The following is a 229,196-nucleotide window of genomic DNA, read 5'->3' as shown; positions in this document are numbered from 1 at the left end:
TTGACATCGATCTGGGTAATGCAATTTGCGCGAAGCTCAAGGTGAAGTGCGTCTGGGTTGAAAACTCGTTCGACGGCATGATTCCCGCGTTGCAGGCCCGCAAGTTCGACGCGATCAATTCGTCAATGTCGCTGACCGAGAAGCGCGCGAAGGCAATCGGTTTCAGCCACAAGATATACGCCAACTTCGAGGCGCTGGTTGTAAGGGGCGGCTCGGCTCTAGTGGCAATGCCCAAATCGCTCAACGAAAAGCATATCGGAGTCTTGCAGGGAAGCACACAGGAAGCCTATGCACGGAAGCATTGGACGAATGGAGTTGACATTGTGCCCTACCCTTCGCAAGACCAGGTATGGAATGACCTCGCGGTCGACGGCTCGATGCGGCACTGGTTTCGGTGCCCGACGGCTGAGTCGGGATTCCTGAATACTGCGCAGGGTCGTGATTTCGGTTTCGCGCGAGGTCCGGCCATCCACGACGCCGTCATCTTCGGTCCCGGCGTCAGCATCGGTGTGAGAAAGCGTGACCGAGCCCTGCTCGAAGCAATCAACGGTGCGATCGACAGTCTCCGCAAGGACGGGACGTATAACCGAATTGCAAAGAAGTACTTCACGTTCGACATTTACGGCAGTTAATCGACGTCAACTGCCCAGCAAAACAGACCGCGTGCCCGACCCAGGGTTGCGCATAAAAAAGCATCGAGACCCACAATATAAGGTTTGGAGACCTCAATGAAAATCAAACTTCTGTCAGCTTTCGTGATGTCAGCCGCCGCAGCTCCCGCAATGGCCCAAAGTACGGTGACGCTCTACGGTCTGATCGATGAAGGAATCAACTATACGAATAACGTCGGTGGCAAGAAGCTGTTCGAGCTCCAGAGCGGTACGGTCCAAGGGAGTCGTTGGGGCTTGAAGGGAGCGGAGGATCTCGGCGGCGGTCTCAAGGCAGTTTTCCAGCTGGAGAGCGGCTTTAATGTCAATAATGGCAAGCTCGGTCAGGGTGGCCTGATGTTTGGGCGACAGGCGTGGGTCGGCGTCGCATCCAACCAATACGGGACGGTTACTCTCGGTCGACAGTACGACTCCGTCGTCAACTATCTGGCTCAAACGACGGCGAATGGCACATGGGGCGGGGGCATGTTCTCCCATCCGTACGACAACGACAACACGGACAACACCTTCCGTGTCAACAATACTGTCAAGTACACAAGCCCCGAGATTGCTGGCTTTAAATTTGGCGGCACGTACAGCTTTAGCAACGACACCAACTTCGCCAACAATCGCGCGTACAGCATGGGCGTCCAATACGTCATCGGCGGCCTGCTGCTGGAAGCCGCCTATCTGCAGGCGAACAACCAGTCGTCCACCGCCGGTGGTGCAATCGGGAACAATCCCGCTGCGGATGAAAATTTTCTGGGGAACAAGTTGCGCATCTTCGGCGCGGGGGCAACCTACACGTTTGGTTCGGCCAACGTGGGCATCTCGTATTCGAATACCTTCGTCGCCAATCCGGTGTCTTCGGGATACGTCGGCAAGATTACGCCAGCCTCGGGCACGCTTTCCAACCTGCGTTACCAGAATTTCGAAATCAACGGCAAGTACCAGTTCACGCCAGCCTTCTTCGTCGGGGCGATGTATGCGTACACCCTGAGCGGTTTCAACGCCACCACTGGAAAGCTAAAGCCGAATTACGAAACTGCGGGGCTGATGGCTGATTACTCACTGTCAAAGCGCACGGACGTCTATGTACAGAGTGCGTATCAGCACGTCGGTGGTGACCGTACTGGCAGCGCCCTCGACTTCGCCTTTGTGCCGGTGGCCGATGACGTATCGTCGAATCGCAATCAGGTGGTTGCACGCGTCGGCCTGCGTCATAAATTCTAAACCGGCCAGATATCGCTCGATTGACGTTCGTCCACGTTCCGAGCGAACCTGTTGGGCGGCGCCTTGCGCCAGCCCAGTTGCTACAGAAGCGGAGAGCGTCCTCACCAGCGCACCCACATGCCGGGCCTCCGCGGTGATCTCCTGCGAGTGATGTTTGCGCTTGCACATGTAGGCGCGCGTTCGTCGCATCAGCGCGTGCCTGCGTCGGCCCTTTCTTCGGCGCCCAACTGCCATAGGGTGATGGAACGGCTCAACCATATCCCGCCCCGCCTGACGATGCTGAAGCAAACTACTACCGGCAATTCAACAATACCGTTGCAGCCGGTTTCGACTTAAACCAAGCGGCCTCCAGGAGTCCGAAGGCGATTCGATTTACCCGATGGATCCGTTCACTTCTTGGTAGCCGAAGCTAACGGCAATCGGAAAGTCGCGCTATCTACGAATCGCAAAAGCTCCGCCTTCGACATGTGGTCTACACCGAGGCGCTTCAGATTACGGCCAGTTTGAAAATAGTTAACGCCGTTGATGGAGGAAGCGATTTCAATCACGGCTTTGATTGCCCGACACTCTATGCCCACTCTGGCGCCGAGTTCGTACCAAGGGACCAAGATATATGGAATATCCTCACATATATATCTATGTTGCATACGATCAGGCGTTTTGACCTTCGTGGAGTTATGAGTTTTGGATTGGAAAGCGAAATCGGAGAAGTTGGCACAATCTCCGCCGTAAAAGCCGATCATTTCCTCGAGGACTGTCGGCAGTCGAAAACCGAAAGCCTCTCCGATTTTCAATCGCTCATTGTCCAACGCCTCTACGACCCTTCCGACAGAGGGTGAGATCCCGTCACGATAGAAGAAAAAATCTCCTTTTGTGCTTTCTATCCATCCCGTATTTAAAATACCCCCGACAGGGTGGATGACACCATTATTCGACTGCATTCCAATTGCGAAAATGTTATCCCACCACAAGAGCCTTTCCGGAAAGATTGCGGTGATTTGCGATAACTGTTTCTCATCCATGGCGTTCGAAAAAGCAGCAATCGGCAAACAATTCTTAATTCCAGTGATCCGGACTTCGCCGTCCCTGACCGACGACGCATAGGGCGAGGAATTTGTCTCTAGAACTGCCTGCGGGTTTAGCTCTCTTGAACCCATTGGGGAAAAAAAATTGGCATTATTGACTATGATGACATGTCGACTCAAATCGAAACCTTTTAGATCGCCAATGAGATCGTCATGCGCGTATGCTGGAAGAGCAATCACGAGAAAACGCGAGAAGTTTACGGCCTCATCCATATCAGTAGTTACAGTCGGATTAAACTCACCAGTGATAGCCATGCTAGCCAACAAGCGACCGTTCGCTCGGATCGCATCAATATTACGACGATGATCTGGATTCCCGTAAAGGAGAACCTCGAATCCACGACTAGCCAAATCGGCCGCGAAAGCGCATCCACAATTTCCGGCGCCGATGATTGAAATTGGAAACCTTAATGGCATGTCCTCTCCACATAAACAAACAGAAGTTTTCTGTGACGCCACCCAATATTGCGACGTCAGGCAAGGCTGAACGCCGATCAGTAGTTGTGCGTTAGCACGACGACGGCACGCAACGAACGTGCCACCGCGGAACGAGGCCACCTCTTTAAACGGCTCATATACCGGTTAATCTGGTGAGCAGAACAAGACGCGATTCCTCGTCCAGTGCAGATCATGTCGCGAACGTTACAAATCCAGCATCTTGAGTTAGATATGTCCGAATCTCGACGTGTTTGTAAGGCAATGCGTATTAGCCACCGCTGAACAATCACCTGTGCAGAAAGGTTATAAGGTCAAATCGGTGTTTTGGCACTCGGATCGCGTAGGTATGTTGGTGCGAGCTTCTTACAACACGGGTTCCGCTGACGGATACATCTCAATGATCTTCAGTTTGGCAACCTAGTGCCGTAGGCCCGCGAACACCTCCATTAGAGCTTCCCACTCTGTACGTAGCGGCGTTCATTCCATTTGTCGTCGCGTAGAATCCGATGCTGCGCGACTGGGTCATCCGTCGTGAAGTGTGACAGACCCAATCGCGCGCCAGGACGGGACACGAAGGCACCGCTTGCGATAAGCCGCGCGCCGTTTGTCGGGAATCCGACGTCGGCCATATCGGCCGAGGCAATTTCGCCAAATGCGCCAAAAGTTCGTTCACCGGGGATTTCGAGCTTTCAGGCCGACATGGTGCGAAAGCTGCATGCAGACAGCTATCCGACCTGGGATATTTCGACAAACCGCGACGTCCCGTAACGCGGCTCAATTCCGTCCACGCTGAAATGGCCCCGACAGTTAGCCGGTATGCGCCGTGTGGGCTTCGTTACCACACGCGATCGAGCAGGCACTCCTTTTTCGCGGGACCTTCGCAACATGAGAAAACTTTTCGTGATGACGCGCACAACGAAATTCTGCCTTCTGCGGTATGTCGGTTTGAATCGTGTTACGTTAGGAAATCCTCATATAAGTCACGATTCTTTTGAGACATCGGAGCAGTCTGGCTACAAGTTGGCAACCGAAAATTGGCTTTTTCGCACACGATTTAGAAAGCTGCGCGGGATTGCGTTCATGTTCTACGCGATTCTTCTCTTCGCAATAAGCAATGCGGTTGCGAGGCTCATTCCGGCAAGATATCCGGCGAACGAGATGATGTTCTTTCGGATGCTATCCGGATTAATTCCCGCCGCGTTCGTGTTCGGGACTCTTCGCATTCAATGGAAGGAACTCACGATTTATCGCTTAGGCGGTCATTTCATCAGAGCCGTCACAGGGCTTGCCGCAGTAGGATTTTTCATTGCCGGCGTGCCATATCTGCCTTTATCAACCGCTGTAACGCTGAAGGAGACAGAAGCAATCTTTGTCTGCTTTTTCGGCATCGTGTTCTTGCGTGAGCGTTTTCGTCTACCTACGGCGATAGCGTCGATGTCCGGATTCGCGGGAGTCGCGGTGGCTTCCTCACCATTTAGCGCCAATGGTGCGTCGCTGCGCGCAATGATTCTAATTCTGCTGAGTGCTATGTTTAGCGCCGGTTCGGTCATCCAGGTCAAGAGACTCTCGCGAACTGACGAGCCAGCGACAATCGTCTTCTATTACACAATCATAGCGACGATTGTTAGCGGAGTGTCACTTCCCGTCGCTTGGGTAACGCCAGATCTAAGGGATTTCGGGTACATGGTTCTATTTGGACTGACTGCAGGTGTAGCGCAACTTATGCTAACGATCGCAGTCGCGACTGTCGCCACCCCAATCGTCGCCTCATTTGGTTACCTCAGCATTGTATGGGCAATCATTTTCGACTATTTGATTTGGGGGGAGGTCATTTCTCTACAGGTAGCACTCGGAACGGTCATAATTATTGCAAGTGTGCTCTACCTGTCGTGTCGCGCCTAAATGATCCTTTGTGACAGAGCAATCTGCGCATGACCACGACCAGATACTGATATGACTTTCGCAGTCGAGTACCGCAAAGGTGACGACGCGAGCGACAGGACGCGCCGCTCAAGCTCGTCTTCTTCCAGATGTTCGACCGACGCCCAGCCCAGTCCTGCCGCTGTGGCAAGCTGAAGATACTGCGTGATCGTCCCCAGACCGACGCTGAGGACGCCCTGCACGCTGGCGGTGCGTGAGATCGCATGCCCACTTCAGGCGGAGTACTTCCTTGATTTTGCGCATGGTTGTCCGATGAGCCGGCATCGTCGGTATACGCTCGAGCGCAACGAGCAGATTCAGGTCGAAACCCTTAAAACCCATTTCTCAACATATCCACGCTATAGATGCAAGGCATCAACGCAATCGATTTTACAAATCAATTTTTGTGTTGCACAGTGAAGCCTCTCGTTGCGGAAATCGGAATCGAAGTTGATTGATCGAATACTTCAAATTTATAAGTAGTACGACAATGTTTAGACGTGTCTCCATGATGATCATACTTTTAGATGTATCTCTCGACGCGCCACCTAAGCTTACCGGAACCGTGCCCGTCGCAGCCTTTCGGTTGGGACTATCGACCGTGGATCGGCCTACTGGCTCGATAATTGAACGAAACGGTCCAGAGCTGTGAAGGTCCTCAATTGCGTATCCGCGGCGCGCGACGAGTGCCACAATCGCGCCGGATGTCGCGACGTCTACTTAACCTTTGACGACAGTACCAATTCCTTTTTCATACCGAATTTGCTCGATTTACTCGGGCCATATATGCGTGCCCCGTATGGCATGTGGACCGCAGCAGTGCTCACTACGTCAGCGAGCGCTGGTCTGGCGCCCCTCCACTGGTCGGCAGACCCGCGAGACCGGTCTCGTCCCGGCGTGGACGCGATTGTCAGCGCAGTGCTGGCCTCTGTCCGGCCGGGTGCAATTGTGCTCTTGCACGACGGATGCCCTCCCGATGAGTTGGGACGATGCACTCACGCTGGTCGGCGCGAGCAGACCCTCACGGCGCTTTCCCTCATGATTCCAGCATTGCATGACCGGGGGTTTGCAATCCGATCGCTTCCTCAACCTCACCGGACGAACCAGGTACCCTATGAACATGCTTGCCGCAACTAGCACTGTCGCTGTCTCGTTTTATGCGCTGCTCTCGACTGTCTATAAAAGCACGCAGGCGCTTTATGCTCAGCCGACAAACGTGTCATCGCTGTCGGACGGCCTGATCGACTCCGACACTCTGCCGGGCGTGGATGTCATCGTTCCCTGCTTCAATGAGGACCCACGCACGCTCTCGGCATGCCTGGAGTCCATCGCAAACCAGGACTACGCCGGAAAACTGCGCGTCTATGTGGTTGATGATGGTTCTGCGAATCTCGACGCCGTGAGGCCGGTATACGATGCGCACACGCGCGACCCCAGATTCAACTTCATTACGCTCCCCCAAAATATGGGAAAGCGCAAGGCACAGATCGCCGCGATACGCTCTTCATCCGGGGAACTGGTACTCAACGTCGACTCGGACACGACGCTGGCGCCCGATGTCGTCAAGAAGCTCGTATTGACAATGCGAGACGCGACGATAGGCGCCGCCATGGGGCAGTTGACGGCCAGCAACCGCAGCGACACCTGGTTGACCCGTCTGATCGATATGGAGTACTGGTTGGCTTGCAATGAAGAACGTGCCGCACAGGCTCGCTTCGGCGCTGTTATGTGTTGCTGCGGTCCATGTGCTATGTACCGCCGGTCCGCGCTCCTTTTGCTGCTAGATCAGTACGAGACGCAACTTTTTCGCGGGAAGCCGAGCGACTTCGGCGAGGACCGTCATCTGACGATTCTCATGCTGACGGCAGGTTATCGGACCGTGTACGTTCACGACGCCATTGCGGCGACAGTCGTTCCAGACAGACTGGGGGCGTATCTGCGCCAACAACTGCGCTGGGCGCGCAGTACGTATCGGGACACGTTGCTTTCGCTGCGCCTGCTGCCCCGTCTCGATCGTTACCTTACGCTGGACGTGATCGGACACAATCTGGGCTCGCTATTTCTCGGCTTATCGCTACTAGCGGGTCTCGCGCAGCTCGCATTGACAGCGACAGTGCCGTGGTGGACTGCCCTGATAATCGCATCATCGACCATGATCCGCTGTAGCGTGGCATCGGTTCGCGCTCGCCAGGTTCGATTTCTTGGCTTTTCTCTTCACACACCCATTAACCTCTTTCTCTTGCTCCCCCTGAAAGTCTATGCGCTGTGTACATTGAGCAATAGCGATTGGCTGTCCCGTGGCTCTGCAGGGAACGTATCGAACGTTCGTGAAAAACAGGTCGATACTCCGAATCCGGTCACAAAGCCGAACGCCACTTCAGCGTCAAGATCTGCGACTCCAAACCGTCGGCAGGATCACGCGTGCGAGTCTTCAACATTAGCGACGTCTGACGAAGCATTCGATGGCGATTAGTTAATCGTACATATAGATCTCGAGTATTGCGCCAACCCAGAACCGCCCGCCATCGGCACCGGTCCGCTTGAGTGCGATCGTCTCACGCAAAGGCTCGATTGTCGTCTTCCCAACGCCAGTGCATTCACCGAAATCCTGGTACTCCATTGTCAGTAACTCTCGCGCGTGGCAGGCAAGGATCTTCTATCGACCAGGGCGTTTTCAATCGGGCCGCGGCAGCAGAACGGCTTCTTTTTCTCTAAGACGAGTGCGTAATTTTCCTTCTTATCTCCATGTCCAAAGCAGCAATCAGCTTCACCGGCGTAAGGAAGTCATATGGCGACAAGATCGTAGTCGACGGATTGTCGTTCAGCGTCGCGCCTGGAGAGTGCTTCGGTCTGCTAGGGCCAAATGGCGCGGGCAAGAGCACGACGGTGCGTATGGTTCTCGGCATGGCGCCGCCCGACGCAGGCAAGATCATCGTGCTCGGGGAGCCAGTGCCGGCGCGCGCTCGCTCGGCACGTATGAGCATTGGCGTGGTGCCGCAATTCGACAACCTCGAGCCCGGGTTCACCGTACGCGAGAACCTTCTGGTGTTTGGGCGCTACTTCGGCATGAGCACACGTGAAATTAAAGCGGTCGTGCCGTCACTGCTCGAATTCGCTTGCCTCGAAAGCAAGGTCGATGCGCGCGTCACAGAACTATCCGGTGGCATGAAGCGGCGGCTGATGCTGGCACGCGCGCTGATCAACGATCCACAGTTGTTGGTCATGGACGAGCCTACAACGGGTCTCGACCCGCATGCGCGCCACCTGATCTGGGAAAGCCTGCGTTCATTGTTGGCGCGCGGCAAGACGATCCTCTTGACCACCCATTTCATGGAAGAGGCCGAGCGGTTGTGCGACCGACTGTGTGTGCTGGAGGAGGGGCGAAAGATCGCCGAAGGCGGGCCTCGCGTGCTAATCGAAGAACAGATCGGGAGCCACGTGGTCGAGATCCATGGCGGCAATCCGCATGAGCTGCGCACGTTGATCGCGCCGCACGCGCAGCGTATCGAGGTCAGTGGTGGGACCCTCTTCTGCTATGTGTCCGATCCGGAACGGGTGTGTGTACAGTTGCGCGGGCGCGCGGCGCTGCGCCTTTTACAGCGTCCAGCAAATCTCGAGGATGTCTTTTTGCAGTTAACCGGGCGCGGGATGAAGGAGTGAACGATGAGAGAGTTTTATGCAGCGGCCCTGCCCGCGAACGTGTGGAACTGGGTTGCAGTGTGGCGCCACAACTATCTGGCATGGAAAAAAGTCGCGTTTGCCTCGATTCTCGGTAACCTTGCCGATCCTATGATTTATCTGTTCGGCCTCGGCTTTGGTTTCGGGATAATGGTAGGTCGCGTCGATGGCGCATCTTATATCGCGTTTCTCGCGGCGGGTATGGTCGCCACGAGCGCGATGACCTCCGCGACCTTCGAAACGATTTACGCAGCTTTCTCTCGCATGCATGTTCAGCGCATGTGGGAAGCGATCCTGTGTACACGGCTCACGCTCGGCGATATCGTTCTCGGTGAACTGGCATGGGCCGCCACCAGGGCCTTTTTTGCCGGCATCGCCGTCATGGTGGTAGCCACCGTGCTGGGTTATGCAGCGTGGTCATCCATTCTCTATGCGTTGCCTGCCATAGCCCTGACTGGCCTCGCCTTCGCGAGTCTGGCGATGATCCTCACGGCGCTTGCACCCAGTCACGATTACTTCGTGTTCTATCAAACGCTCGTTCTCACGCCCATGGTGCTCCTGAGCGGCGTGATCTTCCCGATCAGTAAGCTACCTGCCGTTTTTTGCGACGTAGCGCGCTTCTTGCCGCTCGCACATTCCGTCGACCTTATCCGTCCCGCGATGCTCGGACGCCCGGTGGGCAGTGTTGCCCTGCATATTGGCGCTCTCTGCATTTGCACGGTGTTGCCGTTCTTTCTGTCGGTGGCGCTGTTACGTCGACGCCTCATGTCTTAATGCCAGCTATGGCCGGCGCATTACGCACGGTTTGCTTCAGCGCATCGCGCGCGTCGCCGTCGGCGCTCCCGACGTTGAGGAAAAGGCCGTAGCGTTGTGCGGAATCCGACATGGCAGGCCCTCTCGTGGAAAGACCACGTCAAAGGCAAGTTTTGCGCCCACATCTCGCGGTACGTAAAGTCATGACGACGTCAGCCATGCCTCAGGCAGAAGCGCGACGCTGCGACCACGCCGTGCGGCTGGGCAGGCCGAGCCCGCAACACGCCCGCGATGAAGCTCGTCACGCTCGACGAACGCAAAGCGGACCACGGCGCGCGGTGACGCGCGCACAATCGCCGCAGCGCGACCAGCGAGTCCGGGTCGATCAGATCCAATGGGCACAGCACCCGGTAGGCGCCCGACAGCAAAGCCTCGAAGCCTTCGGCACGGCTATCGTCGTCGATGGTCCCGGTGTGATGAACGAACTCGCCTCCGGCCGCCTCCACCAGCGCACGCAGCACGGCGTTGATGCTTGGCCGCCCGCCCACATAAACCCATCGACGCCCGCTCAATGCGCGCGTCAGTGCGCGGTCGTCGAGCAGCGCCTGCTCAACCGCGAACAACTCGTGCTGCAGGCTCGCGACATGTGCCCGCGCGCGCTCCAGCGACAGGCTCGCACTGCTGTCGGGAAGGCATGTGCCGCGGTTCTGATTCATGACGGGCTGCGCTTCGGATCGCACCGTTACGGCAACGGCAGGCGGCATGGGTCTCATGGAGAGCGCCTCGTGACATGGCCCGCAAGCCGTTCGCCCGCTGCCGGAGTGAGAAACCAGCTACGCACCGTGTCGTACGTGTAGCGCGTCCGGCCGGCATGACGCGCGTGCGGCGCCAGCCGATGCTCGGACAGCGGCTTCGCCCAGCCCCAGAAGTCGGCGCGCAGCGCGGGCGGGAAACCGACGTCGTCGAACGCGTGCCAAAGTTGAATCAGCCAGGGTTCGCGGCCCTCTTCGTCAAACAGCAACGGCGGCCCGAAAGCCCGCCTGCAGATGCGCATGCCGCTCGCCGTAATACAGCAGCCGCCGCAGGACTCGACCACGAAGTCGGCCACCCGCGACGCGACACAATCGAAGCGGTGACCGACGCGTGCTGCCTACTCCGCTCCAAAGCAAAGCGCATGGTCCGAACAGACGCCACAACTCGGCGCCTTGCAGATGAACAGGCCCTCGCGCTCGCACAGTTGCTTGTAGAAGAACTTCTTCCACTTCATGTCATGCGTATTCTTCGCGGCCAGCCGCGGAAACCAGTGGCTGATCAATGCGGACAACTCGCGCCGCGACGGCAGAAGCAGGTCTTGCCAAAGGTGGTTTTGCCCGAGGCTCGCGCAGGCCAATGCATGGGCCACGCAGTTCGCCTCGTCTGCCGGGCCGGCGCGCGGATCGGCATGGTGATTGAGCAACGCCACCACATCTTCCAGCTCGTCGCCACGCGGCATCGTGGCGGGCGACAAGACGCACGTAAGACCGAGCGCCGAGCCGGCACCCGGGAACCAACGCGCGAGCATCCGGCGCGTCTGGTCGGCGTCCAGTCCGGGCATCGGCAGCACCTCGACGCCGTGGTGCTCGAACCCGCTCGACAGCACGCCGGCCAGAGCCAGCACGGTGGGATCGCCCGCATCCACCGCACACGCCATCAGGGTTGCATAGGCGTCCATCGCGGCATCGCTCAGAGAACGGCCGCCGCGTGCGTGTAGCACTTTTTCGGGCAGATCTTCGCGCACGCGGTGCAGCCGACGCACAGTTCCCGATGTACGATAATCATTACCTTCTTCTCGTACTCGTCGTCTTCGTCTTCGTCTTCGTCGTCGCCGTCCAGTGCGATGTGCGCGCCGTCCTCGTTAAGCCCGACGAGTTGCAGCACGCCACGCGGACAGACACGGAAACAACGTCCGCAACCAATGCATTTTTCTTCGTCGAGCCTGTTGACGAAGGTCGGCGTCCAGGTGGCGCCGCTCGGCAGCGTAACGCTGAAGGTATCGCTCATGATGTGGCTCCATGGCTTCGCTGGTTCAGGCCGCTGCCGCAGCGGCAGCCTTGCGGGCTGCCATCAGCGCGGCGTGGGCGTCATGGCAGCGCTGGGCGACAGCGAGAATGTTCTCCCAGTTGGTCGGGAGTTCCTCTGAGAGGTCGTGCAGGTCCAACTTCGCCCGGGTCGCTTGCGCGTTGAGTTTCTTCAGGTGCGCCTTGAGTTCATCGGCATCGGTGCTCATCGTCTCGGTCCCCACACGATTCCTTCAGGCGCCGTACTGTGCGACGGCGGGGTACATCCGGATCACCTCGACCGCTTCGTCGAGAAGCTTTGCGCCCGCCTGGGCGAGCTCCTCCAGCGAAGCGAAGCCGAACCGGTGTACGTCGCGCAACTGCTTGTTGACGACAACGAGCCGCCCCGCGATCAACACCATGCGGCCGAAGCCCTCGTGGCTCATCATCATCATCGGCGAAACCATTTGGCCGGTCTCACGCTCGATCGCCACCGCAATCGCGCTATAGAAAAGCTCGAGCCGCCACAGCGTTTCGGGGTCGGGGTCGCCCATGAGCGGAATCGCGCGGCGTTCCTCCGGCGTGTGGATGTACGGCTTGAGCAGTTGCAGGTCGGTCTTTCCGTCCCACACGCCGTGGGTGTCCTGCGCGCGCAACTGCCTGACGAGCTGCTGCACGAACGGTGCGACCAGCAGCATTTCGCCGCTGGCCTTGGACGGAATTGCGGATGTTTCAGCCATGGGATACCTCATCGTCTTCAAAGTCGTATACACGTTCGCCATCCTTCGCCAGCGCCTTGCGCAGCCACGGCGGCGGCGTGCCCTTCAGCACCTGTTGCAACTTGCCGAGAGTCTCCTCGATGGACTCGGGCCGCGGCACCTTGATCGGGTGAATCTTCAGCGCAACCACTCGAGCCGCGGCCGAGCCGCCGATTGCGGCGACGTACAGGATCGCGCAATCCTTGACGGCTTCGAGCTTGGGCACGAGCTTGTCCTCGTCGCCGTCCTCTTCGAGCTTGCCACCAAAGTCGAACGCCTCGACGAACTGGTAGCCGTCCGGTGTGACGTCGTAAGTGACGATGCTCCTCGCCCAGCCAAAATGCGCATCGACGAACTGCCTGTCCTGGGTGGCGAACGCGATCTTCATGCTGTGTGCTCCTTTAGGTGGGTCAAGCACCGGCCGCGACGACAGGAATGTTCGCTTCGCGCGCCGGATCGCGCGCGGCCAGATCGATAGCGGCCTGCGGCAGCGGCCAGTCGCCCGGATCGTGATGCGGAATCTGCTCGATCATCAGGTTGGCGATCTCAAAGATCAGGTTCATCGTGCCGCGGTAGCCGACGTAGCGTCGATGTGCGTTTCCAACCCGGTCGAAGACCGGAAAACCGATCCGGAAGAGCGGCTTTTGCAGGTGCTCGGCCATCTGCCTGCCGTGCGAATGGGTGATCAGCAGGTCGCAGTCCGCCGCGGCGCGCTCCATGTCTTCGAGATCGCCGATCACGACCTGATCAGCGGGCAGCAACGCGTGCGCGGGCGAGCGCGTCGTGCTGATGCAGCAGCGCAACTGCGCGCCCATCTCGTGCAGCACGCTGCCGAGCGCGAACAGCAGATCGGGCTCTGCACCGATCGCGACCTTGATGCCTCCGGTGTAGAAATGGCCGTCTAGCATCGCATCGAGCAATTGGCTGCGCTGACGCCGGTATTTCGCGGGAACGGGTCGTCCGGAGCGCTGCGCGAGCAATTGCAGCAGACGATCGTTGGGTTCCAGTCCGGTGAGCCGCCCGAACACTTCGTACGGTGTGCCGGCGATAGCATGCAATGCCTCGGCGCCGTCGCGCGTCTGCTCGCCCACGCCGATCGTAAATGCCGATGCACCCGCGGCCCGGATCTCCGCGAGCGTGGTACCGCCCAGTGTGGTGCCGCGCCAGTCCGGCGCGATATGGCCGTCGAGCGAGCCGGAAATGTCGGGCAGCACGATGACATCGAAGCCGAACGCTTCGATGATCTCGCGCAGTTCGTCGATGTCGCCAGGCGACAGATGGCTGCCGGGCAGCAGCGTCACCTGATTGGCCACCGTTGGCAACGCCTTGACCAGCGCGTTGACGATGCCGGTAATCGCATGCCGGTAGCCGTCTTCGAACGCGCCGACATAGTCGGGGGTCGACACATAGACGATCTCGGTGTCGTTGAGTTCGGGCTTGCGCTTGCGCACGGTAACGAGATACCCGTCCACGTCGTCGCCCTCGGTCTCGGTGAGACCTGTTGAACAGATCGCGATGACCTTCGGCGCAGCGCGCTTGCGGATGTTGAGCAGCGCGGCCTCGATGTTCTCGTAGCCGCCGAGCACCGCGGTGACTTCGTCCATGGCTGTCGTCTGCAGCGGGATCGCCTCCCTGAAGTGGCGCACCAGCAGCACGAGGCCGAACGACGTGCAGCCCTGCGAGCCGTGCATCACGGGCATGCAGGCATCGAGCCCAAGGAACGCGAGGCTCGCGCCCAGCGGCTGGCTCATCTTGAGCGGATTGACCGCACAGGCTTTCATAGATTCGACGACATCGGCCATGGCATGTTCTCGAGTTCGGGGGCGTCAGGTCGGTATACGGGGTTCGAGGCTCATCGCCCCCACCCCGCGGCGCTCGACAGCGGGCGGGCGGCTTGCGCCTGGACCACACCGAGCGCTCCCCCGTCGTCGCCCCACGGAGCAGGGATCCGCACCTGTTGCCACACCGGGTTGTAGATCGCGCGGTCGATCTCATGCACCAGCTCGACGATCCCCTCGTAGCCGCCATAAGGGTGGTGGCGTTCCTGATTGATGTCGAGCCACGGTATGCGGGCCGTCAATGCGACGAACTGTGAGCGGCCACCCGACAGCATGATGTCGGCCCGCGCGTCCCTGAGCATCGCGTACATCTCGCGCGGCGTCATGCCGTCGATCATGTGGGCGTCGTCGCCCATGATCTCCCTGATCTTGTCCTTGTCTTCCTTAGTGCTCTTCTTGACGCTGGTGCCGACGATTTCGAGCCCTGCTTCCTGCAGCGCGGAAACCACCGACCAAGACTTCACGCCACCTGTGATGAGCAACACCCGCTTGCCGGTAAGGCGCGCTTTGTAGTGCGCGATGCGCTCCCACGCGCGCGCTTCCTCGGCGGCGATCAGGCGCTCGGTCCGCTCTAGCAGATCGTCCGGCGCGCCCTGCTGCACGAGCAGGCTGGCGATGTGGCGCAGCGTGTCGCTCATGTCGCCGATCCCATAGAACGAGCCCTCGAAGTAAGGGATGCCGTAGCGCCGCTGCATCTTTGTCGCGATGTTGATCATCGACTTCGAGCAGACCGTCATGTTGACCTTGGCGCGATGCGAACTTGCGATCTCGTTGTAGCGCCCGTCGCCGGAGATGCAGGAGAGGATACGGATGCCCAGCGCGTCGAGCAGCGGCTTGGTCTGCCAGAGTTCGCCCGACAGGTTGTATTCGCCAATGACGTTGATGTCATACGGCGTCGTGTACTCGGGCTCGCGCGTGCCGATCACATAGTTGAGGATCGCCTCGCCGCCAAGCTTGTTGCCCAGATTCTTCGGCCCGGCGAAACCGGGTGAAATGACCGGAATCACCGGCTTGCCAAATTGTTCGGTGGCGCGCTTGCAGACTGCCTCGATGTCGTCGCCGATCAGCGCAGTGACGCAGGTCTGGTAGACGAACACTGCGGGCGGATCGTATTTCTCGATGATTTCGCGCACGCTCCTGAACAGGCGCTTCTCGCCGCCGTACACCACGTCGAGTTCGTTGATATCGGTGGTGAAGCCGGTGCGATAGAGTTGCGAACCGGACGAAGCGGCGTGCCGGTTGTCCCACGAGTTACCTTCACAGGCAATCGGCCCGTGCACGAGGTGTGCGACGTCCACCACCGGCTGCAAAGCGATCTTCGCGCCGTCGAACGCGCACCCGCCTGCGGCCGAACCCGGCGAAAGCTGCTTCGTGCAGCCCCTTTTGCGTTCCTTCTCGCTCTTGCCTTGATTCCTGTCGCAACCCGGCTCGTCGAAAACTTCGGCGATTTGGGCATTGAGCGAAGCAGACATGACGTGCTCCTGATGGATGGACGTTTCTCGTCAGCGAATGATGTCGTAGCTGTAGTCGGTCTTCGCCACGTCGATCGTGTTGGCGTCGAGCGCTTCGAAGAACTCGTCCAGCAGCGTGACCAGCACCCGCAACGCACCTTCATAGCCCCAGGTCGGGAAGCGATGGTAATGGTGGCGATCGAAGATCGGGAACACCATGCGTATCAGCGGCGTTTTGGTATCGCGCTCGAGATATTTGCCGTAGGTGTTGCCGATCAGGAAATCCACCGGCTCGGTAAACAGCAGTGAGCGCATGTGCCACAGATCGCGTTTCGGATACACCTTGCAGCCGGCGCCGTAGGGCGACGCGTCGAACAGCGCCTGCACCTTCGCAGCCCAGGTTTCGTTGCCGTTGGTCGCCAGCACGTGAGCCGGCTCGGCGCCGAGTTCCAGCAGGAACTGCGTGTAGCCCAGCATCTGGTCCGGGTCGCCGTAGAGTGCAAAGCGCTTGCCGTGCAGGTGAGCCTGGCTGTCGGCCATCGCATCGACGAGCTGGCCTCGCTCCTTCTCCAGTTGCGCCGGAATCGGCTTGCCGGTCACGCGCGAGATTTCTATCAGGAACTGATCGGTGCCCGCGACGCCAACCGGCGAGTTCAGCACCACCACTTCCTGGCCATGCTCGCCAATGAACTTGCTGGTCTTCTCGCAGCAGTATTCCTGGAACACGAAGGTCGCCTTCGCGTTCAACGCGCGCTCGACTTCCTCCTTGGTCGTGCCGCCTTCGTACATCCGGAACTCGCCGTCGGTCGGCGTATTCCACGTTTCGGATGGGTCGCAGATGATGTTCACCGTCACGCCGAACAGATCGAAGATGCGGCGAATTTCCTTCATGTTGCCGACCACGTAGCCGTCGAAGCCGCCGATGAAGTTGACGCTGTCGTCGGGCACGCGCTCAAGCGGCGTCGCTGTGCCGGCCTTGCCGTCCCAGAAGTGCTTGAGGATGCCGAGGAGCGCGTTGTCGTAGCCGGTCACGTGGCTGCCGACGAAGGCCGGCGTGTGCGCGAACGGCACGTCGTAGTCTTCCGGCACGCTGCCCTTCTGCTTGCTGTTCTTGATGAGCGCGTCGAGGTCATCGCCGATCACTTCCGCCATGCAGGTCGTGGAGACCGCGATCATGTCGGGCTTGTACAGGTTGTACGCATTTGCGAGGCCGTCGATCATGTTGTTCATGCCGCCGAACACCGCCGCGTCCTCTGTCATCGACGAGCTGACGCACGAGGTCGGCTCCTTGAAGTGACGCGAGAAGTGCGAGCGATAAAACGCTACACAGCCCTGCGAGCCATGCACAAAACTGAGCGTCTTGTGAAAGCCGTTGGCCACGTACACTGCGCCGAGCGGCTGGCAGGCCTTGGCCGGGTTGATGGTGAGTGAGTCGCGTGCAAAGTTCTTTTGCCGGTAGTCTTCGCTCTTGGTCCACTCGACGATCTGCTTGACCTGCTCGTCTGAATGGTTGAACTCGAAATTTTCCTTTTTCGCGCGGAAAATTTTCTGGTACTCGGGCTCACGGAACAGGAGTTCCTGGTCGAGAATCTGGTCTGCGGATTGGGGCACGGGATGCTCCTGATATTCAATTCTATGGCCTGCCGGCCGGTGATCAGTGCGGTGATCGGTGCGGTGGCCTGCGTTAGGGGTTTTTCTTCCAGGGCGCCTTGGCTAGCCCCCACACCGGGCTGGAAATGGCCATGTCCATGTCGCGCGCGAAAATGGCGTAGCCGTCGTAGCCGTGATATGGACCGGAATAGTCCCAGCTGTGCATCTGGCGAAACGGCACGCCCATCTTCTGGAACACGTACTTTTCCTTGATGCCGGAGCCGACCAGATCGGGCTGGACCTGTTCGACGAACCTCTCAAACTCGTAGCCGGTCACGTCGTCGTAAATCAGTGTGCCGTCCTTCACGTAGTGCGTGGTGCGCTGATAGTCGTCGTTGTGGCCGAATTCGTAGCCGGTGCCGACCACGTTCATGCCGAGGTCTTCGTAGGCGCCGATCACGTGGCGCGGACGCAGGCCCCCAACGAACAGCATCACGGTCTTATCCTGCAGGCGCGCTCTGAACTTCGCGTTCACCGCATCGACCAGGGGACGATACTTGGCGATCACCCTCTCCGCGTTGGCTTTGATGGTGTCGTCGAAGTGGCTGGCGATCTCGCGCAGGCTCTTCTCGATCATCGACGGGCCGAAGAAGTTGTATTCCACCCACGGAATGCAGTACTTCTCTTCCATGTGCCGGCTGATATAGTTCATCGAGCGGTAGCAATGCAGCAAATTGAGCTTGGCCTTGGGCGTATTCTCGAGCTCGGCGATCGAGCCGTCGCCCGACCATTGCGCGATCACGCGCAGGCCGATCTCTTCGAGCAGAATCCGGCTCGACCAGGCATCGCCGGCGATGTTGTAATCGCCGATGATCGCAACATCATAAGGCGTCGAAACAAATCCGGGCCGCTTGTCCGGATCGGCCTTGTCGAATATCCAGTCTCGAATGGCATCGTTAGCCAGATGGTGGCCGAGCGACTGGCTGACGCCGCGAAAACCTTCGCAGCGCACCGGCAAAATGGTGTGCCCTTCATACTGCGCACTCTTCTTCTTCGAGACGGCCTCGATGTCGTCGCCGATCAGGCCGATCGGGCATTCACTCTGGATCGAGATGCCCTTGTTCAGCGGAAACAGTTCCTGAATCTCGTCGATGATCTTGTCGAGCTTCTTGTCACCACCGAAGACGATGTCCTTTTCCTGGAAGTCCGACGTGAACTGCATCGTCACGAAGGTGTCGATACCGGTAGTGCCGATGTAATAGTTGCGACGCGCGGCCCACGAGTACTGGCCGCAACCGACCGGACCATGACTGATGTGGATCATGTCCTTGATGGGCCCCCAGACCACGCCCTTCGAGCCGGCGTACGCGCAACCGCGAATCGTCATCACACCCGGCAATGACTTGATGTTTGATTTCACGCCACAGTCGGGCTTGCCGTCCTCGAAGGTGCCCAAATGCTTGGCGCGCCGTTTGGCCATCTTCTCCGGATAGGCCTTCAGCACTTCATCGATCAGGGCCTTGTTCGCGGCCTTGCGCTCTTCAACAGTGACGCTCATGGGAATGCTCCATAGGGTGACGGGTAGCCGGCATGGCCCGGTTCATCGCGTGAAGAAAAACACCGGGCCGCGCGCAGCGGCGCTCGCTTAGGCGGTCAGTTCCGCTGCAGGCTTGCCGACTTGCGATTCGTCGATGGACGTCATGATTCCGTGCTCCATTAACAGGTCTTCCAGTTGATCCATCGTGATCGGCGTCGGGATCGTGCCGTTGCCCGCGTTGTTGTGCACCTTGGTGGCGAGTTGGCGATACTCTTCCGCCTGTTTGGATTCGGGCGCGAACTCGATCACCGTCATGCGGCGCAGCTCGGCGTGCTGCACGATGTTATCGCGCGGCACGAAGTGGATCAGCTTCGAACCGAGCATCTTCGCCAGCGCTTCGGCGAGTTCGAGTTCCTTGTCGGTCTGACGCTCGTTGCACACGAGCCCGCCGATCCGCACACCGCCGCTGTTCGCGTACTTCAGAATGCCCTTTGAAATGTTGTTGGCCGCATACATGGCCATCATTTCGCCGGACATCACAATGTAGATTTCCTGCGCCTTGTTCTCACGAATCGGCATTGCGAAACCGCCGCACACCACGTCGCCGAGCACGTCGTACGACACGTAGTCCACGCCGTCATAGGCGCCGTTTTCTTCGAGGAAGTTGATCGACGTGATGACGCCACGGCCCGCGCAGCCGACGCCCGGTTCCGGACCGCCGGACTCCACGCAACGGATGTTGCGGTAACCGATCTTCATCACGTCCTCGAGTTCGAGGTCCTCCACCGAGCCGGCTTCGGCCGCTAGCGACAGGATGGTGTCCTGCGCCTTTGCATGCAGGATCAGGCGGGTAGAGTCCGCCTTGGGATCGCAGCCGACGATCAGGATCTTCTGCCCGAGTTCAGTCAGGGCTGCCAGGGTGTTCTGCGAGGTGGTCGACTTGCCGATACCGCCTTTACCGTAGAACGCGATTTGCCGAAGTTTAGACATTGCATTTCTCCATTCAGGAAGAAGGGTTGAAATCAGGGTTGCGTAACCGCGACCATGTCAGCCTGTCGTGCCTGTATGGGTCTTCTTATATCGAGTCACGCATCGGCCGGACCTGTGTCCGCGCTGGACTCCAAACGCAGCTTCTGTGCCACGTCACCAGCGGTACTGCGTCGCGTCCGCCCCGCCGCGCTGCGGCGGTTGGTTCGGGACTTTTGCGGACTCCTCTTCTGTCTTGTCGATTTCGCGACAAACCACGCGAACTTCGTCGCCAATGAAACCATTCGGGCGCGTTTGTCGTGCGATTTCTGTCGCATTGGCCTGCGTGCAGCCGGGCAATCGCCGGGTTGCGGCCTGGTTCGGTTATTGCATTGATCGCGCCATGGACACACCAGCCACCCAAGCTTCGCGACCGGTGCCGCGCGAGACGCACTTCGACCGTCTAGGCGGCGAGACCGCCGTCATCCGCCTGGTCGATGCGTTCTATCGGCACATGGATACGCGGGCCGACGCGCAGCGCATTCGCACGATGCATCACCCGGACCTGTCTTCGACGAAGGCCGTGCTGGTGCTGTATCTGTGCGAATGGCTCGGCGCCGACAAGCGGTACTCGGCACAGCGCGGCCAACCACGGCTGCGCACGCGTCATGCCGCATTCGCGATCGGCACCGCCGAACGGGATGCGTGGCTAGCTTGCATGCGCGCCGCGTTCGACGAGACGGGTGTCGATCCGGTGCTACGCGATGAACTGATGCAGGCCTTTTTCAAAATCGCCGACCGGATGCGCAATACGCAGACGTGAGTCCCTCTTCAACGCTGTTTAACCCAAGGATCTGTGATGACCGAAACGCTCGCCCACAAGGAGATCGACGACACCGCGTTCGCCCGTCTCGAACATGAAGGCCGTCTGCTCAACCCGGTTCTCAAGGGGCTGACGAACAGGCTCGACCGGGTCGGCTTCCGCGGCGAACTTGCGCTGCGGTTTGCCCCAAAGCTCGCCGACGAAGCGCGGCCGCCGGAGCTGACCTGCGATCAGGTGATGGCATGCGCGACGATCGGCCATAAGCACTTGCCGTTCTTCGCCGGGTATCTGTTGAGCTTCGAGCATCTGAAGGACGTGGCCGAGGTGCTCAGCGACACGCTCTCGGCGGATGGCAAGTACTTTCTGTTTTGCGACAACATCGACCTGAGCAAGCGATATCAGGTGCCGTACAAGGGCGCGATGTTCTATGTGCTGCCGATTCTCGAGTCCACCGTCTACAACGAGATGCTCGAACTGCTGTACCTCGAAAAGAACGAATTGAAGAAAAAGGACTCAGGCGGCAAGCTGGATGCGGTAGCGGACGCGGCCATCAAGTTCGACGTGACCTTCGAGACGATCACCTACAGCGAAGGACTTGAATTGATGGGGCCAGTGCGCAACCCCAACGAGAACCGGCCCGTCTGAGGCTCGGGTCCCTGCGGCCGCCGCTCGCGCGGCTGCGCCAACCGATGTTCCCTTGCACCCGAACGCGACCATGATCATGCACACCGACACTGTTTTCGTCGTCCGCGAACGCCTGGCCTCGCGCGTTGTCCGGAACCCCGATGCACAACTCGATACGATCGTGCCCGCCGCACTTTCCACGTGGCTGGCGCACCACGGCTTCCCTGATCCGCATTCGCGCTGCATGAACGGCGAAACCCCGTTGATGCGCGCCGCGCAGCATGGCGAGGTCGCGGTGGTCGAAGCGTTGCTCGCACTCGGCGCACGCGCCGACGCGCTCGATGACGACGGCAACCATGCGCTCTGGTTCGCGTGCCTGCACGGCGGCCCCGCGACCATCCTGCGGCTGATCGACGCCGGCGCGCCGATCGACCATGTGAACGACGACGACATCACATGCCTGATGCAGGCAGCCGCGAGCGGTCGCCTCGACGTCCTGCAGATGCTGCTTGCGCATGGGGCGAACGCAGAACTGTGCGCACCGGATGGCCGCAGCGCGCTCGACATAGCAGCCGACCTCGGGCTGCAACTGCTGCTTGCTTTCGGATGACAGGATTTGTTAGCGAGTCTTACTGTAACCGTCAAACGGTGTCGGCATCGGCATCAGATGGGCGCGCTCCTGCTCGAACACGTCGGCGACGCTCAGGTCACGATAGTCCGGATGCTTCACCTGATCCCACAACGACCGGCACCGGGTCGCCAGCCATGCATTCAGATCAGCGAAACTGCCGAAGCGTTGCGCACGCGCCTCAATCCAGATGCGCAGACGGCTGTCCTGCACGTTCTTCTCGACGACGCCTTTCTCCCAGCCACTGGCGACGTTGCAGAAGTCCGGATCGAACAGGTAGTGCGAGCACATCACTGCGAAACGCGGATTTACTGTGCGACCCTTGCCTTTGTGAACCTTGTCTACGGCCGTTTTCATATTGTCGTAGATGCCCCGGCGGGCCATCCCGCCGAAGGCCGCGAACGAGCGCGTATGGGCATCGAACAGCATCTCGTGCCCCTGGCTCGGATAGGCAACCAGCCAGAACGCCCGCGACGCACATAGCTTCATGTGCGACACCTGCAGCTTGCGGTAAATGCCGCCAACAACCAGTCCTTCCTCGGACCGGTCAAACTGGAATGCCTCGCCCAGCTCGAATCGCAACGGCACAAACGCCGATTTCGAAACCGCCTTGCCTTCGCCTTGCCGCCAGCCCCGGATGAAATCGGTCACCCGCGAGTAACAGCCGTCGTAGCCGCCCGCCTTGATCTCCTGAAACAGCACCCAGGCGGTGCGCCGCTCCTTCTTCGACCGCCGCGCGTCGACACTGAGCGCCTGCACCAGCACCTCATGAAACGGCGTCAACCGGGTCGGCTGGGAGCGCCGCTGATACTTCGGCTCCTCCTGAACATCCATGTTCAGATATTTACTAATCGTGTTGCGCGACAGGCTTGTGAGACTTGCTATCTCGCGTACCGACTTGTTCTGGCGGTGGAACATCCGCCGCACCTTGCCAATCATCGTCATCGGGATCATCCCCAAACACCCTGCCAGAAAAACTAGCAGGATAGGTTGATTGCCCGGCTCAATTTTCAGTCGGCGCGATCCCTACATGTGGCTGAATTTTCGGTCGGCGTAAACACGATATGTTCACCCCGAGCCCCGGTGGCACGTCTTGAGATGCGTTCAGTATGGCACGCTGGTTGCCACTCATCGGTGGCTTCCGCCACCGATTGAGCATCGCGAAAGCTTCGAACTATCAGGAAGCGTCGGCCTGTAGAACGCCGAGCATTGCGATACAAGTGGTTAAACGAAGCTCAACGACGGAGGGAGACGGGTCCTGATTGAGATCGTTAATAATCACGGTGAAGTCTGCGGCAGTGTCATCGATCGCGGTCTTCAGATTTGTCAGGTCGCTAAGGCTGGATGCCTCGGCGGTGGCCAATGTCTTGCACGCCGTGACCAAACCCTGCAGCACGCCGATCTGACTCGATAGCGAGTTGATGCGATTCTGAATCGCGGCAGCATCGCTTCTCCATTTGAGATAAAGACCAAGCGCAGCCGCAAGGCCCGGTAGACCGAATGGCCCCAGTGCAAGGAGATAGTAGTAACGCTTTTGTGCGGCAGCCAATTGGCCCCGTGCCGCGCCTTCCTGTGCCTGCAAAGTCGTCATCTGACTCTGGATAAAGCCTTCGACGTGGGCTAGCTGCGTAAACGACGACGACATGAGAGCCGCGGCAGCGTTCGATTGGGTGAGTAGTGATGTCGCGCTTTGTTGGTACGTACTGATGGTGGCAGCGACGTCCGAGACAGTTTTGGCTATCGAGCCCGGACTTGCACCTTTTTTAAGGTCAGCGAGCGCACCATTCAGCGCGGTGATTGCCGAACCGGTATAGCCGAGCAGGGCCGTCAGAAAAGGAGCGGCGTCCTTCAGAATGCCGATAAGAGAATTGCAGACGGAGTTCTGAATTGGCACCGCGTCGCCGGGCAATCCTTGGATGGACCGCGATTTGGAGACACTACTGTTCAGGGCGGCCAAAGTCTGTGAAAAAGGACCCATGTTGTCTCTTTCCTTCGTTGTGGTATGACGGGGCCGCCTCCGTTGGAATCAATCCCGACGGAGGCCGCACGGGCTAGCGGATCGCGTTACGCCACTCCTGCTGAGGCGGGCAGATTGGCGACCTTCGCGATGAGATCGCTTACGGTCTGATGCGCGGCGGCCGATTGCACGGTTACGCCAGCCATTTGGCCCTTGACCGTCTGGATGTCCGCCAGGAGCGTCCCGATTTCGCCGTTTGTCGCGTTTATGAACAGGGTGCGGATCTCGTCCGCACTCGAAATCCCGTTGTTCAAATCGGCGATGATGTCGCCCAGATCAGATGTGATGCTTTCCCACGCGTCTGCCATCGCCGATGCTGCAGTAATGGCACCATTGACCTGCGTAGAAAGTGATGTGTAGCCGCCACTAATCGCCGTAGCGAGCTTTACCTCTTCCTTCAGGTCCGCTTGTTCGGTGAGCAGCGACGCCTTCGCCTTATTCGCTGCGACGAGCCCGGCTGCCGCGCCGGCTTCACCGGTGACTCCCACCAAGACAATGCCAACGCCGCCGATGACTGCACCGGTAGACGCGCCAGCGGTGACAAAATCAGCGATCGCCCCTACGCAGATGACAAATACGCCGCCTACGACAGCCAGCCCGCTCAGAACGATTCCGGCGATTGCGCCGTCGATTTCTGCCTGAAATTTGCTGAGTTCCCCTTTGATGGTGGCGAGAATCCCGTCTGCTCCGCCAACCGCACTATTCATATTGGTAACGGTGGTTGTGAAGTCCGCTGAGTCCGTCGTTAGATTCGCGCCAAGCGTCTGGAGGTTGGTGACAATCTGGTTCGCGGCGCCTTGGTATTTCACCGACTCCTGCTGCACCGCCGTGAGGGCGGCTGTCCACTCAGCAACAGTCGAGCCTGCCGGCAGCGTCGCCGGTAGTGCTTTGTTGAGCTGGTAGTAGTTGTCGATGTTTGCCATGTTTTCGATCAGGCTGGGCTGCAGCGTGTCCAGATAATAGATCGCATGGCCTTTCGCGGTGGTGAGCCCGTCGTTGATTTGTGTCTGGTATTGCGACAGACCGTCGATGCCAGAAAAATCCACCTGGGGCTGTTCGAGAACGCTATTTGCATAGGTTTGAACGGTCAGGGCAGCACACATTTGCTGAGTGTTTGCATCGCCAATTGCTGTCGCATTTCCGCTGATATCCGGCATTTTTACCCTCGCTATTAAATTCAGATTGCATTGAACGCGACCTGAAGTGGCCGCACGTAACGAACGCCGAGTGAAAGCACGGAACCCCGAGTTGCGGGATTAGATGAAGGCCCCCGAGCGAACCGCAGTGTTCGTATTAATCGTCTTCCCGGCTTATGGTAGTGCTGGCCTGCAGGCTTTTTTATGCGTTACGGCTTGCACTGATTCCCTGCGAAGCCAGAAGGATAACAGGGCGAATTTTGCCGTATGGTGTGATACTTTTCTTACGACCGATTCAATTAGTAAGAGGGACGTGCGTCGCGCGACCAGCGAAATCGGTCCACTGATCAGTCGAAAAATCGTATAGTTTGCAGCCTCGTGCGGTGTCGAAGTACCAACGCCACGAAAACCGCTGCACGACGATCCGTTCCGGAAGCATCGCTTCGAGGGTTCGCTGAGCACCGACGAGCCCGTATAGAGGGAGACTCATGTCGACGTGATGCGCGGTGTGCTCCATGATGTGATGAAACAGCGCGCCAAAACGCCAGCGAAAGGTCAAGTGCACCGTCGTGGATACGAACGGATCTGAACGCCCCCATTTCGCGCGATCGTCGTACCAGCGGATTTGCGGATGCGTGTGGTGCGCGTACACGACGAAACCCACCATCGCGCACCAGAACAGGAACGGCACCCCGAACCCGCATGCGATTGACGGGACCACCCCCCGCTGCGTGGCGCGAGCGATCCACGCGAGCGCGCCGATCCACAGCAGTGCGAACACCGATACCAGCGTGCAGTCACGGAAGAACACGGGGCGCCGCGTCGGCATTGCGGCCCGCGACGGGAAAAACATCTTCGTCCACCAAATTTCGATCATGTAGTAAAGACCAGGCGCCCAGCCGCTGCGATAGATACGTTCCAGTGCGCGCCGTGGCCCACTCAAGGCGCGATATTCCTGGATCGTCAGCGGTGCCCACACAAAATCGACGCCTTTCAGGTTCGTGTAGCCGTGATGCACCACGTTGTGACCCACTTGCCACAGGCTGTACGGCGTGAGCGACGGCAGGAAGGCGATCCGGCCCAGCCAGCGGTTGAGCGTGCGGTGCCGGGTCAGGCTCTCATGACATGCGTCGTGACCGATGACGAAGAGCCGTCCGATGACGAAGCCCGCCATGCATCCGAATACGGTCTTCAGCACGAACCCGTGCGCGAACACGCTCGCGGCGAGCGCACACAATAGCAAAACGTAGTCGAACACGAGCAGCAGAAGCGCATAGGCGGTGCGGCGTTCGGCGAACGGTGTCAGCCACGAGCGGATGACCTTGCGATGGGGCAATGGCTCATTGGCGGGAACGGGGTGATTCGGACTGTTCATGAAAAAAGACCGGTAGAGCGGTGCAGCACAACACTACGCACGCGGCCGACGGCTGCATGCCGTGTCCGCGATGATGTGACCAGACAGTTTCGCGCTGGTGGCGAGTCAGCGCGACATCATGTTCATGCTGACATTGTGCATCACCCAGATCGTGCCGAAGATCAGGAACAGCGCGGCGAGCGCGGTGTAGCATAACGCCAGCACGTTCCAGCGCTGGCCGCGCGACAGGTCGAGATGCAGGAACGTCACCAGTTGCACAACGATCTGCACGAACGCCAGCAACGCGAGCGCCATAATCGCGGAGCCGGGCGGCAGCAACCGTTGCGTGACGATCGAGAATGAGCCAGCAGTCAGCGCTACGGCAAGCACGAAACCGGTGATATAACCGGCGACGTCACCACGCGAGGCGGTCGTGGACGTCGAGTGTGAATGGACCATTTAGAGCATGCTCCCGAGATAGACGAACGAAAACACGCAGATCCACACGATGTCGAGGAAGTGCCAGAAGAGGCTCAGGCATGTCAGACTCGTGAGGTCGCGACCGGACAGTTCAGGCGAGCGGACGACATGCACGACGAGCACGGCCATCCAGACGAGGCCGGCTGTCACGTGCAGGCCGTGGGTGCCAACCAGCGTGAAGAACGACGACAGGAAGGCGCTGCGACTGGGCCCAGCACCGTCGGCGACCAGGTGCGAGAACTCGCGCAGCTCTAACGCGAGGAACAGCGCGCCAAGCACGAACGTCACGAGGAGCCAGCTGATCACGGCACCACGCCCCTGGCGCTGCGCGCCGAGCATCGCGAAGCCGTAGGTGGTGCTGCTCAGCAGCAGCACGCCGGTTTGAAGTGCGACACTCGGGATGTCGAACAGGTCCCGTCCGGACGCGCCACCCGCGAACTCGTGCGCCATTACGGCGAACACGCCGAACAGCGACGCGAACAGCATGCAGTCGGTCATCAGGTACAGCCAGAAGCCGAATACGGTGGGCGTTGGGCCGTGGTCAGCGCTCGACCTGCCGTGATGGACGAGTAATGCAGATTGCGTCATGGATCAGGTCTCCGCGGATTCGGGTAATTCAAGGGCGGCCGGGGTGGGTGCGCTGCCGCGTCGTGCTTCGATTTCGCGCACGCGCGAGGCCGGAATCACGTAGCCATGGTCGTCGCGGAAGCTACGCGCGATCAGCGCGGCGACGATCGCGAGGAAGGCCAGCACGGCGAGCCACGTGATGTGCCAGACGCCGGCGAAGCCGAGCACGAGGCTGAATGCGCCGATCAGGAACCCGTCCGCGGTATTCGACGGTAGGTGGATGTCCTCGTAATGCGCCAGTGCGGCATTTGCTGCGCCGCTTTCCTTCATGTGCGCGAACGCGTCGATCTGGTGGACGACCGGTATGCGCGCGAAGTTGTAGACAGCGGGCGGCGACGAGGTGGCCCATTCGAGCGTGCGGCCGTTCCACGGGTCGCCCGTCAGGTCGCCGTATTCCGGCTCGTTGCGATGGATCACGCTCACGACGACCTGGGCGATCTGGTGCACGACACCGAGTGCGATCAGCACCACGCCGCATGCGGCGACGAACAGCCAGGGATGCCAGGTCGGGTTGTCGTAGTGATTCAGGCGCCGGGTCATGCCCATGAAGCCGAGCACGTAGAGCGGCACGAACGACACGTAGAAGCCGACGAACCAGCACCAGAACGCCCGCTTGCCGAGCTTCTCGTTAAGCTTGAAGCCGAACGCCTTCGGGAACCAGTAATGGAAGCCCGCGAGATAGCCGAACACGACGCCGCCTATGATCGCGTTGTGAAAGTGCGCGATCAGGAACAGGCTGTTGTGCAACACGAAGTCCACGCCCGGGATCGCCATCATCACGCCCGTCATGCCGCCGATCGTGAACGTGACCATGAAGCCGATCGTCCACAGCACGGGTGCGGTGAACTCGATGCGACCGCGGTACATCGTGAACAGCCAGTTGAAGATTTTCACGCCCGTGGGGATCGCGATGACCATCGTCATAATGCCGAAGAACGCGTTCACGTCCGCGCCGGAACCCATCGTGAAGAAGTGGTGCGCCCACACGAGGAATGCGAGCACCGTGATCGCGCACGACGCGTAGACCATCGTTCTGTAGCCAAACAGCGGTTTCTTCGCGAAGGTCGCGATCACTTCCGAGTAGATGCCGAACGCGGGCAGCACGAGGATGTACACCTCCGGGTGGCCCCACGCCCAGATCAGGTTCAGGTACAGCATCGCGTTGCCGCCGAGCTCGTTTGTGAAAAAGTGCATGCCTGCGTAGCGGTCGAGGCCGAGCAGTGCGAGCGTCACGGTTAGGATCGGGAACGTTGCCATGATCAGCACGTTCGAGCACAGCGCGGTCCACGTGAACACCGGCATCTTCATCAGCGTCATGCCGGGCGCGCGCAGCTTGACGATCGTCACGAAGAAGTTGATCGCGGTAATCAGCGTACCGACGCCGGAGAGCTGCAGACTCCAGATGTAGTAGTCGACCCCGACGCCCGGACTGAACTGCAGCTCCGACAGCGGTGGATACGCGAGCCAGCCGACCTGCGCGAACTCGCCGATCACGAGCGACAGATTGATCAGGATCGCGCTGATCGCCGTCATCCAGAAGCTCAGCGAATTCAGGAACGGGAAGGCGACGTCGCGCGCGCCGATCTGCAGCGGCACGACAAGATTGAAGAGGCCGACCATCAGTGCCATCGCCATGAAGAAGATCATGATGACACCGTGCGCGGTGAATATCTGGTCGTAGTGGTGCGGCGGCAGGTAACCGGGGCCGTGAAACGCGATCGCGAGCTGAAGCCGCATCATTACGGCGTCGACAAAACCGCGCACGAGCATCAGCACCGCGACGATGATGTACATGATGCCGATCTTCTTGTGATCGACGCTTGTCAGCCACTCGGTCCAGAGCCACTTCCAGCGGCCGAGCTTCGTGAGCGTGACGATGACCGCCAGCACGATGAGCGCCATGAACGCGGCCGCGCCCATGATGACCGGCTGATCGAACGGAATCGCGCCGGGCGTGAGTTTTCCAAACATGGCTTACTCCGTGGTCTGCGTGCGACAGGCGGCGTCGCGGAAGGCCGTGACGTTGCCGTTGTTGTATCGGGCAACGATGTTGCGGAACAGGTACTGGTCGATCGATGAGAAGTAGCGTACCGACTGCTTCTCGCTCGGCTTCGCGACTTCGGCGTATTCGTCCATGCTCAGGCGGTCCGGCGAAGCCTTGACCTTCCGCACCCATGCGTCGAAGTCGGTGGCGCTCGTCGCGAGCGTGCGGAACTTCATGTCGGCGAATCCCTTGCCGCTGAAGTTGGCGGACATGCCTTCGAAATTTCCCGGTGCATCCGCGATCAGGTGCAGACGCGTCTGCATGCCGACCATTGCATACACCTGGGTACCGAGTTGCGGGATGAAGAATGAGTTCATCACCGAATCGGACGTGATCCGGAAATTCACCGGCGTATCGACTGGCACGGCGAGCTGGTTCACCGACGCAATGCCGAGGTCCGGGTAGATGAAGAGCCACTTCCAGTCGAGCGCGACCACCTCGACGTCGATCGGCTTCACGCTCGACTGCAGCGGCCGGTACGGGTCGAGCTCATGCGTGGTGCGCCAGGTCAGGATACCGAGGTACAGGATGATCAGGGCGGGGATCGTCCAGACGACGATCTCGATCGCCGTCGAGTGCGCCCATTTGGGTGCATAGACCGCGTGACGGTTCGACGCACGGTAGCGCCACGCGAAGAACAGCGTCAGCAGGATCACCGGGATCACGACGATCAGCATCGCCCACGTGGCGGTGGCGATCAGCGACTTCTCGGCCGCGCCGACGCTCCCTTTTGGATCAAGCACAGTCAGATCACATCCCGATAGACAGGCGCTCAATGTCGTGACGATGGCTATCGACCGTTTCCTTAAGGCTTTTCTGTCTGTCATAGTGGTGAAGTCCGGGTTGTGGCACTTTTGACCTGAAGCTGGCTTGACGCATGCGGCATCACACTCGCAGCATCATGGTCCGACAACCGGCCAGCTTTGTGATTGATGTCGATCAAGGACGAACAAAGCGGCGGGGTGTGGTGCACTGACGCAGTGCGCGGGCTAAATCAGGCGACAGTCTGCTGCGACAAACCGTAGATCAGGTCGACGTTAATTGAGAGAAATCCCGCATCGCGTGCGCCGCTGAGTGCGCGTTCCACCACATCGAGTGGCTGGATGCGATTGACAGCCTGCTGAACGTCGGTAGCAAAGTCCTGTACGCCGAAGCTCGCTCGGTTGAAGCCGAGGCGCGCGAGTGGTGAAAGCGTTTCGGTGCTGACGGTTCGCGGATCAATTTCGATCGCAAGTTCTGCGTCGATCGAGAACGCGAAGCGGTTCTGCAGTTGCTGGACAAGCTCTTCGAGTTCGGCAACAGGGAAGAAGGTCGGCGTTCCATCTCCCAGATGCAGTTGCACGGTTCGCCGGTCAGGTCCGAGATGTGACGCGACCAGGTCCATCTCACGAACGAGGTAGCTCAGATATCTGGCGCTGCAGCCATGGTCCTGCGTAATGACCTTGTTGCATGCGCAGAAGTAGCAGAGTGATCTGCGTGCCGTTCGGCGGCTGCAGCCAGTCCGGCAATGGCTGCGAAATCGGTGTCTCCGGGTGCGAGAAACATCCTGGGTACCAGTCAATGCGGTTGAAGGCCAATAGTCCGGCCTCAAGGCTCCCGCTATCTCGACATTCCTACGCGTGACCCGATGTCGCATCTTGACTTCGGGATCGGGACCGGTTGATCCTGCGCAAGGGCAGCCCTGATTTGCGCGTCGACAATTCCCCGCATACGTCAACAAGGGGAAAGCGATGAAGCACATGATTAAGGCCGTCATGATCGTGGCAAGCCTGTGCACTACCGGTTTGTTCGAAGTGCTGGCATACGCGGATGACGTAAGCGCGAACGGAAGCACGATGGCAGGCCAGGTGCCGGCGGATGGGATCCACGCCGGTGACGTGCTCGTGCGTCTGCGTGCCATCTCGATCGAGCCCGAAGTACACACCAGCGGCACGTTGTCGTCGCTCGGCGTGGGTGTCAATAACGCACTCGTGCCGGAGTTGGATTTGACCTATATGATCCGCGACGCGATCGGCATCGAGCTGATTCTCGCCACCTCGCGGCACCACGTGACGTCTGGCCTCGGCGATCTAGGTGGCGTGAACGTGCTGCCACCGACGCTGCTGCTGCAATATCACTTCAACCATGCTGGCATGATCCGACCGTATGTCGGCGCGGGGGTCAACTACACGTATTTCTACAACGACGGCCTGAGCGCGGGCTCCGAAGGCATCCAGGTGTCACGCAGCAGCTTCGGTCCGGCGGTGCAGGCTGGCGTCGACGTGCAGATCACGAAGACCGTCTTTCTCAACGCGGATATCAAGAAGATCTGGATGCACACGGACGTCTCGCTCGGCGATAGTTCGTTGGGCCGGCTGGACATCGACCCACTGGTACTGGGAATAGGCGTCGGGATGAAGTTCTAGCGAGCGCGCAATGACAGACCACAGCTCGCACCAACGGGCGATCCGCTGCGCCCCATCCACCTGAAACGGAGATCTGATCACTATGCCCCTGTACGACTACCGCTGCGCGGCCTGCGGCCACGCGTTCGAAACGCTGGTGCGCGCCGGCCACACGCCCGTCTGCCCGCAATGCGGCGGCACCGCGCTGGACAAGCAGGTCAGCGCGCCGGCCTCGCCCGGCAAGAGCCGCGCGATCATCTCCCGCGCGCGGCGTCAGGCGGCGCGCGAAGGGCACCTCAGCAACTATTCGCCGGCCGAGCGTCGCAAGCTGCTGCGCTGAGCCCAACGGGGAATCGCGCTGTCGATGTATATAAACCTCGAGGGCGCCTACGGGATGGCACTCAGTCTCACCGTCTTGATGGCCGGCACGCTGGATCAGGCCACCGCCGACAGCCTGCTGGAACGCGCGAAGGGCATCTGCCCGTATCTCGACGCGTGGCTTCGCAACATTGCGTCAGCACGGCCGCCCTCCTCGCGCTCGCGCGCTTCGATGACCACGACGGAAACGTCCTGCGCATGCAGTACGCGCGCCAGCGCGAGGCCGAGTTGCCTGCAGCAGGGTCGCGCCGGCGGCAACGCCGTAGGTCTTGCCCGAAGGCAGTACGGTCAATGTGGTCATGACGGCGATCTTGATAAAGGGCTACGGATAAAGAACGATGGATAGCGGCCACGCTTCACGCGGCCAGTGCGGGTTGCATGGCATCCACCAACGCTTCGGCGAACCCGCCCAGCGGCATCGCGATGCACGTGATGCCCTGCTCTTCGGGAAAGCGCGCCTCCATACGCGTCGGTTCGTCGGGCAGCCTCACAGATAAATGGCGGCGCCGGCGCCCACGTTGGTCGCGGTGTCTTTCAGCGTCTTGACGATGTACTTGACCTGGTCGGTGTCGAGTAGCGTGTGCAGCGGCAGCGCCAGCGCGCGATCGCCGATGCGCTCGGTGTCGGGCAACAGGCCGCTCTTGCGGCCGATCGCATCGCCCGCGTTCATGTAGTGGAACTGCTGATGCAGCGGATGGCTGTAGGCCACCGTCTCAATGCCGCAAGATTTCATGTCGTCGATCATCTGGGCGCGCGCGCTCTGCGTAAAACGCTTGCCCAAATGCACAACATAGAGCATCCAGTGCACTTCTTCGACGTCCTCGGCCACGTAGGCCGGCTTGATCCCTTCGAAGCTTTGCATCTCCTCGTGATACCAGGTCTCGACCTGCTTTCGCTGCGCGAGGCGCGTGTCGAGTTCGGCCAGTTGCGCGAGACCGAGCGCGGCGGTCAGATCACTGATGCCCGCCTGCAGCGGCACCCGCGAGCCGACCGAGACGGACGCGCGGTCCGTGACGCGCCGCTCGCGCAGATAGCGCAGTTCATGGACGAGTTCGTCATCGTCGGTGACGAGCATGCCGCCCGCTCCTGTGCACAGCGCGGACGGGCTGGAGAAGTCGAACACTGATACGTCGCCGAAACAGCCGACGTTGCGGCCCCGGTAGCGCGAGCCCAACGCCTCAGTACTGTCTTCGATCAGCCGCAAGCGCTGCGCGTCGGCCAGTTCGCGCAGCAGCGCCCACGCGGCCGGGTGGCCGTTGGTATTGCCGGCGAGGATCGCGCGCGTGCGAGGGCCGATCTTCTGCGCGGCTTTTTCGGCGCTCAGACAACCACTCCAGTAGTCGATGTCGGCGAACACCGGCACGGCTCCCGCCAGCGTGATCGCCTGCGCCACCTGATGCCAGGTGTGCGACGCGCAGACCACCTCGTCTCCCGGGCCGATCCCCGTCGCGCGCAACGCAATCCAGGTGGCGAGCGTGCCGCTCGCGACCGCGACCGCATACTCCCGGCCAACCCAGCCCGCAAACGCGCGCTCGAACGAATCAAGCATTGGCCCGTCGCTCCAACGCGAGGATTGCAGCACCGCGTTGACGAGATCGATCTCGCGCGCCGCGCAAGCCGGTTCGCTCAGCGCGATCTCATCGATTTCCATGCGCCTTCTCCTCGGTCAGGATCAACGCATCGGCCTCTTCAGGCCGCTGCGTGATGGACCTGCAATGCCCGGCCGACATCGCGAAATAGATACTGCGCACACCGAACCGAAGCGCTGCTGTCTCGTCGCGCATCACCGTTGCGCTGACATGCATTGTGCGCACCTCGGGATAACGTTCGTGCCATTGCGCGGCAGCGTCGCGTAGCGTCGGTGCCGTGCGGAGCAGGTCCGCCGCGAAGTCCAATTGCTCGGCGTTCAGGCTCATCTCACTCCTCCACGCCAGCAATGCGCCGCGCTTCGACCGTGATGGGCAGTGGCGTATCGTCGGCCATCGCGGGCAATTCGAGTTGCCAGCCGTTCGCGAGCGTGACGAGACCGCCCCACATCCCGGGCTGCGCCATCGCGACAATGGGCTCTTCCAGGTCCTTCTTTGGCACGTAGGCGCTCAGCGCGCCCTTGCTGTCCTTGCGGATCATGACTTTCATGGTTGCGGACTCCGGAGATTGATGACAGGTTCAAACCAGCTTCAAGCGGGATGCGCTGCTTCCTCCAGCAGTGGACGAAGCAACGGCGGTAGATGGGCGAGCACGTACTCAATGTCCTGCGCCGTAGTGATTTCGCCGAGCGACAGCCGCACCGCTGCAACACGACCTCGGCGGGAAGCTCGCCGAAGCGCAGGTAGCTGGTGCCGGGCCGACGCGGTGCCTGCGCCGGCGAAGATCAACTCTGCGGGCTTGCAATCGAGCGCTCGCGCGATCGTCGCGCGGGCCGCAGCGAGCGTGCCCTTCGCCTGCTGCCCGACGGCATGCTGCGACGACGCGTTGCCCCACACATCCGTCAGGATGGACAGCATCGCCTGCCACGGCGGAGGCTGGCGGCATGGTCGCGTTGTGGTCGAGATAGATCGTCGCCCGGCTCCGTTAGTTTGCTTCACGGCCAGAACACGCATTCGCGATCGATGCACAGCGTGTCCAGCAGCTCGGCCAGATCGGTGCTCTCATGCTGGGGCATCCATCGGTGCGACGCATGATCGCGCGCGCTCAGGTGCCACATACCGTCTTCATCGCGCGTGAGCCAGGCTATGTCGATCAGCCCGCCATTCGCGTCGACATTGCGGGAGCAGCACGGGCTCTCGACACGGAACCCCTGCCCGTCGCGCAGCACGCGCGGCAGCACATAGCGGTAGCGGGTACGCTCGCGCAGCGCTTGCTCGATCTGGCGCTGGGTCAGGTCGAACGGGCGGCCCGCGCGCAAACCGTCGCGCGGCGGCGCCGCTTCTGGCGCGCTCGCCTGAACCGTCATGACATGGCTCCTTCTTCGGGTAGCAGGCCGGCGGGTGCGGGCGCAATTTCATTCTCCGTGCATCCGACGACACAGTTGCCGAACTCCACCAGATAGACCGGCTCGCCGCTCTCAACCACCTGCCCGACGTTGACGATTTCGCCGACCGTACCCGCCTCGGCCAGACAATCGTCCTGGCCGCGCTCCGGAAAGCTGCCGTCGTTGCACAGGTCATCCAGCGCGATCACGCGCATGCCCCACTGATAAGCAGGCTGAACCGGTTCGATACTCATGCTGACGGCTCCTGCGGTTGCGACGTTTCCGGCTGGACCCGCGTGCCGATCTTGTGCAGCGCTTCGGCCCGCTCGCCCAAGCCTTGCAGCACGTCGTCCGGCAGGTTGTCGAGCGTGCATAGCTCTTTCGCGCGCATGCCGACACGGTGGCCGCTCTCGACGAAATCCACCGCGTAGATATAGAACTGCTGAAGGAAGGTGTCGATGCTGGTGACGTAGCCAATCTCGCCCTTGTTCACCAGCACTTCGCCGATGTCCTTGCCGTTGTAGGTGCCGTCGTTGCGGATCACCGCGCGTGCGATCACGCGCTCGCCGTAGTTGAAGCGCGGGGGAAACGCGACCTCGATCAGGTCGTCGTCGCGGTTGATGTCAGCCATGCTTCACTCCTGCTGATCGTTGCGTCTGTCCGGTGGTCATCAGGCTAGCGACCTCGCCCGACTGCCGGCGCTGCCGCGCGAGCGCGCGCACCTCTTCGTCCGCGTCATCCACCAGCGACGCCACGATTTCGCCAGCGGCGCGCCGCGCGACTTGCCAGCGCACTCGCCAATCGGGATCGAACGCGAGGCGCGATAGCAGCGTCGCGGGCAGACGCTCGGCGACGATGCGGCGTACCTCGGCCTCGCTGTCGTCGGCAATACGCAGCAGCGCGGGCATCTCAAGACGCTCGGCCAGCCCCATCCGGACTACGCGATCAGGGCCGCCGATCATCTGCGGCAGCAGCGCGAGCGGCAGACGCTGCGCCACACATTCGCGCACGCCGTAGTCGGCATCGCCCCGCATGCCGACCAATGCAGCAGACGACAGGCGCTGCGCCACGCGAATCCGCACCTGGCGATGCGGATCGTGGATCAGGCGCGCCAGTTGCGCCTGCGGCAATCGCAACGCGAGCAGCAGCCGGACCATCTCGTCCGGGTCGCCGAGCAATGCGGGCAGACAAAACACACCGGCGTGACTCGCTGGCCCGCAACCGTGCTCCGCCGGCAACTCGCGGAACCGCACGTACCCGCAGCCGGCGCAGTCGAGCGGGCCGCCCTGCCAGTGGCGCGGTGCAATGTCGCCGCCTGGTACGCGCACGTTCTGTACGCTCATGGTTGCGTCCCCGTCCAGCCGCGCGTCGGATACGCACTCAGCGCATCCATTGCTTCGTCGGACCCGACGCCGGTCGCATGACGATCCAAGACTTGCGAAAGCAGCGCGCCCCCCACCCGGTCTTCGGGATCGAGCCGGCGCAATTCGCGCAGTAGCATGCGCGCTTCTTCAAAGTCGCCGAGACGCATGTTGAGGTACGCGAGGCCCTTCAGCGTGAACAGATAAAAACGTGCGGCCGCGTCATAACGCGTGGTCACGATCGCGGCCGCAAGTGGTTCGTCGCCGAAATCTGAGCTCAGCGCGGTGCGGGCGACCGCCAGCGCGTCTTCGCCGATCGCACGCGCCTGCGCCAATTGATGGCCGTAGAAGTAAAAGCGGTACAGCGCGATCAACGGCACCGGATGGCGCGGCGCGGCGGCGCGGGCGCGTTGCAACAGCGCGAGCGCCTCGTCGGGGCGCTCGCGCAACCGACCCGCCTCGGCGATCAATGCATTGACGCCCGACGGCAAGCCGCCGCCAATCGCGCTCTGCGCAAACGCGGTCATTACGTCGTCGAGGGCACGGTCGCCGGACTCCATCGCCATCGCTCCTCTTCAGGAGATCTGACGCGGCAGCGGCGGCCGCCCGCGGCCAATCGCGCTGACATCGATGGTCGCCACGCCCGGCGGCGCCGATTCCGCACTGCTGCTGCAACCACAAGCGGCCTGGTTCGGATTGAAGAAGATCAGGCCGGACTGGGTTGGCGTGTCGGCGAAATCGATCGTTATGCCTTCGAGCATCAGCCGGCTCTCAGCCGGCAGGAATACGCGCAGGCCGTTGATGTCGAGTTCCTGTTCGCCTGGTTGCAGCGCCGGCTCGGCGGTGAATTCCGCGGTATAGCCGGAACAGCCGCCGGCGCTCACCACCAGACGAAAGCCGGCCCCAGCCGGCAGGCCCGAAAAGCGCACGATACGACGCATGAACTTCTCGGCGGCGCTCGTAACAGTTACGTTGGACAGCATGATGCGTAGTCTCCTGATGGATGAATGGCCGGCCCGGCCACGAGCCAGACTCAAACCTGAACGATGCAGCCGTCCACGGGACACACGGCGACGCACTGCGGGTCGTCGAAGTGGCCTTCGCATTCGGTGCATTTCTTGGGGTCGATCGCGAACACGCCGCCTTTCTCGCTGATCGCGACATTGGGGCATTCGGGTTCGCACGCCGAGCATCCCGTACAGGTGGACGCAATAATCTTCAGAGGCATGGAGGCTCTCCTGTTGTCCTGTCTGGAAGGGTGTGGGGTGTCACGCCGCTGAGGCTGACGAGGTGTAAGCACCCTGGCGGATCGAAGCATCGCCGCGGTCCCGGTGCACGATGGCGCCGCTGGCGATGCAACTGCGGTAGTCGTTGAACCAGGCAAGCACCGCTTTTTCGATAAATTCGCCGACGTACTGATCGACCGGCTCGATGCCCGCTTGCGCCAGTTCGTCTTTCGGGCAGGCGCCGATCTTCGCGACCAGCACCGCGTGGCAGTCGCGAAGCGCGCGCACGACCGACGGTAGTTGCTCGTCGTCGCCGTAACCGCCCCGGCAATACAGGTCCACCCGGCGATGGCCGACGAACAGCGCTTCGGCTGCCGAGACCTCGAAGATCTGAAACTCCGTGACGTGGCCGAAGTGCTCGTTGACCCGGCCGCCGCCCTTCGTTGCGACCGCGACCAGCACCTTCATGTCGTCGGCGACGTCGATCTCGCGAGAGACAGCCAGCGCTTCCTGCTTCGCGTCGTGCTGCGCCTGACGCTCGGCTTCGACGCGCTGCTGGTATTCACGGCGGCGGTCGAGGTCGTAGACCACTTCCATCTGCTCGATCTTGTCGAGCGTGAAATCCTCGCTGCGGTCCTCGCCCAGCAGGCCAACCGCATCCGCGCGGCACTGGCGGCAATGACGCATCAGGTTGGCGCCGCCCATGCAGGCGTCCTGCACGGCCTTGAGTTCCTGCGCAGTCGGTCCGCGCTGGCCACTCAGGCCAAAGTGAGTGCCGTGCTCGGGCTCCGAGATCAGCGGCATGATGTTATGCAGGAACGCGCCGCGTTTCTTGACGTCGCGGTTGACCTCGATCAGGTGCTCCTCGTTGATGCCGGGAATCAGCACCGAGTTGATCTTGGTCAGCACGCCGCGTGCGGTGAGCATCTCGAGACCCTGCATCTGCCGGTCATGAAGGATGCGGGCTGCTTCGTAACCGGTCACGCGCTTGTGCTTCCAGAAAATCCACGGATAGATTTTCTCGCCCACCGCCGGGTCGACCATGTTGATGGTGATTGTCACGTGGTCGATGTTGTACTTGCAGATTTCGTCCACGAGGTCGGGCAACGCCAAGCCATTGGTCGACAGGCACAGCTTGATGTCCGGCGCCTGTTCCTGCAGCATCCGGAACGTCTCGAAGGTCTTCTTCGGGCTCGCCAGCGAATCACCGGGACCGGCGATGCCAAGCACCGTCATCTGTGGAATCTCGCTTGCGACCGCCACGACCTTCTTCACTGCCTGTTGCGGCGTTAGCTTCTGAGAGACCACGCCGGGACGCGACTCGTTCGCGCAGTCGTATTTGCGGTTGCAGTAGTTGCACTGGACGTTGCAAGCCGGCGCCACCGCCACATGCATGCGCGCATAGTGATGATGGGCTTCTTCCGAGTAGCATGGGTGATTCTTGACCTTCTCCCAGATGTCCGGCGGCATGTCGTCGAGACTACCCGACGCGCCGCAGCTGGCCCTACCCTCGCCACCGTGCGTGCCGCAGCCGCCACCGGTGGACGGGTCTTCGATCTTCACGCCGAGCGGTTTAATCTGCCCGATGCTGATATAGGCCGCTGCGGGCAAGTCGCTCGCATTTGAACTCGCTTGCATGGATATCTCCTCGCAACCAACGGCGGCCGCGCGCAAGCCATAGAGCCAGATCCATGCCACTCGACAAGAACGCCAGGAATCAACGGGTTAGGATATATTTCGCAGTTCTGTTTGATCCCGGCGCGCGACGTATCCCTACAATCTCGTTGCGTCGTGTCGGTGTTGCGACAAATCTCACACGACCCGGACAGCATGTTCCGAACCAGCGAGATGGACCCGCACAAACCAGATCAATCGTTCGCGTTCACCCTCCGGCTTCCCCGGCTTGCGATGTCGCGAACGTGTAATCGTCCGCTGCTGCTCGTCACGCGAAAGACCCGTAGAGCTCAGGCCGCGCAGTTGCCCGTCCGGTTCGGCCAGCACCACAAAGGCGCGCCGCCACTCCATCGTCTGCACAAGATAGTTCAGGGACTCGCGGAAGGCTTTCGCCACATCGAGCGACGAAACCAGCGTCTTGCTCACCTCGTAGACGCCGTCCAACGCTTGCCCTGAATGTTCACCGTTGACTTCCCCTTCGTGCGCTGCGCGCTTTCGATGTACCAGCGCAAGGTGCACGATCGACGCAAAGACACAGCGTTTGAAGTAAGCGCATTTCTACGCCTGACGATTCAGCCATCGCGCGTGTCAATCCCGCGCGCGTAACGACAAATCCGACAAAAAGAACGGCGGCAATCCTCACTCGTCGGGCGCATCGACACAAAAACAACAGCGAAACAACAGCGGCCCAGCTGAAAGAGGCCACTAGAGCGTGAAAATCCATTGGCATGGAAGTTGCCCTGAAGGTCGCATTACCCCGCTTTCAGGAGCCTGCGATGTCGGATTTCCAACGCGTGAGTACCGCCCTCCATCCGCGCGGCGCCAACCCGGTGCATCTGGATCATGCCGCCACCACGCCGGTCGATCCGCGCGTGATCAGACGCATGCTGCCTTACCTGACCGAGATGTACGGCAATCCCGCCAGCCGTTCGGATGCCTATGGCTGGGTCGGCGAAGAAGCGGTGGAACTGGCCCGCGAGCAGGTCAGCTCGCTCGTCAACGGGGACCCGCACGAGATTGTCTGGACCTCGTGGGGCTCCGGACGCGCATGCGGATCGCGTGCCAAATGCACGGCGGCGTCCACGAGCGCGGCATGCGTTCGGGGACGTTGTGCACGCATCAGATCGTCGAGGAACTGCCATTGCCGCCGGTCGAGATCCACTGCTCGATTCTCGCGCCGAGGACGCGATCAAGGCGGCCGTGTCTGACTTTCGCTCGCTCCAGACGATTCGAGGCACAGCAGCCGACGACCTGTAACTCGCCGAGCAACCGACCTGCTCGTCTAACCCGAAGTGAGTCCATTCAAGCCTGAGAGGAACCTCCATGGAAACGCTCATCCAATCGGCTTCCGCCACACCCGGCGTCATGCCCGGCCTACTCGAATTCACGCCTCAGGCTGCTGCGAAAGTGGCCTCGCTGATCGAGGAAGAAGGCAATCCCAACCTGAAGCTGCGGCTGTACGTGTCCGGCGGCGGCTGTTCGGGCTTCCAGTACGGCTTCGCGTTCGACGACCAGGTGGCGGACGACGACGTGCAGATCGTCACGGACGGCGTCACGCTGCTGGTCGATTCGATGAGCCAGCAATACCTGCCCGGCGCGCGCGTCGACTACGAAGACAATCTGGAAGGTTCGCGCTTCGTCATTCACAACCCCAATGCGCAGAGCACCTGTGGCTGCGGCAGTTCGTTTTCCGTGTGAGGCAATCATGAAATCTCACTGACTGGCGCCTCCCGACGACGAGGAGAACAACCAGTTCGACATTGCGTGGGGCCTTGGATAGCCGATGGATAGCCAATCCCTACAGCGTTTGCATCGCGCCGACCGCGTCCGCACGTCCTGGCTGACCACGCCCATCGCGTCGCGCATCGCTTTCTGCAGCGCCGTGTTCATCGCTACACCTGGCTGTTCGAAACAGGACATTCGCGACAGGTCTTCGTTGGAACCGCTTCATCACAGCGCCAGCGAACACCGGAAAGCCCCGCGGCAAGCGGCTATTCGCACTAACCGTGCATGGCGCAGTACTTGCAAACCGTATGATCAAATGCCTAAAGGACAACTTCCCGTGTCGAATCCGATCATCAACGACACCACACTGCGCGACGGCGAACAGACCGCTGGCGTCGCATTCACGGTTGCCGAAAAATGCGCGATTGCCGAGGCGCTCTCAAGCGCCGGCGTACCCGAACTGGAAATCGGTATCCCCGCGATGGGTGCCGAGGAAATCCATTGCATCCAGACCATCGTCGCGCTGAATCTCGACGCCGATCTGATGGTCTGGGGCCGTCTCACCGACGCGGACCTGGCGTCGGCCTTGTGCTGCAATGCCGACATCATTCACCTGTCGATTCCCGTGTCCGATATCCAACTTCAACACAAATTGCGCCAGCCGCGCTCGTGGGTGCTCGCGCAGGTGAATCGCGTGATCAGCGCCGCCGTCAAAAGCGGCCGCAAGGTTTCGCTGGGCGCGGAGGATGCCTCGCGCGCGGACCCCTCGTTCCTTGCCGACGTGGCGCGGCACGCGCAACAGTGCGGTGCGCAACGCATCCGCTTTGCGGACACGCTCGGCGTCCTCGATCCTTTTTCGACCTATGAAGCGATTGCGCGATTGCACGACGCGGTCGATCTGGAAATCGAAGTCCACGCGCACAACGACCTCGGGCTCGCGACCGCGAACACCCTTGCCGCACTGCGCGCCGGCGCAACCCACGCCAACACCACTGTCAATGGTCTCGGCGAACGCGCCGGAAATGCCGCGCTGGAGGAGATCGTGATGGGCGTGCGCCATATCATGGGTCGCAACACCGGCGTCGACACGACCGCGCTATTGAGCATCTCGCGGCTTGTCGAACGGGCTTCAGGACGCCCGGTCGCGCTGAACAAAAGCATTGTCGGCGCCAGCGTATTCACGCACGAGTCCGGCATCCACACAGACGGGCTCGCGAAGAATGCATCGACCTACGAGAGCTTCGACCCCGCCGAACTCGGTCGCGAACGCTCGGTCGTGCTCGGCAAGCATTCGGGTTCGCAAAGCGTGCGCCGGGCTTATGACGCGCTCGGCCTGGCCGTCAATGAAAAGCTGCTCGTGCTGCTGCTGACCCGGATCCGCCACCATGCCACCCAGCACAAGCAAACGCCCAGCGCCGCCGACCTGTATCGCTTCCTGATCGAGGTGCGCTACACCGTCGGAGAATTGTCATGAGCGGCGCTGTGGTCGGCTTCACGAAGTGTGTCGCGAAACCCGAACAGTCGGGCACGACGACGCCGTGCGCCACCAGCGGCGCCTGCGACAAGTACTTCGCCGAGCCGACGCTCTGTCCATACCTATCCTCATCCGCCTGCAAGGAGTAAACGCGATGGAAAGCTTTGTCCAGCAACTCAAGGCGCTGTCCTCAGCCGAGGACTTCCTGCAGTTCTTCGGCATTCCGTTCGACCAGAAGGTCGTCAACGTGAGTCGACTGCACATCCTCAAGCGCTTCTTTCAGTACATCCAGCAACAGGACGCGCTGCCAGAAGGCGACGAACCCGCCCTGTTCGCGTCATATCGCGCGCTGCTGCTGAAGGCTTACGGCGACTTCGTCACCTCCACGCCGGCGCAGGAAAAAGTGTTCAAGGTGTTGCGGGACACAAATGGGCGGCAGCACGTTTCACTCGACAGTCTGCGCGCGTCGCTGCCCGCGCGCACCCTTGCCTGACAGGTGGAGCAAGACCATGCACATCGTTAAGACCATGCACATTGTCGTCTGCATCAAGCAGGTCCCGGACTCGACGCAGATCCGCGTTCATCCGGTCACCAACACGATCATGCGCCAGGGTGTTCCGGCGATCGTCAACCCGTATGACCTGTTTTCACTCGAAGAGGCGCTGCGACTGAAGGACCGCTTCGGCGGCAAGGTCACGTTGCTTTGCATGGGCCCGCCGCAGGCCGAGGAAGCGCTGCGCAAGTGCATCAGCTTCGGCGCGGACGACGCCGTGCTGCTCACCGACCGTGCATTCGCTGGCGCGGATACGCTCGCTACGTCGTACGCGCTGGCAGCGGGTATCCAGCAGATCGCGAAGGAGCAGGCGGTGGACATCGTGTTCACTGGCAAGCAGACGATCGACGGCGACACCGCGCAAGTCGGCCCCGGTATCGCCAAACGCCTCGGGCTGCAACTGCTGACCTACGTGTCGCGCATCGTCGAGACCGCTCTCGATGCGCGCACGATCACCGTCGAGCGCCGCGCCGAGGGCGGCGTGCACGTGCTCAGGACTGCGCTGCCGTGCCTGATCACAATGCTGGAGAACACCAACGAACTGCGCTTTGCGACGCTGCCCGCGATGATTCATGCGGCCGGCTATCCGGTGCACAAATGGAACTGCGAACAGGCCGGCATCGAAGATCTCACCAAGATCGGCCTGAAGGGCTCGCCGACAGTGGTCAGCAAAGTCTTTGGACCGACGCCGCGCAGCGAGAAAGCGGAGATGCTCGACCTCGACGCATCGAGTCTTTGCGACGTGTCGGTGAACCTGCTGCAAAAGATCTTCACGCGCCATCCTACCCTGGAAGCTGACCTGCTGATGAAGGAGGGTTCATGAACGCACCCGCCGCCCCCGCCAAGAAACCCGCCGGCCGCGCAGGACGCAATCTCGAACTGCCGAAACACCTGAAGGCCTACAAAGGCGTCTGGGTCTTTATCGAGCACGACCGTGGACACGTGCACAGCGTCTCGTGGGAACTGCTCGGTGAAGCGCGCAAATTGGCCGACACGCTCGGCAGCCGAGTGGGCATCGCGGTGCTCGGTGGCGCAAATGAACCGCTCGAACAGTTCGCCGCAGAAGCCTTCACTTACGGCGCGGACGATGCGTACATCGTCCACGACCCGGTCTTGCAAGGCTATCGCAACGAGCCGTTCACGAAAGGGCTGACCGACCTCGTCAACCGGCATCAGCCCGAGATCCTGCTGCTGGGCGCGACGTCGATGGGCCGCGACCTCGCCGGCTCCGTAGCGACGACCCTGCTGACCGGGCTGACCGCCGATTGCACCGAACTCAACATCGATCCCGCGTCGCGGGCGCTGGCGGCGACGCGCCCCACCTTCGGCGGCTCGCTGTTGTGCACGATCATGACGCTCGCGTACCGTCCGCAGATGGCGACGGTGCGCCCGCGCGTGATGCCGATGCCGCTGCGCGACGCCGAACGCACCGGCAACATCGTCCATGGAACGCTGGGGATGATCGAGACGGACATCGTCACGAGGCTGCTCGACTTTATCCCGGATGCGAGCAGCAACCGGATCAACCTGCCCTATGCCGATGTGATTGTGAGCGGCGGCAAGGGGTTGAAGAGCCCGGAAAACTTTCAGCTGGCGTTCGAACTGGCGAACGTGCTCGGCGGCGAAGTGGGTGCGACCCGGCCATGCGTGCAGGCCGGCTGGGTCGAGGGGGAGCGCCAGGTGGGACAGACCGGCAAGACGGTGCGGCCCAAGCTCTACATCGCCGCCGGCATATCCGGCGCGATCCAGCACCGCGTGGGCATGGAAAGCGCAGACGTGATCGTGGCGATCAACACCGACCCGAACGCACCCATCTTCGATTTCGCACACTACGGGATTGTCGGCAATGCGTTGCAAGTGTTGCCCGCGCTGAAGCAGGCTTTTGTGGAGCATTTGACCCGGCGCCGCAAGCAGGCTGCCTGAGGAGAATCACGATGAGAAAACCTTCACAATTCGATGTGATTGTGGTCGGCGCCGGTCCGTCCGGCAACGCTGCCGCTTACACGATGGCCAAGGCAGGTCTGGAAGTGCTGCAGATCGAGCGCGGCGAATATCCGGGCAGCAAAAACGTTCAGGGTGCGATCCTGTACGCGAAGGCGCTCGAAGAGATCATCCCGGACTTCCGCGACGATGCGCCGCTGGAGCGCCACATCATCGAGCAGCGGATGTGGATGCTCGACGATACGTCGTTTGTCGGTACACATGTGCGCAGCGAGGATTACAACAAGCCGCCCTATAACCGCTACACGATCATCCGCGCGCAGTTCGACAAGTGGTTTTCATCGAAAGTGCGCGAAGCCGGCGCACTGCTGCTCTGCGAGACCACGGTGAAGGAACTGATCATGGACGGCGACGTGGTGGTCGGCGTGCAGTGCGACCGCGAGCACGGCGATGTCTATGCCGACGTGGTGGTGCTCGCCGACGGCGTGAATTCGACGCTCGCGCGCAAGGCGGGCTTTCATGGAGAGATCGGCGCCGGCAACGTTGCGCTCGCCGTCAAGGAGATTCTCTTCATGCCAGAGGAGACGATCCGCCAACGCTTCAACGTCGGCGAGGACGACGGCGTCGTGATCGAGATGGTCGGCAGGATCACCGACGGCATGATGGGCACCGGCTTCCTCTATACCAACAAGGAATCGCTCACCATAGGCGTGGGCTGCATGCTGAGCGACTTCAAGAAAAACCCCAACCGCACGAGCCCCTACGTGCTCCTCGAAAAGATGAAGCAGCACCCGTCGATCGCACCGCTGATTGCGGGCGGCGAGATGAAGGAGTATTGCGCGCATCTGATTCCCGAAGGCGGTTTTCACGCAATCCCGCAGGTCTACGGCAACGGCTGGATGATCGTTGGCGATTCAGGCGGTTTCGTGAACGCCGCGCACCGAGAAGGATCGAATCTTGCGATGACCACGGGACGCCTCGCCGCCGAAACGGTGATCCACGCGAAAGCCGCGGGCCACGGCTACCGCGCCGGCACGCTCAAGGCCTACAAGGCCGCGCTCGATCAGAGCTTCGTGATGAAAGACCTGCACAAGTACCGCGACATGCCGGCCGTGCTGCACCAGAATCCGCAGTTCTTCACGACCTACCCCGACCTCATGGCGCGCGCCGCGCGCACGATGATCACGGTCGACGGTAAGGACAAGAAAAGCAAGGAGCGCGAGATTTTTTCGAGCTTCCGCACAGCCCGTTCGCTTTCCGGCATCGTGGGTGACGCTTACAAACTCCTGAGGGCCTTCCGATGAGCATCCTACCCGTCAACGTAGAGGAAAAGCTGTTCCAGAACCGTTATCGCGTCGATGCAGGACGGCCGCACGTCCACATCAAGGATGCCGACGTCTGCCAGAGCGAATGCAGCGCGAAGAGTTGCACCTTCGTCTGCCCGGCCTCGTGCTACAAGGCCGAAGGCAACGGCGCGGTGACGCTGATCACCGACGGCTGCCTCGAATGCGGCAGTTGCCGCATCCTCTGTACCGACCACCAGAATATCGAGTGGGACTACCCGCGCGGTGGTCACGGCATCCTGTTCAAGTTCGGTTGAGGAACATCGTCATTGCCAGAGCAGAACGACATGTGTTTGCTTGCGCCGAGAACCGGCCGTCGCCGCGCGGCCCATCTGGGACCAATGGCAGCTGCGCATGCCGCCGGGTTGAATGAGAACTGGCAAATGGTACAAGCCGGCGACGCGAACTTCCACGCGCCCGGTCCCGCCCGCTGCTGGCTGTTCACGCTAAAGGCGCTCGCCTTCATCGGCGGCGCGGCGAACGCGAAACCGCCACACAGTTGATCGCACAACTACGGCAGCTCGATCCGGCGGATCAGCTCGGCTTCGGCGTAGTGGAAGCGTTGCTGCAACGGTCCGTCTGAGGAGACACACGATGTCCAAACAGCCCGCCATCGCATCGTTGGCCGACGACAATCTGGCAGCCGGCGGCGTGGCAGCAGTCGACCGTGCGCTGAGCGCGACATGGCCAACGAACCGGCGATGACAGCGCCGCGTTCGCATCACCTTAGTCGAGATACGGACCGCCCCCGAAGGTCGGACGTGCTGTTCTCGACGCTTACCGAATTAGCACCGACACAGGGGCCGCTTCCTATCGTGATCGTGCCAAGGTCCGCGCCAAATCCAGATGACTTCTCCGAGCCATCCGCCTCAGTCGCGATGTCGCGGCCCCGACACGCCGCAAGTCCGACAGTACTTTCAGAGACGCTTGATCTCGACACCGTATTTCCTCAGCGCGTAGCCAATCTGGCGCGGCGTCAGTCCAAGCAGCCGCGCCGCTTTTGCCTGCACCCAGCCGGATCTTTCCATGGCGGCGATGAGACGCTCGCGGTTGGTCATCTTCGCATCACTTCCGAGGACTGCGCCGCCAGCCGCTAACGGAGCCCGCTCGCTGCCGACAGGCTGGACCGCAGCAACTGCGCCCGACGTAGCAGCCTCAGCCCGCGGCGTAGCCGGCTTCACGGGCACTGGTACGATTCGCCCGGGCTGCGGCGCCATTTCGTCCGATCGGCTCTTCCAGAGCATCGCGGACAGGCACTGGCCGTGGCAGCAGGCAAAGTCGTTTCTCACGATCGCCGGTCCCGGCGCCAGGGTCGCGCTCCGCTGCACGCAATTCTCGAGCTCGCGGACATTGCCGGGAAAACCGCAGTTCATCAATACTTCAATCGCGCTCGCATCGAAGGTCAGCGTACGGCCGTTCTCGCTGTTGAAATTCTTGAGAAACTCAACGGCGAGGAGCGGAATATCACTGCGCCTTTCACGCAACGGCGGCAACAGCAAGGGAACCACGCAGAGGCGATAATAAAGGTCAGCGCGGAACTCGTTCCTTGCCACCGCCTCTTCCAGGTTTTTATTCGTGGCGGCAATCACGCGAACATCCACCTTAATGGTCTGGTTGCTGCCGACGCGCTCGAATTCTTGCTCCTGCAGGACGCGCAGCAGCTTTGCCTGGAACGAGGCCGAGATCTCGCCGATCTCGTCCAGAAACAGCGTCCCCTTGTCGGCGAGCTCGAAGCGCCCCTTGCGCGAATTGAAGGCGCTGGTAAAGGCACCCTTCTCATGACCGAACAATTCGGATTCCAGCACCGTCTCATGGAGCGCCGCGCAATTGAGCTTGATGAAGGGCCGCTTGGCGCGCGGCGACAGCTCGTGAACGGCCTTGGCGACCAGCTCCTTCCCGGTACCGGATTCGCCGCGCAACAGAACCGTGCTGTTCGATTCGGCTACCACCGCGATCTTCGCGAGCAGCCCGCGCAGCGCCGGGCTGTCGCCAATGATCCCCTCGATCTGAAACTTCTTACGCTCACCTGCAGGGTGCTTGAGCTCGGACAATGGCTTTTGCAGCCCGTCCTTCCCCGCCATCAGGCGCTCGCGGTCGCTCTTGAAAAAGCGATGCAGCTTCACCGTCTGCCCCACCAGGTTGGCGACCATGGTAAGCAGCCGCACGTCGTAATCGAGCCGGAAGTTCGACCCATAGTCCAGGATGCGGTCGATGGTCAGCGTGCCTACGACTTTCGCGTCGATGCGAATAGGGACTCCAATGAACGACACTCGCATGTTGTCGGAGGCACCGAGCACGCCCATGTCGGCGGCACTGAAGCCCGAATGCACCGCTATGTTCTCGGCGACGAGCGGCCTGTCCGTCGCCATGATCTGGTCAATTGCCTTCTGCGGCAGGCGCATCCGGTAGTGCTCATCGCTGCCTTCGCTCCAGTCCGCGCCAACGGTAATGTCCGGTACGCCATCATCGTCGAAGAGAGAGACGACACCGAGCCGCATCTGAACAAACGATTGCAGGAGATCGATGACGTTGGCCAACGTGACTTCGAGCCGGTAGGGGGCGGTGAGTACCTTCGATATTTCGAAGATGCCGGTAAGCACGCTCTCGTGCCACTGCACAATAGGGACCGCTTGGTCCGTCTCGGACTTTGAGCCAGGCCTTTCGCGTACGGAAGCGATATGCAGCATGACGACGTCCCCGTTGTGGGGACCGTGCTCCCCGTCACCTTGTTCGGATTTGCGGGCATTGTGTTGCATATCATCCTCGATCTAGCGCCCAATTTCACGGGCTGACTTCAAAAGATAATGCCCTTTCATGGAAGGACGGTGAAACTGTAGTGCCTTGATTTACTTATTTTCTGCTTTTGCGATTTCGCTGCGTGGATTCCGTTAGGAACGCGAGTTCCATTGATGTCGCTCAAATCAACTGCGATTTGTCTACTCCAGGTGCAGCCGATTACAGGTGTCGTCCATCATTGATTGCTGCCTCGGCGCCCGTGAGATAACTCGCCGCATCCGAGCACAGGACGAAGATGATCTATCTTTGCAACCTCTTCGGGCGTGCCCACCCGGCGCAGCGGGATATTTGGCACAAGAAGCGCTTCCGTGTCGGGCGACAAAATGTCCGTCTTGAACTGGCCGAGGACGTGTGGAAACTGTTTTCAGATCGTTAGATGCGAGTCTATCGGTCCGATCAATCTGGTTTGGTAAGTCATGGCTGCGTTAGCGCAACGTTTCAAGCGCAAAAAAAGCCCCTCCGGGCTCTAGATGCCAGCCATCCTCAATACCTCTATTGTTTTGGCAACCCCAAGTATCTTCACGACGCGCTTCAGGTTGTAGGCCAACACCCGTAGACTCATTTCGGTGCTGACCCGTCCGAGCGTTCGGGTCAGGAAGTGTGTGGCCCCCAATCCAGTGCTTCAGCGTGCCGAAGACATGTTCGCCAGTGCTTCTGCGGATGGTCATTGCGTCAGGCTTGCGCTCTAGCCGACGCTGCATGGCCTCAACTATATGCTCATGTTCCCATCGTCGAATGCGCCGGTAGTCGCTGGGTGACATCGTTCCTTGAGCGGGCAACGCGGGCAGGCGCTGGGCCAGTAGCCGTCGTACTTGCGCACGTTCTGGCCAAGGAAATCGAAACCGTCTGCAATGTTCGTGATCCGGGTCTTCTCTTCCGAGCGCTCCAGACCTTGAGCGGCCATAAATAAAGTCATCGGTGTAGCGAACGACGTTGAGTTGGGCCTTGCTACGTGCCGCCGCGGTGAGATTACGCTCGGTCATCAGAGCATCGAGCACGACGAGCAGATTTAGATCGAGGCCCTTGAAACGCATGATCCCAACTTATCCATAGTGTGGATGCGTTCCATCAAAACAATCGATTTTACGAAATGTACGGCATGGAGGATAGTGTTCCTGGTAAATCCATTTCAATTTCGCAAACCTGCTGGCGCCTTCGTCGTGCCGGGGTAGCGGATGAAGTGTGTCGTAGAACTGAGCGAAGCCGAGGAAATGACGTTGCAGCAATTGTCGATCAATCACATGCATCGGGACTCGCGCACGCGAGCGGCGGCCCTGTCGCCGCTCGGACACAGGATCAACCGCAAGCTCACCGCCGAGCAACTCGGCGTGAGCGGGCAGTCGATCTGTGACTGGCTCACGCATGGCGCAACAGCGGCGTGTCCGGCCCGATGGGCGGCCATAACGGTGGGCACATGAAGCACCACTAGCGACGCTTCATCACCTGGACGAAGGAAATCGCAGATCCCGAACTCGCTGAACTTTCTCGGCGGACATGGCACCAAATTTCAAGTCAATTTCTCGTGGACGCTCTCATGAATACTGTAGCAAAACGTCGGGCCGGAGAAATAGAATTTGGGCATATCAAGATGGTTGTCGGTCTTTGCCCTGACGCCGAGAAAAATCCTCAGGTGTACGCCGAGCATCAACCGAGGCACATGTCCAATGCGGCCACGGTCTTCGGCGGCATGGGCAAGCTGGATCGCGCCGACACGACGCGACAAGCGTCTGGCAGATCGCGTAGGCGCTTACTACCGGCAAAACTTCGCATAGTTCTCCAAACCCTTTCTATATCGGCCGCTTACCTTCGTACAGTTGAGGCAACCCTCGACTTCGGCTGGGCTTCGCGACAAATCGGGAGCAGCCGATTGCAGGTGCCAAATGCTTCAGCGACCCGGCCAAATGGATCTCGTGTCAATCGCGGTCAGATCGTGCGGAAGATGCGGGGGAAGTCTTTGGTAGATCCGGTGCGAAAGGCACGCGCACTCGATGTAATCTCCATCGTGGAAGAGGTTCAATCGGTCCGTGAAGCGTTGACGGAAATACTCTTTTCTTCGGGCTTCATCCCAGAACTGTTCCAGAGTGCAGATGATTTCTTGAAATCGAACCGCTTTCTCAGCAAGTCCTTCGCGTCCGTCAGGTCCACCCTCAAGGGCCGGACGGCGCATAGGAGGCAGTCGTGAATTTGGCCGTGTCCACAGATAGAGGACCTCTCTCCACGCGCTCTCAGGTGCGGTGGAGGCTGGTTTGGGAAAATGAGTTGCGACTCGCCGACCACATCGAACTGTCCGAGTTCTTCCGAAAGACCTACGGACCGACCGGGGCGTTTAATGCAAAACCATTCGAAGGCAATCACAGTTGGGCTGGTGCGAGGCCAGAGTTCCGTGCAATCGGCTACGACGCGCGCGGCGTAGCGGCTCATATTGGCGCACTGCGTCGTTTCATCAAGGTTGGCGCAGTCGATCTACTAGTGGCCGAACTAGGATTGTACGCGGTACGTCCGGATCTTGAGGGACTCGGAATCCCTCAATTAATGCGCGTGATGTATCCCGTGTTGCAGGAACTTGGCGTTCCATTTGGCTTCGGCACGGTTCGACACGCGTTGCGGCAACATATTGCAAGGCTGCTCGGCCGACCCGGTCTGGCGACTATTGTGTCTGGAGTTCGCGTGAGGTCGACCCTTCGAGAAGTGCATCTCGACACGCCGCCCACGCGCATCGAGAACGTGCTCATTGTCGTCTTACCGATTGGACGGTCAATGAGCGATTGGCCGACCGGAACGATAATTGATCGGAACGGGCCAGAGCTGTGAGGCACTGCTTATCCGAAGCGCGCAGCGAGTGCGCTGACACCACCGGACGTCGCAGCGTTTATTTGACGTTTGACGACGGCCCTAATCCACTTTGCACACCGGACGTCCTCGATGTGCTGGCGGAACACCGGGTTCCAGCGACTTTCTGCGTCATCGGCGCGTACGCAGCGGACCAGCCGAAGCTGATCCGACGGATGATCGCAGAAGGGCACGAGGTCGCAAACCACACGATGACTCATCCGGACCTCTCCAGATGCGAACCCACCGAAGTACAACAGGAAATACTAACGGCAAGCAGGGTCATCAGGATGGCGAGCCCCCATGCTTCGTTGCGGTATATGCGTGCCCCGTATGGCATGTGGAGTGAAGCAGTGCTCACTACGTCAGCGAGCGCTGGTCTGGCGCCCCTCCACTGGTCGGTAGACCCGCGAGACTGGTCTCGTCCCGGCGTGGACGCGATTGTCAGCGCAGTGCTGGCCTCTGTCCGGCCGGGTGCAATTGTGCTCTTGCACGACGGATGCCCTCCCGATGAGTTGGGACGATGCACTCACGCTGGTCGGCGCGAGCAGACCCTCACGGCGCTTTCCCTCATGATTCCAGCATTGCATGACCGGGGGTTTGCAATCCGATCGCTTCCTCAACCTAACCGGGCAAACCAGACACCCTATGAACATGCTTGCCGCAACTAGCACTGTCGCTGTCCCGTTTTATGCGCTGCTCTCGACTGTCTATAAAAGCACGCAGGCGCTTTATGCTCAGTCGACAAACGTGTCATCGCTGTCGGACGGTCTGGTCGACTCCGACACTCTGCCGGGCGTGGATGTCATCGTTCCCTGCTTCAACGAGGACCCGTGCACGCTTTCGGCATGCCTGGAGTCCATTGCAAACCAGGACTACGCCGGAAAACTGCGCGTCCATGTGGTTGATGATGGTTCTGCGAATCTCGATACGCCGCTCGTTTGGAGATTTGGTGCTTAACGTCGACTCGGACACGATAATCGGCTCAGACGTTTTCACGAAGCTTGCATTGAAAATGCAAAATCCAGCGATCGGCGCTGCCATGGGTCAGTTGACCGCCAGCAACCGGAGAGACACCTGGTTGACCGGGTTGATCGAAATCCCTTACCGACTAACGATTTGTGCATCCGTCGACTCCGTGAAAACTGGGAGCTACTGAACCCTACCGCAAGCAACTCGGCACTCGCCCACCGCCAGATTTTGCACGGACAGGAAGATTCCCCTGTGAAACGTTGCCGCGCGGCAAAGCGTTCGTACCACATCCGCATATAAACGTCTCAATCTGATGCACCATTACCTTGGGGGCCTGCAGAAATTCGAAGGACATCACCCTCTTTCTGGCGCCCCACATCAACTCCTACAAGCGATTCCAGATCGGTACGTTTCCGCCGACCAAGGTCGCACGGAGCCAAGACAATCGGACGGTCGGTTTCCGCCTTTACGGCGAAGGCTCGGACGCCGTCCGCGTGGAGTGCCGCATTGGCGGTGCGGATCTCAATCCGTATCTCGCTTTTGCGGCCCTGATCGCGGCGGGTCTTGCGGGCATCGACGAGAAGCTGGCATTGCCAGACCCGCTTGTCGGCGACGCGTATCGGGATGCCGAGCTACCGGAAATTCCGAAAACGCTGCGGGACGCCACCGACATCAGTTCGACATTCTGTCCGCTAGCGGATGGAACCGATCGAGCCACCTCCAGCGCCGGGCCGCATTGTCCGGAACGTAACATTCGCAACACGAACAATCGGACGATGCACCGCCATAACCCGACATTGTGCCGGTCAACATTCCGCAAATTGTGCTCCGACTGTAGATGCTCGCTTGGCACAACGCTTGCGATCCATCGCCGACAACTCAAGAGACCTGACATGCTCAATCCGATCATCAATGACACGACACTTCGTGACGGCGAACAGACCGCCGGCGTCGCGTTTCGCACCGAGGAAAAATGCGCGATCGCCGCCGCACTGTCGCAAGCCGGCGTGGCCGAACTCGAAATCGGAATTCCTGCCATGGGCGAAGACGAAATGGCGTGCATCGCTGCAATCGTCGACCTGAACCTCGACGCCCGCCTGACGGTTTGGGGGCGCCTCACCGACGAGGATCTCACCGCGGCATTGCGCTGCGATGCCGATATCGTTCATCTCTCGGTTCCCGTTTCGGATATTCATTTGCAACACAAGCTGCGGCAGTCGCGCAGTTGGGTACTAGCGCAGATCGCACGCGTCGTCGACGAGGCAGCGAAAAACCATCCCAAGATTTCCCTCGGCATGGAAGACGCCTCGCGCGCGGATCCCTCATTTCTCATAGAAGTGGCTCAATGCGCGCAGCAGCACGGGGCCCAGCGCGTGCGCTTTGCCGACACTGTCGGTATCCTGGACCCCTTTAAGACCTTCTACGCCATTGCAGCGCTGCGCGTCGCCGTCGATCTGGAGATCGAAATCCATGCGCACGACGACCTCGGGCTCGCCACAGCCAACACACTGGCCGCCCTTGGGGCCGGCGCGACCCATGCGAGCACCACCGTCAACGGGTTGGGTGAGCGCGCCGGCAATGCAGCGCTGGAAGAAGTCGTGATGGGCGCGCGGCACCTGCTGCGACGAGACACTGGCGTCGACACCAGGGCGCTGCCCGACATTTCGTCGTTGGTCGAACAAGCCTCAGGCCGCGCAGTTTCCTTCAACAAGAGCATCATCGGCAGGAGCATCTTTACTCACGAGTCGGGCATTCACACCGACGGCCTCGCGAAGCACCCCACGACCTACGAGGGATTCGATCCAGCAGAGCTCGGCCGGCAACGGTCGACGATACTCGGGAAACATTCTGGATCTCAAAGTGTGCGTGAGGCCTACGACGCTCTAGGCGTGAGCGTGTCGGAGCGGCTCATCCCGCTTCTGCTTGCGCGCATCCGCTCTTTCGTCACGCAGCACAAGCAGGCGCCGAATGCAAGCGATCTGCGCCGCTTCCTGACCCAAGCCCACAGCACGCGGGTGAAGGTGTCGTGAGTGTGGTGATGGCGGCCAAACTTGTCCAATAGAAATAACGACATGCAAGAAGTTATCGAACAACTGCGTCACCTTTCGTCGGCCGAGGATTTCCTGCGATTCTTCGACATCGCATTCGACGAGAAGGTGGTGAACGTGAGCCGCCTGCACATCCTCAAGCGCTTCTTTCAGTATATCGAGCAACAGAAAGAGCTGCCGCGTAACAACGCGACGGCCGTGCTCGCCGTCTATCGATGCTTACTGCAGAAGGCCGACAACGACTTCGTTGTATCCACGCCCGCGGAGCAAAAGGTCTTCAAAGCGTCCAGCCTGCGCGACGTGTCGCTGAAACTCGTGCACAAGATATTCGCTCGCCATCCGACATTGGAGGCGGACCTGTTGATGAAGAGGGCCTCATGAACTCGCCCGCTGCCTCGGAAAAGAAGCCAGCCGCGCCGGTCAAACGGGCCGCCGGCCGTAACCTCGATCTGCCCGAACGTCTGAAAGCCTACCAGGGCGTCTGGGTCTTTCTCGAGCACGACCGCGGCCACGTGCATAGCGTGTCGTGGGAGCTGCTCGGTGAGGCGCGCAAGCCCGCCGACAAACTCGGCAGTCGTGTCGCTGTGGCCGTGCTCGGCGGTACCGACGAGCCGCTTGAGCAGTTTGCCAGTGAGGCGTTCAGTTTCGGCGCGGACAAAGCGTATGTGATTCACGACCCTGTGTCGCTCGGCTATCGCAACGAACCGTTCACGAAGGGGCTGACCGACCCGGTCAACAAGTACCGCTCCGAGATTCTGCTGCTCGGTGCAACCTCGATGGCCCGGGATCTCGCCGGATCTGTCGCAACGACGCTCTTGACCGGCCTCACCGCCGACTGCACTGAGCTGAACATTGACCCGTAGTTGCCGCATTCTGTGCACGGACCATCACAACCTCGAATGGGTGTGTCCGCGCGGCGGGCATCGCATCCAGTTCAGGTTCGCGTAGACAAACACATCCATCGTCACATCGGCTTCCGAGCGCCGCAAAAGCGGCCGGACGCCTCACCATATCGGAGTAAATTGATGAATCTCACTACTGGTATCGAATCGACCGATCTCTTCGGCGGCAACGTTCCCTCCCCCGTGCTACAGCTGATCGAGAGAACCCACGGCGGCAGCAATGACGATGTGGCCGCCGCGTTGTGGACTGCGGTCCTGTCGTACCCGCGCTGCCTGCCACCCTACTATCTGCTGTATAAGTTCCATGCGAACCGGGGTGAACTTGGCGAGGCGCAGGAGGTCGCGACCAAGGCTTTGGCAGTCGCCGCCCGGCAAGCGTCGCTCGACAGCGACTGGTGTGCGGTACAGCCGGGCGACACCGACTTCACCATTCCTGGTCCGGGCCGCTTCTGGCTCTTCACACTGAAGGCGCTCGCGTTCATTAGCGTGCGGCGCGGTGAGCGCGCCGTTGCACTGAAGCTGATCGCCAAGCTGCGCAGGCTGGACCCGATCGATTGCATAGGCTTGGACGTCGTGGAAGCCTTGCTCGCACAGTCCGCGTCCCGATAATCGCCGCCGGAAGAGGTCCCTGCGCTATTTCCAGCCATGATCGTTCCTCAGGTGGATGCATAACCATAAAGGAGAAAATCCATGAAGAATCATGTCGCATCTTCACAAAGTCCATCACCGACTGTTGACCTATTGTATGACTACGCGCCGTTCCTCCAGCTCTGCGAGTCTGAAGGGGGAATCGGCTCCTTTTCATCACGCACCCCAACTCCGCGCGTTGCCATCGTAGGGGCCGGTATCAGCGGTCTTGTGGCGGCCACTGAACTGATGCGGGCAGGCGTAAACGACGTTACGGTCTTTGAGGCCCGCGATCGCATTGGAGGAAGAATATGGTCACAAGTATTTGATCCGCGCTACCCGCACCTTATTGCTGAAATGGGCGCAATGCGGGTCCCTCCGAGTGCAACCGGTCTTTTCCATTATTTGAACAAACACGGCATTTCCACGACCGCGTCTTTCCCCGATCCAGGAGTGGTTGATACCGAATTGCATTATCGCGGCACTCGCCATACCTGGCCGGCGGGGGATTCGCCGCCGCCTTTGTTCAGGCTCGTTCATGAAGGCTGGAGGGCCTTTTTGCAGGATGGGTGCGTGATCAATGGCACATCTCTTGTAGCGCCGGCAGAAATCACGGTCATGTTGAAGTCACATCGCTTTCAGGAAGCGCGTGCGGCATGGCAAACGTGGCTCGATGTCTTCCGTGACAGTTCTTTCTATGCCGCCATTGTCGCGATTTTCACTGGTCCTCGCCCCCCCGGAGGCGTCCCTTGGGAAAGGCCTTATGACTTTGAGCTGTTTGGCTCTCTGGGAATAGGATCCGGCGGTTTCCTACCTGTTTATCAGGCCGGATTCACCGAAATACTGCGCTTGGTCGTTAACGGCTATCTGGATGATCAACGCCTGATTTCCTGCGGAATCTCTACACTGGCTGAGCGCCTGGCGGAAGCGGAGATCGCAGGGCGCTCCGTTGCTGAACGGGTTCGCTTCAATAGCGTGGGTCGCATCTACAAAGAAAATGGAAAGATAAAGCTGGTAACTGATGAAGACGAGGCATTGGTTTTCGACCGAGTAATCGTCACCAGCAACAACAGGGCAATGCAGATGGTTCATTGCCTGACCGACGACGAAACGTTTCTCAGCCGCGACGTTTCACGAGCCGTCAGGGAAACGCATCTTACGGGTTCCTCAAAGCTGTTCATGCTCACCCGCGACAAGTTCTGGATCACGAAAGACCTGCCAGTCACCATCCAGTCTGACAGTTTTGCGAGAGGAGTATATTGCCTTGATTACGAACCCGATAAGCCAGATGGTCAGGGTGTGGTTCTGCTTAGTTACACTTGGGAGGATGACGCTCACAAGCTACTGAGTGTTCCCGACAAAAAACAGCGGTGTGAGTGCTTTGTTGACGACCTTGCAACATTCCATCCAGAACTCGCGCGCCACCTTGTTCCCGCCGATGATGACTATGAACGTAGCGTCCTGCACCATGACTGGCTGACCGATCCGCATTCTTCGGGTGCCTTTAAGCTCAACTATCCGGGCGAAGATGTTTACTCGCAGCGTCTCTTCTTTCAGTTCAAGACCGCGAATGATCCCGCATGGGATTCCGGCCTTTATCTGGCAGGATGTGGCTGCTCTTTTACCGGAGGGTGGATTGAGGGAGCTGTGCAGACGGCTGTGAATAGCGCCTGCGCCGTCATACGCAGCGCAGGAGGAAATCTTTTACCGGGCAATCCTCTTGACGAGATCCGCAGTGCTTATCGTTACTGATATCGCACACGATGACCCCCTATTCGTGGAAATTTTATGTATTCGAAAAACACTGTGGAATCGCTTTGCGGTGGCATACGTACCGGTGCACTTTCTGCGGCTGAAATCCGGGAGCGTGCACTCAGCGCTGATGCGCATCTGAAAAAGCTCAACTGCTTCATCCGTGCTTGCGGTCCGGACGCGCATTTCGCTAAAGCGAATGATGCCCTGAAAGGCGCACCGCTCTACGGCATTCCCTTTTCCTTAAAGGACAATATTTGTGTTAAGGGGCTCCCTGTCACCGCCGGGACACCGGGGATGGAAGGTTGTATAGCCACGCGCGATGCGCTTGTTGTCAGAAAGCTGAGATCGCTCGGTGCTGTCGTTGCCGGCAAGAACAACATGCATGAACTCAGCTTTGGTATCACATCGGTCAATCCTCAATGGGGAACGGTGGGAAATCCAGCGGCTCCAGGGCATTTGGCTGGTGGCAGCAGTGGCGGCTGTGCCGCTGCTGTGGCAGCCGGTATCGTTCCGATGGCGATCGGAACGGACACCGGCGGCTCCGTAAGGATACCGGCCGCCTTCTGTGGTATCACCGGCTTCAGGCCCACAAGTGGTCGCTGGTCTTCGGCCGGAATCATTCCAGTTTCTCGCACGAAGGATTCGCCGGGCCTTCTGACGCGGACGGCGAAAGATGCATTGCTTCTATATGATCTGCTGTCCCCCGATAGCCACCTTCCGACAAAACAGAAAAATACTCGCGGCCGAATAGGCCTTCCGGCCTCCATGTGGACTGACCTGGAGGATGATGTCCGAAAGTATTGCTGGCATGCCGTCAAGCGATTGACCCGCGCTGGTTTCCAGTGCGTTGAACTGGATGACGCGGTTGTTGCTGACCTGAATAGAACCGGAACCTTCACCATTCCGGTTTACGAATTCTTCACGGACTTTCCCCGCACATTGCTTTCCCTAGGATGGGGAAACAGGATAAATGCCGTATTTGATAACATTCGCGACAAAATTGTCCGCGACATCATTCACGCCAATCTTGGTGGACAGCTTATCTCTGCCGCAGATTATTCATCAGCAATCCAGAATATAGGCGTCTTACGTCTACAAATAGACTCGCTGTTCAGCACTCAAGGCATCGATTTTCTCGTGTACCCGACAGTTCCGCGTAGCGTCCCTCATCTGAGCGATGCCAACAGGCCGGGACTGTTTGCCGAAGTGATACGTAACACCGACCTGGCCAGCAACGCCGCGATACCTTCTATCACCCTTCCAGTTGCTCCCGATGATGCATTACCGGTGGGGTTGAGTATTGACGCCGCGCGGGGTCAGGACCGCCGTCTTCTGGCCGCAGCAACGTCTATAGAAGACATTTTGGCTTCCTGAAAATGAGGCTGCTATTCAACACCGTACAGACGCACGGCACCGATAACGGCAAACATTCATACGCATTGCCAGGAGGCAGATAGCTAATGCAAATTTCGTTGAAAAGAATAAACGTGCTCTTTGACGCAGATAGTTTTGTTGACCGTCAACCTGCCGCAAAAAGTCATTTCATCTGCGGCGAAGGAACCATAAATTCGGTAAAAACGTTTCTGGTCATGAATCGCGGAGGAGACTGTGAATTTCAGGGAGGCGGACAGTGGCGCACTGCCGAGCAGATCATCAGCACAGTAACTCAGGCCCGGGATAAATGCGCCCCCTTAATCTACATTCAGGACAAGGCAGGAGGGACAGGCAGTTTCGACACCACGAAAGTGCTCTCGCCGGACATGGCCAGACTACTTTTATCCCCATTTGGAATGGGCAGGGTCAGTGCATCCCTCGCCGAATTTGCAGAAGGGAATTTGCTAATTTCCGCCATACTCGGTCCGACCTCAGGTCCACTTGCTTTACCGTTGATGCTCGCAGACCTGGTGTTGATGACTGAGAAAGGCGCTCTATGTATGGGACGTCCGGATATGGTGAAGGCAATGCTGGCCCAGGAGTCCGATCTCTATTCGCTAGGTGGAACAGACGTTCACAGCAAGGGCTCGGGCTCGGTTCAACTGGTATTCAAAGATGAAGACGGTTTATTCGAGTGCATAAGAAAATTACTGCACGGAAGTTTCAAAAGCAAGGCACCCCATGGTCTTGAATATGAAGAGCCCGATGCGGCTGATTTTGGAAAATTAATTCCATCAGATCATCGCGAACCCTATGATATGCATCATTTGCTGCATTCCTTTATCGACAAAGGCAGCTTTACGGAAATAAGCGCCGAATACGCGGAGGAAGTGTTGACCGCCTACGCGAGCATCAAAGGAAATTTCGCTGCAATTATTGCCAACAACCCCTGACATAATGGAGGTGCAATTTATCGGAAATCCGCCTCAAAAATGATAAAAATGATAAATATTGCCGCAAAAACCAACATGCCAATCATATTCATTGCCGATATCCCGGGATTTATGATCGGCAGAGAGGCTGAAAATAGTGGCATATTTTCGGCTGCAGCGGAATTATTCAGAGCACATGTTCGATGCAAGGTACCAAAGTTACTGCTCGTTGCCAGAAAAGCGTATACGGGAGGCGTGTACGCCATGTGTGGTCCTGGATTTGACCCTGTGGCAGTACTGGCGTATCCGCAGGCCCACATCGGCGTTTTCAGCCCGGACACGATGAAGAAAGTAATGTCTGAATCTGATGAGACCACCAGATCCATAATGCGAAAACTGACCGATGAGATTGAAAACCCCGAATTGTTGAAAATTAATGGGCTGATTACCGATGTCATCGAGATAGAACATACTCGGGAACAAATTACCAAGTATTTGTTCCCTGTAGGGAGTGAAGCTGGCGCCTGAGTTGAATCGCAAGCGTCTCACTTCCACAGTCCAGCGCAGTCTGCTTGTCGGTAACGCGGAGACATGGCGGGCGGATATCGCCGCGTTAAAGGGCGAAGTTTCGCGGTTTGGCGTCGGCCTGCCGTTGTTGAGGGCTAGCGAGGAGGTGCATGCGGCATCGACTGAAGCCGACGCCGACCGAATCTCGACGAACCAGGTTGCGGCCCCCAGCGAAGCCAGGCTCAACCGCGAGCAGATCCAGAAGGACCGAGAAAATGTTGAAACCAGCGCCCGCTGGCCGTGGAAGTCCGGCGTTAAGTCGTGAGTTCGGTGCACGGAGTGGTGGCAGGCTGCCGAACCATCGCCATCACTCACAACCGTCCGAGAAACCTCTATCACATAACGGCCGCTAGCGTCGACCGGCGACAGTCCCCGTGGCGCACCGCACGCGTACTGTGAGCGATAGACTTCATTAATGATGATCTTCAGCACCCAGCGATCGCGCAGTTGCAGCGTCGTCCATCACCGCGGCGCCATTCAGGCGACAACCAGATTGACACAGCTTGCCGGTCGCGCCGAACCTGCTCGATCAGGCGTTTGCCGTCACCGTGCTGAATCAGGCCTGGTGTGGCGATATACGTTATATCGCCACAAAACCCTCGAAACCCCACAAATCCATGCCGCAAAAACCTTGCAGAAAAATGCCATTTTCTAACTTGGGTGGGTTGGTCTTCGCGTGGTCTCACGCGGAGGGAACCATGCGTGACGCCTCCTGCAATATTATCTCCCGCATCCAATTGCTTGCCGGATCACTGTTGTGAAGGGCAGACCATTGGACGGCCTCGGTAAATGGGGGAAGTGGCAGCGGAAGTTCGACGATCCGCAGAGGCATCATTTTTTCGAAATACTTGACCAGCCTCAAGGGCATCGTCCCTATACGGTCAGTGTTTAATAGCATAGGCGGGATCATGCTAAAGCTCTGCACGATGACCTCGTCCCGTCTCTTGAGACCGTGCTGACGCAAAAACCATTCCTCGATGGAGGGCTGCCGCGTACGCCCGAACTTGACCACAACGTGCCCCATCGACATATATCTCTCGAATGTAAGCTGCCCTGATAGCTGCTTGTTCGTGCGGCAGCCTACGCACACGAGCGTCTCCTCGAACAGCTTCGCTTTAGGGTGCGCGCTCGTCATGAACAATTCCGGCAAGATAAGAAAATCGGCTTCGCCGCGCCGGAGAACCTCATCGGGGTCATCGGCAAGTGGCAGCAATTCGAAACTGACGGCGGGAGCTTCCCGTGCAATACGCTCCACGATCTTTCGAAAAAATACGACTGCCATGAAATCGGAAAGGATGATCCTGAAGCGGCGATCCGATTTGGCTGGGTTGAAGACGTCCTGGGAAATAACGGAGAGCTGGATGTGCACCAGCGCCTCGCGGATTGGAGCAGCGAGCCCTTCTGCACGCGGTGTTGGGACAAATTCCCGGCCCCTCATCGTAAATAGTTCATCGCAAAAATAGGCGCGTAGCCGGGCGACGGCCGCGCTCATGGCCGGCTGGCTCAGGTTGATGCTGCGTGCCGCCGCGGTGAGATTACGCTCGGTCATCAGAGCATCGAGCGCGACGAGGAGATTTAGATCGAGGCCCTTGAAACGCATGATCCCAGGTTATCCATAATGTAGATGTGTTCCATCAAAACAATCGATTTTACGAATTGTACGGCATGGAGGATAGTGTTCCTGGTAGATCCGTTTCAATTTCGCAACCTGCTGGCGCCTTCGTGGTGCCGGGATAGTGGATGAAGTGTGTCGTAGAACTGAGCGAAGCCGAGGAAATGACGTTGCAGCAGTTGTCGATCAATCACATGCATCGGGAGCCCTCCTCGCGAACCCGCCGCATGTTTGGCAACGATTGGGGATTTCCTCGGGGGTTCCAGCGCTTCAGCTTTCTGGTCGCGCCATCCTTCAGCGCCAAGAAACGCGACCCTGGACCAAACGGTACAGAATTTTCATGAATTGCGGCGCCATTTTGCAGACGGACCCTACGCGAGATTCTTTGGGGCTGGTGACGTTTGACCGGTATTCGCAGCGGCGAGCGATACCCTACCTTACTTATGTGGTAGGGGTTCGAGTCTTGCCAGTAGGGCCTTCCTACCACGATGAAGGAGAGAAACATGCTGTGCTTAGGAGTGAGCGGCGGGCTAGACAAAGTTAATGAAAATTCACTCGAACTGCCGAACACATTTCTGCACGACGGCGCCGCGGTGCTTGTCCGGGACGGACGCGTAATAGCGGCCGTCGAAGAGGAGCGCCTCAACCGGATCAAGCACTCTAACAAGTTCCCGAGCAGTTCAATTCAATACTGCCTCGCATCCGCAGGGATTCAGCTCAGCGATATCGACCGCATTGCGTTTTACGCTACCGAGGCCTATTGCAACGTTATGCTCGAACGCCTGTTCCTGTCCCAGCCGAACATCTCCATTCCGGTGGATGCCAAGCTGTTTCTGCGTAACTTACTAATGCGGGAATTCGGTACCGAGGTCGATCCTTCGCGAGTCGCATTCGTGAGTCACCATCTGGCGCATGCCGTGAGCGCGTTTGCGATGTCTGGATTCGAGCAAAGTCTGATCCTCGCGGTCGATGGCGGCGGTGATTTCCTCTCGGGGCTCTTGGCGCTCGGATCTGGAACCGAAATTACGCAACTCGCGACTTTCGCAGAGAATAACTCTCTAGGGCTGTTTTATCTCGAAACAATCCGGTATCTCGGTTACGGCTTGTTCGACGAATACAAGGTCATGGGGCTTGCCCCTTATGGGGATCCCGCTCCCTATCGCGGGCTCTTCGAGCAATTCTATCAACTGTCCGCCAACGGTGAGTACCGCGTCTACCTGGACCGCATCGGTCCGACGTTGCTCCGCAGCATCCAGGTCCGGCGAAAGGGAATGCCATTCACACAGCAGCATCGAGATGTGGGTGCTTCATTGCAGGAAGCGCTGGAGCGGATCGTGTTTCACATTCTCCGCCATCATCGCGAGGTCACCGGTATGAAGCGGCTGTGTATAGCCGGAGGAGTAGCTCATAACTGCACCATGAACGGTAAGCTGCTGTATTCGGGACTTTTCGAAGACATCTTCGTGCAGCCCGCAGCGCATGACGCCGGTTGCGCATTAGGCGCTGCCCTTATGATGTCAAACGACTTCGGTCGGCCCGCGCCGCGTGAGCGATTGCAGGAGGTTTATTGGGGGCCCGATCTTGGGAGCGATCTGGTCGTGGAGCAAGAATTGAATGCGTGGGCCGGACACCTCGACGTTGAACGCAGTGATGACGTGGCAGGCATAGCAGCGGACTGGATGGCCAATGGCGCCGTGATCGGCTGGGTGCAGGGTCGTTCGGAGTTCGGGCCACGCGCGCTTGGCAACCGCAGCATTCTTGCCGATCCCAGGCCGGTGGCAAACAAGGACCGGATCAACGCCATGGTCAAAAAGCGTGAGGGTTACCGACCGTTCGCGCCATCAGTGCTCGAGGACGATGCGCGCGAATTTTTTGACCTCCCAGAGGGCACCCGCGAATTCCCTTTTATGAATTTTGTAGTTCGCGTGCGCGACTCCAAGCGTGCCTTGCTCGGCGCCATCACACACATTGACGGTACAGCGCGGTTGCAAACAGTATCGCGCAAGACCAATCCCGCCTATTGGGAGGTTATTAATGCGTTCAAGAAGCGGACAGGAATCCCAATTCTGCTCAATACTTCCTTTAATAACAACGCTGAGCCGATCGTAGATTCGGTTGCAGACGCAATTGCCACATTTCTGACGACGGAGCTGGATGGACTTGTGGTCGGGCCGTTCCTCGTCAAAAAGCGGCCCGCAACGCAGGAACATTGGACTGCGCTCGCGGTTTCACTGCCGCCCTATGCATCGCTCTATCGAGTCCGCGCTCACACAGCGCGGGATCGTCAGGAGACGGTGTGCGAAATTCGCACCGGCGGCTCCAACTATGACAGTGTGCGGATTTCAGATGAGTTGTTCGATCTGCTGATGCGGATCGAAGGCGAAGCCGTGCTCGGACATCTTCTCGATTCAATTACGCCTGAGCAGACTCGACGTGAAGCCCTCGTCAAGGAGCTGCGCGGATTGTGGGAACAGCGTCGGGTTCGGCTACATCCCTCACGGGCGTTGTCACGGTAACGACGCGCCTCCAATGAGTTGCTGAAGGTCTGAAGCCAGGTAACAGCACTCGCGAGCTATTTTTCCAGAACGTTAAACAATAGCGTTTGGCCGCCGTGCAGTTCTTGTACCAACACGCCGGTGTCCAACGGAGCACCAGTCCCGGCCCAAGGTCCGGACACTTGCAGCGGCGCACCATAAAGGTAGGCGGAATTGACACATCAAACGAACTTCGAATTGCTGCGTCGGGAATTGGACGCAGACGATCCATGGCGGCTCGACAGCAATCCCTTTGAGCACGAGCGCCACAGGCAAATGCTTCGGATGGCACTTTCGCAGGGATCCGTCACAAATGCGCTCGAAGTCGGATGCGCAGGCGGAGCCTTCACGGAAAAATTGGCACCGCACTGCCAACGGCTCACCGTGATCGATATCGTGCCACACGCAATTGCCAGGACACGCGAACGGATGATGGACCCACCACACATCAATTGGATCGTCTCCGATGTCCAGCATTTTTCGACTGAGCAACAGTTCGATCTGATCGTGGTGGCGGAGGTTCTCTATTACCTCGACGGCAGCGCCGAGGTGCGCGCCGCTGTCCGCAATTTGGCACGGATGCTTGCGCCCGGTGGACAGCTGGTCTTCGGATCGGCACGTGACGCCAATTGCCGGCGATGGGGCCACATTGCCGGAGCCGAGACGGTCATAGCCATCCTGGAAGAAGAGCTGGTTGAAATCGATCGCTTGAGGTGCGTCGGTCAGTCGTCGAATGAAGACTGTCTGCTCGCCTGTTTTCGAAACGCGGCTTCGCCTTCGTGTGGACCAACTTACCAGCCTTAGGCCGGGAGATATTATGCGCATCTGTGGGATCAAACTGACGCACGACGGAGCGATCGCCCTTGTCGAGGATGGAAAACTGGTTTTTTGCGTGGAGCAGGAAAAGCTAGACAACAATCCGCGGTATCAGGCGATCGACGACCTCGACGCGATCGCGATCGCATTGGCCGAGCATGGTTTCGATGCGCACGATATCGACCAGTTTGTCATCGACGGCTGGGACGGAGTAGTCGAGTCGCAGTTTCGGGTCCTCAGTGGGTCGACTCCCGTCAGCCTGAAAGGGGCCCCTTATGCCGAACGCCGAGCCGATGATCTTCTCGCTTCGCTCGACGGCTCCGGACTGCTTGTCGGCGGCCAGTCCTTTCCTTATAAAAGCTATCCTCACGTGTCAGGCCATGTGGCCTCCGCGTACTGCACCAGTCCCTTTGCCCAAAGCGGGCAACCTGCATTCTGTCTGGTGTGGGATGGTGGCATCGTCCCACGCCTCTATCATGTAGAACGCCACCACGCCCGCCATGTTGACTGCCTGTTCCCCGTGATAGGTCACATCTACGCTGCGGCGGGTCATCACTTTGGTCCTTATAAGAAGCCGGGCGGCGCCCGGTGGGATCTGGGTGTGGCCGGCAAGCTGATGGCTTACATCGCGCTGGGCTCCGTTGACGAAGATATCGTTGAGGTATTTCGCGGGCTTTATCAGGCACGCTTTGCTGGCGACACGGAGTGTGCGCAAGCTTATCGCGAGAACATCCACAGCGCGGACGCGTCACTAGCGGCTGTGGGAGAGTTCTTCGAAGCAAGCGCGCTGCGACTGGAAGCCAAGCCGCCCGAAGACGTACTCGCCTCGTTCCATGTATTCCTCGAGCGTCTTCTCGTTCATGAAATGGGTATCGCGCTGCAGCGCCATTCGATTGCGGGGCCGAAAAATTTGTGCATCGCTGGCGGATGCGGACTCAATATCAAATGGAACAGCGCCCTGCGCGCGAGCGGTTTGTTCGACGCAATCTGGGTGCCGCCGTTTCCCAACGATAGCGGGTCTGCGATTGGCGCCGCTTGTTGCGCGCTGGCAGCCGAGAAGGGCTTCGTGCCGCTGGAGTGGTCGGTATATAGCGGACCGGCCTTAAAAGGTTGCCAAGTACCGCCCGGATGGACGGCGTCTACTTGCTCCATTGCAGAACTCGCCAGCATACTCGCCAGTAGCAAGCCCGTCGTTTTCCTTGCCGGCCGAGCCGAGCTCGGACCACGAGCATTGGGGGGCAGAAGCATTCTGGCCGCCGCGACTTTGCCCACAATGAAGGATCATCTCAACGACATCAAGTTTCGAGAGCACTTCCGTCCCGTGGCGCCAATCTGCCTTGAGGATCGTGCGCCGACCATTTTTAGCCCGGGGAGCCCTGATCCCTATATGTTGTTCGATCATCAGACGCGCGCGGAATGGCGAGAAAAAATCCCTGCCATCGTGCATCTCGACGGATCTGCCCGATTGCAGACCATTTCAAGAACTTCCGAGCATCCGGTGGCGCAACTTCTGGTCGAATACGAAAAACTGACGGGTATTCCGTTGCTCTGCAACACGAGCGCCAACTATCACGGACGAGGTTTCTTCCCGGACGCTGCTTCAGCCTGTGCGTGGGGACGCGTCGAACGTGTGTGGTGCGATGGTTTGTTACTGACCAGGACTGGTCTGTCGCCGTCAGTCGACGAAACACTTTTCGCTACGTCGCCGTTCGAAGATTGCTGACGTTGCAGCTCAGGGGTCAGTACGACGCCGTCAATTGTCCCGGCAGCTCGCTCTATCGCTACGGTCCGAAGACGATCAGCCGGCCGCCCTTGGCTCGATTTTCGCAAGCACTTATCCCGGCCGGAGGTTGCTCATCGACCCGCGGAACCTCGATGCCATCCTCGGAAATTTTCAAGGTAGTTGTCGCCTCAACGTTTAGAGTTCAGACGGCCTTTCGCTGCTGGTTATCGCGCTGCGGAGTGCCTGCCAGGTTGTCGGTTTGATCCGGGTTCAGATGCACAGCACTTACGCGCTGCCAGTTGCGCGTGCGGCCTTTCCATCGGATCGGATTGCGCTGCCGGGCACTCTCGTAGACGCCGCGCGTAGATCCAGAATGTCCTAGTCGAGTTTGGCATGACGCTGCGCCGGCGTCACGAACCGGATCGCGCTGTGACGACGTTCGTGGGTATACTAGCGCACCAGTGCGCCCACCCAGGTGCGCGCGGCGAATAGGTATCGAACGCCTTGAGCGGGTAAGCGGGCCAGTACTTCAGGGTCTTGAACAGGGAACTGCCCCCTCAGGCTCTCACAGATCCGTACGTGAATCTCTCGATTCATACGGCTCCTCTTGTCCGCCGTTCTTCGAAACGGAAATCCCAGTGCGCGAACAACTGGGGAAGACTTTCCCGACGTCGCTTTAGCCGTGCCCAATATCGTCGTTTGTGTCCTCTCAGTCGCTTTTACTTATTTCGCCCACCCGCCAAGCCGCAAGTCTATTCTGACCAGGTACCGTTTCAACGACTCCGGATAGAAGGCACCGTGGTAATTCACCCCTCCCCTGATCATCGGGTTTATGCGCCGCGCCAGTTCGGACAGCGTCAAGGAGGTACTTCGATTGAGACTCAGGCTTCGAATAGCCTGAGACATTCGCGTTAGCGCCTTTTGACTTACCGCCGGTCCGAATCCGGTGAACAGGTTTCCTTCCCGGTCCTGTACGGTCCGAGCATGAAAGCTGAAACCAAGGAAATCGAACTTGGTGTGGGTATGTTCCCCTCGACGCCGGCCATCTTTGCAGTAGACATGGTGCGTCTTTTCCAGATGTAGCAAAAGCCCACATGCGGTAAGCCGCTCCCGCAAGGCAGACAGAAACTTTTCCGCCGGCTGCTTCGTCCTGCAATGACAGACAACATCGTCGGCATACCGTTCAAACGGCACCTCCGAATGCTCAGTCTGAACCCATCGATCAAACGCGTAGTGAAGAAAGAGGTTAGCCAATAGCGGACTGATTACGCCGCTTACAATGTTGCATACTTTTCACTCCTTCGTCTGAATCATTCGAATTTTCGCTGTTGAGAACCTGCGGCTGTGGGTCGACGCGGAACACAACGACGATTTCGTCCTTGTGGATTTCGACGCGCTTGACCAGCTCCAGTACAATCTGGCGCTTCATTTCGAGGTCGATCGTATCCAGTTTTTCGGTGACAGCGGTTGCAAATTCTTCAAGCCGGTTGATGACCAGGAACAGCTCGCTTTGCACCACTCCATGATGGCGGGATTCCTGGATCAGTCCGTCAATCTGTTCGAGCCGGCTCTTCAACTGCCGTATCTTCGGCTCGAAGTCCGTCTTGTCGATGATACCGTCAGCGTAGCTGTCGATCAGCCGGGACTTGCCTTTTTTCAGATGAAACCGCTGCTTTTCCAGGCTGGCCGTGTCGAAGCCGCTCTTTTCATTGCATTCCATCATGTCAAACCGACGCTCATATTCGTTCTTCAGTCGTTCCGGATGCCTGAGCAATTCGACAACCTGTTGCCATAACAGATCATCGAGCCTGTCGGTACGTACCTGAAGATTGTCACAGATGCGATGGCCACCGAAACGGTAGGCGTCGGTTCCAACACAACGGTAATAGGCGTAGTCCCGCTGATGTCCCTTGGCCTCCGCCTTGCTCACTTTCTTTGCGTAATAGGCGACAAACGGCACTGGCCGCAGACCGTCAACCCTTGCAGCAGGCGTAACGGCTCACCGTCGCGCCTCTGGCGTGCCAGCTTGCGGTTCTCGGCCAACTGCTCCTGAGCCGACTGGAACAATGCCTCGCTGACGATCGCCGGCACCGGAATCTCGATCCAGTCCTGCCGGTCGGTACGTGTTGTCGAGTACGGCTTTCTGGGCACGTCGGCGCTGTGACGCTGGGCACGCACGCGTACCTGCAGGTGATCGCGCGACTGCGTCTTGCCGAACGCGGCCCGCCCCATGTACGCCGGGTTACGCAATACCCCCCACACTACGCTGCGGTCCCAGTATGGCTTGCCGGACGCCGTCACCGTACCCGAATCGATAAGGCGGCGTACCACTTCCCCTATGCTCAGGCGCTTCATTCCCACCCACTGGAAGATCGCCCGGATCGTTGCAGCCTGGGGCAATTCGATAACGTACCGGGCCGGCGTTCCGTCGAGCTGCCGGCGAATGTAGCGATAGCCGTAAGATGCCCCGGACAGCACATTGACGCTGCCGCGTTTGGCGCCGTGAAGCTTGCCACGACGGTGACGCTCGGCGATCTTCGCCCGTTCGTATTCCGCAATCATGCCCTGCATCTGCAATAGCAGCGACTCTTCCGGCGTCGTACCGATTGCGTGATTGAGGAACACCACCTCCACGCCGCAGGCCGAGAACTCTTCCATCAGCAGCGCCTGGCGCGCATATTTGCGCGCCAGACGGTCTGGTGACAGGATGTATAGCTGATCGATCGCGCGAGCGCGGCACAGTTGCGTGACAGGATCTGCAATCTGCATTATCCCCCGGGTACTGTACTCAGGGAGAGCGCACTTGCGGGGGAATTCGAGATCAGTCGCACACCGATCCGAGAGAATCCTCAGAGGCTGGAGTACGAAGGCCTCGTGGAAACGAGGAATGGTGTTGGCACGATCGTGAGCGGCGTCGATTTTCACCGATATCGAGACACAGACGCGTTCCGGTTAAGGTTGAGCGAGATGTTGGGCGACTTATGTTCTCCAACATGCGCTCCCGAAGCTCTTGAGCGGATTCAGCGACTGGCCCTGAGAGCGAAGGTGCTGCGAAGCCAGTCGCCAGATTTCGAAGAGTTCTGGCGGATCATCCATGAGTTGCATTCCGTAATCAACGGCATAATAATAAACGGCGAGTTTCGCCTAACGCACGATCGCTGCTACTTTCAAGCATCGCGCGCCCGGTACAACATTGTGCAGCTCTTATGCGACGAGGAGATCAAGTACCTCGACGGAGAGCTGGAGGAATGTTGCTTAGCGTTGCGCGCCGGGGACATGCGCGCCCTTGGACTAGTACAACGGAACTACATCTCGTTCGGTCTGGCCCGTATCGCCCGACTAATGTCCGAATAGTCAGCGGGGCGCGTCATATACTATTGAACATCTGTCGGCACTATGATGCCCTAAATTGACAGATGCTAGACTGAGTAAGCCGTATCCGCTGTTCTTTCTCGTCGTGCAGAGACGCGATTTATTGCTTGCGTGACGACAATTTCGCTTGCGGCACAACAGATTCGTCATCGACGCAAATGACCGTGTTTAGGTCGTGGCGCAGATAGTCTTCATGGCTCTTTGGGGATATTCCTCGCATTATCAGCTGACGGGAAAGGTATTTTTTCCAAGAAAATGCATCGAATCCGAGATGATATTCGATGTGTCGCCGCTCCGTTCCGTGTGTGAAAACAATCCATTGATGACCCAGTGGGTGAGGAGCATCGATTGGAAAAAGATTTAAACCGCAGTGCTCTGCTAAAGAACGCAGAGTTGAGACCTTGTAATACTGCACTTCCGGATACGACCAATCTGCGTTGATACTGTCGGTATCGCCAGACAGAAAAGCCGCCACAAATATTCCATTAGGTGCAAGACTCCGCGATACTGACGATAGGCAGTTTGCAATTTGACTCTTACTCGCATGCATAAATATTCCAGCAGCAATTATGTAGTCAAACTGACAATCGAACTGGGAAGCATCAAAATCGGAGTTAAATGAAAATTTGGGGCGCTTCAGGGTTATGACGGCGGAGCCAAGTTCCGCCTTGATGCCTTCCCTGAGACACCATTCTTCTGGCTCGATGCCGAAATAGCGATCGGGGCTAAGGTATATCAAAGGAAACTTGCCCCCGCGGAGCGAACCACACCCGATATCTAGAAGCAAGTGGTCCTCTCTCAATCCGAGCAAAAGCAATGTGACGAATTGCACGGCACCTAAGCGGTCATAATAGTCAGGCGGCCCTACCCAAGCACGATGATTTCTGTCCCCCATTACTGGATCCTTCGGCTGCATTTCAGCTCCTTATGAGATCGTTCAAAGAATCTATCGACGCCTAATGGCTTTTTGCAGTCGAGCGTGTTGACCTCGATCGGTGTGGCCAACGCATATACCAGATCCGGGAGCCAAGCTGTCCGGCGGCAATGCTGTCGCCGGGTGTTGACCGGCACTTCAACAATTGGCCATGACAGAAGGGAGGACGCAGGAGCCGTGCCAGTGAGTGATCCGCCCGTCAGGGCGCGTCGCTAGCCGCCTATCATCTGACGGGGTCGAAAACGTGTCATGTTTGTTACGTGAGTGTACGAACGCCGACAAAGGCTTTGTCAGGTTGCCGATCACCGAACAAAGCGTGTGCAGGCGATGCAATCGCCCAGAAAACAGCAGACGGATTCTGGGTGAGACCGGAAAAGACGCCTGGCTTCAAACCGGGGCGCGAGCTGCTTTCGATAAAGCGAAGCGCGCAGCAGATGACGCTTGAGCGCGAAGTGTTGCCGGATCGGACCGATGCACGACAGGAACGCCTGCGTGCGCCCGGGCAGGCGGACACCACGCATACATCGCTCGCGTTCACGTGTGGGCTGATGGCTGTTCTCTGTACGGTTGTTGACGCGGGCGGCCGCCTTGACGAACACATGCTTCACGTTCGCCAGCTCCGGGATTTCGGCCTTTGCTGCGGGGTAACTGCGCAACTGGTCAGTGACGATCTTCTTCGGCACCTCGGGACAGGCCGCCAGTACGCGTTTGAAGAAACGTTTCGCGGCGGCCTTGTCGCGCCGCTTCTGTAAGCAGGATGTCGAGCTCAATGCCGTGCTGGTCGACGTCACGCCTCAGCACATAAGCTTCACCGTGCAATGACATGAACACTTCATCAAGATGCCACGTGCTGCCCGGCTGGCGACGGGCAGCCTTCACGCGATGCGCGAAACCAGCCCCAAACTTGTCTATCCACCGCCGGATCGATTCATGGCTGACGATCACGCCACGCTCGAACAGCAGTTCCTCGATATCGCGCAGGCCGAGCTGGAACCTGAAATACCAGCGTACGGCATGGCTGATGACTGACGCCGGGAACCGGTGACCGTGATACAGCGATTTCGTTTTCTTCATCGCTTCATCTTAACTGACCGCGGCGCCAACGTGACAAAGCCTCCCATAGGGAGGGTACGTTGTCCCCGAAGCTTCGAACCCGACCGTTTCCAGTCGCGCACGTCCGGGTAGGCGACTGCTGGTCGCACAGCAGGTCACAACTCCAACCTCCAATGTTCCGGGATTGAACGTGACAAGGCAGAATCGAGCTTTGCCATCCTTGCGGCATGCCGAATAGCGCTCGGCGGACGGCAACACGTGTCGCACACGGCTGTAGTACTAACCTTTCACCGCACCCCATCGCGCAGAAGCCCATTCAAGCGGCGCGAAGTCGTTGAACGCTCGCCAAGTGTCTTCGCACCGCCGCCCTACATGCGATTTATCAGTAAGCGGAAAGAAGTTGTCCATAGCCGTTGACGCGGTCTAGCATTCCGGCAAGTCTCATGACATCCCATGCGACAGCTTGATTGCTGGTGACAACTGGTTTTCCTGTGCGACGTTCGATTTCCTCGATGACTTCGATCGACCTGAGGGCGCCGCAACTGATGAAAATTGCATCCGCATCTGGCCGGTCCAAGAAAAGCGCCATGTCCACGATAGTCTCAGGTGTGACACGCACCATATCGCTGTCCTTCTCTAATTGCAAGCCGTGAATCGCGAGCACTTCGAATCCCTCGTTTTCCAAATATTCCTTTTCCATCACATTGATTTCGTCGAGATAAGGGGTACCGATTACGATCCGCTTCGCACCGACAGCGCGGAGTCCGCGGATGACTGCAGTGACCATACTAGTTGTCTTCGCGTTCGGGGCACCGCGGGACAGTTCGGTGAACACTTTTTTCTCGCCGACTACCAGGCTACCCGAGGTACAGCCGTAGCAGATCACGTCAAGGCTTCCATCTGGAAGGATTCGCGCCGCTGAATCGGCAAGGCTCAAAGCGATGTTGCCGAGGGACTCCCTGGTGATACTGTCCGGGTTTGGAACTCTGGTGAAATGGATGCCCATCCCCTTCGGAAGCAAAGTGAACATGTCTTCCTCGATGGTCTGCTCAGTGGCAAGCAGCACAAAACCGGCTTTCGCACGGTCGTGACGACCGCCATCGAGAACAACATCGAAACCAGCGTTGATACTCACAATTCGTGTTCCTATCAGTAGAAAGAGGCGAGCGCGTAGCAGCGATAACCCCAATGGCAACGCAAAAAACTAGCCGGTTATAAATCGTGCGATACGAGCTAGCCCGAAGGATATGTAGTTACGCTGCACCAGCCCGAGAGCGCGCATATCGGCGGCACGCAGAGCTCGACAGCACTCTTCCAACTCATGATTAAGGTACTCGACTTCCTCGTCCCAAAGATCAGTCACGAAGTTGTACCAGACACGCGACGCTTGGAAGTAGCAGCGATCATGTGTCTGCCGCAGCTCCTTGTTTCGGATCAATTCGTTGACGGAGAAATGAAGCTCGTGGAGGATCGACCAGAACTCGTCAAAATTATGCGGAGAAGCCGACAGTGCCGCGGCGCGCGGCACCAGTTGCTCGATGCGCTCTAACGCTTTTGGGGCGTCGGTAGGCGAGCAAAAGTCGCCCAGCATTTCGCTTAACCTCAAGCGGAAGTTGTACGTATCACGGTATTCGCGGAAATCCACCCCGCTGACGATCGTGCCAACGCCGTTCTTCGTCTCGACGAGCCCTTCGTACTCGAGGCGCTGCAGGACTTGACGAATAGGCGTGCGGCTGACCTCGAATTCTTCTGCAAGCAAGGTCTCCCCAAGCAGCGTGCCTGGAGGATAGCGAAGGCTACAGATGCGATCCCGCACCGTCGTATAAATGTCTGGCGTTTGGTTCCGAACTGCCGACGCTCGTGGCGCCGGCCGCGAACCTTGTCCTTTAAGTTTAACCGCGCGTCCCATTGATCGTCCTTCGCGAGGAGAGGCCGATAGCCGCCGCCCCAAGCGCTGTTGTGTGCGAATTCCGCGCAATGATAGCGCCAAAGTGGCCCCCCCGCAACCTGTACACAGCTCGTAACGTTTGCAACGAGTCCAATTTACGGCACACCGCCTATGATCGCCGGAAACGCCTAGTCGCCATCTTCCAAAAAGTTGTATTGCATTGATTTGCAATGCATTTATTAAAATAATTGACGTGCGAACTGGCTATGTCGACTGGACAAGTCTAAGCGCATTTCCCACTTGACATTCTAATTTTGCGCTCCTAGAGTCCAGCTGTGTACCTGCTGCATACAGCTAACAACCGGAGAAATTTGTGAACGAGTACAAAGGCCGAGTAAGCAAGTTGCGAGAAGCGCTGCGCGTCGCACATGTCGACCTGGCACTGATTACTGATCCAGACTCGGTGGCTTACTTCGGGGGCTTCTGGAACTATCTTGGAGTCGAATTTGGTCGTCCGACGTTGATGGTCATCCCTCAAGATCGCGATCCGGTTTTGATTACGCCTCTCATGGAATCCGAGATGTGTGCTCGGATGACGTGGATCAAAGATATTCGCCCCTGGGCCGATGGGATTGATGACGAGTGGCGCAAACCGCTACAGGATGTGTTGCAGGCTTCGGGGGCAAAACGCCTAGGTATAGAGCGCGCGAAGATGCCAGCACTTGTCGCCAATGCACTGCCGGTCGAGCCCGGCAGCCTTACCGACATTGGTCAGATCATTTTTGATCAGAGGACCATCAAGTCGGATAGCGAAATCGCGATCATGAAACAAGCCGGCCAGGTTGCCGTGGCAATGGTCGAGTCCGCGAAAGACGTCATCAAGGAAGGTGTGCCTGAATACGAAATCGCGCTGGCTGTTATAGCAGGCGGCACTCGGAAAGCGGCCTCGTTCTTGAACGACCACGAGGACCGCTTCGTGTCTCCCACTATCTATAACCTTCAGATTCTTCAGTCTGGGCGCGATGTCTGTCTTGTGCATCGAAGGTCTTCCGTTCGCAAGCTGAAGCGCGGGGACCCGGTTTACCTTTGCTTCTGCGGCATTGCGAATTTCAAGAACTATAAACTCGGTTTCGATCGCGAGTTCTTTGTCGGTTCTGTGACCGACGAACAAGCTCGCGTCTACGAGGCGGCCGTGGCTGCGCAGCAAGCCGCGCTAGCACAGATTAAACCGGGCGTACGCTGCGAGGACGTCAATGCTGCCGCCGAACAGGTTTACCGCGATGCAGGTTTTGCGCCGGGCTATCGTACCGGGCGTTCGATCGGATATTCGTTCCTAGAAACACCCGAGTTGAAGCGCGGTGAGCAGCGGACGCTGGAAGCCGGTATGACGTTCGCGGTCGACGGCGGCATCACTATCGAAGGGGAATTTGGCGGGCGGATCGGTGATTCGATTGTTGTCACGGCGGACGGGTTCGAGTATTTGACTAACTATCCGCGCAACCTGGCAGTGGTGTAAGTGTCATGGTCGATTCAGTCATCCTCAAAACACTGATCGCGGTGAACCGCGAGTTCTTTGGCAGTCGTTGGAGCGACAGAGACCTCGAGGAACTCGTCAATCCGCGTTTCGGTGTGGTTTCAGATTTATCGAGTCTGGTCGAGCGACTTTCAGCGATCCGAGAGAAGAATCTCGCTGACTTGGCTCCTCCGTGGATCTCGGAGACCCAGCGATGAAACAGGCTAGCGGCGCTACCGTGCGAGAGATTGCCGCGGCACTATCGTGCGGCGATGCCACGGCCCTCCAGGTCGTGAACAACAGTGTAGAACTCGCCGAGGGCAATAATGCGTGGCTCAAAAGCCTAATCACTGTAACGAGTGAACGAGGCCGCCTGGAAGCAAAAGCGGCCGATGAGCGTCGTCGATCGGGGAGCAGACGAGGGATGCTCGACGGCATGCCGTATGCCGCCAAAGATGCTTTCGAGACCAAAGGTATTCGGACAACGGCGGGAAGTAAAGTCCTCGCCGAGCACGTTCCGCGCAACGATGCAGCTTTGATTCGCAAACTAACGGATGCAGGTGCGGCCTTGGTTGGAAAGGCGAACATGCACGAATTTGCGTACGGCGCGACCGGAGAAAATCAATTTTCAGGCACGACTGTCAACCCCTGGGATGAACGGCGCTTGGCGGGAGGGTCAAGCGGCGGCTCTGCAGCTGCGGTTGCTGCTGGCATTGTTCCGTTCGCGCTTGGAACTGACACGGGAGGTTCTGTGCGCGTGCCAGCGGCCCTCTGTGGCGTGGCAGGATTTAAACCCACGTTTGGCCTGTTGGACTCAACTGGCGTCATTCCGTTTTGCTGGACGCTCGACCATGCTGGCATCATCGCAGGAAATGCCGATGACGTCTCGGTGGTTGCCGACTGTCTCACTGACCTTGATATCTTCGGTGGTGAGAGCTCCCTTCGTTCGCTGCGCATCGGGTTACCAACGGCATGGACCTCGCTTTTGGAACCGAGCGTTCGCGCAGGTTATGAACGTGCCATAGCGGCGTTGAGGGCGTCTGGCGCTACATTCCACGACGTTGAGTTGCCGGATCGTGCGGAATCGAGGACCGTGTCGCTCACCATCCAACTGGCTGAAGCTCTGGCGTACCACTCGTCATTGATAGCCTCGTCGGGCGAGCGGTACGGAGCGGATATAAGAAGCGGCTTTGTGCTCGGCCAACAGTTGTCCGCGGAAAGCTACGTGCAATGTCAAAGGCTGCTGAGCGCTTACCGCTCGTCGTTCAAAAAGCTCTTCAAAGACATAGACGCGATCCTGACCCCTACATGTCCCATCGTCGCGCCGGAAACAGGCAGTACCCGCATTCCCATCGGTGAGGAACTCTTCCCGGTTGGTAATGCGCTGACACTATTTACGTCGTTCTTCAATTTGGTCGGCGCGCCTGCTATTGCATTACCTGCCGGCAGGGACGAAAGAGGACTGCCAGTCAGCGTGCAGCTAATCGGCGCGCCTAACAAAGACAGGGATATTCTCGAACTTGCACGACATCTTGAACGGGATCTGGCACGTTAGACGTGTGCAGCTCCCAGCAAAGGAACATCAACTCACTGTAAAGAGGCAAATATGCAAACCCGTAAGAGCTCGAAGCACGTTCGGACGTGTCTGTTCCTGTTATTGAGTGCGGTCCTTCCAGCTACCTCTGCCCATGCTCAACAGCTGGTTGTCGCCTCGTTCGGCGGCGCATACACCGCTAGCCAGTCAAAGGCTTTTTTTGAGCCATACACCGCAAAAACGGGAACCAAAGTCCTACCTGCTGACTATAACGGCGGACTGGCAGAGCTTCGTTCGCAGGTGCAGGCGGGGTCCGGTGCGTGGGATGTAATCGACCTCGAGTTTCAAGACGCAGCTCGTGCATGTGATGAAGGATTGATCGACCCGATAAAGCCTAGTTCGCTTCCAAATGGGCAAGGCGGCAAGCCAGCGTCCTCCGACTTCATACAGGGCTCGCTGATGGACTGCGGCGTGGGAACGATCCTCTGGTCGAACGTGATTGCGTACGACAAGCGAAAGTTCGGCGGGGCGCAGCCCACCACAATTGCCGATTTCTTTGATTTGAAGCGGTTCCCTGGCAAGCGCGGGCTGAGCAACAAACCAAACGGAAACCTGGAGTGGGCGCTCATGGCTGATGGCGTACCGCGAGACAAGGTTTATGCAACCCTACGCACGCCGGCCGGCCTCGAACGCGCGTTCAAAAAACTTGACACTATCAAGGCCAACGCAATCTTTTGGGGAGCGCAAGCACAGTCTGTCCAACTTCTCGCCGACGGGGAGGTCGTGATGACAGAAGGAGGCAATGGCAGATTTACAGACGCCGTCACGAAGGACAAGAAGCCTTTCGGCATCATTTGGCAAGGCCAGATCATCAACGGCGATGTATTCGCAGTATCGAAAGCCAGCAAGAATAAAGCGGCCGCACTCGACTTCATTCGCTTCGCAACTTCGGCGCCTCAACTTGCTGCTCAGACTAAATACATCAGCTATGCCCCCGCCCGCAGCTCCGCGTTGCCATTGGTGGACGCATCTTTGCGAGAGAATCTGCCGACATCGCCTGCAAATCTGACAGTCGGCCTTGCCAGCGACACGGCGTTCTGGAACGATGAGCAGGACGAAATCAATCGCCGTTGGGCTGCGTGGATGGCCCGCTAAGAGGAACGTTATGAACATGCTAAACGCCTCCCACCAGCGAGAACAAGGGAATGCTGAACGAGCCGACAGTGACCACGTTGTTTTTTCGCAGGTAGAGAAGAGCTACGACGGCAGTACGCACGTCGTCAAGTCGCTCTCGCTCTCAGTCAAACGTGGCGAGTTTCTCACGTTACTCGGCCCGTCAGGCTCGGGGAAAACGACGACGCTGATGATGCTTGCGGGCTTTGAGGCACCAACTGCGGGGACGATTAGCATTGGCGGCGTGAATCTGACAACCACGCCACCGCATAAGCGAGGCATCGGCATGGTGTTCCAAAACTATGCCCTGTTTCCTCACATGTCGATTGCGGACAACGTGGCGTTTCCTTTGGCCGCGAGGAAGATGCGAAGGAGCGAGATCGGCGAGCGCGTGGCTCGGGCGTTAGAGATGGTCAAAATGCAGGACTTTGCGTCCCGTCGACCCGCGCAGCTTTCTGGGGGGCAGCAACAGCGTATTGCGCTGGCTCGAGCTCTTGTGTTCGAGCCAACTCTTGTCTTGATGGACGAGCCTCTCGGCGCGCTGGACAAGCAGCTTCGCGAGCACATGCAGACCGAAATCAAACACCTGCACAAGATGCTCGGTGTTACGGTCGTATATGTAACACATGACCAGGACGAAGCCCTGGCGATGTCCGACCGGGTCGCGATTTTCAACAATGGAGTGGTCGAGCAGATTGGTCCGCCGACTGCGATTTATGAATCGCCGAACACGGAGTTTGTGTCGCGGTTCGTCGGCGACAACAACCTTTTGGAAGGTGTTGTAGACGAGTGTTATGCGTCGGAAAACGGGGGCTATCGCGCAAAGATCACGCACGGAGCTTGTCGATTTGAAGCCGTGGCCACCAAGCCACTGGCGTCGGGTACGCGTGTCACCCTTGTATTGCGGCCGGAAAGGGTGTCGCTTGCTGGACAGGACGGAGCTCTCGAGAATCAGGTGAGCTCTCAGATTGTAGAGTCTACGTATTTCGGCGACCACGTTCGCCTCACGTGCCGAATCCCCAGCGGCAACGAAATCACAGTGAAACTGGCGAATACGTCGAGCCTGGGTTCCCTCCAGGCAGGGCAGACGTTGCCTATCGGCTGGCGCTCGGCTGACAGCCGTGCGCTACTGGCAGTAGGAGGATAGGGATGAGTCCAATAATTATGGCCGAGACGCACAACCCGGACCCTTCATTTCAGGAACAGTGGGGCGCGACGTTGAAAACGCGCGTTCAAAAAGCACGGCGACGCGAGACGCGCAAGTCGCTGTTGCTGGTCGCGCCCGTGATTTTGTTCCTCGTGCTGGCCTTCCTCGTGCCAATCGCAAAGATGTTTCAGGTCAGTATCTATGATCCAACATTGCGCGATCTTCTGCCGAATTTAGCTCGTACGCTCGAGAGTGCTTCGAAGGCGGAAACGGGGAACCAGGTCTGGCAGAGCCTGGCTCGTGATCTCGTTTCAGCCAGAGATCAGGGCAAGCTAGGAATTGTTGCGAGCCGACTGAACGCTGAGCGCCCAGGGCTGCGATCCGTTGTAGAACGTACCGCCCGTCGCGCTGCGACTACTGACGATGCTCCTACGGCACAGTGGTTCGCAAATGTCGATCCGACTTGGGGTGAGCCCGAAATAATTCCCATGTTGGCGCGTGCCACGCGGGCGTTCACATTTGACAACTATCTATCAGCGTTAGACTTCCGCCGCGATGACAACGGAAATGTAGCCTCCCAACCGCAGGATGACCGGATTTATCGGTCGTTATATTTTAAGACCTTTTCGGTAGCTATCGCCGTAACGATGCTTTGCGGTGTAATGGGCTATCCGATCGCTTACCTGATGGCGACGAGTTCAAAGGCAACTGCGAACAGATTGATGATTCTGGTGCTGGTGCCATTCTGGACATCCATGCTGGTTCGGGTTACCGCGTGGATGGTCCTGCTGCAGTCCCAAGGCGTCGTGAACGATCTTCTCGTGTTCGCTGGCGTGGTAAATGAGAACAATCGCGTAATGCTGATCTATAACCTCACAGGCACCTTGATTGCAATGACACACATCTTGTTGCCGTTTTTCATACTCCCGCTTTACAGCGTGATGGTCGCCGTTCCTCCCAGTTATATGCGGGCCGCGCAATCGCTTGGCGCTGGACGGTTTAGTGCCTTCTGGAAGGTCTACTTCCCTATCACGCTGCCGGGCGTCGGGGCCGGTGCTTTGCTGGTGTTGATTTTGGCCCTTGGGTACTACATCACACCGGCTCTTGTCGGCGGACAGTCGGGACAGATGATCTCCAACATGATCGCTTTCAATATTCAGACCTCGCTGAACTGGGGTCTCGCGGCTGCACTGAGCATCGTCCTACTGGTCGTGGTGCTTGCCCTTTATTTCGTCTACAACCGTCTGGTTGGTGCTGAAAACCTGAGGATGGGGTAGGCATGAACATTCAAACCCAGCCGTTCCGCTCGCCCATCGAGAAAGGATGGAATGTTCTTTTTTTACTGATCTGCGCGACAATCTTCCTCTTTCTGGTTGCGCCAATCCTGGTAGTCATCCCTTTGTCGTTCAACGCCGAGCCCTATTTCACGTTCACACGGGCGATGTTGCACTTACACGCCGCCGCCTGGTCTCTTCGTTGGTATGAATCGTTTTTCAGCAACCCTCGTTGGTTGCTTTCAGTCAGGAATAGCCTCGTGGTTGGCGTCGCGACCACCATTCTCGCTGCGTCGATTGGGACCGCAGCAGCGTTGGGTTTAAGACAGCGTCTGCTTCCTGGCAGGTCGTTCATGATGAGCTTTATTCTTGCGCCGATGGTCGTGCCGACGATTGTTACAGGCGCCGGAACCTATTTCGTGTTCGCGAAAGTCGGCCTGGTCGATAATCTTTGGGGGCTGATCGCCGCGCATACTGCGCTGGGAATTCCATTCGTTGTAGTCACCGTCCTTGCTTCTGTGAGCGGCCTCGACCGATCTTTTGAAAGAGCGGGAGCGATCATGGGGGCGCCGCCGTGGATGGTCTTTCGCAAGGTCACACTACCGCTCATCATGCCGGGCGTAACAGCAGGCGCAGTCCTGGCCTTTATCACGTCGTTCGACGAGGTCGTTTTCGCGCTGTTTTTATTACCAAGTCCGCAGTACTTCACGTTGCCGCGACAAATGTGGTCCGGTCTTCGCGAGCAGATTAGCCCGGCAATTTTGGCTGCGGCAACGCTCTGGATATTGCTGTCACTCGTGATGATGTGGTTGGTCGGTATCCTTCGAAAGAGAGCGTCTCTTGTTCGACGACCGTAGTAGGAGCCGTACATTGGCTAAATACAGTTCCGCAACCGTCGAACGCGGCGAATCGCCGCTGCTTCTCGTCACGCCACATGCAGGTCGGAATGTTCCTCAAGAACTGATAGCCCGGCAGAATTGGCTTGCAGTCCAGGGAAGCATGTCAGACCCTGCTGCAGAGGCGTTATGCAATGCTGCGACGACACTCGATGCAATCTTAGTCAGTGGGATGTTTCATCCGCACGTGATGGACCTGAACGCCGACGATGCGGAACTTACGCCGCATTTTGCTCGGCTCAATCTCAGCGCGTTTCGCAACGGTAGCGGGTGCTTCACTATACGATACTGAGGTCCAGTACGAAGATGAAGCGTCCAGGAAGGTCGGCAAGTATTGGCGCCCTTTTCATCAGTATCTTAGCGAGGAGCTGGACCGTCTTAATCTACCCATGACCGGGTGCTGATGCTCGTCGTTCATGCGAGGCAGTGGCTTAGAAACGCACAGGAAGGCGTGCGCCTCGCAGATTGTACGGTCTCGACGCACTTCGGCCGATCTGCGGATGCTCGGCTCGTCCAGGCGCTCACTTCACAGGTGCAGACGAGCGGTTACTCCTGGGTGCTCAGTCCTGCCGGCGCAGGTGGCTTCGCAGCACGCCGATATGGGAATCCAGGGGATGGCCTGCATGTGATAGAACTCGAGGTAGGCGGTCGATGGCGAGCCGGAATCTCTTCATTGGCGAAGCCTCGACACATAGCCGTCGCCTGACGAATGCAGAAGACCAATAAACAGCCTTGTCGAAGCCGTTAGGGGGACGATGATTCGGCTAGGCGGTCTAGTGCCTCCTCGGTAGATCTGGAGAGCGTCGCACCTCAGGCACGCTTGCGGTAAGCATTGAGCGGCCTCGGAGTACATGGGCGCAAGTTCTTATTAATGGGTGACAAAATTCAGCTCGGATGGCTTGCCAAAGGCGCCTTTGTGGCGGCCGCTACAGTGGGGATTGGGGCGCTCAGTAGCGTTCTTGCTCGCCGTCTGCTGCAAGGTTTCATGCCGGCCGGGCGGGCGGGCGTCATTGCCGAAATCCTCGGAATTGCGATGTTTATCGGTTCATGCGCGCTGTATTTTAGTGGTCGCAGGGCTTGGTAACGCGTGTAGTGGTTTCGGTAGTGCTAGTTGACGATCCTTCAAACGTCCCTGCTATTTCGTGACGGATGGTGTAACGCGTGATCGCGAATAGATCGCGACTTGTTTTTTGACTCGCAAAGGAGATCATGCGTAGGCCGCCGTTTTCTCTCTAACATTCAGTTTCACGAAAGGAGCGACCGTGGCAAAGCTGGGGGTAATGGGAGTTGGCGACTTAGCAGATAAGATCGTCAGAGGTTTGCTTCGCCAAAACGAACTTGCAGCAGAGAATGTGTTGCTCTCACCAAGAAGTTCGCGCAAAGCGGAGGCTCTCGCCAAGGACCTCGGATGTACCGTTCTATCTAGCAATCAAGAAGTGGTCGATGGAGCTGACGTGCTACTCATCAGTGTCCGGCCTGACCAACTCGGCGACCTATCGAGCCAAATAAGGCTCAGCGGTCGGCGCACGATCATCTCTGTCGTTGCGGGAATTTCTGTGAACGATCTACGTCAGCTATTTGGTCACCACGACTTCGTTCGATCGATGCTTTCCTACGCGTCGGAAATCGGTCAGTCAACTGTAACAGTTTTCCCGAGGCACGCGCTGGCTGAGGAATTGTTATCGAAGCTTGGGAATCTGGTGGCCTGTGACGTGGAAGGTGAGTTCGAACTGGCGACTATCGGCGCATGTATGAACGGTTGTCTCTACTTCCTGGCCGATGAGTTGCAGCGGTGGCTCATTAAGGCCGGCCTTCCTCCTGAGACTGCGCGTGCGTTGGTGCTCAACAGTATGACGGACTGCGCAGCCTACTCGCGATTCCGCTCACCGACATCGATAGCAGATATCGGCCGATCGATCGCGACTCCCGGGACGTTCACAGCTCTTGGCGTAAAAGCGCTTCGCGAAAACGGTGGTCTCGCTGGATGGCCGAGCGCGTGCGAGGAAGTATTTCGCGAGCTCGGCAGATCGACAACGCAAAGTGATACCCGATCGACATCGGGCGGCTTCTCCATCCAGGCATCACAGTCCTAACCGTAGGCACATGGGATCGGGACGACGGCAGTCAGAGTTTCATGGACCTTGGTGATGACGACGCTCAGATAAGGAAGCCGCCGATGCGGGCAACTGAGTTTATCGGCGTCCGGCCGAACGAAATCGACAGAGCGAAATGCAAGTCCTGGATTCATGTGTCTCGCTTCCTAATGTTGACAGCGTCAGAGCAACCGTCCAAGCCCGCGCCAGATCCCGTCAAAGCTGCTTAGCTAGCTCCGGCAAGACTTCGAACAGGTCGCCCACCAGCCCGTAGTCTGCAACACTGAAGATAGGTGCATCGGCATCTTTGTTGATCGCGACAATGATCTTCGAATCTTTCATGCCGGCCAGGTGTTGGATCGCGCCTGAAATTCCAACCGCGATGTACAGCTGCGGTGCAACAATCTTTCCGGTCTGCCCCACCTGCCAGTCATTCGGGGCAAACCCCGAGTCAACAGCAGCCCTCGACGCACCGACAGCGGCTCCGAGCTTCTGTGCAACCGGGTCCAAAAGCGAGAAGTTCTCGGCGCTTCCAAGGCCCCGACCGCCGGATACGACGACGCGAGCCGACGTAAGGTCGGGACGTTCGCTGGTGGCGACTTCCCGGCGAATGAAACGAGCGCGTCCATTCTCCGCAACCGGTTCACGCGTCTCGATTGCCGCCGTTCCTCCGGAGAAAGGGGCTGGTTCGAACGCAGTCGTACGAATAGTTGCCACCTTGATGGTGTCATTGCTTTGCACGGTCGCGATCGCATTGCCGGCATAAATGGGTCGATCGAACGTATCAGGCGAGTGAATCGCGATGACATCCGAAACCTGTGACGCGTCGAGCTTTGCGGCGACCCGCGGCGCGACATTCTTCCCGAACGCTGTGGCCGGAAAAAGGAGGTGTGTATAGCCGATGGATAAGTTAAGTATCTGCGCCGCTATATTTTCGGCGATACCGTCTGCCAACCAGGGAGCATCGACCAGAATGACTTTATCGATGCCCTCGATCTGGCTCGCAGCTTGCGCGGCAGGTTGTGCCGTTTGGCCAGCGATCAGAACATGTACCCTGTCGCTCAATTGACGGCCCGCAGTGACCGTGTGAAGAGTCGACGTTTTGATCCGTTCGTTGTCGTGTTCGGCGATTACGAGAGTGGTCATCAGATTACCTTCGCTTCGGTTTTCAGTTTTTCGACGAGCTCAGCAACATCAGCAACGCGGACGCCTGCCTTTCGCGCGGCCGGTTCCACCACCTTCAACGTCCGTAAGCGAGGCGTGGGGTCAACGCCCAGTTCGTCAGGAGTCACAGTGGTGATCGGCTTTTTCTTCGCCTTCATGATGTTGGGTAACGTCACGTATCGCGGCTCATTCAGTCGAAGATCAGTCGTGACAATTGCTGGCAGCGTCAGCTCGATTATCTCGACGCCACCATCGACCTCGCGTGTGACGGTGGCAATCTCGCTGCCGATGGAAATGTGGCTTGCGTATGTTGCTTGCGGCCAGTCCAATAGAGCAGCAAGTAGCTGGCCAGTCTGGCCTGCATCATCATCAATGGCCTGTTTGCCGAGAATGACCAGCTGCGGCTGCTCTTTCTCGACGACCGCCGCCAGTAGCTTTGCAACGGCCAGCGGTTGCAACTCGACGTCCGTTTGAACGAGCACGCCGCGGTCCGCCCCGATCGCGAGTGCCGTGCGGAGCGTCTCCTGGATCTGTGGGACGCCGCACGACACCGCCAAGACCTCGGTGGCCCGCCCCGCTTCTTTTAGACGGACAGCAGCTTCGGTCGCGATTTCGTCGAACGGATTCATGGACATCTTCACGTTGCCAATGTCGACTCCGGTTTGATCGGCCTTCACTCCGACCTTCACGTTGTAGTCGACGACGCGTTTGATTGCGGTCATTACCTTCATTACTGTAGCTCCTCTTTACTGACGAGACCTCGGTTCACCGACGGAATATTGATTCAATTGTGACTAGAGCGACGTCCGCACTCTTCGAGGTTTCGACGCATCTCAGCGAAGGACCGCTCGTGCCGCGGATCAAGACATCGCCAGCCTCAACCGTCAGCTTGTCGATCTCTCCAACTAGCATCGTGCAACTGCCACAAAGATTGACTATCAGTGCGTGTGCAACCGGCGGAACGTGAGAGTTTTCAGACAGCATTTCAACGTTGGTTCTGTAGCGCCCGCGCTTCGCAATCGCGTTCAATGCAAGAACTGGCTCGCCATGCAGGGTCGCTGTCCATGTTCGGTCCCCGTCATAGACTGCGGCGTTTCGCGGTCGCAACGTGAGCTCGACATCGCCGTTGCGAAGCGTGACGCCATCGCCTTTCAACACCAGTGACGAGCGCGTCATTCCAGGAAACTGGGAATAAGGGCCATCCTGCTTCACATCAGCAAGGCTGATGCGCCACCCCCCGTCAGAATCCTGAACCAGTGTCCGCGTCGTCCCGCCGCCGTTGCGCCATGGCTCGCCTGGGAAGGACCCAAGGCTTTTGACTGAGAGCCCCGCCGGCAATGGTTTATCAGGAGACTGCACCGAGGCCATATTTTCCAGTAAGCAGGGCGCCGGTCGAAAAGCGCTCAATCGAGTATGGAAGGAGCGATACGTCAGTCGCCAGGCCTAGTGCGCTCTGTGCGAGAACTTTGCCGACGGTAGGCGAGAGCTTGAAGCCGTGCCCCGAGAATCCATATCCGAGAATCAAGCCTTCGACACCGGGCAATGCGCCGAGTACCGGATTCCAGTCAGGGGTGACGTCGTACACGCCGGTCCACGATGATGCGATGCCGGCTGTCTCGTAGGCCGTAAAGCGTTCCGCCACTTGGGCGCCGACATCCACGATGTAGTCCATAGGGATATCGCCTTGCTCTGTTTCGGCAGCGGTGAGCTTTTCGCCAACGACGCCCTCACTAACCAGCATCTGATTGCCGCCATAGCTGCGGTGATAAAGCATCCCCTGCGATGCCAGGTCTTTGAATACTGGCATTGAGAAGGTGTAAGGGGCCTCACGACATTCCAGCGCCAGCACCGCGTGACGCTCCGGTGCAACAGGAAGCTTCCGCCCCGTCCAGCCGGCAAGTTCGGGCGTCCAGATGTTTTGCGTGCTGATGACGCTCTGAGCGGTGAAATCGCCCGCGCTCGTCGAGACGCCGCTGACTTTCCCATCCCGTATTACAAGTTTGTTGACGGTGACGTTTTCCTTTATGGTCACGCCCCTGCGGCGCGCAGCGCGCGCGAAACTGGTTGCGGTCAAGTAGGCGTCGGCGAATCCCGCTTCTGGCTCATACCCAATCAGGGCAGCGTCCTCGAATTGCGCAATCGGAAGGAGCTCGCCAGCCTGTTGTGCACTCAGGATTTCCAGCGGAATGCCTTGCTCCTTCTGCTGGTTCAGGGAGGCACGAAGCGGCTCGAGTTTGTCCCCTTCGCCAGCAACGATCATGTATCCGCATTTGACCAGACCGCACGATGCCTCCTCGTCTTCCAGATACGCTGCGAAGTCATTGAAGACGGACCAGGACTTTCGCGCCAGTTCCACGTTTTCCTTGACCGAATAGTGTGTGCGAAGAATGCCTGAGGATTGCGACGTAGTGCCGGCGCCGATCGTTGCTCGGTCTAGCACTAGCACGTTCCTGGCACCCAGATTCGACAGGTGGAACGCGACTGACGTCCCAATCACGCCTGCGCCAATGACGATGTGGTCGTAGTGTTTCATGAGAGATCTCAGAATGGTTGTTGCAGCTCATTCTGGTTGCACTAGATCGCAAGACCTCCTTCATAAGCTAAACTTATTCTGATGCAGCAGGATTGCTTTTCATCGTTTCTACAACCCGTTCCGATGGCAGAATTTTCCACAGGCTTGGTCGGGACAAAACGGCCGTCAGGCGAGGCGAGCAATGAAACGGACGCAGATACCAATCGACCTACGCGCGCTTCAGGCTTTCGTGACGGTGTGTGAGTCGGGGTCAATGACGAGTGCGGCGAAGCGCCTGGGTGTCAGCCAAAGTGCCGTTAGTCAATTGGTTGGAGCACTTGAACGAGATTTAGACGTAGAGTTTTTCGACCGGGGTAGTCGACCCCTACGATTGACCATAGCGGGACGAACGCTGTTTGAACTGTCGGGCCCTCTTCTTGAGCATGCCCAGACGGTCGAGAACCGGCTGGGTAGCGCGCTAGCTTCCGGGACGCCAGCTATGCGACTGGGTTGTGTCGACTCTTTCGCAGCGACCATAGGGCCCGAGCTGATCCGCGCGCTATCAGGCACGGCGAGCCAACTGGCAATGTGGTCCGGGTTGACGCCAGGTCTGTTGGCGCAGATGCATGAGCGAGAAGTTGACGTGGTAGTTTGTACCCAGACAATGCTTGATGAGAGCCGCATCGTCGAAGTGCCGCTTTTTTCAGAAGCATTCGTAGCAGTGGCGCCGCGCCGATGGATGGAAAGACACGAAGGGCATAGCGCTGGCTGGGAGGAGTTGGCCGCGGATTTGCCGTTGATCCGTTACACCGCCCGGTCGGTCATTGGACAGCAGGTAGATCGCTTTGCGCGTCACTTGCAGATAGATAGTCCTCGTCGGTACGAGTTTGATGCCACAGATCCATTGCTGAGCCTCGTAAGTGCCGATCTTGGTTTTGCTATATCAACCCCGCTGTGCCTTTGGCAGGCCCGGCAATATCTGGAAGAAATCGTCGTGTTACCGCTGCCGCCTGGGCGGCTCAGCAGACGAGACTTCTTCCTCCTCCATCGCGAAGGTGAGTGGGAGAAACTCACTGGAGAAATCGTGAATCTCACGCGTCGGGTCATCCAAAGCATCATCCGACCGTCACTTCGAACTGCACTTCCAGCATTGGCTGAGGATGCGCTCCAATAGCAACTTCAATCGCTCAAGTACCCTATGGAAGAGATATTCTCGGTCTCCCGCGGTGAGGCACCGCTCTTGATATCGGTCCCACATTTGGGATCTATCATCCCTGGTCGTCTTCAATCAGACTATACAGATATCGCTTTGACGGTCGCCGACACCGACTGGCACCTCGACCGCCTTTACAATTTCGCTTCGGAGCTCGGCGCGACCGTCCTGCAAGCGCAGGTCTCGCGGTACGTGATCGATCTCAACCGGCCGCCATCGGACGAAAGCCTTTATCCGGGCCAAACGACCACGGGGCTGTTCCCCCAGCAAACATTCAGGGGCGAGCCAATATATAGGGAAGGTCGTGTCCTGGATGCCGCCGAGAAGGCCCGTCGTCTAAACGACTACTGGCATCCATACCATAATGCAATCGAACATGAACTCGGGCGACTCCGGGATCAACACGGAAACGTTTTGTTGTGGGAAGCACACTCGATCGCCAGCGTGCTCCCTCGCCTCTTCGATGGAAAGCTGCCCGACCTCAACTTTGGAACTCAGGACGGGCGCACGGCCAACGAGGCGGTTCTCCGGGCGGCGACCGACGTTGCGGGTGAGAGCAGCTATACATGGATCGCGAATGGTCGTTTCAAGGGCGGCTACATCACCCGTCGCTTTGGGGCTCCGCAGAATGGAATACATGCCTTGCAACTCGAAATGTGCCAGAGCATCTATATGAACGAGTCGCACCCTTTCAATTACGAGCCGAGACGTGCATCAGTGCTGCAACCTACGCTTCGCGCAATGGTCGGTGCGGCTCTTTCGGCTGTAAGCCAACTTTAACGCGACCCGTCGCCAATGATTTCGTGTCCGTAACCTGGCGTGGTGTCGCGGGCTCCAGAGGGGTTTCACTTCCCCATATGTTGACGGAGAGCGTCGCGTCAATGAGATTTACCACGCAGTTCAGAGGTAGAGGATTTTGCTCCGCACGCCGTGTTTCGCTGGTCGTGTATAGCAGTGGCTGACATCTCATGCGCACATATGGGAACAATATCGGTTGATCAACGAACTTTGACATCTGACAGATATGAATTCAGAAAGTAACACGGTTCCGGTTGAGCGCGAATCGATGGAATATGACGTTGTCATCGTCGGCGGCGGCCCGGCTGGGTTGTCGGCAGCCATCCGGGGCGGATTCAACCGATCGATGCGGCTACTGCCGGTTCGCCGCGCTTTGGGCTGTGCCATGTCTGGCCCTCCTGGTCATGGAAGTGCCAAAGGGCGGGATTGCGGTATCGATCACTTTCCTGAACGGGATCACCTCACGGTGTCACCAATGCCGGGGCCGCATCAGTCCATGGACCATGTTTTTTAACGGGATAAGTCACCAAAAAGCTGACGGCCGCTCCCTTCGGGGTGACCAGTGTAGCCACTTCCGCGGAGTTTCTGCCCCTTGGGCAGGGGCACGCCCCTTTGGATGTTTTTTAAAATATCTCGCTCCATTTTCACTTCTTGCCAGCTCTCGCCTGAACCGGCCCAGCTCCGCCTCGATCTCCGTCTGCGTTTCCTGAGTTTGCCCGACGTTCTCCAGCTTGCCGTCCTTTGCGGCACGAACCCAGTTCGCCAACGTCTTCATCGAAATTGACAATTGATATGCGGCTTCGAACACGCCGAGGCCATCGGCCGTTACCAGCTTTACCGCTTTTCCATGAAATTCCTTTACGCACCTTGGGGATTCGGTTCATCAATGCCTCCACCCCTCAATTTTACGGAATTTTGGCGTCCACTTTTTTCAACCGGCCTCACCGTCGCACGACACGATTGATGACGATCGCCGGAAGCGATGACCACGATAGACCGATTCGATGTTCTGAGTCCCGGATGTTATCCGAACCACTGAGCAACGTGACAACTCTCTTTGGACTGCGGGTGATCCGGCGTCTGAATCCGACAACGCCGCGTGAACAATTGACGCACCGCAAGGTTTGCGTATGTTCAAGGTGTTCAGCTTCTCAATTCCTCGTATGATTCACTCAGGCGGGCCGAGGTAATGTCAAACCAAGCATAGTGCTGGTCAGAATGCCGCCATTGGGAAGAAAAGCGATCGTCATCTACGGCTCTCGTTTTCCTGCAGCGGGCATCGGCTACGCAGTACGCCGGCGCCACCGCCTCAATCTTAGTCCACGGGAATTGCGCTGCACTATCTCGGTTGGCCAATTCCCCTCTAACGGCGGAACAAGTTCCTATGGACATGCTAGACGTCATCGGTATTGGTATCGGACCGTTCAATCTAAGCCTCGCGGCGCTCATTCAGCCCACCGGTTTGCGAGCGCTCTTCTTTGAGAAGCGCATAAAATTCTCCTGGCATCCGGGGCTCATGCTGCCCCAAAGTCAACTCCAGGTGTCGCCGCTCAAAGATTGTGTGACCTTGGTGAATCCCACAAGCCCATATTCCTTTCTCAACTATCTCGCTGTACATCGACGCCTGTACAGCTTCGTGAATAAAGGTGGAAACGGCACGTCGCGACGTGAGTTCACCCACTATTACCAATGGGTCGCGCAATGCCTGGACACGCTTCGATTCGGCGAGGAGGTGATCGATATCTGGCCTTGCAATAAGGGCTATTGCGTGACCACTACCGCGCGCACATATCATGCGCGCGCGGTAGTGGTCGGGGTCGGCGTCGAACCCAAGGTGCCGGCATGTGCGCGGCAGGTGGTTGGCGAGACGGTCTATCACGTAGACGACTACCTTAACCGGAAACCGTTCAGCGAAGACGAACATGTGCTGGTGGTGGGCGGCGGGCAGAGCGGCGCGGAAGTCGTCGAGCACATGCTGACCGAGTCAGGTCCCGACAAGATCACGTGGGCGACGTCGCGCGCCAATCTGTTTGCGATGGACGACAACGCATTTGTCAATGAAGCATACATGCCCAGTTATAGCCAACGCTTTCACACGCTGCCGATCCAGCAGCGCCGGGCCATTGTCGAAAGCGAAAAGCTCACCAGCGACGGCATCTCCGCCAGCCTGTGCAACCGCCTCTATGAAGCGTTGTACGAACGCAGCGTCCATGGCACGCTAGCCGACTGCTTTCGTCTGTTGCCTTCGGTGACGATGGACGAGATCACCCGCCGCAGCGGTCGCTGGCATATCGGGTTGACCTCGCTCGTCACGTCGCAGCGCAACGGCATAAGCGCAGACAGAATCATCCTGGCAACCGGTTTTCAGCCGCGCCATTTGCCATTCGTTCAGAAGCTGCTCGACGGTGCAAGCCGTGAAGACGGTCTGCCAACGCTCGATCCCGATTACGCCGTGCGCTTCGATGCGCCAATGCCCGGTCCCGTGTATCTGCAAAACCAAAGCCGCGTGCAGCACGGCCTGCAAAGCGTCAATCTTTCGCTGGTCGCATACAGGAACAGCCGCATCATCAACAGTCTGCTAGGTCGTGCGTTCTATCCGGATGTTCCGGACCGGCAACTGCTCGACAGCCTTGAGGATCAGGAGACTGAAGCAGGATCGGTACTGTGCGACGCGCCTCAGGCCTCGCGTCAACCGGCAGTGGCGTAAGCGCATGACTGGCTCCTCCATTTATCTATCGACTGGCGAGCGTGCGATCTCACACGCCGAGCACTTGCCGGCATCCCTCCAATTACGGGCGTTCATTCCGTTTCTGATCGCGTCACTGGTGATCGCCGCTTCGTACGGGACGAGTTTTCTCCTGCCCGAGTACCTGCAATCCCTGGGCATGAAGAGCGGTGTCGCCGGCGCCGTGATTTCGAGCGGCATGGTCTCGACCATGATCTGCTGCTGCGTGGCTGGGCGCATAGCCCAGCGTATCGGTGTCATGCCGACCATCGCGCTGGCCTCGCTCGTCATGGCAGGCAGCATGCTCTGCTTCGCCGCTGCGCCAATGGACATTCGTGCCGTCTATGCAGGCGGTTTGCTGTTGGGCGCTGGGTGGTCCGTGTTCTTCATACTCGCGCCGCTGCAAATCATCCATCATCTGTGCCCCAACGCGCGTATCCAGTACCTGACCTTCGTCTCCGGCACGCAAATGGCCGGCCTAGGCATGGCGGCGCCTTTGAGCCGCCTGATCGCCCAACATACCGGCTCGATCGCGCTGGCCTACCTTCTGTTCGCTGCGGCATGCGCGGTGGCGGCAGTCTGCGTCAAGATCGCCAGCGAGGCGATGAGGGATAGGTCCTGTTTGCCGATGACGCGCGTGGCCATTACCGCGACCGACACGTTGGCCCTGCTCAGGGCACGAACAGCAGTGCCGATCGCAATGATCGCACTGGCAGCCTGTGTCTTCGGCGGGCTGGCGACTTACCAGACACCCTATGCCGTCTCGCGTAACCTCAGGCCAGACCTGTTCTTCCTGACGTTCACGATAACCAGCGTGGCACTGCGCTTGTCGCTCGCGAGAACCATGGGACGCATCAAGCCCGCGCGACTGGCGCTCGCATTGTTTTTGCTGACCGGCGCCTCGCTCGTACTGTTCCTGTTGAACCACGGCAGCACGACGCTTTATATGGTCGCTACCGCGCTGTTCGCCACGGGCTACGGACTGAGCTACTCGACCCTGAACGGCATGGCCGTGAACCTCGCCGGAGACCACGCCGTTTCGGTGCCGGTGACTTCGCAAATCTTTACGCTTGCCTATTTCATCGGTCTGTTCGGATGCCCTTTCCTATGTGGCGCCCTGATTCACGTTTTCGGCGCCGATGCAATGCTCGTCGCCCTGCTAGGCGCCGTACTCGCCAATGTCGTGCTACTCGGCGTCATGCGAATGAAGGCGCATTTCGCCGCCTGACTTCTCCTTGAAAACTCCGTTCCTTAACGAGGTGGTTCGTATGCTGAATGAAACGCAAAAATCCAAGTGGCACGAAGATGGATATCTAAAAGTAGAGGGCTTTTTCGATCCGGGCACCCGCGAAAAGATTTCTGCTCTGGTCAACGATGTCTCGCGCTGGGAAATCAGCGACAGCAAATGGATGATGTGGTTCGAGAAGACCGAGGACGACCGCAGGATCGTTTCAAAGGTAGAGAACTTTTTGGACTTCAACAACGAGCTGCGCGATCTGTTGTTGGCCGACAAGCGTATCCAGACGGCTGTCGAATCGCTTCTCGATGAAGATACCCGCATGCTCAAGGAACTGCTCATCTTCAAGTACCCGGACAGCGGCGGCTATCGTCCGCATCAGGACATCTATCACATTCCGCACAACATTCCTGAACGCATGGTGCATGCCGTGGTCGCCATCGGCATCGACGATTCCGATCCGGACAACGGCGGCCTGTTCTTCAGTCCGGGCAACCATCATAAAGGTGTGTTTCCGATGGACGCCGGCGGCGTGATTCATCCGGAAGTGGCCGAGACGTTCAAGTGGGAACCCGTGCCCTGGAAGGCCGGCGACATCTTCGTCTTCGACGACTACGCGCCGCACTATTCGCAGCCCAACAAAAGTAACCGTTCGCGCCGCACGCTCTATCTGGTGTTCCAGCGCGCCTCAACTGGTGGCCCCACGCGTACGGAATACAACAAACTGAAGCGTGCCTACAACCCACCCGAAGGCAAGGAATCGGATATCCACGATCTGAAGCCGCCAAATGGCATTTTCTATCGCACCTAATGTAATTCACCGGAGGATGTGCGTGTACACAAAGCAGATTGACCCATCCATGATGCGGCCGGAATACGGCGTTCTTGTTTGCCGGCTGCTCGAACATCTGCCCGCTGGCCTGACAACAGCGTTCGGCACGTCGATTATTGAGGTCGTGCCGGCGGGCGCTGTCAATCTGCACTCCCATTCCGAGCATGAACTGTGGGTACTCGTTTCAGGCAAGGGAGTCTTCGAGGTGAATGGTCAGGCGCGGCCAGTCGCAGATTCAACGCTGCTCTATATCGAGCCGAATCAGGAGCACGCGATTCGCAATGCCGATCCGGCGGCGAGCCTGAAATTTCTATCGATATGGTGGGACTAACGTGAACACACGCACTTTTTTCGTTTGTTCCGCACCGCCCTGCCCGAACGGCAAGCTGCATCTCGGCCATATCGGCGGGGTCTATCTGCTCACCGATCTTTTCGTTCGCTTTCAACGCATGAGAGGTCACCGCGCCTACCACGTCACAGGTGCGGACGAGCACGGCACCTATATGGTAGTGAAGGCGCGCAAGCTCGGTCGTCCGATTGACGAAGTCGCGCAGTTGCATATTGACGAGATAATGGATTGCTTGCGGGCAATGCACATCGAGCCCGATGTCTTCATCAGAACAACGGACGCTACGCACAAGCAGAACAGTCTGAAGATCTTTCGCGAGCTGGAAGCTGCAGGCTACATTGATGTGCGTGATGGCCATCAACTCTACTGCGAAAACTGTGACGAGTTCGTGGCCGATTCGCTTGCCGTCGGCCTCTGCCCCGCGTGCGATGCGTCCACCGACAGCAACTTGTGCGAAAACTGCGGTTTGGCGCAACAGCACTCGAAGTTGCGAGCGCCAGTCCACACGTCGTGCGGCAAACCGCTATCGCTTCGCCCCATCGAACAGGCGGTTTTCGACATCCCTCGCATGGCAGCCATGCTTGACGATGCGATCAAGGGGAGTGAATGGGATCAAACGATCCAGCGTAAAGCGCGTGCATGGTTGCGTGACGAATTGCGGCCGCTGCCTATGTCGCGCATTTTCGACCGGGGTGTGACACTTGAAGCACCCGCGAAGATTGCGGGGCAATCGTTGATGACGTGGTTCGAAGGGCTTTGGTGTTTCGAGACGGGGATCCGCTTGCAGTGCGCGCGCGACGAGGTCAACTACGACACCGTGATGCGCGACCCCGATACACGCCTCCTGTTTTTCATGGGCCAGGATAACCGCTTCTACTACACCATCGGCGTGACTGGCAGCCTGCTTGCGCGCGGCTACCCGCTTCCGGCAAATCATTCGATCCAGGACTTCTATAAATTGGAGGGCGAGAAATTCTCGACCAGCCGCGACCATGCACTCTGGGCAGACGAAGTATCCCGGCAGGTCGACCCGAGTGTGTTGCGCTATGCGCTCGCTCGGATTGCCAAGCCGTTCGGCACCAACAATAACGATTTCCAGATCGGCGAACTGATCCGGTCGGCTTCGGACATCCTTGCGTGGGAACGCGCCCTCCGCCGCGATTCACTGCACTCGGCGAATGTCGATGGAAGCGGTCTTACGCCGGCGCACGACGACATAGTCCAACGTTATATCACCGCGATGGACCAGGTACGCTTCTGGAACGCCCTCGATCTGATTGACGAATACTTCGTCGCGACGGGCTTCGGCACGAGCCCGGAAACGTGGCGGCCGGTGCACGTATCCGTCTTTCTGAGCATGCTCCATCCCGTGATGCCAGTGCTGGCCGAACGCTATGGAAACGTGTTCTTTGGCGAGAATTGGACACCGGCACTCGGCGCAAACGCCACGCTATTGGCTACGCCTCCCCGAGCGACGGCCGAATTTCCGCCGTTCGGAATGCCGATTGCCGACTCGTTCATCCGCCAATATCAATCGCGCTTCCAGCGCGCCGTCGATGCCGCGTAACCAACGATGGAGCCAGTCATGTCGATGCGCAGTCGCACTTCGCTCAGTTATGGGGTATTCGACTACACCTCAGGCAAGGACACAGTCAACTTCGCCTATGGGCTTCCCGATCCTTTGACGTTCGCCCGCCTGCAATGGCCGGACCCGCTTTCCGTCGAGACGGGCGTCAGCATCTCCGACCTACCGCAGTACACCGACGCCTATGGCCTTCCCGAACTGCGCGGACAGCTTAGCCAAAGGTACCGGATGGCGCGTGGCAATGTCATTCTGACGAACGGCGCTTCACAAGCCCTGCAACTGCTCGCCGATGCTTTTATCGACCCAGGAGACGTCGTGCTGGCCGAGCCGGAAATTGTCGACCGCCTGGCCCACCTGAAATGCGATGGAGGTGTGAGTCCCATTGTCAGCAATATGGCGCTCGCCTTATTGCAGTCGTCGTCTTTGGACGCTCACGTCGAACACCTAAGGACGCACTACCGGAGCAAGCGCGACGCAATGCATAGGCTGTTACAGGCCTGCCGATTCTGCAAACCGGATTACGAGATTCCGAGTGGTGGATTTTCGTTCTGGGTCTCGCTTGCCGAAGGCGTCGATTCCGCCGAATTGGTCGGCGAGGTGCGCCGGAAGCACAATGTGAAACTCGTCGAAGGAAAGCACCACGGACCGAGCGGTGCAGCCCGTGTACGCTTAAGCTTCAGTTATCTCCAGCCGCGTTTGATCGAGCGCGGCTTGGCTCAGATAGACGATGCGCATGCGAGCCTTCTGACATCGACGCGCTTTAAGCGGCGTGGCTAGAGAATGCCAAGTACTACGGATAGTCGGTGCGAGATGTACAAGCGTAGGCCGAGCGAAGACATCCACTGCGCCGCCCTCTACCGCAAACAAGTCGACGAACGCTTTTCGGCATGGCACTACGTCACTGATTTCGCTCAGGATCCGTCCGTTATATAGGCAGACACCCCCTTCGCGCGTGTCTCGGAACCAGTCAATTCCTGTGCGTTCTGTACGATCAGCACGTCATCGCTCTGCAGCCGATATCAACATCAAGACCTACCCGATGTAAACGGTATGGGATTCCGACCAAAATCGAAACAGGAGAGCAAGTGAGAAAACTGCTGATCGTGTCGATCGCGGTCGTGCTGATACGCTATCTCTGCATCAGCGGTATCGCGATTCAACGAGTACTGGATCGCTTTGGTGGTGTCCGATTTCGCTGAGAGTGTGAGAAGCGTCGCCTCGAACCCACCGCTGGATATCATCAAGCAGCGCAACGGCGTGTGCCTGGCGGATGCGCCGCCGCTCTTCGGGCGGCTTGCCTCGAATGTGCTCTTCGATGCGATAGAGTGCGCCAATACGCTTTAGTGCTTCGCCGGTGATCGGCGATGGCCGGACAGCGTGCAGATCGTGCAGCTTTCGACGTGCGTGCGCCACGCATGCTGCCTCCTGAATCTGACCGCCCCACGTACAGCTGCGCATAGCCCGCGAACGCGTCTGCCTGTAGCACGCCCTTGAAGTTGGCAAGATGCCGCTGCGGATGTTCGCCGCGACGATCCGGTGTATAGGCAAACCAGACCGCCGGAGCTTCGACGGAGCCACTGGGCCGATCATCGCGCACATACACCCAGACCGGCCGGTCTTCGTCCTGCTGTCGCGTGATCTGGCTGCTTGACGATACGCCGGCCAACCGCAGGCTGATTCACCGCTATATCGACGTGTGGGAGTATCCGGACGGACGCCTCGAGATCCGCGCCGATGGTGTCGCGCTGCCCTGTGTCCAGTACGACAAGCTTACCGAGATCGACCAGGGCGCGGTGATGAAGCACAAGCGTCCTGGTCATGCGCTGAAGGTAGCCCAGGCACTGCAGGCGCAGCGCGACAACTGCCGGATATCCGGCTCACCGTCACGCACGAACCGCGGTGAACCCGTGCGTACGAAGGCGCGGCTGCCTGGCACGAGGAAGCTGCGCGAAGTGACGCTCGAGGACTGGAATGCGGCAGTCATGGGGACACATCAGAGCCCGGGAGGCTCGGTGCTAAAAACCACGTGTGCCTCTCTATGCACGTCAAAAGCGCTATCCTCGATAGCTACAATGCGTAGCATCTTCTGCTCATCACGTGGATTTCTGATCGATCGAAGCAAAGATATGGAGTGAGATGCGATGGCAAATCTGCTTGAATCGAATCCGGCTCCGGGCGCACCTGGCAATCCGCTGAACTGGAGCCGCGCGGACAAAGACGCCGTCGGAACGGCGTACTCGCTGTCGAGCCAGGTCTGGTACACGACAGCAGGCGGCATCCTCACGGAAATCTACTTCCCGGATGTCGACACCCCTCAGGTACGAGACTTCCAGCTGATCATTACCGACGGGTCGACCTTCTATCACGACGCGCAGAAGGACTTCGACCATCGATGCGAATGGCCGGAGCCGCCCGCCTTATCCTGCCGGCTCACATCCCAGGCGAAAGGGCAACCCTACACCGTCGTGCAGGACGTGATAGCCGAGAAGGGTTCGGCCTGCGTGCTGGTTCGCACGACACTGGAGGGGGACCAGGATTTTCTTAACAAACTGCACGTCTATGCCTTGTTGACACCTCACATGGCGGGATACGGCGCTGGCAACACCGCGCATCGCGTCAGCACCGCAAATGGCGATCGCCTGGTCGCGACGCGTGACCATTACTGGCTCGCGCTGGGCGCCGACTGCGGCTTCGGCACGACGAGTTGCGGCTTCGTGGGAGTGAACGATGGCTGGACCGACATCATCGCAAACAAGCGCTTGCCGGTCTGGAACTACGACGCAGCAAAGGACGGATACGTCGCCGTGACGGCAGAGATCAACCGCGCAGGGCAGAATCAATTCGTTCTGGCACTGGCGTTTTGCGTCGACGAACCGACGCCGATTACGCAGAGCACGCCCAACAAGGCGCTGACCGCCGTATCCGAGGCGCTGGCCTACCCCTTCGACGGACCCGCCGACCCATACAGCCACAAGCAAGCATTCATCCAGGGCTGGAACGACGCTGTTCGCGACCCGTTCCAGCCCAAGGCGAACATTACGGGCGATGGCAATGCGCTTTTCAACATGAGCCGCAACGTGTTGCTCGCGCATGAGGACAAGACGGCCGACGGCGCACTGGTGGCTTCATTGAGCATCCCGTGGGGACAGACGATGCGGGACCTCGCTGCCGGCTACCACATGGTCTGGCCGCGTGACATGTGCCAAAGCGCACTCGCGCTGCTGGCCGCGGGCGCGCAGGATGCACCCCTACGCGGGCTGATGTTTCTCGCTGCGTCGCAATTGGCGGATGGTAGCTTTCCGCAAAAGTTTTTCATTGACGGCGAGCCTTGGCGGGACAATGCCTCGCAGCTCGACGAATATTCCTTTCCAATCATTCTGGCCTATCACTTGAGCGAAGCCGGTCTGCTGCGTCAGTTCGATCCCACCGGCATGGTGCTGGCCGCAGCAGGCGCATTGATCAAGAACGGCCCCATGACTCAGCAGGAACGATGGGAAGAACTCGAAGGATACTCTCCTTCGACACTGGCATCGAACATCGCGGCGCTAGTCTGTGCGGCTACTAAATGCGCGGACGCCAGCACCGCCCAGTTCCTGCTCGAATACGCGGATTTTCTGGAATCGCATCTAGAGACATGGTGCGTCGCTGCGGAAGGCTCACCGGTTCCGGGCGTGACGCAGCACTACATTCGAATCTTGCCGACGCACGTCAATGGCGTCTTCAATTTTCCAGAAGATCCAAATACCGCCCAAGTAACCGTCTGGAAGAAAGACTACAACGCAAACACCATCGTGGACGCGGGTTTTCTCGAACTGGTGCGCTATGGCATTCGCGCCGCGAACGATCCGATCATCGTCAACTCGGTCAAGGTAGTCGATGCAGTAATCAGAAAAATTCTGCCGCAGGGGCCTGCCTTTTACCGATACAACCACGACGGTTATGGTCAAGGCAATCTCGGCGAGGACTGGTACGACGGCGCTACCTTCGGCGTTGGTCGACCGTGGCCGCTGCTCACTGGCGAACGCGGTCATTACGAATTGGCCGCTGGTGGCGACCCCACCCCCTATATCCGCGCTCTCGAGGCGTTCGCCGGAACGCGCGGTCTGCTTCCCGAGCAAGTGTGGGATCTGCCCGATCTGGCAAACCCGCCCTTCGTCACTGGCGGGCCGACTGGCTCTGCCATGCCGCTCGCGTGGGCCCACGCCGAATACATCAAGCTCGTTCGCTCCGCTTCGGACGGTCAGGTCTTTAACCACCTGAAAGTCGTCGCCGACCGTTATCAGTCTCAGCCCGGTCCAGCGCCGCGCGCTCGCAGCAATATCGAAATCTGGAACTTCAACCGCCCGCTGCCGTCGATTCCTGCCGCCACGACAATTCGGATCCCTTTGGCTGCGCCTTTCCGCCTGCGCTGGACGATCGACGACTGGGCCACGTCGGAGGACAGCGAAGCCACCACAACGGCGCTCGGCATCTACTACGTCGATCTGGTCACGCAAGCAGCCCAGGCCGGTTCATCGCTTGCATTCACCTTCTTCTGGACCTCGAGTCAGACGTGGCAAGGGCAGAATTTTTCCGTCGCCCTCCAATCCTAAGCAATGCGTCGCCAACGGCAGACAATTGCTTCTGTCATGGAGAAACACACGACTTCATCTGGCTTGCGATGGGCGCCGCGTCGCTCAAGGTCATGTTTTTCAGGTTCAAAGCTTTCCGCTTGCTCGCTTCACACGCTTTTGTTAGCGATACAAACGGGTGAACGACGCGGTGACGCTCAGGCGCGCAATCAATTAGGCCAGCGCGGTCCAAATGCTTACGTTACCGGGAGCGGATCCAAAAATTCCCCGTCGGCTCAGCAATGGCCAGTTGTGCGCGGTTATTCCTGATCGCAATGCACCTTGAAGTGCGTTAGCACGGCGGCCCCAAACGCATTGCTTATCGCAACATCGGCGGCGTCGCGACCGTATGCCATCAAAACGCGCCCGATGCGCGGTGCGTTGTTACGCGGATCGAAGGTTTGCCAGCTACCCCCTACGTAGGCCTCAAACCACGCCGCGAAATCCATCGGCGCTGCGACGGGGGGCAAACCGACATCGCTGATATAACCGGTGCAGTAGCGAGCCGGAATATTCATGGCGCGGCATAGCGTGATGCCCAGATGGGCGAAGTCCCGGCAGACGCCTCTTCGTTCGCGGTAAACGTCCGCTGCGGTTTTGGTCGGCCGCGCGTGCCGGTAATCAAATGCGATATGCCGGTGCACGAAGTCGCAGATTGCGAGAACAGTCTCGCGGCCCGGCGCGCACTGTCCAAAAACCTTCCACGCGACGTCGACCATCAAATCGGTTTCACAATAGCGGCTACCCAATAGGAAAACGAGCGTATCGTCGGGCAACTGCTCGACTGGATGGCCCCGACCGTCTTTCGGACGCGTTTCCATCGCATTTGGCACATTCAGAAGCGCGGTCGTGCTCAAGCCAACACGCCCGGCGGGCGCGATTATCCGCGTGCACAGGTTGCCGAACAAGTCGCGGTACTGCCTCGTCGCCACCGGCGGATCGGTAACGAGCAGATCTGCCTCGACAATATCCTTTGCATGCGAAAAGTGCGTGTTCAGCATCAGCATCATCGGCGTCGGTTGTGAGCACTCGTACGACAGTTCGTATCCGACGCGAAGCTTCATATATTTATCCTGTTCGTCTGATCCCGGAGGTTGGGGCTGGCAACTCAAAGGCGTGCGGCCCGAGACAGCCACAACAGATGATCCCACGACGCCGGGCGTCACGCTCGCATTCAAAAACAATCGCCGCTACCTGGCCTGAGCGGCCCTATGGTCTGTTGAAATGAAATGAACGCCGTCTCCCGATGAGAGATTGGGCCTGACGCCAATGCTCTCAACGGCGACGACCGTCGTGCGTGCGACGTCGAACGCAGCTAGTGACCGTACTCGGCGGGACGAGTGAGTGTGTCGAGGCGGCGAAACAGGAATGGAATCAGCCAGTCGGGCCAAGCAGCAGGTCGATTGCGGCTTGACCGGCGACCTCCCCAACCAGGTAGGCCCATCGTTCAGTAAAAGGGCCGTTGCGCAGCGCGACCCGGCCCCCCCGCGCGCCGAGCACTTCGAGGTTGGTACCGCCTTTGATCTGGACAGTCACGTTGAACGTGTCCTCCGCAGCCGGAGTCAACTCGACGTGAATCTCGAAGCCACGATAGGTGATCATTCGTTGCATGAAAGGCTCCATGTCGTTATCGGAGACTAACACGCGAACGTTGCATGGTTCATACGGCTACAGGCGCTGATCCCGTACGAGATCGGTAACCGGCGTCGTAATTCTGCTTGCAGAGGCGTTCGAGACGGCAATTGCCTATTGGTTGAACTGCGCCCCGAGTACTGATGGTCCTGACAGACGTGCCGAGCGTCGGGAAGGGACCGGGTGCCGCGAGATGCGTTCTTTCCGGCTGCACCAGATGCTTCAAGATTCCCCGACCCTTCGACCGTGAGCCGCTGGTACCTGAATTCGCAATTCCCGACTTTCGCTTGCCCCGTGAAGGGCGGCTTGTGGCCGACTTGTGCCCGATGGCCCGGTCCTGGGAAGCCCATGCCTTGCCGCGCGCTTCCCGATGACACGAGATGGTCATACGCGGTGGCGCGCAGCCGTTAGCACTCAACGTAAGAGCGACCTGTGGTCCGCACCGGTCTCACGGTTCCGATCCTATAAATCCAGCCAATTCCTCGGGTTTTCCCAGGGGGAATGCTTCCTTTATGTGATCGAGAAAGGCGGAAACGCGAGGGCTTAGCAAGCGCCGCGAAGGATAAAGCGCCCATAGTGCGATGTCAGGGCCATCCAGATCACCCCAATGCGTAAGCCTGCCGGCTGCGATAACTGAGCGAAGCGGATCTTCGAATGTCCGCCCGGATCGCTGAGCGAACGACAGTTGAGGGGCCGAAAGCCGCCCCAAAAGAAATATCGGCAAGTCACCCCTTCTTTCGTCTTTCGCTTTCTTGTTTCACACGTACTATTTCAAGCCGTTTAGCTTCCTTTGTTCCCCATCGTGGCGCTCTGTTCTGGGTGGCTTCGGCGGCTGCACGAATGCGTGCTTTGGCAGCAAGTTGATTGGCTCTGCGTTCGTCCAGCTCCCTCATTTTGGCCGCTTGCCGTTCGGCGAAGCGTTCAGCCGCGATCGGTGTGGTTCGTTCAGGCAGTCCAGCAAGGACCACAAGCTTGTCGATATTGTCCCAGGTGCTGATCCAGCCGTCGTTGTAGGCAAACTCGCTAATCAACGGGAGGTTGAGTGCCGTGTAGATCGGGACCCAGTTTTCTTCTTCGCCCTGGCGGCGACGCACAGCGAGTTTGGGATTGAACTGGTACCGCCCGGTGGATACGCGCAGGAACAGGGATCTATTGTAGGCATAGTCTCTGTCGATTTCATTCCTCGCCAGCACGCCAGAAAGATGCTGGCGCTTGTTGCGCTCTGGCCGCGCGATGTTAGCGGGTAAGTGTTGCCAGGCATCGAGGATGATTTGGGTCTGGAACGCGCTGTCTGTATTGCCTCGTATCTTGCTGAATCGTGCTTTGAACAATACCCACAGGGTCTGGAACAGAAAATATTCAGACAGATGCCGGTCGATGCGGACCAAGCGATCGCCCGCTCTGACATCAATGCAGGGCGGAGCCAGGCATTCATAGATTGCCGCCAGCGGGCCAGCAGCGAACTTTGCATCGCCAAATGCCTGACGCAAAGCCCAGTGCAGGGCATTGTGACCATAGTGATCGACGGCATCGCGGTCGGCACCGCGCTCCAGCAGGGCTTCCACCAGCGCCACATTTCCTGCAGCAGCTGCGGCCATCAGCGGCGTCTGGTTCATTGGCAGACGATGATCGACGCCATGCTGGTCACACTGCCTGAGGATGTCCTTGAAGCGGTTGGCGAAGAAAGGGACGTAGCTCTTGCGGGCGAACACCGCGCGCTGCTGATCAAAGGTTCGTGCCTGCTCGAATTTCGCCTCGACTGCCAGCCACTCGGCGAGCTGCGGTTCATCGAAGCAGGTGGCATAGTCAAAGAGTTGCTGCTTGCCCTTGTTGCCCGGAGACTGCTCGCGGAAGACCTTGATCAGCAGTTCCCTGACCTTGGCCTCATCGAACACCGGCCACGGCACCGGGACCTGCTTCAAGATGGTGCGGCGGATGGCCTCCGCCTGCTCCTGCTTGCCCTGCAGTTCAAGTTTGCGTGCTTCCTTCTGCCAGTCTTCGAGCGTGGATTGCCTGGCCTCGATCCTGGTCTGGCCGACGATCAGATCCAGCAACCCGAACAGATCATGCCCTGTGTCCGACTCGATCATGTAGATGTTCTTGATGGCGCGCGTCAGCGCTACATACAGGGCATTGACAAAGAATTTATAGACTTCGAGCGACTTGTCACTCTTGTCTTTAGCGCGTTTGTAATCCAGTGTCTCGACCGCCAGATCGGTCTTGGCGATGCCCTCGACAATGTCGTTGAACTCGCCCCGGTGATCCGAGATGAAACGGTAGAGCACGATGTTCTCGTATTCGAGACCCTTGGCTTCGTGGATCGAGAACAACAGCGGCGTGGCAAAGTGCTTGCGGGCGTCGGCCTTGTCCTCATCGCGCATTACCAGGACGGCGAACCGGGCGGATTGGCGAATCTTCTGGTCCAGTTCGCGCCTGGTGGCGTCCTTGTCGGGTATCAGCGTAACCTGGCCGGTCTCGCCGCCGACGGCCTGGACCAGGAAGTTGCTCTCCCGGTCGATGGAGCCGAAGCGCCGCTGCTTGATCTTGAGCAACTGATTGGCGACGCGAGTGGCCTCCAGGCCGTTGCGAAAGTTGGCCATTAGCACGCGCAATTCCTGCCGCTCGGCCAGTTTCGGGTCCTTCCAGAACAGGCTCTTGACTTGGCTCCAGGAAAAGAAATTGGGATGGACAATCTGGTTGGAATCCCCGCAGAGCATGAAATGGCCAGGCTTCTTCATGGTTTTCAGCACGAGCGCGAGTTGCACGGTGGTGATGTCCTGCACCTCGTCAATCACCACGAAGTCGTAGCGCGGCGCAGCCAGCGCTTGCCAGTCCTGGGCGACCAGATTCAGGTCGTAGAGCTTTGCCTCGGCCAGCCAGGCGCGATACTTCTCAAACAGATTGTAGAGTTGGTCGCGCCGTTCTACGGGAAAGATCGATTGACGCACCCCCAGTGCTTGATACTCGTCGCGCGACAGGACACCGCCCGACCCGGCGGCAATCACGCCGCGAATCTCCTCGAAAGCCTGGTGGGCATCGACATCCTTGAAGTTCTGCCGTATACGCGAGTACCAGCCCGCAAAGTCGCGCCAGCTAGCCTCGCGTCCTGCCGGAACACGGATCGACTCGACAAACTCCCGGTAGGACAGAAATACGGCATCCTGAGCGCCATGCTCGAAACCGTTGGCGTAATAAAGGTCGCGGGCGCTCTGCGCCAGGAAGGCGGAGTGAGTGACGTAGAGGACCTCACCTTCGGCATGCTTGAGCTTTTCAAGCGTCAGTGCGGTCTTGCCGCTGCCAGCGCTGCCGACGACAACCAAGGGAGGTGGCTGTCGGTAAATGGTCTCCTGCGTGTCATCAAACGAGATCGGTTTGTCGAGCAGGTGAATGCCGGTACGCTCGGGATGAAGGTAGCGTAGAGCTTGCGCCTCCCTGATGGCGTCATCAGCGCTGACGTCTGGAATTTTGCTCTCGTCAATCGCCGCGCCGCGCAGGAAACGTGACTTATCGTAGGCGTGATTGGCGATCACTTCCAGCATCAGTGCGCAGACTTCATCCCCGTGGCGCACCAGCGAGAACAACAGCCGGTCGGCGTCATCCAGCTTCGCCCGGTAGAACTTGCCGTGGCTCAGATTGGCGAGCTTCTTGACTTGGGCAGCCCGGAAGTCGTGGCGAGCGATGGCCGCGGACACCTTGTCGTAGCTGGCCTTGACGCGTGAAGTGTCGAAGCCTGTGTATTCGAGAATCTTCATGAGGCGATGAGGACAAGTGCACGAACAAGAATTCTCTCATGGCCGCCTGGCCTGCCAACCTCTATAGCAAGTTTTCCGGTCATTCCTGAACGGCGGTTATCCGACCTGGACCGGACGCCCTACGACAGGGTATTTCCTCATGCTGAATGACCGGTTCCGGCCGTCTACTGCCCGATACGCTTTGGCTCATGTCGACCCACAACGGCCCCTCACTGAACCGCTTAGCAGACGTTCCAAATTTGCATCTGCATCAGAAAGACGCCGTGGACGGCTACCCGTGCGACACGATCCTCGGTTCAGTTCGCATGGACGGGCCTGTAGACCCAATCGCGAATACGGTGAAAGGTGCGAACAACAAGATTCAATCTCAACGGCATACCTTGGGGAGGTTTGGGTAATCCCACTTTTTTTATCGCTTCCATGCAATCATTATCGTACCTTGAATCACCACTTGAGGTCTTCACGGTAATTGATAACACGTTACCTTCGGCGTCGATCTCCACGGGAAAAACAGCGTCAGTGGCTTTGTCGCCGTCGGTCACCAAGGCATTCGTGACGGGCAATATCCGCTTCCGGACCGCGAGCGCGTACTCCGACATGGCCGCTGCGGAAGGTTGCGAGGCGCCATGCTGCGGTACCGATCCGTCAGGTTCAATCGGGCGGCAAGGACCGCTTAGCAGCATCGCGGTAATCGCAAGCAGGACTGATTCTTTTCTCACGGCTATCTGTTCTCTTTCCAGTCAATACTTGATGGTGGCGTCTCGCCAGATGCAACGTTGCATCTGGCCCGCTTTGTGGTGTTTCGGAAGAGATATTACCCCGAGCACTGGTCCTATATTCGTTGAGACAGCACGATTTTCAACGACCTACCTGTGCGTGTCGAACGTCTCAAAGTGGCGGGTAGCACCAGTTCGATGAACGTTTTACAGAGGTGACGTTGGAATTCTCAACGAATTGGTAAGGACCTCCCCGATTGCAGCTTTCCCGTGGTTGGTGTGAACGCGTACTGCCGGCCATCAAGCGTCATTCGTCCGTTCCGTCGCGCAGACATTCAGACGGCGGGTCCGCCCCCGCAAACGGCCATTCGATTGCCAAAGGAGGACGTTGCTTCACCGGCGTAGGCCGACCGCATCGGGCGGTAGATGGCCCAAGAGCGGTCGGTCGACATCGACGTCCGGAACGTTGGCAATCGATGCGCACCCGTATTCGGATGGAGCGTTCCCATGCGAATTCTCGTTGCTGTCCAGCTCTCGCTGGTCAGCGAGCTTTGCTGTTACTGCCTACGATGTACATATCGTTCTTAAAGCGTTTTGGGCCGAAGAGTCGCAGCCCCAATTCATCTTGGCAGAGTGACAGAGCGACCTTGGCGGTGACAACGAGGTCCAGCTCGTCCAACGCGACGACGATTAGGGCAATCGTTTGGAGACAGCCATGCATTTCGACTACCAACAATTCCACATCGACGCGTCACCTCTTGATGAAGGCGGCCGCTATTACGCTCGCGCAAAGATCTACCGGCGCGCCTCGGCGAGTGGCGATGCCGTCGAGGTAAAGTATTCGGGCGACCTCGGCGATTACCCCTCCGACGCGGATGCTATTGAGGCGGCGCGGCGTTGGGCGATTCAGTGGTGCGACGAGAACTCCGCTTAGGCTTCACTATCCCAGGTCCAGGCTGTCCCGGAGTATTCGCCGCACCCACCAGACATCCAGTTCGGAGGCACGCGTCAGGCGAGAGCGATACGTGCAGCAAGGGCTGACAACGGCCCTCACGACCGATCCTGCTGATCCCCGACAAAAGAAGCGGCGCATAATGCACACATCCCTTTGTCAGGACGATGGAGGTAGATGTGACAACTTTTGCTATCGACGCCGTTCGCATCAACCCGACGAACGACAGGTTTACCCATGTGCGTTGGGCTCCCGTCGATCCGTCGACGCGTGAATGGCTGTCCCCCCCTGCGATTGTGGAGGTGGCCGAAGTCGTCGCCGCGATCCGTCGGGGCGATGTTGTTTGGTCCCTTTTTACGCTTGGTGGCACACGGTATCTCGGGCCAAAAATTGTGTCTGTCTCTCACACCGACGGACACGCCGGGATCGACACGGATATCCCTGGTGATCATGTCGAAAAATGCATTGACGATTTGCCGCACCTTTGACGGCATACCTTTGAGGCCGTCGGCGATCGGACTGTGAAAGGTCTGGACGGGTCGGTAAGACTCGTTGATGGACAGAGAGAGCTGACATTCGCCGACGCCAGTTTGTAAAAGTCAGCAAAGCGATACGCAACAGCCGCACCAATTTGATCGGCGAACGTCGGCTCAGGCCGATGACCCACCGGTAGCCTTTCCGCGACGAAAGTCCGCTTCACTCTTCAAAGAGCCATTGATGCTTCGACATGCCGGAAGTCGGCTCTGGGTCGGCAAGACTCATCCATCCATGACTTAGCTGACATTCACCGGCACCGGGTTGCGAAGGTCAGCAAAGCGACCTGCTGCGGCCGCACGCTGCCCGAGCGGCAACCGACCGCTATGGCCGAAGTGTACGCGACGGTTATCAGGCAGGTCTTCTGGAGAACCAGCCATGCGGATGACGGCTTTGAGGATAAGGGGCCGGATTCGCCCGATGAGAGGTGCGCCAACAGCGGGCGCACGAGCCGGTACGTAGCATTGTTTCGCACGGCTAGCGTCGGTCGCGCTCGATTTCAGTCTGTTCTGGGCTGCTTCATACGGACCAACCCCGCGCCTGGTCGCGTCGCTCGGAAAATATCGAGGGTACAAGGCAGGGAGATACTCTCCGTACCATAACTTAGACGCCCCCATCCTGACGACACGCCTGAATATGAGCGGTGGCGACCGCGCGCTAAACTGGGTGTGTGCTATCGAAAAGTTCGGTGGGTCGAGCGCAAGACGATGAAATTCACCCGAATGATGGTCGGCCTCGCCGTCGCGTACATGACCGTGTTAGCCGGAGTCGCCATCTTGCAGGATCGTTTTCTCTACTTCCCTCAGAAAGCCGCCATCGAGGAGGTCACCTCCGGTGGACTGCGCGCCTGGCCGACACCTGAGGCGTTCAGGGGCCTCGTGGCGGAGCCGGCCGGGTCCGCGCGCGCCACGGTCATCGTCTTTCATGGCAACGCGGGGCATGCCGGCCACCGCTCGTTCTATGCGGCAGCGCTCACCCGGCTCGGGCTGCGCGTGATTCTCGCCGAATATCCAGGCTACGGGCCGCGCACCGGTGCATTAGGCGAAGCGAGCCTGGTCGACGATGCTCAACAAACCATCGCGCTCGCACATCGCCTCTATGGAGCGCCGCTGCTGCTCATCGGCGAATCGCTTGGGGCCGGCGTGGTCGCTGCGGCCGGCTCGCGTGAACGCGACAAGATCGCAGGCATGATGCTCATCACGCCATGGGATCGGCTCGAGCACGTCGCCGCTTACCACTATCCGTGGCTGCCCGTGAAGTGGCTGCTGCGCGACCAATACGACAGCGTGACCCATCTGGCGTCGTTCGACCGCCCGATTCTCGTCGTGGTTGCGGAACGCGACAGCATCGTCCCTACGCGCTACGGCGAGGCGCTTTACAACTCGCTGTCCGCACCGAGAAAACTCGTGGTGGTGAAGGCGGCTGACCATAACGACTGGATTGGCCACGTCGACGAAACCTGGTGGCGGGAGGCGACCGACTTCCTGCTTACGCCTTTGCATTGAAATATGAAGACGCCACCGGTCCCGTCCAACTCGGAGCGCATCTATGTTCTCGACGCGAAGAACAGGCCTGTCGAGGTGTTCGACCACGGCGCGTGGTCGCGCTGGATGACGGAAAACGAACTGATCTTCCGCCGCACACTGCTGGACGACTACGGTGTAACGGTCACGACCCGCTTCCGTGGTGTGTCCGAACCAAAAACCGGGGAGGCCTTGCTGTTCGTGACGCGCGTCGCCGGAATGCAGGCGCAAGACAACAGGAGCTACGGAGCAAGTACGCTCGATGAGGCGCTGGAGCAGCATGAGCGCATCGTGCAGAAAATCCTCCGGATAATGACAGGGCGGTGACCATTACAGCACGACGATTCTGCGGAGCCGTAGCCCCAGGAAGTCGCCAGATGGATCTGGTGCAAACGGCGCAAGCGAATCGGTTAGAGTGTCCTGCTGAACGAATAGAGAGCCGTCGTGGCGTGTCGATGAAACGTAGCTGAAGATCCGCGGCAGGTGGGTGTAGCTCTGCCGGGCGGTGAATCGGGCCGGCCAGACAGTTGACTTCATGCTACGTGCAAAGCGCGACGTGAAGGCGGCCAAAGCCTTTTTCAGGAAAGCTCTCAAACATCAGGGCAAGCCGCCGAAGACCATCGCACTGGATGGCTATGCCGCCTCACACGCGCGCGAACGGACGAACGGCCCAGCTGAGCCGCTTACTGAGAACGAGAGCCGGTCGACAGCGCACCTCAATCCCACCGCTCGTCACGCACCTGAACGACGCCCGCCTCGATCCGCACCGGAAACGCCACCACATCCTCATATGCCGGCGGAGCCAGCACCTTTCCGGTCCTGATGCAAAATCGTGCACCGTGGCGCGGACAGACGACCACGTCGCCTTCCACCACACCGCCAGTCAGGATGCCGCCGTCGTGCGGGCAGACATCCTCGATTGCGTAACAGGTGCCGTCGACGTTGAACACAGCAACCTGCGCGCCATCGACCTCGACGCTGCGAACAGACCCGGCCGGAAAATCCCCGATCGCGGCGACGTCGACCCAGTCGGACATGTCAAAGCATCCCCAACTGCAGGCGCGCCGCATCCGACATCCGGTCTCTCGACCACGGCGGATCCCACACCAGTTCAACGTGCACGTCGTTCACTCCGCTCGCCGAGAACACCGCATCCTCCACCGTCGCCGGGAAGGTCTGCGCGACCGGGCAGCCGGGCGCGGTCAGCGTCATGCGGATCCCAACGCGGCCTTCGGCTTCGTCCACGTCAAGACCATAAACAAGCCCCAAATCGTAGATGTTGACCGGAATCTCCGGGTCGAACACGGTGCGCAGTGCATCGATCACGCGTTCTTCAAGACCTTCTGTTGTCGTGCCACTCCCGGGTTGTGCGGCCTCGGCGCGCTTCAGCCAGTCGAATGTGCTCATCGTCTGCCTCACTCTGTCGAAACGGGGCGATCCTCGTCGTGCAGCGCGGCGTGGAGCGTATGCCAGGCCAGCGTCGCGCACTTCACACGCTCGGGAAATTCACGTACACCGGACAGCACCGCCAGCTTGCCCATCTCCGGCGCGGCTGTCGCCTGCCCTGCAGCGGGTGTTGTCACCATGTCGTGAAAGCGCCCGAACAGCGCTTCGGCCTCTGCTTCCGTTTTGCCTTTCAGCGCCTCGGTCATCAGCGACGCTGATGCTGTCGCAATTGCACAGCCCGCCCCTTCGAAACTCGCTTCTTTGACGATGCCGTCCTCGATTCGCAGATAAAGCGTAATCCGGTCGCCGCACAGCGGGTTATAGCCCTCAGCCGTGTGATTGGCGCCGGACAGTCCATGACAGTTACGCGGCCGCCGGTAGTGGTCGAAGATGACTTCCTGATACAGATCGCGCAGATCGCTCATTTTCCGAATATCTCCCTGACCTTTCCGAGACCTTCGATCAGCGCGTCGATATCCTGGTGCGTGTTGTAGAGGGCGAGCGACGCGCGCACGGTCGCCGGTACGCCGAAGCGCTGCATCACCGGCATCGCGCAATGATGGCCCGCACGCACCGCGATGCCGTGATGATCGAGAATCGTGCCGACATCATGGGCATGCACGCCGTCGAGCACGAACGACAGAATGCCTGCCTTGTCGCGTGCGCTACCGATAAAACGCAAGCCCGGTATCACCCGCAGGGCGGCCGTCGCATAGGCGAGCAGTTCGTTCTCGTGCGCGGCGATGACTTCCATGCCGATGCTGTCGACATAGTCGAGCGCCGCGCCCAGCGCAATCGCGCCGGCAATGTTCGGCGTACCCGCTTCGAACTTCCACGGAATCGCGTTGTATTCCGTTTTCTCGAACGTTACCGATCGGATCATGTCGCCGCCGCCCTGCCATGGCGGCATCGCTTCAAGCAGTGCGGCCTTGGCGTATAGCACGCCAATGCCAGTCGGTCCGTACACCTTATGCCCGGACAACGCGTAGAAATCGCAATCTATCGCGCGGACGTCGACCGGCAGATGCGTGATTGCCTGTGCACCATCCAGCAGCACCGGCACGCCCCGCGCGTGTGCCGCTGCAACGATGCGCTCCACCGGATTGATGCTGCCGAGCGCGTTGGCCAAGTGCGTCATCGCGACCAGCCGCGTACGTTCGCTTAACAAGCGCTCGTACGCGCCGGCATCGAGTGCGCCCGTATCGTCGATCGGCACGACTTTCAGCGCCGCGCCCGTCTGCTCGCAGACGAGCTGCCACGGCACAATGTTCGAATGGTGCTCCATCGCGCTAATCAGGATTTCGTCGCCGGGCTTGATCTGCGGGCGAGCATAGCTCTGGGCGACGAGATTGATCGCTTCGGTCGTGCCACGCACGAACACGATCTCCTCCGGACGCTGCGCATTGATGAAGCGTGCAATCTTCGCGCGTGCGGCCTCGAATGAATCGGTCGCGCGCTGCGACAGGAGATGCACGCCGCGGTGCACATTCGCGTTGCTATGCCGGTAGTAAGCGTTTTCCGCGTAGATGACCGAGGCAGGCTTTTGCGTCGTGGCGCCATTGTCGAGATAGACCAATGGCCGGCCATGCACGCGCTCGCCCAGAATCGGAAAATCGGCTCGCCAGTGCTCGACATTGCGCGGATCGGGCGTCTGCATCTGTTCGATCGGCTTCATAGCAACTCCCTGATGCGCTCGCCTTCCGGGGTGCGCGCGAACAGCAGGTTTTCGAGCCGGCCACGCAGCGAATCGATGCGCACACCTTCGACTATGTCGCGCGCAAATGCGTATGTCAGTAGCGCCCGTGCCATGCGCTCTTCGACACCTCGTGCACGTAAATAGAACAGCTGGTTGTCGTCCAGTTGACCGACCGTCGCGCCGTGTGTGCATTTCACGTCGTCGGCGTAGATCTCGAGTTGCGGCTTCGTGTCGATTTCCGCATCGCGTGACAGCAGCAGGTTGTGATTCGCCTGATGCGTGTCCGTTTGCTGTGCATCGCGATGCACGATGACGCGCCCGTTGAACACGCCGCGCGCTGCGCCGTCGAGCACCCCGCGGTAATGCTCGCGACTCGTGCCATGCGGCTCTGTGTGATCGATGCGCGTGTGGTGATCGACGTGCTGCCGGCCCCCGACGAAATAGAGACCGTTCAACGTCGCTTGCGCGTTCGCGGCGTTCAGGCTTGTGCCGATACCAGTGCGCGACAACGCGGCGCCGAACGCGAACGCATGTGAGGTAAAACAGCTGCCCCGTTGCTGCGCAGCGGCGACCGACGCGATATGAAAAGCCTTCGGGCCCTCTTGCTGCAACCGGTAGTGCTGCACGTCCGCCTGCTCGTCTGCGACGATGCGGGTAACTGCATTGGTCCAGTACGCGTCGCCGCTCAGCCCTACAAAATGCTCGACGATCGTGCAGGCCGAGCGTGCTCCTGCAAGCACGACATTGAACGGCTGCACCGCAAGACCCGCTTCGTCGGTCAGGAACAGGATCTGCAGCGGTTGATCGATGACCTCGCCAGGCGGCAGCACGATGGCAAACCCATCCGTCATAAACGCCGTATTTAGCGCGGCAAAGCCATCTGAATACGCCTGCGAGGCGAATGCCGATTCCAGTTGTTGTGGCATTTCTCTCAACGCCCGGGTGAGCGAGCCCACAAATACCCCGTGTGGCAAACCATTCAGTTTCGACGGCCGCGGCACATGCCGACCGTTGACAAAGACCAGTCGATGCGCGGCAGGGTCCAGCTTGAGTTCATCGATGACGTGCCGCACGTCGCTATCGTCCGTGCGTTGTGCCTTGAAATGCCAGGGACGCTTGCCAATCGCCGACACGTTCGTGTATTTCCAGTCCTCGTGCCGCGTGGTCGGCAAACCCAGCGCGTCGAACTGGTCGAACGCGCTTCGGCGCGCGGCACGCAGCCATGGAAACTCAGCGCCGGGCAACGTCTTCGCGAGTTGCCCAAACTGATGGAAATAGTCGAGAGATTCGTTTTTCATGGATGCCCCGCACGTTCCTGGCTTGCTCTATTTTCTGGTTGCACCGCTTCATCGTCGATCCAACCATAGCCTTTACGCTCCAGCTCCAGCGCCAGTTCACGGGACCCCGACTTCACGATCCGGCCATTCGCCAGCACATGCACGCGATCCGGCACGATGTAGTCCAATAGCCGCTGATAGTGCGTCACGAGCACGATCGCCCGTTCTGGACTGCGCATGCTGTTGACGCCCTGCGCGACAATCTGCAATGCGTCGATGTCGAGTCCGGAATCCGTTTCGTCGAGAATGGCGAGCCGGGGCTCCAGCACGACCATCTGCAGAATCTCGTTGCGTTTCTTCTCTCCGCCGGAAAACCCTTCGTTCACGGCGCGATACAGCAGACTCTCGTCCATCCGCATCAGCGTCATCCTCTCCTTGACCCGTTGCAGAAACTCCATCGCATCGAACTCCGGCTCGCCACGATACCGCCGCTGCGCATTCAGCGCCGCCTTCAGCAGATAAACGTTGCTCACGCCGGGTATCTCGACGGGATACTGGAACGCGAGAAACAGTCCTTGGTGTGCGCGCTCCTCGGGTGCGAGCGCCAGCAGGTCGCGGCCGAGATACGAGACCTCGCCGCCCGTGACAGCAAAGTCCTCGCGCCCGGCCAGCACCTGGGCAAGCGTGCTCTTGCCCGAGCCGTTTGGACCCATGATCGCGTGCACCTCGCCGGCCCTTACATCCAGATCGATGCCACACAGAATTTTCTTGCCGTCGACTTCGACCTGCAGATTGCTGATTTCAAGCATGGTCCGAATCCCTCGCGAATCGCTGTGGGTTATCCCACGGCGCCTTCCAGGCTGACGCCGAGCAGCTTTTGTGCCTCGACCGCAAACTCCATCGGCAGCTCCTTGAAGACCTCCTTGCAGAAGCCGTTCACGATCATCGACACCGCATCTTCCGGCGACAACCCACGCTGCCGGCAATAGAACAACTGGTCTTCGCCGATGCGTGATGTCGATGCTTCGTGTTCGACCTTCGCGGTCGGGTTCTTGACCTCGATGTAGGGGAATGTGTGAGCGCTGCAACGGTTTCCGAGCAAAAGCGAATCGCACTGCGTGTAGTTGCGCGCGCCTTCCGCCGCACGGCCGACCTTCACCAGACCGCGATACGCGTTCTTTCCGCGGCCCGCCGAAATGCCTTTCGACAGAATCGTGCTGCGCGTATTGCGGCCGAGGTGAACCATCTTCGTCCCGGTATCGGCCTGTTGATAGTGGTTGGTCAGTGCCACCGAATAGAATTCACCGACCGAGTTATCGCCCTGCAGGATCACGCTCGGATACTTCCACGTAATCGCCGAACCGGTTTCCACCTGAGTCCATGAAATCTTCGAATTGGCCTCGCGGCAGTCGCCACGTTTGGTCACGAAGTTGTAGATGCCGCCCTTGCCCGACGCATCGCCCGGATACCAGTTCTGCACGGTCGAATACCGGATCTGTGCACCTTCCAGCGCGACCAGTTCGACCACAGCGGCATGTAGTTGGTTTTCGTCGCGCATCGGCGCGGTGCAGCCTTCCAGATAGCTCACGTACGCGCCTTTGTCCGCGACGATCAGCGTGCGCTCGAACTGCCCGGTGTTCTGGGCGTTGATACGAAAGTAGGTCGATAGTTCCATCGGGCAGCGCACGCCCGGCGGGATGTAGCAGAACGACCCATCGCTGAACACGGCGGAATTGAGCGCAGCGAAGAAATTGTCGGTGTGCGGCACGACCGAGCCGAGATACTTTCGCACCAGTTCAGGATGATGCTGTATGGCATCCGAGAACGAACAGAACACAATGCCGAGTTCCGCCAGCTTTTCGCGGAACGTAGTCGCTACCGACACGCTGTCGAATACCGCATCCACCGCTACGCCCGCCAGCAGTTCGCGCTCCCTCAGCGGCACACCCAGCTTTTCGTAGGTACGCAGCAGTTCCGGATCGACTTCATCGAGACTCTTCGGACGATTCTTCTGCGTCATCGGCGCGGAATAATAGATTATGTTCTGGTAATCGATCGCCGGGTGTTCGACCGTCGCCCAATGCGGCTCGGTCATCGTGAGCCAGTGGCGATAGGCCGCGAGTCGCCATTCGAGCATGAACGCCGGCTCGTCTTTCTTCACCGAAATGAGCCGGACCACATCCTCGCTCAGCCCGCGCGGAAGCGCATCGGCCTGCAGATCAGTCACGAAACCGTGCTGGTATTCGCGGCTGATCAGTTCATCGAAACCGGTTGCGGATGGGCTCATGTGTGACCTCGGTCAATCGACTTGCGCGCAGGCGTCGCGCCCGCGCGATGGGTGGAGATACTACGCGCGCGGATCGCGCTGATATCGACTGCGCGCAAGGTGGGGCCCGCCATGTCCGCCAGCGTGACCTGCTGCAACGCTTCGTAAATCAGGCGATTGACCTTCTGCCAGTTGGCGCGCACCGCGCACGCCGCCTCCTGGATACACAGGCCTGGCGTAGTGCTGCATTCGGTCATCCCGATCGGGCCGTCGACGACGGCGATCACCTCCGCCAGCGTGATCCGCGCGGGCGGCCGCGGCAGCAGGTAGCCGCCGTTTGTGCCGCGCAGCGACTCCACGACACCACCGCGCGTCAGGACTTTCAGCACCTTTGACACCGTAGGCCCCGCGACGCCGGTCGCCGCAGCAATGCTGCTTGCGCTGTGGACGGCATCGGGATCGCGCGCCATCGCAGTCATGATCACCGTGCCGTAATCGGCAAGTTTGCTCATGCGCAACATCGGAACATCTCCCGTTTTAATCAGGACCCTTTTGGTCCAGATTACATCGAAACGAAAACCGCACGTTTAACGCCGATTCCATTCTAGACCTGTATATATAACCTTGTCAGTGTATTGGTCTTCGTGACGGACCGCTCTGGCGGGCCACGCTCCATCGACTGAAAATACCCACTCGCCCGACGAGACATCAATTGTTTGATATCCAGAATATCGAAAACTGATTTAAAAGCCGGAATCCGCGTGACGGATGCGCGATGTGCATCGCCAATCTCGGGAGAGACCCGCCGCATAGTACCTTGGGCTGTTGTGGCATCCGGACCCAGTGGGGCTACTGCCCGATCTTTCTGGTGATTGTGGTCGTGTGGAGTGTTGAGCAGGTGCGCGGACTGAATGTCGAACGCGCCCATTGCCCTCGGCCTACGTGTTCAGCGCATACATGAAAGCCCGGAATCCACGGTCACCGTTGCCAAGTTGTCGCTGTCGGATGAATGATCCCCGTCAAGATTCGGACGTTTACGTGCGCTAACAATGACGGCTCCGTTCGTCCGTGCCTGCATGAGATTGACCTTCAAGGCGTACAGGCAATTAACAATTTTGCGCCGATAAATTCTGATCATTTCATTTTCAGAAAAAGTATTTTACAAGGTAGGTGTTTACCCTAGCTTACTACCTCATTACACCTTCATTACGGATTGAAAGCGCGCGCAAACTTATAGCGCCCAACCGACAAACCAAGGAGGTAGTAATCATGAGACCCATCGTTAGACTCGCCGCCTTTGTGGCTGCCATCGCCTTCGCTGCGCCGATTACGGTTTTTGCCGCCGCAAACGTCGCAGCAAACCATCCACTGACCCGCGCGGAAGTCCGTGAGCAGTTGGTCGAGATCGAAGCGGCGGGCTACAACCCGGCCCGTGCGAACCCGCGCGAATATCCGGCGGACATACAGGCTGCTGAAGCCAAGGTTGCTGCCCACCACGGGAGCCCGTCCGGAGTAAGCGGCAGTCACCCGGTGACCGTCGTGGCAGTCAGTGAAGAAGTGATTGAGATCGATAGCGCTGGCAACACTTCCGGAGTGGGTGGCGTCCTAAGCGGCTCGTCCGCAGCGGGCGGCCATGCCTACAAGAGCGAAGCAGCTCGCACCGGCCCGGGCTCGGTCTACTTCGGTCACTAACCGGCTGACAGGCGACTGACCCACCGTTCGCCTGTCTTTCCATAGAAGTGTGCAGAAACACTGCGCAACCCACATCTACACTAACTGGCTCGGGAAACATAGTCGCCGTCAAACGCGACTGTTTCATTTCAATCACTTCTTCTGTCAAAGCAGCCATGAAATCAAAATTACTCGCGCACTTCATGATCGCCGCCCTCCTTGGTGCGTCGATCCCCGCTTTCGCCCAGCCTCACGGCAATCAGCACCACAATGACTGGTCGGCGCACGGCCCGCAACAACACGACATGCGTCCGCCGCCCGGTCACGATCATGGTCCCATGCCGCACGAGGCCTACAGCGGCCGGCCGGGCGGCCCGATGCCGCATGCCGACTGGCGCCAGGGCGATCGGCTTCCGCCTGAATACCGCGATCACAACTACGTCGTCGACGACTGGCGCGGCCACGGACTGCAACCGCCGCCGCGAGGCTATCACTGGGTTGGGGTGAACGGAGATTACGTGCTCGCCGCTATCGCAACTGGCATCATTGCCGACGTCCTGTTCTCCGGCCACTAACACCGGCGGCAACAATATCAACGGGTTCGATTCATCCACGCAGGCAGTGGCCGCGCACTATTTCGACGAGCAGCCGCGATTCACGCCGTTCAATCGGGTTCGCTCTGCTACGCGCCACGCTGTATGATTAGCCCAATATGCGCTACGCGGCGGGTTCTGTCGCGATAACGATTACAGCTTGAACAAAGCGCGATATCAGGAGGACTACTTACGCTGCCAACGGATAGAATTGCTCGGCTGCAGTTTTGATGTCGCGCTCGTCCTGCATCTGCCCTTTGCGAATCATGTGCATCAGCTCGATGACGGACAGAATAATGCGCGCGCACCGGAAACCCTTGAAACCCATCAACGGCGTGACAATGCGTTTGACGGCTCGATGGTCCTGCTCGATGACGTTGTTCAGGTACTGGTTCTGCCGGATCTTGATTGGCGTTGGCCGGTCTGCGTTGAGCGCTTCGAGCGCGGCCAGACTGGCACCACTCTTGTCCACGGTGACAGTCTCGGGTTCACCATTCTGGGCAATCACCTTCTCGAAATACCGGCGCGCATCGGCCTTGTCACGATGGGCGCACAACAGGAAATCGACCGTGTTGCACTCCCTGTCGACGGCCCGGTACAAGTATTTCCAGTGGCCTTTGACCTTGATATAAGAGTGAGTAGACCCAGGGAATTGCGCCCCGAGTCTCTCGCAGAACCGTGCGTAGACCTCTCGATTTACACGGCTCCCGTTATCCAACCTCTCCCCCCTGATACTGCCGGTGCGCGAACTCTCGCGGGTACGCCTTCTTCATCTTGCGCAACCACTCTTCACTGCACCGTTTGTGCCATCGCAGTGTTTTGTACTTGCGCCGAACCCAGCGCACGAGCTTTCGGTCGAGATACCGACTCAACTCATGCATGGCTGTCCGATAGAAAGTCCCGTAGTAGTTCCACCAGCCACATATCGTGGGATTACATTGCTGGGCGCGTTCGAACAGTGATTTCGACGTTTGGCGCTGCAACCGCCACCCCCGCGCCACCTGTCTCATCCGTTTCAGGGCGTCAGGACTGACGCCAGGTACACCAGCGAGCCGGCGAGCGTCCATATTGAAGTGGACCTGCGCGTACGCGAGCTCGTACAGTTTGCGCTGCTCGTCGGAAGGGCGGCCGTCACCGATCAACGCTCGGCTCGCATCCATCCCGCTGCATAGGGTATCTACCGAACATTTGATGCTTGCGTTGTCAGGATACCTGATATCAAATACGGAACTATCGCGACGGACAGGCGCGTCTTCCAGGACGCGCTTTATTTTGTTCTTTATATCAGCTTGCCTGATATTGTATCAACGGTGATCGGCGCCAGCATCCCCGTCACGCTCATCGCTGCAATCGCCTGAAACCGAAGATCCTCAACCGCAGTTCAACAAAAAAACATACAACTGGTCTGGAGACATCACCATGCAATTGAAGTCGACTCACGTTCTCATGTTCGGTGCGCTATGCGCGCTGAGCACTGGAGCCTTTGCGCAATCGAGCGTCACGTTGTATGGCATCGTGGACACGGGGATCGAGTATGTCTCGCACGCGAACGCGAAGGGCGACAGCGTCTTTCGCATGCCATCCGTTACCGGAGAGTTCCCATCACGCTGGGGGCTGCGCGGCAACGAAGATCTAGGCGGCGGCTACAGCGCTGTCTTCACGCTCGAGAGCGGCTTTAACGTGCGCGACGGCAGTTCTGGACAGGGCGGGAGGCTGTTTGGACGCCAGGCATTCGTCGGTATGAAAAGCCCGTATGGAACGCTCGCGTTCGGCCGTCAGTACACGATGACCTATCTTGCGGTTCAGGGCGCCGACATCATCGGTCCGGACATTTACGGCATGGGCTCCCTGGATGCCTATGTGCCCAACGCACGCGCCGACAACTCCATCACCTATCTTGGCTCGTACAAGGGCTTTACGCTGGGCGCGGGCTATTCATTCGGACGGGACGCGGCGGGTACCGGCAACTCGCCGGGACAAGGAACCTGTACCGGCTCCGTTCCAGGCCACGCCACGGAATGCCGCGACTGGTCCGCAATGCTCAAGTACGACTCTCAATATTTCGGCGCTGCTGCGTCGTACGAGGAGCAACGCGGCGGCGCGACCGCAGCCGCCAACTTCTTCGACGGAATTGCGCCGACACCCCTCATCAACGCCGCGGACAAGGACGCCCGTACCCAACTGAGCGCCTATGCGCAGTACGCAGGCGCGAAGATCGGCGCAGGTTGGATTGGACGCCGCGTAGTGACCCAGTCGCCGACAGTACCGAATATCCGTTCGGATCTGTTCTTCCTGGGCGCTTCGTACATGGTCACGCCTGCGTTCCTCCTCGATGGCGAAGTGTTTCGGATCATCAATAGCGACCACGATACCCGCGCCACGATGGGAACGTTACGCACCACCTATCTTCTGAGCAAGCGTTCGTCGGTCTATGCGCAGGCTGCGTATCTCGCGAACAGCGCGAAGGCGCGCTATTCGGTCAGCGGTGGCGGCGGTGGGACCACGCCAGGCGCGGGCATGGGTCAAACGGGCGTGATGGTCGGCATTAAACACATGTTCTGATCGGGGGGAGAGAATGAAACGAACTTCAATTGCTATGTGCGTATCGGCAGTGTCCGCGATGCTGGCGGCCTGCGGCGGCGGTTCCGACTCGCTCTCCACCAGTGCGACACAATTGCCTCGGCTTTCCGCAGCACAACCCGCGACGCTGTCAGAAAACTGCAGCGCGCTCGCCGCCAGGTTGACGTTTGCGGCCACGACATTCACGTCCGTTACCGACGTGCCGGCCGGAACGCTCACGGTGGCGGGAAAGTCCGTGCCCGAACATTGCGTGATCGAAGGGAAAATGAATCAACGCACGAGCGCCGTTGACGGCCAAACTTATGCGATTGGTTTTGAAATGCGGCTACCCCTCGCGTGGAATGGTCGCTTTTTCTATCAGGCCAACGGTGGTCTCGACGGTAACGTGACACCGGCGACGGGGGTGCTCAGTGGCGGGGGCCCGCTGAACAACGCTCTAAACATGGGCTTCGCCGTGATCAGTTCGGATGCAGGTCATTCCGGGTCGCAAAACCCGCTGTTTGGTCTCGATCCCCAGGCGCGCCTCGATTATGGCTATAACGCCGTTGCTACGCTCACGCCAATGGCCAGGCAGGTGATCAAGTTGGCCTATGGCAAGGGCCCCGACCGCAGCTACCTCGAAGGTTGCTCGAACGGCGGCCGTCATGCGATGGTGGCGGCAGCCAGGTCTTTCGCGGATTACGACGGCATCATTGCCGGCGACCCCGGCTTTCATTTGCCAAAGGCGGCGATCGGGCAGATGTGGAGCGCACAACAGCTAGCTACCGTCGCGACCGCCAAAACGTCGGCCGGAATTGCCGATATCACCACCGGCTTGACGACTGCTGAAAGGCAGCTCATCGCGTCGAAGATCATCGCGAAGTGCGATCCGCTGGATGGTGTAGCGGACGGGATGGTGCAAGACATCAAGGCGTGCCAGGCGAGCTTCGACCTGGCCACGGACGTACCGACATGTTCGAGCAATGGGCGCGACGGCACCTGTCTTACGGCGGCTCAAAAGCAAGCCGTTGGGAATATTTTTTCTGGGGCGAAAAATAGCGCTGGCACTGCGCTCTATGCGAGCTTTCCGTATGACGTCGGTGTCAACGGATCAGGCTGGGCCGCGTGGAAGCAAGGCAATTCGATCAGCCTTGACCCGGCCGCGGCGGCCTTCGTATTTACGTCACCGCCTCAGAGCGCTTCGCTGCTCAGCTCCATCGGCGCCTACGCTCTGAACTTCAACATGGACAGTGACGCGCCGAAGATCTTCGCAACGAGCGGTGTCTATTCCGAGACTTCGTGGTCATTCATGACCCCGCCGAACGAGACTGATTTGAGCGGTCTGAGGAGCCGGGGCGCGAAGTTGATCGTCTATCACGGGACGAGCGATCCAGTGTTCTCGTCGAACGATACGACCGACTGGTATCAGCGCTTGTCGACGGCTAGTGGCGGTGACGCGAGCAATTTCGCCCGGCTCTTCACGGTAGCAGGGATGAACCACTGCAGCGGCGGTCCGACGGCCGATCAGTTCGACATGCTGACGCCTATGGTGGCATGGGTCGAGCAAGGGCAAGCGCCGAACCGGGTCATCGCAACGGCTCGCGACACGACCAACGCGATACCGAATAGCGAGGTGCCGACTAGCTGGGGTGCCGGGCGCACGCGTCCGCTCTGCGCGTATCCGAAGGTGGCCCGCTATACCAGCGGAGACGTGAACTCGGCAAGCAGTTTCACTTGCAGCTAAGCCACTGACCGTGCGAGGGGGGGAGAAGATGTGAACGCTCCCCCACTACGCCGAGGAAACGTTAGGCCCCCTCACCGCCCGCGATCGCTTTGAGCCGGCGATAAAGCGTGCGCTCGCTCAATCCCAGCTGCGCGGCAAGCTCACTGCGTTTGCCGCGGAACTGCGCCGCTGCGCGCGCGAGTTCCGCATCGGTCAGCTTGCGCGGCAAGCCCACGCCCACGGCCAGCGAATCCTGACCACCGCCGGAAGCCCTGTCGCTGACCGCCTGCGGCAAGTGTTCGGCGCGGATCACGCCACCGTCGGCGAGCAGGTTGGCGCGCTCGAGGCGTTCCGCAAGCGGCTCGTCCGTTATCGCGCCGCGCTGCTGATGGCCGCCGCGGGGGTGCCCGCGACCGCCGCCGGCGCGCGTCTCGCACACGCGTTGCCGCAACGCGTGCTGCTCGCGCTGTTTGCCGCGGTCATGCTGGTGGTCGCGCTCCGGCTGTTGCGTCAGACGCTCGCGCGCCGCGCGTCGCGCGAGGCACAATCGTCAATCTGCGTCGCGCATGTCGACCCGGCGACCGGCCGCTTTCGCTGGACCTGGCCGACCGCAGCCGCGCTCGCGGCCACCGGTTCGCTGACGGGATTGATGACGGGGATGCTCGGTGTCGGCGGCGGCTTCATCATCGTGCCGATGATGCGCAAGCTGACGGACGTGTCGATGCACGGTATCCTCGCGACTTCGCTGATGGTGATCGCACTCGTCGGCAGTGGCGGCGTTCTCGCGACGGCCACGCACGGCGCAACGCTTCCACTCGAAGTCGCGTTGTGGTTCACTGGCGCCACCGCCGCCGGTATGCTCAGCGGACGGCTTGCGTCGCATCACATCGCCGCGCGTCGGGTGCAACTGGGCTTTGCGAGCATCCTCGTCTGCGTGGCGCTCGGCCTGCTGGTCAAAGCGGCGCTGATGTAAGCGCTGCCGCTTCCCTCCAACTCACACGACAGTCAACCTGAACGATGATCGATCTCGACCACTTCACCCCGATCGCGTCCCTGTGCGGAGGCCTGCTGATCGGCGCCGTGGCTGCGGCGATGGTGCTTTTGCTGGGCCGCATCGCCGGAATCAGCGGGATAGTCGGCGGCCTGCTGCGCTGGACCAGGCAAGACGGCGCATGGCGCGTCGCCTTCGTTGCCGGGCTGGTCGCTGCCGCGGTAATCGCGCGCGCGGTCGGTGCGCCCGTCGCGATCACCGTCGACGCGTCGTGGCCGGCCGTGATCGCGGCCGGCTTTCTGGTCGGCATCGGCACCCGCTATGGCAGCGGTTGCACGAGCGGACACGGCGTGTGCGGCATTTCACGCGGCGCCACGCGCTCGCTCGTAGCGACGGCGACGTTCATGGCGGCCGGCTTCGTCACCGTCTATATCATGCGACATCTTCTCGGAGCCTAGGATGGCAACAGTTGTTTCATTCGTATGCGGGCTGCTGTTCGGCTTCGGCCTGCTGTTGTCAGGCATGGCCAACCCCGCCAAAGTGCTGGGCTTCCTCGATTTCGCAGGACGCTGGGACCCGTCGCTCGCGTTCGTGATGATCGGCGCGGTGGCTGTCGCAGCAATCGGCTTCGCGATTGCGAAGCGCCGCGGCAAGTCGCTGCTCGGATTGCCGATGCAGATTCCCGCGTCAACGCACGTCACGCGAAGGCTGATGGTGGGCAGCCTCGCGTTCGGCGTCGGTTGGGGAATTGCAGGGTTCTGTCCCGGCCCGGCGCTCGTTGCGCTCGGACTCGGGTCGGCGAAAGCGTGGGTGTTCGTGGCGGCGATGATCGCGGGAATGGCCGTCTTCGAGTGGTTGGAACGGCGCAGACAGGCGGCCTTGGCGACTGCCCCTTAACCTGGCCTTAAGGCGCGGTCGTGTACGATCTGTTCCGACTGAATCCAACTCACAGGCTCCCCTATGCAAGTCTCCCCTGAACACCGCTATGACATCGTCGCACGTTTGCTCCATTGGCTCGTCGTCGGGCTGGTTGCCGCGCAGTTCGTGATCGGCTGGACGATGCCGGACGTGCACCGCGATACCGTGCCGGACGGCGAAATCGCCTGGCACCTTGGCGTCGGCACCGCACTGCTCGCAGCGATGGTGTTGCGGGTGCTGTGGCGCGTGACTCATCGGTCGCCGCCGGACAACCTGCCGCCGCTGTTTCGCGCCGCTTCGAAGCTCACGCACCTCGCGCTGTATGTGCTGCTGGTGCTGGTGCCGCTGCTCGGCTGGATCAACGCTTCGTCGCGCACGTGGACGGTCCGCCTCGCCGGACTTGCTTCGTTGCCCTCGCTGTCGGCACCGGGTTCGTCATTCGGACATGCGATGGGCGATGTTCACGGCGTCCTCGCTTGGGTTCTATTCGGCGTGATCTGCCTGCATATCGCAGCGGCGATGTTTCATCAGTTCGTCGCCGGCGACCGCGTTCTGCAGCGCATGAAGATCTAGCGGTAGTTCGAGCGCTGCCTACATTTGCCCGTCAAACAGGGCAAAGCTGCGTGGCATGTCACGCGGGGGGACAGTTTCCCGAACTGATGCCGTACGGTCGAATGTTCAAGCTGAACGGATATACCTTCGGCGAACGTACGATTCCAGTGGCCGTGATGGCGATGCTCGACGCGACCAGGACGAGGCTCAACCATGATGCCAGCGGCAATATCGTCTCTCCCAAAGACGGTCTGCCGATTTTCGATTCAGCCAGCATCTTCCTCGCCGGCAAGATCACCGACAGGATCGGTGCGTTTACGCAATTTACCTACTCGAACTACGACCATCAGTACGTGCCCGTCCCGCCGGAAACCAGCGTGGAAGCATCGCGATCAGGACGTCGTCTTTAAGGAATGCGTGATGAAAAATAGCCGCGAATGCGTGCAACCCCGCAAGCCACATAATGGCGTCGCCGAGCCACGCGTGCAGCGATGCGAGGGCTGAGCCTGCTCCATGCGAACTACTGAGTAAAGGCGGAATATCGTAACCGCCGATCAGCGTCAGCGGATGCCCTTCGAGCCACGCGCCCGAGATGGCGGTAAGCGGTAGCGCGAGGAGAAGCAGATACAGCATCCATCGAACGGTTGTTGCCATCACAGCCATCCAGCGAGAAACTGGAGGTGTCTCGGGACGCGCGTCGTATGCTCGCCACAGCAGGCGGATGAGGGTGAGCGCGAACACGCACAAACCCAAAGTCTCGTGCAGTCGCCGGTCGAACTCGTGCGCCGAAGAGTAGACGCGCTGTTCAGATCCGCCGGGCCCATACATGAACGTCACGAGCACGACAATTGCCGTGCACCAGTGGAGGAATTGGGCAATCGATCCATAGCGTGTGGCAGAGCTTTTCACTATAGCGCTCCCGATGTGTGCCCATCGACGAACGGTAGGCACGACCGCGACACGTAAAGCCAGTGGATAACACACGCAGATGCATCGTATCGTGACGTGGCATGCATGGCTGGCCGGACGCTGGCGTATTGGATTCGTGAATGGATTCTACGCGCAAACTCCTGGCGAAATCTCAAGCTGATGGCGGCTCACGTTTCAAAGCCGGCGCGCGAACGGAACAGAGTTCTGGTATCAGCTGTACGTGGCACCGGTGAGCGACGAGGCGGAAAAGGTTACGCATCACATCAGCGTGGTGAGCGACCTGACGGAACTCATTGAGTCGCGCGATCTACTGGTCAGGCAGGCACGTCGCGATGCGCTGACGGATTTGCCGAACCGCGTGACGCTGCGTGAGCTGATCGACACGGCGATTCTCGATGGTCACGCATTCGCGCTGCTGTTCATCGACCTCGATCATTTCAAGGACATCAACGACAGCCTGGGCCACGGCGCAGGCGATCGCCTGTTGCAGGAAGTTGCGCGGCGGTTGTCGACATCGGTCGGAACGGATGGCGTGGTGACGCGATATGGCGGCGACGAGTTCGTGACGATGTTGAAGGGTTCAACCGACGATGACGAACTCTCCGCGCTGTTGACGCGCGTGACGCAAGCGCTGGACAGGCCAGTGCAAATCGACGACATGCAACTGCGGGTCCGGATGAGCATCGGGGTCAGCTGCTGTCCGCAAGACGGCACGGACTGCGACACTCTGCTGAAACACGCAGACTTTGCGATGTATCGCGTCAAGGCAGGCGGGCGTAACGGCGTCGAGCGATTTGCCCCTGCGCTCGCGCATGCGGCGACTCGGCGCATCGCGCTATCGCACAAGCTACGCAACGCCGTCGAGCAGAACGGCTTTGGCCGAAGACATCGGTTTGATTGCGTCAATCGGAGAATGGGTGCTGCAAACTGCCTGTGCACAGGCAAAGCGCTGGGAGGAAGTGCTGCCGGAGCTGCGCATGTCGGTCAACGTGTCGCCCAGCCAGCTTACTTCGAGTGATTTCGGCGCCGTCGTGCGTCGTGCTCTTGCCGCGTCGCAATTGGCCACGGACCGGCTCGAACTGGAGAGTACCGAAGGAGGCCTGGTTGCACCGGGCGCCCTGCCCACCCTGCGCGCCCTGCACGACATTGGCGTGCCCATAGCGATCGACGACTTTGGCGCCGGTTACTCGAGCCTGGCTTACCTGCGCGGCTTTCACGCGGACCGTCTGAAGATCGACATGTCGTTCATCCGCGGCATTGGCAGCAGTCTCGCGGATGAGACGATTATCGGTGCGATCGTCGCACTCGCCCGCAATCTGCGTTTCGAAGTCGTCGCGGAAGGCGTCGAACGAGCGGAACAATTGGCTTTCCTGGCCGACGCCGGCTGCGAGATCGTTCAGGGATACTACTTCGCCGCGCCACAGCCAGCGGCGAATATTCCGGCCTACGCGGCGAGCCTGATGAGCATGCTGCAAAGTGGCTCGTCTTGAGAGCCCCCGGCGCGACGACTTCACTTTAGCTGTGCGACGCCAAAGAGCGGCGCCTCGCCGCTCTTTGGTGCGTCGTCTTTAACGCGGATCCGACAGCGTCTGATTGAGCGTCTGCCCAGCGATGATCACGTTCTGTAACGTAATGTCGTGCACGTTGTAGAGGTAGATCGGACCCGGCGTGCTGGCGCTCGCGGGGCCTGCGGCCACAGGCGTGCCGAAGTCGCAGTTGGAAATCGTCACTCCCGTGATTGCCGGTACGCTCGGCGCAGGCGCCGGACCGTTGTAATCGAACGCAACTGGACCTTGAGCAACGATGGCCTGGAAACAGGAGCCGGTTGTACTGCCCAATGTCACGTTCGAAGCATTGACGTTCGTGATGTTGACGTTGTCAATGAGCGCGGGGCGTGTGCGAATCGCATCGGCGGCAGGCTGGTAATCGCAATCGAACGTGATCAGGCCGCCTTGAGACGCGGATGGGTTGGCGGCTGTTGCGGTGGCCACACCGATGGGCACGGTGCCGTTGATCGGACTGCCCGTCAGCATCTTGCTGCCGTAGCCTCCACCCGTCAGGCTCACGCCGTGCGGGAGCGTGACGCCGTTCACGTAGAAGTTCTTGACGTAGCCTCCACGGTTCATGTTCGTCTTGATACGGATCGCGATGTTCAGCGAATTCGTTGCCCAGAACTGATTGAGCATGGTCAGATTGCGCGCGTAGATGTTCTGCACGCCGCCACCCATCTCGCTGCCGAGCGTAATGCCGCCGTGACCGCTATTCATCATGCAGTTCTGGATCACATGGTTCTGCGCGGGTCCGTACTCCGTGTCGAGATCCTTGCCTGACTTGATCGCGATGCAGTCGTCGCCGGTGTTGAACGTTACGCTGTCGCACAGCACCGTGTTGCAGGCGTCGGGGTCGAAGCCGTCGTTGTTCGGTCCGATACTGTCGGCTGTCACGCCACGGATCACGACGTTCGTGCAGTCCGTCGGATGATGCTGCCAGAACGGCGTGTTGTTGGTTCGGTAGTTTTCCATCAGCACGTTCGTGCAACCGATGAACTCAACCATACACGGCCGCAGATAGTGGCCGAGACCAAAGATTCGCTGCGCGACCGGCACGCCCGCTTCGGAGAGCGCCGGCAGGTAGTTCTGGTCTTGCTGCCACGGCGTAGCCGGATTGGTCAATAGCGTGTAGAGCGAGGCCGAAATGGTGGGGGCGACCACCATCAGATCGACGTTGTTCGGATTCGTATATGCCTGGGACGGCGTGGTCGAGCCCGCGCAGCCGTATGCGCCGCTGGAACCCTTGTAGGTCCACCAGCAAGTGCTGGTGTTTCCGCTTCCGGCGAACGCCGTCATCGCCTGACCGTTCAGCACCGAGGTCGGGCCTTCGCCAGTCACCGCGATGTTGTTCGCATTTCGCGCGTACACGGGCGAGCCGAAGTTCAGGCAGTCGTTCGCCTGCCAGCGGCTGTAGTAAAGGTTGCCGTTGGCGCCACAGTTGACCGGACCGTCCTTCGCATAGTCGGCGGGATTCGGGCTGAAATAGATCGTGCAGTTCGCGCTCAGATGGAAGTTGACGTTGCTCTGTAGCACGATGGGACCCGCGCAATACCAGGTGCCCGCCGGCACCACGACCCGGCCGCCACCGGCTGCACTGCAGGCCGCGATTGCCGCGAGGAAAGCGGGACGTGAATCGAACGATCCCGGTGCGTTGGTCGCGCCGGCCCCCGTACTCAGGGGCGATGAACTGCCGGTGTAGGGGTTGGCCTGGGCAATGACCGCGCACGGTTGCGCACCGTACTGTTCGACCTGGAAATCGACGGCCGGGAACGCGCTCTGCGTGATTTTCTGCAGAGCATTAATGATGTTCGTCGCTGAGCCGTTGGGACCCCAGATCGGGTCGGCCGCAGCCGTTGACGGCGTGCTTCCCGTCGCTGGCGTGGAACTACTGCTTCCGCCTGCCGCGGCAGCGGAAACTCCGCTGCCGCCGCCGCAAGCCTGCAGGAGTGCGCTGCCGGCGAGCGCGCCTCCGAGGCCAATGAAGCCACGGCGCGAAATGCGCAAGGTGTCGCCCGTTGCGGGCGCATTTTTATCAAGATCGCACGACAGCTTGGACATGGAGTCCCCTCCGGACAAATAGTTGTAGGTGCACGAGAGAATCGTCATCGCGCATGTTGTATGACAAGTCTAGAAGAGTAAAGACAAGACGCGGGTCAGTACACATGGAGGAAACCCTTACCAAATGTTTCCTCCATACCATTCGCGAGGCGTGAACTTGGTTCGGGTTGCTTTGGAAAACTCGCGCAGGCGCTTCGACTAGAATAATTTCGACGTGCGGCTCCGGATTCGATGCACCACAACCCGTTAATAGGTATCGCCATGAACGACGGAAGGCTCGTATTGCATGCGCGACATCGGGTCGAGGGCGGCGGCCTGATGATCGCAACGTGCATTGCGGGCATCATGCAGACCTCACCAGTAGCGGCACAGGCATGGCGCGACCTCGCGCCGCAACCCGCACCGCAGGCGCCGCGAAGCGCGTCGTCACCCTCCTCCCCGGAAGCGCAGGCCGAGTCCGCACGGATCGCTGTCGAGCGGCTTGCCGGGCTCATCTTCGAACCGGCCGGCGCGTCCGCGGCGGCATCGCCCAGGCAGCAAGGTCGTATCGTCGCGCAAGGATTGCCCGTACTCGACGCCGCCTTCCTGCAGAGCTTCGCCACGGACCTCGACAAGCCGCTGACCTTCGGCCGCCTCGCCGAGATCCGCCGCGCCGTGGTCGCGCGTTATCGGGCGGCGGGAAAGCCGCTCGTCGACGTCTACGTGCCGGAACAGGACGTGAGCTCGGGTGTCGTGCGTATCGCCATTGCCGAATTCAAACTGGGTCGGGTTCACGCCAGCGGCAACACCTACTTTTCGAGCAGGCTTCTCGAACGTGAAATGCCGCTCGAGCCCGGCGGACCGGTCCTGCAATCGGCGGTCTCGAAGGGACTTGCGGTGCTCAACGCGAATCCTTATCGACGGGTCGATGCTGTTCTTGCGCCCGGTGAGGCCGCCGACACGACCGACGTCGTGTTGCAAACCGAAGACCGGCTGCCGCTTCGCGTAAGCGCGGGTTACGACAATGAAGGCGTGCCGGAGCTCGGCCGTGATCGGTTCTTTGCAGGCATAGGCTACGGCAACCTGCTTGGTCTCGATCAGCAGATCGCCTATCAATTCACGGCCAGCAACGATTTTTTCAGCGGCAATCCGAATATCGAAGGCCGCCCGAACCGCGCCCGCTTCACCGCGCACGCGCTGAACTACACGGCGCCGCTGCCGTGGCTCGACAGTATCGAGTTGTTCGGCGTCTACGCGCAGAGCACGCCACGGTTGCCCGACACCTATGGGCAAACGGGCATTTCTGCGCAGCTCAGCTTTCGCTACGACTTGCGTCTGCCGACCATCACGGACACAACACAGTTGATCCAGATCGGATACGACTTCAAGCGCAGCAACAACGATCTGGAATTTGGCGGCTCCCAGGTTTTCAACTCGAATACGCACATACATCAGTTCGTGTTGTCTTACGACATCAGCAAACCGACCGAGGCTGGCACGGCGCACGCCGCGGCGACACTCGTCGCCAGTCCGGGCGGACTGGATGGCAACAATCAGGATTCGGCATTTAACGCCGCGCGGCAGGGCGCGACGGCCCGCTACATCTATATGCAGTTGACTGCGTCTCGTGCCACCGCGCTTGGGGCTGGCTTCACGCTGATCACGAACGGAACGTTCCAGTGGACGCCGAACACGTTATTACCGAGCGAGGAGATGGGGCTCGGCGGGGAGTCCAGTGTGCGAGGCTACGACCCATACGTCACGCTCGGCGATCGCGGCTGGAACATTCAGACCGAGGTGCGCACGCCTGCGATCTCGCTCGGCGCGAGCAACGCAGTCGTGCAACCCTTTGTGTTTTTCGATGCGGGCCGCGTATGGAGCACGATCGACCAGCCAGCCGAAACTAACCTCGGTCTGCTCGCGGGCGTCGGCGCGGGCGTGCGCGTCCAATGGTCGAGATTCGTGGATTTGCGCTGCACCTATGGCGCGCCATTACGCTCGGCGACACCAAATGGTTCGAAGGCGCCGATCGTGCTCTTGTACGTGTCGGTCGGAACGTGAGCCGTCGATAGATGCCCCATGTTCGACACGGCCCGCCGCCGTGTCTGCCTTCATTACGCCGTCATCCGGTCGAGTCCGAGCCCTGCTCGGGCTCCCAACCGCGCGCGGCGGCGAGACAGGCGCGGACTTCTTCATCGGTCGTCTGGTCGAAATTCACATAGAACCCGCCGATCCCCATCAACCAGTCCGGCTGCAGCACGCTCACGAACGCGTGCGCGATTCCTTCGAATGCCGTGCACGCATCGGATTGCGACACCGGGACCGCCACCACGATCCGAGCGGGATGTCTGCTGCGGAGTGCGTCGAGCGCCGCATGCATCGATGCCCCCGTCGCGATGCCGTCGTCGACCACGATCACCGTCTTGCCCTGTACTGGCACCGGCGGGCATTCCCCACGGTACGCCAGGTCCCTGCGCGCGAGTTCGGCTGTTTCGCGCGCGATCACGTCGGCCAATTCGGCGTCACTGATTTGCAGTTCGCGAAGCACCGACCTTTCCAGATGAAGGGCGCCCCCCGTCGCGATGGCGCCCATCGCCAGTTCCTCGTCTTGCGGCGCCCCAAGCTTTCTGACGACGAGAACGTCGAGCTTCGCGTGCAATGCCCGTGCAACTTCGAACGCGACAGGAACGCCGCCGCGCGGCAGAGCCAGCACCACCAGATCGCCGCGACCCTGATAGTCGCGCAGTGCGTGGGCCAGCTGTCTGCCAGCGTCGGCGCGGTCGCGAAACAGGTTGCCCATCGCTTTGCCTCCCGCAACGTCGGTGCGCGTTGCCAGACCCACTATGCCATCAATCGGCTGCATCAAGCGTCCTCCTGAACGGAGAAGTTTTCACGGGTCTCGCCGGCGATGCCGATACAGGGGCATGCTTCCATGGCCGCTACCTCGCGCTCGATGCGCCACCTGGCGAATTCGCACTGCCGACTGCGATGCGGCGGTGAATTACCGGTCACCCGCTCCTCGAACGTCGCGTCAAAACGCAACGCTGAACGCTGTCACGAATTCGTCGAGCCGCGCGCGATCGAGCCCGTCGATACCGGCGGCAGCAACCCTGCCGTTTCCTCCGAACTTCCTGCAAAGGACGTCGGCGCCTCGCGGACAATCGAGCGGAGCCCGTACGCTCGCCGTGTATCGGCCATCGGCGCCGGCCGTCAGCACCGCGTGCGCTTGCGCCGGGTCGCGTCGCGCGACGAGATTGGCGAAATCGCCTCGCACGCGCCGCGCCCACGCCGCGTCGGGAAGAATGTGCAGCGTTCCATTGGCGACCCGCCGCGTTACCGCGAGTCCCAAGGCCAGTTCGAGGTCTTCCGTTCGTCGCGCCTGCAGTTCGGGCAGCACGCCGGTCGACGCAATGAACTCGAGCGGATCCGAATAGGGTTGAATGGCGCGATACATCTCGACAGGATCGATGGCAAGATCGACGACGCTGTCCCCGTAGGCGTTGTAGTTGATCGCTTCGCCGAGTTCGCGCAGTTTGTGCTCATCGGACGAGTTCACCGCGCACGCACTGGCGGCCCGATGCGCTGCCCGATGCAGGTTGTCGCCATAGGCCGCGACCACCGCCCATCGCGTGTACCGGCCTTGAAGATGGCGGTCCACGATCAGCGCAGTGCACCTATCCGGTGACGTATCGATATGCGTCGTCAGCAGCGCGTGTGCGGGGATGAGACCGGGGAAATGATGATCGAAATAGTCGATCTTTACACCAAGATCCAGCAACGCGATGAGTGGCTCGCGGTTCGAGTCGAGCGAAATATCCAGCACGGTCACGCTGTCGCCCGGCTGCGCGTTCGCGCGTTGCAGAAGCGTTACCTCGCGCTTGGCTCCCGTGATCAGGATGGTGTCGGCAGGCTCGGCGAGCCGCAACTGATGCAGCGCGCAGATGCCGTCGGCATCGCCATTGAAAATATCGAATCGCTTCATCCGCTGCTCCACCGGCGCGTTGCTGCCACGATCGCACGCGGCTCGACTGCGGTCAATCGGTGACCCACGCTCCATTTCGTATGGAAGCGTACAGGCAGTTGCCGACCGACTGGCGATGCCCGGCTACCGCCTCGTTGATTCAGATCAAGCCGGTTACCATACCCGATGGCTTAAATGAGTAGACGATTCCGGCTCGCGCGCAAGGCGGGCGCCGGCCGTCCCACCACGCGGAGGTCAACCGTGCCGAATGAGACGCTCGTGCTTCACCATGATGCCCGGCAATGGCTGCTCGATGGCATCAATGCGCTCGCCGAGGCAGTCAAGGTCATGCCTGGTTTCGGCGGCCGCAGCGAGATCGTCGAACGCGCGCCCGGCGTGCCGCTCGTCGCGAATTCCGGCCTGGTTGTCGCGGGCTCGGTCGACTTGACCGGTCGCCACGAAGAAGTGGCCGCGCAGTTGCACGCGAGGTGGAGTCCGGCATGAGTTCGCCACGGAGCCGCAAGTTCTCTTCACGACGCGCCAATGCGGGCATGCGCGGCATCCAGCATCTCGCCAACCGGGTCCGCGCCGCGCGCCGCAGCGTGCGCGGACTCGACGCGACGCTGCGCAGGCCGGGCACGTACCGTCATCCGGCGGGCAGGATCGTCCGGGTCGAAACGCACATATCCGTCGTGTATCTCGCCGGGCGCTTCGCGTACAAGATCATCAAACCCGTCGCCCCGGGTTTCGCGGACTTTACCGCCACCGCGACCCGCGAGCGCTGCTGCGAAGCCCAGCTCCGTCTGAACCGGCCACTCGCGCAAGGTATTTACGCCGGCGTGCTGCCGATTGCGCGCCACGCCGGCGTGCTGACACTCGGGGACGGCGGCGTGACAGTCGATCACGCGGTCAAGATGCGCCGCTTCGACGAGGCGATGCTCTTTTCGAGTCTCGCGGCGAAGGGCGCACTGACGCCGCGCGACATCGACGGCGCGGCGAAGCGGCTCGCCGACTATCACCTGAGGGCGCCCCGCAACGCGCCGTCGTCGCGCTACGGGAGCGCCACGCTGGTGCGAACGCAGATCGAAACGATCAACGCGGCGCTGCTGGCCAATTGCAGCCATCCCGCGCTGCCCGGCATTGCCGCGTGGTGCGCGCGACAGCTCGACCAACTCGCGCCGCTGATCGAGCGGCGCCGCGCCGAGGGTTTCGTGCGGGGTTGCCATGGCGATCTGCATCTGGACAACGTGGTTCGCTGGCGCGGCGCAATCGCGATGTTCGACTGTATCGACTTCGACGATGCGCTACGCTGGATCGACGTCGCAGCGGACGTCGCGTTTCTCGTGATGGACCTGTGCGCGCGAGCGGAGCCCCGTCTGGCCAATCGACTGTTGAACCGTTGGCTCGAAACGTCGGGCGATTATGCGGCGCTGTCGCTGATGTCTTTGTACGTCGCCTATCGCGCGCTGGTGCGGGCGTGGGTCGCGTGCCTGAAAGCGGGATACGTAGCGGGCCGCAGCGTCGCCATCCCGGATCCGGCCCTGCGCTACCTCGAGGTGGCACGCGCGCAAACGCAGAAGCCGGGACCCGTTTTGCTGCTGTGTCATGGCTACTCCGGTTCGGGGAAATCGGTCGCGAGCCGGGCCCTTGCGGACCTGTGCGGCGCGGTGCGAGTGTCGAGCGATGCCGAACGCAAGCGTCCGCGGCCGGCGCCCGACGCGCAAACCTCGCTTGGTGCCGAACACTACACGCCAGCTGCACGTCACGCGATCTACGACCACCTTCTTCGACTCGCGCACGGCGTGCTGCAAAGCGGCCACAGCGCGATCGTCGACGCGACCTTTCTCGAGTTCCGTCACCGCGACACGTTTTTCGCGCTTGCCCAACGGCTTGGCGTACCGACTCGCATTCTCGACTTTCGTGCCGAACCAACGGTGCTCGCGCAACGCATCGAAGCGCGCCGGCATGGTCCGCGCGATCTATCCGACGCCGACACCGCGACGCTCGCGCGTCAACTCGCGAGCGCCGACGCACTGACGCCGGCGGAACAGGCGTTGACCTTGTCATTCGACACCGCGGTACCGATGGCGGCGTTCGACTCCCCCGCGTTCTGGCGACCCGTGCTTGCACTGGTGCAGTCAGCGCCGTTTGCGACCCGCTGATCGTGTTCCGACGCGAAGCGGGGTCATTGATCTGCGCGCGTGATCGAGGTCGCGTCCGCGTCGATCACGGCTGGCCGATGCTTCACCAGATCCGTTGATACCGGTGGGCGCTTAGAAGTAGCGCGCGCTCATTGCCGGTGCCTGTTCAACGGGCGGAAACACGGCTGACCCCAGTTGAACGATCGGACGACACGGTCAGCGACACGCAGAGCCAGCACGCGGCGCGCTTCACGACTGCCCCCGTGCCGACGTAGCCGGCGGCACGCAGGCGCCCGTCGCGGCCAGTTCGGCGATTTCGGCGGTGATCTCGTCCTGCCGGACGATCCGATAGTCGCGCGTGAGTTCCTGCAGCCGGTCCTTCACATGACGGCTCGCCGCCAGCATCGCCCCGACGCGCGCCGCGCTTTCCGCCGCGAATGACTGCATCAGGCCTTCGCACAGTTCGAGGTACACGTAGCGCTCGGTGAGGCCCCTCAGCAAGCCGTCGAGCGGCAGGTTCAGAAGCGGCGCCTGCCCGCGCGACGCCACCCGGAAGCGCGTGAGATCGAACGGCACCAGCCGCCGCGTCACGATGCGCTCGTCGAGTCCGGGGCCGGGCGTCGCGTGCACGAGCCATACCTGCGACGACGCCTGATCGCGAAAGCGCGCGAACACCGCGTCTGCGAGCTGACTGGCCACGCGCATCACGTCCTCCGCGAGCGAGGCCATTCCCACGGACCAGCCGCAATGCAATGCGCGTTCCTGGGCGAGCATCACGCCGCGCGTGCCGACGATGAAAATCTCGCCCGGCTCGTCCGCCTTCAATCGTTCGACGCGCGCCAGCAGATGCTCGTTGAAGCCGCCGACGAAACCCTGCTCGGTGCATAGCACGATCAGAATGCGAGCGGTGCCTTCCGGTGGCGCGTATTGCGCCGCATGTGCCGACGATGCGGCAGCCAGCACCATCCCGATCGCCTCGCCGACGGTCGCCGCCGTCGAGCGGATGCCCGCGAGCCGCGCCTGCGCCTCGCGCTCGCGCGCGGCGGCGATGCCGCGCATCGCGCCAATCACCGTTTCGAGTTGCCTCGCCGAAGCGGTGCGGCTTTCGATCTCACTGAGCCTGCTGCTCATCGGGACTCCCTGCTGCTTGCGCCGCGCGCGCACGTTCGTCCATCGCGCACTCGACGAGCGGCTCCGCAACTCCCTCACGATAGCGGCCCGCCCAGCATGCAAGCTGATCCGGATCAAACCTTGCGACGCGTAGCCACGGCCTCCGGAGACATCCGCACGGCAATGCCGATCCACGTTCCATTGACGACGATCAAACCGCGCGCGCGAGCGCTATGACGAAGCGGCACGGCGCTACGACGCGGCGCGTCACCGTTTCCCTTTCGACCTCGCGGATGTCATTCGTCCGGAGCTCGACAAGCCGGCTTTCACGGTACCGGACGCAACGCCGGTGCACCGTCATCCACGCACCGACTTCGGCGCGTTGCGCGGTTCGCTGCGGGTTTAGTTGCATCCTTCCCGACCGCGCGTGCGACCGCCCGCGCTACACCAGCCACTCCGTCTCCCGCCGCGCCGCCATTCTTTGCCTGATCTTCTGCGCGAACGCGTCGCGTTTGTCGGCGTCTCTGCGGCGGTACAGATCGCTGCCGCTGATCACGCAGGCCGCAAGCGGCGTCTTGCCCGCCGCCTCCGACATCTGCTTCAGCGCCGATCCGCTGCCGCGCGCGCCCTCGCAGCAGAACAGCGCCAGGTGACGGATCTGTCCTCCGTTCGATTCCAGCCACGCCCGAACCGGCGCGCACGCGCCGCCTGCCCAGACGGGCGCGCCGACGATGACCAGGTCGTACGCGGCGACGTCTAGCAGCGCCGGCATCACGGCGGCGCGCCGATGGCACAGCGCATCGATCACCGATCTGACGTAGCCGCGTGCGCCATCACGCGATCGTGGCCCGGCGCGTTCGCGGATCGGTTCGATGTCGGCGTCGAGTTCGGACGCGAGCAGTTCGGCAACACGTCGCGTGGTGCCAGTTCGCGAGTAGTAAACGATCAGAATCCCGCAATGCTCGGTCATGTTCCTTCTCCAGCAGCAGACACTGGGCGCTCCGTCCGCCAATTGGGCGTCACTCGTTGCGTGCGCGAAGCGCACACGCCGAGCCGGGGTGTGGACGCAGCCCGGATTAACCGGAACATTCCCTGGCCGTGATCGTTGCCCTCCACAGACGGCACGCAACTGCAGGCACCGCTACGGCGCGACGTCCGCTGCTATCACTGTATTTGCGCGCAGCCGGCAGCGCTTGACCTACATCAACTGGCGTGCGGCATCGGCGCGCTTGATCTGCGTCAATAGTCGCGCCGGGCCGGCCCATAGACTCCATTTGACAACGGGCTTACGCCGGTGTCCCCACGTTCTGTCACGGCGCTTTGGCGATGAGCTACAAGCCACGCACGGTGGAAGCCTCGACACCTGGCGAAGACGTCGCGAAGCGCATCGTCGCGGCGGCGCTCGAATCGCACGCCGACTCGATCGTGATGGGCACGCACGGCCGCCGTGGTGTTCAACGACTGATGCTCGGCAGCGTCGCCGAGCGCGTGCTGCGCAGTGCCCGCTGCCCGGTTCTGATGATCCCGGCCCATGCCGGCGTCGAACCAGCCGACCGTTCCGTCCCGGCCTCAGCCGAAAAGGAACTGACATGAGCTATAAGACCCTGCTCGTTCAGATCGACGACAGCCGCCGCTGCGACACTCGCGTCGCGCTCGCGCTCGATCTTGCGCAGCGTTGGGATGCACACCTGATCGGTCTGTATGTCGTGTGCGAGGGCCTCGCGAAACCGCTGTTCGGCACTGACGACGGTTTCGTTGCCCAACGCGCCGCACTGGCGACCGATCGCCGCGAGACGGCGCGGCATGCATTTCTCGCCGCGGCCGAGCGCGCCGGCCGCGCAGCGCAATGGCGCGCGCCGGAGGGCTCCCCCGTCGCCGTGACGACGCTTCACGCGCGGCACGCCGACCTGCTGGTGCTCGGCCAGCCCGACCCGCGAGATCCCGCCAGCTACGTCGACCGGCATTTCGTCGGCGAGGTCGTGCTCGGCGCGGGGCGTCCCGCGCTCGTGATCCCGCGCGCGGGCGCCGTGCCGACGCTCGGCGAGAACGTGCTGATCGCGTGGGACGGCAGCCGCGAAGCCTCGCGAGCGATCGCCGACGCGATGCCGCTGCTCGAACGGGCGCGCTTCGTTGGCGTCGCCGTCGTCGAGCCCACGCACGACCATGAAGCGGGACCCAGCGCGATCGACGTCGCGGCATGGCTCGAAGCGCACGGCGTGCGCGCGTCGTTCTCGACGACGCCGCGCCTCGGCATCGCCGGCACGGGCGCGACGCTGCTGAACCGGGTGTCGGATCTGCACGCCGATCTGCTCGTGATGGGCGCGTATGGCCATTCGCGTGCGCGTGAGCGCGTGTGGGGCGGCGTTACGCGGACGATGCTCGAATCGATGACGGTGCCCGTGCTAATGGCGCATTGAAAGGACGCCGTGCCGAACGAACGCTGCTGCGCGGCGTGGGACGGTACACGCCGCGTGCCTGCGCGCCGCGCATCAACTCCCGCGCCGCCTCGGTCCGCTCAATGCGAACCATTCACGGCGAAACGCGACACCGTCATGAGGGTTGGCCGGGATTCGCAAGAAATCCGCCACATCTCTACCTAAGCCACTGATTTGAATGTGAAATCGATGGCCACTATGCAGGTCCGGCCCGCGTAGTGCACGTGCGCTAAGTCTGTCCGGACTGGCTCCTCCAGTAACATCCTGATTCTATTAATTGTGCGCTGTGACTATCGTGCTTTATATTCTGAATTCTGAAGCTATCCCAGATAGACATAGTGCGTGAGGATAGCCAGCAGACCTAGTCCTATTCCTACGCTGACGAGCGCGTTACGCCAACGGATGTAGCTCAATGCCACCGCGACTAGCGCGACGACCTGGTCAACGATTGGCGCGGCAGAACTACCCGCGACGACGGAATGCGTGACAAGAATAACCATCACGCACATGGGAAGTTCAAGATTAAGCGTCGTCATCCATGGACTGCGAAGGACGGAGCGATGCATCAACAGGGGAAGCGCTCGCAGCAAGATTGTCAGCGCACTCATCACCCCTACGGCTAGCCAGTTGTCAATTGTTCCCATCACTCCCTCGCGCAACTGTTCCATCAAATGCCGACGGAAGTGCCACCGATCGCGTTAGCAGGATGGCTAAAGCAATCCCCAATGAGACGATCAAGGCGTAGTTCGGCAGCATTACCTTGGCGACGAAGTAAGCGCCGATGCCGACGACAGCCGGCACCCAGCGACGCCGGGCCATATACTGCTCCACCGCCAGAATCGTAAACAGTGCCGGTAACGCAAAATCCAAGTTGGGTATCCAGTGCGATACATGCGTGCCAAGCAACACGCCTAACACTGTGCCACCGACCCAATAGCTGTGGTTAACCAAGCTTACCGCGCTCGAGAGATCACGGCGTGCCTCTTCCGGAATGGTCGTCAGGACAGAATAATTCTCATCAGTAAGCACGGCTACAACGTAGGCACGGCAAACGCGCGCCTTGGGAAAGTAGTCAAGCAGTGGAACCGCATAGAGGATGTGTCTTAGGTTGATCAGCAGTGTGCTCAATGCGACCGTGCCCAGGTCGCTCGCCGAGGTGAGCAACGGAACAGCGGCAAATTGCAGCGCGCCGGCAAAGATGAATATGCTCATGGCTATCACGAGCATCGGTGAAAGCCCCGCCTGACAGGCAAGCACACCAAATGCAAAACCGGTGGGAATGTAGCCCATCCCTACCGGCGTCGTTAGCCCAAGGATCACTTTTCGCCTGCTGGTCATGATGTCTCATGCCCGTTATATGAAAGTGCATCCGACGTCTTGTAAAGCGAAAATGACTTGATCGCCGGCCGAATCGCATCTTCTTGACCAAACAGGCCGACACACACAATGCGGTCCTCACCCGGCGAAGCAGAGAACGTCGCCGTCTGCTGATCGGCTGCACTTGCGCCAAGCATCGAGTCGATAAAGACGTTATGCACGATTCTCGCTTCTGCAAGTTGCTGCACGAGCTTTTCCAGCTGGCTTGAGCGTTTCGAACGGAGCACGATCACGGGGTATTCGCTGATGTTGCTGGTTACACCAAACCCTGGACTTCGGTAACGCAAAGGGTTCCATGTCGAAGAAGCATTGGTGGTAACCATGCCTAGCACTGTGTGCGCAACCGCGTTGAGAATGGTTGTCACTGAGAACTCGGCGTTGACGACAAGCACCGTCTTGCTGGAATTATTGAGGTACTTTATTTTTACTCTCCTGAACTAAGGACCGATTCCTCTGTGTGTGCGCACTCATTCGCATTCGCGACAGAGTAAGTACATCTAATGCTTTGCAGCCACAAAAACTGATGTTCAATCATACTGTACATGCCCCAAAGTTCCCGTTGTGCGAAGCCTGGCTTGTCCCCATCGCTTATCGCCAACTGTCGCAGATACAGACTACGCGTCCAGTCACGTGAATTCTGTCCCGCCATGTGAGCCAGATGATGCCAGTCGTGTGCGGGAAGATCTGCCACCATGCAAGCCGCGCGAACCGGGAGATGTAGGACAAACATTTTTGTTGCCCATAGACACACGCGAAAGACACGAGTAAAGACGCTGTCGGAACCGCTTTTTGCTTGACGGGAAGGGAATGGCTCGCCACAAAAGCGCCCCCAGCACCGGCTTTTGTACTCGTTCCAGTTGTCCACCGCTCCCCCGGCGACATTCCACGCGTGTTCAGTGAGAAACTGCAACAGGGCACTGATGTGGTAGAGAACGAACATTGGAAAAAAAACAGCGATGACGTAGACCTTCCAGCCTGCAATCACGATAAATGCAATATGGCCGATCGCTACACCCAACGCGAGAAGCGTTTCACCGGGCTTGTTGCGCAAAAACACCGACTCCAGGCGTGCACGCGCAAACACAATGTGGAACACCGGACTCGCGACCGTCATCCAAAGGTTCATCCATAGTTCACCTCTTTCGCGACCGGGGATGAACCCGAGTTTCGCCAGAAAGGCGGCATCGGAATCACGCTCTGTCGTAAAAATGTCAGCGTTGTGATGTTCGAGATGTTCCTTGCGGTACTCGAAACCATTTTGCACGAATATTAATGATGGTAAAACGCACGCATATAGCTTGTTAAGGCGCGGGCTTGCAAAGAGTCGATTGTGGATCGCGTGATGCAGATGGGTGACCTGCATTTTTCTAAGAAGCCCAACTAAAACAAGCCATGACACGAGAATAAGCGGCAGTGCGACGATGGTCTCTTTTCCTGCAAGCCAGACAAGGGAACTGACAATAGCAACCGTAGAAGCAAAGGTTATAAGAACATCCAGAGCGTTCGGAAGAATAAGACGCGCCTCGTTAACCTCGAGCGGCTTACCCGTTATCCACGTCAGGACAGGTTGTAGGATGCGCGGAAGCACACGCATTGACTCTCTGGCGCCACTTTCAAACATGCTATCCACCCCAGATCGGATATAGGAGGTTATCAGGCTTCAGCCCCATCGCATGCGAAGAGGCTGAATTGGCTCAAGGTTTCTCTGCCCGAAAACGCAGACGCGTGTAATCGATTGTCCAGCGCCCATCTTTGCCGAGCAGACGCGCTGCCAACTGTCGAGTCACCTCAGCGAGTAGCGGTTCGCACTCGTTTTCGTCTAATACAGTGAGGTATGGACTCCCGAATGTTCTAATCCAGTCACTGACCGGATAGTCAATCACTACTGGCCGATCGAATAGCTCAATGTGCGAGACAATGAGTCCCTCGCCTTCCAGCACCTCTTGATACTCGCCTGCCTCCGGTAGATACCATGGGTCGATTTCTTTGGCGTCGAAGCCGCGACGCGTCAGTGCCTCATGAACGGCCTGCCTGATGTAATACGCGTTTCTCGCGCCGGCGAATTCACCAACAAATCGCCCGCCCGGCTTCAGAGCCCTTGCTACCCCTCGCACTACAGCATCGGCGCGGCGCATCCAATGCATCGCTGCATTGCTGAAGGCGCCATCGAATTCTTGAAAATAATCGAGTTCTTCCGCATTACCAACGCGAACATCGAGACCACGCGCCTGCGCCGCTGCTACCAGTTCGGGGCTGTAGTCAACACCGCTCATCATAGCGCCCGCCGCGGCAATCTTTTCAGTCAGGTAACCATCGCCACAGCCTATGTCGAGGATACGCTCACCTGGTCTAGGGTCCAGTAATTCAACTGCCCGCGCGGCAAGATCACCAACAAATCGGGCGTTGCTCTCATAGAGCGTGGTACTCCACTTTTGGCGTTGCGATGTACCGCGTTCAAAGACTTTCGTGCTCATTACCGCGCCTCGATACGGGTATGAATGTCGGCCATCGCTTTTGCTGTCTTACCATCGACGAATGTCCGGTTGAGCATTGTATGGTCAGTGTGCGTCGGACCCGAGTCTGAATCTGGGTGGTATATGACAATACGCATGTTTTCTTCTCCACTTTGGAAGCTATGCGCAACGCCAGGCGGAATCACGAAAGCCGTGCCAGCGCGAAACGCCAGCAGTCCCTGATGTGTGTCGCAATGACCGTCACCGGAAAGAATCAGCCCGACCCGTATGGTCGGATGAGTGTGCAACGTTTGCGAAGTCTGAAGTGGCAAATGCAGAAAATTCAGGCAAGGTTCGCCGCGAGTAGGTGGTGAAATTAGTAAGCTACTCGTACAGCCATCGATATAGCGCAGTCGACCAACGTCCTCGATCGGTCCGCCCATCAGAGTTACGCCCTTGTAACCGAGGCTCGTGGTAACTAAGGCTTTGGCGTTGCCTCTCAACGACAATGCGCCAGGAAAGCAACCAAATTGCCCGCTCCGTAACCGATAGACGCTTCCGTCGTGTGAGACATCCACTTCACCGGATTGCACAACGATGAAATGTGTGGAATCTGCATCGAGTCCCTGCGTATCTCCCGGCGAAATAAGAACTTTGGTTGGGCAATCCGTCTGGCGGTAGTCGAGCGCGACAGCCTCATTCATCGAAAACACCGACATCTTTTCGTTACACGGCGTATGCATATCAACAGCCATCATGGTTTCCCCACTCTCCGATTCATCAGTTTTAAAGGTCCGTTACTTCACCTTAATTTATTTTCGAGATACACCTATCAATCAGATAGGTTGTAAAGAGATACCCGTGTGGTAAACATGCACGGATTTCTTACGGTTCTACGTTGAATCTGCCCCGGGCATTGAGGCGACATTTGACAATGTTTGCAGAAGATTTGTTTTAAGTCAGATCGCCGGCTGGTGCCGATCTTGCCGCCGACATGGTTTTCAGCTGCCCGGTCCAAATAAAGAGATGACAAAAGTCCCTCTGGCCTCGTTATCATTCGCCCTCCGCATTTCGTCTGACAAACAATTTGATGTGGGTGTTGCTGGGAGACGACCGACGACAGAGTCTGTGGCCGTCTCATCGGCTATGGCTCCCAATTTCAAAATGATTTCACCCTAACATTAGTGGGTTGCCGGTGAACTTGAAACAGCTTGTTGAACAAAGAGCCGTCGAAGCCTCTGGCGAAATTGGATACCGGTTTTTGCCCAATGACCGAGACGAACTCTGCCTGACTTATGGACAGCTGTTTCGCCGCGTGCAGCAATTGGCGTCAGATATAAAATGCCACATTCCGGCTGGTCAGCGCGTATTGCTAATCTACCCTGCGGGCCTCGAGTTCATTTGCGCCTTCTACGCCTGCGTCTTGGCGGATGTGGTTGCCGTGCCGCTGCCGCTGCCGAAGGCGGACGACAAAATGCAACGGCTCGCGCATGTCATCCGCGACTGCGCGCCAGCGGCCATATTGTCGCAAACGGCGACTCTTGATCAAGTTCGCGCGTTACTTTCTGATCCGATGCAGGCAACCGTTGTCGCCACGGATATCGCATTTGAATGCGAGCAGACAATTGTCTCGCCGTGTAAAGCAGATCTTGAGGTCGCATTTCTGCAATACACATCAGGCAGCACCGGAAATCCGAAAGGCGTTATTGTCAGTCATGACAACCTGCTCGCCAATCTGAAGCAGATTGAACGCGCGTTCGGTCATACGCGCGATAGCTCGGGCGTTATCTGGTTGCCGCACTATCACGACATGGGATTGATCGGCGGCATACTGCAGCCGCTTTTCGTCGGTTTCCCCGTCACGCTGTTCAGCCCCATTTCATTCGTCCAGCGTCCTTTGCGATGGCTTCAGGCCATTCACAAATACCGTTCAACGACGAGTGGGGGGCCGAATTTTGCCTATGACCTCTGTCTCGCTAAGGCGGACAGCGCGAAGAGCTTGGGACTGGATTTGAGTAGTTGGGCTGTCGCCTTCATCGGGGCCGAACCGGTCAAGGCCGACACTCTGGATACATTCGCAGCTGCCTTTTCCGATGCTGGCTTCAGGCGATCCGCCTTCGTGCCCTGCTATGGACTAGCAGAAGCGACGTTATTGGTCGCCTCGGCGAATCGAGAGCGGCCCGCAGAGATCATCGAACCCACCGACGCCCGTATTTCCCGCACGCAGAGGTTCGCGCTTACCGCGAAAGACCGTCTTGTTTCGTCCGGCGTTGCGGCGGAGGGCACCGATGTGCGTATTGCACGTATCGACTCGGACGATCTGAGCGAGAACGGAGAGGTCGGTGAAATCGTGGTCCGGAGCCCCAGTGTTTCAAGTGGTTACTGGAACCGGCGTACCGATGCGCCGCACGGGGGTCATCCACTCTCTATCCGCACCGGCGATTTGGGATTCCTGCTGGACTCCCAGCTTTTTGTCACGGGCCGATTGGTCGATCTGATCGTCATCAGAGGCAGAAACATTTTCCCGGAAGATATTGAGGCGACCGCCGAACAGGCCGAGCAGAGGCTCGCTCACGAATGCGCAGTGGCCTTTTGCGTCGAAGGCGATTCGGGCGAGGAAGTGGTGTTGGTGCAGGAAATCAGCGCCCGGACCTTGCGTTCCGTGGACTTGCGCGAGACACGAGAGCTCGTTTCGCACTTGGTTCTACAACACCACGGCGTCTGCCTGTCGGATTTTGTCCCTGTGAAGACTGGAAGCCTTGCGCGCACAAGCAGCGGAAAGATCAGCCGCTCCGCAACTCGGCAGTTGTACATGGCCAGAAAGCTTCAACCATTGACAACGTCAAAACTCGACTGAGGGAAATCAAAGATCATGGCGAAGATACTCATCGACAACCCCGTTCTGGCGCGCTCACAGCAACGTGTCGCGTTGATGACGGTCACCGTGCCGATGCTTGGCGCGGCTGCGGCTCTCTACTGGGCTTTAACGCGCGGAATCAGCGTTACTACCGTCGCTGTCTGCGTTCCACTCTATCTACTGACTACAGCCGGATTGACGGTCGGATTCCACCGTCTGTTCACTCACAAGTCGTTCAAGCCGAACGTGCCGGTCAAAGCCGTACTGGCAATACTGGGCATGATGGCTGCGCAAGGTCCGTTGCTATTCTGGGTCGCGAGTCACCGCCGCCATCACGCGTTCAGCGATACCAGGGACGATTGCCACTCCCCCTGTACACACGGCGCCGGGCTCTCGGGAACGATCAGGGGACTGTGGCATGCGCACTTCGGATGGATGCTTAAGACGGAGGTGACCAATGTCCCGATGTTTGCAAGGGACATATTGCAGGACGACCTGGTCATGTTGCTGAACCGCTACTACCTTCTGTGGGTCTTGCTTGGCTTGGCGATACCGGCTGGCGTGGGAGCGATCAGCCCCGGCGGTTGGGAAGGCGCCATGGAGGGCATTCTCTGGGGTGGGCTGTTCAGGATTTGCTTCGTTCATCAGATCACTTGGGGCTTGAACTCCCTCAATCACGTGTTCGGGCGCCGCAGGTACAAGAGCGAAGACAACAGCCGCAACATCGGCTGGCTCGCGCTGATCACGATGGGCGAAGGCTGGCATAACAATCATCATGCGTACCCTAGTTCGGCACGGTTTGGACACGCATGGTGGGAGCTGGATATCGGCTACGGCTTGATTCGCTTGCTCCAGCTCTGCGGCCTGTGTACCGACGTCTGTCTGCCCGATCGCAATGCACTAGCAAAAAAACAAGCCGCCTCCTTTTCCAACGCCAACTAAGATTTGCTATGCACGATACCAACGCATCCATCGGACCAGCTATTCCGAACGAGAGCACCACGCAAGCCCAGCTGGAAGAATGGTTTGTGTCATACATCGCCGACCTGCGCGGCATGAAACGGGAGAAGATTTCCCGCACAGTTGTCCTGAGCAAGTACGGCCTCGATTCGGCCTCGGCGGTCGCGTTGAGCGGAGACTTGATGGATTGGCTGAAGTGCGACGTTGATCCCACGCTGCTTTACGAGTATCCGACGATCGAAAAAGCGGCCGCTTACCTAATGGAACGACATTCGGAGGCTCGCCGTGGCTGACAACCTGTGCTCCATTGTCCCGTCTTCTGCGGGCGCCTCCGAGCAAGCCATCCAAGCCCACTATGACGTCAGCAACGATTTCTATGCGCTGTGGCTTGATTCATCGATGGCGTATTCCTGCGCGCTGTGGGACGACGAAGACGCCGGCGACACGCTGCATCTCGCCCAATTGCGCAAGTTCGACTATCACCTTAGTGAAGCGCAAGCCCACGGCAAGGCGCGTTTACTGGACGTCGGATCGGGCTGGGGGGCACTGCTCGAACGCGCCGTCACGCATTACGGCGTTGGACACGCGGTCGGCCTGACACTGAGCCGTGCGCAGGCGGATTGGGTTGCTCAGTCGGCGTCCGAGCGTGTGTCGGTGCTGCTGGAGAGTTGGGCCGATCATGCGCCCGAGGCATCCTACGACGCAATCGTCTCGATCGGCGCCTTCGAGCACTTCGCCAAAATCGGGCTACCCAAGGCCCAAAAAATCGAAGCGTACCGACGCTTCTTCAAGTGGTGCCACGAACACGCGAGCGACAACTGCACGCTGTCCCTGCAGTCCATCGTTTACGAAAACTACGACGAGCAAAATCCGAATCCGTTTGTCGAAGAGATATTTCCGGAATCTGAGCTTCCGCGCCTGTCGGAAATCCTGGCTGCGTGCGAGGGCCTGTTTGAAGTCACCCGGATGCGCAATGATCGGCACCACTACGCAAGAACGCTGCAGGTGTGGTACGCGAACCTGCGCAAGCACCGCGACGAGGCGATTGCGCAGGTCGGCGAAGCGGTCTACAAGAAGTACGAAAAGTATCTGGGCATATTTGTCGTGGGATTTCACACGGGAACAGTCAATCTCGCTCGCCTGACCGCGCGCAAGATCGCGTCCCCGAGCGTGGCACGATAGCTGCGATGAATTGCCGTTCATCACTCGGTCCTATGCGGCCCGGGCACGTCCATGTCTGGGTCGTCCCGCTGCGCGGCCGCATTCTTCCGGGAATGTTCAGGGATGGCCTGACGCATGGCGAGCGACGGACAGCGCGCAGCTACGTGGATACCGCCGCCCGGACCGGATATCTTGCGTCCCGCTTCGCCGGTCGAAAGCTGGCATCGCACTATACCGGCGAGCGGGGGCGCGATATCGAACTGCGCAAGAACGCAACGGGCCAGCCACGGCTGGTACGACCGCGCGGAAAACGCCGTTACCCCGTTCATGTCAGCGTTTCACATTGCGTGCACAGCGTGGCGCTGGCGTTTTCTCGCACCGCGCGCATTGGCGTCGATATCGATTCGATCAGAGATTCACCTGCCCTCTCGTTGGCGTTGACTCGTCATTTCCAGGCGTCAGAACGTGCGCTGACTTCGCCGCTTCAAGTCTGGAAGTGCTGGACGCGCAAAGAGGCGCTCCTGAAAGCGCTCGGAACCGGGCTCCAAGGGCTGGCGACGCTACCGCCCCTTCCTTCCGACGAGAACATTGTGCATGTGGAACATGCTCGTTGGCTCGTGGTTTCGCTGCCTCCCCCGACCAACTGCGCGCTGGCCTGCGCTGCGGAAGGCGGCCCTTGGAACGTGACGCTGTTCACGCTGGACTCATTCACCAGGTTTCTTCGGAGACGCTAATGCAACTCAAATTCTTCCGATTGCTTTTCGCTCTTCTCGACGCGCTTTCTCCGCGCCTAGCCGCGCGCTTGGCTGTTTCCGTCTTCTACACGCCGCGACGTTATCAAGCAGCGAAGTGGGAGAGTACGGCGACCGCATCTGGCAAGCCGGATAGTCTCCGGTTCGACGGCGAACATCTGGACGCCACGATCTGGGAAGGCAAAGGTCCCACAGTGCTACTGGTTCACGGCTGGCAAGGACGGCGCGGCCAGCTCGGAAAAATCGCACTCGAACTGCTAGATAGGGGCTACCGGGTCGTGACTTTCGACGGGCCGGCGCATGGCTCGTCAGCCAAGAAGCGGACGACCCTAGTCGAATTTTCCGAGGCCGTCGAGCACGCAGCCCGCCAATACGGTCCGCTTCATGGCATCGTCGGACATTCGTTCGGCGCGGCAGCCGTTGCGATCGCCCTGCGAAAAGGCGTTCAGGCGCAGCGGGCCGTGCTGATCTCGTGCCCGTTTTCGCTGCGGCACGTGGTTGGCGGCTTTGCCCGATTCGTCCGCTTGCCGGGCCGCTCGCACGAGAAGATGTACCCGATTATGCAAGGCCTCCATCACTGCGCGGATACCGAACTGTCCTTCGATACTATTGGCCCCGACTTGCGGACGCCCTGCCTGCTGATCCACGATGAATCCGACAAGTACATCCCCATCACCGATGGCGAGAAAGTCACACGCAGCATCGACGGTGCCGAGTTGGTCCGCACCCGAACCTTGGGACATATGCGCATTTTGCAGGACGAGCGTGTCGTGCAACGGGTCGCAGATTTTGTCGCCCAGCCGGTCTGCCAAACTTCGTGACAGTCTAGGCAACTCGATGACAATAACTCAATCGGAACAGATCTACCTGAGCTCGGGTCTGGTGCTTTTTTGCGCAGGCACGCTGCTGGGCATTCCCCACGGGCGCTCGAAACGCCGGGGTGACGCAAAGAACACCGAGCTTTGGCGAATCGCGCATCTGTCCACCTGTGTCGGTGGCGTTTCCGTGCTTGCGTTGGCGATGGCGCTACCACGGCTTTTCGGCGGCAACGCCGGCTACATCTTGGCGCCGTTCGCCCTGTCGGCGTACTGCTTTTTCATCGCGTGCACGCTAAGCGGGTGGCTCAACAAATCCTGGGATGACGACCGCAGTGAACCTGGCACCGCGCCAGTCTATTGGCTACAGATCGCTGCTTCGATCTTGTCCGTCATTGCCGTGTCCGTCACCTTACCCATGTTGATCTGGAGCGTGCTGTGACAAATGACACAACCTTCGATCATGGCGAAGTCATTGTCCTGCGTGGACGCGCTTATCTGGGACGTCTCGCCTACTTTGGGCTGACTATTGCACTCGTCCTGGCCGGCACCGGCGTTGCCATTCAACGCTTCGCCCTGTCGCCATGGGACGCGCTATACGTGTTACCGGTTGCGTTTATCGCCACCGCGCTCGGTGCGAACACGGGCTATCACATGTACTTCGTGCATCGGTCGTTCACGACAACGCCGTTCGTTCGCGGTTTTCTGGCCATGGTCGGCACGCTCCTTTGCCAAGACTCGATCGTGCAATGGGTAGCCAATCACAAGCGGCACCATCGTCATGTCGATATTCCTAGCAAAGATCCCCATACGCCTAGACGATTTGGCTGCGGGCGTGTGACGGTGCTAACCATCGGATTATGGTGGGCGTCGATGGGATGGAAGTTCGACCGAGTGCTGACGGCAAAACGGTTCTATGCGAGCGACTTGCTGGACGACCCGCTCGTGCGCTGGTACGACAAGCACTTCGTTGCCCTGTCATATGGCGGCTTCGTTTTGCCGTTCCTACTCGGATGCATTTTTGGCGGGGTCGACCTCGGGGTGAAATGGTTTGCCTACTTCGGGGCACTACGCGTTTTCATCGGGTACTTCTTCACGGAATTTGTGGTCAATGGTCTGTGTCACGCAGTCGGATCCGCCAAATTCCGGACCAGGGGGGCGTCGACCAATTTGCCGTTCCTGTCTCCGCTGACCCTTGGCGCCACGCTGCATCACAATCATCATGCTTTTCCGCGTGTACTGTCGCCGGCGATCGACCGCGAAATCGATCCGATGAAGCGATTCTACTGGCTGCTTCAGAGGCTGGGGATCATCGTCATCGCTCCCGGCCCGACGTCAGATCAAATTCAGGAAAAGCGCATTTCAATTGACAGGTGCATCAAGAAACTCTGATGGCTTTGTTGCGGTAAGACTCAACGAGCGAGCGGAATAGATATGCGACGTACTTATATTGCGAGATCGTAGAATTTTTCAGCGGCGGACGAATGGGTCCGCGAGCACATTGCATCTGTCCTTATATCGAACGCCTTGACGAACTTCGCCGGCATCAACTTTACCTGCTTGCCCATCGCAAAGCGGTCCGGTCTTCGGTCTGTCGTACGCGGTGGGTATCAACCTGATGCCGCGCATGCGCAACATCAAGGATCTCGTGCTGTACAAGGCTGACCGGCGGCGCAAATACAAGCACATCGACAGCTTGTGCCGTCAGGCGATTGACTGGGCACTGATCGAACGTCACTGTACCGACATGATGCGCGTTGCAGTGTCGATCCAGGCAGGCAAGATGACGCCGTCGACGATCCTGCGCCGCCTAGGATCGGAGAGAACGAAAACAAGCTCTACTTCGCATTCCGGGAGCTGGGGCGCGTGATCCGGACGCTGTTCCTGCTGAAATATCTCAATGAACCGGACCTGCGGCGCACGATTCACGCGGCGACCAACAAGAGCGAGCAGTTCAATGACTTCGCTCAATGGCTGATGTTCGGTGGCGATGGCGTGATCGCCGAAAACGTCCGACACGAGCAGCGCAAGGTGATCAAGTACAACTACCTCGTCGCGAACATGGTGATCCTGTACAACGTGCAGTGGATGTCGCGCAAGTTGAAGGAACTGCAGGAGAAGGGGCATCCGGTCGATGCCGAGGTCCTCAAGGTGCTGTCGCCTTACCGGCGCGAGCACATCAACCGGTTCGGCGACTATCTGCTGGATCTCTTGCGCTCCGTCCCACCGCTCGATCCATCGATTGATTTTGCATTCAAATCAGCAGCTTAGATTGAGATGTGGCGGATTTTTAATGAATCCCGGCCAAGCCGCGTCCTTCCGCCTCGTTCAGGAAACGCTGAATAAGGTCGCCGCCATGCGAAGGCGAAACACGGCCGAAGTGACATCTCACACAAACGGCCCGACTGCCCGCCACGGATAGCGGATAATGGATCGTGAACGAGACGCCGATCGCGAGACGGTTGAAGCCAGCGGTCACGAAATGCCGTTCGGATTGATCGGCGTGCGCGAACACGCGCCGATGCTCGGCGACTCCATGCGGATCGATACAGCGCAAAGCGCCGACTTCGCGATTGCGGTCAGGTTTCCCTGGCAATGGATGCAACCGGGAGAGATCACCCCATGATCAAGGTGTTGCTGGCCGACGACCACACGCTCGTGCGCGACGGACTGCGCCATATCCTGCAGCAGGCGAGCGGCTTCGAAGTGGCCGGCGAAGCTTGCGACAGCGCGACGACGATCGCGCTGATTCGCGCGACGCAGGCCCACGTGCTCGTGCTCGACCTGTCGATGCCGGGGCGCAATGGCATTGAACTGATCAAGCAGATCAAGGAGGAAAAACCCGGCCTGCGGATTCTGGTGCTAACGATGCACGCCGAGCAGCAATACGCGGTGCGCGCGTTCAAGGCGGGCGCGTCCGGCTATCTGACCAAGGAAAGCGCGAGCGCGGAACTGGTCGGCGCGGTGACGAAAGTCGCGTCAGGGGGCGTTTATGTAAGTCTCGCGATGGCCGAACGCTTTGCCCAGAACCTGAACGAGCCTGCCGACGCGCTGCCGCACCAGCGGTTGTCCGATCGCGAATTCGACGTGTTCCGGCGCCTGGTCGAAGGCGAGAGCATCACCGAGATCGCCAACGAACTATGCGTCAGCGTGAAGACGATCAGCACGCACAAGACGCGCATCCTCGAAAAAATGCAGATGCCGAACGAGAACGGCCTGGTTCGCTATGCGATCCGCCATAAGCTGTTCGACGACGAAACCGACCTGTAGCGCTTCTGCGCTGCGAGACCCGCGCAAAGCGTACGCGAGACATCTGAAACGTCGACCTGCCACAAACCTGCCACGGTACCCGGCGACACGATGACGACACGAACCGCGTGCTCGCGGGAACGATCCGAAAGGAGACTTCGAGATGAACGATGCCGCCCAACATGACGCGTGGGAAATCGGCGAACCGCACTTCCACGCCTCCACGCCACTGGAACAGCAGCTGCGCTTTGCGCTGCATTATGCGGTGCTCGCGCCGTCGAATCACAACACGCAACCGTGGCGGTTCATCGTCGACGGCGAGACCGTACAGATCTGCGCCGACCGCATGCGCGCGCTTCCCGTGGTCGATCCTTTCGATCGCGAACTTCTGATGAGCTGCGGCGCGGCGTTGCTCAATCTTCGCGTGGCGCTGTGCCGTCTCGGTCTCGCTTATGCGATCACGCTGTTTCCATCGGAAGCCGACCCCGACATCGTGGCGCTCGTGCGCGTGTCGCGCGACGGGCCTCGCGATCCCCACCTGGACGAACTCTTCGACGCGCTGACGGCGCGCGTGACGACGCGTGCGCCGTTCGTCGACGAAGCCGTTCCGGCGGCACTGCAACGCAAGCTCAGCGACGCCTGCGACGACGAGGGCGCGATTGCCTGTTGCGTGGAGCAAACGACCGCGCGCGAGGCGCTTGCGCAACTGATCGCCGACGCCGATCACGCGCAGTTCGCGGACCCACGCTTCCGGCGCGAGCTCGCCAGCTGGATCCACCCGCGCCGGCGCGACGATGGCATGCCGGCTTACGGTACCGCCGTCGGAGCATTGCTCGACTTCGCGGCGCCGCTCGTCGGCCTGGCCGTCCGCGTATTCGATGTGGGCGCGGGACAGCCCGCTACGCTTCAGCACCTCGTGCAAGGCTCGCCGCTGATGGTCGGCATCGCCACGATGCGCGACGACCGCGAGGCATGGCTCGCGGCGGGACAGGCGCTCGAGCGCATGCTGCTGGTCGCGGCATCCGCGGGACTGACCGCTTCCCACCTGAACCAGCCGATCGAAGTGGACCCGCTGCGCGAGCGGCTCCGGACGCTGCTGGGAACGGAGGCGATTCCACAGCTTCTGCTGCGCGTCGGCCGCGGCCCGCGCGTCAGTCATGCGCCGAGGCGGCCGCTGGCCGATGTGGTGTCCTGACACGCGTGAGTCCGGGCACGCGTGGAAACGGTACCGATGGGCCCGTGATGAAGGTCGCGCGACAGCCAGACCAACGCCGGCATGGGCGATCCGACCGAAGAATCGCCATGTCATGCGCTACCCCAATGCCGCCACATGCTGCATGAACTGGACCTCAGCACTTCGCGATGGCCGCGCTTGAGCGAACGCGGCCAGCAACAATATCAAGCGGAAGAGCAGCGCGTTGCCTCGCCTCAATGTCGGTTCGCGGGCTACACCGTTACCACGATCTTTCCGAACTGCCCGTTGGTTTCGAGGTAGCGGTGCGCGTCGACGATCTCGTCGAACCCAAAGGTGCGATCGATGACCGGCTTCAGCGAACCGCTTTCGAGCCCCTTGAGCACGAACTCCACCGCAGCCTTTCGGCGCGTCGGGTCGCCACTCGTCAGCCAGATGTTGTGCGCCTTCACGGAAATCATTTTGGCGATCATCGGCAGCACGGGCAGCGTCGTGGCACGTTCGTCTAGCGCGCCGTACAGATACGCGATCCCCTGGAAGGACAGCGCCGAGACCAGTCTCGCGAAGTTCGGGCCGCCGACCGGATCGAAAGCGACGCGAGCCCCCTTTCCATCCGTGATCCGCATGATCGCTTCGACAAGGTCCGACTCGTCCGTCACGACCACGTGTGCGGCACCCGCGTCGAGCAACTGCTGTCGCTTGCCAGCATGGCGCGTGACCGCGATCGACGTCGCCCCCGCGTAATTCGCTAGCTGGATCGCTGCCAGTCCAACGCTGCTCGAAGCGGCCGGTATGACGACATAGTCGCCGGCGCCCACCTTCGCGTCTTCGATCAGCGCGCCATATGCGGTGACGAACATCATCCACACCGACGCGGCCTCGGCGAAGGAAAGAGATTTCGGGTGCCTGACGACTGCATGGTCCGGCACGATGATGACTTCGCCGTAGGTGAAGTACTGATTCATCGAGAACGACGGGATCACATTGACCTCGTCTCCGGGCGCGAAACCGCCGACGCCCTCGCCCACCACGTCGACAATGCCGGCCGCCTCGTACCCGAGCCCGGCCGGAAAGCGGACGGGCTCGATGTACTGGTCGGTGCGCCACATCGATTCCGCGCGATTGAGACCGATCGCTTTCACGTTGATGCGAACTTCACCGCGGCCGGGGCCGCGGACCGATTCGTCGACGAATCGAAGCACTTCCGGCCCACCGGCCTCGGCAAACCTGACAGTCCGTGACATCACTACCTCCTGGATGGATTGATGGTAGAGCACTGCGAAAATTACCACGTCGTTCCCGCGAGGGAATTCGACTGATAAGCGGGGAAATCCGAACAGTGCTTTTCGTCGTCGCCCCAGAACGCCGCCTCGCACAAAGAGGGTCGATCGAAAACTACGCGGCGGACGGATTTTCGCTGGTCATTCGCCTGATGATCGCGAGCAGTTCTTCGATATCGACGGGTTTGACGAGATGACTATCACACCCCGCTCCCGCTGAGCGAGCCACGTCCTCGGGCTGTCCGTAGCCCGACACGGCGACGATTTCAAGGCGCTTGCCGGCCGCCTGACGATCCCTCAGCCGACGCGCAACCTCATAGCCGCTGATTCCCGGCAGACCAAGATCAAGGAAAACGATCTGCGGCTCGAAGGCAGCGGCAATCTGAAGCGCTTCTTCCCCGCTGTGTGCGGTGCGCACATCGTGCGCGTCGAGAATCATTGCGAGCGACAGCGCGGCATCGCTGTTATCGTCGACGATCAGAACACGCAATGGGTCGGACGGCGGTCGACCTGCTTCGGCACCGTCCTTCGCCTGCTGGTTGCTGCCCTGGCAAACGGGTAGACGTATTTCGAATTCACTGCCTCTGTTCTTGCCTTCGCTCCTGGCGACAATGGTCCCGCCGTGCATCTCGGTCAGCGTCTTGCACACCGAGAGCCCGATCCCAAGACCGCCCCTGGACGGCTCGCCGTGGCAGGAACCCTGTACGAACAGATCGAACACGTGAGGCAGTGCGTCGCCCGAAATACCCGTGCCCGTGTCCGACACGGTAACGGATACCTCCTGACCGACGAGCGTCGCGCATACGACGATCCGGCCACCGTCGTCGGTGTATTTGATCGCGTTATCCAGCAGATTGGAAAATGTCTGGGTGATCCGCGCCGGGTCACCGTGGACGTACACGGGGTGCGCGAGCGGCAGACGCACGATGTCGTGATGCCGCTGCAACGCAGCCGGCATCGTGATCTCGAGAGCGTGGTCGAGTGCCAGCCTGATATCGAAGACCTCGCGCTTCAACTCGATCTTGCCGGTGGTGATCCTCGATACATCGAGCAGGTCGTCGATCAGATGCGACAGGTGGCCGGTCTGGCGTTCGATCACATTGCGCAGCCATTCACGTTTGGCGGGATCGGCTCCCGCGCCGTGGCCCAGCAGATGCGCGGCGTTGCGCACGGGCGCCAACGGGTTGCGCAGCTCGTGCGCGAGCGTGGCCAGAAAGATGTCCTTGCGGCGATCGGCGTCCTGCAATTTCGCCTCCGCGTCGGTCCGCTCCGTCACGTCGCACAAGCTGCCAATGAACGTGTAATCGTCCTGCTGAACGGGCGGACGCAGATACCCGAACATTTCGACGGTCCTGAGCGCGCGGTCGGTTACGCGGTGCAGCCGGAACGCGACATGCACCGGCTCGCCGGAGACCAGCCGGCACTGAAAATGGCATTTCAGCAGTTCGACATCGTCCGGATGAACGACCGACGTCATGAACTCGGTTTCCGTCAACGGCCCCCTCTCCTCGGGCTGCCCGGTGATGTCGTACATCTGGCGGTTTTCCCACACGCCTTGTCGCGAGGCGCCACACCACTCGAAGATGCCGATGCCGGCCGCGCTCGTCGCGACACGCAGCCGCTCCTCGGTGAGCTTCAGCGCCGTCAGCGCCGTGTGCAGGCTGTCCTGCGCCGCCGCCACCTCGGCGGCCTGACGTTGCATTTGCGCCTCGATGGCGTTTTCGATCATCGCGCGAAACGTGCGCTCGACGATGTCGTGTGCCCGCATGTGAACGTCGACGGAAGCCGCAACCGGACCGAAATACGCGCGGATCTCGTCTTTCAGAAAGCGCTGCATCAGATCGATGTTGCGAAACAGATCCGTGACCCGCCAGCCCTCTGGCCAGAACCTGCCGGGATGCGCGACAGCCACATGCGCGGATAGCGACGCGTCGCTCTCGGCGACCAGCAGGGCAGCGCATACTTCGGCCAGCATATAGGCGAAACAGTCCATGAGTCCCTGCCCGCTGTCCGCATCGGTGTGCGCTCCCTGCTCCGAGGTCTCGGCGATCCAGCGATGCATCAGTTGCTCACGGGTACGCCCCAGCCTGCGCGCCAGCCCGTTTAGCGTGATCGCGCCTCGGGAATCCAGATCGAGATGCTGTTTCATCCAGGTACCCCCGGACGAAAGCTGTGAGCCCGCGATGCCGTCCCGGCACACCGGCTTGTGTCAGTCAACCTCTTTGTCATGGACCGTTTTAGTAGGTTACGCAGCGCGCGACTATAAATAGTATCGCAGCATCCAGGGCGATCCGCCATGGCATGCGGGACAGGACGAACCACTAAAAGCTCGACGTTTCCGAGGCAAGTATCGTCGCGTGCGCGTAAGATTGCCGGGAACGCGATGAAGACGCGAAGGAGCCATGGCGATGGAGGAACCCCGGAACTCGACGCGACAGAACGGCCCCAAGGTCGCGTTTGCCCTGCAAGGCGGCGGTTCGCACGGCGCCTTCACGTGGGGTGTGCTCGACCGTCTGCTGGAGGCTTCGTCGCAGGCAACCCCGCTCGATATCGCGGCGATCAGCGGCGCAAGCGCGGGCGGAATCAATGCGACGCTGTGCGCGGCGGGTCTCGCAACCAGCGGCGCACCGAAAGCACGCGACATGCTGCGCGCCTTCTGGGAAGCGGTATCGCGCGCCGGTGCGCTGGCGGGCAACGCGCTCCTCGGCTTTTCCGAACCCGGCCCATTCGGCGGCTGGAATATCGACTGGAATCCCGCCGCCATCATGCTGGAGGCCGTGGGACTCGTCGCTTCGCCTTACGGCAATCCGTTTTACCGCGATCCGCTCGGGCCGTTGATTCGCTCCGCCCTCCCCGAACAGGATCTCGCCGCGCTCAATACCACGCGCGATGGCCCGCAACTGTTCATTTGCGCAACCGACGTACGAACCAACCAACGCGCAATTTTCACCCGCCCCGAGATTTCCATTGACGTATTGCGCGCTTCCGCATGCCTGCCGAGCGAGTTTCGCACCATCAGCGTGGGCGGCATACCGTACTGGGATGGCGGCTATCTGGGCAACCCGCCTTTGGCGCCGTTGATCGCCCATGCCCAGGACCTGATTCTCGTTCTCGCGAATCCGTTCGTGCGCCACGACATGCCGCCTAAAGATGCGCGCGGCATTCTCGACCGGCTCAATGAAATCGGTTTCAACGCGTCCGTCGTACTGGAGATCAACGCGATCGAAGCGGTCAACCGTGTGCTCGACTCGGTCGGCGAGGAAGCAGCGCGCAAAAGCCGCTTCAAGCCCGTCAGGTTTCACCTGATTCGCGACGACGATTTTCTCGCGAAGTTCGGTTTTGTTTCCAAGAGCAGCACGTCCTGGTCAATGCTCAAAACGCTCTTCGAGCGTGGCCGCGAAGTGGCGAACGTATGGCTCGAGAACGACTACGCGAAACTCGGGCAAGCGTCCTCGCTCGACGTCAAGGGTTCGTTGCTCGATCCGACGCTCAAGCACAGCGGCAACGCGAGCGCGCGACGAAACTGAAAAGGACGATTTCCATGCCGCGCACCGCATCGAGAGCGCTAGCGACGGCTTCGACGTCGGTCTGGAACCGATCCGCCATCGCGCGCACGTTAGCCGGACCGATCGCGTGTCCAGCCGCGGCTCCACGCTTGCGGCAGTAGTCTCAATCGCCTGCCCGCGAGATGACCCTCGCGATGGCCTGCGCAGCCGTCGCAACGTTGTTGTCATTGAGCGCGGCGACGCACATGCGCCCGGACCGGATCAAGTAGACGCCGTGCCGTTCGCGCAGCGTGTCGACCTGGTCTGCCGACAACCCGGTGTACGTGAACATACCGCGCTGCTCGAGGTAGCGCGCGAGCATCGTGTCCGGCACCTTGCCGCGCAGGCGTTCATGGATCTCCGCACGCATACGCATGATGCGCCGGCACATCGATGCAAGCTCTTGTTGCCATGATTGCCGCATTGCCGGTGTTGTCAGCACGCGCGCGACGATCTTTGCGCCGTGCGTCGGCGGATTGCTGTAGTTCGCGCGCACAGCGCTCGTCAATTGACCCAATACGCGCCCGGCAACATCCGGCGACTCGCAAATCACCGACAGTCCGCCGCACCGCTCGCCATATAGCGAGAAGTTCTTCGAGAATGAATTGGCCACCAACGCCGGCACGTTCTGGCGCACGAGTTCACGAATCGCAAATGCGTCCGCGTCGATGCCCGCGCCGAAGCCCTGGTACGCCATGTCGATGAATGGCAGCAGGGTCCGCTTCCTGATGACCTCGATCAGTTGCACCCATTGCGCGTCGTTCAGATCGACGCCCGTCGGGTTGTGACAGCACGCATGCAACAGGACGACGCTGCGCGCCGGCAGCGCGTCGATGGCCGATAGCATCTCTTCGAACTTGAGCCCGCCGCTCGATTCGTCGTAGTACGGGTACGTGTTGACTTCGAATCCCGCGCGCTCGAAGATGAAACGGTGGTTTTCCCACGTCGGATCGCTGACCCATACCCGTGAGCCCGCAAAATAGCGCTTGATGAAATCCGCACCGACCTTGAGCGCGCCCGAGCCGCCCAAGGTCTGCACAGTCGCAATGCGCCCCTCGGTACGTGCGGGCGAGTCGTCGCCGAACAGCAACGATTGCACGGCCTCGCGGTAGTGGGCGAAGCCCGCCATCGGCAGGTACGGCTTTGGACCGAGCTCGGCGAGCAGTTGTCCTTCGGCCTCGCGTACGGCTTGCATCACCGGTAAGCGGCCTTGATCGTCGTAATAAATGCCGATGCTCAGATTGACCTTATGGTCGCGCGAATCCTTCGCGAAGTTCTCGTTCAAGGTGAGGATCGGGTCGCCCGCATAGGCATCGATGTGTTCAAACATGCTGGTTCCCTGGATTAGGCCAAATGGTTGCAGAAACGCGGTGCCTAGCGCATCGGCACGCCAACCGGTACCGAGGCGTCCGCGCGTCGATTGCGCAAGCGATAGCCGACGCCCAGCGCAACGAGCCAAACGGGGATCAGGTAGACCGACATGCGCAGATCCGGTATCAGCCACATCACCACCAGGATGCCGCCAAGGAACACCAGACACAGATAGTTGGTAAGCGGATAGCCCAGGCTGCGGAATATGGTCGTCTCACCGGCTCGCGCTTTCGCGCTGCGAAAGCGCAAATGAATGATGCTGATCATTGCCCAGTTGATGATGAGCGCCGAGACGACGAGCCCCATCAGCAGTTCAAATGCCTTGCCGGGCATCAGGTAGTTGATCACCACGCAGGTGGCCGTCGCCACGGCGGAAACACCCAGCGCGACGAGCGGAATCCCGCGGGCGTTCACCTTCAGCAGAGCGCGCGGCGCATTGCCCTGGCCTGCGAGGCCGTAAAGCATGCGGCTGTTGCAGTAGACGCCGCTGTTGTACACCGACAGCGCGGCGGTGAGCACCACCGCATTGAGCACGTTGGCGACGAAGTTACTATTCATCGCGTGAAAGATCAGCACGAACGGACTACCGCCCGTAACGACTTTTTCCCACGGATACAGCGACAGCAGCACGCCGAGTGCGCCGACGTAGAAAATCAGGATCCGGTAGATCACCTGGTTGGTCGCGCGCGGGATGGTGTGCGAAGGATCTTCCGCCTCGGCGGCCGTAATGCCGACGAGTTCCAGTCCACCGAACGAGAACATGATGACAGCCATCGCCATCACGAGGCCCGACACGCCGTTCGGAAAGAAGCCGCCGTGGCGCCAGAGATTGGCCACGCCCGCGTCAGGGCCTGCGTGGCCCGAAATCAACAGGTAGCCGCCGAAGCCGATCATGCCGACGATCGCCGCGACCTTGACGATCGAGAACCAGAACTCGAGCTCGCCGTACGACTTCACGCTGGTGAGGTTGATCGCGTTGATGACGCAGAAGCAGACGAGCGCGGAGACCCACGTGGGCAGACCGGGCCACCAGTACTGCATGTAGATGCCAACGGCCGACAGTTCTGCCATTGACACGAGAACGTACAGCACCCAGTAGTTCCAGCCGGACACGAAGCCCGAGAATTGGCCGCAGTATTTGCCTGCGAAGTAGCTGAAGGATCCCGCCACCGGCTCGTCGACGACCATTTCGCCGAGTTGCCGCATGATGAAGAAGGCGACGACGCCCGCGATCGCGTACCCGAGCAACACGGACGGTCCTGCCGTCTTGATGGTCTGCGCGATGCCGAGAAAGAGGCCGGTGCCGATTGCGCCTCCTAGCGCGATCAACTGAATGTGACGATTCTTCAGGCCGCGCTGTAGCGTGCCCTGTTGCTGGTGTGCCACGATGTTGTCTCCTGTGTCCTGCGGTTGGTTCTGGACGCCACGCCTCGCTTTTCGCCTGCTCTGGTCGAGAGCTATCAACGGGGTTGTACGCGCGTCAAACCTTCAGCGTGCCCCGCTCGATCTGATCGCGTTCGAGCGACTCGAACAGCGCCTTGAAATTGCCTTCGCCGAAACCTTCATCACCCTTGCGCTGGATGAATTCGAAAAAGACAGGGCCAAGCAGCGGCTTGGAAAAAATCTGCAGCAGCAGGCGCGGCGACCCGTCTGCCGTCGTTCCGTCGAGGAGGATGCCGCGCGATTGCAATTCGCCCACCGCTTGACCGTGGCCCGGCAAGCGCGTCTCGAGCGCATCGTAGTAGTAGCTGTTGGGCCCCGTCATCAGCGGCACGCCTGCCATCTGCAGATTGTCGATAACCGTTATCAGATCGTCCGTCAGGAACGCGATGTGTTGAATGCCCTCGCCATTGAAGGCCATCAGGAATTCCTCGATCTGCCCGCTCCCCTTGCCAGATTCCTCGTTCAATGGAATGCGGATCTTGCCGTCCGGCGCCGTCATCGCCTTCGACGTGAGACCCGTGTATTCGCCCTCGATGTCGAAGTAGCGTAGCTCACGGAAGTTGAACAGAGTCTCATAGAAGTTGGCCCAATACGTCATGCGGCCGCGATAGACGTTGTGCGTGAGGTGGTCGACGAGGCGCAAGCCATGACCGGCCGGCCGCCGCTCGATACCTTCGATGAACTCGAAATCGATGTCGTAGATCGACTTGCCGTCCTCGAAGCGGTCGATCAGATAAAGCGGTGCGCCGCCAATGCCTTTGATTGCCGGCAATCGCAACTCCATTGGACCGGTTGCGATTTCGATCGGCTGAGCGCCCAACGACAGCGCGCGGGCGTAGGCCTTGTGCGAATCCTTCACGCGAAATGCCATGCCGCACGCACTCGGGCCATGCTCGGCGGCAAAGTAAGCGGCCGCACTGTTGCGCTCGCGATTGACGATGAAGTTGATTTCGCCCTGGCGGTAAAGCAGCACGTCCTTCGAACGGTGGCGAGCCACCAGTGTGAAGCCCATCTGCTCGAACAGCGGTTCAAGGACATTGGGTACGGGCGAGGCAAATTCAACGAATTCGAAGCCCATCAGTTGCATTGGATTGTCAAACAGGTCGGCCATGATCTCTCAGGTTCAGCAGAGGGTGAATGATTTGTGGCGAGCAACCGGCACCGAGTGGCGCTGGGTGTCGGAACAATGAAAGAAAATTTCTCCAATCGCCACGCAGGCAGCGTCCTCGGACCACTCTCTCAACGCATTTGCCGGCCGCATCGCAGCGACATCTGGATTCAGTGTAAGTTTTTATCGACGCAATTGGATTTCCTTGCAGACGCAGACAAACCCTGACTTGTGCATTAATATTTCATTTCAGTGGATAACGAGGAAATAAAAGTGCAGGCAATCGACATCGACCGTATCGACGTGCGTCTACTGGAGATTCTTCAGTCCCAGGGGCGCATCTCCAATCTCGAACTTGCGGAGGCGATCAAACTGTCGCCCGCGCAAACGCTGAGGCGGCATCGCCGGCTCGAGGAAATGGGTGTGATCAAATGCTACGAGACGCGGCTCGACGCGCAGCTGCTGGGCTTTGGCGTAGTGGCCTTCATCCAGGTGACGATGGAGCGAGGCCATGTCCGCGACCTGTCGAAGTTCAAGCGAATGATCTCGGAACTCACCCAGGTTCAGGAATGCTTCGTCGTAACGGGTGATATCGATTACATGCTCAAGGTCGTGGCGCAAGACCTGAAAGCGCTGTCGGAGTTTCTGCTGGATACGCTGATGCGCATTCCGGGCGTGAGCGGAGTCAAGTCCAGCGTTTGCCTCGATGAAATCAAATGTACGGGCGCTGTCCCGTTGGCGGCCTAGCCCGCTGAGCGCGAGCGTCGCCCGTCACATTCCGGTGCTGCCCACTATTCCCCGCATGCGTGCGTGCGCTTCAACGATCATTTTGCTCCTGAAGGTCACAGCTCCCAGGCGATGCAGAGCGAGGCACTAGTTCACCCTCCCGACCGACCGCAATACCGAGCGTCCTTGCGCGGTCAGACGCCCTCGCGCGCATCCAGACGCGAGCTTTTCCAGAAATACAAGTTGGCGCTCGCACAACGCGTCGAGATCGCCGGGATCGAAATTTTCTGGACGGGGGTTTGTCTCGAGAAGCATGAGCGTTGCGATCTCATGTGGGCTAAGCATCGTCGTCTCCCTGGCTCTGATGTTCCATGCATCATGGTCCTTCCTCGAAGGATAGATGCTCATCAAAACGTGTCGACGCGCATTTTGTCGCATACCTCGATGCCCGAATCCGGCTTCCCGGGCGCAGGTCGAAGCCTCAGCATGCCGCCACGCTTCGTGTAGGACGTTCCGCCCCGAGAGAGCCCAACCGCCCCGCGACGCGGTCGATAGCCACGAGATGACTGAGTGCCTGACAGAACGTCTCGTCGAGACTCCGCTCCGCATCCAGCGCGACAACGCCGTTGACCTCGAACACGGCGCGATAGGCCGCCACCTGACGCGTCAGAAAGCTCATCGGCGGCGGCTGGTCGTTCTCGTCGTTCCTTGCCCGCACGCGACGGTGTGAAGTCGCGCCGCAAACGTTCAGCCCGAAGGCGACGTCGGGACGCAGCAAATGACCAGCGATGCTGCGGAGCACAGGCGCAGTCTCAGCGGGATCGGAACGCGTGCCGATTTCAGCCTGAGAGGTGAACACGTAGCGGTCGCAGAAAACGACGTCGCCGCGTTCCAGTGCCGGTATGACCGTGTCGGTCAGATGCTGGACGAGGTCTCCCATGATGGACAGCAGAATGCCCAGCATGTCGACGCGCCGTCGGTTTACGTCGAGTCCGGAGCCGGCGCTCGATGTATGCCAGTGGCTGTCCACCATATCCCGGAACAGCGCATCTTTGCGGATCCTACGGGTCGGCGTAAACGTCGTCACGCAGTTGAGCCCCGCACGCGTGCACGCGCTTTCGAGCCTTTCCATCAGTGACGACTTCCCCGCCCCATCCACACCGCACAACGTGACCAGAACCCCCGGATAAGCATGCGGTTTGAGCTCGAGCGTTTCGAAGACACCATTCGACATGAAATCACCTCAGACCAAAACTTCCCGAGGCTCCGCGAGCATCTCGTCACGGGCCTCGATCGGCGCGAGGACCGCGGTGAAGTGCTTGAGCATCGACGGTGCCGAGACGATGCGCATTCCCCGGATCGCATCGCGTCGTTGGTAGACCCGGATCAACGCGGCGGCAGCCGCCGCGAGGTGGCTATCGGTGTAGACGCGGCGAGGAATGGCCAGCCTCAGCAGTTCCAGCCTCGGGGCGCTGACAGTGCCCGTCGACGGATCTTCTTTCAGGAACGCCAACGAGCCCAGACCGACGGCGCGCACGCCGCCCTCCAGATAAAGCTCGGCAGCCAGCGCCTCGGCCGGGAACTGCGAGCGCGGCAGGTGCGGCAGGAAGGCGGCCGCATCGACGTACACCGCGTGTCCACCGGTCGGCCTCAGTATCGGAACGCCACCGGCAAGCAGTGTGTCCCCTAGCCGTTCGACCTGACCTACGCGGTGTTGCAGGTATCGGTCGTCGACCATCTCGCGCAGACCGATCGCGAGTGCCTCGAGATCGCGGCCCGCCATCCCTCCGTAGGTGACGAAACCTTCGTGCAGCACGAGCAGCGGCACGACCTGCTCATAGAGCGTGCGCGACCGTGTCGCGAGCAAGCCGCCGATGTTGACCAGCGCATCCTTCTTGCAGCTGAACGTGCAGCCCTCGGCATAGGAAAACTGCTCCTTCAGAATTTCCGCCACGGACCGGTTCGCATAGCCGCTCTCGCGCTGCTGGATGAAGTAAGCATTCTCCGCGCAGCGCGCCGCATCGAAGTAGACCGGAATCGCAAACTCATCGGCTAACGCCCTCACCGCGCGCAGGTTCGCCATCGATACCGGCTGGCCGCCGCCCGCGTTGTTCGTCAGCGAGACCATGATCAGCGGAATATTGTCGCGCCCTTCGCTCTCGATCACGTTGCGCAGCTTCTGCACATCCACGTCGCCCTTGAACGGGTGCTCGACAGCGGGCTGGTAGCCGATTTCGGCGACGCACGGTATCGCGGTCCCGCCGGCAATCGATACGTGTGCCTCGGTCGAATCGAACGGCGCGTTGAATGGCACCACCTGGCCTGGGCGCACGAGGGTCCGGAACAGGAAGTGTTCGGCCGGCCGGCCCTGATGGGTTGGCAATACGTAGTCGAAGCCGAGCATGTCCCGCACGGCCTGCGTCAACTTCGTGAAACTGCGGGAACCGGCATATGATTCGTCGCCGGTCATGATGCCGGCCCACTGGTTCGCGCTCATCGCGGAGGTGCCGCTGTCCGTCATCAGATCGATGTAGACGTCGTCTGCTTCGAGGCGAAAGACGTTGTACCCGGCGGCAACAAGCCTCGCCTGCCGTTGCTCGCGGTCGATCAGCCTGATCGGCTCGACCATCTTGATCCTGTACGGCTCAGGCTGGCTGTTTTCTAAAAGCATGCACTCCTCCTGGGTTGAAAGTACGCAGGCCACTGGATGACTGACCGCTTCGGGCATCGCGCACCGCATCAGGCACTTTGCTCGATCGGCACAACCTCGATCGGTGCCCGATCCGCATCGCCGCCGGCCGCGGACGTGCGGTGACAACCGCGAGCGTCGTGGGCCGCTTCGAAGCGTTTCTCGATCCGGTTCAGGATCGACCAATACGCGCCCCGTTCGCCTTGCGCGATCGCTTCGACCAGCGCGTCGTTCGCGTTGTAGTTGAACAGACTCGCGTTGGTCCCGAAGAACCGCCGATCATTGCCGATCAGATCGGCAATGAATTGCTGCGGGTCCGGGCCCATTGCGGTCGGCAGATAGAACACCGGATGCAGCAGATGGTCGTTGCCTTCGATATGGCCGTGAAGATTCGGATTTCCGACGTGCAGGCCTTCGCGGCGAATCATCTGCTCGAGCTCGGTGCCGGGGAAAATCCTCAGCCCGACCGTCACCGAAACGCGCTCCGGATCGACCCGCTTGATGAACTCGATCGTCTCGCGCGCGGTTTCCTGCGTCTCGCCGGGGGCGCCGAACAGCAGCTCGATGATGTGCTCGAGGCCGTGACGCTTCGCCGTATTGACCGCATGCTCGATGTCGTCGGCGCTAAAGGTGCGGCGCAGTATCTTCAGCATCGTTTCGCTGGCGGTATCGACGCCGAAGTTCATGCCGACGCAACCGGCTGCTTTCATCGCGGCCGCGAGTTCATCGGGAAACGGCCGCGGCATCCCGTACGCATACCACTGGATTTTGCCGGCGAGCCCGTGCCGGATGATGGCCGCGCACAGCGCAAGAGGATGCGCGACGCTCAGATTGAATTCCGAGTCGTTGATGTGAAAGACGTTGACCCCGCGTTCTTCGAGCGATGCCATCTCGGCGACGACATCATCGGGTTCGCGCATGCGCACCGTGCGGCCTTTGATCAGCGGCTCGACGCAATAGATGCAGGAGCGATTGCAACCGCGCTTCGTTTCGATGCCGATCTGGCCGCCTTTGGCAAAGTAGTGGGGGTTGTCGACCAGCTCGCGTTTGTGAGGCCCGATGCTGGCCAGCGGTCCGCATGCGTTCGGGGCGAGCGGCGTAGCGCGCACCCCGGCCGTATCGCGGTAGACCACGCCGGGTATGTGCGTGAAACTCCTGCCTTCTTCGAGGCAGGTCAGCAGCTCGGGAAAGCTGAATTCGCCTTCCCTGACGATGCCGAAGTCGGCGTCGAGGTAAGCAAGCAGCTTTTCCGGCATCACCGAGTAGCCCGCGCCGCCCATCACGACCGGAACTGCGCGCGCGCGCCGAAGCAACGCGACGATGTCCCTGATTCTGTCGAGAAAGCTGTAGCCGCTGGAAAAATAGACGTCGTCGGTATTTCGCAGCGTCACTCCCCAGTAATCCGGCGCGGCGGTGCGGCAGTGCGCGGCAATGGCCGCCTCGCAATCGTCGGAGAAGCACAGGTCGAGCAAATCGAGTTCGAACCCGGCTCGCTCCATCGGCGCCGACAGGTAGTCGAACGCAATCGGCGCGATCGCCGGTTTGATCTGGTTCGTGTTGACGAAGGTGACGCGCTTGGCCATGTTCGATCGGTCTCGGTGGAAAGGTTCTCGAGGGCTCGCAGGAATGCGCCTAGACGGCGACGTCGATGGACATCTTCTGGCCCGCGCGGGCCACCGTCATCTCGCTCATGAAATCACCGAACCGATGCATCATCACTGCCGCGAGGTGCTTCGCCTTATCCTCACAGTCGGAGAATGCATAAAAGCCCGGACCCGCGCTGCTCATCCCCGCGTACACCGCGCCCTCGCGTTGCATCGTCTCGTCGAACTCACGCATCACGTCGGTCCGGAAAATGCCTTCGAGCACCTTCATGTTGCTCATGCTGTTGAGTTCCCAGCCGTGCTTCAGAAACGCGAACAGGTCGTTGCGATGCAGTGCCGGCCGCAATTTCTGTTCGATGAAGTTGCGCCACGCGATGCCGTAGCGCTTCTGCCACTCGACAAAATGCGTCGGCACGAAGCCCGCCTCGGTGGTGCCGGACATGTCCGCGCCTTCGCCATGGGCGCGCAGCGCTTCGGTCGATAGCGTGTCGTAGTTGCCAACGGCGGTGGTCACCCACAGGTTTTCCGAACTCAGGTTGCCGAGAAAACGGCCGTTGCCGTGCTTCTCGTCGACCCAGACCAGACCGCCGAAGAACAGGCACGCTTCGCCGACGCCGGTCTCCAGTCCGAAATACACGTGCTCGTCATCCTTCGCGGTCTCGACGTAGTTGCGGGTGATCATTTCCCACATGTCGTGCGGCGAAAACGGAGAGCCGAACAACGCGTTCAAGCCGGCGAGCGTCGCGGTATTGAACGAGACATTCGAGCCGAAGCCGCTGTGCTGGTGCTGGATGCTGCGCACCCGATCGACGCGGATGTCGTCACGTGCGTAGCCGACGGCTCGCTTGAACAACTCGAGCATGTGCCGCCCGCTCGGGACGTCGCAGCCGCCCTCGCCGTTGGTCGTCTTCGTGACGGTGATCCGGTGTCCGACCGTGCTCGTCGATACGCCGAGTCCGCCGCCGCCGAAGCCAGGCGCCATTTGCATAAAGTCGAATACCGCGAAGTGAAGGCGCCCTGGCACCGAGACCTCGGCACGATCGTAGCTCGGTACCGCGTCGCGCTCCCAGTGCGGCAACACAGTCAGATTCGCACCCGGCAGGAACTGCCCCGCTTTCGCCTTCCATGCCTGATTCATTGCTCTACCTCCATCCTCGTGAGTATTCCCAAGCGATACGTTGCGCGACCATCAATGCGCACCACTCACTGTTCGCGCTCCTGGCGCACGGTTCGTGCCAGGCACGCTCTTGCAGCGCGACGTGAGTCCTCGTCAGAAGCAATGACGCAAGCGGGCAGCCAGATTTCAAAGGGCAGCGCGATACATGCGCACGTTTAGATGTTTGGACGTCGGCATACGTACCGGGCCGGTATCGAATGTCCCGCAGTCGATCTGCAACCGACAGATGCGCTTCACCTGTTGGCCCGGCACCGACATCCAGCAGGCCGCGACGGGCTCGCTCCGAACGTGCGTCGGCAAATCGCAGACTCCGCTTCAATCGGCGCGAAACCCGCGCGGCCTTTTGAGATCTGGGCACTTCGTTCCGTTCTTGCAGGGAACGAGGAGGACCTTCGTGCTGCCGACGCACGACTGGCATGAACCCTGCAAAAAGCATCCACAGTTGGTGGTCGGCCTGCCTCTATTCCTTCTTGCCGTAGCCGAACCCGAATCGCGAGGCACCGGTCGATTGCCACTCGTGACTCGCCCTCTTGATCTTTGCCGGGAGCCGCAGATGACAGCAACCTTGAAGGACGACGCGCTGGCGCGACGCCACATCGATTGGCCGCGCGCCTTGCGGGCGATCAAGGCGTTGAGGGCGAACGTAGACGATATTCAGCATGCCTACGAAGTGATGATCGCGCTCGACGGCGGCCAGATGGAGGCGATGTACCAGCGTTTTCTCGGCGAGCCCGGCGCCGGCGCGCTGCTTGCCGAGCAGCCGTCACTGCTCGGCACGCTCGCGGATTCCGACACGCTGCTGCGCTTGCCGCCGGGATCGTTCGGCCGCGCTTATATGGCGATGATGGAGCACAGCGGCTACAGCGCCGATGGTCTGCTGCAGGCGAGCCGGCTGGCCGCGGGCCTCGAAGAAATCCTCCCCGGCCCGGACCGTCAGTGGTTCATCGAGCGCACCGGCTGCATTCATGACCTGCTGCACGTGTTGACGGGCTATGGCCAGGACTGGGCCGGCGAGACCTCGCTTCTCGCATTCGACTGCGGGCTCGAACCGATGCGCGCGCGCATCGTCGGTCTGCTCGGCACCGCGTTGACTGCGCCGTGGTGGCCGAACTTCTGGGTCCATCGTTTTCTGCGCCGCGCGTGGCTGCGTGGCAAGCGCGCGCGCATTCCCCTTTCCTACTGCTGGGAAGAAGCGTTGCAGCGGCCACTCGAAGCCGTCCGCCTGGAGCTGGCGATCGAGCCTGTCGCGCTCGCGCATCCACAGGGCATCCTGGCCGGCGGCCAGACACTGCCGTGGCGCTACGCCGCGTCGAGCAACGCGTGAACGGAAAGGGATCCAGCATGGCCAGCACATCGAAAAATGCGTCGACGCGCAACACCGTATTCGGAGTCGTACGCACGCAGTTACTGCGCGTCTGCCGCGAGCATCAGCGTGACTTCAACACTGAGATTCGCCTCGACAGTTCGCTGATCGCCGATCTTGGCCTCGACTCGCTGTCGCTCGTCGAAGCCGTGGTCGCAATCGAGCAGGCGTTTGGCATCGAGCGTCTGCCTCTGGAAGCGTTGAACGAAGAACGCGCCGAAGCGTATTTCACGGTCGGCTCGCTAGTGGACCTGTGCATCCGGCACGCCGCCGTCCGTGTAGACGCCAATGAGGGGTTGCGCACATGAGCCCGCGCCTTTCGCTGGTCACCCCGCATGCGAGACGTGGCCGGCTCGCCACTGCGGCAGCCGCGTTCGGCCACACGCTCGGCCGCATGCCGCTGGCGGCAGAGGCGGTGCCGATCGCCGGCGCGTTCGTCTGCTCGCTGCTGCTATACGGACGGATAGCCGGCGTCTCCATTGAACCGGGCTGGCGCTTGCTGGCCGGTCTTGCGTCGTTTTTTTTGCTGTTCGTCCAGCTTCGCCTGATCGACGACCTCGACGACCTCGAACGCGACTATCCCGCCGGGCACGCGCTATTGGCGCGACGCGAGGCGCGACGCACACGCCTCGTCGCCAGCCTCGCGGCAAGCGCGATGCTGCTCGTTGCACTGAACACCGGCATGGGGCACGCGAGGACGGCCGCCGCTGCCGCTACCGCACTGGCCTTCGCTGCGCCGTTCGTCTGCAAGCGGCTGCTCCCGACCCACCCGCTGCTGTGCCTACCCGTTTTCGAGGGCGCGCCCTTCGCCATCTTCACGTACGGCTATTTTTTTTGGCGCGACATGGCTGGGCGCGAACTGAGCTTCTACGTCGTGGCGTGCGTAGCGGGTTCGATGTGGACCGGCTACGAATTCTGGAAGTTCTCGCGCAAGGTCGGCACCACCGCACTGCAGCCCTATCTCCTGTCGGCGCGCGCCATTCGGGTCGCGCTGAATGCCCTGCTGATTCTGGCGCTCGGCATCAACGTGTCGCTCTCGCGCCTGGCAAGCCTGTCGCAAACGTACGCGATCTATGCCGCAACGCTGCCGCTCGTGTGGCTCGTCTGGCTCAACGCGAGCTGGCCCGGCCCCGCGAGCAGACCGGGCCGGCCACGCTGGGCTGGCACCCGCGTCATCGTCGCCGTCGAGCTCGGACTGCTGGCCGGGCTTCTCCTCAAATGACACGCAACCCTGGATGGTCACCCACGATGGATAAGCACGTTCTCGTCACCGGTGCGCGCGGTCTGTTGGGCGCCGAAGTGATCGCCCGGCTGACGGCAATGGGGTACCCGGTCGTCGCATTCTTGCGCTCCGATGGACCGGTTGTCCGCAACGACGGCACACCGCTCGCGGCAACACCGTACGGCGGCCACACGCCCGCTGCCGGAACCTTCGCATGTGTGCGAGGCGACGTCGCCGAGCCCCGGCTTGGGCTCGATCCGCACACCTACGAGGCACTGCGCGCGGCAACGGGCGCGATCGTCCACTGTGCCGCGCTAACCAGCTTCGGGCGCAAGCCCGAGGTCTACGACGCGATCAACTTTCGCGGCACCGAGCGCATCGTCGAGTTCGCGCAAGGTAGCGGCGACGCGCCGATTCCGCTGCTCTACGTGAGCACCGCCTATGTCTGCGGCGAGCGCCCCGGCGTGTTCAGCGAGGACGATCTCGAACTCGGTCAGCGTCTGGGCAACCCGTATGAGCAGAGCAAGTACCGCGCGGAACAGTCGGTGCGAGCGGCGATGCGCAGCGGTCTGCCGGCGGCGGTGCTGCGCCCGTCGATCATCGTCGGCGACTCGGCGAGCGGCGTGATCCGCAAGTTCGACACGCTGTACACCGTCGTGCGCCTGACGGCCGCGGGACTCGTGCGCACGATGCCGGGCGACTACGGCGCGACGCTGAACATCGTGCCGATCGACTGGGTCGCGGACTGCGTCGTCGAAGCGCTGGCGAAGTTTCCGCTCGTGCGCGGACGCACGCTGCATCTGACCTCGGGCACGCCGACGACGCTGCGCGAAATCAATGACGTCTGCGCGGAGTTTCCCTCGTTTCACGTGCCTCGCTATGTGCCGCGGCATGTCTTCGACGCCGCCGCGATGAAACCGCTCGAGCGCCGTTACTACGACGAGGTCGTGAAACTGTACGAGTCGTACCTGACGCGCCAGGTGCGCTTTGCACGCGACGCGACCGCCGCGATCCTGCCGGCCCTGCCTCGCGCGACGGGCAAAACGCTGCTGCGCAGGATCTTTCGTTACGGGATCGCGGCGGGCTACTTCGTGCCGCGCACGGCTTGACGCTCAGGGAGCCTAACCATGTTGATGACTGATCCGATGCTTGCCGAGCTCTGGCAAAAAGCGCGGGCCGCGCTCGGCGCCCAGTTCGAACAGCGGGCACCGAGCGCCGTGTTTCTCGAAGGCTCGATCGCCGAAGGCTTTGGCAACGAGCGCTCCGACATCGACTTCGTCGCGATCGTCGATAGCGGACTAGAGCCAGCCACGATGCCGTACATCCTGTTCATCGACGGCCGCCGCGTCGAGGTCAGGTTGCTGAGTCCGGCGCGGCTGCGCCGCGAACTCGCGCAGGTTCGCGCAGCGCTCGGCAAAGGCCGGCGCGCGGTCGCGCGTCTGTCGTGGAATCTGCTCGAACGGTGCCAGCGCTTTATCGGCGCGCTGCCGATCGACAACCCGGCGTTGATCGAGACGCTGCAAGCGGCGCTTGGCCGCGAGGCGCTCTGCGAGGCGGTGGCGCTGTGGTTCGAGGATTTCGCGCGTCAGACCGGCCGTTATGCGGTGGCGATGTTCGCGCTCGGCGAGCCCGACTACGCACGCGCCTGGATCAGGACCGCTGCGTTTCATGCGGCGAAGAGTCACGTGGCGCGCCTCGGCGAGTGCTACATGAGCCCGAAATGGCTGTCGCTGCAACTCGAACGCGCGACCGTCGACGCCGGCCGCGTCGGCCGTCTGTGGAGCCTGCTGCACGCGCCGCGCGAACATGGCGCCGAAAGCGGGTTCCTCGCGGCGGGGGTCGCGCTGATCCGCGAGTTCGGCGTCAACGGCGTGAGCCTCATGGCCGACAACGTGCTGATTGGCCCCGGCAAGGACACGACGACCTGGCAGATCGGCGAACGGGTCCACGTGCTGCGAGGTAGCGACGTCTTTGCGCTCGACGACGATGCGGCCGAGGCCTGGCGAGCGATCACCTTCGACACGCCATGCACGTCCATCGCCAACCGTGCCGACGCGCAAGCGGCGAGCCGGCAGCGCGCGCTGATCGCGGACTTCAGCCGGCTGGGTCTCGTCAGCCTGCGCTGGAAGGGCAGCGGAGAAATCCACGCACGTCAGCAGGCGACGTCGATGCCGGCGTCGCGCGCGCCGTTGATTTCGATCGACGGCGCGCGCCTCGCGGGCGGCCGCGCGAGCGGTGCCCAGTTGCTGCCGATGCCCGCCGGGCGCTTCGCCGAAGCGGGTCTCGAGATGATCTGGGCCAACATCGGTCTCGAGAACGCGCGAGAGGATGCCCAGGGCGCACTCCAGCGCGGCCAATGGAAGGTGCTCGAGTACGCGCTGCAACGGATGATGCAGACCGCCTGCATGGTCACGCTCGGCGCGCATGGCGTGACGCCGCAGTCGACGATGGAAGAAGCGACGCTCGACGCGATCCGGCTGCTACCGCTCGATGCGGCGCTGATCGACGGCATCCGCGAACTCGAACAGTGTTCGATCGGATCGGCTCGCGATGCACAGCGCTACGTCGCGCTCGCCGATGAACTCGCGCAGCGTCTGCGCGACCTCGGCGGCGACCCGCAGTTTCCGGCGAGCTTCGATACGGCGTCGGGCTGGCGCGGAACGATCCACGCCGCCTACGACTGGATCAACCTCGGCGCGCATCTGCACGCGCGCTTCCCGCAGACCGCTCACGGCGGGCGCGGTACAGCCGAGGAAGCAAGAGACCTGCTCGCTTCGTCGAGCACCTGAGCAACGGGGACCTCAATGACTTTCGACACCATTACGCACGCACGCGGCGAATTCGAATCGGCCGAAAGCTGCGCCGCCCCGACAGCATCGCCACGCCAGATCCTGACCGCGGCGAGTCCGGCCGAAACGATCGAGCGGCTCGCCGGCAACAAGGGACGATCGCTCCATCGGCTTGCGAACCTCGGCGTGGCGGTGCCGCACTGGGCGATTCTCGGCACCGACTGCTTCGCGGAGTTCCGCCGCGACGGCGGCCTCGATCAGACCATCGCCGCGCTATTGCGCGACTTCACGCCTGCGAATGCCGCCGCGATCGCGAGCGCGATCCGCGAGGCCGTGCTGACTTGCGACATCAGCGCCGCGTTGCGCACCGACATCGCACGCGCGCACGACATCATTGGAGACGGACCGCTCGCGGTGCGCTCGTCCGGCATCGAAGAAGACAGCGCGAGCTTCTCGTTCGCAGGCCAGTTCGACACGTTCCTCGACGTCCGCGGGCTCGACTCGACGCTCGAACACGTACGCCGGTGCTGGGCTTCCGCGTATTCCGAGCGCTCGCTGCGCTACCGGCATCAGCACGGACTCGATATCGCCGGCGCCGGAATGGCCGTGATCCTGCAGCGCCTCGTTCAGGCGGACACGAGCGGCGTCGTGTTCACGATCAACCCGGCCAACGGCAACCGCGACGAGCTCGTGCTGAGCGCCGTCTACGGGCTCGGCGAGGGACTCGTGTCGGGCGCGGTCGACGCCGACACGATCACCGTGGACCGCCACACCGGACAGCCCAGGCAGGTGGTGATCGGTGAAAAACACGAGCGTCATGACGGCTGCCACATCCGCGAGGTGCCGGCCGCGCTGCGCGACGCAGCGGCCCTCTCTAGCGACGAGATCGAGCGCGTCGTGGCGGCGGCCCGCACGCTCGAAAGCGAGCTCGGCGAGCCGCTCGATATCGAATGGTGTATCGCGGAGCACCAGCTGTGGATTCTGCAGGCGCGCCCCGTGACCACGCCGATCGCACCGGCCCTATCGCGGACCGGCGAATTCCAGCTGTGGGACAACTCCAACATCGTCGAGAACTATCCCGGCGTGACGACGCAACTGACCTTCACCTTCGCGCAGCACGTCTATGCGCAGGTGTTCCGCGAGTTCTGCCGGCTGCTCGCGATTCCGCACAAGCAGCGGCGCGAGATGGATGGCTTCCTCGGCTCGACGCTCGCGTTCCTGAACGGGCGCGTGTACTACAACCTGCTGCACTGGTACAAGCTTTCCGGGCTCGCGCCGTTCCAAAACCTCGGGCGCAAGATGATGGAAGTCCAGATGGGCGTCGACGAGCCGCTCGATCTGGCGAGCTTCGCCGCGCTGATCGCGCCGTACAAGACCGGCTCGCGCGCCGGACTCGCCTGCATCCGGGCCTTGAGCGGCACGAAGTTCGCGTGGCACTTCGCGCGTCTCGCGCGCAACGTCGAGCGCTTCCGCGCGTTTTTCTATCCGGTCTACGACGAGTTCAACGCGCTCGACTATCGCTCGCTTCCCGCCGACGCCGTCTATGCGCACTACTGCCGCTTCGAGCAGGCGCTGCTAGCACGCTGGGGCATGATGATCGTGCTCGAGTCGGCGATCGGGCTCAGTTACGGCGTCGTCCGGCGGCTGATCAAGCGGTGGATGCCCGGTGCGCCCGACTGGCTCGAAGTAGCGGTGATCGGCGGCATGGACGACATCGAGTCGCTCGAGCCGGTCCGCAGGCTGAGCGCGATTGCGCAAGCCGTGCGGGCGAAGCCTCAGGTCGAAGCGCTGATCCGCAACACGCCGTCTGCCGTTGCGTATGCGGCGCTGCGCGGATGCGGCGCGCCCGAGATCGTCGCCGACATCGAGCGCTACCTCGCCGACTTCGCGTACCGCAGCAACAACGAACTGAAGCTCGAAGAGCCCGATCTGCGCGAAGACCCGGGCGTGCTGTTCGATATGTTGAAGGCCGCGCTCGCGCATGGTGCCGCGTCGCTCGATCGCAGCGCCACCGAAGCGCGCATCGACGCGTTGTTGCGTGAGCGGCTCAATCCGCTGCAGCGCTGGATTTTTGCACGCGCGCGCGGACGCGTGCGCGCCGCGATCCGGGCGCGCGAGACCGTGCGCTTTTGCCGTTCGCGCGCGTTCGGTGTCGCGCGCCGGATGTTCCGCGCAATCGGCGAGGGTCTTGCCGCCGACGGCGTGCTGGCGACGGGCCGCGACATCTTCCATCTACGCCTCGAGGAAATTCGCGGGTGCTTCGAAGGCACCGTCTCCCACCGCGAACTGCGCCCGCTCACCGAGCAGCGCAAGCGCGACGATGCCAGCTATCGCGACATGGCTGACCTGCCGCCACGCTTCGTCACGCATGGCCCGGTGGCGGCCTGGCTCAGCAACCCGGCGAACCTCGCCGCGTTGCGCGCGGCGCCTGCCCACGCGGCCGGCGCGACGCTGCGCGGCACGCCCTGCTCGCCGGGCTTCGCCGAAGGACGGGCGAAGGTCGTGCGCGAAGCGAACGAGTTCGACGGCGGCATCCTCGTCACCTATCGGACCGACCCCGGCTGGGTGCCCGTATTCGCGTCGGCGACCGGGCTGCTGATCGAGCGTGGCAGTCCGTTGACCCACGCCGCGATCGTCGCCCGCGAAATCGGCATCCCGACCGTCGTCCAGATTCCGGGCCTCACCACGCGCGTGCAGTCGGGCATGCAGCTCAAGGTGGATGGCCATAGCGGCGTGATCGAACTGCCCGAGCCGACCTGACATGAATTGACCGCCCGTTGACCACTGAAACCGCCCCTGAAGGAAACCGCCATGTACCGCCTGCTCAACGATCGTCGCGACCTGCCGCATCTGCGGCTCTACCTCCAGTGCGCGCTGATATTCATTCCCGCCGCAGCCGTGCTGTTTGAGCTCGGCCGCTTTCCCTGGTGGCTTGGCGTTGCATACGTGCTCGTCTGGAACGCGTTCGGCGACCGTTTCACGATGAGCTACCACTGCACGCTGCATCGGCGGCTCTTCAGGAAGCAGTACCGGGCGCTCGAGATCCTGCTCGACTGGGTGCTGTGTCCGTTCTTCGGTCAGACGCCGGGCACGTTCTATGTCCATCACATGGGCATGCATCACATCGACGACAACCTGCCACGCGACCTGAGCTCCACGATGCGGTTTCAGCGCGATAGCGTCACCGGCTTTCTGCGCTACTACCTGCGCTTCGCTGCGCTGGTGCCGCTCGATCTGTCCGTCTATCTGTGGCGCTCGCGCAATACGAAGCTGATCAGGCAACTGCTCGTGGGTGAGGTCGCGTTCTCCGCGGCGGTTGGCGCCGCCGCGTACTGGAACCTGCGGGCGACGCTCGTCGTGTTCGTGTTTCCGTTCGTGTTCGTGCGGCTGATGATGATGATCGGCAACTGGGTCCAGCACGCGTTCATCGACCCCGATCAGCCTGACAACCCGTACACGAGCAGCACCAATACGATCGACTCGCGTTTCAATGCGCGCGTCTTCAACGCCGGTTATCACATCTACCACCACGTCCGCAAAGGCACGCACTTCAGCGAGCTCACGAAGGAATTCGCGGCGAACCTCGAGAAGTACGGTCGCGAGGACGCGGTCGTGTTCGATCGCATCGACATCGCGCAGATCTGGCTGCTGCTCGTCACGCGCCAGCACCGCAAGCTCGCCACGCATTTCGTGCGCTTGCCGGGCGCGCCGGTGCGCAGCGACGACGAGGTGATCGCGCTGCTGCGTCGCCGTCTGCAGCCGATCCGCGACTGGACGCCCGCTGCTTCGCTCGATCACTGAATCTCGATTACCTGACCGGGGACCCGTCACCATGAACCAGACGCTAGTCGATGCCGTTGCAGCGCTGCCGCGCGGCGACGCTCGAGGCCTTCGCTTCGTCTCCACGCACGGTGACGAGCACTACTATCCTTACGAGGCGCTCGAACGCGAGGCGCGCAACCACGCGAAAAAGCTCGTAGCACTGGGGCTGAACAAGGGCGACCGCGTCGCGCTCGTGATCCTCGACCCGGAAGCGTTCATCCTGAGCTTCCTCGGCGCCTCGTTCGCCGGTCTCGTCCCGGTACCGATATTTCCGCGCGGAAGCCTGAACTTCAGGACCCGCACACGTTACGCCGAAACCGTCAGTCACATCGTGCGCTCGGCAGGCGCCCGGATGCTGCTCACGTCGAACTCGACAAGAGAGACCATCGAGGACGTGCTCGCCGTCGACACCGGTCTCGAACGTATCGTGACCATTGAAGCGCTGCTCGAGGGCGAGCCGCCCGCGTGCGATTTGCCCACGCTGCGTCCCGATGACCTGTGCTTCCTGCAATACACGTCGGGCAGCACGTCGCTGCCGAAAGGCGTGATGGTCACGCATCGCAATCTGGTCGCGAATGCGACAGCGTTCCTCGGACCCCGCGGCATCGATCTGCGCGAGCAGGACGTCTATGTCAGCTGGCTGCCGCTGCACCACGACATGGGGCTCATCAGCGTGCTCGGCGCGCTGATCTGCGACTTGCCGTGCGTGCTGCTGGCAACCGAAGCGTTCGTGCGCCGGCCCGGCCTCTGGATGGAGGCGATCACGAAATACCGCGGCACCATCAGCTTCGCGCCGAACTTCGCGTACGCGCTCGCCGCTCGCCGTAGCCGCGACCAGGACCTCGAAGGCCTCGATCTGCGGCGGCTACGCGTCGCCGGCTGCGGTGCCGAGCCGATCAACGCGCAAGCACTGCGCCAGTTCTGCGCGCGCTTCGAGCCGGCCGGTTTTCGTGCCGAAGCGCTGCTGCCGTGCTACGGGATGGCCGAAGCAACACTCGCGATCACGTTTCACGACCACGGCCAGCCGCTCGTCACCGACGTCGTCTATGCGGCCGCGCTGGGGCTTGGTCGAGCGATACCGGCTGCGCGTGATAACGGCTTACGCACGATCGAACTGGTCGGCTGCGGCCATTGCTTTCCCGGCCACGAGTTGCGGATCGTCGACGAATCCGGGCGAGCGTTGCCCGAACGCTGCGTCGGCGAAATCGTCACGCGCGGGCCCAGCATCACCGTGGGCTATTACGGCCAGGCCGACGCGAGCGCCGACGCGTACCGCGACGGCTGGCTGCAGACCGGCGATCTCGGCTACCTCGCCGGCGACCAGCTCTATATCTGCGGCCGCAGCAAGGACCTGATCGTCATTCACGGCTCGAACCTCTATCCGCAGGACATCGAATGGGCGGTGGCCGAGTTGCCGAGCGTGCAAAGCCGCGGTGTCATCGCGTTCAGCTTGATGCGCGACGGCGACGAGACACTGGTCGTCTGTGCCGAGGGCAAGCCGGCGGAGGCCACGGCGCTGCGGCGTGCGATCGCGCAGAAGGTCGCCGAATGCGCGGGCCTGCAGGTCGGTCACGTTGCGATCGTGCAGGCGGGCAGCTTGCCGCGGACCTCGAGCGGCAAGGTGCAGCGCCGCCGGACCAAGGCACAGTTCGAAGCCGGCGAGCTGGAGGAACACTCGTGAGCATGCGCTGGCGCGAGATCATGCTGACGCTGTCGGGCGCGCTCACGCTCGCCGCCTGTCACGCGAAAGAAGCCGAGGTGACGCTGCCGCGCCCGGTCATCGCCGTGGTCGTGCATCGGGACAGCAAGCCCGTGCTCGCGACGCTGCCGGGCGAAGTCAACGCACGCTATGCGACGCCGCTGTCGTTTCGCATCGCGGGCAAGCTGATCGAGCGGAAGGTGCGGCTCGGCGATACGGTCACGGCCGGCCAGGCGATCGCGCGGCTCGATGCCGACGACGCGCAGCGCAGCCTCGCGAGCGCACAGGCCCAATTGATGGCGGCGCAGCATCGGCTCACCTTCGCCGAGCAGCAACTCGATCGCGACCGGGCGCAGGCGCAGGAACAGCTGATCTCGACAGCGCAGCTCGAGCAGACCCAGGATGCGTATGTGGCGGCCGCCGCGCAGCGCGATCAGGCGCTACAACAGTTCGCGCTGCTGAAGAATCAGACGCAGTACACGGTCCTCACGGCGGACCATGCCGGCGTCATCACCGCCGAAGACGCCGATACCGGGCAGAACGTCGCGGCGGGACAAGCGGTCTACCATCTCGCCTGGTCCGGCGAGGTCGATATTCTCTGCGACGTGCCCGAGAATCTGCTGAACGCGCTGGCGATCGGCAGCGCGGCCAGCGTCTCGCTGCCGGCCGCCACGGGCAGACGCTTCACGGCACACGTGCGGGAGCTGTCGCCGGCCGCGGACCCCGGCAGCCGCACCTATCGCGCGAAACTGACGCTCGATGCGCCAGGCCCCGAGGTCCGCCTCGGCATGACGGCCACCGTCACGTTCGCCGCGGCCGGCGAGGCGCAAACGGACGACCCGATCACGCTGCCCGCCAGCGCGCTCTTTCACGACGGCAACGCGCCGGCCGTCTGGGTCGTTCGGCCGGGCGACCAGGCGCTGGAACTGCGCCGGGTCCAGGTTGGCCGCTACGACGACCGCACGATCTCGGTCGCGCGTGGCCTCAACGACGGCGAGCGCGTCGTGCTGCAAGGGGTGCATACCGTCAGCGCCGGCGAAACCGTGCGCGCGGTAGCGCCGTTGCATCCCGAGGACTTCGCATCATGAGAGCGCCGTTCGGCCAGGGGCCCGACGGAGCGGGTGGACCCGGCGGACCCGGTGGAGCGGGCGGACCGCGGCGGCCGGCAGCGGACGATACCGGCCGCTTCAATCTGTCCGCGTGGGCGATCCGTAACCAGGCGCTGGTCATCTTCGCCGTCGTGCTCGCGACGCTGTTCGGCGTGCTCGCCTATTCCCGGCTCGGACAATCCGAGGACCCGCCGTTCACGTTCCGCGCGATGGTGATCCGGACCTTCTGGCCCGGCGCGACCGCACGCCAGGTCGAGGAACAGGTGACCGACCGGATCGGCCGCAAGCTCCAGGAAACGCCTCATCTCGACTATCTGCGCAGCTACTCGCGTCCCGGCGAATCGCTGATCGTCTTTACGATGAAAGACTCCGCGCCGGTGAACGAAGTGCGCGAGACGTGGTACCAGGTACGCAAGAAAATGGCCGACATCGCTGATACGCTTCCGCCCGGCGTGCGGGGGCCGTACTTCGACGACGAGTTCGGCGACGTCTACACGAACATCTATACGCTCGCCGGCGACGGGTTCTCGCCGGCGCAATTGCACGACTATGCCGACGAACTGCGCGGCGTGCTGCTGCGCGTGCCCGGGGTCGCGAAAGTCGATTATTTCGGCGACCCCGACGAGCACGTCACGATCGAGATTCCCAACGCACAATTGACCCGGCTCAGTATCACGCCGCAACAGCTCGCGCGGGCGATCAACGCGCAAAACGCGGTCACGCCGAGCGGCACGCTGACCACCGCGTTCGACCGCGTGTACGTGCGTCCGAGCGGCCAGTTCACCGACCTGAAGGCGATGGCCGACACGCTGATCGACATCAATCACCGCCTGGTTCGTCTCGGTGACATTGCCACGATCAGGCGCGGCTACGACGATCCGCCGGTCTCGCAGGTTCGCACCGGCGGCCGCGCGGTGCTCGCCATCGGCATCACGATGCAGGCTGGCGGCGATGTGATTCAGCTCGGCAAGCGGCTCGATGCGCAGACAGCGGGATTGCGTGCGCGTCTGCCCGCGGGGCTCGAACTCGTCGAGGTGTCGAGCATGCCGCACGCGGTCTCGCATTCGGTCAACGGTTTTCTGCGGGCCGCCGCCGAAGCCATCGTGATCGTGCTGGCCGTGAGCCTCATCTCACTGGGCTGGCGCGCCGGCGTGGTGGTGGCGATCTCGATCCCGGTCGTGCTCGCGGTCACCGCGCTATGCATGAACGGCTTCGACATCGGCCTGCACAAGATCTCGCTCGGCACGCTGGTCCTCGCGCTGGGCCTGCTCGTCGACGATGCGATCATCGCGGTCGAGATGATCGCCGTGAAGCTCGAGCAGGGCTGGGGCCGCGCGAGGGCCGCGGCGTTCGCCTACAGCAGTACCGCATTTCCGATGCTGACGGGAACCCTCGTCACGGTGGCGGGATTCCTGCCGATCGCGCTGGCGAAATCGGCCACCGGCGAATACACGCGCTCGATCTTTCAGGTGTCCGCGATTGCGCTGATCGCTTCGTGGTTCGCGGCGGTCATGCTGATTCCGTTGCTCGGCTATCACCTGCTACCCGAACGCAAGGGCACGACCGCACGCGAGACCCCTCGGCGCGCGCTTCGCAAGCTCCGCCGGCGCGACGACGCGCAGACGCGCCGGAACCCGGTGGCGGCGCCGCGCGCCAGCCGCTTTCATGACCGCCTGCGCGACTGCATCGCGTGGTGCGTGAAGCGGCGCCTCGTCGTGCTCGGCGTCACGGCCGCCTTGTTCGTTGCCGCGTTGGCCGGCTTCGCGCTCGTGCCGCAACAGTTTTTCCCGAGCTCCGAGCGGCCCGAACTGCTCGTCGACATGCGGCTGCCCGAAGGCGCGTCGTTCGAAGCGACGCTGCGCGAAGCCGCGCGCCTCGAAAAGACGCTGGCCGGCCGGCCCGAGATCGATCATCTGGTCGACTTCGTCGGAGCGGGCGCCCCCCGCTTCTACCTGCCGCTCGACGTGCAGTTGCCCCAGCCCAACTTCGCGCAGCTCGTGATCACCGCGAAGTCCGTCGACGACCGCGCAAAGCTCGAACGCTGGCTCGCGAGCACGCTGCAAAACAGCTTTCCCGCCGTGCGCGCGCGCGTTTCGCCGCTCCAGACGGGCCCCTCGGTCGGCTATCCGGTGCAGTTTCGCGTCAGCGGAAGCGACCTCGCCACCGTGCGGGAGATCGCGGAAAAGGTCGCGGCGACGATGAAAGCCGATGCCCGCACAACGGGCGTCCATTTCGACTGGGACGAACCCGGCGAACGCTCGGTGCGCTTCGAGATCGACCAGCAGAAGGCGCGCGAGCTCGGCGTCACGTCGGAAGACGTGGCGAGCTTCCTCGCAATGACGCTGTCGGGCTATACGTTCACGCAGTACCGGGTCCGCGACCGCTTGATCAGTGTCGATCTGCGCGCGCCCCAGCGCGAGCGGGTCGACCCCGACGAGATCGTGAACCTCGCGATGCCGACGCCGAACGGCCCGGTGCCGCTCGGCGCGCTCGCCCACCTCAACAACGAACTCGAATACGCGGTGATCTGGGACCGCGACCGTCAACCGACGATCACGGTCCAGGCCGACGTGCGCGGCAACGCGTTGGATATCGACGTGACCCAGGCGATCGATCGGACGCTCGCGCCGCTACGCGCGTCGCTGCCGATCGGCTACCGGATCGAGACCGGCGGCGCCGGCGAGATCAGCGGCAAGGCGCAGGCGTCGGTGATCGCGCAGCTTCCGCTGATGCTCGTCGTGGTGTTGACGCTGCTGATGATTCAACTGCGCAGCTTCGCGCGCGTGCTGATGGTCGTGCTCACCGCGCCGCTGGGGCTCATCGGCGTGGTCGCCGGACTGCTGCTGTTCGGCAAGCCGTTCGGCTTCGTGGCGATGCTCGGCGTCATTGCGATGTCCGGCATCATCATGCGCAACTCGGTGATTCTGGTCGATCAGATCGAACGCAATATCGCCGCGGGCCAGGGGCGCTTCGATGCGATCGTCGGTGCCACGGTCCGGCGCTTCCGCCCGATCATGCTGACCGCCGCGGCGGCCGTGCTCGCGCTGATCCCGCTGCTGCAATCGGCCTTCTTCGGACCGATGGCGACCGCACTGATGGGCGGCATCACGGGCGCCACCGTGCTGACGCTGTTCTTCGTTCCCGCGCTGTACGCGACCGCGTTCAAGGTGCGGCACTTCGAACGCGGTGTGCGAACCGCGACCCCGACAATCGAATATACGTGGAGCTGATCGTGGGCACAGACTGCAACCCCGTCGACGGGCCGGCGCTCGCGAGCGCGCCGCATTTCGCCGCCGCGCCGGGTCGAGCGCGGGCAGCGGCGATCCATGGTTGGCGCGCGGCGTTCGGCGCGGCCGCGACGATCGCGCTTGGCGCCTGCTCGTTCGGTCCAAACGGCGAGCCGCCCGCGATGCCCTCTCCCGCCCATTACGGCGTCGAGCCTCAGCCCGCGCAAACGGTCGCCGCGCTCGGTGTCGCGCAGCATTTCACCACCGGCGCGCAGCCTGTGCCGCAATGGTGGCGGCTGTTCGAATCGACAGCGTTGAATGACCTCGTCGAAGAAGGTCTGCGCAACAGCCCGACGCTCGCTGCCGCCGACAAGCACCTGGCCGCGGCACACGAACAACTACGGGCACAGATCGGCGCCTCGCTGCTGCCGTCGGTCGATCTGGTCGGGCAGGCCTCGCGCGGGCGCGATCTTGGCATTCCGGTTCCCGGCGGGCCGAACACGCTGCTTTACAACGAGTTCATCGGCGTAGTCCAGGCGCAATATACGTTCGACCTGTTCGGCGCGGTGCGTAAAGCCAACGCGGCCCGATCAGCGCGTGTCGAGATCGACGCATATCAACGCGAAGCCGCGCGCCGCGCACTGGCCACCAACATCGTCACGGCGACGATCGCGGCGGCGATATTGCGCGCCGAGATCGACGCGACCGAGCGATTGATCGCGCTTGCGGGCGATCAGGCTCACGATACCGAACGGCATTACGAACTCGGATCGCTGACGCGCGGCGACGTGTCGACTGCGCGGCAAAGCATCGCCGCGCTCGAGGTCAGCGTGGCCGATCTGCGGCAACAGCTGACGGTGACGAGACATGCGCTTGCGGTGCTGCTCGGCCGCACGCCCGACGCGGCGCCGCCCGAGCCCGAGCTGGCGAGCCTGCACTTGCCGCAGGACCTGCCCGTCGTGCTGCCATCGGACCTGTTGCGCGCGCGGCCCGATATCGCGGCCGCCGAGTCGGCGCTGAAAGCCGCCGCGGACGACGTCGGTGTCGCGACGGCACAGCTGTTTCCGAGCCTGACGCTGACCGCCTCGATGGGACAAGGCGGGTTCAACTGGCCGCTCGCGCTGTCGGGCGCAGGCGCGATCTGGAGCATCGCCGCGACGATGTCGCAGGCGCTTTTTCATGGCGGCGCGCTCGTCGCACAGCGGCGCGCGGCAATCGACACCTACGAGGCCGCCGTGTTCGAGTACAAGCAGACCGTGCTGGCGGCGTTCGAAAACGTCGCGGACACGCTTGCGTCGCTCGAACACGACGCGCAGGCGCTCGACGCCGCGAGCGGCGCTGCCCGTGAGGCACGCGAGGCGTTCGACGATGCCACGTCACGTCACCGGCTCGGCGCGCTGCCCGCTGCATCCGCCCGCGGCGGCGAGCAGCAGTACGAAGCAGCGAGGCTCGAAGAAATCCGCCTGATCGGCCGGCGCCTGGCCGATACGGCGACGCTGTTTCAGGCGATGGGCGAACTGCCGGCGGGCAGCAGCCAGACACCTGACCATCTGGCCGGCAAGTGATCGGCCCGCCGCTGCCGACAGCGCCCGCTTGCGTTCAGCCGGCGCGTCCGCGCGGAACGCCCACAAGATAAGTCAGACCGATCGGCGAGCCCTGCACCGGCAGTGTGCCGATGTCCCATTCGAAGCTCTGCTGGTCCGGGATACTCGCCACCATCTCACGCAATTCGTCGGGGTTGTAGATGCGCAGCATCGACACGATGCCGTCGAACAGACACAGCAGCGGGATAGCCGGCAGCGCATAGGTGAGCGCTAGTCGCGACCAGCGAAACGGCCGGATCAGCGGAGTCAGCGCGAGCATCATCAGCGGCACCGCCAGGATGAACACGACACCGAGCAGCCGGTGGTCGGCACCCTCGACGATGACGATCGCGCGGCGCTTCATCACCGCGTCGGCGAGGATCGCCCGCGCATCGTCCGGCCGAAAATGGTGGAAAGCGTTGAACATCGTGCGCACACCGTCGAATCCCGATGGCACGTCCATCGCGTCCACCGGTTCGCTCACATAGGTGACGCGGCCGGCTGCCCCGGCGGATACGCGCTCGTACGCGGCGCGATTGGGATAGAAGTCGGTCAGCTGCACCGTCACGCGTCCGGACTGCGCGAGCAACGGTGCAAGCGTCAGCCACGGGCCGCCCCCGCCCGAGCATAGATCGACGATCCGGTCGTTGCCGACCCGCCGCATCGCTTCGCGCAGCTTGCCCGCGATGACGTTGAAGCCCTTGAGGTTATTCGCCAGGAAATGCAGCCAGTCCGTCCCGCCGTCACGGATCGCCCGTGGGCACCACGGCTGGTCTTCGATTTCGAGCAGATGCAGGCGTCGCATGATCACGCGGGCAACCGAGGTAACTGAAAACCGGCGGATTTCATAACGTGCCCTGGCAGTGTGCAACCGGGTAGACAGAGAAGGCCTGCACGCTAAACACCACGCCTGTCAGCCTTGGCGAGCGGCAACTTACTACCGAAGTTAAACGAGTCAACGCGTGGGCTTCTTAACGACGTCAGTCGACTATACGCTGAGCCGCGCCGACGACGTTAGCGGTTCGCATCCTGCATAATGACCACGCATGAGGATTTACCCGCATCATCCGCCGGACGGCGGCCGGGAGACGAGCGATGCAAAACGACAGACCGCCGCCGCGGCGGGTGACATATGAGAAAGGGATCCGGATCGGTGGCACCGGCTGGTTCGGCCGGTTGCTGACCATCGCCCTGAGCGCGATCTTGTTCGTGGTGGCCGCGATGCTGTCGATCGTGCTGTTCGCCGTGCTGTTCGCGGTCGGCACGATCGTCGTCGGGTATCTGTGGTGGAAGATGCGCGCGTTGCGCCGGCAGACGGTCGCGTATGGCGACGACGCCCGCACCATCGACATGGAGGTCGTCCACAAGGACCCGCCCGACGACGATTCCGCGCCACGCTGAGGCTCGGCTACGCGCGTGCCTCAAGCCGCAAGTGCCGCTTCGACCGCACTTACGTAATTGCGAAAGCCGGCCTGCCGCAGCGCCTCTCGCAGTCGCAGCAGTTCATGTCGCGTGGCTTCGCTGAGCGGCGCCCGAAGCGCGAGTGCAAGCGCACGGCCACGAGCCGCGAAAAGCTCGGACCACGGCAACGGTTCGCGCTGTGTATAGGCCTCGAGTGCGTCCACGTAGTGCAGCATGCCAGCAGGATCGCCCGCCCCCAGCATCGCTTCGACGGCGTCGCGGTAAAACCACAGGTGATTGTGGCCGACCGCGCCGAGGTGCAGCAGCGCCTCGCCTTCAGCCAGTAGCCGCGTACGCTCGCCGTTATCGTCAACCGCACGGCTCAGTGCGCTCAAGGCCTTTGGCCCGGAAAACTGAGTCCCTACCTCGCGTGAGATGGCGAGTGCTTCGCGCAGCGCCACCACTGCTTCACTACGGCATCCTTCGTCCAGTAACAGGCGACCCTGCATCTCCAGATTCTGCGCTTCGAAGCGGCGCGCACCCAATTGCCGGATCACCCGCATTTCCTGCACCAGATGCTTGCTGGCCGCCTGCGCATCGCCCAGTTCCTGGCAGGCGAACACCCCCAGCGTCTCCCCCAGCAATTGCGCGCGAGGCTGCCCGATCAACTCGGCGGCGCGGGCGGCGGCGCTTGCGTCCTCGCGAGCCTGACTTGCGTCGTTCAGATAAATGCGGCTGAAGCCCTGCATCGACAGATTGGCAACCTCGATGCGGCCGAACCCGTGTTCGCGGCTCATCGCGACGCATTCGCTGAAATGATGGAACGCGGTCCGCATGCGCCCCTGCGCATACGCCGCATCCGCCAGGCCGCCGAGCGCGCGAGCCTCTGCCTCGGGCAGACCGAGGCGCCGCGCGTAGCCAAGACCGCGCTCATGCTCGGCGCTGCAGGCGTCGATCTTGCCGAGCGGAAAGAGAATGTTGCCGCGCAGATAGTGGAGGCTTGCAAGCTCCGCCAGCCGGTTGTCTCGCTCCGCGATCTTTTGCGCTTGCGCGAGTAAGCCGAGTGCTTCGTCGAGACCCTCGCTGACACGCAGACCTTCCGCGAGCCCGAGTTGGCAGTCGCATCGGGCGGCGTCGTCGGTGGCGGCGGCGAGTGCGGTGCGGTACGTCACGATCGATCCTGCGATGTCGCCCAGGTCGCGCTGAAGTTCGCCCTTGCAGCAGCTCAGTGCATGGCGGTCCGCGTCCGACTGCGCGATTTCGATGCCGCGCTCGGCCAGCCGCAGCGCGGCTTCGAAACGATGGGCGGCACGCTGTGCGGCCGCCGCGCCCAGGTAGGCGTGCGGCGCGTGCTCGTCTTCGGCGCGGTCGAGATGCTGGGCGTGCAGCGTGACATCGCTTTGTGCGAACCATTCGGCCGCGCGCAGATGAAGTTCACGGCGGCGCGCGCGCAACAACGTCGAGTAAGCGCTCTCCTGGATCAATGCGTGGGCGAACAGGAAGTCGTCGCCTTCCGGCAGCACGAGTGCATTGACGAGCAGGCCGTCGCAGACGTAGCCAGGATCGTCCACCAGCTCTCGCAGCAGCGCGAGGTCGAAACGCTGACCGATCACGGCGGCCGCCTGGAACGCCAGGCGGTCACGGGGCGCGAGCCGGTCCATCCGCGCGAGCACGAGACTGCGGATCGACGCGGGCACGTTGCCGCCGCTGCCTTCTTCAGCGTTGCGCAGCAGTTGTTCGAGAAACAACGGGTTGCCGCCCGCGCGCTCGATGCAGGCGAGCGCGACGCGCTGGGTCGCATCGATGAAATTGCCCGCCAGGCTCAGGGCCTCGTCCTTGCGAAGCGGTCCGAGATCGATCGTCGCGAAGGGGGTGTCGCGGCAACGTGCGCGCCAGCCTGCATCGATCGGATCGCCTTCCACGCGCGAAGTCGTGACCAGCAGGCCCGTGCCGTTGGCAATGCCTGACGCGAACGCCGACAGGTAGCCGATGACTTCGGAATCGGCCCAATGCAGGTCTTCGACGACGATCAGCGTCGCCGCATGGGCGCAAGCGTCCTCGGTCAGCCTCACGGCGAGCGCCTGCTTGCCGCGCTTGCGCGCGCCGTGGTCCATGGCCTCGTAGATGGTTTGCCATTCGGCGGCCTGCGGGAGATCGAGGAAGTCGTGCAGAAACACGATCTGCTCGGCCTTGACGATACCTTGGGTCGCGACCTGCGCGGCGGCGGCCTGCCGCGCTTCACTCGATGCACCGGCCGGTAAGCCGAGCAGGCTTCCAATGATGGTTCGCACCGGATCCTGGCCCTTGCCGACGCCGAAATCGAGCACGAGGCTTCGATGGAGCGTGAAGCCCTGTGCCTGCGCATGGCGGCGCATCTCGTCGACGAGCCGCGTCTTGCCGATCCCGGCTTCGCCTCGCACATGAACGACATGCCCCGCGCGCCTTGCCATGCACGCATGAAGGATGCCGTGAAACTGTTCGAGCTCGGCTTCGCGTCCGACGAAGCGGCTGCGGCTCGTCCTGACGGGCTCGCTGCCAAGCGCGACGAGCCGCCATGCCCGCACCGGCGTGTCGATGCCCTTGAAGCGCCGCTCGCCGATTGCTTCGCAACTGGCGGCGTCGCCGAGCGTGCGCGCCGCGTCGTCGGATATCCAGGTTTCGCCGGCGGCCGCGGCTGCCACGAGCCGAGCGGCCAGGTTCACCGGATCGCCATGCACGGTGTAGTCCCGCGCGTCGGCGCGGCCCAGCGCGCCCGCGATGACCTCGCCGCTCGCAATGCCGATATGCGCCTGCAACGGCCGCCCGGTCTGCGCGGCCAGCCGCGCCAGGCCGTCGTGAATGTCGAGAGCGGCACGGGCGGCGCGCAGCGTGTCCGTCTCGTGCGAGCGGGGCGCGCCGAACAGCGCCATCACCGCGTCGCCGATGTGCTTGTCGATCGTGCCGCCATAGGCGAGCACGATCCCGTCGACCAGTGCCGTGTAGCGTCCGATCAGCGCGCGCAAGTCTTCGGGATCGAGCGAGCGCGACAGCATCGTGTAGCCGCAGAGATCGGCGAACAGAATCGTGACCTGCCTGCGCTCGTCCGCGGGCACCTCGTTGTCGGCGGACGTCTGGGGCGGTAGCGGCGCGGCTGCCGTTAGGGCGCCTGCCGCCGCGGCCAGAATGCGCTTACGGTGGCCGAGCGACTGTACCCCCAGCTCTTTCAGGTCCACGTCGGTCAGCTGCCCGAGCAGCGACATGTCGATGTCGTTTGCCGCGAACGCGTGGGCGTACTGCTCGAGCCCGAGGTCCCGCAGCCATTTCTCGATATCCATGTTCGTCGCCCCGCCTCCGATGCGTGGCCCCGCGGGCAAAAGCTCAGACGAATCGCGCGCCTGCCGGCCGCTGGTGTGAACGGCTCCGGAGCTGCATGGCCTTTGCGTGGAGTTCGCCAGGTACGGGGCCGATGAATAATCAGTGTAGGTGTCCGATAAGCACGCTGCATCGCGTTTGACAGCCGTTCGAGCCGCGCAGGATACTGGCTGGCGCGCCTCACGGCGCCCTTGCATTCGACCGGGAATCCACGTGAAGCCGGGCAAGACCGTTTCCGTCTCCGAGATTCCGCTGCGCTCGCGTTTGGCGGGTCTGCCAGGCGACGTGGCGGCGGGCGCCGTTTCGACGCTCGTCATGCTGTGCTATGCGATGAGCCTCGGCACGATGATCTTTAGCGCCGATCTTGCCCGCTACGCGATGCTGGGCGTGCCCACCGCGCTCGTGAGCTGCGTCGTCACGGCGCTCGTGATCGCCTTGACGAGTTCGATGCGCGTCAACATTGGCGGCCCCGACAGCAACGCCGCAGCCTTTCTCGCGGGCGTGGCGGCAGGGGTGGCCAGCAGCGTGCGCGCGGACGGCGGTTCACCGCAGACGCTGATCCTCACTGTGCTGATCGCCATCGCGCTCTGTTCGCTCATGACGGGCATCGTGCTCTATGCGATCGGCTCGTCGAAGCGCAGCCGCTCCTTGCAGTTCCTGCCCTATCCGGTGCTCGGCGGATTTCTCGCGGGCACGGGCTACCTGCTGCTCGCCGGGGCGTTCCGCGTGCTGACGGGCCAGCCGCTGCAGTGGCACACGCTCGCGTTGCTCGCGCACCTTCACTGGCTGACATGGGTTCCAGCGCTGGTCGTCGGCGTGCTGGCCACGGTGCTGATGCGCACGTGGCAGCACATTGCCGCGCTGCCGCTCACGCTGGCCTTCGGCGTCGTGCTTTTCTACGTTCTGCTGCAGGTTGCCGGAGTTTCGATCGACGACGCGCGCGGCATGGGTCTGCTGCTGCCGCGCGTCAAGCTGCACCTATCCGGGCTGCCGGAGTTGCACCTGGCCGCGAGGCTCGGACGGGGCGGCATCGACTGGTCGGCGGTCGGCGCGCATCTTCCCGAGAGTCTGGTGGTGACCTCGGTGTCGGCCGTGACGATCCTGATGAATTCAACGGCGATCGGCGCGGCCACCGGGGAGGACGTCGACCTCAATCGCGAGATGCGCGCCGCCGGCCTCGCCAATCTCGCGAGCGGACTGCTCGGCGGCATGGTCGGCTACCAGTCGTTCAATCGCTCGATGCTCAACGCGCGGGTGGGGGCAACGAGCCGGGTGGCGGGCGTGTTCGCCTCGCTCGCGTGTGTGGTCGTGCTCGCCACTTCGCCGGGCATCGTGGCGCTCTTTCCGGTGCCGGTGCTGGTCGGCCTTCAGCTCTTCATGGGGCTGCGCTTGCTCGTGCATTGGCTCGCGGGCGCCTGGACCAAGCTCAACTGGTATGAGTATCTGCTCGTGCCCGTGATTCTCGGCACTATCGCGGCGTACGGCGTGATCGTCGGCGTAGGGGTGGGCGTCGTTGCAGCGTGTGTGATGTTCACACTGCTCTACGGTCGGGTCGGCTGCATACGCATGGAGTTCGACCTGCGCGCGCGGACCTCGAATGTTGAGCGCAGCATCGAAGACACCCAGGCTCTGCGCGCAATCGGCCCCCAGGTATGCGGAATGTGCCTGCAAGGGTTTCTCTTCTTCGGCACGGCCAATTCGATTCTGCAGCGCCTTCGCGAGCGAGTCGGCGCCGGGAATCCGTCGCAGGTCCGCTACGTCGTGCTCGACTTTGCGGCGACACATGGCATGGATGCATCCGTATCCATCAGCTTCGTCAAACTCAGGCAGCTCTGCGCCGCAAGAAGCGTGGACCTCGTGTTGACCGCGCTGCCGCCGCGCTCGCGCGATCTGCTCGTGAAGACCGGCACGCTCAATCTGAAGATTCATGAATTCGATACGCTCGATGCGGGTCTCGAATGGATCGAAGACAAACTGCTCGCGTCGAACTCGCTCGCGATCGCGCATGGCGGCGATCTGCGGGCGATGCTCGAGCCGCATTTCACGGCCGGCGCGTTGAACGGCTTGATCGCGTGTCTGGAGGTGCAGGATCTGCTTTCGGGGCAGGGGCTGTTTCGTCATCGCGAGCCGGGCGACGCGCTGTATTTCGTCGAACAAGGACGTGTCGCGATCTCGCTGCCGCTCGGCGATGGCCGCTCGGCGCGTCTGCGCTCGTTCGGCCCGGGCACGGTCGTGGGGGAAATGGCGGTGTACACGCAGCAACAGCGCAGCGCGGATGTGATTGCCGAGGCACCGACGCGCGTGTACCGCCTGTCGATCTCCCGGCTGCTCGAACTCGAACAGCAGGATCCGGCGACGGCGCAACAGTTGCATCGGTTTCTCGTGAAGACCATTGCGTTGCGTCTTGCCGTTGCCGATGAGGCACTACGCGCGGCTTTATAAGCGGCAGCGCCCCTGACCGGCGGCGCCCTCAACCCGTCACCACGTCCCGCTAAACGCCTGCTGTACCTTGACGGGATCGGTCACGCCGTTGGCCACCAGCAATTGCGTCAACAATCGCGCCTTCTGCGGATTCAGATCGAGCGATGCGACGAAACCGCGCTTGTCGTCGTCCACCTCGACGTTGCGGTTCACGAACCCCGACACCAGTCGCGTCGAGCGAACCACCACGATGCCTTTTGCCGCCGCGCGGTCGAGCGCCGCAAGGGCTTCCTTCGACATGTCACCATCGCCTTCGCCGGCGACGACGATGCCCTTCGCGCCATCGGCGATCGCATGATCGATCTGGCGGCCATCCATGTTGCTATGCGCGTAGACGATATCGACGCGCGGCAATTGCCCACTCGCGGGCAGGCTCAGCGCGGCGCGCGTCGATTGCACGGCCGGCATCACGAAGCGCACGCTCGCCGGATCGACATAACCGATCGCGCCGGCATTCGGCGACGCGAACGCCTGTACCGCCGTGGTATTGGTCTTGGTGATCCAGCGCGGCGCGTGAATCTGGTCGTTCATCACGACCATCACGCCTCGGCCACGCGACTGCGGGCTCGCCGCCACTTCGACGGCTTCGTACAGATTGCCGGGACCGTCGGCGCTCGCGGAACCGCCCGGTCGCATCGAGCCGACCAGCACCACCGGCTTGTCGGAGTGCAGCACGTTGCTCAGGAAGAACGCCGTTTCCTCGATCGTATCGGTGCCGTGCGTAATCACGATGGCGTCGGCCTCGTTCCGCTCGAAGACCTCGTCGATCCGCCGCGCAAGCTGCAACCAGATCTTGTCGCTCATGTCCTGCGAGCCGACGTTCGAAATCTGCTCCGCGCTGATGCTCGCGAGCTTCTCGATGCCCGGCACGCCGCGCACCAGTTCCTGCCCCTTCACGTTGCCCGAGTTGTAGCCGATCGCCGAACGGGGATCGGCGGTTCCCGAGATGGTGCCGCCGGTGGCCAGCACCAGAACACGCGGCGTTGCCGTGACGGCGCTTGCCTGTTGCGATGGCGCGTCGGCAGCCTGTGCGCAGGTACCCGCGGCAAGTGCCGCGATCAGCAGTGCCGCCGAACCGCACAGCCGCCTTGCTTTTCGATCGATCGTGTTGCCGTTCATCTTTCTCTCCTCCATCGTTTAAAAGAGTCGCGTGCGTATGCACGCGACCTGTGACCGGAACAACCTTCGTCGCTCATGCCGCCGACGACATCTTTCTTGGTTGCGTCAGCATGGCGGGTTGAAGAATCTCGTCGAGCTGCGCCTGACTCAACAGCCCTTTGTCGATCACGATCTGCGCGACGCTTTTGCCCGACGCAAGCGCTTCCTTCGCGACTTCGGTCGAGTGCGTATAGCCGATGTACGGGTTCAGCGCGGTCACGATGCCGATCGAGCTCTCGACGATCGCGCGCAGCCGCTCGCGATTCGCGGTAATGCCGTCGACGCATTTCGACGCGAGCGTGAGGCACCCTGCGCGTAAATGGGCGACGCTCTTGAACAGGCTGTGCGCGATGATCGGCTCGAACGCGTTGAGCTGGAGCTGCCCCGCTTCGGCGGCGAAGCTCACCGTCACATCGTTGCCGATGACTTCGAACGCGATCTGGTTGACGACCTCCGGAATCACCGGATTCACCTTGCCCGGCATGATGCTCGAACCCGCCTGCACCGGCGGCAGGTTGATTTCGCCGAGGCCCGCGCGAGGACCGCTCGAAAGCAGGCGAAGATCGTTGCAGGTCTTGGAGAGTTTTACGGCGACGCGCTTCAGTACGCCGGAGAGCTGCACGAACGAACCGACATCCTGCGTCGCTTCGATCAGATTCGGCGACGTGGTCAACGCAATACCGGTTATTTCGCTCAAGTGCCTGCATGCAAGCTGCGCGTATTCCGGATGTGTGTTGATGCCGGTGCCGATCGCCGTCGCGCCGAGATTGATCTCGCAGATGAGCTGGGCCGCTTCCTTCAGCCGCTCTTCGTCTTCGCCGAGCATCACAGCGAAGGTGCTGAACTCCTGGCCGAGCGTCATCGGTACGGCGTCCTGAAGCTGCGTGCGGCCCATCTTCAGGTCGTTGCCGAATTCCACCGCCTTGCGTTCGAACGATGCGCGCAACACGCCCATCGCGTCGACCAGTTGCATGATGCCCGCGTACGTGGCGATCTTGAGCGCGGTCGGATAGACGTCGTTGGTGCTCTGGCCGAGATTCACGTCCTCGTTCGGATGGAGAACCGCGTATTCGCCGCGCTGTTGCCCGAGATGTTCGAGCGCGAGATTGGCGATGACCTCGTTCGCGTTCATGTTGGTCGACGTGCCCGCGCCGCCCTGAATCACGTCGACGACGAAATGCTCGTGCGCGGTGCCTGAGCGCACTTGCCTGCATCCGTGCACGATGGCCTGCATCTTTACTGCGCTCAATAGGCCGAGATCGTAATTCGCGAGCGCGGCGGCTTCTTTCACGCTCGCCAGTGCGTTGACGAGGTTCGGATACACGGAGATCGGAATACCCGTGATGGGAAAGTTTTGCAGCGCGCGCAGCGTGTGTACGCCGTAGTACGCGCTCGCGGGCACGGCGAGATCGCCGAGAAGGTCGTGTTCGATACGTTCGGTCGGTGCAAGCATGATTACCTCTCAGGTTCTGAAATCGACAGGCGAGCGGGGTCATCCGGCACACCTCGTGTGCAGGTCCGTCGCATTGACTGGGTGATGCGGTTGGGTTATCGAGGCGGCGCTGTCGCGCAGGCGACACACTGCTTCGCGAGCACGTCGGCCGGATCGACCACGCTCACGCGCGCGCCGTTCGCGCCGATCACATACGGCTCGCGAATCAGCAGCGGCAGTTCCGTGCAGCCGAGAACGATCACTTCGACGCCGTCGGCGATAAGCCCGTCGATCGCCGCGGCGAGGTCTTGCCGGCACTGCCCCGCCGTAAATCCGGCCTTCACGCCTTCCTTGCCGTAGATCGCGTCCATCACGCGCGCCTGCAGCGCGGGTGCCGGGACGACCTGCCGCAAGCCGTGCGATTCGAGCGCCTTTTCGTAGACGCCGCTCGCGAGCGTGCCGGAAGTCGCGAGCACGCCGACCGAGCGCAGCGCGGGGAACGACTCGCGCAGATAACGCACCGTCACCGTCAGCATATTGACGATCGGCACGCCGAGATAAGGCTGTATCCGCTCGACGAAAGCATGCGCCGTATTGCACGGGATCGCGATCAGATCCGCGCCGCCCGTTTCGAGTTTCCTGCAGGTCGCATAGAGCGAGATGGTCGGGTCGGGTCCATCGCCGATCAGATTCTCCGTGCGATCCGGGATCTGCGGGTTCTGCTCGACGAGCAGCTTGATGTGGTCCTGATCGCGCCGCGCGGGCGTCGCGCGCACGATCTTGTGAATGAAATCGACGGTGGCCGCCGGACCCACGCCGCCCACCACGCCGACCTTGAAGATCGTCTCGGGCGTGTGGTACTGGCCGGACATCACGTACTGCGCATAAGCCAGGTTCGAATCGACGAGCGGCACGCGCAACGCACCGAGTTCGTCCGCGACCAACGCGATCTCGGTGAGCCCCGGCACGATGACGTTGGCGCCCTGTTCGATCAGGTCCTCGCACGCCGCCCGCAGCAACTCGGCCGGACGGCCACGCAGATTGCCGCTCTTCACGCCATCCTCGCCATAAACGGCCTCGGTGACGAAATCGATGCCGTCGCCGATGCGCGGGTGGATCACTTCGAACTCGGGCGCCGCGAAGTACTTTTCGAACAGGCGCCTGCGCCGCGTATGCGCCGACGCGAGCACGCCCACGCGGCGCACCGCGGGGAATCTTCTGCGCACGTGGCTGCGCACCGCATCGATCATGTCGACGATCTGCAGCGGCGAATTGGCCTTCAGTTCGTCGATGAACGTGTGACTCAGGAAGCACGGCAGCACGACCGTCGTCACGCCGCGCTTCTCGAAGCTGCTGATCAGATCGAAGATGTACAGCTTGCGCTGCGTCAACGTCTCGCTGTCGGCATCGGCGCTGCGAAACGGCTGCTGCTCGAAAATCGCATCGAAGTGCTCGGCGTCGCGCGTGGCCGGCGTCGATTTGATCAGTTTGAAGAACACGTCCGCGCTCGCGAGCGGGCCGAGCCCGCCCACCACGCCGAACTTGCGCGCGCTCGTGGCAGACGTTGCGTCGATGCCGCTCATTTCGTCTCGCCTTCGAGCCGGCCGAACGAAGCCGTCGCCATCGCCGTGCGGCGTTCCTGCCGCGTCACGCGCTGGCCCTCCCACTTCGCGATGGCTGCCGTCGCGATGCTGTTGCCGATCACGTTGGTCGCCGTGCGCCCCATGTCGAGAATCTGGTCGATCGCGAGCACCAGCACGACGCCCGATGGCGGCAGATGGAACATCGGCGCCACGGCCGCGACGACCACCACCGAGCCGCGCGCGACACCCGCCATGCCTTTGCTGCTCACCATCAGCACGAGCAGCATCACGATCTGCGTGCCGATCGGCATGTCGATGCCGAACGCCTGCGCGATGAAGATTGCGGCGAAGGCCTGATACATCATCGAGCCGTCGAGATTGAACGCATAGCCGAGCGGCAACGTGAAGCCGACCACTTTCTTGTCGACGCCGAATTCCTCCAGCTTCTCCGTCAGGCGCGGATACGCCGCCTCGCTGCTCGCGGTGGAGAACGCCAGCATCGCGGGTTCGCGGATCGCCTTGAGCAAGGCCCAGACCGGCTTGCCGAGAAACGCGTAGCCGGCGAGGATCAGCGCCGCCCACAGCAGCGCGAGCCCCGTATAGAAGCTGGCGACGAGCTTGCCGTACGTCGTCAGCACGTCGAGGCCATGCACCGTGATCGCCGATGCCAGCGCGCCGAACACACCGACGGGCGCGAGACGCATCACATAGTCGGTCAGTTTCAGCATGGTGGGCACGAGCCCTTCGACGCCCGCGATCAGCGGCGCGACGCGCGGGTCGGACTTGATCACGCTGAGCACGATGCCGAACATCACCGAGAAGACGAGGATCTGCAGGATATCGTTGCGCGCCATCGCATCGACGATGCTGGTGGGGAACGCGTGTGTGACGAAGTCCTTGAAGTTCAGGCTCGACGTGTTGAGCCCGGTGGCCACGTCAGCGCTCGTCTGGGACATGTGCAAGCCCGCGCCTGGTTGCAGCAGATTCGCGAGCACGAGGCCGAGCGCGAGCGAGAACAGCGACGCGCACAGGAACCACGCGATCGAGCGCAGACCGATGCGGCGCACGTCGCTCGTGCCTTCCATGCCGGCGAGACCTGACACGAGCGTGGCGAACACCAGCGGCGCAATGATCATCTTCACGAGCCGCAGGAAGATATCGGTGACGATGGAAAAGTAGCCTGCGATCTCCTTCGCCTGCGCGGCATCGGCCGCCGTGCGATGGCAGACATAACCGACGGCCACGCCGAGCAGCATGCCGGCGAGGATATAGAGGGTAAGCCGATTCTTCATGTGTCTCCGTCCTGAGATTATTTGTGACTGGACGGAATTCTAGAGACGGCAGAAAAGACGTGAATGCTAGTGTTGCATACGGCTATGCAAGTTTCGCATAACGCGGGATAACCCTATCGGCGCTATTCGGCTGACCCCGACGAGGCCCGCAGATGCCGCCACAGCGTATCGAGCAGTTCAGTGCGGTTCGTGAGGTCGCGATACACGCGCAACTCCAGCTCCAGTTGCCATTCGGAGCGGCCGGCGGCGACAAGCTGGCCGCTGTCGAGTTCGGCGGCGATCGAGCTCTTCGGCAGCCAGGCGACACCCTCGCCTTCCAGCACGAGCTTCTTCACGACCTCGGCCATGTCGGATTCATAGTGAAGATGCAAGGCGGGCGATGCTTTGCTCTGCTCCATCAGCAACGCGAAGCAGCGCCCAAAGTAGCTCGTCTCCGTATAGGCGATGAACGGCATCGGATGTTCGATCACGCCGGGCAGACGGTACACGTGCGCAAGCCGCTGATTGGGCCTGCATACCGGCATGAAAGTATCGACGCCCACGGTCACGCATTCATACCTGGTCGGATCGAGATGCAACGGCAGCTGCGGATGGTGATAAGCGAACATCAGCTCGCAGTTGCCGTTGACCAGCATCAGTATCGAATCGTGCACGTTCGCCGGAATCACGCGCGCGCGCACTTCGCCGACATGCCTGGACAGCGTGCGCAGCCACGCGGGCAGGAAGTTGAGCGCGATCGTGTGGCCGGCTGCGATCTGCAGGCTCGTGCCGGCGATGCGCTGTTCGGTGCGAATGATGGCGCGCGTGTCGAACAGCTTGTCGAGGATGTCTTCGGCCGCGTCACGAAACAGTTGCCCTGCCGGGGTCAGGGTCGGCGGAAAGCCGCTGCGATCGACGAGATCGGCGCCGACCCATTGTTCGAGCGACTGGATCCGTCTGCTGAAACCCGATTGCGTGACGTTGCGAAACTCCGCCGCCCGGGAAAAGCTTTGATAGCGGGCGAGCGCGATGAAGTCTTCGATCCACTTGATTTCCATCAGCCATCGGTCTCCGATCCGGCGACGAATGGACTCGCCGCTGCGCCCGCGATTCTACGCCTGGCCGTGCCGCACGCTGACTATCGGACCGGCGTCAAAAACGCCATGCACAGGTACTTGATCACGAGGTAATCAACGATCCCGTAGTGCGAGCCCTCCCTGCCGAGACCCGACTGCTTCACGCCGCCAAACGGCGCGACTTCGTTGGAAATCAGGCCGGTATTGATGCCCACCATTCCATATTCGAGTTGCTCCGCCACGCGCCAGATGCGGCCGATATCGCGCCCTGGCGCGCCAGGTGCAGCAGGCAACGGGAGAAACCGTGAAAGTGGCCTTTGCCGATCGGGGTTCCCCGGGCGAAGCTCCTGCGCAGGCCGCGCGCGCTCAGGGAATTGATCTCCAGGTGGTCAAGCTCGATGAAGCGAAAAAGGGTTTCGTGCTGTTGCCACGTCGATGGGTAGTCGAGCGCAGCTTCGGATGGCTCAACCGCTTTCGACGCCTCGCACGGGACTGCGAACGCTTGCCCGAAGCACTCGCAGGTCTGCATTTTGTCGTCTTCGCCATGCTTAGGCTTGTCCATGCAACCCCAGTACTTCGGAGTTCCTGACACCGTCTGGCAAGTTTTATAGCACGCGGTGCGTTTGGCAAGCCTGCGGCCAGGAAAGGGACCGTCTCAATCGCTTAACAGAACGCCATATCCCGGCGACTTCGCAGAGATGTTCAGCTTCCTCAAGCAGTACCACAACAGCGCGGAATTGCTGCTGATCACCGGGCGTCCGACTTCCGTCTCGATCGAAGCGATCACGCTACTCACCCGAATGCCCGCGCAACTGATCAGCAACGCGTCAAAATCGCCCGGTAGTCGCGTCGCGATGTCGGACCAGACCTCGGGCTGCACCGTGCCCTGCTCGAAAGGCGTGCGGCACGCGCGGCTCGCTTCGGCGACGACACTCAGCCCGCGTTGCTCGAAAAATGCCTGCTCCGCCGCGACTACGCGTTCGCCGTAAGCCGTCACGAGTCCCAGCTTCTTCGCGCCCAGCGCGCCGCACGCGGCGAGCACGGCCTCGATCGTCGTGACCGCCGCGATGTTCGTCGCCGCCGTCACCCGCGCATTGATCGCGTCAGGACCGTTCACGACGCCCGCCGCCGTGCAATTCGTCGCGATCAGGTCGACCTTCGCGTCGGCGAGCAGTTGCGCGTGCTGTTCGATGTCGTCGATCAACGTGCGATCGGATTCGATCGACGTGTCGCGAAACGGCAAACGCGTCGTGACGAATTGCACGCCGTCGGGCGCCATCGCCTGAATCTCGAAGTCGCACAGTCCACCCGACGGGTACAGATGCCCGATACGCGCGAGATGACCGAACCCGATGCTCATGCTTGCCCCTTGCGAATTGCGTTAGTCGAAGAAGGTCGTGCGCGCCGCCATCGGATGATGGATGTTGCTGCCCTCGAACGGCGGAAATCGTTCGAAGTCCTGCCGCATCGCGTGGCGCACCGGCGAGTGCATCGCCTCGGTAATCGCCCGTGCGCTGTCGAACATCAGCTTGTTGCGCTGCATGTAGTGCACGCGCGTCCATGGCATCGCGTCGAGCCAGTCGATGCGCGTGAAAATCTCGATCTCGCGCACGCCCGGAAAGTCGAACATGATCTGCGGATGATGCGTGAGGTAGTAGTTGATCCATTCGTCGAAGTCGAGCGCGTGGCCCGGGTAGTGCACGAGGAACTGGCATGGCAGGCTGCCTGCTGGCACGCGCGCGTCGGCATCGGCCACCGGAAACGGACGGCGCAGCATCGCCTGCTGCTCCACGCGGCATCCGGCGAAGCTCGCGAGATTGGCCGCGGCGAGCGCCTGCAAATGGCCGCCTGCCGCGATCGGCGCTTCGAGATCGAACACCGAGTCGTAGTCGAGTTGCATCGCGAAGATCGGCGACGCGCCGTCCCGCGTGTAGTAATCGTCGGCGGATTCCGGCGTGTAAAGGCGGGAGCGGCGCAGCGCGGGCGTCGAGTTGACGATCGCGGCGATGCGTTCGAGGTCGTCAGCGCTGATGCATGCCGCCGGGTCCGGATGCACCCAGGTCACGAGGTAAGAGAACTGCATGATTCGAGATGCCTCCTTGCGTGCCGACGCGTTCACAACGCGAGCAGAATGGTTTGAATGCGTTCGCGCCGTTGCGCGAAATCGGCTCGCGAATCGCCATCGAACGTGAGTGCGAGCATCAACGCAATGCGCAACTTGTGCGGCGCGAGATCGCCGCCCGCGACTACGCCGTCGCGTGCCAGAAACGCCTGAGGCGGCACCACGCCACGCGCCGCGCGGCTCGACTGCACGACCACGACACCGGCCTCAACCGCCTTGCGATACGCGCCCGCCTCGGCTGCCGCCGGCCGTCCCGGCACCAGTCCCGCGCTGATGATGCCGGCGCTGCCTGCCGCGACCAGCGCGTCGATCGCCACACCGTCGGCACCCGCATACGAGATCGCGATATCGACGCGCGGCAGCGCGAATGGCGCATCCGCTTCCAGCAGCGCTCGTGAGAACCATGCGGATTCGCTACCGCGACGCGTTGCAATCGCACCGCGCCGCCACGCAACACGCGCGTCGGGCTCGACGCGCGCGAGCGGACCGTAGCCCGGCGACTCGAACGCGTTCAGTTCGAAACTGGCCGCCTTGGTCACGTCGCGCGGCGAGAACAGCCAGCCGTCCATCGCGACCAGCACGCCGTGTGCCGCGCTCAGTGGATCGCGCGCTGCCGCAATCGCGCCGCGCAGGTTCGCGAGCACGTCGCTGCCCGCGGTGTTTGTGGGCCTCTGCGCTCCCGTGACGATCACCGGCCGCGCGATGTCGAGCACGAGTTGCAGGAACCACGCGGTTTCTTCGAGCGTCGCCGTTCCGTGGGTCACGATGAACCCTGTGATGGACGGATCGGCGAGCGCCGTGTGCCGTATCAGCCGAGCGAGTTCCACCCAGTCCGCCGGCCGGATCGCCACGCTGCCGAGGCTGCGAAACGTGACGGGTAGCAGTTCGACGTCGGGCGCGAGCTCGCCGAGCGTCGCGAGCAGGGTGTCGATCGGATGCACGACGCCGCTTTCCGAATACTCGACCCAGTCGAACGGGCCACGCGCGTGCATCGCAAATGTGCCGCCCGTACCGATCACGGCGATTTTCGGCCCGCGCGCGGTTTTGGTTGCAGTCGATAAAAAGCTCATCGTCTCAGCGGCGCAGCCGAACGTAGAGATTGCCGCCGTCGATCCGGACTTCATGGCGCCGCGTATCGCGCACGATCGGCGTGGTCGTGCCCTTGCCCGTGCGCACGTCGACGAGGCCAGCGTGTAATGGACATTCGATCTCGTGACCGTCGAGCAGGCCCTCGCTCAGCAACGCGTTGCCGTGCGTGCAGATATCGTCGAGCGCATGGATTTCGCCGGCGACGCGAAACAAGCCGACCTTCACGGTGTCGATCGTAACGCCCAGACAATCGTTACCGTCAAAACACCGATCGAACTCGCCGACCAGATGCCACACGTCGGTGGCCATCGATAGCGCCGGCGCCCCGCCGCTCGCGAACGCCGCCTCAGCCGCGTGCGCAGGCGCGTGAACCGTGCGCCCGCATACCGAGGCAATAGGAATGACCTTCATAGCGCATAGTCCTTTTGCAGATTGATCACGTCATGACGCTGCATCGCGCCGATCAGGTCCGCGACGCGCGCGAGACCGCGCTGCTCGCAGAACGCACGCAGCCCGTCGATCACGCGCGGCATCGCGTTCGGCGTAATGAAGTTGGCGGTGCCGACCTGGACCGCTGCGCAGCCCGCGAGCATGAATTCGATCGCGTCTTCCGCCGTGCTGATGCCGCCGCAGCCGATCACGGGAATCTCGACGGCCTCGGCGCACTGGTGGGCCATGCGCAGCAGAATCGGCCTGGTCGCGGCGCCGGTCAGGCCACCCATCACGTTCGCGACGCGCGGCCTGAAGGTCCGCACGTCGATCGCCATCGCCAGAATCGCGTTGCAGCACACGAGTGCATCGGCGCCGGCGGCTTGCGCGGCGAGCGCGACTTCGACCAGGTTGCCGGCGTTCGGCGTCATCTTGACCCACACGGGGACGCGGGTGCTCGACTTCATCGCGCGCACGACCTGATACGTCGCCTCGGGGTCCATGCCGAACGCCTTGCCGTTCTTTTTCAGGTTCGGACACGACACGTTCGCCTCGATCGCCGCAATGCCGCTCGTACCGATGCGCCCCGCCAGCTCGCCGAACTCGGCCGCCGAATTCGCGGAGATGCTGCCCACGATCGGCGGCGTATAGCGCTGGTAGAACGGCACCGTCGTATTGATGTAATAGTCGGCGCCCTTGCTCGGAATACCGATCGAAAACAGCGTCGCGTCCTTGAACTCGGCAACCCGCGGCGGCGGTACGCCTTCGCGAATGTCGGCGGTGATCGTCTTGGTGACGATCGCGCCGAGGCAATTGAGATCGAACACGCGCGCGTTGCCGTCCGCGAAAGTGCCGGACGCGGGCATGACGGGATTGGCGAGCGTGAGTCCGCCCACCTTGACGCTCAGATCTACCATGATGCCGTTTCCTGCAAATCGAACACGGGGCCCTCCCAGCACACGCGCCGGAAGGTCAAACGGTCGGAATCGGCATGCGCGCGGAATGGACGCACGCACGCATAGCACGAGCCGAGTCCGCAACCCATGTGCTGCTCGATCGCGGTTTGTCCCGCCACGCCCCACGACTTGCCGAGCTTCTGGAGCAGCATCAGAAGCCGGTTCGAGCCGCAGGTGGACAGGAAGTCGAACGGCGCTTCGGCGTGCAGCGCTTCGAGTTGCGCTTCGACGCGCGCGAGATCGCTGCTGCCGTCTTCGTCGGTGACGATATGAACCGTCGCGCCCGCCACGCGCAAACGCTCGGCGGACATCACCACGGCCTGGCTGCGCGCGCTTAGCACGGCGCTCACGCACGCGCCCCGCGCGACGGCATGCGCCGCGAGTGGCGCGAGCGTCGCAAGGCCTACCCCGCGCGCCAGCAGCAAGACATGGCGCGTCTCTTCAGGCAATTCGAAGCCACGACCGAGCGGTCCGAGCGCATCGAGCGTGTCGCCTGGCCGCAACGTCGCCAGCCCTTGCGTGCCGATACCCTGCACCTTGTAGAGAAACTCGACGGTGCGCCGCAGCGGATCGGCGCCGTAGACGCTCATCGGCCGGCGCAGAAACGACGTGCCCGCGGCGCCCGGCGGGCACGCGAGATGGAAGAACTGGCCCGGTTGCGCGAGCGCGGCGCCGATCGGCGCGGCGACGATCATGTGACGATACTCCGCGTTGACGGGTATGTTCTGCAGCACGCGGCACGCGTGCTCGGCGATATCGAGCGCGACACTACCGCGGCAAGAATCCGTACGGGTCGCGCAGGGCGACGCAATGACTTCTGTCATGACTGATTGTCCTCGGTGCGGTCGACGCGCAGCGCGTCGAGGTCCGCGAAATTGCTGGCGATCGGCAGCGGCCCATCCGCCAGGGTCATCATGTGGAGCGCTTCGAATTTCATGTAACTGATCAGCCAGAGGCCGCTCGCCGCGTCGCGCCGGTAGTGTTCGGTCGTGACCGCGCCCAGCCACACCGCCCCTGCGCGCGTGTCCGCGTCCTCGCGCAGCGCCACCTGCATCAGCCGCCAGTTCGCCTGCGCCACGCCGCGCGCGACATCCACCTTGAGCGTCTCGCTGACGTAGTAGTGCATCGCGAAGCGCCACGGCGAGTTGAGAAACCAGCGCTCGATCGCTTCACGTCCGACGAGGTCGCCGCCGAAACCGTTGCCGCCCGCCCAGACGGCATCGCCGGTGAAGCAGGCCGCTTGCTGGCGTGCGATGTCCGCGAGCGCTTCGCGGTCGAGCTTGCGGTAGTCGCCACCGTACTTCGCGTCGGCGAGCGCGCCGTAGTGCGCCTTGAGTGCGCGAATCGCTTCGATCGATTCGAGCCGTTCGACGCGTGCCGCGAGCGCTGCCATCTGCGCGCCGCTGTATGTGGGCGTGTCGTTGCGGGTACGTGCGTCGGCCACTCCCCTCGAGATCGCGCTCATGCGGCAAGCTCCTTGAGCGACGTGCCGGGGTCCGCGAGGCGCGCGACGTCCACGGGCATCGCGCTGGCGACAAGCTTTTCGAGGAAGCGTCGCTCACGGCCCGCGTTGACGAGCACACCCGCGACGATGCGACCGTCGCGCACGCTCAGCGCCGCGCAGGGTCCAGCGCCCGGTTCGCCGCGCAGCACGACCTCGTCGCGCGGATCGGGCTGGCCGACGACCTGGATGTTGTTGCCGAGCTGATCGGTCCACATCCATGGCGTTTCGCGATACGCCTGCGCGCGGCCGATCAGGGTCTGCGCGACCGCGAGCGCCTGGTTCTCGGCATTGCGCCACGTTTCCTGACGCAGACCACCGCGCTCGCTCTCGCCATCGAGCACATGCGCGACGTCGCCGACCGCGTAAAGCCACGGCGCATGCGGACTGCGGCAGGTTTCGTCGATGTCGACGCCCTGGCGTCCCGCGAGCCCCGTGCCCGCGAGAAACGCCGGCGCGCAATCGACGCCGATCGCGATCAGGATCGTGTCGGCGGCGACGTCGAAGGCTTCGCGTGATCGCGTTTGCGCGGTGTCGACGAGTTTGCAACGCACGACATAGCGCGTGCCGTCGGTGGCAAGTTGCGCCGCTTGCGCTGCGTCCCCGATCGACTCGACGGCGACCCCCAGTTCCACCCGCACGCCGCGCGCACGATGCTCGCGCAGCAGCCATTCGGACATCACGGGGGACAGGCAGCGGGCGAGCACGCGCTCGCCCGCTTCGAGCACCGTCACCGGCACGCCAAGCTCGAGCGCCGACGACGCCACTTCCATGCCGATCACGCCTGCCCCGATGATGGCGAGGCCACGGCTCTCGCGCAGCGCGCGGCGCAGCGCGAGGCTATCGTCGACCGTGCGCAGCAGGTGTACGCCGGGCCGGTTCGCGCCGGGAATCGCGCCGTCGCGCGGCGCGCCGCCCGTCGCCACGACCAGGCGATCGAACCGCACTTGGGTGCCGCTCGCGAGTGTCAGCACGCGCTCAGTCGCATCGAGCGCGACCGCACGTTCGTGCAGGCGGTCGATGCGCGCGTCGCGCAACGCCGACGGCTCCCAGAACGCTGCGGGCGCCAGAACGAGGGGCGACGCCGCGAGCGTCGGCTCGGTTTCGCTCGTCAGCCATTCCTTCGAGAGCGCGGGCCGCTCGTAGGGCGGATGACGCTCGTCGCCTACGAGCGTGATGCGCCCCGCGAAGCCCAGCGACACGAGATGCTGCACGACGCGTCCGCCAGCATGGCCCGCGCCGACGACGACGACGTGCTTCACGACATCCGGTTCAAATGGATCGTGCTTCATGATTCGATCTCACACACTGGTCCCGGCGCGATACAGCACGCCCTTGGCGCCGACGCACGTAAAGCGACGCGGCTCGCGCGGCGGAATCAGGATCGCCTCGCCCGCGACGAGCCGGTAATGCTCGCCGGCCGCATCGATATCGAACCGGCCTTCGAGAATCGCGACGACTTCCTCGCCGCGCGCTCCCGCTGCCTCGTCGCGCACTTCGCTCGGCTCGAACACCGCGAACTCCGTGCTCAACAGCGCGCCTTGCGCGCGCACCGTTTGGCTCGCCGCGTGCGGATCGCGCCAGCGCTCACCTGCCTGAACTGCCGTGCATTGCGCGATGTCGCCGGCCAGATTGTCAGCGCGATTATTCATTTGCGTCCCTCATCATCGATTGGCGAGCGGGTAATACGGCGTGTCGTCCTGCGCGCCATATTCCGCGCGCGGCGGCGACACCACGTTCAAGCGCATGCTCACGCCTTGCGCGCCGTAGCAGTTCTTACCGTAGTGACTGAGGCCTGCGGGAATGATCATCGCGTCGCCTTGCGCGAGCGTGCGCTCGACGTCGGGCGTGTCCGGCCGCACCTCGAAGATCGAGCACGAACCGAGCACCTGCAGCGACGCTTCCTCGCCGTGATCGTGCGCCTTCGCGGGCAGATTCGTGCCCTCCTGCTCGACGAACTTGATCACCGCAACACTCATCGTCGCGCCGATCATCGTCTTCATGTACAGGCCGTTTTCGACCACGGTCTTCAGGCCGTGATCGATGCCAAACACGCGGCATTTCGCCATTTGCTGTCTCCTTCAGGTTCAGACCGGACGCACCGGCCGATCGCGTCAACGCTCAGGGCAGCGGACGCATGACAAAAGTCTCGTCGGCGCGAAAACGCGCGGACTCGTATCCGTCGATGACGGCCGGCTGGTTATAGAACTCGATTGCAGGCGCGATCTCGGCCAGCGACAGCAGCAGGTACATCAAGGTCTTCGCTCCGGGATGCTCGTCGAGCGTCGCGAGCGCGTAGCCGTTCAGATATGCGACAACGTCGTCGACCTGCGGCAGGATCGCGTCGCGAAACGCAAGAATGGCTTCCATGCCGACCGCGTGGCGTTGCGCGTTGCGTGCGGTTTCGGTCTCGAGCGCCCAGATCTCGACGAACGGCGCGAGCGACTCGAAACCCGCGGGCAATGTGCGGGCGACGGGCGCTTTTCTGCTGACGAAATTGACCGGCTGGGTAGGCATTGCGGTGCTCATGTTCGATTCCTGGTTAAACCGTCGCACCGGCCGCGACGCCTTGCGCCAGCATCCGTTCGACGACGTGATACGCGTGGCGCACCAGCAGTTCGTTGTCCTGCAACACCATCACTTTTTTCGCGCCCGTTTCGGCCGCGCGTTGCGTGCGTTCGAGCGTGCTGAAGTCTTCGAGCAGCACGTCGCGCAGCGCGACTTTCATGTATTCGAGGAAGAAGCGGCCGCCGGGCGTCGTCATTTCGGGGTAGTACACGCGTGCGTCGACGAGCGTCTGGTTGTGCGAGATCGGACGGAAGTTGTACGCCTGGCAATAGTTCGGACGCAGCGAAACGTAAAAGTCCGGGAACACGATGTTCATGTCGAACAGCCAGTTCGGGCTCCTTGTCCAGTTCACGCCTGACGGCAGCGTGTCGAGCGCAAACGCGTGCTTCGCGCTGCCGATGCCCGCGCGCAATGCCGCCGCCGCGATCGGGCGTTTATGTCCCTGCTCGGACAACGCGTTCTGCGCGGCGGCGCCGCCCTCGGTCACCGCCTTCGGGTTGCCATAGACGGACTTCTGGTTGCCCGCCAGCGAGAGCCGCCGATGAAATTCGCCGCACAGCGCGTCGAGCGGCGGCATGCTTTCGTTGTCGCTTTTGTCGATCGCGTCCGCGATCGAATTGCCGTGCACATAGGCGACGTGATACGCCTCCTGGAACGCGTCGAGCGCGAGCTTCCAGTTGCAGTTGACGACCGTTTGCCAGCCGAAGCCGGCGGTGAGCTTATCGAACGGATAGCCCTCGATGTCGCCGAACATCGGCCTCATGTAATCCGCGAGCGAGACCGGCGGATTCGGGTCCATGTTCACGAAGATGAAGCCTTGCCACACGTCGCACGCCACACGCGAGAGGCCGAACTGCTCGCGATCGAGACCGAAGAAGCACTTCTCGTCGGGCACACCCGTGAGTTTGCCGTCGAGGTCGTAGGCCCAGCCATGAAACTTGCAGAAGAATTTGCGGGTGTTGCCGCACTTGTCGTAGACGATTTCGTTCATGCGGTGCGCGCACACGTTGTGCATGGCGCGGATCTCGCCCTGACGATTGCGCACCACGATGATCGACGTGTCGCACGCGGCGAGGTCCTTCACGAAGTAGTCGCCCGGCTTCGGAATCTCCTCAACCCGACCGACCTGCAGCCACGTCTTCTTGAAGATGTGTTGCTTCTCGCGCTCGTAGTACTCCGGCGAAATGTACGGCTCGACCGGGATCGGACCGGAGCCGAGTTCGGGATACCGGCCGGTCAGCGTGCCTGCCGGCGCGGGGACTTCGGGGGACAGCAAGGTCGTGGACACGATAGCTTCACCTCAAAAACGAATGTCGTTTATTAATGAATAGTATTCTGTTTTGAAAAATTTTGATCGTCAAGTGTCTTTTGCTGATTTCGCGAAACAGGGGCATGTCCGCGCGAATCCGAACGGGAGCGATGTAATGAAACACGGGAAGCATGGGTTGATCGCGCAAGCCGCACACAGGCTGCTTTCAGCAGCAAGGCTTCACGGCGACGAAGATGGCGCAGATCGCGTCGGCCGCCGGCATGACCGCGGCGAATCTGTACGTGTACTTCGACTCGGAGCTCGCGATCCTCTATGAGGTGTATCGGTCTTTGCCGCGACATTCCAGGCGCCGACGCGAACTTCGCCAATGCGCTCATCGAAGCTCTCGCGCGACGGCAGCGTCCGACACGCACCGGCGTGGGCGTGGCGGCTTGATAGAATGCCCCGAACCGACCACCGCCCTTCCGATAGAGAGCCCTCAAGTGCCGCAAATCAAAAAAGCCGTCAAGCGGGAAGCCATTTTGACGGCCGCGTTCAACGCCTTCAGCGAAAAGGGTTATTCAGCCACGACAATGACCGAAATCGCCCGTCTCGCGGGCACCACGGTCGCCAATCTGTACGTCTACTTCGACTCCAAGCTCGTCATCCTTTATGAAATCTACGAGCCCTGGCTGATCGAGCAATTGCATCGGCTGCGCAGCGAAGTGGCGTTGCTCAACGGTCCGCGCAGGAAGATCGAGCGCATCCTGGCGGGCATCTGGGACGACATCCCGGCCGCCGACAACGCCTTCGCGAACTCGTTGATCGACGCACTCGCGAGCGCGCCCGCGGGTCTCGCGAAGCCGAACAATCTGCTCGTATCGGTCGAGAATTTCCTCACGCAGCTCCTCAAAGACGCGCTGCCCGCCGAGCGCGTCGCGGCCCTCGGCGGCGACCTGTTCGCTCACGTGATCTGGATGGCGTTCGACGGCTTCGTGATCAATCAGCGTATCGGCGATCACCGCGACATCCACCGCATCACCGCGCTCATGACCACGCTGCTATTGGGCGAGGCGCCGCGACATGACGTAAGCTGAGCAGGCGACGCGGCCTCGACCCAGGATTTTCCCGAACCACGCCTAAATTTATTTTGAAATCTTTGACGCCTCGAAAATAGAATGTCATTCTGTATTCGAGCGCAGACAACAGCTTCCGCCTGCGCCGGGCGGGCAAGCCGCACAAAGCGCGGATAGACACGTGATCCGCGCTTTCGGCCACGAGGTCATCCACGAGGGACTGGCATCGTGCTTGCCTGATCTTTCCGGTAGTTCGTTCGAAAAAGTCATCCCATGGCGGCCATCTCCGAAAGTCCTCTCGCACTCGCACTCGACCCGCCCGCGCGCACCACGCGCCGCGTGCTGGCCCTTTGTTTCCTTACGATCGTGACCGAAGGCTATGACATCGGCGTCATGGGCACTATCGTTCCGTCGATGCTCGCCGACCCGGTGTGGAAGCTCACGCCGATCGAAGTCGGCGCGATGAGTAGCGCGGCGCTGTTCGGCACGCTGTTCGGCTCGTATTTCATCAGCGTTCTGACCGACCTGATGGGCCGCAAACGTCTGCTGATTGCGTGCGTGGCGCTGTTCTCGCTGTCGATGCTGGGCGCGGCCGTTGCGCCCACGCCGTTCATTTTCAGCGTGATGCGCTTCATCGGTGGACTCGGCCTCGGCGGCGTCATTTCCGCGGCGGCGGCGCTCACGGTCGAATACTCGCCGGCGCCCAAGCGCAACCTCAATTTCGCCATCATGTATTCGGGCTACGCGATCGGAGCGTTGGTTTCCGCTGTGATCGGGATGGCGTTTCTCGCGTCGCATGGCTGGCGCTTCGTCGTCGCGGTAGGCGCGTTGCCGCTGCTCGCCCTTCCCGTGCTGATCAAGCTGCTGCCCGAGTCGCTCGCCTATCTGATGGCGAGCGGCAAGCGACGCGAGGCCGATGAGCTCGCGCAACGGCTCGGCCTGTCGATCGCGTCGCTCGACAGCATTCCCGTCGAGGCGGTGGCCAAGCCTTCGCTGCGCGTCGTGTTCGGCGAGGTGTTCTCGCACGGCAACTGGTGGTCGACGCTTTGTCTGTGGCTCGCGCAAGTCGCCGCGGTACTCGTGATCTACGGGCTTGGCACCTGGCTGCCGCAACTGATGCGCAAGCTCGGCTATGACCTCGGCTCGAGTCTGTCGTTTCTGGCGGTCTTCATGCTCTCCTCGGCGATCGGCGGCATTCTGATCGGCCGCGTCGGTGATCGGCTCGGCCCGCGCAAGACGATCGTCGGCGGCTACGTGATCGGCGCGCTCGCGATCTGCGGACTGACGGTGAGGGGCGGCGTGTTCACGAACTACGCGCTGGTGGCGCTCGCCGGGCTGGGCAGTATCGGGGTGGCGATGGTGCAGCTCGGCTATATCGCAAGCTTCTACCGGCCGTTCGCACGAGCGAGCGCGACGGGCTGGGCAGTCGGCATAGGCCGGATCGGCGCGATGGCGGGGCCGATGCTCGGCGCGTGGTTCGCCGCGTCGCATCTCGACGTGCGCCTGAATTTCATCGCCTTCGCCGCATCGGCCCTCGTCGCCGCGCTCGCCATCGCTCTGTGCAGGCCGCGCCACGCATGACACGCCGCAGAGCCGGTGCAAACCGGCCTGCGACCTGATCTCCTCCTCCTTCTTTTTTCCTACCTGCCATCGGCATGAGACCGTTACCTAATCCTTTCTCATCCGCAATCAGTATCCCTTATGTTTCGTTGAGTTGTCTGATGTTGTGCATGGGTGTGACAGCATCGTCCGCACATGCGCAAAGCAGCGTCACGCTGTACGGCAGCATCGATGAAGGCGTTGGCTACGTGACCAATGCGAAGGGAAGTTCGCAAGTCGTCATGGGGCCGATCAGCGTGCCCGACCAGTTCGGCTTCAAAGGCTCGGAAGATCTAGGGGGTGGATCGAAAGCCGTATTCCAGCTGGAGAACGGTTTCTTCTCGAATACGGGCGCTTTCGCCACTTCGGGCGTACTGTTCAGCCGCAAGGCCTTCGTCGGGCTTTCCGACAACCGTTGGGGCACGCTCACACTCGGCAGGCAGTGGGATCTGACCGACGATGTGCTTCTGCCCAACGCGAACGGCGCTGTCCAGTACAACTACTTGCTGTACCGCCCCGCCAACATCGACAACGATGCGGTCACCCCCGTGAACAACACTGTGAAGTACGCAAGCAATCCGTGGCATGGCGTGTCGGCGCGCGCGATGTACGGCTTCACCGATCCTTCGACGGGACAGGGCCGCTATGTAGGCGGCGCGCTCCTCTACAAGTCCTCGGCGCTGCAACTGGGCGCGGTATACAGCGACACCCGCAACAAGTCGTACGCCTTCAATACGTCGCTTGGCTACGCCAGTTTCCTCGGTCAGGACCTTACCGGCGGCACGCCATTCAAGGCGCGCAATACCGAGATCTTCGGTGTGGCCGGCACGTATATACCCAATCGCCAATGGGCGTTTCACGCTGTCGTCGATACGGTGAAAATTGCCAGCGATACGGATTCAACGCGTGCTACGACAACTGAGTTAGGCGTGGACTGGAACGTCACGCCATTCGACACCGTGCTGCTCGGCGGCTACCGCACGTGGTTCGACGGAAAGACCTACACGACCGCCGGTCTCTCGAACCTGTATCACCTTTCGGTGCGCACCATGCTCTACGCCGAGCTGACCTATCAGCACGCGGGTGGCGGCGCGCAAGCGGCGCTGCTCTCGTTGTCGCCGTCGTCGCGCAGCGATCAGGCGTCGGTGCGCATTGGCGTGCAGCACTTCTTCTGACTGAGCTTGCGACCGGTGCTTCGATCGACGACAGCAAGTCGCATATGGGTGCACCGGTAACGACCCAGGAGAACGGTCGCATCGCGATGCGACGGCACCGGCTTCCCGCGCACAGAGAAAATCGATCGGCGCTGCCGCCATCCCATCAACGATCCCGTCACGCCGGCGAGCTTTCGGTGTTCAGCTTTGACACCAAACCCGTCTTCTCGTCGTAGCGGTAGCCTTGTTTCTCGAGGTGAGCGTTGATCGTTTCGACGACCACTTGCTGCTGAATCTCCTTGCGCAGCAATTCATGCTCCGGCTTGATCTGGGCCAGTTCAGCGGCAAGCCGGCGGCTCAATGTCGCTTCACCTGCGCCACGGGCAAGGACGACGACCATTTTTTCATTCGCCTGAGCCAGTTGCTGCTTCAGTGCGTTCGAGTAGTCGGACCATTTCCTGACGGTCTCCCGCGCTTCGGCAATTGCGGCGGCATGCGCGTCCGCGTCGCGCGTCATCTGCGCCTTCAATGCCTCGAGCTGCTGAGAGTCGGCAGTCACCGGCGACGCCGACTCCAGGCCCGCGACGTTCTCGCTCGCCACCGCGCTTTCGGCCAGTTCGGCCGCGCGCTGCTGCTCCGCGTCGGCACGCTCCTGCGCCTCCGACAAGCTGGCCGACAGTCTCGCGATTTCGGAGGCGCCCGCGTCACGCTCATCGGTCAGGCCGGCGATCTGCGTCTGGACATTCTGCAATTCAAGTGCGGCGGCATTGCGTTCAGCCTGCGCGCCCGCGACCTCTTCCCGGCGGGCCGCGTGCGCTTCCTGCTCGGCCTGCAGCTCCGCGCGAATCGCTTCGAGCTCGCTTTGAAGACGAGCGACCGCTTCGGAATGCGCCGCTTCCAGCGCCGCACGCTCCGTTTCGTCGGCCGGCGTTTCGACGACTGACCCAGCCGACTCGTTCGCCACCTCGCCCTCGCCCGCGGCGTCGGTCTCCTCGTGCGAAACCGCTCGGCGCTCCGCGGCCAGTTCCGCGCTCTGCAGTTCCGCTTCGAGGAGCGAAACGCGCTCGGCAAGTTCCTGCGCGCGCTTCTCCGCCGCGTCGGTCCGTTGCACGGCGAGCGCAATGTCCTCTTCGAGCCCGGCTACCGCGTCGACTTTCTCCTCGTAGGCGCTCGTCATCTTATCCAGTTGGACTTGCAGCGCATCGAGTTCCTGGACGGTGGTTTGCAGTTCCGCAAGCGCGTCGTCGCGCTCGTCGCTGGCGTCCTCGACACGCTGGCGCATCGCGGCGAGGCGTCGCGCCACCGCGCGTTCAGCTTCATCCTGCGCTGAGCTCCACAGCCGGTCGAGCGCATCGCGCATGGTGTCGGTCACGGTTTCCGGCAACGCAGGACGTTCGACGACCTGCGGCACCCGCGGTGCGCGCGTTTCACGCCACTTGCGCAATGCCGCTGCCACCGCGACCACCGAGCCTGTATGGACTTCGGACCAGATGGCTACCGGAGACACCTTCTCGCCCTCCTCGGCCATCCGGTTTGCGATTTCAGCGACGAGTTCGTCCGTGATCGTAATGTTGCTTGACATGCCTGCCTCGACAAAGTGCACGTGGTGACGAATACCGTTTCGTCGTTCGGGAGGCGGCCCCGCGCTGGGACTCGCCTCGCATACCTACGAATTGTCGAGTACTTCCCCGGCGGTCAATCGTTCGAAAAGCCGAGGTTACGGGGAGGTATTCATCGGATTGCGCCACCAAAGGTCCGGCACACATGCATTCAGAGCTTCCCGGCGATCCGATCCGCGTGATACGACGACCGCACGAGCGGCCCCGACACCACTTCGATGAACCCCATCTTCAAACCTTCGTCGCGTAGCATGTCGAACGTCGCGGGCGGCACGTATCGCCGCACCGCCATGTGAAACCGCGACGGCGCGAGATACTGGCCGATCGTCAGCACGTCGACGTCGTGGGCACGCAGATCGCGCATCGTCGCGAGCAGTTCGCTGTCGGTCTCGCCGAGCCCGGCCATCAGGCCGGATTTGGTCAACCCCGCCGCGTTCTGGCGTTTCGCGCGCGATAGCAGTTCGAGCGAACCGAGGTAGTCCGCGCCGGCCCGTGCCGCCCGATACAGCGACGGCACCGTTTCGATGTTGTGATTAAAAACGTCTGGCCACGCCTCGGACAGAGCATCGAGCGCGCGGTCGATTCGCCCGCGAAAATCCGGCGTCAGGATTTCCACGCGAATGCCCGGCACGCGCTCGCGCACGAGCGCAATACAACGCGCGAAGTGCGCGGCGCCGCCGTCGCGCAGATCGTCGCGGTCCACCGATGTAATCACGACGTAGCGCAGCCCGAGCGCCGCGACGGCGTCGGCAAGCCGCGCGGGCTCGTCGTCGTCGAGCGCTTGCGGCCGTCCGTGCGCGACGTCGCAGAACGCACAGCGCCGCGTGCAGATCCCTCCCATGATCATGAATGTCGCGGTGCGCTGCGCGAAACACTCGCCGATGTTCGGACACATCGCCTCCTCGCAGACCGAATGCAAGCTGTGCTCGCGCAGCACCGCCGCCATGCCCGCGACGGTTTCGCTCATCATCGGCCGCGCGTGCAGCCAGGGCGGCTTCGGCAATACGGTCGAATGGTCCGCCGGCACGATCTTCACCGGAATGCGGGCGAGCTTGTCGCGGTTGCGCTTGCCATGCTGGCCAAGCGCCGTGAGGCTGTCGGTATGAGGAGCGGCGTCCATCGCGGTTATCCGAAGAACTCGTTGAGCAGGCGGTTCACCTCCGATGCAGCCTCCATCTGCACCATGTGTCCTTTGCCGTCGATCACATGCACACGCACCTGAGCGGGCAGCCCCTGCGCGTGCGCGGCCGGAATGATCTGGTCCTGCGCGCCCCAGATCACCAGCGTGCGCGGCGCGAGCGTGTCGAGCCGCTCGCGATAGACGCGGCTTTGCACCCCGCCTTCGAACGCGGACGCGGCAATCTTGCGCAGCGCGTCGTTCACGCCTTCGAGCCGCTTGTACTTGACGATGTCTTCGATCAGTTGCCGCGTGACCAGCGACCCGTCGGCAAAAAGCTTCACCAGATGCGGCTTCAGCGCGTTGCGGCTGCTGCCCTCGACGAAACCTTCGATGTACTCGCGATTGATCTCGTCGCCGAGCCCCGCGCCCGCGATCAATGCCAGCGACGCGACGCGTTCGGGCGCCTTCGCGGCGACCGTCATCGACACGGCGCCACCCATCGAATGGCCGACCATATGCGCGCGCTCGATGCCCCGGTCGTCGAGAAACGCGATTACGCTGTCGGCCAGTTCGTCGAGGCTGCCCGTGTCGACCGCCTTGCCCGACTCGCCATGCCCCGGCAGATCGAGCGCCCACACGGCGCGATGCGCGGCGAGATCCGCGTGATTGAAGAGCCAGTTGTTCAGATCGCCGCCGAAACCGTGGATCAGCACCGCGGGCGTGCCGCCGTCGCCGATCTTCAGGTAACGCACGGTGCGCCCGCCGATCTGCGCCTTTTGCGGCTGCGGTCCCGCCTCCGCCGTGTCCGCGGTGGCCGGCACGAAGTCGCGCTGGAACGCCTCGACCGCCGCATCGATGTCGGCCTCGGAGCTCGCTTCGTCGGCGACGACGCCGAGCAGCGCGCCGATCGGCAGCGTGTCGCCCTGCTGCGCAATCTGCCTGCGCAGCGTGCCGTCGAAAGCGCACTCGACGCCCGACGAAATCTTGTCGGTCTCGACATCGAGTATCTCGTCGCCCTTCGCGACTTTTTCGCCGACCTCCTTCAGCCAGCCGTTGACCTGTCCCTGCTCCATCGACAGCCCCCACTTGGGCATCGTGATCATGTGAATCGGCATTGCTCAGCTCCTTACTTTCCGCACGGCCGCGGCGATGTTCTCGGCCGACGGGATATACAGATCTTCGAGTACGCCTGCGAAAGGCGCGGGCGTATGCGGCGCGGTCACGAGTTCGATTGGCGCCTTCAGCGAATGGAACGCGCGCTGCGCGACCAGCGCGGCGATATCGGTCGCGATCGAGCAGCGCGGATTCGCCTCGTCGACCACGACGACACGCCCGGTGCGCTCGGCGCTTTCCAGGATCGTTTCCTCGTCGAGCGGGGAGGTCGTGCGCAAATCGATCACCTCGACCTGGATGCCCTCTTTCGCGAGCTTTTCGGCGGCATCCGTCGCGTGGTGAACCATCCGGCCATAGGTCACGATCGTCGCGTCGTCGCCTTCGCGCACCACGTTCGCTTCGCCGAACGGAATCGCATACGACTCTTCCGGCACGTCGCCCTCGCGGCCATACAGCAGCTTGTGCTCGCAGAAGATGACCGGGTCGTTGTCGCGAATCGCCTGGATCAACAGACCCTTCGCGTCGTACGGCGTCGAGGGGCACACCACTTTCAGGCCGGGGATATGGGTGAACATCGACGTCAGCATCTGCGAGTGCTGCGCGGCCGCGCGCAGGCCGGCGCCCTGCATCGTGCGAATCACGACTGGCGTCAGCGCCTTGCCGCCGAACATATAGCGAAACTTCGCGGCCTGATTGAAGATCTGGTCGAAGCACACGCCCATGAAATCGATGAACATCAGCTCGGCGACCGGCCGCATGCCGCATGCGGCCGCGCCGACCGCGGCGCCGATGAAGCCGCCTTCGGACAGCGGCGTGTCGAGCACGCGCCCCGGATACTTGTGAAAGAGCCCTTTCGTCACGCCGAGCACACCGCCCCACGCATCCTGTTCGCCTGGGGACCCGGCGCCACCCGCGTTGTCCTCACCCATCACGATGACGGTTTCGTCGCGCGCCATCTCCTGGCTCAGCGCTTCGTTGATCGCCTGAGAAAACGTGATCTTCCTTGCCATGACTGTCTCCTGTCGATCGGAGTTAGCGCTTTAGCTGTCGAACAGAGTTGGCGCTTTAGCGCTTACTCTGGTCCCATGCAACGCACTTATTCCGATCCCATGTAAAGCTGAAGATTGAATGGTTTCGCGCCGCGGGTTACGGATAGGACACGTAGACGTCGGTCAGCAGGTCGGCGGCCGTCGGCAGAGGCGCGGCCTTCGCTTCGGTCACCGCGCCGTCGATCAGTTGCTTCACCTTGGCATCGATGCCGCGCAGTTCGTCCGCGCTGAGCATTTCGGCGCGCACCACGCGCTCCTCGAAACGCTTCAGGCAGTCTTTTTCGTCGCGCAGCTTCTGCACTTCGCCGGGCGCGCGATACGTTTGCGCATCGCCCTCGAAGTGACCGAAATAGCGCGACAGCTTCACTTCGACGAGCGTCGGGCCACCGCCGCCGCGCGCCCGCTCGATCGCGGCGCCGAGCGCCTCGTGCACCGCGAAGAAATCGAAGCCGTCGACGATCACGCCGGGCATGCCAAAGCCGCTCGCGCGGTCGGCGATGTTGTCGGCCGCGACCGACCACGTCGACGAGGTCGCCTCCGCATAGCCGTTGTTCTCCGCGACGAAGATCGCCGGCAGGCGCCAGACGGAAGCGAGATTCATCGATTCGAAGATCACGCCCTGGTTCGACGCACCGTCGCCGAAGAAGCACACGCCGACGCCGCCGGTCTTCCTGAGCTTCGCGGCGAGTGCGGCGCCGCACACGAGCGGACCGCCCGCGCCGACGATCCCGTTGGCGCCGAGCATCCCTTTCGACAGATCGGCGATATGCATCGAGCCGCCCTTGCCGCGGCACACGCCGGTGCTGCGGCCGTAGATTTCGGCCATCATGCCGGGCACGTCGACGCCCTTCGCGATGCAGTGGCCATGACCACGGTGTGTGGTGGCGACATAGTCCGCGTCGTTCAGATGCATCATCGTGCCGACCGCCGACGCTTCCTCGCCGGCATACAGATGCACGAAGCCGGGTATCTCGCCGGTGGCGAATTCGACGTGCAGGCGCTCCTCGAACTCGCGGATCGTGCGCATCATCCGGTACGCTTCCAGCAGCTTTTCCTTGCTCAACTGCGTCGATACAGACATGGTGTGTCTCCAGGGAATGATCTCGATGGTCACTGCTACTTCAGCCAGCTGTGCTTCAGGCGTTCGCTTCCTCCTGAGTTGATTACCTCCGACGCGCCGCCGCTTCGCGCATCAACTGCCGCGACGCGCAATAGCGCAGCGTGCGGCCGACATCGACGGTGAGCGGTCCCGCCCAGTCGAGCGCGATCTCGTAGCGGTCGTCGCGTTCGAGCTCGATCTCGCGCTCGCCGTCGAAGGCGAGCGTCCCTTGTTCGGTATGCAGCGGCGTCCAGCAGCCCGCTTCGAAGCGCTCGCAGGTGCGCATCGTCACCCGATCGACACGGCCCGGCGCGAGCGGCGCGAAGATCGGCACGCCGGATTCGCCCGCGCGCGCGAACGTCAGATGCAGCCCGTACGGCGCGCCGCGCTCGACCGGCGCCCACGCCCCGCCGATCGACGACAGGCCGATACCATCCGGCGCCGCGAAGGTCAGAAACAGCGCTTCGATATCAGCCGGCTCGCAGACGGCTCGCGCACCGACGAAACGCTGCCGGCTCACGCACACATCGACCAGCGCGATTTCCTCGCGCCCCTTGTTCGGGCCCGCGACGCAACGGACCACGAGACGCTTGTTGCGCGTCAGCGCGACCTCGAGCGGCACGAGCCCCGAAGCGGCGAGCGCGCCCGCGAGGCCCGCCACCGTCGCTTCGCGCATGTCCGGAAACGCGTTGTTGGTACCCGTCGACAGCGTCAGCAGCGGCACCTCGCCGCAATGCGCGGCAACCGCGCGATGCGTGCCGTCGCCGCCGAGCACCGCGATCAGATCGACACCCAACCCGACCATCCGCGCGACACCCGCATGGGTGTCGGCCGCGCTGTCCGTGATCGGCAGTTCGAGAAATTCGACGGTCGGCCAAGGCTGCGGCTCGGCCACGGCCGCGTGCGTTTCAAGCGCACGCAGTACCAGTGCAGCGACACCGGTCCGGTCGCGCAAGGTCAGCACGCGAGCGACGCCGAGCTTGCCGAGGCCCGCGAGCAGGCGCACAACCATGTTCGCCTTCTCGGCGGTCGGAAACACCGAAGCGTGCGTGGTGAGGCGTCGAATATCACGGCCCGATGCCGGGTTCGCGATCACGCCGACGGTGATGGGTGATGACACTGGCTTGTCTCCTGTGCGCGAGTAGCGAAGCGGACTTGCTGTGATGAAGCGCGCTTGCTTTCGCGTTTGCTTGTCTGCCAGCGATACTGCAAAGGTCGGGCCAATTGCTTGCGCGCCGTGCGCACGCGCCGGAAGCGCCGTATTCACGGGGTGGACGCGGAGGTCGAACGTTCGCGGCCGCTTTCATCAGACCTGCGCCGCGCGGTTCACTGTGTCTCACGGGCCCGTCCCGCGACGCGGTGCGCGGCTCACAGCACGTCGCGGCGCTTGCACGGTACCGCGCCAGACAAGGGTTTGCTCGATGCGACCAGCGTCTCACTCATCTCTGAGACGTTCGTCTCACGCCCCTGACGTGCTGCGCCGCAATGTGATCGCCCAGTGTGGATGTGCTACAAGACAGGGACGCGCCCTACTCGGTGTCGCTCGCCTGGAGCCGGCCATGCCCTATGTTTCTCAAACGCAGCACGTCGATCGCGTACGCGGGGCCATCGAAGGACGCTTGCCGGCCCCTGCCAATTCGTCGCGCCTCGTGTCGTCGTGGCAGCGTTCGTACGAGCAGTACCGGCTCGACCCCAGTTCGGTGATCGGCCCGCGCGTGCTGACGTCCGCCGAACTGCGCGAAGTCCAGGGCAAGGAGGAAGCCTTTCTGCGCGCCTCGGGCCAGTGCCTGACGCGGCTGCACGAAATGATTCGTGTCGCCGACTATTGCGTGATGCTGTCCGACGCGCACGGCGTCACGATCGACTATCGGATCGACCGCGACCGGCGCAACGATTTCAAGCATGCGGGGCTGTATATCGGCTCGTGCTGGTCCGAGCGCGAAGAAGGCACCTGCGGCATCGCGAACGTACTCACCGATCTCGCGCCGATCACCGTGCACAAGACCGATCACTTCCGGGCCGCGTTCACGACGCTCACGTGCAGCGCTTCGCCGATCTTCGCGCCGACCGGCGAATTGATCGGCGTGCTCGATGCATCGGCGATTCGATCGCCCGACAACCGCGACAGCCAGGGGCTGGTTTTTCAGCTGGTGCGGCAAAGCGCGAGTTTGATCGAGGATGGCTACTTTCTGAATCAGACCGCGCAGCACTGGATCCTGTTCGGCCATCAAAGCCGCCATTTCGTCGAAGCGCAGCCCGAAGCACTGATCGCATTCGACGAATGCGGCAACATCGCCGCCGCGAACCGCAAGGCGCACGAGAGCATCGCGGGGCTCGACGGGCCGCGTCACATCGACGAGATATTCGACACGTCCGAGGTCCGTCTTCACGACGTCGCGCGCACCGACATGATCGTGGCGCTGCGGCTGCGCGCGACCGGCGCGATGCTGTATGCCCGCATTCGCGCGCCGATGAGACGCGCGGCTCGCCCGCTCCTCGCGACACGGCCGGCCGATCCGCATGCGGACGGCAGCATCGGCGCGATGAGCCGCTTTCTGCACAGCTCGGACGAACGGATCGCGCGCAACGCGCAAGTCGCATTGCGGATCGCCGGCAAGCGGCTCCCGGTTCTGCTGCTCGGCGAAACCGGCGTCGGCAAGGAGGTGTTCGCGCGCGCGGTGCACGACTCGGGTTCGCGGCGCACGCGGCCGTTCGTCGCCGTGAATTGCGGCGCGATTCCGGAGCCGCTGATCGAGAGCGAGCTGTTCGGTTATGCGCCTGGCGCGTTCACCGGCGCGCGCAGTCGCGGCGCGCGCGGCAAGATCGCCCTAGCGCATGGCGGCACGCTGTTTCTCGACGAAATCGGCGACATGCCGCTCGGCCTGCAGACACGCCTGCTGCGTGTACTCGCCGAGGGCGAAGTGGTGCCGCTTGGCGGCGATACGCCGGTGCGCGTCGATATCGACGTGATCTGCGCGACGCACCGCGATCCGATGCAGATGGTCGAAGCTGGATCGTTCCGCGAAGATCTCTACTATCGCCTGAGCGGCGCGACGCTGCGGATACCGCCGCTGCGCGAGCGCGCCGATATCCGCGATGTGATCGATACGGTGTTCAACGAGGAAGCACAAGCGGCCACGCATGTGCTGATGCTCGATCCGCAATTCGCCGGGCGTCTTGCCGCTTTTTCCTGGCCCGGCAACATCCGGCAACTGCGCAACGTGCTGCGCTATGCGTGCGCGGTCTGCGATTCGGCTCGCGTCGAGTTGCGGCACGTGTCGCCGGACTTCGCGGCGCAACTCGCGCCCGCCGTCACGCCGGCGCTCGCGGCGAACTCCACGTCGCCGGCCAGCGCCGACGACGAGCGGGCACGGATCGTCGCGGCACTCACGCGTTGCCAGTGGCGGCCTAACGCCGCCGCGCTGGCATTAGGCATATCGCGCGCGACGCTGTACCGGCGCATCGCGCGGCTGGGCATCGTCGGGCCGCATCGCACATAAGCGGCATCGCGATCGCCCGTCTGAGTCTGCCGCTGTGCAGACAGCGTCCGATTCCCACGCCCTCACCCGCAGAGTGAAATCTTTTCGCAGTTCGTCCATCGCGAGCGAAAAGATTTTATTTCGGCACAACCCTGCTCCCACGCGCAGTTTGTGCCGACAGACAGGCATGACTTGCCGGACTCAGTGATCGGTCGCAACGAGAGACCACCCACGACCGCGCATCGAATGTCCTGAACGGCTCACGCGACGCACTCGCGACCCGAAGGACTCCCCAACTTCTCTCCGGATTCCTTGCGGGCCGCCTCGCGGCAGCTCGCGCTATTGTCATGATTGCGCGACGTCAATTTCTTGGTTGTCTCACTGCGCTCGGCGGAAGCGTCGTATTGAGCGCGTGCGGCGGTGGTGGTGGTAGTGGTGGTGATAGCGGTACTGCGGATGCCGGCGGCTCTTCCACGGGCAATTCCACGAACCCGTCGAGCACGACGGCGGCACCCTCTACGGGCACGGCAACCTCCGGTATCGCGACCTCGACGGGCACGACCAGTTCCGGTACTACGACTTCGACTAGCGGCTCGACGACGGTGGCGAACGGCTCGTCGCCGACCGCCTCGACTGGAACGGCGTCCACCGGTACCTCCGGCTCGACCTCGGGCGACAGTTCTGGCGCTCCATCGGACCCGAACTCGGGGTCACCCGGCAACGCTTCGAACGCTTCGCCACAGAACACGACCATCCCCCCGGCGACGGTGATTATCGACAGTCAGAACGCGTCATGGACCCTGGTCGGCGGATCTGTCTACAGGAACGGTGTCGCGGCGGGCAATACCTACAACGTCTCGTTGATACTCTGGTACGGGGGTACGATCTATCACGAGGGAACCGGCGGCCAATTTTACGGATGGAATGGTTCGGGATGGCAGTCGTGCAATGACCCACGTTTGGGCGGCACCTCCGTCGACGGCACCATGATCCCGCCCGCGTCGTATCTGATCGACAAGGTCGGCGCGATATGGACCGTCGTGAACGGTGTCGTGTACCGCAATCGAAGTGCCGTCGGCACGATGTCGAATGCGGCGCTTCTGCTGTGGTACGGCGGCAAGTTCTGGGCACAATCGACCGGCGGTCAGTTCTACGTGTGCGCCGATGCGGATGAATGGTTGCCGTGCAACGATCCGCGCATCGCGACCGCGGCGCCGGCCGGCTCGTTTCACGGTATCAACGGGCATTACGATTATTTGTATTCGACGTCGCAACTCGTGTCGATCATGCAAGCCCTGGGCTGCTCGACGTACCGGCTCAGCTGTACCGACTACGCACCGCAACTCGCCGCGGTCGTGGCGTTGGCACAAACATTCCAGCCAGCGGGCTTGACCCTTTTCGTGCTGATCGATGCCGGCATCTACGACGGTAACGGCAACCTGTTCACGAGCGAATCGGCGGCCTATACACGCGGCTTCAATTGCGCGGTAACTGTCGCGACGGCGTTGCAACCCCACGGCGTGACCCTGTATGAATGCGGCAACGAACTGACGCGCGCGAACGGGATCATTCTCGACCCCACCAACGCAGGAACGAGCGTCGTCGACTTCAACAATGCGAACTGGCCGCTGATGCGCGGCGTGATGCGCGGCATGATCGACGGGGTCAAGTCGGTGCAGGCGGATGCTAAATGCGGCGTCAACTTTTGCGTCGCGGACACCGGCGCATCCGACGCTCTGTGGGATGGCAAGCAGCCCGATGGCACGAGCGGCCATCCGACCGTCAGGTGGGACTTGACTACGTGGCACAACTACGAGGTGTACGGCGACATCTTCGATATCGGCTCCGACGGGTCCGGCCCCGGCTTCGATTTGCCCACCTATTGCAAGGCCCGATATGGCGTCCCCTTCGTGATCTCGGAATGGAACACAGGACCGGAGAAGACCGAGGCGTACCGGGCCAACTACATCACGTCGCGCCTGCTCACTTACTATCAGGCCAGAAAGACGAAGAACATTCAATCGGCGATGTACTACGAGCTCGATAGCGGGGACGCAACCTACGGTCTGGTGATCAACGGCACGGCGCTTACGCTTCCGTACAATGCGTTCGCGAGTTTTGTCGCGAGCCACCCCGATAGCTGAGCGTCCGCACTCGCTGAGTCCGCGCGCTGCCTACGGTCGATCCGACCTGCGTGAGACGTTGACGGATAGCCCGTCCCGGCCGAGACCGCGATAGGTCTCGTAGCCCGGGGCGACGAGTTGCGAGTCCGGCGACCTCTGTTGCAACGCGGCTGTGTCCGTGCATCACGTTACGCCCACAGCCGCATCGCTGCAGCGCACGATTCGTGCAATCAGAAGATCAGAACTGGTGTCGCAGTCCCACGGTGACCGCGACCTGCGTGCCCGTCGACGATGGCGAGAGGGTATTGATCATCGCATCTGCGAGCACGGAATCCGCCGGCGCGCCATGAACATGCTGATACACGCCTTCCAGGTACACGTCGGTACGCTTGCTCAACGAATAGTCGGTCTGCAGCATGACCGAATTCCATTTTGGAGAGGCTTTCGTGGCCCCCTGGTTGTAAGCACCGTCAGTGAACGTATAGGCACCGGATACGCTCCACGCAGACGTCACCGAGTAGTGTGCGTTCACCTCGTAATTGTCCAATCGCAGATTACCGCCAAGCGGCAGATAGCTGCCGAGGCCCAGCGAGATGATGCCCGCCATGTCGTCGATCTGAGTATGGCTCCACACGAATCCGACAGTTGCGGGGCCGAACGTGTAATTGCCGCCGGCGCCCCAGATACGCTGGCGCTCCGCGATGAAGTTCGCGCTGCCGTCGCCCTGCGCAATTGCCCCATTCGGATTCGTGCCCGATACGCCGCCGCCTGCGTTATTGAACTGCAGGTACCCGCCAGCAAGATTCACCGGGCCCTGCGCATAACCTACGCTAAAGCCGTACGCGCGATTGTCAGCGAATCCTCCCGCCTTGTTGCTGAACGAATACATGCCTTCGAACGTCACGCCGGCATAGGTCGGGCTCACATACTTGACCGAGTTGTTGACGACCACCGAATCAGCCGCCAGGTTGTCGTTCTCGAACGGGTGTGCGGCGAGGTTGCCACCCCACGTGTTGCTCCCCGCGGTGATCGGTCCGAGCTGGTCGTTCAGCACATCGAACTGGCGGCCCAACGTCACGGTGCCGAGATTGTCGCTTTGCAACCCGACCCAGGCCTGAGAACCGAAGGCGTCACCCGGAAACGCCTGGCTACCGTTGTTTAGATTGAAGCCCTGCTCGAGTTTGAAGATCGTACGAACACCACCTCCCAGATCTTCAGTACCCTTGAGGCCAAACACCGTATTCTGCGTGGAGCTGGTCGCCATTTGCCAATTGCTATGACCGGCCTGGTTGTTGGTATAGATGAGTCCCGTGTCGATAAGACCGTACAGGGTCACGCTGTTTTGCGCATACGCGGAAACCGAAAATGCGCCGAGGACTCCGATTGCCAGCAAGGCTTTTTTCATGTCTTTATGCCCCATTTGCGATTACAGAAAAATAGAACAGCTCCTTTTTTAATTGGAGTTCCATCCCGGCACATTCCACCTGGGATGGTCAACTCGCACCGATCTGCTTCTAAATCGAAATGCGCTTTCCAAGCGCATCAAACAAGCAGAATGGCCACTAGCTGACCGGCGGTCGCAATCACAATCGCCAGATCAACCGGATTGGCCAGAAGAAATCCGAGAAAATCTGAATCGACGGCGCGCGCGCGCCACATCCCGACAAAGCCGACCGACAGAATCAGCCCGAATAAAAAGTCGAATCCGAATCCTGCGGCGAGCCATCTGTTATGCCTGACGACATGTTCGGCGAATGCGAACATTGCCAAAAAGGCGATTTGCGAGATGAGAACAACCAGTACGACAACATGCTGCTGATTATTCTTTTTCATCGGCTGGCGGAAATCCGGTTGCTCGAACCCGGCACGACCTCCTCGCTCGTCTGGCCGAACTTCGGCAGTACGGGCGCGTACCTGGCAGACACCCGTATGCTCTCAAGTACGAAGGGTGCTCCGACTTCTGTCGCGGCCTGGCCGCTGTAAGCGCCAGGCCCCAACCCAAGGCACGCAGGCGCCCTGCCCCGCATGGGCAGCGATGCCGGCAGGTACGCGGCACCCCAAAGGAGGGGCGGTGACCGTCGTACCCGCTCCATCCGCGGCGCGACCGTTATTCGACCGCCTCGCCATGCAGCACCAGGTCCAGTCCTTCGCGCTCTTCTTCCTCGGCGACACGCAACCCCATCACTGCGTCGATTGCCTTGAGCAGAACAAACGAGACCACCCCGCTGTAGATCAGCGTCGTCGCGACACCCTTCAGTTGCAGCATCACGTCACCGTCCGCGCCGCCGATGTCCTTGACCGCGAACACGCCGGTCAGCAGCGCACCGACGATCCCGCCGATGCAGTGCACTCCGAACGCGTCGAGCGAATCGTCGTACCCGAACTTGTGCTTGAGCCACGTGGCCGCCCAGAAGCAGACCACACCCGCGACGATACCGATCACGAGCGCGCCGACCGTGCCGACGAAGCCCGACGCCG

Annotated in this window: 211 protein-coding genes and 26 pseudogenes (1 of these 237 running past the window's edge); 118 read left to right on the top strand and 119 right to left on the bottom strand. The window is 61.1% G+C overall.

The genetic code is table 11. From position 1 onward, the window contains the following. A pseudogene (locus F6X39_RS05605) lies at positions 1-632 on the top strand (transporter substrate-binding domain-containing protein); its annotated part reaches 1 nt to the left of the window's first position; the annotation flags it as partial. Positions 633-728: 96 nt separating this feature from the next. Further along, positions 729-1,880 (top strand): porin, encoded by a 1,152-nt coding sequence (locus F6X39_RS05600; protein WP_187615873.1) that lies wholly within the window; start codon positions 729-731, stop codon positions 1,878-1,880. 389 nt (positions 1,881-2,269) lie between these two features. On the opposite strand, the gene F6X39_RS05595 is transcribed toward F6X39_RS05600, so the two are convergent. Continuing rightward, entirely contained in the window at positions 2,270-3,382 is a 1,113-nt protein-coding gene (locus tag F6X39_RS05595) for an NAD/NADP-dependent octopine/nopaline dehydrogenase family protein (protein WP_187615872.1), read from the bottom strand. A gap of 1,041 nt (positions 3,383-4,423) precedes the next feature. Here F6X39_RS05595 and F6X39_RS05590 point away from each other — a divergent pair. The 4 genes from F6X39_RS05590 to F6X39_RS05575 all read left to right on the top strand — a co-directional run bounded on the left by F6X39_RS05590 (position 4,424) and on the right by F6X39_RS05575 (position 9,775). Then, on the top strand, positions 4,424-5,305 hold the full coding sequence (locus tag F6X39_RS05590) for a DMT family transporter (RefSeq protein ID WP_262413416.1): 882 nt from the start codon (positions 4,424-4,426) through the stop codon (positions 5,303-5,305). Between the two features lie 1,132 nt (positions 5,306-6,437). Further along, positions 6,438-7,796 (top strand): chitooligosaccharide synthase NodC, encoded by a 1,359-nt coding sequence (gene nodC / locus F6X39_RS05585; RefSeq protein WP_187615871.1) that lies wholly within the window; start codon positions 6,438-6,440, stop codon positions 7,794-7,796. A 272-nt stretch (positions 7,797-8,068) separates the two neighbouring features. After that, positions 8,069-8,983, top strand: coding sequence for a nodulation factor ABC transporter ATP-binding protein NodI (nodI, locus tag F6X39_RS05580; RefSeq protein WP_187615870.1), 915 nt, complete (start codon positions 8,069-8,071; stop codon positions 8,981-8,983). Between the two features lie 3 nt (positions 8,984-8,986). Then, entirely contained in the window at positions 8,987-9,775 is a 789-nt protein-coding gene (locus F6X39_RS05575) for an ABC transporter permease (protein ID WP_090811273.1), read from the top strand. 191 nt (positions 9,776-9,966) lie between these two features. Here F6X39_RS05575 and F6X39_RS05570 read toward each other — a convergent pair whose 3' ends face one another. From F6X39_RS05570 to nifH, 12 genes and pseudogenes are all read right to left on the bottom strand, one after another. Beyond that, the gene (locus F6X39_RS05570; RefSeq protein ID WP_260321323.1) at positions 9,967-10,470 is read right to left on the bottom strand and encodes a DUF2325 domain-containing protein; all 504 of its coding nucleotides are present in this window, start codon (positions 10,468-10,470) and stop codon (positions 9,967-9,969) included. A 53-nt stretch (positions 10,471-10,523) separates the two neighbouring features. Further along, positions 10,524-10,901, bottom strand: a pseudogene (locus F6X39_RS05565) (hypothetical protein); the annotation flags it as partial. Between the two features lie 3 nt (positions 10,902-10,904). After that, complete coding sequence (locus F6X39_RS05560) at positions 10,905-11,465, bottom strand: nitrogen fixation protein NifQ (RefSeq protein ID WP_187615869.1); 561 nt, start codon at positions 11,463-11,465, stop codon at positions 10,905-10,907. Between the two features lie 11 nt (positions 11,466-11,476). After that, positions 11,477-11,794 (bottom strand): ferredoxin III, nif-specific, encoded by a 318-nt coding sequence (gene fdxB, locus F6X39_RS05555; RefSeq protein WP_187615868.1) that lies wholly within the window; start codon positions 11,792-11,794, stop codon positions 11,477-11,479. A gap of 25 nt (positions 11,795-11,819) precedes the next feature. Then, the gene (locus tag F6X39_RS05550; protein ID WP_105512102.1) at positions 11,820-12,020 is read right to left on the bottom strand and encodes a CCE_0567 family metalloprotein; all 201 of its coding nucleotides are present in this window, start codon (positions 12,018-12,020) and stop codon (positions 11,820-11,822) included. A gap of 24 nt (positions 12,021-12,044) precedes the next feature. After that, positions 12,045-12,530, bottom strand: coding sequence for a NifX-associated nitrogen fixation protein (locus F6X39_RS05545; protein ID WP_187615867.1), 486 nt, complete (start codon positions 12,528-12,530; stop codon positions 12,045-12,047). After that, positions 12,523-12,936: a nitrogen fixation protein NifX gene (gene nifX, locus F6X39_RS05540; RefSeq protein WP_187615866.1), complete on the bottom strand. Its 414-nt coding sequence runs from the start codon at positions 12,934-12,936 to the stop codon at positions 12,523-12,525. Before nifX ends, F6X39_RS05545 begins: the two co-directional genes overlap by 8 nt. A gap of 22 nt (positions 12,937-12,958) precedes the next feature. Beyond that, positions 12,959-14,350, bottom strand: a complete 1,392-nt coding sequence (gene nifN, locus F6X39_RS05535) for a nitrogenase iron-molybdenum cofactor biosynthesis protein NifN (RefSeq protein ID WP_187615865.1) — start codon at positions 14,348-14,350, stop codon at positions 12,959-12,961. A gap of 50 nt (positions 14,351-14,400) precedes the next feature. Then, the gene (gene nifE, locus F6X39_RS05530) at positions 14,401-15,858 is read right to left on the bottom strand and encodes a nitrogenase iron-molybdenum cofactor biosynthesis protein NifE (RefSeq protein ID WP_187615864.1); all 1,458 of its coding nucleotides are present in this window, start codon (positions 15,856-15,858) and stop codon (positions 14,401-14,403) included. Between the two features lie 30 nt (positions 15,859-15,888). Next, on the bottom strand, positions 15,889-17,448 hold the full coding sequence (gene nifK, locus F6X39_RS05525) for a nitrogenase molybdenum-iron protein subunit beta (RefSeq protein ID WP_187615863.1): 1,560 nt from the start codon (positions 17,446-17,448) through the stop codon (positions 15,889-15,891). Positions 17,449-17,521: 73 nt separating this feature from the next. Further along, a complete protein-coding gene (gene nifD, locus F6X39_RS05520; protein WP_187615862.1) occupies positions 17,522-18,985 on the bottom strand; it encodes a nitrogenase molybdenum-iron protein alpha chain in 1,464 nt (487 codons plus the stop codon). An 87-nt stretch (positions 18,986-19,072) separates the two neighbouring features. Continuing rightward, the gene (nifH, locus tag F6X39_RS05515) at positions 19,073-19,954 is read right to left on the bottom strand and encodes a nitrogenase iron protein (protein WP_018423167.1); all 882 of its coding nucleotides are present in this window, start codon (positions 19,952-19,954) and stop codon (positions 19,073-19,075) included. Between the two features lie 379 nt (positions 19,955-20,333). Between nifH and F6X39_RS05510 the strand changes: the two genes are divergently transcribed. From F6X39_RS05510 to F6X39_RS05500, 3 genes are all read left to right on the top strand, one after another. Further along, positions 20,334-20,753 (top strand): group II truncated hemoglobin, encoded by a 420-nt coding sequence (locus F6X39_RS05510; RefSeq protein WP_187615861.1) that lies wholly within the window; start codon positions 20,334-20,336, stop codon positions 20,751-20,753. 36 nt (positions 20,754-20,789) lie between these two features. Further along, entirely contained in the window at positions 20,790-21,398 is a 609-nt protein-coding gene (locus F6X39_RS05505) for a hypothetical protein (RefSeq protein WP_187615860.1), read from the top strand. 76 nt (positions 21,399-21,474) lie between these two features. Then, positions 21,475-21,987 carry an ankyrin repeat domain-containing protein gene (locus F6X39_RS05500; RefSeq protein WP_262413387.1) on the top strand — a complete coding sequence of 171 codons (513 nt, stop codon included), beginning with the start codon at positions 21,475-21,477 and terminating at the stop codon, positions 21,985-21,987. 24 nt (positions 21,988-22,011) lie between these two features. On the opposite strand, the pseudogene istA reads toward F6X39_RS05500, so the two are convergent. The 9 genes and pseudogenes from istA to F6X39_RS05455 form a co-directional block, all read right to left on the bottom strand. Beyond that, positions 22,012-22,950 (bottom strand): annotated as a pseudogene (gene istA, locus F6X39_RS05495) (IS21 family transposase); the annotation flags it as partial. 232 nt (positions 22,951-23,182) lie between these two features. Further along, a complete protein-coding gene (locus F6X39_RS05490) occupies positions 23,183-23,983 on the bottom strand; it encodes a hypothetical protein (protein WP_187615858.1) in 801 nt (266 codons plus the stop codon). An 86-nt stretch (positions 23,984-24,069) separates the two neighbouring features. Beyond that, a complete protein-coding gene (locus F6X39_RS05485; RefSeq protein ID WP_187615857.1) occupies positions 24,070-25,179 on the bottom strand; it encodes an HBL/NHE enterotoxin family protein in 1,110 nt (369 codons plus the stop codon). A 274-nt stretch (positions 25,180-25,453) separates the two neighbouring features. Beyond that, positions 25,454-26,533 (bottom strand): fatty acid desaturase, encoded by a 1,080-nt coding sequence (locus tag F6X39_RS05480; protein WP_262413384.1) that lies wholly within the window; start codon positions 26,531-26,533, stop codon positions 25,454-25,456. 105 nt (positions 26,534-26,638) lie between these two features. Continuing rightward, complete coding sequence (cyoD, locus tag F6X39_RS05475) at positions 26,639-26,971, bottom strand: cytochrome o ubiquinol oxidase subunit IV (protein WP_187615856.1); 333 nt, start codon at positions 26,969-26,971, stop codon at positions 26,639-26,641. Continuing rightward, positions 26,972-27,580: a cytochrome o ubiquinol oxidase subunit III gene (gene cyoC, locus F6X39_RS05470; RefSeq protein ID WP_187615855.1), complete on the bottom strand. Its 609-nt coding sequence runs from the start codon at positions 27,578-27,580 to the stop codon at positions 26,972-26,974. A 3-nt stretch (positions 27,581-27,583) separates the two neighbouring features. After that, a complete protein-coding gene (gene cyoB / locus F6X39_RS05465) occupies positions 27,584-29,590 on the bottom strand; it encodes a cytochrome o ubiquinol oxidase subunit I (protein WP_187615854.1) in 2,007 nt (668 codons plus the stop codon). Between the two features lie 3 nt (positions 29,591-29,593). Beyond that, a complete protein-coding gene (cyoA, locus tag F6X39_RS05460; RefSeq protein ID WP_260330634.1) occupies positions 29,594-30,490 on the bottom strand; it encodes a ubiquinol oxidase subunit II in 897 nt (298 codons plus the stop codon). A gap of 170 nt (positions 30,491-30,660) precedes the next feature. Continuing rightward, positions 30,661-31,299, bottom strand: a pseudogene (locus F6X39_RS05455) (radical SAM protein); the annotation flags it as partial. Between the two features lie 94 nt (positions 31,300-31,393). On the opposite strand from F6X39_RS05455, the gene F6X39_RS05450 reads away from it, so the two are divergent. The 3 genes from F6X39_RS05450 (at position 31,394) to F6X39_RS05440 (ending at position 32,771) form a co-directional block, all read left to right on the top strand. Then, positions 31,394-32,068 carry an OmpW/AlkL family protein gene (locus F6X39_RS05450; RefSeq protein WP_187615852.1) on the top strand — a complete coding sequence of 225 codons (675 nt, stop codon included), beginning with the start codon at positions 31,394-31,396 and terminating at the stop codon, positions 32,066-32,068. An 82-nt stretch (positions 32,069-32,150) separates the two neighbouring features. Continuing rightward, positions 32,151-32,387: an FmdB family zinc ribbon protein gene (locus tag F6X39_RS05445; protein WP_090811320.1), complete on the top strand. Its 237-nt coding sequence runs from the start codon at positions 32,151-32,153 to the stop codon at positions 32,385-32,387. A 54-nt stretch (positions 32,388-32,441) separates the two neighbouring features. Beyond that, positions 32,442-32,771 carry a hypothetical protein gene (locus F6X39_RS05440; RefSeq protein WP_187615851.1) on the top strand — a complete coding sequence of 110 codons (330 nt, stop codon included), beginning with the start codon at positions 32,442-32,444 and terminating at the stop codon, positions 32,769-32,771. A gap of 10 nt (positions 32,772-32,781) precedes the next feature. Here F6X39_RS05440 and F6X39_RS05435 read toward each other — a convergent pair. The 14 genes and pseudogenes from F6X39_RS05435 to F6X39_RS05370 form a co-directional block, all read right to left on the bottom strand. Further along, positions 32,782-32,910: pseudogene (locus F6X39_RS05435) on the bottom strand (SIR2 family protein); the annotation flags it as partial. A 2-nt stretch (positions 32,911-32,912) separates the two neighbouring features. Then, on the bottom strand, positions 32,913-34,076 hold the full coding sequence (locus F6X39_RS05430; protein WP_184072326.1) for a DegT/DnrJ/EryC1/StrS family aminotransferase: 1,164 nt from the start codon (positions 34,074-34,076) through the stop codon (positions 32,913-32,915). Next, entirely contained in the window at positions 34,063-34,341 is a 279-nt protein-coding gene (locus tag F6X39_RS05425; RefSeq protein WP_102630868.1) for a hypothetical protein, read from the bottom strand. Before F6X39_RS05425 ends, F6X39_RS05430 begins: the two co-directional genes overlap by 14 nt. A gap of 1 nt (position 34,342) precedes the next feature. Further along, positions 34,343-34,561, bottom strand: a complete 219-nt coding sequence (nifT, locus tag F6X39_RS05420; protein ID WP_007177241.1) for a putative nitrogen fixation protein NifT — start codon at positions 34,559-34,561, stop codon at positions 34,343-34,345. A gap of 41 nt (positions 34,562-34,602) precedes the next feature. Further along, a complete protein-coding gene (locus F6X39_RS36585) occupies positions 34,603-34,929 on the bottom strand; it encodes a hypothetical protein (protein ID WP_262413377.1) in 327 nt (108 codons plus the stop codon). Positions 34,930-35,006: 77 nt separating this feature from the next. Then, on the bottom strand, positions 35,007-35,378 hold the full coding sequence (locus F6X39_RS05410) for a hypothetical protein (protein ID WP_184072322.1): 372 nt from the start codon (positions 35,376-35,378) through the stop codon (positions 35,007-35,009). Beyond that, a complete protein-coding gene (locus F6X39_RS05405; protein WP_027193759.1) occupies positions 35,375-35,650 on the bottom strand; it encodes a nitrogen fixation protein NifZ in 276 nt (91 codons plus the stop codon). The genes F6X39_RS05410 and F6X39_RS05405 overlap by 4 nt, the downstream gene beginning before the upstream one ends. Continuing rightward, positions 35,647-36,027: a nitrogen fixation protein NifZ gene (locus F6X39_RS05400; protein WP_187615850.1), complete on the bottom strand. Its 381-nt coding sequence runs from the start codon at positions 36,025-36,027 to the stop codon at positions 35,647-35,649. The genes F6X39_RS05405 and F6X39_RS05400 overlap by 4 nt, the downstream gene beginning before the upstream one ends. Next, positions 36,020-36,739, bottom strand: a complete 720-nt coding sequence (locus tag F6X39_RS05395) for a 4Fe4S-binding leucine-rich repeat protein (protein WP_187615849.1) — start codon at positions 36,737-36,739, stop codon at positions 36,020-36,022. The genes F6X39_RS05400 and F6X39_RS05395 overlap by 8 nt, the downstream gene beginning before the upstream one ends. After that, complete coding sequence (locus tag F6X39_RS05390) at positions 36,736-37,317, bottom strand: hypothetical protein (RefSeq protein ID WP_187615848.1); 582 nt, start codon at positions 37,315-37,317, stop codon at positions 36,736-36,738. Before F6X39_RS05390 ends, F6X39_RS05395 begins: the two co-directional genes overlap by 4 nt. 15 nt (positions 37,318-37,332) lie before the next feature. After that, positions 37,333-37,740 (bottom strand): HesB/IscA family protein, encoded by a 408-nt coding sequence (locus F6X39_RS05385; protein WP_090811332.1) that lies wholly within the window; start codon positions 37,738-37,740, stop codon positions 37,333-37,335. A 50-nt stretch (positions 37,741-37,790) separates the two neighbouring features. Further along, entirely contained in the window at positions 37,791-37,985 is a 195-nt protein-coding gene (locus F6X39_RS05380; protein ID WP_026226294.1) for a 4Fe-4S binding protein, read from the bottom strand. 40 nt (positions 37,986-38,025) lie between these two features. Then, positions 38,026-39,621 (bottom strand): nitrogenase cofactor biosynthesis protein NifB, encoded by a 1,596-nt coding sequence (gene nifB, locus F6X39_RS05375; RefSeq protein WP_187615847.1) that lies wholly within the window; start codon positions 39,619-39,621, stop codon positions 38,026-38,028. 291 nt (positions 39,622-39,912) lie between these two features. Further along, a pseudogene (locus F6X39_RS05370) lies at positions 39,913-40,101 on the bottom strand (nif-specific transcriptional activator NifA); the annotation flags it as partial. Positions 40,102-40,433: 332 nt separating this feature from the next. Here F6X39_RS05370 and F6X39_RS05365 point away from each other — a divergent pair. The 10 genes and pseudogenes from F6X39_RS05365 to F6X39_RS05320 all read left to right on the top strand — a co-directional run. After that, positions 40,434-40,688, top strand: a pseudogene (locus F6X39_RS05365) (aminotransferase class V-fold PLP-dependent enzyme); the annotation flags it as partial. A gap of 292 nt (positions 40,689-40,980) precedes the next feature. Next, positions 40,981-41,355, top strand: a complete 375-nt coding sequence (erpA, locus tag F6X39_RS05360) for an iron-sulfur cluster insertion protein ErpA (protein ID WP_187615846.1) — start codon at positions 40,981-40,983, stop codon at positions 41,353-41,355. 364 nt (positions 41,356-41,719) lie between these two features. Beyond that, positions 41,720-42,856 carry a homocitrate synthase gene (gene nifV, locus F6X39_RS05355; RefSeq protein ID WP_187615845.1) on the top strand — a complete coding sequence of 379 codons (1,137 nt, stop codon included), beginning with the start codon at positions 41,720-41,722 and terminating at the stop codon, positions 42,854-42,856. Continuing rightward, a complete protein-coding gene (locus F6X39_RS05350) occupies positions 42,853-43,005 on the top strand; it encodes a hypothetical protein (RefSeq protein ID WP_187615844.1) in 153 nt (50 codons plus the stop codon). The genes nifV (F6X39_RS05355) and F6X39_RS05350 overlap by 4 nt, the downstream gene beginning before the upstream one ends. Before the next feature lie 5 nt (positions 43,006-43,010). Then, positions 43,011-43,349, top strand: coding sequence for a nitrogenase stabilizing/protective protein NifW (gene nifW, locus F6X39_RS05345; protein ID WP_187615843.1), 339 nt, complete (start codon positions 43,011-43,013; stop codon positions 43,347-43,349). 34 nt (positions 43,350-43,383) lie between these two features. Then, complete coding sequence (locus F6X39_RS05340; RefSeq protein ID WP_187615896.1) at positions 43,384-44,232, top strand: electron transfer flavoprotein subunit beta/FixA family protein; 849 nt, start codon at positions 43,384-43,386, stop codon at positions 44,230-44,232. Then, entirely contained in the window at positions 44,229-45,332 is a 1,104-nt protein-coding gene (locus F6X39_RS05335; RefSeq protein WP_187615842.1) for an electron transfer flavoprotein subunit alpha/FixB family protein, read from the top strand. Before F6X39_RS05340 ends, F6X39_RS05335 begins: the two co-directional genes overlap by 4 nt. An 11-nt stretch (positions 45,333-45,343) precedes the next feature. Further along, positions 45,344-46,654, top strand: coding sequence for an FAD-dependent oxidoreductase (locus F6X39_RS05330; protein ID WP_184062997.1), 1,311 nt, complete (start codon positions 45,344-45,346; stop codon positions 46,652-46,654). Beyond that, positions 46,651-46,950 (top strand): ferredoxin family protein, encoded by a 300-nt coding sequence (locus tag F6X39_RS05325; protein WP_184038117.1) that lies wholly within the window; start codon positions 46,651-46,653, stop codon positions 46,948-46,950. Before F6X39_RS05330 ends, F6X39_RS05325 begins: the two co-directional genes overlap by 4 nt. 87 nt (positions 46,951-47,037) lie before the next feature. After that, positions 47,038-47,276, top strand: a pseudogene (locus F6X39_RS05320) (hypothetical protein); the annotation flags it as partial. 334 nt (positions 47,277-47,610) lie between these two features. Here the strand turns inward: F6X39_RS05320 and nifA are convergent. Further along, complete coding sequence (gene nifA, locus F6X39_RS05315) at positions 47,611-49,449, bottom strand: nif-specific transcriptional activator NifA (protein ID WP_187615841.1); 1,839 nt, start codon at positions 49,447-49,449, stop codon at positions 47,611-47,613. Between the two features lie 506 nt (positions 49,450-49,955). Beyond that, positions 49,956-50,291: pseudogene (locus F6X39_RS05310) on the bottom strand (transposase); the annotation flags it as partial. Between the two features lie 373 nt (positions 50,292-50,664). Here F6X39_RS05310 and F6X39_RS05300 point away from each other — a divergent pair. The 15 genes and pseudogenes from F6X39_RS05300 (at position 50,665) to F6X39_RS05235 (ending at position 62,150) form a co-directional block, all read left to right on the top strand. Beyond that, the gene (locus F6X39_RS05300) at positions 50,665-50,907 is read left to right on the top strand and encodes a hypothetical protein (RefSeq protein ID WP_187615840.1); all 243 of its coding nucleotides are present in this window, start codon (positions 50,665-50,667) and stop codon (positions 50,905-50,907) included. 116 nt (positions 50,908-51,023) lie between these two features. Continuing rightward, a complete protein-coding gene (locus F6X39_RS05295; RefSeq protein ID WP_187615839.1) occupies positions 51,024-51,671 on the top strand; it encodes a hypothetical protein in 648 nt (215 codons plus the stop codon). Continuing rightward, entirely contained in the window at positions 51,668-52,300 is a 633-nt protein-coding gene (locus F6X39_RS05290; protein WP_316251661.1) for a NodA family N-acyltransferase, read from the top strand. The genes F6X39_RS05295 and F6X39_RS05290 overlap by 4 nt, the downstream gene beginning before the upstream one ends. Further along, the gene (gene nodB, locus F6X39_RS05285; RefSeq protein ID WP_187615838.1) at positions 52,297-52,989 is read left to right on the top strand and encodes a chitooligosaccharide deacetylase NodB; all 693 of its coding nucleotides are present in this window, start codon (positions 52,297-52,299) and stop codon (positions 52,987-52,989) included. Before F6X39_RS05290 ends, nodB begins: the two co-directional genes overlap by 4 nt. After that, on the top strand, positions 52,967-53,278 hold the full coding sequence (locus F6X39_RS36580) for a glycosyltransferase (RefSeq protein WP_262413372.1): 312 nt from the start codon (positions 52,967-52,969) through the stop codon (positions 53,276-53,278). Before nodB ends, F6X39_RS36580 begins: the two co-directional genes overlap by 23 nt. A 338-nt stretch (positions 53,279-53,616) precedes the next feature. After that, positions 53,617-53,901, top strand: a pseudogene (locus F6X39_RS36575) (glutamine synthetase); the annotation flags it as partial. A gap of 282 nt (positions 53,902-54,183) precedes the next feature. Next, positions 54,184-55,320 carry a homocitrate synthase gene (gene nifV, locus F6X39_RS05275; RefSeq protein ID WP_262413414.1) on the top strand — a complete coding sequence of 379 codons (1,137 nt, stop codon included), beginning with the start codon at positions 54,184-54,186 and terminating at the stop codon, positions 55,318-55,320. Between the two features lie 42 nt (positions 55,321-55,362). Beyond that, the gene (nifW, locus tag F6X39_RS05270; protein WP_262413370.1) at positions 55,363-55,719 is read left to right on the top strand and encodes a nitrogenase-stabilizing/protective protein NifW; all 357 of its coding nucleotides are present in this window, start codon (positions 55,363-55,365) and stop codon (positions 55,717-55,719) included. Continuing rightward, a pseudogene (locus F6X39_RS05265) lies at positions 55,716-56,198 on the top strand (electron transfer flavoprotein subunit alpha/FixB family protein); the annotation flags it as partial. The gene nifW (F6X39_RS05270) and the pseudogene F6X39_RS05265, both read left to right, overlap by 4 nt. Before the next feature lie 165 nt (positions 56,199-56,363). Continuing rightward, on the top strand, positions 56,364-56,849 hold the full coding sequence (locus tag F6X39_RS05260; RefSeq protein WP_187615836.1) for a hypothetical protein: 486 nt from the start codon (positions 56,364-56,366) through the stop codon (positions 56,847-56,849). 81 nt (positions 56,850-56,930) lie between these two features. Then, positions 56,931-58,619 (top strand): NAD(P)/FAD-dependent oxidoreductase, encoded by a 1,689-nt coding sequence (locus tag F6X39_RS05255; protein WP_187615835.1) that lies wholly within the window; start codon positions 56,931-56,933, stop codon positions 58,617-58,619. 36 nt (positions 58,620-58,655) lie between these two features. Beyond that, positions 58,656-59,996 (top strand): amidase family protein, encoded by a 1,341-nt coding sequence (locus F6X39_RS05250; RefSeq protein ID WP_187615834.1) that lies wholly within the window; start codon positions 58,656-58,658, stop codon positions 59,994-59,996. A gap of 86 nt (positions 59,997-60,082) precedes the next feature. Further along, positions 60,083-61,456: pseudogene (locus F6X39_RS05245) on the top strand (carboxyl transferase domain-containing protein). 1 nt (position 61,457) lies between these two features. Then, positions 61,458-61,760, top strand: coding sequence for a hypothetical protein (locus F6X39_RS05240; RefSeq protein ID WP_187615833.1), 303 nt, complete (start codon positions 61,458-61,460; stop codon positions 61,758-61,760). Between the two features lie 150 nt (positions 61,761-61,910). Continuing rightward, complete coding sequence (locus F6X39_RS05235; RefSeq protein WP_187615832.1) at positions 61,911-62,150, top strand: hypothetical protein; 240 nt, start codon at positions 61,911-61,913, stop codon at positions 62,148-62,150. 27 nt (positions 62,151-62,177) lie between these two features. Here F6X39_RS05235 and F6X39_RS05230 read toward each other — a convergent pair whose 3' ends face one another. After that, positions 62,178-63,095, bottom strand: a complete 918-nt coding sequence (locus F6X39_RS05230; RefSeq protein WP_187615831.1) for a LysR family transcriptional regulator — start codon at positions 63,093-63,095, stop codon at positions 62,178-62,180. Positions 63,096-63,235: 140 nt separating this feature from the next. Here F6X39_RS05230 and F6X39_RS37320 point away from each other — a divergent pair, with 140 nt between their 5' ends. The 4 genes from F6X39_RS37320 to nodU all read left to right on the top strand — a co-directional run bounded on the left by F6X39_RS37320 (position 63,236) and on the right by nodU (position 68,180). After that, complete coding sequence (locus F6X39_RS37320) at positions 63,236-63,451, top strand: hypothetical protein (protein WP_316251660.1); 216 nt, start codon at positions 63,236-63,238, stop codon at positions 63,449-63,451. 159 nt (positions 63,452-63,610) lie between these two features. Beyond that, positions 63,611-65,623: a carbamoyltransferase gene (locus F6X39_RS05220; RefSeq protein ID WP_187615830.1), complete on the top strand. Its 2,013-nt coding sequence runs from the start codon at positions 63,611-63,613 to the stop codon at positions 65,621-65,623. Between the two features lie 192 nt (positions 65,624-65,815). After that, complete coding sequence (gene nodS / locus F6X39_RS05215) at positions 65,816-66,445, top strand: nodulation methyltransferase NodS (RefSeq protein ID WP_187615829.1); 630 nt, start codon at positions 65,816-65,818, stop codon at positions 66,443-66,445. Beyond that, positions 66,423-68,180: a nodulation protein NodU gene (gene nodU, locus F6X39_RS05210; RefSeq protein WP_316251659.1), complete on the top strand. Its 1,758-nt coding sequence runs from the start codon at positions 66,423-66,425 to the stop codon at positions 68,178-68,180. Before nodS ends, nodU begins: the two co-directional genes overlap by 23 nt. A gap of 723 nt (positions 68,181-68,903) precedes the next feature. On the opposite strand, the gene F6X39_RS37545 is transcribed toward nodU, so the two are convergent. The 3 genes from F6X39_RS37545 to F6X39_RS36565 are packed head-to-tail and all read right to left on the bottom strand — an operon-like array spanning position 68,904 to position 70,949. Continuing rightward, positions 68,904-69,434, bottom strand: coding sequence for a reverse transcriptase domain-containing protein (locus F6X39_RS37545; RefSeq protein WP_187615828.1), 531 nt, complete (start codon positions 69,432-69,434; stop codon positions 68,904-68,906). Next, positions 69,427-70,110, bottom strand: coding sequence for a hypothetical protein (locus F6X39_RS36570; protein ID WP_262413367.1), 684 nt, complete (start codon positions 70,108-70,110; stop codon positions 69,427-69,429). The genes F6X39_RS37545 and F6X39_RS36570 overlap by 8 nt, the downstream gene beginning before the upstream one ends. Next, on the bottom strand, positions 70,107-70,949 hold the full coding sequence (locus tag F6X39_RS36565) for a recombinase family protein (protein WP_262413365.1): 843 nt from the start codon (positions 70,947-70,949) through the stop codon (positions 70,107-70,109). The genes F6X39_RS36570 and F6X39_RS36565 overlap by 4 nt, the downstream gene beginning before the upstream one ends. On the opposite strand from F6X39_RS36565, the gene F6X39_RS05195 reads away from it, so the two are divergent. After that, positions 70,923-71,534, top strand: a complete 612-nt coding sequence (locus F6X39_RS05195) for a GntR family transcriptional regulator (RefSeq protein ID WP_262413363.1) — start codon at positions 70,923-70,925, stop codon at positions 71,532-71,534. The two genes, F6X39_RS36565 and F6X39_RS05195, sit on opposite strands and share 27 nt — an antisense overlap. A gap of 118 nt (positions 71,535-71,652) precedes the next feature. Here the strand turns inward: F6X39_RS05195 and F6X39_RS05190 are convergent, their stop codons facing one another. The 4 genes and pseudogenes from F6X39_RS05190 to F6X39_RS05175 form a co-directional block, all read right to left on the bottom strand. Then, positions 71,653-72,468, bottom strand: a complete 816-nt coding sequence (locus tag F6X39_RS05190) for an SAM-dependent methyltransferase (RefSeq protein ID WP_187615827.1) — start codon at positions 72,466-72,468, stop codon at positions 71,653-71,655. Between the two features lie 364 nt (positions 72,469-72,832). Continuing rightward, positions 72,833-73,560: pseudogene (locus tag F6X39_RS05185) on the bottom strand (IS6 family transposase); the annotation flags it as partial. A gap of 361 nt (positions 73,561-73,921) precedes the next feature. After that, positions 73,922-74,674: an aspartate/glutamate racemase family protein gene (locus tag F6X39_RS05180; protein WP_187615826.1), complete on the bottom strand. Its 753-nt coding sequence runs from the start codon at positions 74,672-74,674 to the stop codon at positions 73,922-73,924. Positions 74,675-74,743: 69 nt separating this feature from the next. Beyond that, the gene (locus F6X39_RS05175; protein ID WP_187615825.1) at positions 74,744-75,448 is read right to left on the bottom strand and encodes a GntR family transcriptional regulator; all 705 of its coding nucleotides are present in this window, start codon (positions 75,446-75,448) and stop codon (positions 74,744-74,746) included. A 352-nt stretch (positions 75,449-75,800) separates the two neighbouring features. Between F6X39_RS05175 and F6X39_RS05170 the strand changes: the two genes are divergently transcribed. The 11 genes from F6X39_RS05170 (at position 75,801) to F6X39_RS05120 (ending at position 85,057) form a co-directional block, all read left to right on the top strand. Then, on the top strand, positions 75,801-76,943 hold the full coding sequence (locus F6X39_RS05170) for a M24 family metallopeptidase (RefSeq protein ID WP_187615824.1): 1,143 nt from the start codon (positions 75,801-75,803) through the stop codon (positions 76,941-76,943). 5 nt (positions 76,944-76,948) lie between these two features. Further along, on the top strand, positions 76,949-77,158 hold the full coding sequence (locus F6X39_RS05165) for a hypothetical protein (RefSeq protein WP_187615823.1): 210 nt from the start codon (positions 76,949-76,951) through the stop codon (positions 77,156-77,158). Further along, a complete protein-coding gene (locus F6X39_RS05160; protein WP_187615822.1) occupies positions 77,155-78,495 on the top strand; it encodes an amidase in 1,341 nt (446 codons plus the stop codon). The genes F6X39_RS05165 and F6X39_RS05160 overlap by 4 nt, the downstream gene beginning before the upstream one ends. A 51-nt stretch (positions 78,496-78,546) precedes the next feature. Continuing rightward, positions 78,547-79,629 (top strand): ABC transporter substrate-binding protein, encoded by a 1,083-nt coding sequence (locus tag F6X39_RS05155; RefSeq protein ID WP_187615821.1) that lies wholly within the window; start codon positions 78,547-78,549, stop codon positions 79,627-79,629. Positions 79,630-79,639: 10 nt separating this feature from the next. Continuing rightward, on the top strand, positions 79,640-80,794 hold the full coding sequence (locus F6X39_RS05150; protein ID WP_187615820.1) for an ABC transporter ATP-binding protein: 1,155 nt from the start codon (positions 79,640-79,642) through the stop codon (positions 80,792-80,794). Between the two features lie 2 nt (positions 80,795-80,796). Then, on the top strand, positions 80,797-82,071 hold the full coding sequence (locus tag F6X39_RS05145; protein ID WP_187615819.1) for an ABC transporter permease: 1,275 nt from the start codon (positions 80,797-80,799) through the stop codon (positions 82,069-82,071). 2 nt (positions 82,072-82,073) lie between these two features. Continuing rightward, on the top strand, positions 82,074-82,925 hold the full coding sequence (locus tag F6X39_RS05140; RefSeq protein WP_187615818.1) for an ABC transporter permease: 852 nt from the start codon (positions 82,074-82,076) through the stop codon (positions 82,923-82,925). A 13-nt stretch (positions 82,926-82,938) separates the two neighbouring features. Then, complete coding sequence (locus tag F6X39_RS05135; protein WP_187615817.1) at positions 82,939-83,256, top strand: N-formylglutamate amidohydrolase; 318 nt, start codon at positions 82,939-82,941, stop codon at positions 83,254-83,256. Between the two features lie 105 nt (positions 83,257-83,361). Next, positions 83,362-83,670, top strand: a complete 309-nt coding sequence (locus tag F6X39_RS37540; RefSeq protein WP_187615816.1) for an N-formylglutamate amidohydrolase — start codon at positions 83,362-83,364, stop codon at positions 83,668-83,670. 165 nt (positions 83,671-83,835) lie between these two features. Then, positions 83,836-84,048: a hypothetical protein gene (locus tag F6X39_RS05125; RefSeq protein WP_187615815.1), complete on the top strand. Its 213-nt coding sequence runs from the start codon at positions 83,836-83,838 to the stop codon at positions 84,046-84,048. A 178-nt stretch (positions 84,049-84,226) separates the two neighbouring features. Next, positions 84,227-85,057 carry a pyrroline-5-carboxylate reductase family protein gene (locus tag F6X39_RS05120; protein ID WP_187615814.1) on the top strand — a complete coding sequence of 277 codons (831 nt, stop codon included), beginning with the start codon at positions 84,227-84,229 and terminating at the stop codon, positions 85,055-85,057. 216 nt (positions 85,058-85,273) lie between these two features. Here F6X39_RS05120 and F6X39_RS05115 read toward each other — a convergent pair whose 3' ends face one another. Genes F6X39_RS05115 through F6X39_RS05100 form a run of 4 tightly spaced genes read right to left on the bottom strand, consistent with a single transcriptional unit; the run spans position 85,274 to position 88,754 of the window. Then, positions 85,274-86,203 carry an electron transfer flavoprotein subunit alpha/FixB family protein gene (locus F6X39_RS05115; RefSeq protein ID WP_187615813.1) on the bottom strand — a complete coding sequence of 310 codons (930 nt, stop codon included), beginning with the start codon at positions 86,201-86,203 and terminating at the stop codon, positions 85,274-85,276. Further along, on the bottom strand, positions 86,203-86,952 hold the full coding sequence (locus tag F6X39_RS05110; RefSeq protein WP_187615812.1) for an electron transfer flavoprotein subunit beta/FixA family protein: 750 nt from the start codon (positions 86,950-86,952) through the stop codon (positions 86,203-86,205). Before F6X39_RS05110 ends, F6X39_RS05115 begins: the two co-directional genes overlap by 1 nt. Before the next feature lie 34 nt (positions 86,953-86,986). Then, entirely contained in the window at positions 86,987-87,589 is a 603-nt protein-coding gene (locus tag F6X39_RS05105) for a HutD family protein (protein ID WP_187615811.1), read from the bottom strand. Continuing rightward, on the bottom strand, positions 87,567-88,754 hold the full coding sequence (locus F6X39_RS05100) for an NAD(P)/FAD-dependent oxidoreductase (RefSeq protein ID WP_187615810.1): 1,188 nt from the start codon (positions 88,752-88,754) through the stop codon (positions 87,567-87,569). Before F6X39_RS05100 ends, F6X39_RS05105 begins: the two co-directional genes overlap by 23 nt. 181 nt (positions 88,755-88,935) lie before the next feature. Between F6X39_RS05100 and F6X39_RS05095 the strand changes: the two genes are divergently transcribed. After that, positions 88,936-89,907 (top strand): LysR family transcriptional regulator, encoded by a 972-nt coding sequence (locus F6X39_RS05095; RefSeq protein ID WP_187615809.1) that lies wholly within the window; start codon positions 88,936-88,938, stop codon positions 89,905-89,907. Between the two features lie 24 nt (positions 89,908-89,931). After that, a complete protein-coding gene (gene hutG / locus F6X39_RS05090) occupies positions 89,932-90,726 on the top strand; it encodes an N-formylglutamate deformylase (RefSeq protein WP_187615808.1) in 795 nt (264 codons plus the stop codon). A 630-nt stretch (positions 90,727-91,356) separates the two neighbouring features. Here hutG and F6X39_RS05085 read toward each other — a convergent pair. After that, a pseudogene (locus F6X39_RS05085) lies at positions 91,357-91,628 on the bottom strand (transposase); the annotation flags it as partial. 500 nt (positions 91,629-92,128) lie between these two features. Here F6X39_RS05085 and F6X39_RS05080 point away from each other — a divergent pair. The 6 genes from F6X39_RS05080 to F6X39_RS05055 are packed head-to-tail and all read left to right on the top strand — an operon-like array spanning position 92,129 to position 98,249. After that, positions 92,129-93,451, top strand: coding sequence for a lysine N(6)-hydroxylase/L-ornithine N(5)-oxygenase family protein (locus tag F6X39_RS05080; RefSeq protein ID WP_187615807.1), 1,323 nt, complete (start codon positions 92,129-92,131; stop codon positions 93,449-93,451). 4 nt (positions 93,452-93,455) lie between these two features. Continuing rightward, on the top strand, positions 93,456-94,697 hold the full coding sequence (locus tag F6X39_RS05075) for an MFS transporter (protein ID WP_187615806.1): 1,242 nt from the start codon (positions 93,456-93,458) through the stop codon (positions 94,695-94,697). A 40-nt stretch (positions 94,698-94,737) separates the two neighbouring features. Further along, entirely contained in the window at positions 94,738-95,517 is a 780-nt protein-coding gene (locus F6X39_RS05070; protein ID WP_187615805.1) for a phytanoyl-CoA dioxygenase family protein, read from the top strand. Positions 95,518-95,533: 16 nt separating this feature from the next. Continuing rightward, positions 95,534-95,869 carry a cupin domain-containing protein gene (locus F6X39_RS05065; protein WP_187615891.1) on the top strand — a complete coding sequence of 112 codons (336 nt, stop codon included), beginning with the start codon at positions 95,534-95,536 and terminating at the stop codon, positions 95,867-95,869. Between the two features lies 1 nt (position 95,870). Then, positions 95,871-97,454 carry a class I tRNA ligase family protein gene (locus tag F6X39_RS05060; protein WP_187615804.1) on the top strand — a complete coding sequence of 528 codons (1,584 nt, stop codon included), beginning with the start codon at positions 95,871-95,873 and terminating at the stop codon, positions 97,452-97,454. Positions 97,455-97,472: 18 nt separating this feature from the next. Further along, positions 97,473-98,249: a hypothetical protein gene (locus F6X39_RS05055; RefSeq protein WP_187615803.1), complete on the top strand. Its 777-nt coding sequence runs from the start codon at positions 97,473-97,475 to the stop codon at positions 98,247-98,249. Between the two features lie 374 nt (positions 98,250-98,623). On the opposite strand, the pseudogene F6X39_RS05050 reads toward F6X39_RS05055, so the two are convergent. Beyond that, a pseudogene (locus F6X39_RS05050) lies at positions 98,624-99,104 on the bottom strand (IS66 family transposase); the annotation flags it as partial. Between F6X39_RS05050 and F6X39_RS36560 the strand changes: the two are divergent. After that, positions 99,104-99,607: pseudogene (locus F6X39_RS36560) on the top strand (hypothetical protein); the annotation flags it as partial. The pseudogenes F6X39_RS05050 and F6X39_RS36560 sit on opposite strands and share 1 nt — an antisense overlap. A 6-nt stretch (positions 99,608-99,613) precedes the next feature. Beyond that, positions 99,614-102,064, top strand: coding sequence for a glycoside hydrolase family 15 protein (locus tag F6X39_RS05040; RefSeq protein WP_187615802.1), 2,451 nt, complete (start codon positions 99,614-99,616; stop codon positions 102,062-102,064). A 278-nt stretch (positions 102,065-102,342) separates the two neighbouring features. Here the strand turns inward: F6X39_RS05040 and F6X39_RS05035 are convergent, their stop codons facing one another. The 5 genes and pseudogenes from F6X39_RS05035 to F6X39_RS05020 all read right to left on the bottom strand — a co-directional run bounded on the left by F6X39_RS05035 (position 102,343) and on the right by F6X39_RS05020 (position 108,185). Further along, complete coding sequence (locus tag F6X39_RS05035) at positions 102,343-103,146, bottom strand: transglutaminase-like domain-containing protein (RefSeq protein ID WP_090811454.1); 804 nt, start codon at positions 103,144-103,146, stop codon at positions 102,343-102,345. A 310-nt stretch (positions 103,147-103,456) separates the two neighbouring features. After that, positions 103,457-103,693: a hypothetical protein gene (locus F6X39_RS05030; RefSeq protein WP_187615801.1), complete on the bottom strand. Its 237-nt coding sequence runs from the start codon at positions 103,691-103,693 to the stop codon at positions 103,457-103,459. Between the two features lie 469 nt (positions 103,694-104,162). Continuing rightward, positions 104,163-104,345: pseudogene (locus F6X39_RS36555) on the bottom strand (LysR family transcriptional regulator); the annotation flags it as partial. A 94-nt stretch (positions 104,346-104,439) separates the two neighbouring features. Next, positions 104,440-107,466: an ankyrin repeat domain-containing protein gene (locus F6X39_RS05025; protein ID WP_187615800.1), complete on the bottom strand. Its 3,027-nt coding sequence runs from the start codon at positions 107,464-107,466 to the stop codon at positions 104,440-104,442. A gap of 296 nt (positions 107,467-107,762) precedes the next feature. Continuing rightward, a complete protein-coding gene (locus F6X39_RS05020) occupies positions 107,763-108,185 on the bottom strand; it encodes a TonB family protein (RefSeq protein ID WP_187615799.1) in 423 nt (140 codons plus the stop codon). A 712-nt stretch (positions 108,186-108,897) separates the two neighbouring features. On the opposite strand from F6X39_RS05020, the gene F6X39_RS05015 reads away from it, so the two are divergent. The 5 genes from F6X39_RS05015 (at position 108,898) to F6X39_RS37535 (ending at position 112,014) form a co-directional block, all read left to right on the top strand. Beyond that, positions 108,898-109,116, top strand: a complete 219-nt coding sequence (locus F6X39_RS05015) for a hypothetical protein (RefSeq protein ID WP_187615798.1) — start codon at positions 108,898-108,900, stop codon at positions 109,114-109,116. Positions 109,117-109,313: 197 nt separating this feature from the next. Continuing rightward, positions 109,314-109,622 carry a hypothetical protein gene (locus F6X39_RS05010; protein ID WP_187615797.1) on the top strand — a complete coding sequence of 103 codons (309 nt, stop codon included), beginning with the start codon at positions 109,314-109,316 and terminating at the stop codon, positions 109,620-109,622. Positions 109,623-110,375: 753 nt separating this feature from the next. Further along, complete coding sequence (locus tag F6X39_RS05005; protein WP_187615796.1) at positions 110,376-111,173, top strand: alpha/beta hydrolase; 798 nt, start codon at positions 110,376-110,378, stop codon at positions 111,171-111,173. A gap of 3 nt (positions 111,174-111,176) precedes the next feature. Beyond that, complete coding sequence (locus tag F6X39_RS05000; RefSeq protein ID WP_187615795.1) at positions 111,177-111,518, top strand: hypothetical protein; 342 nt, start codon at positions 111,177-111,179, stop codon at positions 111,516-111,518. A 208-nt stretch (positions 111,519-111,726) separates the two neighbouring features. Further along, positions 111,727-112,014 (top strand): DDE-type integrase/transposase/recombinase, encoded by a 288-nt coding sequence (locus tag F6X39_RS37535; protein ID WP_410449877.1) that lies wholly within the window; start codon positions 111,727-111,729, stop codon positions 112,012-112,014. Here the strand turns inward: F6X39_RS37535 and nirD are convergent. Genes nirD through F6X39_RS04955 form a run of 8 tightly spaced genes read right to left on the bottom strand, consistent with a single transcriptional unit; the run spans position 111,908 to position 118,397 of the window. Continuing rightward, complete coding sequence (gene nirD, locus F6X39_RS04990) at positions 111,908-112,228, bottom strand: nitrite reductase small subunit NirD (protein ID WP_090811477.1); 321 nt, start codon at positions 112,226-112,228, stop codon at positions 111,908-111,910. The two genes, F6X39_RS37535 and nirD, sit on opposite strands and share 107 nt — an antisense overlap. 1 nt (position 112,229) lies before the next feature. After that, positions 112,230-112,598, bottom strand: coding sequence for an SUF system Fe-S cluster assembly protein (locus F6X39_RS04985; RefSeq protein WP_090811480.1), 369 nt, complete (start codon positions 112,596-112,598; stop codon positions 112,230-112,232). 8 nt (positions 112,599-112,606) lie between these two features. After that, the gene (gene sufU / locus F6X39_RS04980) at positions 112,607-113,062 is read right to left on the bottom strand and encodes a Fe-S cluster assembly sulfur transfer protein SufU (protein WP_184058729.1); all 456 of its coding nucleotides are present in this window, start codon (positions 113,060-113,062) and stop codon (positions 112,607-112,609) included. Further along, positions 113,059-114,312: a cysteine desulfurase gene (locus F6X39_RS04975; RefSeq protein WP_316251658.1), complete on the bottom strand. Its 1,254-nt coding sequence runs from the start codon at positions 114,310-114,312 to the stop codon at positions 113,059-113,061. Before F6X39_RS04975 ends, sufU begins: the two co-directional genes overlap by 4 nt. Continuing rightward, entirely contained in the window at positions 114,309-115,631 is a 1,323-nt protein-coding gene (gene sufD, locus F6X39_RS04970; RefSeq protein ID WP_187615794.1) for a Fe-S cluster assembly protein SufD, read from the bottom strand. Before sufD ends, F6X39_RS04975 begins: the two co-directional genes overlap by 4 nt. Then, positions 115,628-116,419, bottom strand: a complete 792-nt coding sequence (gene sufC, locus F6X39_RS04965) for a Fe-S cluster assembly ATPase SufC (protein WP_187615793.1) — start codon at positions 116,417-116,419, stop codon at positions 115,628-115,630. The genes sufD and sufC overlap by 4 nt, the downstream gene beginning before the upstream one ends. A 29-nt stretch (positions 116,420-116,448) precedes the next feature. Then, positions 116,449-117,897, bottom strand: a complete 1,449-nt coding sequence (sufB, locus tag F6X39_RS04960; RefSeq protein ID WP_187615792.1) for a Fe-S cluster assembly protein SufB — start codon at positions 117,895-117,897, stop codon at positions 116,449-116,451. After that, the gene (locus F6X39_RS04955) at positions 117,894-118,397 is read right to left on the bottom strand and encodes an SUF system Fe-S cluster assembly regulator (RefSeq protein WP_187615791.1); all 504 of its coding nucleotides are present in this window, start codon (positions 118,395-118,397) and stop codon (positions 117,894-117,896) included. Before F6X39_RS04955 ends, sufB begins: the two co-directional genes overlap by 4 nt. Before the next feature lie 748 nt (positions 118,398-119,145). Here F6X39_RS04955 and F6X39_RS04950 point away from each other — a divergent pair. Beyond that, complete coding sequence (locus F6X39_RS04950) at positions 119,146-119,568, top strand: DUF4148 domain-containing protein (RefSeq protein ID WP_187615790.1); 423 nt, start codon at positions 119,146-119,148, stop codon at positions 119,566-119,568. A 155-nt stretch (positions 119,569-119,723) separates the two neighbouring features. Then, positions 119,724-120,122: an RcnB family protein gene (locus tag F6X39_RS04945; RefSeq protein WP_187615789.1), complete on the top strand. Its 399-nt coding sequence runs from the start codon at positions 119,724-119,726 to the stop codon at positions 120,120-120,122. A 208-nt stretch (positions 120,123-120,330) separates the two neighbouring features. Here F6X39_RS04945 and F6X39_RS04940 read toward each other — a convergent pair. Both F6X39_RS04940 and F6X39_RS37530 read right to left on the bottom strand, forming a co-directional pair. Further along, positions 120,331-120,774: pseudogene (locus F6X39_RS04940) on the bottom strand (IS6 family transposase); the annotation flags it as partial. Between the two features lie 76 nt (positions 120,775-120,850). Next, positions 120,851-121,150, bottom strand: a complete 300-nt coding sequence (locus F6X39_RS37530) for a group II intron maturase-specific domain-containing protein (RefSeq protein WP_410449878.1) — start codon at positions 121,148-121,150, stop codon at positions 120,851-120,853. A 409-nt stretch (positions 121,151-121,559) separates the two neighbouring features. On the opposite strand from F6X39_RS37530, the gene F6X39_RS04930 reads away from it, so the two are divergent. Both F6X39_RS04930 and F6X39_RS04925 read left to right on the top strand, forming a co-directional pair. Then, positions 121,560-122,702: a porin gene (locus F6X39_RS04930; protein ID WP_184058736.1), complete on the top strand. Its 1,143-nt coding sequence runs from the start codon at positions 121,560-121,562 to the stop codon at positions 122,700-122,702. 13 nt (positions 122,703-122,715) lie between these two features. Beyond that, positions 122,716-124,443, top strand: a complete 1,728-nt coding sequence (locus F6X39_RS04925) for a tannase/feruloyl esterase family alpha/beta hydrolase (RefSeq protein WP_187615787.1) — start codon at positions 122,716-122,718, stop codon at positions 124,441-124,443. A 61-nt stretch (positions 124,444-124,504) separates the two neighbouring features. Here F6X39_RS04925 and F6X39_RS37525 read toward each other — a convergent pair. Next, positions 124,505-124,639: pseudogene (locus F6X39_RS37525) on the bottom strand (helix-turn-helix domain-containing protein); the annotation flags it as partial. A gap of 114 nt (positions 124,640-124,753) precedes the next feature. On the opposite strand from F6X39_RS37525, the pseudogene F6X39_RS04915 reads away from it, so the two are divergent. The 5 genes and pseudogenes from F6X39_RS04915 to F6X39_RS04895 all read left to right on the top strand — a co-directional run. Next, positions 124,754-125,395, top strand: a pseudogene (locus tag F6X39_RS04915) (sulfite exporter TauE/SafE family protein); the annotation flags it as partial. A gap of 44 nt (positions 125,396-125,439) precedes the next feature. Further along, complete coding sequence (locus tag F6X39_RS04910) at positions 125,440-125,871, top strand: YeeE/YedE family protein (protein ID WP_187615786.1); 432 nt, start codon at positions 125,440-125,442, stop codon at positions 125,869-125,871. Position 125,872: 1 nt separating this feature from the next. After that, positions 125,873-126,310: a YeeE/YedE family protein gene (locus F6X39_RS04905; protein WP_187615785.1), complete on the top strand. Its 438-nt coding sequence runs from the start codon at positions 125,873-125,875 to the stop codon at positions 126,308-126,310. 63 nt (positions 126,311-126,373) lie between these two features. Then, a complete protein-coding gene (locus F6X39_RS04900) occupies positions 126,374-126,904 on the top strand; it encodes a cytochrome b (RefSeq protein ID WP_187615784.1) in 531 nt (176 codons plus the stop codon). Between the two features lie 101 nt (positions 126,905-127,005). Beyond that, positions 127,006-127,293 (top strand): hypothetical protein, encoded by a 288-nt coding sequence (locus F6X39_RS04895; protein ID WP_262413348.1) that lies wholly within the window; start codon positions 127,006-127,008, stop codon positions 127,291-127,293. Here the strand turns inward: F6X39_RS04895 and F6X39_RS04890 are convergent. Continuing rightward, a complete protein-coding gene (locus tag F6X39_RS04890) occupies positions 127,208-127,720 on the bottom strand; it encodes a cytochrome b (RefSeq protein WP_316251663.1) in 513 nt (170 codons plus the stop codon). The genes F6X39_RS04895 and F6X39_RS04890 overlap by 86 nt on opposite strands. Positions 127,721-128,042: 322 nt before the next feature. Between F6X39_RS04890 and F6X39_RS36545 the strand changes: the two genes are divergently transcribed. Continuing rightward, positions 128,043-128,831 (top strand): GGDEF domain-containing protein, encoded by a 789-nt coding sequence (locus tag F6X39_RS36545; protein ID WP_316251656.1) that lies wholly within the window; start codon positions 128,043-128,045, stop codon positions 128,829-128,831. Then, complete coding sequence (locus tag F6X39_RS36540; RefSeq protein WP_316251662.1) at positions 128,719-129,303, top strand: EAL domain-containing protein; 585 nt, start codon at positions 128,719-128,721, stop codon at positions 129,301-129,303. Before F6X39_RS36545 ends, F6X39_RS36540 begins: the two co-directional genes overlap by 113 nt. Before the next feature lie 78 nt (positions 129,304-129,381). Here the strand turns inward: F6X39_RS36540 and F6X39_RS04880 are convergent, their stop codons facing one another. Beyond that, on the bottom strand, positions 129,382-131,421 hold the full coding sequence (locus F6X39_RS04880) for a glycoside hydrolase family 28 protein (RefSeq protein ID WP_187615783.1): 2,040 nt from the start codon (positions 131,419-131,421) through the stop codon (positions 129,382-129,384). Between the two features lie 318 nt (positions 131,422-131,739). Here F6X39_RS04880 and F6X39_RS04875 point away from each other — a divergent pair, with 318 nt between their 5' ends. Then, complete coding sequence (locus F6X39_RS04875; protein ID WP_187615888.1) at positions 131,740-133,461, top strand: ShlB/FhaC/HecB family hemolysin secretion/activation protein; 1,722 nt, start codon at positions 131,740-131,742, stop codon at positions 133,459-133,461. 61 nt (positions 133,462-133,522) lie between these two features. On the opposite strand, the gene F6X39_RS04870 is transcribed toward F6X39_RS04875, so the two are convergent. Together F6X39_RS04870 and F6X39_RS04865 are read right to left on the bottom strand one after the other, a co-directional pair. After that, the gene (locus tag F6X39_RS04870) at positions 133,523-134,200 is read right to left on the bottom strand and encodes a phosphoribosyltransferase (protein WP_187615887.1); all 678 of its coding nucleotides are present in this window, start codon (positions 134,198-134,200) and stop codon (positions 133,523-133,525) included. A gap of 231 nt (positions 134,201-134,431) precedes the next feature. Then, positions 134,432-135,382 (bottom strand): acetyltransferase, encoded by a 951-nt coding sequence (locus F6X39_RS04865; RefSeq protein WP_187615782.1) that lies wholly within the window; start codon positions 135,380-135,382, stop codon positions 134,432-134,434. Positions 135,383-135,556: 174 nt separating this feature from the next. Here F6X39_RS04865 and F6X39_RS04860 point away from each other — a divergent pair, with 174 nt between their 5' ends. Then, on the top strand, positions 135,557-135,865 hold the full coding sequence (locus tag F6X39_RS04860) for a hypothetical protein (RefSeq protein ID WP_187615781.1): 309 nt from the start codon (positions 135,557-135,559) through the stop codon (positions 135,863-135,865). Further along, complete coding sequence (locus tag F6X39_RS04855; protein ID WP_187615780.1) at positions 135,862-137,523, top strand: AAA family ATPase; 1,662 nt, start codon at positions 135,862-135,864, stop codon at positions 137,521-137,523. The genes F6X39_RS04860 and F6X39_RS04855 overlap by 4 nt, the downstream gene beginning before the upstream one ends. Positions 137,524-137,751: 228 nt before the next feature. Here F6X39_RS04855 and F6X39_RS04850 read toward each other — a convergent pair whose 3' ends face one another. Then, a complete protein-coding gene (locus F6X39_RS04850; protein WP_187615779.1) occupies positions 137,752-138,633 on the bottom strand; it encodes a F0F1 ATP synthase subunit gamma in 882 nt (293 codons plus the stop codon). 421 nt (positions 138,634-139,054) lie between these two features. Continuing rightward, entirely contained in the window at positions 139,055-139,582 is a 528-nt protein-coding gene (locus F6X39_RS04845) for a flavodoxin family protein (RefSeq protein ID WP_187615778.1), read from the bottom strand. Between the two features lie 368 nt (positions 139,583-139,950). Between F6X39_RS04845 and F6X39_RS04840 the strand changes: the two are divergent. Next, positions 139,951-140,205: pseudogene (locus tag F6X39_RS04840) on the top strand (universal stress protein); the annotation flags it as partial. Next, entirely contained in the window at positions 140,202-141,029 is an 828-nt protein-coding gene (locus tag F6X39_RS04835; RefSeq protein WP_187615777.1) for a universal stress protein, read from the top strand. The pseudogene F6X39_RS04840 and the gene F6X39_RS04835, both read left to right, overlap by 4 nt. A 338-nt stretch (positions 141,030-141,367) precedes the next feature. Here F6X39_RS04835 and F6X39_RS04830 read toward each other — a convergent pair whose 3' ends face one another. The 6 genes from F6X39_RS04830 to F6X39_RS04805 all read right to left on the bottom strand — a co-directional run bounded on the left by F6X39_RS04830 (position 141,368) and on the right by F6X39_RS04805 (position 145,635). Further along, positions 141,368-141,691 (bottom strand): AzlD domain-containing protein, encoded by a 324-nt coding sequence (locus F6X39_RS04830; protein ID WP_184073214.1) that lies wholly within the window; start codon positions 141,689-141,691, stop codon positions 141,368-141,370. Continuing rightward, positions 141,678-142,385: an AzlC family ABC transporter permease gene (locus tag F6X39_RS04825; RefSeq protein ID WP_187615776.1), complete on the bottom strand. Its 708-nt coding sequence runs from the start codon at positions 142,383-142,385 to the stop codon at positions 141,678-141,680. The genes F6X39_RS04830 and F6X39_RS04825 overlap by 14 nt, the downstream gene beginning before the upstream one ends. Continuing rightward, positions 142,382-142,816 (bottom strand): DUF2000 domain-containing protein, encoded by a 435-nt coding sequence (locus tag F6X39_RS04820; RefSeq protein WP_316251655.1) that lies wholly within the window; start codon positions 142,814-142,816, stop codon positions 142,382-142,384. The genes F6X39_RS04825 and F6X39_RS04820 overlap by 4 nt, the downstream gene beginning before the upstream one ends. 32 nt (positions 142,817-142,848) lie before the next feature. Then, positions 142,849-144,045: a fatty acid desaturase gene (locus F6X39_RS04815; RefSeq protein ID WP_187615775.1), complete on the bottom strand. Its 1,197-nt coding sequence runs from the start codon at positions 144,043-144,045 to the stop codon at positions 142,849-142,851. A 73-nt stretch (positions 144,046-144,118) separates the two neighbouring features. Next, a complete protein-coding gene (locus F6X39_RS04810; RefSeq protein ID WP_187615774.1) occupies positions 144,119-144,898 on the bottom strand; it encodes a class I SAM-dependent methyltransferase in 780 nt (259 codons plus the stop codon). Next, positions 144,898-145,635 carry a cupin domain-containing protein gene (locus tag F6X39_RS04805; protein WP_187615773.1) on the bottom strand — a complete coding sequence of 246 codons (738 nt, stop codon included), beginning with the start codon at positions 145,633-145,635 and terminating at the stop codon, positions 144,898-144,900. The genes F6X39_RS04810 and F6X39_RS04805 overlap by 1 nt, the downstream gene beginning before the upstream one ends. Before the next feature lie 443 nt (positions 145,636-146,078). Between F6X39_RS04805 and F6X39_RS04800 the strand changes: the two genes are divergently transcribed. The 12 genes and pseudogenes from F6X39_RS04800 to F6X39_RS04745 all read left to right on the top strand — a co-directional run bounded on the left by F6X39_RS04800 (position 146,079) and on the right by F6X39_RS04745 (position 155,866). After that, positions 146,079-147,734 (top strand): fatty acyl-AMP ligase, encoded by a 1,656-nt coding sequence (locus tag F6X39_RS04800; protein ID WP_187615772.1) that lies wholly within the window; start codon positions 146,079-146,081, stop codon positions 147,732-147,734. Between the two features lie 15 nt (positions 147,735-147,749). Then, entirely contained in the window at positions 147,750-148,676 is a 927-nt protein-coding gene (locus F6X39_RS04795) for an acyl-CoA desaturase (protein WP_187615771.1), read from the top strand. Positions 148,677-148,684: 8 nt separating this feature from the next. Continuing rightward, positions 148,685-148,987 carry an acyl carrier protein gene (locus tag F6X39_RS04790; RefSeq protein ID WP_018421997.1) on the top strand — a complete coding sequence of 101 codons (303 nt, stop codon included), beginning with the start codon at positions 148,685-148,687 and terminating at the stop codon, positions 148,985-148,987. After that, the gene (locus tag F6X39_RS04785; protein ID WP_311667900.1) at positions 148,980-149,876 is read left to right on the top strand and encodes a cyclopropane-fatty-acyl-phospholipid synthase family protein; all 897 of its coding nucleotides are present in this window, start codon (positions 148,980-148,982) and stop codon (positions 149,874-149,876) included. The genes F6X39_RS04790 and F6X39_RS04785 overlap by 8 nt, the downstream gene beginning before the upstream one ends. 143 nt (positions 149,877-150,019) lie before the next feature. Further along, positions 150,020-150,589, top strand: coding sequence for a 4'-phosphopantetheinyl transferase family protein (locus F6X39_RS04780; protein ID WP_187615770.1), 570 nt, complete (start codon positions 150,020-150,022; stop codon positions 150,587-150,589). Next, a complete protein-coding gene (locus F6X39_RS04775) occupies positions 150,589-151,428 on the top strand; it encodes an alpha/beta hydrolase (protein ID WP_187615769.1) in 840 nt (279 codons plus the stop codon). The genes F6X39_RS04780 and F6X39_RS04775 overlap by 1 nt, the downstream gene beginning before the upstream one ends. A gap of 16 nt (positions 151,429-151,444) precedes the next feature. Continuing rightward, entirely contained in the window at positions 151,445-151,864 is a 420-nt protein-coding gene (locus F6X39_RS04770; protein WP_184052544.1) for a hypothetical protein, read from the top strand. After that, complete coding sequence (locus F6X39_RS04765; protein ID WP_187615768.1) at positions 151,861-152,814, top strand: fatty acid desaturase; 954 nt, start codon at positions 151,861-151,863, stop codon at positions 152,812-152,814. Before F6X39_RS04770 ends, F6X39_RS04765 begins: the two co-directional genes overlap by 4 nt. Before the next feature lie 175 nt (positions 152,815-152,989). Then, positions 152,990-153,693: pseudogene (locus F6X39_RS04760) on the top strand (Tn3 family transposase); the annotation flags it as partial. Between the two features lie 157 nt (positions 153,694-153,850). Next, positions 153,851-154,048 (top strand): hypothetical protein, encoded by a 198-nt coding sequence (locus F6X39_RS04755; RefSeq protein WP_187615767.1) that lies wholly within the window; start codon positions 153,851-153,853, stop codon positions 154,046-154,048. After that, positions 154,045-154,692, top strand: a complete 648-nt coding sequence (locus F6X39_RS04750; protein ID WP_187615766.1) for a response regulator transcription factor — start codon at positions 154,045-154,047, stop codon at positions 154,690-154,692. The genes F6X39_RS04755 and F6X39_RS04750 overlap by 4 nt, the downstream gene beginning before the upstream one ends. Positions 154,693-154,834: 142 nt before the next feature. After that, on the top strand, positions 154,835-155,866 hold the full coding sequence (locus F6X39_RS04745; RefSeq protein ID WP_187615765.1) for an Acg family FMN-binding oxidoreductase: 1,032 nt from the start codon (positions 154,835-154,837) through the stop codon (positions 155,864-155,866). 251 nt (positions 155,867-156,117) lie between these two features. Here the strand turns inward: F6X39_RS04745 and F6X39_RS04740 are convergent, their stop codons facing one another. Further along, positions 156,118-157,107 (bottom strand): zinc-dependent alcohol dehydrogenase family protein, encoded by a 990-nt coding sequence (locus F6X39_RS04740; protein ID WP_187615764.1) that lies wholly within the window; start codon positions 157,105-157,107, stop codon positions 156,118-156,120. Between the two features lie 151 nt (positions 157,108-157,258). After that, positions 157,259-159,292 carry an ATP-binding protein gene (locus F6X39_RS04735; protein ID WP_187615763.1) on the bottom strand — a complete coding sequence of 678 codons (2,034 nt, stop codon included), beginning with the start codon at positions 159,290-159,292 and terminating at the stop codon, positions 157,259-157,261. 259 nt (positions 159,293-159,551) lie between these two features. Between F6X39_RS04735 and F6X39_RS04730 the strand changes: the two genes are divergently transcribed. Beyond that, positions 159,552-160,670: a patatin-like phospholipase family protein gene (locus tag F6X39_RS04730; protein WP_187615762.1), complete on the top strand. Its 1,119-nt coding sequence runs from the start codon at positions 159,552-159,554 to the stop codon at positions 160,668-160,670. Positions 160,671-160,812: 142 nt separating this feature from the next. On the opposite strand, the gene F6X39_RS04725 is transcribed toward F6X39_RS04730, so the two are convergent. From F6X39_RS04725 to hppD, 3 genes are all read right to left on the bottom strand, one after another. Next, positions 160,813-162,018 carry an amino acid aminotransferase gene (locus F6X39_RS04725; RefSeq protein ID WP_187615761.1) on the bottom strand — a complete coding sequence of 402 codons (1,206 nt, stop codon included), beginning with the start codon at positions 162,016-162,018 and terminating at the stop codon, positions 160,813-160,815. A gap of 44 nt (positions 162,019-162,062) precedes the next feature. Further along, positions 162,063-163,445: an amino acid permease gene (locus F6X39_RS04720; protein ID WP_410449876.1), complete on the bottom strand. Its 1,383-nt coding sequence runs from the start codon at positions 163,443-163,445 to the stop codon at positions 162,063-162,065. A 94-nt stretch (positions 163,446-163,539) separates the two neighbouring features. Continuing rightward, positions 163,540-164,613, bottom strand: a complete 1,074-nt coding sequence (gene hppD / locus F6X39_RS04715; protein ID WP_187615760.1) for a 4-hydroxyphenylpyruvate dioxygenase — start codon at positions 164,611-164,613, stop codon at positions 163,540-163,542. Between the two features lie 270 nt (positions 164,614-164,883). Between hppD and F6X39_RS04710 the strand changes: the two genes are divergently transcribed. Continuing rightward, entirely contained in the window at positions 164,884-165,357 is a 474-nt protein-coding gene (locus F6X39_RS04710; protein WP_184033291.1) for an Lrp/AsnC family transcriptional regulator, read from the top strand. Positions 165,358-165,483: 126 nt separating this feature from the next. Here the strand turns inward: F6X39_RS04710 and F6X39_RS36535 are convergent, their stop codons facing one another. The 5 genes from F6X39_RS36535 to F6X39_RS04690 all read right to left on the bottom strand — a co-directional run bounded on the left by F6X39_RS36535 (position 165,484) and on the right by F6X39_RS04690 (position 170,767). Beyond that, positions 165,484-165,681: a hypothetical protein gene (locus tag F6X39_RS36535; protein WP_262413406.1), complete on the bottom strand. Its 198-nt coding sequence runs from the start codon at positions 165,679-165,681 to the stop codon at positions 165,484-165,486. 136 nt (positions 165,682-165,817) lie between these two features. Then, positions 165,818-166,570, bottom strand: coding sequence for a dTMP kinase (locus tag F6X39_RS04705; RefSeq protein WP_187615759.1), 753 nt, complete (start codon positions 166,568-166,570; stop codon positions 165,818-165,820). Positions 166,571-166,579: 9 nt separating this feature from the next. Continuing rightward, positions 166,580-168,007, bottom strand: coding sequence for a tryptophanase (locus F6X39_RS04700; RefSeq protein WP_187615884.1), 1,428 nt, complete (start codon positions 168,005-168,007; stop codon positions 166,580-166,582). A gap of 68 nt (positions 168,008-168,075) precedes the next feature. Continuing rightward, on the bottom strand, positions 168,076-169,608 hold the full coding sequence (locus F6X39_RS04695) for a B12-binding domain-containing radical SAM protein (protein WP_187615758.1): 1,533 nt from the start codon (positions 169,606-169,608) through the stop codon (positions 168,076-168,078). A gap of 49 nt (positions 169,609-169,657) precedes the next feature. Beyond that, positions 169,658-170,767: a hypothetical protein gene (locus F6X39_RS04690; RefSeq protein ID WP_184033304.1), complete on the bottom strand. Its 1,110-nt coding sequence runs from the start codon at positions 170,765-170,767 to the stop codon at positions 169,658-169,660. Between the two features lie 592 nt (positions 170,768-171,359). On the opposite strand from F6X39_RS04690, the gene F6X39_RS04685 reads away from it, so the two are divergent. From F6X39_RS04685 to F6X39_RS04635, 11 genes are all read left to right on the top strand, one after another. Further along, positions 171,360-172,130, top strand: a complete 771-nt coding sequence (locus F6X39_RS04685) for a Coq4 family protein (RefSeq protein WP_187615757.1) — start codon at positions 171,360-171,362, stop codon at positions 172,128-172,130. A gap of 17 nt (positions 172,131-172,147) precedes the next feature. After that, entirely contained in the window at positions 172,148-172,477 is a 330-nt protein-coding gene (locus F6X39_RS04680; RefSeq protein ID WP_018422019.1) for an acyl carrier protein, read from the top strand. Between the two features lie 86 nt (positions 172,478-172,563). After that, positions 172,564-173,391, top strand: a complete 828-nt coding sequence (locus tag F6X39_RS04675; protein ID WP_262413341.1) for a hypothetical protein — start codon at positions 172,564-172,566, stop codon at positions 173,389-173,391. Between the two features lie 26 nt (positions 173,392-173,417). Further along, positions 173,418-174,500 carry an SDR family oxidoreductase gene (locus tag F6X39_RS04670; protein WP_187615755.1) on the top strand — a complete coding sequence of 361 codons (1,083 nt, stop codon included), beginning with the start codon at positions 173,418-173,420 and terminating at the stop codon, positions 174,498-174,500. Positions 174,501-174,518: 18 nt separating this feature from the next. After that, the gene (locus F6X39_RS04665; RefSeq protein WP_187615754.1) at positions 174,519-176,180 is read left to right on the top strand and encodes a nucleotidyltransferase domain-containing protein; all 1,662 of its coding nucleotides are present in this window, start codon (positions 174,519-174,521) and stop codon (positions 176,178-176,180) included. 15 nt (positions 176,181-176,195) lie between these two features. Next, positions 176,196-178,940 (top strand): phosphoenolpyruvate synthase, encoded by a 2,745-nt coding sequence (locus F6X39_RS04660; protein WP_187615753.1) that lies wholly within the window; start codon positions 176,196-176,198, stop codon positions 178,938-178,940. 51 nt (positions 178,941-178,991) lie between these two features. Further along, positions 178,992-179,981 (top strand): fatty acid desaturase, encoded by a 990-nt coding sequence (locus F6X39_RS04655; protein ID WP_187615752.1) that lies wholly within the window; start codon positions 178,992-178,994, stop codon positions 179,979-179,981. A gap of 31 nt (positions 179,982-180,012) precedes the next feature. Then, positions 180,013-181,683 carry a fatty acyl-AMP ligase gene (locus F6X39_RS04650; protein ID WP_187615751.1) on the top strand — a complete coding sequence of 557 codons (1,671 nt, stop codon included), beginning with the start codon at positions 180,013-180,015 and terminating at the stop codon, positions 181,681-181,683. Positions 181,684-181,685: 2 nt separating this feature from the next. Beyond that, positions 181,686-182,789, top strand: coding sequence for an efflux RND transporter periplasmic adaptor subunit (locus F6X39_RS04645; protein ID WP_187615883.1), 1,104 nt, complete (start codon positions 181,686-181,688; stop codon positions 182,787-182,789). Further along, positions 182,786-186,040, top strand: a complete 3,255-nt coding sequence (locus F6X39_RS04640) for an efflux RND transporter permease subunit (RefSeq protein WP_262413340.1) — start codon at positions 182,786-182,788, stop codon at positions 186,038-186,040. Before F6X39_RS04645 ends, F6X39_RS04640 begins: the two co-directional genes overlap by 4 nt. Then, positions 186,031-187,602: an efflux transporter outer membrane subunit gene (locus F6X39_RS04635; protein ID WP_187615750.1), complete on the top strand. Its 1,572-nt coding sequence runs from the start codon at positions 186,031-186,033 to the stop codon at positions 187,600-187,602. The genes F6X39_RS04640 and F6X39_RS04635 overlap by 10 nt, the downstream gene beginning before the upstream one ends. A 34-nt stretch (positions 187,603-187,636) precedes the next feature. Here F6X39_RS04635 and F6X39_RS04630 read toward each other — a convergent pair whose 3' ends face one another. Next, positions 187,637-188,425 (bottom strand): class I SAM-dependent methyltransferase, encoded by a 789-nt coding sequence (locus tag F6X39_RS04630; protein ID WP_262413339.1) that lies wholly within the window; start codon positions 188,423-188,425, stop codon positions 187,637-187,639. A 290-nt stretch (positions 188,426-188,715) separates the two neighbouring features. Between F6X39_RS04630 and F6X39_RS04625 the strand changes: the two genes are divergently transcribed. After that, entirely contained in the window at positions 188,716-189,021 is a 306-nt protein-coding gene (locus F6X39_RS04625) for a hypothetical protein (protein ID WP_187615749.1), read from the top strand. 20 nt (positions 189,022-189,041) lie between these two features. Here F6X39_RS04625 and F6X39_RS04620 read toward each other — a convergent pair whose 3' ends face one another. Beyond that, complete coding sequence (locus tag F6X39_RS04620; protein ID WP_187615748.1) at positions 189,042-192,335, bottom strand: adenylate/guanylate cyclase domain-containing protein; 3,294 nt, start codon at positions 192,333-192,335, stop codon at positions 189,042-189,044. 250 nt (positions 192,336-192,585) lie between these two features. Between F6X39_RS04620 and F6X39_RS04615 the strand changes: the two genes are divergently transcribed. Continuing rightward, positions 192,586-194,814: an SLC26A/SulP transporter family protein gene (locus F6X39_RS04615; RefSeq protein WP_187615747.1), complete on the top strand. Its 2,229-nt coding sequence runs from the start codon at positions 192,586-192,588 to the stop codon at positions 194,812-194,814. 36 nt (positions 194,815-194,850) lie between these two features. Here the strand turns inward: F6X39_RS04615 and F6X39_RS04610 are convergent, their stop codons facing one another. From F6X39_RS04610 to F6X39_RS04585, 6 genes and pseudogenes are all read right to left on the bottom strand, one after another. Further along, positions 194,851-195,972 carry an asparaginase gene (locus tag F6X39_RS04610; protein WP_187615746.1) on the bottom strand — a complete coding sequence of 374 codons (1,122 nt, stop codon included), beginning with the start codon at positions 195,970-195,972 and terminating at the stop codon, positions 194,851-194,853. Between the two features lie 73 nt (positions 195,973-196,045). Continuing rightward, positions 196,046-197,464, bottom strand: coding sequence for an aspartate ammonia-lyase (aspA, locus tag F6X39_RS04605; RefSeq protein WP_187615745.1), 1,419 nt, complete (start codon positions 197,462-197,464; stop codon positions 196,046-196,048). A 95-nt stretch (positions 197,465-197,559) separates the two neighbouring features. Beyond that, positions 197,560-199,026, bottom strand: coding sequence for an aspartate/glutamate racemase family protein (locus F6X39_RS04600; protein ID WP_187615744.1), 1,467 nt, complete (start codon positions 199,024-199,026; stop codon positions 197,560-197,562). Beyond that, the gene (locus F6X39_RS04595; RefSeq protein ID WP_184073154.1) at positions 199,023-200,318 is read right to left on the bottom strand and encodes a dicarboxylate/amino acid:cation symporter; all 1,296 of its coding nucleotides are present in this window, start codon (positions 200,316-200,318) and stop codon (positions 199,023-199,025) included. The genes F6X39_RS04600 and F6X39_RS04595 overlap by 4 nt, the downstream gene beginning before the upstream one ends. A gap of 122 nt (positions 200,319-200,440) precedes the next feature. Further along, positions 200,441-201,355: a LysR substrate-binding domain-containing protein gene (locus F6X39_RS04590; protein WP_187615743.1), complete on the bottom strand. Its 915-nt coding sequence runs from the start codon at positions 201,353-201,355 to the stop codon at positions 200,441-200,443. Positions 201,356-201,435: 80 nt separating this feature from the next. Beyond that, positions 201,436-201,639 (bottom strand): annotated as a pseudogene (locus F6X39_RS04585) (aldehyde dehydrogenase family protein); the annotation flags it as partial. Positions 201,640-201,641: 2 nt separating this feature from the next. On the opposite strand from F6X39_RS04585, the pseudogene F6X39_RS04580 reads away from it, so the two are divergent. Continuing rightward, positions 201,642-201,962, top strand: a pseudogene (locus F6X39_RS04580) (transposase); the annotation flags it as partial. Positions 201,963-202,028: 66 nt separating this feature from the next. Here the strand turns inward: F6X39_RS04580 and F6X39_RS04575 are convergent. From F6X39_RS04575 to F6X39_RS04520, 12 genes are read right to left on the bottom strand one after another with little or no spacing between them, the layout of a single operon-like run. Further along, positions 202,029-202,733, bottom strand: a complete 705-nt coding sequence (locus F6X39_RS04575) for an aspartate/glutamate racemase family protein (protein WP_187615742.1) — start codon at positions 202,731-202,733, stop codon at positions 202,029-202,031. A gap of 21 nt (positions 202,734-202,754) precedes the next feature. Then, positions 202,755-203,456, bottom strand: coding sequence for a hypothetical protein (locus F6X39_RS04570; RefSeq protein WP_187615741.1), 702 nt, complete (start codon positions 203,454-203,456; stop codon positions 202,755-202,757). Positions 203,457-203,488: 32 nt separating this feature from the next. Then, positions 203,489-204,565: an asparaginase gene (locus F6X39_RS04565; RefSeq protein WP_187615740.1), complete on the bottom strand. Its 1,077-nt coding sequence runs from the start codon at positions 204,563-204,565 to the stop codon at positions 203,489-203,491. A gap of 4 nt (positions 204,566-204,569) precedes the next feature. Continuing rightward, positions 204,570-204,995 (bottom strand): non-heme iron oxygenase ferredoxin subunit, encoded by a 426-nt coding sequence (locus F6X39_RS04560; protein WP_262413331.1) that lies wholly within the window; start codon positions 204,993-204,995, stop codon positions 204,570-204,572. Beyond that, complete coding sequence (locus F6X39_RS04555) at positions 204,992-205,930, bottom strand: dihydroorotate dehydrogenase (protein ID WP_018422043.1); 939 nt, start codon at positions 205,928-205,930, stop codon at positions 204,992-204,994. The genes F6X39_RS04560 and F6X39_RS04555 overlap by 4 nt, the downstream gene beginning before the upstream one ends. Further along, positions 205,924-206,793: a dihydroorotate dehydrogenase electron transfer subunit gene (locus F6X39_RS04550; RefSeq protein ID WP_187615739.1), complete on the bottom strand. Its 870-nt coding sequence runs from the start codon at positions 206,791-206,793 to the stop codon at positions 205,924-205,926. Before F6X39_RS04550 ends, F6X39_RS04555 begins: the two co-directional genes overlap by 7 nt. Next, positions 206,790-207,434, bottom strand: a complete 645-nt coding sequence (locus F6X39_RS04545; RefSeq protein WP_187615738.1) for a nuclear transport factor 2 family protein — start codon at positions 207,432-207,434, stop codon at positions 206,790-206,792. Before F6X39_RS04545 ends, F6X39_RS04550 begins: the two co-directional genes overlap by 4 nt. Next, positions 207,431-208,762, bottom strand: a complete 1,332-nt coding sequence (locus F6X39_RS04540) for an NAD(P)/FAD-dependent oxidoreductase (protein WP_187615737.1) — start codon at positions 208,760-208,762, stop codon at positions 207,431-207,433. Before F6X39_RS04540 ends, F6X39_RS04545 begins: the two co-directional genes overlap by 4 nt. Positions 208,763-208,771: 9 nt before the next feature. Then, entirely contained in the window at positions 208,772-209,122 is a 351-nt protein-coding gene (locus F6X39_RS04535) for a cupin domain-containing protein (protein ID WP_187615736.1), read from the bottom strand. A 12-nt stretch (positions 209,123-209,134) separates the two neighbouring features. Continuing rightward, on the bottom strand, positions 209,135-209,539 hold the full coding sequence (locus F6X39_RS04530) for a cupin domain-containing protein (protein WP_018422048.1): 405 nt from the start codon (positions 209,537-209,539) through the stop codon (positions 209,135-209,137). A gap of 52 nt (positions 209,540-209,591) precedes the next feature. After that, positions 209,592-209,999 carry a hypothetical protein gene (locus tag F6X39_RS04525; RefSeq protein WP_187615735.1) on the bottom strand — a complete coding sequence of 136 codons (408 nt, stop codon included), beginning with the start codon at positions 209,997-209,999 and terminating at the stop codon, positions 209,592-209,594. Positions 210,000-210,012: 13 nt separating this feature from the next. Continuing rightward, a complete protein-coding gene (locus tag F6X39_RS04520; RefSeq protein ID WP_316251653.1) occupies positions 210,013-211,326 on the bottom strand; it encodes an aromatic ring-hydroxylating dioxygenase subunit alpha in 1,314 nt (437 codons plus the stop codon). 194 nt (positions 211,327-211,520) lie between these two features. On the opposite strand from F6X39_RS04520, the pseudogene F6X39_RS37520 reads away from it, so the two are divergent. From F6X39_RS37520 to F6X39_RS04500, 4 genes and pseudogenes are all read left to right on the top strand, one after another. Further along, a pseudogene (locus F6X39_RS37520) lies at positions 211,521-211,592 on the top strand (TetR family transcriptional regulator); the annotation flags it as partial. A gap of 198 nt (positions 211,593-211,790) precedes the next feature. After that, positions 211,791-212,384: a TetR/AcrR family transcriptional regulator gene (locus F6X39_RS04510; RefSeq protein ID WP_187615734.1), complete on the top strand. Its 594-nt coding sequence runs from the start codon at positions 211,791-211,793 to the stop codon at positions 212,382-212,384. Between the two features lie 252 nt (positions 212,385-212,636). Further along, positions 212,637-213,944: an MFS transporter gene (locus F6X39_RS04505; RefSeq protein WP_187615733.1), complete on the top strand. Its 1,308-nt coding sequence runs from the start codon at positions 212,637-212,639 to the stop codon at positions 213,942-213,944. Between the two features lie 149 nt (positions 213,945-214,093). After that, the gene (locus tag F6X39_RS04500) at positions 214,094-215,137 is read left to right on the top strand and encodes a porin (protein WP_187611876.1); all 1,044 of its coding nucleotides are present in this window, start codon (positions 214,094-214,096) and stop codon (positions 215,135-215,137) included. A gap of 157 nt (positions 215,138-215,294) precedes the next feature. Here F6X39_RS04500 and F6X39_RS04495 read toward each other — a convergent pair whose 3' ends face one another. The 6 genes from F6X39_RS04495 to F6X39_RS04470 form a co-directional block, all read right to left on the bottom strand. Further along, positions 215,295-216,698 carry a DNA-binding protein gene (locus tag F6X39_RS04495; protein ID WP_187615732.1) on the bottom strand — a complete coding sequence of 468 codons (1,404 nt, stop codon included), beginning with the start codon at positions 216,696-216,698 and terminating at the stop codon, positions 215,295-215,297. Between the two features lie 188 nt (positions 216,699-216,886). Further along, positions 216,887-217,855: a lipoyl synthase gene (gene lipA, locus F6X39_RS04490; RefSeq protein WP_187615731.1), complete on the bottom strand. Its 969-nt coding sequence runs from the start codon at positions 217,853-217,855 to the stop codon at positions 216,887-216,889. A gap of 5 nt (positions 217,856-217,860) precedes the next feature. Continuing rightward, a complete protein-coding gene (locus tag F6X39_RS04485; RefSeq protein ID WP_187615730.1) occupies positions 217,861-218,970 on the bottom strand; it encodes an acetoin dehydrogenase dihydrolipoyllysine-residue acetyltransferase subunit in 1,110 nt (369 codons plus the stop codon). A gap of 3 nt (positions 218,971-218,973) precedes the next feature. After that, complete coding sequence (locus F6X39_RS04480) at positions 218,974-219,978, bottom strand: alpha-ketoacid dehydrogenase subunit beta (protein ID WP_184052459.1); 1,005 nt, start codon at positions 219,976-219,978, stop codon at positions 218,974-218,976. Positions 219,979-220,114: 136 nt separating this feature from the next. Beyond that, positions 220,115-221,098 carry a thiamine pyrophosphate-dependent dehydrogenase E1 component subunit alpha gene (locus F6X39_RS04475; RefSeq protein ID WP_090811581.1) on the bottom strand — a complete coding sequence of 328 codons (984 nt, stop codon included), beginning with the start codon at positions 221,096-221,098 and terminating at the stop codon, positions 220,115-220,117. A gap of 82 nt (positions 221,099-221,180) precedes the next feature. Continuing rightward, entirely contained in the window at positions 221,181-222,236 is a 1,056-nt protein-coding gene (locus F6X39_RS04470; protein WP_187615729.1) for an ATP-NAD kinase family protein, read from the bottom strand. Positions 222,237-222,675: 439 nt separating this feature from the next. On the opposite strand from F6X39_RS04470, the gene F6X39_RS04465 reads away from it, so the two are divergent. Beyond that, on the top strand, positions 222,676-224,616 hold the full coding sequence (locus F6X39_RS04465; RefSeq protein ID WP_187615728.1) for a sigma-54-dependent Fis family transcriptional regulator: 1,941 nt from the start codon (positions 222,676-222,678) through the stop codon (positions 224,614-224,616). 326 nt (positions 224,617-224,942) lie between these two features. Next, positions 224,943-226,739 carry a hypothetical protein gene (locus F6X39_RS04455; protein ID WP_222945116.1) on the top strand — a complete coding sequence of 599 codons (1,797 nt, stop codon included), beginning with the start codon at positions 224,943-224,945 and terminating at the stop codon, positions 226,737-226,739. 217 nt (positions 226,740-226,956) lie between these two features. Here the strand turns inward: F6X39_RS04455 and F6X39_RS04450 are convergent, their stop codons facing one another. The 3 genes and pseudogenes from F6X39_RS04450 to F6X39_RS04440 form a co-directional block, all read right to left on the bottom strand. After that, positions 226,957-228,123, bottom strand: a complete 1,167-nt coding sequence (locus F6X39_RS04450; RefSeq protein WP_187615725.1) for a porin — start codon at positions 228,121-228,123, stop codon at positions 226,957-226,959. A gap of 137 nt (positions 228,124-228,260) precedes the next feature. Then, positions 228,261-228,551, bottom strand: coding sequence for a hypothetical protein (locus F6X39_RS04445; RefSeq protein ID WP_187615724.1), 291 nt, complete (start codon positions 228,549-228,551; stop codon positions 228,261-228,263). A gap of 274 nt (positions 228,552-228,825) precedes the next feature. Beyond that, positions 228,826-229,196, bottom strand: a pseudogene (locus tag F6X39_RS04440) (ammonium transporter); the annotation flags it as partial.

The organism is Paraburkholderia sp. UCT2 (genome assembly GCF_014397665.1).
GTDB classification, from domain to species: Bacteria; Pseudomonadota; Gammaproteobacteria; order Burkholderiales; family Burkholderiaceae; genus Paraburkholderia; species Paraburkholderia tuberum.
This window is presented reverse-complemented; position numbering and strand designations above follow the sequence as displayed.

Bases quoted from the DNA above. Each gene is read 5' to 3' on its own strand.
- nifW (WP_262413370.1), top strand. From the start codon at position 55,363: ATGCAAGAAGTTATCGAACAACTGCGTCACCTTTCGTCGGCCGAGGAT.
- F6X39_RS04865 (WP_187615782.1), bottom strand. From the start codon at position 135,382: ATGAAGCGATTCGATATTTTCAATGGCGATGCCGACGGCATCTGCGCG.
- F6X39_RS05230 (WP_187615831.1), bottom strand. From the start codon at position 63,095: ATGCGTTTCAAGGGCCTCGATCTAAATCTCCTCGTCGCGCTCGATGCT.
- F6X39_RS04675 (WP_262413341.1), top strand. From the start codon at position 172,564: ATGCCGCTGGCGGCAGAGGCGGTGCCGATCGCCGGCGCGTTCGTCTGC.
- F6X39_RS05030 (WP_187615801.1), bottom strand. From the start codon at position 103,693: ATGCAACGAATGATCACCTATCGTGGCTTCGAGATTCACGTCGAGTTG.
- F6X39_RS04445 (WP_187615724.1), bottom strand. From the start codon at position 228,551: ATGAAAAAGAATAATCAGCAGCATGTTGTCGTACTGGTTGTTCTCATC.
- F6X39_RS05500 (WP_262413387.1), top strand. From the start codon at position 21,475: ATGCACACCGACACTGTTTTCGTCGTCCGCGAACGCCTGGCCTCGCGC.
- F6X39_RS05485 (WP_187615857.1), bottom strand. From the start codon at position 25,179: ATGCCGGATATCAGCGGAAATGCGACAGCAATTGGCGATGCAAACACT.
- F6X39_RS04830 (WP_184073214.1), bottom strand. From the start codon at position 141,691: ATGGGAACAATTGACAACTGGCTAGCCGTAGGGGTGATGAGTGCGCTG.
- F6X39_RS05065 (WP_187615891.1), top strand. From the start codon at position 95,534: ATGTGCGTGTACACAAAGCAGATTGACCCATCCATGATGCGGCCGGAA.
- F6X39_RS04660 (WP_187615753.1), top strand. From the start codon at position 176,196: ATGACTTTCGACACCATTACGCACGCACGCGGCGAATTCGAATCGGCC.
- cyoB (WP_187615854.1), bottom strand. From the start codon at position 29,590: ATGTTTGGAAAACTCACGCCCGGCGCGATTCCGTTCGATCAGCCGGTC.
- F6X39_RS05445 (WP_090811320.1), top strand. From the start codon at position 32,151: ATGCCCCTGTACGACTACCGCTGCGCGGCCTGCGGCCACGCGTTCGAA.
- F6X39_RS04495 (WP_187615732.1), bottom strand. From the start codon at position 216,698: ATGTCAAGCAACATTACGATCACGGACGAACTCGTCGCTGAAATCGCA.
- F6X39_RS04880 (WP_187615783.1), bottom strand. From the start codon at position 131,421: ATGTCCAAGCTGTCGTGCGATCTTGATAAAAATGCGCCCGCAACGGGC.
- F6X39_RS04555 (WP_018422043.1), bottom strand. From the start codon at position 205,930: ATGGTAGATCTGAGCGTCAAGGTGGGCGGACTCACGCTCGCCAATCCC.
- F6X39_RS04815 (WP_187615775.1), bottom strand. From the start codon at position 144,045: ATGTTTGAAAGTGGCGCCAGAGAGTCAATGCGTGTGCTTCCGCGCATC.
- F6X39_RS04455 (WP_222945116.1), top strand. From the start codon at position 224,943: ATGATTGCGCGACGTCAATTTCTTGGTTGTCTCACTGCGCTCGGCGGA.
- F6X39_RS05575 (WP_090811273.1), top strand. From the start codon at position 8,987: ATGAGAGAGTTTTATGCAGCGGCCCTGCCCGCGAACGTGTGGAACTGG.
- F6X39_RS04685 (WP_187615757.1), top strand. From the start codon at position 171,360: ATGACAGCAACCTTGAAGGACGACGCGCTGGCGCGACGCCACATCGAT.
- F6X39_RS05070 (WP_187615805.1), top strand. From the start codon at position 94,738: ATGCTGAATGAAACGCAAAAATCCAAGTGGCACGAAGATGGATATCTA.
- F6X39_RS05480 (WP_262413384.1), bottom strand. From the start codon at position 26,533: ATGAACAGTCCGAATCACCCCGTTCCCGCCAATGAGCCATTGCCCCAT.
- F6X39_RS04630 (WP_262413339.1), bottom strand. From the start codon at position 188,425: ATGCGACGCCTGCATCTGCTCGAAATCGAAGACCAGCCGTGGTGCCCA.
- F6X39_RS05155 (WP_187615821.1), top strand. From the start codon at position 78,547: ATGCAAACCCGTAAGAGCTCGAAGCACGTTCGGACGTGTCTGTTCCTG.
- F6X39_RS04705 (WP_187615759.1), bottom strand. From the start codon at position 166,570: ATGTCGAATGGTGTCTTCGAAACGCTCGAGCTCAAACCGCATGCTTAT.
- F6X39_RS04955 (WP_187615791.1), bottom strand. From the start codon at position 118,397: ATGTTGCGCATGAGCAAACTTGCCGATTACGGCACGGTGATCATGACT.
- F6X39_RS04480 (WP_184052459.1), bottom strand. From the start codon at position 219,978: ATGGCAAGGAAGATCACGTTTTCTCAGGCGATCAACGAAGCGCTGAGC.
- F6X39_RS04770 (WP_184052544.1), top strand. From the start codon at position 151,445: ATGACAATAACTCAATCGGAACAGATCTACCTGAGCTCGGGTCTGGTG.
- nifB (WP_187615847.1), bottom strand. From the start codon at position 39,621: ATGCAAGCGAGTTCAAATGCGAGCGACTTGCCCGCAGCGGCCTATATC.
- sufD (WP_187615794.1), bottom strand. From the start codon at position 115,631: ATGAAAAACGAATCTCTCGACTATTTCCATCAGTTTGGGCAACTCGCG.
- F6X39_RS04505 (WP_187615733.1), top strand. From the start codon at position 212,637: ATGGCGGCCATCTCCGAAAGTCCTCTCGCACTCGCACTCGACCCGCCC.
- F6X39_RS05095 (WP_187615809.1), top strand. From the start codon at position 88,936: ATGAAACGGACGCAGATACCAATCGACCTACGCGCGCTTCAGGCTTTC.
- sufC (WP_187615793.1), bottom strand. From the start codon at position 116,419: ATGCTTGAAATCAGCAATCTGCAGGTCGAAGTCGACGGCAAGAAAATT.
- F6X39_RS04595 (WP_184073154.1), bottom strand. From the start codon at position 200,318: ATGAAGAATCGGCTTACCCTCTATATCCTCGCCGGCATGCTGCTCGGC.
- F6X39_RS05335 (WP_187615842.1), top strand. From the start codon at position 44,229: ATGAACGCACCCGCCGCCCCCGCCAAGAAACCCGCCGGCCGCGCAGGA.
- F6X39_RS04475 (WP_090811581.1), bottom strand. From the start codon at position 221,098: ATGTCTGTATCGACGCAGTTGAGCAAGGAAAAGCTGCTGGAAGCGTAC.
- F6X39_RS05125 (WP_187615815.1), top strand. From the start codon at position 83,836: ATGGGTGACAAAATTCAGCTCGGATGGCTTGCCAAAGGCGCCTTTGTG.
- F6X39_RS04545 (WP_187615738.1), bottom strand. From the start codon at position 207,434: ATGAGCGCGATCTCGAGGGGAGTGGCCGACGCACGTACCCGCAACGAC.
- F6X39_RS04835 (WP_187615777.1), top strand. From the start codon at position 140,202: ATGAGCTATAAGACCCTGCTCGTTCAGATCGACGACAGCCGCCGCTGC.
- F6X39_RS05405 (WP_027193759.1), bottom strand. From the start codon at position 35,650: ATGAGTATCGAACCGGTTCAGCCTGCTTATCAGTGGGGCATGCGCGTG.
- F6X39_RS05390 (WP_187615848.1), bottom strand. From the start codon at position 37,317: ATGGAGTCCGGCGACCGTGCCCTCGACGACGTAATGACCGCGTTTGCG.
- hutG (WP_187615808.1), top strand. From the start codon at position 89,932: ATGGAAGAGATATTCTCGGTCTCCCGCGGTGAGGCACCGCTCTTGATA.
- F6X39_RS36585 (WP_262413377.1), bottom strand. From the start codon at position 34,929: ATGCTGTCCATCCTGACGGATGTGTGGGGCAACGCGTCGTCGCAGCAT.
- nifT (WP_007177241.1), bottom strand. From the start codon at position 34,561: ATGAAAGTCATGATCCGCAAGGACAGCAAGGGCGCGCTGAGCGCCTAC.
- F6X39_RS05340 (WP_187615896.1), top strand. From the start codon at position 43,384: ATGCACATTGTCGTCTGCATCAAGCAGGTCCCGGACTCGACGCAGATC.
- nifW (WP_187615843.1), top strand. From the start codon at position 43,011: ATGGAAAGCTTTGTCCAGCAACTCAAGGCGCTGTCCTCAGCCGAGGAC.
- F6X39_RS04565 (WP_187615740.1), bottom strand. From the start codon at position 204,565: ATGAGCTTTTTATCGACTGCAACCAAAACCGCGCGCGGGCCGAAAATC.
- F6X39_RS05175 (WP_187615825.1), bottom strand. From the start codon at position 75,448: ATGGGACGCGCGGTTAAACTTAAAGGACAAGGTTCGCGGCCGGCGCCA.
- F6X39_RS04805 (WP_187615773.1), bottom strand. From the start codon at position 145,635: ATGATGGCTGTTGATATGCATACGCCGTGTAACGAAAAGATGTCGGTG.
- F6X39_RS04590 (WP_187615743.1), bottom strand. From the start codon at position 201,355: ATGGAAATCAAGTGGATCGAAGACTTCATCGCGCTCGCCCGCTATCAA.
- F6X39_RS05410 (WP_184072322.1), bottom strand. From the start codon at position 35,378: ATGACGGTTCAGGCGAGCGCGCCAGAAGCGGCGCCGCCGCGCGACGGT.
- F6X39_RS04745 (WP_187615765.1), top strand. From the start codon at position 154,835: ATGAACGATGCCGCCCAACATGACGCGTGGGAAATCGGCGAACCGCAC.
- F6X39_RS05570 (WP_260321323.1), bottom strand. From the start codon at position 10,470: ATGAATCAGAACCGCGGCACATGCCTTCCCGACAGCAGTGCGAGCCTG.
- F6X39_RS36565 (WP_262413365.1), bottom strand. From the start codon at position 70,949: ATGCAGATTGCAGATCCTGTCACGCAACTGTGCCGCGCTCGCGCGATC.
- F6X39_RS05105 (WP_187615811.1), bottom strand. From the start codon at position 87,589: ATGGCCTCGGTGCAGTCTCCTGATAAACCATTGCCGGCGGGGCTCTCA.
- F6X39_RS05595 (WP_187615872.1), bottom strand. From the start codon at position 3,382: ATGCCATTAAGGTTTCCAATTTCAATCATCGGCGCCGGAAATTGTGGA.
- F6X39_RS05115 (WP_187615813.1), bottom strand. From the start codon at position 86,203: ATGACCACTCTCGTAATCGCCGAACACGACAACGAACGGATCAAAACG.
- F6X39_RS04560 (WP_262413331.1), bottom strand. From the start codon at position 204,995: ATGAAGGTCATTCCTATTGCCTCGGTATGCGGGCGCACGGTTCACGCG.
- F6X39_RS04570 (WP_187615741.1), bottom strand. From the start codon at position 203,456: ATGCAGTTCTCTTACCTCGTGACCTGGGTGCATCCGGACCCGGCGGCA.
- F6X39_RS05035 (WP_090811454.1), bottom strand. From the start codon at position 103,146: ATGAAGCTTCGCGTCGGATACGAACTGTCGTACGAGTGCTCACAACCG.
- F6X39_RS04790 (WP_018421997.1), top strand. From the start codon at position 148,685: ATGCACGATACCAACGCATCCATCGGACCAGCTATTCCGAACGAGAGC.
- F6X39_RS04810 (WP_187615774.1), bottom strand. From the start codon at position 144,898: ATGAGCACGAAAGTCTTTGAACGCGGTACATCGCAACGCCAAAAGTGG.
- nifA (WP_187615841.1), bottom strand. From the start codon at position 49,449: ATGCAACACAATGCCCGCAAATCCGAACAAGGTGACGGGGAGCACGGT.
- F6X39_RS04930 (WP_184058736.1), top strand. From the start codon at position 121,560: ATGCAATTGAAGTCGACTCACGTTCTCATGTTCGGTGCGCTATGCGCG.
- fdxB (WP_187615868.1), bottom strand. From the start codon at position 11,794: ATGAGCGATACCTTCAGCGTTACGCTGCCGAGCGGCGCCACCTGGACG.
- F6X39_RS05380 (WP_026226294.1), bottom strand. From the start codon at position 37,985: ATGCCTCTGAAGATTATTGCGTCCACCTGTACGGGATGCTCGGCGTGC.
- F6X39_RS04535 (WP_187615736.1), bottom strand. From the start codon at position 209,122: ATGAATAATCGCGCTGACAATCTGGCCGGCGACATCGCGCAATGCACG.
- F6X39_RS05560 (WP_187615869.1), bottom strand. From the start codon at position 11,465: ATGGACGCCTATGCAACCCTGATGGCGTGTGCGGTGGATGCGGGCGAT.
- nifX (WP_187615866.1), bottom strand. From the start codon at position 12,936: ATGAAGATCGCGTTCGCCACCCAGGACAGGCAGTTCGTCGATGCGCAT.
- F6X39_RS37530 (WP_410449878.1), bottom strand. From the start codon at position 121,150: ATGAGACAGGTGGCGCGGGGGTGGCGGTTGCAGCGCCAAACGTCGAAA.
- F6X39_RS04500 (WP_187611876.1), top strand. From the start codon at position 214,094: ATGGGTGTGACAGCATCGTCCGCACATGCGCAAAGCAGCGTCACGCTG.
- F6X39_RS04875 (WP_187615888.1), top strand. From the start codon at position 131,740: ATGATCGCAACGTGCATTGCGGGCATCATGCAGACCTCACCAGTAGCG.
- F6X39_RS05005 (WP_187615796.1), top strand. From the start codon at position 110,376: ATGAAATTCACCCGAATGATGGTCGGCCTCGCCGTCGCGTACATGACC.
- F6X39_RS04900 (WP_187615784.1), top strand. From the start codon at position 126,374: ATGCAAGTCTCCCCTGAACACCGCTATGACATCGTCGCACGTTTGCTC.
- F6X39_RS05025 (WP_187615800.1), bottom strand. From the start codon at position 107,466: ATGAAGATTCTCGAATACACAGGCTTCGACACTTCACGCGTCAAGGCC.
- nodI (WP_187615870.1), top strand. From the start codon at position 8,069: ATGTCCAAAGCAGCAATCAGCTTCACCGGCGTAAGGAAGTCATATGGC.
- F6X39_RS05395 (WP_187615849.1), bottom strand. From the start codon at position 36,739: ATGAGCGTACAGAACGTGCGCGTACCAGGCGGCGACATTGCACCGCGC.
- F6X39_RS04845 (WP_187615778.1), bottom strand. From the start codon at position 139,582: ATGACCGAGCATTGCGGGATTCTGATCGTTTACTACTCGCGAACTGGC.
- F6X39_RS04985 (WP_090811480.1), bottom strand. From the start codon at position 112,598: ATGAGCACATTCGACTGGCTGAAGCGCGCCGAGGCCGCACAACCCGGG.
- F6X39_RS05330 (WP_184062997.1), top strand. From the start codon at position 45,344: ATGAGAAAACCTTCACAATTCGATGTGATTGTGGTCGGCGCCGGTCCG.
- F6X39_RS36580 (WP_262413372.1), top strand. From the start codon at position 52,967: ATGAACATGCTTGCCGCAACTAGCACTGTCGCTGTCCCGTTTTATGCG.
- F6X39_RS05295 (WP_187615839.1), top strand. From the start codon at position 51,024: ATGAATACTGTAGCAAAACGTCGGGCCGGAGAAATAGAATTTGGGCAT.
- F6X39_RS05250 (WP_187615834.1), top strand. From the start codon at position 58,656: ATGTATTCGAAAAACACTGTGGAATCGCTTTGCGGTGGCATACGTACC.
- F6X39_RS04735 (WP_187615763.1), bottom strand. From the start codon at position 159,292: ATGAAACAGCATCTCGATCTGGATTCCCGAGGCGCGATCACGCTAAAC.
- F6X39_RS04610 (WP_187615746.1), bottom strand. From the start codon at position 195,972: ATGAACGGCAACACGATCGATCGAAAAGCAAGGCGGCTGTGCGGTTCG.
- F6X39_RS05075 (WP_187615806.1), top strand. From the start codon at position 93,456: ATGACTGGCTCCTCCATTTATCTATCGACTGGCGAGCGTGCGATCTCA.
- F6X39_RS04665 (WP_187615754.1), top strand. From the start codon at position 174,519: ATGTTGATGACTGATCCGATGCTTGCCGAGCTCTGGCAAAAAGCGCGG.
- F6X39_RS04850 (WP_187615779.1), bottom strand. From the start codon at position 138,633: ATGAGCAGCAGGCTCAGTGAGATCGAAAGCCGCACCGCTTCGGCGAGG.
- F6X39_RS05165 (WP_187615823.1), top strand. From the start codon at position 76,949: ATGGTCGATTCAGTCATCCTCAAAACACTGATCGCGGTGAACCGCGAG.
- F6X39_RS05190 (WP_187615827.1), bottom strand. From the start codon at position 72,468: ATGCAGCCGAAGGATCCAGTAATGGGGGACAGAAATCATCGTGCTTGG.
- nifV (WP_262413414.1), top strand. From the start codon at position 54,184: ATGCTCAATCCGATCATCAATGACACGACACTTCGTGACGGCGAACAG.
- F6X39_RS04525 (WP_187615735.1), bottom strand. From the start codon at position 209,999: ATGAGCACCGCAATGCCTACCCAGCCGGTCAATTTCGTCAGCAGAAAA.
- F6X39_RS04670 (WP_187615755.1), top strand. From the start codon at position 173,418: ATGGATAAGCACGTTCTCGTCACCGGTGCGCGCGGTCTGTTGGGCGCC.
- F6X39_RS04950 (WP_187615790.1), top strand. From the start codon at position 119,146: ATGAGACCCATCGTTAGACTCGCCGCCTTTGTGGCTGCCATCGCCTTC.
- F6X39_RS05550 (WP_105512102.1), bottom strand. From the start codon at position 12,020: ATGAGCACCGATGCCGATGAACTCAAGGCGCACCTGAAGAAACTCAAC.
- F6X39_RS05545 (WP_187615867.1), bottom strand. From the start codon at position 12,530: ATGGCTGAAACATCCGCAATTCCGTCCAAGGCCAGCGGCGAAATGCTG.
- F6X39_RS04465 (WP_187615728.1), top strand. From the start codon at position 222,676: ATGCCCTATGTTTCTCAAACGCAGCACGTCGATCGCGTACGCGGGGCC.
- F6X39_RS04905 (WP_187615785.1), top strand. From the start codon at position 125,873: ATGGCAACAGTTGTTTCATTCGTATGCGGGCTGCTGTTCGGCTTCGGC.
- nifD (WP_187615862.1), bottom strand. From the start codon at position 18,985: ATGAGCGTCACTGTTGAAGAGCGCAAGGCCGCGAACAAGGCCCTGATC.
- cyoD (WP_187615856.1), bottom strand. From the start codon at position 26,971: ATGGTCCATTCACACTCGACGTCCACGACCGCCTCGCGTGGTGACGTC.
- F6X39_RS05040 (WP_187615802.1), top strand. From the start codon at position 99,614: ATGGCAAATCTGCTTGAATCGAATCCGGCTCCGGGCGCACCTGGCAAT.
- F6X39_RS05140 (WP_187615818.1), top strand. From the start codon at position 82,074: ATGAACATTCAAACCCAGCCGTTCCGCTCGCCCATCGAGAAAGGATGG.
- F6X39_RS05430 (WP_184072326.1), bottom strand. From the start codon at position 34,076: ATGGAAATCGATGAGATCGCGCTGAGCGAACCGGCTTGCGCGGCGCGC.
- F6X39_RS04975 (WP_316251658.1), bottom strand. From the start codon at position 114,312: ATGAAGCCGATCGAACAGATGCAGACGCCCGATCCGCGCAATGTCGAG.
- F6X39_RS05255 (WP_187615835.1), top strand. From the start codon at position 56,931: ATGAAGAATCATGTCGCATCTTCACAAAGTCCATCACCGACTGTTGAC.
- F6X39_RS05600 (WP_187615873.1), top strand. From the start codon at position 729: ATGAAAATCAAACTTCTGTCAGCTTTCGTGATGTCAGCCGCCGCAGCT.
- F6X39_RS36535 (WP_262413406.1), bottom strand. From the start codon at position 165,681: ATGCTTAGCCCACATGAGATCGCAACGCTCATGCTTCTCGAGACAAAC.
- sufB (WP_187615792.1), bottom strand. From the start codon at position 117,897: ATGAGCCCATCCGCAACCGGTTTCGATGAACTGATCAGCCGCGAATAC.
- F6X39_RS04485 (WP_187615730.1), bottom strand. From the start codon at position 218,970: ATGCCGATTCACATGATCACGATGCCCAAGTGGGGGCTGTCGATGGAG.
- F6X39_RS05110 (WP_187615812.1), bottom strand. From the start codon at position 86,952: ATGAAGGTAATGACCGCAATCAAACGCGTCGTCGACTACAACGTGAAG.
- F6X39_RS05055 (WP_187615803.1), top strand. From the start codon at position 97,473: ATGTCGATGCGCAGTCGCACTTCGCTCAGTTATGGGGTATTCGACTAC.
- F6X39_RS04625 (WP_187615749.1), top strand. From the start codon at position 188,716: ATGCAAAACGACAGACCGCCGCCGCGGCGGGTGACATATGAGAAAGGG.
- F6X39_RS05000 (WP_187615795.1), top strand. From the start codon at position 111,177: ATGAAGACGCCACCGGTCCCGTCCAACTCGGAGCGCATCTATGTTCTC.
- F6X39_RS04540 (WP_187615737.1), bottom strand. From the start codon at position 208,762: ATGAAGCACGATCCATTTGAACCGGATGTCGTGAAGCACGTCGTCGTC.
- F6X39_RS04690 (WP_184033304.1), bottom strand. From the start codon at position 170,767: ATGAATCAGGCATGGAAGGCGAAAGCGGGGCAGTTCCTGCCGGGTGCG.
- F6X39_RS04795 (WP_187615771.1), top strand. From the start codon at position 147,750: ATGGCGAAGATACTCATCGACAACCCCGTTCTGGCGCGCTCACAGCAA.
- hppD (WP_187615760.1), bottom strand. From the start codon at position 164,613: ATGGCCGACCTGTTTGACAATCCAATGCAACTGATGGGCTTCGAATTC.
- F6X39_RS05260 (WP_187615836.1), top strand. From the start codon at position 56,364: ATGAATCTCACTACTGGTATCGAATCGACCGATCTCTTCGGCGGCAAC.
- F6X39_RS04600 (WP_187615744.1), bottom strand. From the start codon at position 199,026: ATGAGCGGCATCGACGCAACGTCTGCCACGAGCGCGCGCAAGTTCGGC.
- F6X39_RS05490 (WP_187615858.1), bottom strand. From the start codon at position 23,983: ATGGGTCCTTTTTCACAGACTTTGGCCGCCCTGAACAGTAGTGTCTCC.
- F6X39_RS05150 (WP_187615820.1), top strand. From the start codon at position 79,640: ATGAACATGCTAAACGCCTCCCACCAGCGAGAACAAGGGAATGCTGAA.
- F6X39_RS04530 (WP_018422048.1), bottom strand. From the start codon at position 209,539: ATGGCGAAATGCCGCGTGTTTGGCATCGATCACGGCCTGAAGACCGTG.
- nifE (WP_187615864.1), bottom strand. From the start codon at position 15,858: ATGTCTGCTTCGCTCAATGCCCAAATCGCCGAAGTTTTCGACGAGCCG.
- F6X39_RS05235 (WP_187615832.1), top strand. From the start codon at position 61,911: ATGATGATCTTCAGCACCCAGCGATCGCGCAGTTGCAGCGTCGTCCAT.
- cyoC (WP_187615855.1), bottom strand. From the start codon at position 27,580: ATGACGCAATCTGCATTACTCGTCCATCACGGCAGGTCGAGCGCTGAC.
- F6X39_RS04645 (WP_187615883.1), top strand. From the start codon at position 181,686: ATGCGCTGGCGCGAGATCATGCTGACGCTGTCGGGCGCGCTCACGCTC.
- F6X39_RS04870 (WP_187615887.1), bottom strand. From the start codon at position 134,200: ATGGGCAACCTGTTTCGCGACCGCGCCGACGCTGGCAGACAGCTGGCC.
- F6X39_RS04775 (WP_187615769.1), top strand. From the start codon at position 150,589: ATGCAACTCAAATTCTTCCGATTGCTTTTCGCTCTTCTCGACGCGCTT.
- cyoA (WP_260330634.1), bottom strand. From the start codon at position 30,490: ATGACAGACAGAAAAGCCTTAAGGAAACGGTCGATAGCCATCGTCACG.
- F6X39_RS05015 (WP_187615798.1), top strand. From the start codon at position 108,898: ATGCATTTCGACTACCAACAATTCCACATCGACGCGTCACCTCTTGAT.
- F6X39_RS04650 (WP_187615751.1), top strand. From the start codon at position 180,013: ATGAACCAGACGCTAGTCGATGCCGTTGCAGCGCTGCCGCGCGGCGAC.
- F6X39_RS04695 (WP_187615758.1), bottom strand. From the start codon at position 169,608: ATGGCCAAGCGCGTCACCTTCGTCAACACGAACCAGATCAAACCGGCG.
- F6X39_RS04945 (WP_187615789.1), top strand. From the start codon at position 119,724: ATGAAATCAAAATTACTCGCGCACTTCATGATCGCCGCCCTCCTTGGT.
- F6X39_RS04740 (WP_187615764.1), bottom strand. From the start codon at position 157,107: ATGTCACGGACTGTCAGGTTTGCCGAGGCCGGTGGGCCGGAAGTGCTT.
- nirD (WP_090811477.1), bottom strand. From the start codon at position 112,228: ATGTCCGACTGGGTCGACGTCGCCGCGATCGGGGATTTTCCGGCCGGG.
- F6X39_RS04725 (WP_187615761.1), bottom strand. From the start codon at position 162,018: ATGTTTGAACACATCGATGCCTATGCGGGCGACCCGATCCTCACCTTG.
- F6X39_RS04575 (WP_187615742.1), bottom strand. From the start codon at position 202,733: ATGAGCATCGGGTTCGGTCATCTCGCGCGTATCGGGCATCTGTACCCG.
- F6X39_RS05300 (WP_187615840.1), top strand. From the start codon at position 50,665: ATGAAGTGTGTCGTAGAACTGAGCGAAGCCGAGGAAATGACGTTGCAG.
- F6X39_RS05440 (WP_187615851.1), top strand. From the start codon at position 32,442: ATGGCACTCAGTCTCACCGTCTTGATGGCCGGCACGCTGGATCAGGCC.
- F6X39_RS05160 (WP_187615822.1), top strand. From the start codon at position 77,155: ATGAAACAGGCTAGCGGCGCTACCGTGCGAGAGATTGCCGCGGCACTA.
- F6X39_RS05145 (WP_187615819.1), top strand. From the start codon at position 80,797: ATGAGTCCAATAATTATGGCCGAGACGCACAACCCGGACCCTTCATTT.
- F6X39_RS04450 (WP_187615725.1), bottom strand. From the start codon at position 228,123: ATGAAAAAAGCCTTGCTGGCAATCGGAGTCCTCGGCGCATTTTCGGTT.
- F6X39_RS04855 (WP_187615780.1), top strand. From the start codon at position 135,862: ATGAGTTCGCCACGGAGCCGCAAGTTCTCTTCACGACGCGCCAATGCG.
- F6X39_RS05400 (WP_187615850.1), bottom strand. From the start codon at position 36,027: ATGGCTGACATCAACCGCGACGACGACCTGATCGAGGTCGCGTTTCCC.
- aspA (WP_187615745.1), bottom strand. From the start codon at position 197,464: ATGCTTGCACCGACCGAACGTATCGAACACGACCTTCTCGGCGATCTC.
- F6X39_RS04730 (WP_187615762.1), top strand. From the start codon at position 159,552: ATGGAGGAACCCCGGAACTCGACGCGACAGAACGGCCCCAAGGTCGCG.
- F6X39_RS04680 (WP_018422019.1), top strand. From the start codon at position 172,148: ATGGCCAGCACATCGAAAAATGCGTCGACGCGCAACACCGTATTCGGA.
- F6X39_RS04750 (WP_187615766.1), top strand. From the start codon at position 154,045: ATGATCAAGGTGTTGCTGGCCGACGACCACACGCTCGTGCGCGACGGA.
- F6X39_RS05325 (WP_184038117.1), top strand. From the start codon at position 46,651: ATGAGCATCCTACCCGTCAACGTAGAGGAAAAGCTGTTCCAGAACCGT.
- lipA (WP_187615731.1), bottom strand. From the start codon at position 217,855: ATGGACGCCGCTCCTCATACCGACAGCCTCACGGCGCTTGGCCAGCAT.
- F6X39_RS04860 (WP_187615781.1), top strand. From the start codon at position 135,557: ATGAGTAGACGATTCCGGCTCGCGCGCAAGGCGGGCGCCGGCCGTCCC.
- F6X39_RS04910 (WP_187615786.1), top strand. From the start codon at position 125,440: ATGATCGATCTCGACCACTTCACCCCGATCGCGTCCCTGTGCGGAGGC.
- F6X39_RS05385 (WP_090811332.1), bottom strand. From the start codon at position 37,740: ATGCTGTCCAACGTAACTGTTACGAGCGCCGCCGAGAAGTTCATGCGT.
- F6X39_RS04755 (WP_187615767.1), top strand. From the start codon at position 153,851: ATGGATCGTGAACGAGACGCCGATCGCGAGACGGTTGAAGCCAGCGGT.
- F6X39_RS04825 (WP_187615776.1), bottom strand. From the start codon at position 142,385: ATGACCAGCAGGCGAAAAGTGATCCTTGGGCTAACGACGCCGGTAGGG.
- F6X39_RS05425 (WP_102630868.1), bottom strand. From the start codon at position 34,341: ATGAGCCTGAACGCCGAGCAATTGGACTTCGCGGCGGACCTGCTCCGC.
- nifH (WP_018423167.1), bottom strand. From the start codon at position 19,954: ATGTCTAAACTTCGGCAAATCGCGTTCTACGGTAAAGGCGGTATCGGC.
- F6X39_RS05510 (WP_187615861.1), top strand. From the start codon at position 20,334: ATGGACACACCAGCCACCCAAGCTTCGCGACCGGTGCCGCGCGAGACG.
- F6X39_RS04640 (WP_262413340.1), top strand. From the start codon at position 182,786: ATGAGAGCGCCGTTCGGCCAGGGGCCCGACGGAGCGGGTGGACCCGGC.
- F6X39_RS05450 (WP_187615852.1), top strand. From the start codon at position 31,394: ATGAAGCACATGATTAAGGCCGTCATGATCGTGGCAAGCCTGTGCACT.
- erpA (WP_187615846.1), top strand. From the start codon at position 40,981: ATGGAAACGCTCATCCAATCGGCTTCCGCCACACCCGGCGTCATGCCC.
- nifN (WP_187615865.1), bottom strand. From the start codon at position 14,350: ATGGCCGATGTCGTCGAATCTATGAAAGCCTGTGCGGTCAATCCGCTC.
- F6X39_RS05100 (WP_187615810.1), bottom strand. From the start codon at position 88,754: ATGAAACACTACGACCACATCGTCATTGGCGCAGGCGTGATTGGGACG.
- F6X39_RS04895 (WP_262413348.1), top strand. From the start codon at position 127,006: ATGTTCAAGCTGAACGGATATACCTTCGGCGAACGTACGATTCCAGTG.
- F6X39_RS04925 (WP_187615787.1), top strand. From the start codon at position 122,716: ATGAAACGAACTTCAATTGCTATGTGCGTATCGGCAGTGTCCGCGATG.
- sufU (WP_184058729.1), bottom strand. From the start codon at position 113,062: ATGAGCGATCTGCGCGATCTGTATCAGGAAGTCATCTTCGACCACTAC.
- F6X39_RS37535 (WP_410449877.1), top strand. From the start codon at position 111,727: ATGCTACGTGCAAAGCGCGACGTGAAGGCGGCCAAAGCCTTTTTCAGG.
- F6X39_RS04700 (WP_187615884.1), bottom strand. From the start codon at position 168,007: ATGCTTTTAGAAAACAGCCAGCCTGAGCCGTACAGGATCAAGATGGTC.
- F6X39_RS05350 (WP_187615844.1), top strand. From the start codon at position 42,853: ATGAGCGGCGCTGTGGTCGGCTTCACGAAGTGTGTCGCGAAACCCGAA.
- F6X39_RS05220 (WP_187615830.1), top strand. From the start codon at position 63,611: ATGCTGTGCTTAGGAGTGAGCGGCGGGCTAGACAAAGTTAATGAAAAT.
- F6X39_RS05505 (WP_187615860.1), top strand. From the start codon at position 20,790: ATGACCGAAACGCTCGCCCACAAGGAGATCGACGACACCGCGTTCGCC.
- nodC (WP_187615871.1), top strand. From the start codon at position 6,438: ATGAACATGCTTGCCGCAACTAGCACTGTCGCTGTCTCGTTTTATGCG.
- F6X39_RS05080 (WP_187615807.1), top strand. From the start codon at position 92,129: ATGGACATGCTAGACGTCATCGGTATTGGTATCGGACCGTTCAATCTA.
- F6X39_RS04655 (WP_187615752.1), top strand. From the start codon at position 178,992: ATGTACCGCCTGCTCAACGATCGTCGCGACCTGCCGCATCTGCGGCTC.
- F6X39_RS37320 (WP_316251660.1), top strand. From the start codon at position 63,236: ATGAAGTGTGTCGTAGAACTGAGCGAAGCCGAGGAAATGACGTTGCAG.
- F6X39_RS04550 (WP_187615739.1), bottom strand. From the start codon at position 206,793: ATGACAGAAGTCATTGCGTCGCCCTGCGCGACCCGTACGGATTCTTGC.
- F6X39_RS04620 (WP_187615748.1), bottom strand. From the start codon at position 192,335: ATGGATATCGAGAAATGGCTGCGGGACCTCGGGCTCGAGCAGTACGCC.